Source organism: Streptococcus cristatus AS 1.3089 (assembly GCF_000385925.1).
GTDB classification, from domain to species: Bacteria; Bacillota; Bacilli; order Lactobacillales; family Streptococcaceae; genus Streptococcus; species Streptococcus cristatus_B.
Genome location: NC_021175.1, coordinates 1181254 through 1411939 on the forward strand (window position 1 = coordinate 1181254; position 230686 = coordinate 1411939).

Annotated in this window: 204 protein-coding genes, 10 tRNA genes, 3 rRNA genes, 1 other RNA gene and 7 pseudogenes (2 of these 225 running past the window's edge); 49 read left to right on the forward strand and 176 right to left on the reverse strand. The window is 42.7% G+C overall.

Translation table 11 applies throughout. The features are described 5' to 3' along the window. The 6 genes and pseudogenes from I872_RS05870 to rplK form a co-directional block, all read right to left on the reverse strand. A protein-coding gene (locus tag I872_RS05870; protein WP_015605231.1) for a DUF1803 domain-containing protein crosses the window boundary here: on the reverse strand, positions 1–335 show its 5' portion. 319 nt of this gene lie to the left of the window's left edge; only the first 335 of its 654 coding nucleotides appear in the window; the start codon lies at positions 333–335; its stop codon lies beyond the left edge, outside the window. Then, positions 328–840: pseudogene (locus I872_RS05875) on the reverse strand (YiiX/YebB-like N1pC/P60 family cysteine hydrolase). The gene I872_RS05870 and the pseudogene I872_RS05875 overlap by 8 nt, the downstream one beginning before the upstream one ends. An 86-nt stretch (positions 841–926) precedes the next feature. Then, complete coding sequence (locus I872_RS05880; RefSeq protein ID WP_041826900.1) at positions 927–1883, reverse strand: manganese-dependent inorganic pyrophosphatase; 957 nt, start codon at positions 1881–1883, stop codon at positions 927–929. A 446-nt stretch (positions 1884–2329) separates the two neighbouring features. Further along, positions 2330–3781 carry an APC family permease gene (locus tag I872_RS05885; RefSeq protein ID WP_015605233.1) on the reverse strand — a complete coding sequence of 484 codons (1452 nt, stop codon included), beginning with the start codon at positions 3779–3781 and terminating at the stop codon, positions 2330–2332. Positions 3782–4196: 415 nt separating this feature from the next. Further along, positions 4197–4886: a 50S ribosomal protein L1 gene (rplA, locus tag I872_RS05890; RefSeq protein WP_015605234.1), complete on the reverse strand. Its 690-nt coding sequence runs from the start codon at positions 4884–4886 to the stop codon at positions 4197–4199. Between the two features lie 100 nt (positions 4887–4986). Next, the gene (gene rplK / locus I872_RS05895) at positions 4987–5412 is read right to left on the reverse strand and encodes a 50S ribosomal protein L11 (RefSeq protein WP_015605235.1); all 426 of its coding nucleotides are present in this window, start codon (positions 5410–5412) and stop codon (positions 4987–4989) included. A gap of 150 nt (positions 5413–5562) precedes the next feature. Between rplK and I872_RS10935 the strand changes: the two genes are divergently transcribed. Beyond that, a complete protein-coding gene (locus tag I872_RS10935) occupies positions 5563–5910 on the forward strand; it encodes a DUF3397 domain-containing protein (RefSeq protein WP_015605236.1) in 348 nt (115 codons plus the stop codon). 102 nt (positions 5911–6012) lie between these two features. Here the strand turns inward: I872_RS10935 and gloA2 are convergent, their stop codons facing one another. The 5 genes from gloA2 to I872_RS05920 form a co-directional block, all read right to left on the reverse strand. Beyond that, positions 6013–6399, reverse strand: a complete 387-nt coding sequence (gene gloA2, locus I872_RS05905) for an SMU1112c/YaeR family gloxylase I-like metalloprotein (RefSeq protein ID WP_015605237.1) — start codon at positions 6397–6399, stop codon at positions 6013–6015. A 105-nt stretch (positions 6400–6504) separates the two neighbouring features. After that, on the reverse strand, positions 6505–8802 hold the full coding sequence (locus I872_RS05910) for a DNA translocase FtsK (protein ID WP_015605238.1): 2298 nt from the start codon (positions 8800–8802) through the stop codon (positions 6505–6507). A gap of 71 nt (positions 8803–8873) precedes the next feature. Next, the gene (locus I872_RS05915; RefSeq protein ID WP_015605239.1) at positions 8874–9056 is read right to left on the reverse strand and encodes a PspC domain-containing protein; all 183 of its coding nucleotides are present in this window, start codon (positions 9054–9056) and stop codon (positions 8874–8876) included. Positions 9057–9188: 132 nt separating this feature from the next. Next, a complete protein-coding gene (locus I872_RS12535; protein ID WP_473965409.1) occupies positions 9189–9272 on the reverse strand; it encodes a hypothetical protein in 84 nt (27 codons plus the stop codon). A gap of 38 nt (positions 9273–9310) precedes the next feature. Further along, positions 9311–9568 (reverse strand): hypothetical protein, encoded by a 258-nt coding sequence (locus tag I872_RS05920; RefSeq protein ID WP_015605240.1) that lies wholly within the window; start codon positions 9566–9568, stop codon positions 9311–9313. Positions 9569–9725: 157 nt separating this feature from the next. Here I872_RS05920 and I872_RS05925 point away from each other — a divergent pair, with 157 nt between their 5' ends. After that, a complete protein-coding gene (locus tag I872_RS05925) occupies positions 9726–10145 on the forward strand; it encodes an NUDIX hydrolase (RefSeq protein ID WP_015605241.1) in 420 nt (139 codons plus the stop codon). A 55-nt stretch (positions 10146–10200) separates the two neighbouring features. Then, positions 10201–11004, forward strand: a complete 804-nt coding sequence (locus I872_RS05930; protein WP_015605242.1) for a peptidylprolyl isomerase — start codon at positions 10201–10203, stop codon at positions 11002–11004. Between the two features lie 200 nt (positions 11005–11204). Here I872_RS05930 and ldcB read toward each other — a convergent pair whose 3' ends face one another. Genes ldcB through I872_RS05945 form a run of 3 tightly spaced genes read right to left on the reverse strand, consistent with a single transcriptional unit; the run spans position 11205 to position 14870 of the window. Then, positions 11205–11987: an LD-carboxypeptidase LdcB/DacB gene (gene ldcB / locus I872_RS05935; protein WP_015605243.1), complete on the reverse strand. Its 783-nt coding sequence runs from the start codon at positions 11985–11987 to the stop codon at positions 11205–11207. Positions 11988–11996: 9 nt separating this feature from the next. After that, the gene (locus I872_RS05940; protein ID WP_015605244.1) at positions 11997–13721 is read right to left on the reverse strand and encodes a TcaA second domain-containing protein; all 1725 of its coding nucleotides are present in this window, start codon (positions 13719–13721) and stop codon (positions 11997–11999) included. Between the two features lie 18 nt (positions 13722–13739). Beyond that, a complete protein-coding gene (locus tag I872_RS05945) occupies positions 13740–14870 on the reverse strand; it encodes a proline-rich domain-containing protein (RefSeq protein ID WP_015605245.1) in 1131 nt (376 codons plus the stop codon). A gap of 353 nt (positions 14871–15223) precedes the next feature. Here I872_RS05945 and I872_RS05950 point away from each other — a divergent pair. Next, positions 15224–15912, forward strand: a pseudogene (locus tag I872_RS05950) (transposase); the annotation flags it as partial. A gap of 77 nt (positions 15913–15989) precedes the next feature. Here the strand turns inward: I872_RS05950 and I872_RS05955 are convergent. From I872_RS05955 to I872_RS06070, 24 genes and pseudogenes are all read right to left on the reverse strand, one after another. Continuing rightward, a tRNA-Pro gene (locus I872_RS05955) sits at positions 15990–16063 on the reverse strand. A gap of 42 nt (positions 16064–16105) precedes the next feature. Then, a tRNA-Arg gene (locus I872_RS05960) sits at positions 16106–16179 on the reverse strand. Positions 16180–16197: 18 nt separating this feature from the next. Then, a tRNA-Leu gene (locus I872_RS05965) sits at positions 16198–16283 on the reverse strand. A gap of 5 nt (positions 16284–16288) precedes the next feature. Further along, positions 16289–16360 (reverse strand) — tRNA-Gly (locus tag I872_RS05970). Positions 16361–16378: 18 nt separating this feature from the next. After that, positions 16379–16451, reverse strand: a tRNA-Thr gene (locus I872_RS05975). A gap of 15 nt (positions 16452–16466) precedes the next feature. Next, positions 16467–16548, reverse strand: a tRNA-Leu gene (locus I872_RS05980). A 5-nt stretch (positions 16549–16553) separates the two neighbouring features. Further along, positions 16554–16626, reverse strand: a tRNA-Lys gene (locus I872_RS05985). Between the two features lie 29 nt (positions 16627–16655). Next, positions 16656–16728: transfer RNA gene (locus I872_RS05990), tRNA-Asp, on the reverse strand. A gap of 4 nt (positions 16729–16732) precedes the next feature. Beyond that, positions 16733–16805: transfer RNA gene (locus tag I872_RS05995), tRNA-Val, on the reverse strand. Between the two features lie 29 nt (positions 16806–16834). Further along, positions 16835–16950 (reverse strand): 5S ribosomal RNA (gene rrf / locus I872_RS06000). A 100-nt stretch (positions 16951–17050) separates the two neighbouring features. Further along, positions 17051–19948, reverse strand: a 23S ribosomal RNA gene (locus I872_RS06005). Between the two features lie 128 nt (positions 19949–20076). Next, positions 20077–20149: transfer RNA gene (locus I872_RS06010), tRNA-Ala, on the reverse strand. 52 nt (positions 20150–20201) lie between these two features. Further along, positions 20202–21754, reverse strand: a 16S ribosomal RNA gene (locus tag I872_RS06015). The 16S, 23S and 5S rRNA genes sit together here with 10 tRNA genes alongside, the layout of an rRNA operon. A 424-nt stretch (positions 21755–22178) precedes the next feature. Then, positions 22179–22808, reverse strand: coding sequence for an endonuclease III (gene nth, locus I872_RS06020; RefSeq protein ID WP_015605248.1), 630 nt, complete (start codon positions 22806–22808; stop codon positions 22179–22181). Positions 22809–22884: 76 nt separating this feature from the next. After that, the gene (gene greA / locus I872_RS06025; protein WP_015605249.1) at positions 22885–23367 is read right to left on the reverse strand and encodes a transcription elongation factor GreA; all 483 of its coding nucleotides are present in this window, start codon (positions 23365–23367) and stop codon (positions 22885–22887) included. Positions 23368–23430: 63 nt separating this feature from the next. Next, positions 23431–25233 carry an endolytic transglycosylase MltG gene (mltG, locus tag I872_RS06030; RefSeq protein WP_172456444.1) on the reverse strand — a complete coding sequence of 601 codons (1803 nt, stop codon included), beginning with the start codon at positions 25231–25233 and terminating at the stop codon, positions 23431–23433. Positions 25234–25296: 63 nt separating this feature from the next. After that, a complete protein-coding gene (locus tag I872_RS06035; protein WP_015605251.1) occupies positions 25297–25794 on the reverse strand; it encodes a GNAT family N-acetyltransferase in 498 nt (165 codons plus the stop codon). Beyond that, positions 25791–26306 (reverse strand): GNAT family N-acetyltransferase, encoded by a 516-nt coding sequence (locus I872_RS06040; RefSeq protein ID WP_015605252.1) that lies wholly within the window; start codon positions 26304–26306, stop codon positions 25791–25793. The genes I872_RS06035 and I872_RS06040 overlap by 4 nt, the downstream gene beginning before the upstream one ends. Positions 26307–26317: 11 nt before the next feature. After that, a complete protein-coding gene (gene murC, locus I872_RS06045) occupies positions 26318–27652 on the reverse strand; it encodes a UDP-N-acetylmuramate--L-alanine ligase (protein WP_015605253.1) in 1335 nt (444 codons plus the stop codon). Positions 27653–27684: 32 nt separating this feature from the next. Beyond that, a pseudogene (locus I872_RS06050) lies at positions 27685–28357 on the reverse strand (cystathionine gamma-synthase). Positions 28358–28389: 32 nt separating this feature from the next. Next, positions 28390–31512 (reverse strand): pilus expression-regulating Snf2 family helicase, encoded by a 3123-nt coding sequence (locus I872_RS06055; RefSeq protein ID WP_015605255.1) that lies wholly within the window; start codon positions 31510–31512, stop codon positions 28390–28392. A gap of 151 nt (positions 31513–31663) precedes the next feature. Continuing rightward, entirely contained in the window at positions 31664–32206 is a 543-nt protein-coding gene (gene hpf, locus I872_RS06060) for a ribosome hibernation-promoting factor, HPF/YfiA family (RefSeq protein WP_015605256.1), read from the reverse strand. Between the two features lie 81 nt (positions 32207–32287). Then, positions 32288–32953 (reverse strand): ComF family protein, encoded by a 666-nt coding sequence (locus I872_RS06065; RefSeq protein ID WP_015605257.1) that lies wholly within the window; start codon positions 32951–32953, stop codon positions 32288–32290. Continuing rightward, positions 32950–34251, reverse strand: a complete 1302-nt coding sequence (locus I872_RS06070) for an ATP-dependent helicase ComFA (RefSeq protein WP_041826810.1) — start codon at positions 34249–34251, stop codon at positions 32950–32952. The genes I872_RS06065 and I872_RS06070 overlap by 4 nt, the downstream gene beginning before the upstream one ends. Before the next feature lie 56 nt (positions 34252–34307). Between I872_RS06070 and I872_RS06075 the strand changes: the two genes are divergently transcribed. Together I872_RS06075 and cysK are read left to right on the forward strand one after the other, a co-directional pair. Further along, on the forward strand, positions 34308–34943 hold the full coding sequence (locus tag I872_RS06075; RefSeq protein ID WP_015605259.1) for a YigZ family protein: 636 nt from the start codon (positions 34308–34310) through the stop codon (positions 34941–34943). Positions 34944–35059: 116 nt separating this feature from the next. Next, on the forward strand, positions 35060–35989 hold the full coding sequence (gene cysK / locus I872_RS06080; RefSeq protein ID WP_015605260.1) for a cysteine synthase A: 930 nt from the start codon (positions 35060–35062) through the stop codon (positions 35987–35989). Between the two features lie 50 nt (positions 35990–36039). Here the strand turns inward: cysK and I872_RS06085 are convergent, their stop codons facing one another. The 16 genes from I872_RS06085 to I872_RS06160 form a co-directional block, all read right to left on the reverse strand. Then, positions 36040–36402 (reverse strand): S1 RNA-binding domain-containing protein, encoded by a 363-nt coding sequence (locus I872_RS06085; RefSeq protein WP_015605261.1) that lies wholly within the window; start codon positions 36400–36402, stop codon positions 36040–36042. Further along, positions 36402–37802: a bifunctional Cof-type HAD-IIB family hydrolase/peptidylprolyl isomerase gene (locus I872_RS06090; protein ID WP_015605262.1), complete on the reverse strand. Its 1401-nt coding sequence runs from the start codon at positions 37800–37802 to the stop codon at positions 36402–36404. Before I872_RS06090 ends, I872_RS06085 begins: the two co-directional genes overlap by 1 nt. Positions 37803–37839: 37 nt before the next feature. Then, positions 37840–38472 (reverse strand): response regulator transcription factor, encoded by a 633-nt coding sequence (locus I872_RS06095; RefSeq protein ID WP_015605263.1) that lies wholly within the window; start codon positions 38470–38472, stop codon positions 37840–37842. Further along, positions 38450–39469 carry an envelope stress sensor histidine kinase LiaS gene (locus tag I872_RS06100; RefSeq protein WP_015605264.1) on the reverse strand — a complete coding sequence of 340 codons (1020 nt, stop codon included), beginning with the start codon at positions 39467–39469 and terminating at the stop codon, positions 38450–38452. The genes I872_RS06095 and I872_RS06100 overlap by 23 nt, the downstream gene beginning before the upstream one ends. Further along, complete coding sequence (liaF, locus tag I872_RS06105; RefSeq protein WP_015605265.1) at positions 39466–40161, reverse strand: cell wall-active antibiotics response protein LiaF; 696 nt, start codon at positions 40159–40161, stop codon at positions 39466–39468. The genes I872_RS06100 and liaF overlap by 4 nt, the downstream gene beginning before the upstream one ends. A gap of 222 nt (positions 40162–40383) precedes the next feature. Beyond that, on the reverse strand, positions 40384–41199 hold the full coding sequence (locus I872_RS06110) for an endonuclease/exonuclease/phosphatase family protein (protein WP_015605266.1): 816 nt from the start codon (positions 41197–41199) through the stop codon (positions 40384–40386). A 17-nt stretch (positions 41200–41216) separates the two neighbouring features. Continuing rightward, on the reverse strand, positions 41217–43406 hold the full coding sequence (locus tag I872_RS06115; RefSeq protein WP_041826811.1) for a PTS transporter subunit IIBC: 2190 nt from the start codon (positions 43404–43406) through the stop codon (positions 41217–41219). A gap of 259 nt (positions 43407–43665) precedes the next feature. Next, the gene (locus I872_RS06120; RefSeq protein WP_015605268.1) at positions 43666–44592 is read right to left on the reverse strand and encodes an ATP-binding cassette domain-containing protein; all 927 of its coding nucleotides are present in this window, start codon (positions 44590–44592) and stop codon (positions 43666–43668) included. 10 nt (positions 44593–44602) lie between these two features. Then, positions 44603–45670, reverse strand: a complete 1068-nt coding sequence (locus tag I872_RS06125) for an ABC transporter ATP-binding protein (RefSeq protein ID WP_015605269.1) — start codon at positions 45668–45670, stop codon at positions 44603–44605. A gap of 8 nt (positions 45671–45678) precedes the next feature. Beyond that, positions 45679–46605, reverse strand: coding sequence for an oligopeptide ABC transporter permease OppC (oppC, locus tag I872_RS06130; RefSeq protein WP_015605270.1), 927 nt, complete (start codon positions 46603–46605; stop codon positions 45679–45681). Beyond that, the gene (locus I872_RS06135) at positions 46605–48101 is read right to left on the reverse strand and encodes an ABC transporter permease (RefSeq protein ID WP_015605271.1); all 1497 of its coding nucleotides are present in this window, start codon (positions 48099–48101) and stop codon (positions 46605–46607) included. Before I872_RS06135 ends, oppC begins: the two co-directional genes overlap by 1 nt. 65 nt (positions 48102–48166) lie before the next feature. Continuing rightward, positions 48167–50143 carry a peptide ABC transporter substrate-binding protein gene (locus I872_RS06140; protein WP_015605272.1) on the reverse strand — a complete coding sequence of 659 codons (1977 nt, stop codon included), beginning with the start codon at positions 50141–50143 and terminating at the stop codon, positions 48167–48169. Positions 50144–50283: 140 nt separating this feature from the next. Then, positions 50284–52038: a glycerophosphoryl diester phosphodiesterase membrane domain-containing protein gene (locus I872_RS06145; protein ID WP_015605273.1), complete on the reverse strand. Its 1755-nt coding sequence runs from the start codon at positions 52036–52038 to the stop codon at positions 50284–50286. A gap of 273 nt (positions 52039–52311) precedes the next feature. Then, a complete protein-coding gene (locus tag I872_RS06150; RefSeq protein ID WP_015605274.1) occupies positions 52312–52806 on the reverse strand; it encodes a DUF536 domain-containing protein in 495 nt (164 codons plus the stop codon). Positions 52807–52920: 114 nt separating this feature from the next. Beyond that, on the reverse strand, positions 52921–53649 hold the full coding sequence (locus tag I872_RS06155) for a pseudouridine synthase (protein ID WP_015605275.1): 729 nt from the start codon (positions 53647–53649) through the stop codon (positions 52921–52923). 9 nt (positions 53650–53658) lie between these two features. Then, on the reverse strand, positions 53659–54810 hold the full coding sequence (locus I872_RS06160) for an MFS transporter (protein WP_015605276.1): 1152 nt from the start codon (positions 54808–54810) through the stop codon (positions 53659–53661). Between the two features lie 195 nt (positions 54811–55005). On the opposite strand from I872_RS06160, the gene def reads away from it, so the two are divergent. Next, positions 55006–55638, forward strand: a complete 633-nt coding sequence (gene def, locus I872_RS06165; RefSeq protein ID WP_041826812.1) for a peptide deformylase — start codon at positions 55006–55008, stop codon at positions 55636–55638. 67 nt (positions 55639–55705) lie between these two features. On the opposite strand, the gene I872_RS06170 is transcribed toward def, so the two are convergent. The 3 genes from I872_RS06170 to I872_RS06180 all read right to left on the reverse strand — a co-directional run bounded on the left by I872_RS06170 (position 55706) and on the right by I872_RS06180 (position 61852). Continuing rightward, complete coding sequence (locus tag I872_RS06170) at positions 55706–55936, reverse strand: GlsB/YeaQ/YmgE family stress response membrane protein (RefSeq protein WP_005591872.1); 231 nt, start codon at positions 55934–55936, stop codon at positions 55706–55708. 93 nt (positions 55937–56029) lie between these two features. Then, a complete protein-coding gene (locus I872_RS06175; RefSeq protein WP_015605278.1) occupies positions 56030–57271 on the reverse strand; it encodes an aminopeptidase in 1242 nt (413 codons plus the stop codon). Positions 57272–57292: 21 nt separating this feature from the next. After that, the gene (locus I872_RS06180; RefSeq protein ID WP_015605279.1) at positions 57293–61852 is read right to left on the reverse strand and encodes a PolC-type DNA polymerase III; all 4560 of its coding nucleotides are present in this window, start codon (positions 61850–61852) and stop codon (positions 57293–57295) included. Between the two features lie 165 nt (positions 61853–62017). On the opposite strand from I872_RS06180, the gene I872_RS06185 reads away from it, so the two are divergent. Both I872_RS06185 and I872_RS06190 read left to right on the forward strand, forming a co-directional pair. Beyond that, a complete protein-coding gene (locus I872_RS06185) occupies positions 62018–62560 on the forward strand; it encodes a lipoprotein (RefSeq protein ID WP_015605280.1) in 543 nt (180 codons plus the stop codon). A 152-nt stretch (positions 62561–62712) separates the two neighbouring features. Beyond that, on the forward strand, positions 62713–63180 hold the full coding sequence (locus I872_RS06190; RefSeq protein WP_015605281.1) for a hypothetical protein: 468 nt from the start codon (positions 62713–62715) through the stop codon (positions 63178–63180). 100 nt (positions 63181–63280) lie between these two features. Here I872_RS06190 and I872_RS06195 read toward each other — a convergent pair whose 3' ends face one another. From I872_RS06195 to tmk, 20 genes are all read right to left on the reverse strand, one after another. Beyond that, the gene (locus I872_RS06195) at positions 63281–63664 is read right to left on the reverse strand and encodes a PH domain-containing protein (RefSeq protein WP_172456442.1); all 384 of its coding nucleotides are present in this window, start codon (positions 63662–63664) and stop codon (positions 63281–63283) included. A 240-nt stretch (positions 63665–63904) separates the two neighbouring features. Further along, complete coding sequence (locus tag I872_RS06200; protein ID WP_015605283.1) at positions 63905–65755, reverse strand: proline--tRNA ligase; 1851 nt, start codon at positions 65753–65755, stop codon at positions 63905–63907. A gap of 17 nt (positions 65756–65772) precedes the next feature. Continuing rightward, entirely contained in the window at positions 65773–67032 is a 1260-nt protein-coding gene (rseP, locus tag I872_RS06205) for an RIP metalloprotease RseP (protein WP_015605284.1), read from the reverse strand. A 69-nt stretch (positions 67033–67101) separates the two neighbouring features. Next, a complete protein-coding gene (locus I872_RS06210; protein ID WP_015605285.1) occupies positions 67102–67905 on the reverse strand; it encodes a phosphatidate cytidylyltransferase in 804 nt (267 codons plus the stop codon). A gap of 15 nt (positions 67906–67920) precedes the next feature. Then, on the reverse strand, positions 67921–68670 hold the full coding sequence (locus tag I872_RS06215; protein ID WP_015605286.1) for an isoprenyl transferase: 750 nt from the start codon (positions 68668–68670) through the stop codon (positions 67921–67923). A gap of 216 nt (positions 68671–68886) precedes the next feature. Beyond that, positions 68887–69222 (reverse strand): preprotein translocase subunit YajC, encoded by a 336-nt coding sequence (gene yajC / locus I872_RS06220; RefSeq protein ID WP_005591861.1) that lies wholly within the window; start codon positions 69220–69222, stop codon positions 68887–68889. Positions 69223–69488: 266 nt separating this feature from the next. Then, on the reverse strand, positions 69489–71465 hold the full coding sequence (gene tkt / locus I872_RS06225) for a transketolase (RefSeq protein ID WP_015605287.1): 1977 nt from the start codon (positions 71463–71465) through the stop codon (positions 69489–69491). Between the two features lie 196 nt (positions 71466–71661). Next, positions 71662–71904: a hypothetical protein gene (locus I872_RS06230; protein WP_005592291.1), complete on the reverse strand. Its 243-nt coding sequence runs from the start codon at positions 71902–71904 to the stop codon at positions 71662–71664. A gap of 165 nt (positions 71905–72069) precedes the next feature. Next, positions 72070–73005 (reverse strand): peptide-methionine (R)-S-oxide reductase MsrB, encoded by a 936-nt coding sequence (gene msrB / locus I872_RS06235; RefSeq protein ID WP_015605288.1) that lies wholly within the window; start codon positions 73003–73005, stop codon positions 72070–72072. 189 nt (positions 73006–73194) lie between these two features. After that, positions 73195–74430: a sensor histidine kinase gene (locus I872_RS06240; RefSeq protein WP_015605289.1), complete on the reverse strand. Its 1236-nt coding sequence runs from the start codon at positions 74428–74430 to the stop codon at positions 73195–73197. Next, positions 74414–75115 carry a response regulator transcription factor gene (locus tag I872_RS06245; protein WP_015605290.1) on the reverse strand — a complete coding sequence of 234 codons (702 nt, stop codon included), beginning with the start codon at positions 75113–75115 and terminating at the stop codon, positions 74414–74416. The genes I872_RS06240 and I872_RS06245 overlap by 17 nt, the downstream gene beginning before the upstream one ends. A 5-nt stretch (positions 75116–75120) precedes the next feature. Next, entirely contained in the window at positions 75121–75741 is a 621-nt protein-coding gene (locus I872_RS06250; RefSeq protein WP_015605291.1) for a GTP pyrophosphokinase, read from the reverse strand. A 206-nt stretch (positions 75742–75947) separates the two neighbouring features. After that, positions 75948–76301 carry an arsenate reductase family protein gene (locus tag I872_RS06255; protein ID WP_015605292.1) on the reverse strand — a complete coding sequence of 118 codons (354 nt, stop codon included), beginning with the start codon at positions 76299–76301 and terminating at the stop codon, positions 75948–75950. A gap of 32 nt (positions 76302–76333) precedes the next feature. After that, a complete protein-coding gene (locus tag I872_RS06260; RefSeq protein ID WP_015605293.1) occupies positions 76334–76840 on the reverse strand; it encodes a methylated-DNA--[protein]-cysteine S-methyltransferase in 507 nt (168 codons plus the stop codon). Beyond that, complete coding sequence (locus I872_RS06265) at positions 76837–78012, reverse strand: 3-phosphoglycerate dehydrogenase family protein (RefSeq protein ID WP_015605294.1); 1176 nt, start codon at positions 78010–78012, stop codon at positions 76837–76839. Before I872_RS06265 ends, I872_RS06260 begins: the two co-directional genes overlap by 4 nt. Positions 78013–78024: 12 nt before the next feature. After that, complete coding sequence (serC, locus tag I872_RS06270; protein ID WP_015605295.1) at positions 78025–79116, reverse strand: 3-phosphoserine/phosphohydroxythreonine transaminase; 1092 nt, start codon at positions 79114–79116, stop codon at positions 78025–78027. Between the two features lie 138 nt (positions 79117–79254). Beyond that, complete coding sequence (gene rsmI, locus I872_RS06275) at positions 79255–80121, reverse strand: 16S rRNA (cytidine(1402)-2'-O)-methyltransferase (RefSeq protein WP_015605296.1); 867 nt, start codon at positions 80119–80121, stop codon at positions 79255–79257. 2 nt (positions 80122–80123) lie between these two features. Then, the gene (yabA, locus tag I872_RS06280) at positions 80124–80441 is read right to left on the reverse strand and encodes a DNA replication initiation control protein YabA (RefSeq protein WP_015605297.1); all 318 of its coding nucleotides are present in this window, start codon (positions 80439–80441) and stop codon (positions 80124–80126) included. 9 nt (positions 80442–80450) lie between these two features. Next, entirely contained in the window at positions 80451–81353 is a 903-nt protein-coding gene (locus I872_RS06285) for a DNA polymerase III subunit delta' (protein WP_015605298.1), read from the reverse strand. Further along, on the reverse strand, positions 81350–81988 hold the full coding sequence (gene tmk / locus I872_RS06290) for a dTMP kinase (protein WP_015605299.1): 639 nt from the start codon (positions 81986–81988) through the stop codon (positions 81350–81352). Before tmk ends, I872_RS06285 begins: the two co-directional genes overlap by 4 nt. Positions 81989–82168: 180 nt before the next feature. Between tmk and I872_RS06295 the strand changes: the two genes are divergently transcribed. After that, a complete protein-coding gene (locus tag I872_RS06295) occupies positions 82169–83056 on the forward strand; it encodes a YitT family protein (protein ID WP_015605300.1) in 888 nt (295 codons plus the stop codon). Positions 83057–83385: 329 nt separating this feature from the next. Here the strand turns inward: I872_RS06295 and I872_RS06300 are convergent, their stop codons facing one another. The 4 genes from I872_RS06300 to glmU all read right to left on the reverse strand — a co-directional run bounded on the left by I872_RS06300 (position 83386) and on the right by glmU (position 86423). Continuing rightward, entirely contained in the window at positions 83386–84078 is a 693-nt protein-coding gene (locus tag I872_RS06300) for a 5'-methylthioadenosine/adenosylhomocysteine nucleosidase (RefSeq protein WP_015605301.1), read from the reverse strand. An 80-nt stretch (positions 84079–84158) separates the two neighbouring features. Continuing rightward, positions 84159–84470 carry a cell wall synthase accessory phosphoprotein MacP gene (gene macP, locus I872_RS06305; protein WP_015605302.1) on the reverse strand — a complete coding sequence of 104 codons (312 nt, stop codon included), beginning with the start codon at positions 84468–84470 and terminating at the stop codon, positions 84159–84161. Between the two features lie 16 nt (positions 84471–84486). Further along, positions 84487–85035 (reverse strand): NUDIX hydrolase, encoded by a 549-nt coding sequence (locus I872_RS06310; RefSeq protein ID WP_015605303.1) that lies wholly within the window; start codon positions 85033–85035, stop codon positions 84487–84489. A gap of 8 nt (positions 85036–85043) precedes the next feature. Then, a complete protein-coding gene (glmU, locus tag I872_RS06315) occupies positions 85044–86423 on the reverse strand; it encodes a bifunctional UDP-N-acetylglucosamine diphosphorylase/glucosamine-1-phosphate N-acetyltransferase GlmU (protein ID WP_015605304.1) in 1380 nt (459 codons plus the stop codon). A gap of 523 nt (positions 86424–86946) precedes the next feature. Here glmU and I872_RS06320 point away from each other — a divergent pair. Further along, positions 86947–87231, forward strand: a complete 285-nt coding sequence (locus I872_RS06320; RefSeq protein ID WP_015605305.1) for a bacteriocin immunity protein — start codon at positions 86947–86949, stop codon at positions 87229–87231. 281 nt (positions 87232–87512) lie between these two features. On the opposite strand, the gene I872_RS06325 is transcribed toward I872_RS06320, so the two are convergent. The 10 genes from I872_RS06325 to rsmH all read right to left on the reverse strand — a co-directional run bounded on the left by I872_RS06325 (position 87513) and on the right by rsmH (position 100216). Then, positions 87513–90965, reverse strand: coding sequence for a GBS Bsp-like repeat-containing protein (locus tag I872_RS06325; RefSeq protein WP_015605306.1), 3453 nt, complete (start codon positions 90963–90965; stop codon positions 87513–87515). A 210-nt stretch (positions 90966–91175) separates the two neighbouring features. Next, positions 91176–92087 (reverse strand): thioredoxin-disulfide reductase, encoded by a 912-nt coding sequence (gene trxB, locus I872_RS06330; RefSeq protein WP_015605307.1) that lies wholly within the window; start codon positions 92085–92087, stop codon positions 91176–91178. 68 nt (positions 92088–92155) lie between these two features. Beyond that, positions 92156–92380 (reverse strand): DUF4059 family protein, encoded by a 225-nt coding sequence (locus tag I872_RS06335; RefSeq protein WP_015605308.1) that lies wholly within the window; start codon positions 92378–92380, stop codon positions 92156–92158. A gap of 94 nt (positions 92381–92474) precedes the next feature. Next, entirely contained in the window at positions 92475–93218 is a 744-nt protein-coding gene (locus I872_RS06340; protein ID WP_015605309.1) for an amino acid ABC transporter ATP-binding protein, read from the reverse strand. Then, complete coding sequence (locus I872_RS06345; protein WP_015605310.1) at positions 93218–94024, reverse strand: amino acid ABC transporter permease; 807 nt, start codon at positions 94022–94024, stop codon at positions 93218–93220. The genes I872_RS06340 and I872_RS06345 overlap by 1 nt, the downstream gene beginning before the upstream one ends. A gap of 208 nt (positions 94025–94232) precedes the next feature. Then, positions 94233–95576, reverse strand: a complete 1344-nt coding sequence (locus tag I872_RS06350) for a DEAD/DEAH box helicase (RefSeq protein ID WP_015605311.1) — start codon at positions 95574–95576, stop codon at positions 94233–94235. Positions 95577–95676: 100 nt separating this feature from the next. Further along, positions 95677–96660 (reverse strand): phospho-N-acetylmuramoyl-pentapeptide-transferase, encoded by a 984-nt coding sequence (gene mraY, locus I872_RS06355; protein WP_015605312.1) that lies wholly within the window; start codon positions 96658–96660, stop codon positions 95677–95679. 1 nt (position 96661) lies between these two features. Further along, complete coding sequence (pbp2x, locus tag I872_RS06360; RefSeq protein ID WP_041826813.1) at positions 96662–98947, reverse strand: penicillin-binding protein PBP2X; 2286 nt, start codon at positions 98945–98947, stop codon at positions 96662–96664. Beyond that, the gene (gene ftsL / locus I872_RS06365) at positions 98940–99260 is read right to left on the reverse strand and encodes a cell division protein FtsL (protein WP_015605314.1); all 321 of its coding nucleotides are present in this window, start codon (positions 99258–99260) and stop codon (positions 98940–98942) included. Before ftsL ends, pbp2x begins: the two co-directional genes overlap by 8 nt. Positions 99261–99265: 5 nt before the next feature. Beyond that, entirely contained in the window at positions 99266–100216 is a 951-nt protein-coding gene (rsmH, locus tag I872_RS06370; RefSeq protein WP_015605315.1) for a 16S rRNA (cytosine(1402)-N(4))-methyltransferase RsmH, read from the reverse strand. Between the two features lie 246 nt (positions 100217–100462). Between rsmH and I872_RS06375 the strand changes: the two genes are divergently transcribed. After that, positions 100463–101686 (forward strand): MFS transporter, encoded by a 1224-nt coding sequence (locus I872_RS06375; protein ID WP_015605316.1) that lies wholly within the window; start codon positions 100463–100465, stop codon positions 101684–101686. A gap of 208 nt (positions 101687–101894) precedes the next feature. Here the strand turns inward: I872_RS06375 and htpX are convergent, their stop codons facing one another. After that, entirely contained in the window at positions 101895–102791 is an 897-nt protein-coding gene (htpX, locus tag I872_RS06380) for a zinc metalloprotease HtpX (protein ID WP_015605317.1), read from the reverse strand. Positions 102792–102800: 9 nt separating this feature from the next. Continuing rightward, entirely contained in the window at positions 102801–103358 is a 558-nt protein-coding gene (locus I872_RS06385) for a LemA family protein (RefSeq protein WP_015605318.1), read from the reverse strand. A 170-nt stretch (positions 103359–103528) separates the two neighbouring features. On the opposite strand from I872_RS06385, the pseudogene I872_RS06390 reads away from it, so the two are divergent. From I872_RS06390 to I872_RS06405, 4 genes and pseudogenes are all read left to right on the forward strand, one after another. After that, positions 103529–103789 (forward strand): annotated as a pseudogene (locus tag I872_RS06390) (MFS transporter); the annotation flags it as partial. A 128-nt stretch (positions 103790–103917) separates the two neighbouring features. After that, a pseudogene (rsmG, locus tag I872_RS06395) lies at positions 103918–104619 on the forward strand (16S rRNA (guanine(527)-N(7))-methyltransferase RsmG); the annotation flags it as partial. A gap of 221 nt (positions 104620–104840) precedes the next feature. Further along, a complete protein-coding gene (locus I872_RS06400) occupies positions 104841–105668 on the forward strand; it encodes an exodeoxyribonuclease III (RefSeq protein ID WP_015605321.1) in 828 nt (275 codons plus the stop codon). A gap of 11 nt (positions 105669–105679) precedes the next feature. Continuing rightward, complete coding sequence (locus I872_RS06405; protein WP_015605322.1) at positions 105680–106066, forward strand: bleomycin resistance protein; 387 nt, start codon at positions 105680–105682, stop codon at positions 106064–106066. A 349-nt stretch (positions 106067–106415) separates the two neighbouring features. Here the strand turns inward: I872_RS06405 and I872_RS06410 are convergent, their stop codons facing one another. The 15 genes from I872_RS06410 to I872_RS06475 form a co-directional block, all read right to left on the reverse strand. Then, complete coding sequence (locus I872_RS06410) at positions 106416–107510, reverse strand: nucleotidyltransferase (protein WP_015605323.1); 1095 nt, start codon at positions 107508–107510, stop codon at positions 106416–106418. Between the two features lies 1 nt (position 107511). Further along, positions 107512–108246, reverse strand: coding sequence for a class I SAM-dependent DNA methyltransferase (locus I872_RS06415; protein ID WP_015605324.1), 735 nt, complete (start codon positions 108244–108246; stop codon positions 107512–107514). 75 nt (positions 108247–108321) lie between these two features. Beyond that, positions 108322–108687 (reverse strand): ribosome silencing factor, encoded by a 366-nt coding sequence (rsfS, locus tag I872_RS06420; protein ID WP_015605325.1) that lies wholly within the window; start codon positions 108685–108687, stop codon positions 108322–108324. Positions 108688–108696: 9 nt separating this feature from the next. Further along, complete coding sequence (locus tag I872_RS06425) at positions 108697–109200, reverse strand: cysteine hydrolase family protein (RefSeq protein WP_015605326.1); 504 nt, start codon at positions 109198–109200, stop codon at positions 108697–108699. Beyond that, positions 109197–109796: a bis(5'-nucleosyl)-tetraphosphatase (symmetrical) YqeK gene (yqeK, locus tag I872_RS06430; protein WP_015605327.1), complete on the reverse strand. Its 600-nt coding sequence runs from the start codon at positions 109794–109796 to the stop codon at positions 109197–109199. Before yqeK ends, I872_RS06425 begins: the two co-directional genes overlap by 4 nt. After that, entirely contained in the window at positions 109793–110425 is a 633-nt protein-coding gene (locus I872_RS06435) for a nicotinate-nucleotide adenylyltransferase (RefSeq protein ID WP_015605328.1), read from the reverse strand. The genes yqeK and I872_RS06435 overlap by 4 nt, the downstream gene beginning before the upstream one ends. A gap of 28 nt (positions 110426–110453) precedes the next feature. Continuing rightward, complete coding sequence (gene yhbY / locus I872_RS06440; protein WP_015605329.1) at positions 110454–110765, reverse strand: ribosome assembly RNA-binding protein YhbY; 312 nt, start codon at positions 110763–110765, stop codon at positions 110454–110456. Between the two features lie 99 nt (positions 110766–110864). After that, on the reverse strand, positions 110865–111971 hold the full coding sequence (yqeH, locus tag I872_RS06445; RefSeq protein ID WP_015605330.1) for a ribosome biogenesis GTPase YqeH: 1107 nt from the start codon (positions 111969–111971) through the stop codon (positions 110865–110867). Between the two features lie 2 nt (positions 111972–111973). Continuing rightward, positions 111974–112501 (reverse strand): YqeG family HAD IIIA-type phosphatase, encoded by a 528-nt coding sequence (locus I872_RS06450; RefSeq protein ID WP_015605331.1) that lies wholly within the window; start codon positions 112499–112501, stop codon positions 111974–111976. Positions 112502–112679: 178 nt separating this feature from the next. Continuing rightward, positions 112680–114386 carry a recombinase family protein gene (locus I872_RS06455; RefSeq protein ID WP_015605332.1) on the reverse strand — a complete coding sequence of 569 codons (1707 nt, stop codon included), beginning with the start codon at positions 114384–114386 and terminating at the stop codon, positions 112680–112682. Between the two features lie 206 nt (positions 114387–114592). Next, entirely contained in the window at positions 114593–115396 is an 804-nt protein-coding gene (locus I872_RS06460; protein ID WP_015605334.1) for a replication-relaxation family protein, read from the reverse strand. A gap of 93 nt (positions 115397–115489) precedes the next feature. Further along, positions 115490–117709, reverse strand: coding sequence for a type IV secretory system conjugative DNA transfer family protein (locus I872_RS06465; protein ID WP_015605335.1), 2220 nt, complete (start codon positions 117707–117709; stop codon positions 115490–115492). 2 nt (positions 117710–117711) lie between these two features. Beyond that, entirely contained in the window at positions 117712–117879 is a 168-nt protein-coding gene (locus I872_RS12025) for a hypothetical protein (protein ID WP_015605336.1), read from the reverse strand. Positions 117880–118025: 146 nt separating this feature from the next. Further along, positions 118026–118235 carry a hypothetical protein gene (locus I872_RS06470; RefSeq protein WP_015605337.1) on the reverse strand — a complete coding sequence of 70 codons (210 nt, stop codon included), beginning with the start codon at positions 118233–118235 and terminating at the stop codon, positions 118026–118028. Between the two features lie 9 nt (positions 118236–118244). Beyond that, positions 118245–118505: a hypothetical protein gene (locus I872_RS06475; protein ID WP_015605338.1), complete on the reverse strand. Its 261-nt coding sequence runs from the start codon at positions 118503–118505 to the stop codon at positions 118245–118247. A gap of 128 nt (positions 118506–118633) precedes the next feature. Between I872_RS06475 and I872_RS06480 the strand changes: the two genes are divergently transcribed. Further along, the gene (locus tag I872_RS06480) at positions 118634–119644 is read left to right on the forward strand and encodes a hypothetical protein (protein ID WP_015605339.1); all 1011 of its coding nucleotides are present in this window, start codon (positions 118634–118636) and stop codon (positions 119642–119644) included. Between the two features lie 482 nt (positions 119645–120126). On the opposite strand, the gene I872_RS06485 is transcribed toward I872_RS06480, so the two are convergent. Continuing rightward, positions 120127–120570 carry a hypothetical protein gene (locus I872_RS06485; RefSeq protein WP_015605340.1) on the reverse strand — a complete coding sequence of 148 codons (444 nt, stop codon included), beginning with the start codon at positions 120568–120570 and terminating at the stop codon, positions 120127–120129. Between the two features lie 591 nt (positions 120571–121161). Here I872_RS06485 and I872_RS06490 point away from each other — a divergent pair. The 5 genes from I872_RS06490 (at position 121162) to I872_RS12030 (ending at position 124746) form a co-directional block, all read left to right on the forward strand. After that, positions 121162–122454, forward strand: a complete 1293-nt coding sequence (locus I872_RS06490) for a DUF6161 domain-containing protein (RefSeq protein WP_015605341.1) — start codon at positions 121162–121164, stop codon at positions 122452–122454. Between the two features lie 245 nt (positions 122455–122699). Then, positions 122700–123344, forward strand: a complete 645-nt coding sequence (locus tag I872_RS06495; RefSeq protein WP_015605342.1) for a recombinase family protein — start codon at positions 122700–122702, stop codon at positions 123342–123344. Between the two features lie 315 nt (positions 123345–123659). Then, positions 123660–124061 (forward strand): hypothetical protein, encoded by a 402-nt coding sequence (locus I872_RS06500; protein WP_015605343.1) that lies wholly within the window; start codon positions 123660–123662, stop codon positions 124059–124061. Positions 124062–124073: 12 nt separating this feature from the next. Next, positions 124074–124568 carry a hypothetical protein gene (locus tag I872_RS06505; RefSeq protein ID WP_015605344.1) on the forward strand — a complete coding sequence of 165 codons (495 nt, stop codon included), beginning with the start codon at positions 124074–124076 and terminating at the stop codon, positions 124566–124568. Between the two features lie 13 nt (positions 124569–124581). Beyond that, positions 124582–124746 carry a hypothetical protein gene (locus tag I872_RS12030; protein WP_167320511.1) on the forward strand — a complete coding sequence of 55 codons (165 nt, stop codon included), beginning with the start codon at positions 124582–124584 and terminating at the stop codon, positions 124744–124746. A 141-nt stretch (positions 124747–124887) separates the two neighbouring features. Here I872_RS12030 and I872_RS12260 read toward each other — a convergent pair whose 3' ends face one another. Beyond that, positions 124888–125580: a hypothetical protein gene (locus I872_RS12260; RefSeq protein ID WP_231913972.1), complete on the reverse strand. Its 693-nt coding sequence runs from the start codon at positions 125578–125580 to the stop codon at positions 124888–124890. 196 nt (positions 125581–125776) lie between these two features. On the opposite strand from I872_RS12260, the gene I872_RS06515 reads away from it, so the two are divergent. Continuing rightward, complete coding sequence (locus I872_RS06515) at positions 125777–126403, forward strand: TVP38/TMEM64 family protein (protein ID WP_015605346.1); 627 nt, start codon at positions 125777–125779, stop codon at positions 126401–126403. Between the two features lie 203 nt (positions 126404–126606). Here I872_RS06515 and lytR read toward each other — a convergent pair whose 3' ends face one another. The 5 genes from lytR to I872_RS06540 form a co-directional block, all read right to left on the reverse strand. Then, positions 126607–127836, reverse strand: coding sequence for a glycopolymer--peptidoglycan transferase LytR (gene lytR / locus I872_RS06520; protein WP_041826814.1), 1230 nt, complete (start codon positions 127834–127836; stop codon positions 126607–126609). Positions 127837–127842: 6 nt separating this feature from the next. Next, positions 127843–128364: a GNAT family N-acetyltransferase gene (locus I872_RS06525; protein ID WP_015605348.1), complete on the reverse strand. Its 522-nt coding sequence runs from the start codon at positions 128362–128364 to the stop codon at positions 127843–127845. Continuing rightward, the gene (gene tsaE / locus I872_RS06530) at positions 128357–128797 is read right to left on the reverse strand and encodes a tRNA (adenosine(37)-N6)-threonylcarbamoyltransferase complex ATPase subunit type 1 TsaE (protein WP_015605349.1); all 441 of its coding nucleotides are present in this window, start codon (positions 128795–128797) and stop codon (positions 128357–128359) included. The genes I872_RS06525 and tsaE overlap by 8 nt, the downstream gene beginning before the upstream one ends. Positions 128798–128996: 199 nt before the next feature. Then, positions 128997–130418 (reverse strand): NCS2 family permease, encoded by a 1422-nt coding sequence (locus tag I872_RS06535; protein ID WP_015605350.1) that lies wholly within the window; start codon positions 130416–130418, stop codon positions 128997–128999. 164 nt (positions 130419–130582) lie between these two features. After that, a complete protein-coding gene (locus I872_RS06540; protein WP_015605351.1) occupies positions 130583–131185 on the reverse strand; it encodes a DUF1361 domain-containing protein in 603 nt (200 codons plus the stop codon). Positions 131186–131349: 164 nt separating this feature from the next. Between I872_RS06540 and I872_RS06545 the strand changes: the two genes are divergently transcribed. Beyond that, positions 131350–132162: a Cof-type HAD-IIB family hydrolase gene (locus I872_RS06545; protein ID WP_015605352.1), complete on the forward strand. Its 813-nt coding sequence runs from the start codon at positions 131350–131352 to the stop codon at positions 132160–132162. 116 nt (positions 132163–132278) lie between these two features. On the opposite strand, the gene I872_RS06550 is transcribed toward I872_RS06545, so the two are convergent. From I872_RS06550 to I872_RS06565, 4 genes are read right to left on the reverse strand one after another with little or no spacing between them, the layout of a single operon-like run. After that, the gene (locus I872_RS06550) at positions 132279–133145 is read right to left on the reverse strand and encodes a cysteine ABC transporter substrate-binding protein (RefSeq protein WP_015605353.1); all 867 of its coding nucleotides are present in this window, start codon (positions 133143–133145) and stop codon (positions 132279–132281) included. An 11-nt stretch (positions 133146–133156) separates the two neighbouring features. Then, positions 133157–133915 (reverse strand): amino acid ABC transporter ATP-binding protein, encoded by a 759-nt coding sequence (locus I872_RS06555; protein ID WP_015605354.1) that lies wholly within the window; start codon positions 133913–133915, stop codon positions 133157–133159. Next, a complete protein-coding gene (locus tag I872_RS06560) occupies positions 133916–134593 on the reverse strand; it encodes an amino acid ABC transporter permease (RefSeq protein WP_015605355.1) in 678 nt (225 codons plus the stop codon). It lies immediately after the preceding gene. Further along, positions 134553–135233 (reverse strand): amino acid ABC transporter permease, encoded by a 681-nt coding sequence (locus I872_RS06565; RefSeq protein ID WP_015605356.1) that lies wholly within the window; start codon positions 135231–135233, stop codon positions 134553–134555. The genes I872_RS06560 and I872_RS06565 overlap by 41 nt, the downstream gene beginning before the upstream one ends. A gap of 216 nt (positions 135234–135449) precedes the next feature. On the opposite strand from I872_RS06565, the gene lctO reads away from it, so the two are divergent. Further along, positions 135450–136586, forward strand: coding sequence for an L-lactate oxidase (gene lctO, locus I872_RS06570; protein ID WP_015605357.1), 1137 nt, complete (start codon positions 135450–135452; stop codon positions 136584–136586). A gap of 255 nt (positions 136587–136841) precedes the next feature. Here lctO and I872_RS06575 read toward each other — a convergent pair whose 3' ends face one another. The 7 genes from I872_RS06575 to I872_RS12385 all read right to left on the reverse strand — a co-directional run bounded on the left by I872_RS06575 (position 136842) and on the right by I872_RS12385 (position 144828). Continuing rightward, complete coding sequence (locus I872_RS06575) at positions 136842–138005, reverse strand: AbiH family protein (protein WP_015605358.1); 1164 nt, start codon at positions 138003–138005, stop codon at positions 136842–136844. 91 nt (positions 138006–138096) lie between these two features. Then, positions 138097–138849: a DUF6261 family protein gene (locus I872_RS06580; RefSeq protein WP_172456457.1), complete on the reverse strand. Its 753-nt coding sequence runs from the start codon at positions 138847–138849 to the stop codon at positions 138097–138099. Between the two features lie 594 nt (positions 138850–139443). Continuing rightward, positions 139444–140289, reverse strand: coding sequence for an aldo/keto reductase (locus I872_RS06585; RefSeq protein ID WP_015605360.1), 846 nt, complete (start codon positions 140287–140289; stop codon positions 139444–139446). Between the two features lie 11 nt (positions 140290–140300). Then, positions 140301–140489 carry a hypothetical protein gene (locus I872_RS06590; RefSeq protein WP_005591029.1) on the reverse strand — a complete coding sequence of 63 codons (189 nt, stop codon included), beginning with the start codon at positions 140487–140489 and terminating at the stop codon, positions 140301–140303. 217 nt (positions 140490–140706) lie between these two features. Further along, positions 140707–141873 carry an N-acetylglucosamine-6-phosphate deacetylase gene (nagA, locus tag I872_RS06595; RefSeq protein ID WP_015605361.1) on the reverse strand — a complete coding sequence of 389 codons (1167 nt, stop codon included), beginning with the start codon at positions 141871–141873 and terminating at the stop codon, positions 140707–140709. A 288-nt stretch (positions 141874–142161) separates the two neighbouring features. Continuing rightward, positions 142162–143793 carry a Na/Pi cotransporter family protein gene (locus tag I872_RS06600; protein WP_015605362.1) on the reverse strand — a complete coding sequence of 544 codons (1632 nt, stop codon included), beginning with the start codon at positions 143791–143793 and terminating at the stop codon, positions 142162–142164. Positions 143794–144183: 390 nt separating this feature from the next. Continuing rightward, entirely contained in the window at positions 144184–144828 is a 645-nt protein-coding gene (locus I872_RS12385) for an LPXTG cell wall anchor domain-containing protein (protein WP_261765081.1), read from the reverse strand. A gap of 16 nt (positions 144829–144844) precedes the next feature. Here I872_RS12385 and I872_RS12390 point away from each other — a divergent pair, with 16 nt between their 5' ends. Then, positions 144845–145234, forward strand: a complete 390-nt coding sequence (locus I872_RS12390) for a hypothetical protein (protein ID WP_015605364.1) — start codon at positions 144845–144847, stop codon at positions 145232–145234. 1196 nt (positions 145235–146430) lie between these two features. On the opposite strand, the gene I872_RS12090 is transcribed toward I872_RS12390, so the two are convergent. The 6 genes from I872_RS12090 to I872_RS06635 all read right to left on the reverse strand — a co-directional run bounded on the left by I872_RS12090 (position 146431) and on the right by I872_RS06635 (position 153990). Then, positions 146431–149451, reverse strand: a complete 3021-nt coding sequence (locus tag I872_RS12090) for a MiiA motif-containing surface protein (RefSeq protein ID WP_015605366.1) — start codon at positions 149449–149451, stop codon at positions 146431–146433. Between the two features lie 390 nt (positions 149452–149841). Beyond that, the gene (locus I872_RS06620; RefSeq protein WP_015605367.1) at positions 149842–151299 is read right to left on the reverse strand and encodes a cell division site-positioning protein MapZ family protein; all 1458 of its coding nucleotides are present in this window, start codon (positions 151297–151299) and stop codon (positions 149842–149844) included. Between the two features lie 12 nt (positions 151300–151311). After that, positions 151312–152466 (reverse strand): THUMP domain-containing class I SAM-dependent RNA methyltransferase, encoded by a 1155-nt coding sequence (locus I872_RS06625; protein WP_015605368.1) that lies wholly within the window; start codon positions 152464–152466, stop codon positions 151312–151314. Positions 152467–152664: 198 nt separating this feature from the next. Next, positions 152665–153032, reverse strand: an RNA gene (gene rnpB / locus I872_RS10970) — RNase P RNA component class B. Positions 153033–153046: 14 nt separating this feature from the next. Continuing rightward, entirely contained in the window at positions 153047–153391 is a 345-nt protein-coding gene (gpsB, locus tag I872_RS06630) for a cell division regulator GpsB (protein ID WP_015605369.1), read from the reverse strand. Positions 153392–153462: 71 nt separating this feature from the next. Then, positions 153463–153990 carry an SLOG family protein gene (locus I872_RS06635; protein WP_015605370.1) on the reverse strand — a complete coding sequence of 176 codons (528 nt, stop codon included), beginning with the start codon at positions 153988–153990 and terminating at the stop codon, positions 153463–153465. 67 nt (positions 153991–154057) lie between these two features. Between I872_RS06635 and recU the strand changes: the two genes are divergently transcribed. The 3 genes from recU (at position 154058) to I872_RS10975 (ending at position 158353) form a co-directional block, all read left to right on the forward strand. Beyond that, positions 154058–154663, forward strand: a complete 606-nt coding sequence (recU, locus tag I872_RS06640) for a Holliday junction resolvase RecU (RefSeq protein ID WP_015605371.1) — start codon at positions 154058–154060, stop codon at positions 154661–154663. After that, a complete protein-coding gene (gene pbp1a, locus I872_RS06645; protein WP_015605372.1) occupies positions 154656–156812 on the forward strand; it encodes a penicillin-binding protein PBP1A in 2157 nt (718 codons plus the stop codon). Before recU ends, pbp1a begins: the two co-directional genes overlap by 8 nt. A gap of 192 nt (positions 156813–157004) precedes the next feature. Beyond that, a protein-coding gene (locus I872_RS10975) for an IS3 family transposase (protein WP_095666424.1) occupies positions 157005–158353 on the forward strand; the annotation gives its coding sequence in 2 pieces (ribosomal slippage) (positions 157005–157437 and positions 157437–158353; 1350 coding nt in all). Positions 158354–158545: 192 nt separating this feature from the next. Here the strand turns inward: I872_RS10975 and I872_RS06660 are convergent. Beyond that, positions 158546–159148: a tyrosine-type recombinase/integrase gene (locus I872_RS06660; protein WP_231913824.1), complete on the reverse strand. Its 603-nt coding sequence runs from the start codon at positions 159146–159148 to the stop codon at positions 158546–158548. Between the two features lie 149 nt (positions 159149–159297). After that, a complete protein-coding gene (locus I872_RS10690; protein ID WP_015605375.1) occupies positions 159298–159834 on the reverse strand; it encodes a helix-turn-helix domain-containing protein in 537 nt (178 codons plus the stop codon). A gap of 147 nt (positions 159835–159981) precedes the next feature. Between I872_RS10690 and I872_RS06670 the strand changes: the two genes are divergently transcribed. The 5 genes and pseudogenes from I872_RS06670 (at position 159982) to I872_RS06690 (ending at position 162957) form a co-directional block, all read left to right on the forward strand. After that, a complete protein-coding gene (locus tag I872_RS06670; RefSeq protein WP_015605376.1) occupies positions 159982–160260 on the forward strand; it encodes a hypothetical protein in 279 nt (92 codons plus the stop codon). A 345-nt stretch (positions 160261–160605) separates the two neighbouring features. Further along, a pseudogene (locus I872_RS06675) lies at positions 160606–161450 on the forward strand (replication initiation protein). A 229-nt stretch (positions 161451–161679) separates the two neighbouring features. Beyond that, on the forward strand, positions 161680–162042 hold the full coding sequence (locus tag I872_RS06680; protein WP_015605378.1) for a plasmid mobilization protein: 363 nt from the start codon (positions 161680–161682) through the stop codon (positions 162040–162042). 287 nt (positions 162043–162329) lie between these two features. Beyond that, positions 162330–162614: a type II toxin-antitoxin system RelB/ParD family antitoxin gene (gene relB / locus I872_RS06685; protein WP_015605379.1), complete on the forward strand. Its 285-nt coding sequence runs from the start codon at positions 162330–162332 to the stop codon at positions 162612–162614. Beyond that, complete coding sequence (locus tag I872_RS06690) at positions 162604–162957, forward strand: type II toxin-antitoxin system RelE/ParE family toxin (protein WP_015605380.1); 354 nt, start codon at positions 162604–162606, stop codon at positions 162955–162957. The genes relB and I872_RS06690 overlap by 11 nt, the downstream gene beginning before the upstream one ends. A 337-nt stretch (positions 162958–163294) precedes the next feature. On the opposite strand, the gene I872_RS11295 is transcribed toward I872_RS06690, so the two are convergent. From I872_RS11295 to cdaA, 6 genes are all read right to left on the reverse strand, one after another. After that, on the reverse strand, positions 163295–163450 hold the full coding sequence (locus I872_RS11295) for a hypothetical protein (RefSeq protein WP_005590636.1): 156 nt from the start codon (positions 163448–163450) through the stop codon (positions 163295–163297). A gap of 11 nt (positions 163451–163461) precedes the next feature. After that, positions 163462–164772, reverse strand: a complete 1311-nt coding sequence (obgE, locus tag I872_RS06700) for a GTPase ObgE (protein ID WP_041826816.1) — start codon at positions 164770–164772, stop codon at positions 163462–163464. A 52-nt stretch (positions 164773–164824) separates the two neighbouring features. Continuing rightward, entirely contained in the window at positions 164825–164953 is a 129-nt protein-coding gene (locus I872_RS10985) for a DUF4044 domain-containing protein (protein WP_005590638.1), read from the reverse strand. 173 nt (positions 164954–165126) lie between these two features. Then, positions 165127–166479: a phosphoglucosamine mutase gene (glmM, locus tag I872_RS06705; protein WP_015605382.1), complete on the reverse strand. Its 1353-nt coding sequence runs from the start codon at positions 166477–166479 to the stop codon at positions 165127–165129. 29 nt (positions 166480–166508) lie between these two features. Next, positions 166509–167258, reverse strand: a complete 750-nt coding sequence (locus I872_RS06710; RefSeq protein WP_015605383.1) for a CdaR family protein — start codon at positions 167256–167258, stop codon at positions 166509–166511. After that, on the reverse strand, positions 167245–168102 hold the full coding sequence (gene cdaA, locus I872_RS06715; protein ID WP_015605384.1) for a diadenylate cyclase CdaA: 858 nt from the start codon (positions 168100–168102) through the stop codon (positions 167245–167247). The genes I872_RS06710 and cdaA overlap by 14 nt, the downstream gene beginning before the upstream one ends. A gap of 107 nt (positions 168103–168209) precedes the next feature. Between cdaA and murT the strand changes: the two genes are divergently transcribed. Genes murT through I872_RS06730 form a run of 3 tightly spaced genes read left to right on the forward strand, consistent with a single transcriptional unit; the run spans position 168210 to position 170610 of the window. After that, on the forward strand, positions 168210–169553 hold the full coding sequence (murT, locus tag I872_RS06720) for a lipid II isoglutaminyl synthase subunit MurT (RefSeq protein WP_015605385.1): 1344 nt from the start codon (positions 168210–168212) through the stop codon (positions 169551–169553). Further along, positions 169553–170338: a lipid II isoglutaminyl synthase subunit GatD gene (gatD, locus tag I872_RS06725; protein ID WP_015605386.1), complete on the forward strand. Its 786-nt coding sequence runs from the start codon at positions 169553–169555 to the stop codon at positions 170336–170338. Before murT ends, gatD begins: the two co-directional genes overlap by 1 nt. A gap of 14 nt (positions 170339–170352) precedes the next feature. Then, positions 170353–170610: a LapA family protein gene (locus I872_RS06730; protein ID WP_015605387.1), complete on the forward strand. Its 258-nt coding sequence runs from the start codon at positions 170353–170355 to the stop codon at positions 170608–170610. Positions 170611–170637: 27 nt separating this feature from the next. Here I872_RS06730 and lepB read toward each other — a convergent pair whose 3' ends face one another. The 15 genes from lepB to I872_RS06805 form a co-directional block, all read right to left on the reverse strand. Continuing rightward, positions 170638–171195 (reverse strand): signal peptidase I, encoded by a 558-nt coding sequence (gene lepB, locus I872_RS06735; RefSeq protein ID WP_015605388.1) that lies wholly within the window; start codon positions 171193–171195, stop codon positions 170638–170640. Positions 171196–171341: 146 nt separating this feature from the next. Next, positions 171342–173291, reverse strand: coding sequence for a threonine--tRNA ligase (thrS, locus tag I872_RS06740; RefSeq protein ID WP_015605389.1), 1950 nt, complete (start codon positions 173289–173291; stop codon positions 171342–171344). A gap of 23 nt (positions 173292–173314) precedes the next feature. Beyond that, positions 173315–173923, reverse strand: coding sequence for an adenylate kinase family protein (locus I872_RS06745; RefSeq protein WP_015605390.1), 609 nt, complete (start codon positions 173921–173923; stop codon positions 173315–173317). Positions 173924–174191: 268 nt separating this feature from the next. Next, positions 174192–174557, reverse strand: a complete 366-nt coding sequence (locus I872_RS06750; RefSeq protein ID WP_015605391.1) for a hypothetical protein — start codon at positions 174555–174557, stop codon at positions 174192–174194. Positions 174558–174593: 36 nt separating this feature from the next. Further along, positions 174594–175907: a glycosyltransferase family 4 protein gene (locus I872_RS06755; protein WP_015605392.1), complete on the reverse strand. Its 1314-nt coding sequence runs from the start codon at positions 175905–175907 to the stop codon at positions 174594–174596. A 1-nt stretch (position 175908) separates the two neighbouring features. Then, complete coding sequence (locus I872_RS06760) at positions 175909–176907, reverse strand: LTA glycolipid anchor biosynthesis glycosyltransferase, IagA/BgsA family (RefSeq protein ID WP_015605393.1); 999 nt, start codon at positions 176905–176907, stop codon at positions 175909–175911. A 140-nt stretch (positions 176908–177047) separates the two neighbouring features. Beyond that, positions 177048–180719 carry a helicase-exonuclease AddAB subunit AddA gene (gene addA, locus I872_RS06765; protein WP_015605394.1) on the reverse strand — a complete coding sequence of 1224 codons (3672 nt, stop codon included), beginning with the start codon at positions 180717–180719 and terminating at the stop codon, positions 177048–177050. Continuing rightward, on the reverse strand, positions 180716–184003 hold the full coding sequence (gene rexB / locus I872_RS06770) for an ATP-dependent nuclease subunit B (protein ID WP_015605395.1): 3288 nt from the start codon (positions 184001–184003) through the stop codon (positions 180716–180718). The genes addA and rexB overlap by 4 nt, the downstream gene beginning before the upstream one ends. Positions 184004–184145: 142 nt before the next feature. Next, complete coding sequence (gene tuf, locus I872_RS06775) at positions 184146–185342, reverse strand: elongation factor Tu (protein WP_015605396.1); 1197 nt, start codon at positions 185340–185342, stop codon at positions 184146–184148. Positions 185343–185464: 122 nt separating this feature from the next. Further along, positions 185465–186454: an anti sigma factor C-terminal domain-containing protein gene (locus tag I872_RS06780; protein WP_015605397.1), complete on the reverse strand. Its 990-nt coding sequence runs from the start codon at positions 186452–186454 to the stop codon at positions 185465–185467. After that, a complete protein-coding gene (locus I872_RS06785) occupies positions 186441–186911 on the reverse strand; it encodes an RNA polymerase sigma factor (RefSeq protein WP_172456459.1) in 471 nt (156 codons plus the stop codon). The genes I872_RS06780 and I872_RS06785 overlap by 14 nt, the downstream gene beginning before the upstream one ends. Before the next feature lie 283 nt (positions 186912–187194). Further along, entirely contained in the window at positions 187195–188109 is a 915-nt protein-coding gene (locus tag I872_RS06790; protein WP_015605399.1) for a DUF805 domain-containing protein, read from the reverse strand. 106 nt (positions 188110–188215) lie between these two features. Next, on the reverse strand, positions 188216–190456 hold the full coding sequence (locus tag I872_RS06795; protein WP_015605400.1) for a DNA internalization-related competence protein ComEC/Rec2: 2241 nt from the start codon (positions 190454–190456) through the stop codon (positions 188216–188218). Next, on the reverse strand, positions 190437–191129 hold the full coding sequence (locus tag I872_RS06800) for a helix-hairpin-helix domain-containing protein (RefSeq protein ID WP_015605401.1): 693 nt from the start codon (positions 191127–191129) through the stop codon (positions 190437–190439). Before I872_RS06800 ends, I872_RS06795 begins: the two co-directional genes overlap by 20 nt. Positions 191130–191404: 275 nt before the next feature. Then, on the reverse strand, positions 191405–192145 hold the full coding sequence (locus tag I872_RS06805) for a lysophospholipid acyltransferase family protein (RefSeq protein WP_015605402.1): 741 nt from the start codon (positions 192143–192145) through the stop codon (positions 191405–191407). A gap of 156 nt (positions 192146–192301) precedes the next feature. On the opposite strand from I872_RS06805, the gene I872_RS06810 reads away from it, so the two are divergent. The 3 genes from I872_RS06810 to I872_RS06820 all read left to right on the forward strand — a co-directional run bounded on the left by I872_RS06810 (position 192302) and on the right by I872_RS06820 (position 195733). Beyond that, positions 192302–194641 (forward strand): cation-translocating P-type ATPase, encoded by a 2340-nt coding sequence (locus tag I872_RS06810; protein ID WP_015605403.1) that lies wholly within the window; start codon positions 192302–192304, stop codon positions 194639–194641. Positions 194642–194733: 92 nt separating this feature from the next. Then, positions 194734–195480 carry a tRNA1(Val) (adenine(37)-N6)-methyltransferase gene (locus I872_RS06815; RefSeq protein WP_015605404.1) on the forward strand — a complete coding sequence of 249 codons (747 nt, stop codon included), beginning with the start codon at positions 194734–194736 and terminating at the stop codon, positions 195478–195480. Continuing rightward, the gene (locus I872_RS06820) at positions 195470–195733 is read left to right on the forward strand and encodes a GIY-YIG nuclease family protein (protein WP_015605405.1); all 264 of its coding nucleotides are present in this window, start codon (positions 195470–195472) and stop codon (positions 195731–195733) included. The genes I872_RS06815 and I872_RS06820 overlap by 11 nt, the downstream gene beginning before the upstream one ends. 34 nt (positions 195734–195767) lie before the next feature. Here the strand turns inward: I872_RS06820 and lacD are convergent, their stop codons facing one another. From lacD to cshA, 10 genes are all read right to left on the reverse strand, one after another. Further along, positions 195768–196748, reverse strand: coding sequence for a tagatose-bisphosphate aldolase (gene lacD / locus I872_RS06825; protein WP_015605406.1), 981 nt, complete (start codon positions 196746–196748; stop codon positions 195768–195770). 1 nt (position 196749) lies between these two features. Further along, a complete protein-coding gene (locus I872_RS06830) occupies positions 196750–197679 on the reverse strand; it encodes a tagatose-6-phosphate kinase (RefSeq protein WP_015605407.1) in 930 nt (309 codons plus the stop codon). A gap of 10 nt (positions 197680–197689) precedes the next feature. Next, complete coding sequence (lacB, locus tag I872_RS06835; RefSeq protein ID WP_015605408.1) at positions 197690–198205, reverse strand: galactose-6-phosphate isomerase subunit LacB; 516 nt, start codon at positions 198203–198205, stop codon at positions 197690–197692. A gap of 130 nt (positions 198206–198335) precedes the next feature. Beyond that, complete coding sequence (gene lacA, locus I872_RS06840; RefSeq protein WP_015605409.1) at positions 198336–198761, reverse strand: galactose-6-phosphate isomerase subunit LacA; 426 nt, start codon at positions 198759–198761, stop codon at positions 198336–198338. A 145-nt stretch (positions 198762–198906) separates the two neighbouring features. Further along, positions 198907–199803: an aldose 1-epimerase family protein gene (locus I872_RS06845; RefSeq protein ID WP_041826817.1), complete on the reverse strand. Its 897-nt coding sequence runs from the start codon at positions 199801–199803 to the stop codon at positions 198907–198909. 163 nt (positions 199804–199966) lie between these two features. Next, the gene (locus I872_RS06850) at positions 199967–201442 is read right to left on the reverse strand and encodes a PTS galactitol transporter subunit IIC (RefSeq protein ID WP_015605411.1); all 1476 of its coding nucleotides are present in this window, start codon (positions 201440–201442) and stop codon (positions 199967–199969) included. 52 nt (positions 201443–201494) lie between these two features. Continuing rightward, on the reverse strand, positions 201495–201800 hold the full coding sequence (locus I872_RS06855) for a PTS sugar transporter subunit IIB (RefSeq protein ID WP_015605412.1): 306 nt from the start codon (positions 201798–201800) through the stop codon (positions 201495–201497). 20 nt (positions 201801–201820) lie between these two features. Next, the gene (locus tag I872_RS06860; RefSeq protein WP_015605413.1) at positions 201821–202297 is read right to left on the reverse strand and encodes a PTS sugar transporter subunit IIA; all 477 of its coding nucleotides are present in this window, start codon (positions 202295–202297) and stop codon (positions 201821–201823) included. A gap of 321 nt (positions 202298–202618) precedes the next feature. After that, on the reverse strand, positions 202619–203365 hold the full coding sequence (locus I872_RS06865; protein WP_015605414.1) for a DeoR/GlpR family DNA-binding transcription regulator: 747 nt from the start codon (positions 203363–203365) through the stop codon (positions 202619–202621). A 434-nt stretch (positions 203366–203799) separates the two neighbouring features. Beyond that, positions 203800–205350 (reverse strand): degradosome RNA helicase CshA, encoded by a 1551-nt coding sequence (gene cshA, locus I872_RS06870; RefSeq protein WP_015605415.1) that lies wholly within the window; start codon positions 205348–205350, stop codon positions 203800–203802. Between the two features lie 357 nt (positions 205351–205707). On the opposite strand from cshA, the gene I872_RS06875 reads away from it, so the two are divergent. Next, positions 205708–206094, forward strand: a complete 387-nt coding sequence (locus I872_RS06875) for a hypothetical protein (protein WP_015605416.1) — start codon at positions 205708–205710, stop codon at positions 206092–206094. A 252-nt stretch (positions 206095–206346) separates the two neighbouring features. Here I872_RS06875 and pyk read toward each other — a convergent pair whose 3' ends face one another. The 6 genes from pyk to ftsW form a co-directional block, all read right to left on the reverse strand. Further along, entirely contained in the window at positions 206347–207852 is a 1506-nt protein-coding gene (gene pyk, locus I872_RS06880; RefSeq protein WP_015605417.1) for a pyruvate kinase, read from the reverse strand. A 51-nt stretch (positions 207853–207903) separates the two neighbouring features. Beyond that, complete coding sequence (gene pfkA, locus I872_RS06885) at positions 207904–208914, reverse strand: 6-phosphofructokinase (protein WP_015605418.1); 1011 nt, start codon at positions 208912–208914, stop codon at positions 207904–207906. Positions 208915–208998: 84 nt separating this feature from the next. Next, entirely contained in the window at positions 208999–212109 is a 3111-nt protein-coding gene (locus I872_RS06890; protein WP_015605419.1) for a DNA polymerase III subunit alpha, read from the reverse strand. Positions 212110–212571: 462 nt separating this feature from the next. Further along, a complete protein-coding gene (ccpA, locus tag I872_RS06895) occupies positions 212572–213576 on the reverse strand; it encodes a catabolite control protein A (protein ID WP_015605420.1) in 1005 nt (334 codons plus the stop codon). Positions 213577–213825: 249 nt separating this feature from the next. Beyond that, positions 213826–216672 carry a phosphoenolpyruvate carboxylase gene (gene ppc, locus I872_RS06900; RefSeq protein ID WP_015605421.1) on the reverse strand — a complete coding sequence of 949 codons (2847 nt, stop codon included), beginning with the start codon at positions 216670–216672 and terminating at the stop codon, positions 213826–213828. 47 nt (positions 216673–216719) lie between these two features. Then, on the reverse strand, positions 216720–217934 hold the full coding sequence (ftsW, locus tag I872_RS06905) for a cell division peptidoglycan polymerase FtsW (RefSeq protein ID WP_015605422.1): 1215 nt from the start codon (positions 217932–217934) through the stop codon (positions 216720–216722). 228 nt (positions 217935–218162) lie between these two features. Here ftsW and I872_RS06910 point away from each other — a divergent pair, with 228 nt between their 5' ends. From I872_RS06910 to lysS, 5 genes are all read left to right on the forward strand, one after another. Next, on the forward strand, positions 218163–219008 hold the full coding sequence (locus I872_RS06910; protein WP_015605423.1) for a glycoside hydrolase family 25 protein: 846 nt from the start codon (positions 218163–218165) through the stop codon (positions 219006–219008). Between the two features lie 141 nt (positions 219009–219149). Then, positions 219150–219992, forward strand: a complete 843-nt coding sequence (locus tag I872_RS06915) for a DUF368 domain-containing protein (protein ID WP_015605424.1) — start codon at positions 219150–219152, stop codon at positions 219990–219992. Continuing rightward, positions 219992–220468, forward strand: a complete 477-nt coding sequence (locus I872_RS06920; protein WP_015605425.1) for an aminoacyl-tRNA deacylase — start codon at positions 219992–219994, stop codon at positions 220466–220468. The genes I872_RS06915 and I872_RS06920 overlap by 1 nt, the downstream gene beginning before the upstream one ends. Before the next feature lie 34 nt (positions 220469–220502). Further along, positions 220503–221144, forward strand: coding sequence for a histidine phosphatase family protein (locus tag I872_RS06925; RefSeq protein ID WP_015605426.1), 642 nt, complete (start codon positions 220503–220505; stop codon positions 221142–221144). 92 nt (positions 221145–221236) lie between these two features. Continuing rightward, complete coding sequence (lysS, locus tag I872_RS06930) at positions 221237–222727, forward strand: lysine--tRNA ligase (RefSeq protein ID WP_015605427.1); 1491 nt, start codon at positions 221237–221239, stop codon at positions 222725–222727. A 252-nt stretch (positions 222728–222979) separates the two neighbouring features. On the opposite strand, the gene I872_RS06935 is transcribed toward lysS, so the two are convergent. Genes I872_RS06935 through I872_RS06945 form a run of 3 tightly spaced genes read right to left on the reverse strand, consistent with a single transcriptional unit; the run spans position 222980 to position 226069 of the window. Then, on the reverse strand, positions 222980–224236 hold the full coding sequence (locus tag I872_RS06935) for an ABC transporter permease (protein ID WP_015605428.1): 1257 nt from the start codon (positions 224234–224236) through the stop codon (positions 222980–222982). Further along, on the reverse strand, positions 224236–224934 hold the full coding sequence (locus I872_RS06940; protein WP_015605429.1) for an ABC transporter ATP-binding protein: 699 nt from the start codon (positions 224932–224934) through the stop codon (positions 224236–224238). The genes I872_RS06935 and I872_RS06940 overlap by 1 nt, the downstream gene beginning before the upstream one ends. Beyond that, the gene (locus tag I872_RS06945; protein ID WP_015605430.1) at positions 224918–226069 is read right to left on the reverse strand and encodes an efflux RND transporter periplasmic adaptor subunit; all 1152 of its coding nucleotides are present in this window, start codon (positions 226067–226069) and stop codon (positions 224918–224920) included. The genes I872_RS06940 and I872_RS06945 overlap by 17 nt, the downstream gene beginning before the upstream one ends. Positions 226070–226282: 213 nt before the next feature. On the opposite strand from I872_RS06945, the gene gorA reads away from it, so the two are divergent. Then, positions 226283–227632, forward strand: coding sequence for a glutathione-disulfide reductase (gene gorA, locus I872_RS06950; RefSeq protein WP_015605431.1), 1350 nt, complete (start codon positions 226283–226285; stop codon positions 227630–227632). 286 nt (positions 227633–227918) lie between these two features. On the opposite strand, the pseudogene I872_RS11000 reads toward gorA, so the two are convergent. Further along, positions 227919–229268, reverse strand: a pseudogene (locus I872_RS11000) (IS3 family transposase). A 446-nt stretch (positions 229269–229714) separates the two neighbouring features. Here I872_RS11000 and I872_RS06965 point away from each other — a divergent pair. Then, positions 229715–230269 carry a biotin transporter BioY gene (locus tag I872_RS06965; protein WP_015605432.1) on the forward strand — a complete coding sequence of 185 codons (555 nt, stop codon included), beginning with the start codon at positions 229715–229717 and terminating at the stop codon, positions 230267–230269. Positions 230270–230278: 9 nt separating this feature from the next. Here the strand turns inward: I872_RS06965 and I872_RS06970 are convergent, their stop codons facing one another. Beyond that, positions 230279–230494 carry a YdbC family protein gene (locus I872_RS06970; RefSeq protein WP_015605433.1) on the reverse strand — a complete coding sequence of 72 codons (216 nt, stop codon included), beginning with the start codon at positions 230492–230494 and terminating at the stop codon, positions 230279–230281. Positions 230495–230583: 89 nt separating this feature from the next. Between I872_RS06970 and I872_RS06975 the strand changes: the two genes are divergently transcribed. Next, a protein-coding gene (locus I872_RS06975) for a hypothetical protein (RefSeq protein ID WP_041826819.1) crosses the window boundary here: on the forward strand, positions 230584–230686 show its 5' portion. 254 nt of this gene lie beyond the right edge of the window; only the first 103 of its 357 coding nucleotides appear in the window; its start codon is at positions 230584–230586; the stop codon falls past the right edge of the window.

Genomic DNA, 230686 nt, shown 5'->3' on the forward strand with positions numbered 1-230686 from the left:
ATAGCCGTATTTGTTTGATTGGTAAGCAGGGTTTCAAAGCGCAAATCCAGAAATTCCTGATAGATCGAACCATCATCTCGAATAAAGATTTCCTGATCCAAAGTTAGATTTTTTAGATTGTCCAAAAGTGGAAGCTGCTGATAATAGCGCTTATTTTCCCGCCGAATATAGCCCGCCTTGATACATTCCTCTATGAAGCGATCTAGATTGGGAAAGCCCGCAAATTCGCGTTTAATTTCTCTTAAAATCACATCATTATGCTGATCCAGATAAGTGATTAGTTTTTCAAATAAGGGCTGTCGCGTCAGCCGAGTCGGATTGATAATTTTAATCATGGAGCTCTCCTTTATAAATGAGCTTGGCTGACTGAGCCAACTGACTGGGATTGGTACCAGGCTGCCCTACGGGTACAGCCACGCCCAAGTCCTCATAATAAGCCTGCCAAAATGCAGAAACAGCATTTTCACCATCAGCAAACTGCATGGGAATGGTCTCAAAAATCGGCAAAATCCTAGCGATATATTCCGAGCAGTAAAAGCCCTCGCTCTCAGGATAGAAACTAGCATTATAAAGCTTGCCCAGATGGGACTTAGCTTATTTAAAGGCGGCAGAGGCATCTATCTCTGGATAAGCAAAGACATGATAGATGTCCTCTTCTTCCAAAAACTGGCTCAAGGGCTGATGGCTCACTCCCTTGTCCTGCGTCGCATGGTAAATCTCTCCATCAAAGAAGATGCCCACATGACTATAAGAGCCTGTAGCTGTCCGAATTGCTGCTGCCATACCCGATTGCCCGACTGTGAACAGCAGATCACCATTTTGTAAATCTTGAATCTTCATTTCTATCGTCTATCAAAAAAGGAGCCGAAACTCCTTTACATGTGCGGAAAACAAGTGTTTCCTATTTTGAGCTGTTACTCAGGAAATTAAGCATTAAAACTTTCTGTCAACTGAGGAACCACTTGTTTCTTACGTGAAACGGCACCAGCCAAGAAAGCATGATTGTTTTCAAGTTTAAAGTTGAAGGCTGCTTCTACCTTGTCCATATTAGCACCGATTGCAAGGATTTCTGAGTTTGAATTCACGATATCTGTAATCATCAAAACAAAGTCAGAATAACCATTTTCCGAAATAGCTGCTTGCATTGCTGCTTCGATTTCTGCTTGGCGTTCCAAGACTTCAGCAATATCAACAGTGTTGACTTGGGCTACACGGACATTGTTTCCGTTGAGTTCAAAAGTCTTGGCGTCAATGTCGATCAATTCTTCAGCAGATTTGCTTGCCAAGTTTGTACCAGCCTTAAGCATAGCCAGACCATATTCTTCCAAGTTAACACCCGCCAATTCAGCCAATTCTGGTGCAATAGCTTTGTCAGATGGATGAGTTGTTGGTGATTTCAAAAGAAGAGTATCAGAAATCAAACCTGACAACATAAGACCTGCGATTTCTTTTGGAACTGCCACACCGTGCTCCTTGAACATACGGTAAACGATAGAAGAAGCTGATCCAACTGGCTCCAGACGCATGTAAAGCGGGCTCGCAGTCTCAAAGTTGGCTACACGGTGGTGATCCACAACGCCATAAACTTCCACTTCAGCAATATCTGAAACAGACTGTTGGAATTCGTTGTGGTCAGTCAAGATGACTTGCTCAGCCCCTTCTGCCTTAGCAGATGTGATCACGCGCGGTGCTTCTACTCCAAAATAATCTAAGACAAAAGCTGTTTCTTCATTTGGCGTTCCAAGTGCTACTACTTCTGTATCCAAACCGTAAGCTTCACGCGCTAGGTAAGCAAAAGCATAAGAAGACCCGATTGCATCTGAATCAGGATTTTGATGACCGAAAACTAAAATTTTAACATGATGAACCTCTTCGTTTTTAATAATATTTATTCCACTTATTTTACCACAATTATGGGCATTTCTCAAAAGCAGAAGGACATTTTCTTGAGAAAAATTGCAGCTTTGCAATAGAAGTCAAAGCTGAACCTTCAAAATAATCATCCAACCTTAACCTTCTATACAAGGATCATCTCTTATGAAACCTCTCCAGAAGAAAGGCTTGCCTTATCATTTTTATTTCCTGTAAAAGAACAAGAAATTTTTTATAAAAATCGAGGCTGGGACAAAAGTCCTAGCCTCTCAATTGTCTTTGGGATTGTCGAGCAAGACGCAGTGGTTGAGTGGGCTCTACTACGCTGATTTCATCAGCTTTTACAGCCCTACTCAACTGTGCGGAGGTGGGACGACGAAATCTAATTCTAACGAATTACTGATTTCTGTCCCACTCTCTGGAAGATTTATACATTTAAGGATATTGGCGATTGTCACTATTGCTTAAGCGACTGTCTTTTCTCACGCTTAGCCAAAATAGGCAAGATGACTCCCAAACTAATCAAGACAATCGGCGTCAAGATATTTGTCATCAGAGAAAAGCGCCAACCTGCTGGATCCGCTGCGTAGTCTACCTTAGGAACCATTCCTAAAATACAAGCAAAGGCTGTAAAGAGGAAGCACCAAGCTCCGATAGCAAAGCCAACTTTTGGATTTTTGGTAAACTTGTACTCTGCATCTTTGTACTTCTTCCAAGCTTTATTGAGCAGCATGTAAGCCACAAATACCCAGAGATAACGCATGGGCATAACTATCGAATTAAGATTAGTCATCCATTTAACTAGGCCATCAATTTCTTTGATTCCAAAGATAGGCAGGATAATCAAGAAGCTGACCAAAATCCCTGTCAAGATGTAACCGTTAATCAACACACCTTTTGATGTCCGCTTGCGTAGCCAGCTCGGAACAAATTCTTCATCAGCATTATTGAGCAAGATTTGTAGAGGGGCATCAATAGAGAAAGCTAAGGCCGCGATCTGTCCGACCATATTGGTCAGGGCATAGATAACGACTAGCACATTGCCCACACCCCAGTAGTTACCCAGCATTTGGAAGGCTTGATAGGCACCATTGCGCATCAAGTCTTCAGGAATATTGCTGCCGTCAAAAAGCATACCCATAGCTAGAGAGCCTAGAATAGCAGATGCGCCAACCATGATGGCCATGATGATCATTCCTTTTGGAAATTCCTTGGCTGGATTGCGAGTCTGATTAACGTAAGGCGAGATTTTCTCAGCCCCACCGACTGCAAAGACCAAGAGCGAAATAGTCGTAAAATATGAAAAATCAAAATTAGGAATATAAGTGCTGAGTTTGTCCATATTAGTCGTCGCAAACTGCATGTCCGGCTTGATAAAAGGCGCGCCAACCGCTAAGAGAACAAAGAGGAAGGACATAATCAGCATGGCACTTCCGGCCAAGCCTCCAATCACCTTAAGTGTGGACAGCCCCTTGGTGGACAAATAGAGGAAGGCTCCGAAAATCAGCAAGCTAAGAATAACAATCCAATGGAAATCCAAGCTGCTCAAAAAATCACCATTGCCTTGGATAGCCCAACCTAAAGGAATCAAAACCCCTTGCGGCTTTTGAGCCAGATAGGGGATATGTACGACCCAGTAAGTCCAAGCTGCAAAATAAGCCAAGCGCTTAGTAGAAGTCTTTTCAACCCATGCACTAACACCGCCGCCACTTTCCTTGAAGGTCGATCCCAACTGCCCTACAATCAAAGCATAAGGAATAAAGTAAATGGCTAGGATAAGAATCCAAGAAACAACAACTGAAATCCCCTGTTGGGAGTAGTTATTAACTACGTTTCCCAGACCCCAAACCATGTTAAAGGCAATCAAGGATACCATCAGCCACGTCAGCTGGTTATGATCTTTTTTCATCATATCATCTCCTTTGAATATAAAATAAATAGATCCGTAATATTATAACATGTTTTAAAGATTTTGTAACCGTCTTCACCACATTTTGCCCCAAAAATAATGGGACAGAAATCGGTAATTCGTTAGAATTCGATTTCGTCGTCCCACCTCCGCACAGTTGAGTAGGGCTGTAAAAGCTGATGAAATCAGCCTAGTAGAGTCCACTCAACTACTGCGTCTTGCTCGACAATCCAAAGACAATTGAGGAGTTTGGGACAAAAATATTTCAATTTTTAAAAATCTCAATTATTAAGCCCTTCAAATCTATAATTAAATGCGAAAAGCGAACAAAGCAGAATTCTGTTTACCAGAAAACTAGTTTTGTTCGCTTTTTATATTTGAGGTCGGACTTTTGTCCCACTCTCAATTTATATTCTTAAAGTGAGTTTACATCAACTTTGATACCAGGACCTTGAGTTGTTGTAATAGACAAGTTTGTTACGTAAGTTCCTTTTGCTGTAGCTGGTTTTGCTTTTTGGATTGTATCGTTGAAAGCTTTGAAGTTTTCAACCAATTTTTCAGCATCAAATGAAACTTTACCAATGACAGCTTGTACGTTACCTGCACGGTCTGCACGGTAAGTAATCTTACCACCTTTAGACTCTTCAACTGCTTTTGCAACGTCCATTGTTACAGTACCAGTTTTAGGGTTTGGCATCAAGTTACGAGGTCCAAGGACACGTCCAAGGCGACCTACAAGAGCCATCATGTCAGGTGTAGCGATAACTACGTCGAAGTCCAACCAACCATCGTTGATTTTAGCAACAAGGTCATCTTCACCAACGAAGTCTGCACCAGCAGCTTTTGCTTCTTCAGCTTTAGCACCACGTGCGAAAACAAGAACGCGTGAAGTTTTACCAGTACCGTGTGGCAATACCATTGCGCCACGGATTTGTTGGTCAGCTTTTTTAACGTCGATGTTCAAGTTGTAAGCAACTTCTACAGTTGCGTCGAATTTTGCAAAGTTAGTTTCTTTTGCAAGTGCTACAGCTTCTTCTACGCTGTACGCTTTTGTGCTGTCGATTTTCTCAAGAGCAGCACGAAGTTGTTTGCTTTTTTTAGCCATTTTATCTTTCTCCTTGTAAGTGGTTCAATCGATTTTCATCTCCCACGTCACTCGTCAATCTGATCAAGTGTAATGCGGGCAAATGGGAATGAGTTATTGATTAGTCAACAACAGTGAATCCCATAGAACGAGCAGTACCTTCAATCATACGCATTGCAGACTCTACGTTTGCAGCGTTCAAATCTGGCATCTTAGTTTCAGCAATTTCTTGCACTTGCGTACGAGTAACTGTTGCTACTTTTGTTTTGTTTGGTGTACCTGATCCCTTTTCAACACCGGCAGCTTTCTTCAAAAGAACTGCAGCTGGTGGAGTTTTGGTTACGAAGGTAAATGATTTATCTTCATATACAGAGATAACAACTGGGATGATCATACCAGCTTGGTCAGCTGTACGAGCGTTGAACTCTTTAGTGAATCCCATGATGTTGATACCGGCTTGACCAAGCGCAGGACCAACCGGTGGAGCTGGTGTAGCTTTACCAGCAGGGATTTGCAATTTTACAAGTTTTTCGACTTTTTTAGCCATTTTTAAATCCTCCTTTGTGGTTTTGGCGGTAATTAGAGATTTTTACCTCCCACAAGTATGCTTTTTGCATACTTTTCTATTATACACTAATCTTTCTAAAATGCAAGAAAAAATTCTCGTCTTTTCTCATTTTTATGGTAAAATGGTTGTATGATATTATTAAAAATTGCTTCTGTATTATTTATCTTTTTAACACTTATCTTATCGATTATCGCGGTGAAGGTCTTCAGGCTAAGAAAATTTGGCTTGAATTTTGCAGATTTGGCTTTCCCTTTTTTTGCTATAGAGTTGTATATCATTTCAGACAAAGCCTTCTACCATAGTCTTTTACCCCACCTATTATTCGTCTTGTCTGGCCTGTCTATCGCTATCACAGCCTATTTTCTCAGGAAAAAACGGACTTTCTACTATCCCAAGTTCTTTAAATTCTTCTGGCGAGCTGGTTTTATCTTAACCTTCTTTATGTACCTAGCCATGGTCATCGCCCTCTTTTTATAATGTAAACCAAAACCCATCGGTCATAGCCGATGGGTTTTTCATATGTAAATCTTATGACTTATTCTTCTGCTAAGAAACGAAGTCCCTCCGAGTCTCCTAGTCTTATTCATGAATCTCTAGAGGCAGGCCATCGGGATCAAAGAAGAAAGCCATCTTACGGCCATCAAAGTCGTCATAGCGCAGCTCGGTATGAGGAATCTCCAAACGGTCAAATTCCGCTAGCGTTTCTTCGACATCTGTCACTCGGAAAGCCAGATGCCGCAATCCAGTATGCTCTGGAGCTGGCAAGGCTGGCCGCTTGGGAGCCTCTTCCTTGATGAAAATTTCCAGCGTCAGATTTCCCTTGCGGACATTAAAGAGAATGTCCTGCTTGTCGGGTCGATGGCGCTCATCCAGCATGTCAAAGCCCAACTTGTCCACATAAAAGGTCTTAGTTTTGGCATAATCATGGCCAATAATCGCAATATGGTGAATGCTATCTAGTTTCATAACTTTTTCCTTTCATTCTTTAGTAGAGAAAATCTGCTGGCAAACTGCTGGCAGATTTTTATTTACAGGATATTATCCTTGTTGACCGACTGCTCGGGAAAATGTTTAACTTGTCTGCAAAACTTTTCTCGGCTTGGTTCCCTCGGCTGGTCCGATAACGCCAGCTGCTTCCAGTTCTTCCATGAGACGAGTAGCCCGATTAAAGCCGACCGAGAGTCGCCGCTGGATCATAGACGCGCTGGCTTTCTGAGTCTCAATGACCAAGGCCTTAGCTTCCTCAAAGAGGGGATCGCCTTCATCGTCGCCTCCGCCAGACTCAATATCGTTTTCAGAAACTTCGCCAGGATCAAAGCTATCGTCATAGTCAGCTTCAGCTTGGTTCTTGACAAAGGCTACGATACGCTCCACGTCCTCATCTGAGATAAAGGAGCCCTGCAAACGAACTGGATGGTTTTCATCAATCGGCTTAAAGAGCATGTCTCCTCTACCCAAGAGCTTTTCTGCTCCATTTTCATCCAGAATGGTCCGACTGTCTGTCCCGCTGGACACAGCAAAGGCAATCCGAGACGGCACATTGGCCTTGATCAAGCCCGAGATAACATCTACAGATGGCCGCTGGGTAGCCAGAATCATGTGAATCCCAGCCGCACGCGCTTTTTGTCCCAAACGAATAATAGCGTCTTCCACTTCCTTGCTGGCCACCATCATAAGGTCTGCCAGCTCGTCCACGATGACGACGATTAAAGGTAGGGGAACCTGCTTGTATTCTGACTGAGCATTGTACTCGGCTACTTTAGCATTGTAGCCAGCAATATTACGAGCACCAACCTTAGAGAAGAGTTCATAGCGGTTTTCCATCTCGTCTACGACCTTCTGCAGGGCGCGGCTGGCCTTGCGAGGATTGGTCACGACAGGGATGAGCAAGTGGGGAATGTCGTTATAAACAGATAGCTCCACCATCTTAGGGTCCACCATCATAAACTTGACTTCATCAGGTCTGGCCTTCATGAGAATGCTGGCAATAATGCCGTTGACAGCCACAGATTTACCAGAGCCAGTAGAGCCAGCCACCAAGAGGTGGGGCATCTTAGCCAAGTCAAAGGAACGGACAGATCCGTTAACGGCTTTACCGAGTGGGATTTCTAGGAGTTTACTAGCATCGGTCTTAGACTGCTCCCAAAGTTCTCGGAAGGTCACGGTCGCAATTTCAGAGTTGGGTACTTCAATCCCGACAAGAGATTTCCCAGGAATCGGCGCTTCAATCCGCACATCCTTGGCAGCCAAGGCTAGAGCCAAGTCATCCGCCAGATTGGAGATCCGATTGACCCGAACGCCGACAGCGGGTTTAACCTCGTACTTGGTGACAGAGGGCCCGATTTCAGCTCGCTCGACAGTAACCTTAATCCCAAAGCTAGCAAATGTTTCTTCCAAAATCTTGATGTTTTCTCGGACAATTCGCTTTTCTTTGGACTGATTTTTAGGCTTATCAGGCGCAAAGAGATTGATGGTCGGCAGCTTATAGTCCAGACTTTCTTTGGTCGTAAAATCTACCTCTACGTCCGCCTCTGCTTCTTCTATTTCCTCTTCGTGGCCAAAATCTAGCGGTTCATGAGGATTATAGTTTCCCTCTTCAGCATAGTCCGCCTCGTCAAAGTCCATAGGCGAATAGGACAAATCCTCGGCATCTAGAATCTCTCCCGTTTCAGGATCCACTTCAGCTCCTGCCTGCTCTACCTCAATGGCTTGCATAGCTGCCTGTGCAGCTTTCTCCTCCTGCTCAAGAAAACGGAGATGACGCTTTTCTTCCTCTTTTTCCCTCCAATTTTGGAAAGCCACGCTAAATTTCTCAGCAAGATCATAAAGCGACCATGGACTCATGAGCAGACCCCCTAGCAAAATCAGGAGCAGCCCGATAAAATAAGAACCGATATTTGAAAAGAGAAAAGAAATCGGAGCATAAAGAGCCGCCCCAATCAGCCCCCCACCAGCAAATGAGGTCACTTTAAAGGCCATCAAATCTGTTAGGACTCGCGTAAGCGTTGTGGATAAAACCTGCCCTTTCAAATGCAAAACATGAACAAAATAGGCTTGAAAGATTAAGCTTAGTCCTAAGAAAAAGCTGATAAAGCCTGAAATCTTCCCCTCATGTTTGTGCAGCCACTTAAAGAAAAAGAGATAAAACAAGGCCGCTAGAATCGCCACATAAGCCAGACTCCCTACCAGAACTCGAATTAAATTATAAATGGTGACGCCAAAAGCGCCCAGCTTCAAAGCAGCAAACAACAAAGCAATAGCCAAAACAAAGGTGACTATCATCCGTCGAATCGCTTTCTGTCTTTCTAATTCCGCTTTTGTCGGCCGTCTTGTAGTCCGACCATTTTTTGTATTTTTCTTATTTGCCATAACTTTCATTATACCATATTTTAAGATCTTCTAAAGAGAAAACTAGCTGCCTTTTGCAACTAGTTTCTGCTTTATTCTTCTGGCAAAATCAACCAGAAAATGAGGTAGGGAAGAAGTCCAATCCCATAAGCGAAAAAGGAGACTCCCCAGAAGACACGAATGATAACCGGATCTATATTAAAATACCGAGCTAGGCCGGAGCAAACTCCCGCAATGATTTTATCATCAGCACTTCTTGTTAAACGTCTTGCCATAATCAAGCCTCCTTCAAACGAACGACAAATTTTTATCAAACGAAAGCAATGATTCTCATCTTATTTTACCATAATTTTTCCTCGAATAATTGTCGGAACTTCACTATCGTCCTCAAAATCTTCGACTTTTTCTTAATCAGGGAAAGGTTTCTGGATACGTCCTAGGATAAAATGCGAGAGCGAACCAACCAGCAGAAAGTTGATCGGAAAAGCCATGATAAAATTTGTTCCCCAAGCTCCCAAATAACGTTCCACTAACAAGGATGCACCCCAATATTTTGCCAGCGCTTGTGATAGTCTTTCAAAAAGTGGAAGAACAGTCCTTTGACCAAGGCTCCTACTAAAAGAACATCTAATAAAAAGGCCGTTATAAAACCAGATAGATAGTCAGCAGCTAAATTTCCTAAAGGAAAATGGCCTAGTAAAAAGAGATTCCAATCGTACATCCCCAAGGTCATAAGAATACACATAAGCAAGGTGAAGAAGATAGCTTCTTTAAAATTTCTCGGCATAAACACTCCATTTCTGATGAATTACATTCATGCTAGCATAAATATCTTTGTCTCGTAAGCAAAATTTTCCAGAAAATGTTTCCATAGCTTGAGATTGGTAATCCTTAGTTATTTTTGCTAGACTAAGTAGAAGAAAAGCATCGAAAAGGAGAAAACCATGCGAGCAGGTGTGATTATTTACAATCCTTTCTTGGACAAGATTTTGCTGATTCACCGCTGGAAGGACGGACAAGAGTATTTCGTGATTCCCGGTGGAACTATCGAGCCTGGAGAAAAGCCTTTAGAGGCTGCCTTACGGGAAATGAAAGAAGAAGTCGATCTTAGCTTTTCTGCCGACCAGCTATGCACAGCTTTTTCCCTTAATAATCAGGGCAAAGAGGAGTATTATTTTTACGCTGAACTATGTACGGTCGAGACTCCACTCATACAAGGCGAGGAAGCCCAGCGCAGTAGTCCCCAAAATATTTACCAGCCCAAATGGCTCAGCTTGCAGGATATTTACAGCCACAATCTGCGCCCAGAAAGCCTCAAATCCCTGCTCTTGGAATTTCTGACGCAAGAAAGTTTGAAAAACTAAAGCACTTATAGTAAAATAACAATAGTGCATAAACTTATGCTCAGAAAGGTTCCTTATGAAAAAATCATTCTTTTTAGTTCTTTTATCCGCACTTGCTCTGGCAGGCTGCTCCGCTAAAGAAGATTCTACTACCAAGTCATCTAGCACTCCTACGCAGTCTTCTACTACCAACGCTACCGATACCAGCTCTGAGGCAGCTGAAATTCAGAAGCTCCGTGAGCAATACAAGGATGCCATGACAAACGAGAATGCCAACTTCCCACAGCTATCTACAGAAGTTGCCGAAGACGAGGCTGAAGTCAAAATTATTACAACCCAAGGAGATATTCGTCTCAAACTATTTCCCAAATACGCTCCTTTAGCGGTCGAAAATTTTCTGACACATGCCAAGGAAGGCTATTATGATGGGGTGATTTTCCACCGCGTTATCAACGATTTCATGATTCAGACAGGCGATCCTAAAGGAAATGGCACGGGCGGCGAATCCATCTGGAAAGGCAAAAATAAGTCTATCGACTCAGGAAATGGCTTCAAGAATGAATATTCCCCTTACCTCTACAACTTGCGCGGTGCATTGGCCATGGCCAATGCTGGAAAAGACACCAACGGTAGTCAATTTTTCATCAACCAAAGCAAGAAAGACTTATCTAAACAATTACCGACCGACACCTTCCCAGCTAAAATCATTGAAGCTTACAAAAACGGCGGAAACCCAAGTCTTGACGGCGGCTATACTGTCTTTGGTCAAGTCATTGAAGGCATGGACGTAGTAGATAAAATCGCTGCCACAGAAACTGGCGATAAAGATAAACCCAAAACAGATATTAAAATCGAAAAGATTGAAATTATAAAAGAATAGAACCAGAGTCAACTCGAGTTCTGATCATCTTATGAGTTATGCCTTAGCATCAACAAAACAAAAAACCAGTCCCCAAAAAACGAGGACTGGTTTTACTATGCATTTTTCTAATCATCCAGCAACTCAACTCCATTTTTAAAATGAGATATGTAGCTTCTAACTTTTGAGAATAAGGTAGACGCTGAGTCTGCAATTAGATTTTACTGGACATAATTACCACCTGTAAAATGATAATACTCTTCCAGTGTGAGACCAGATTCGGAAATTTCCTTGGCCTCTTTTCCTACATAGCGTAGATGCCAACTTTCAGGCACATAGCCAGTAGAAGCCTCCTTGCCAACAGGATAGCGTACTACAAAACCATATTTATAGGCATTGTCCAAGAGCCACTGACTAGCTCCAGCTTCTTCAACCAGATTGCCGCTACTATCAATCAGATCAAACGCTAAACCAGTTTGGTGCTCGCTGTAGCCCGGTCTTGCCGAATAACGATCAGCCGCAGCTTGTCCATCTCGATTCACATAACTTTGATAAAGGCCGACCTGAGTTTGATAGCTACGAAAGCCGCTATATTGGTTGCTGATAGGATAACCTTTGGACTGCATATCTGCGATTAACTTAAGTAGTTCTGCTTTAGCAGTCGGATCCTCACCTGGATTGTAATCAGCTGATAATGGATAGTGTTTATTGGCGATGACTATTTCGTCATATTTCCCTTGAACGCTATAATAGCTTCCGTTGTAAGAAACATTTTTATCGACAGTTACGTCCTGCTTTTGCTCCTTCTTAGACTCCGCACTATCCGATTCACTCCTTGTATCTTGGCTAGATGACCGGTCTTTTTCAGCCTCCTTTTTTTCAACAGATACCTTTGAGCTACTTGCCTGCTTGTTTGTACTACTTTCAGTCTTGTCTTTGGCTGCTGAGCAAGCACTTAAAACCAAGACTGCCATTGCTAGAAAAATAAGTTTATTATATTTCATTGTATTCCACTAACTTTCTGAAACTTCAATATTATAGATTGCAAAGGAATTTCCGGTCGGCTTCAAATAGTAAGTTTTATTTTTTCGATTGACACTATTTGGAGTACTATCAATATAGTGAACTGTATAGTCTTCATAAGTCGTCACAATATAGGAGCCGTTCTCCTCTCTCACTTCACGGATATCCAAAGCTCCTGGATCGTAATAATCAATTTTCGCCTTCTTGACACCGCCACCTGTAGTCCACTCAACCATCTCTTTGTATGCTGGACTAGAAGTATCATAATATTGAGCATAATAATTAGAACGATTAGAGACCGATCTGAAAACAGCCGTGCGATATTCGCTAAGAAAATTAGTGATTTTTGCCTTGTTAGCTTCTAGCTTTTTAGTTTCTTCATCCTTTTCTTTGATCTTATCTGTCACTTCTTTTGGTAAAGATAATACAAGATCAAGCGTGTCTCCTTTGACAACAATACTTTCCTTGTTGGTTACAAAAGTGCTACCAGCAACAACAAACTTAGCATAAACTTCCAGTTCTTGATGTGGTACAACTTGAATATCTGTTTCCAAACTACTACCAATTTCCTTGCCATTTACAACAATTTTAAGGTCCGTTGCATTTGAAGCTTCTGCTGGCATAGTAATCTTCAATCGTTTCTTTTCAGACTTAAGATCCAATTTAATTTCATTATTCTTAGCAGTTGCTAAATCAAGCTGTATCTTACTCTCAATTTCCCCAACTTCCGTCTTACCTTTAAGGGTGAATTCCTGCTTGATAAAATGATATTTGCCAATATTCGTTTCAGCATTCTTACTCAAAGGAAGGCTTTTCTTATCTCCTGCTTTGATGCTCGCATTGTCTAAGTTCGTGTTAACCTTCACCTCTACAGGATAGGCCACTATTTGATATTCCTGAAAAATCCCAAATTTTTTGCTTTTTTCAGTCACACCTAAAAGTTTATTCTGATTGTCATCAATATAGGCTGATTTTCCCTTCGACTTAGCAATGTTGTCCAGCTCAGTCTCAATATTGATTTCTTGACTTTCTAAGTGTTCGACTAAAGCCCTCGCATCTGCGCGTGTCCACTTATCTGAATTCGTAGAGAGAAGGTTTGCAATTCCATCATAATCCTTTTTCGTAACTGCTTTTGCGAAATCATCCGTCACTACTTTAACACCTGTCACGGAGCTCATATATAAAAAGGTTACCACCAAAACAGAAAGCAAAATAAGAGGAAAAGCAATCAGCATGGCTTTCTTCTTCGACATTCTTTTTTCTGCTTTTTTTATTGCTTTCTGTGGCAATTCCGAATCCAATAATTCAGAGCGAACAGGCAAATTAATAAAACCTTGATTTCGTGCTTCTAAAAATTCCTCTTTAGTCGGCTTTCTACCAATATTCATCTCGAAAGCTTGCAGCCAATTTTCCCGTTGCTCTTGGTATTGATCCGATTCTGAAATCTCTTGCTTTTCTTCTTTAGGAGAATGCACAACAGATTCTTCTTTGTAAAACTCTAGGGCTGGCTCCTCTTGCTCCAAATTTTGTTCCTGAGTCACCGAGCTTTGCTTCTCTTCAGCTGCCCCATCGTTACCTTGTCCTGCTGGAGCTGCAATAGAAATAATCTTTCTGGGATCAAAATCAGAACGTTTTCCTTCTAAAAATTCATCTGCGGTTGGCTTCCTACCAATAACCTGCTCAAAAAGCTCAACCCACTTTTCTTTCGTTGTCATAAATCACCTCCTAAAACCTTACATCATCATAAGACTCATCAACAATGAGAAAGCGATGAAAGTAAAGATAAATGTAATCACACCATTGACAATAATTGCCAGTAAATATTTATAAAAAGGATCCATTGACGTGCTAGATTTTGAATAAATCAAAGCAAAGGTTGCTCCGACTCCAATTAAGACCAAGCCGATCCATGCTAGGAAGAGGGATACAGACATAATTCCTAATAAACTAAATAAAGCAGAAAGAGCTACAAAAGGTAAGACAATCGCATAGAGTCGACCATACCAGTCAAATGCCTTATTAAAGCTAAAGCTTCCATCCTTATAGACCATGCGTTTTACAGCAAAGCCTCCTAAAATAATGGAGAAAAGAACGAGGGCTGCCGCTATCAGTGAGACCAAGAAAAGTCTAAAATCAAAAGTCGGACCACTGTAAAAGCCAAAACTGACCGAAGAAATAATATTATAAAAATTATAATTCACCACAATAGCTGCAAAGAAAACAGTCAATCCTAGAGAAAGATAGCCATTTAATTTGCTACTTTCAACTTCTGAAGTTGGCGACTTCCAAGCAGAAACAAGCCAAGCCCAGAAACCTTTCATTGTTTTAGAAAATTCACTTGGTTGCGCCGGCTGTTGCTGACTATAGTAGGCCTGTGGACCTTGCTGGAAATTCTGCACATTGAACTGGCCTTGCGGATTATTTTGATAAGCTTGCTGATTGAAGCCTTGCGGACCAGAAGATTGAGGCTGAGCAATAAACTGGTTAGGTTGCCCACCATTTGGCTGTTGATAAGGATATCCCTGTTGAGCAAATGATTGTGCTTGATTAGCAAATTGATTTAGGTTTTGCTGTTGCTGAGGAAGCTCTTGATATTGCTGCCCAGTTGGCTGAGCGAACGGGGCTTGTACATTCTGTTCCTGAAAAATATTTTGCTGCTGTGCATAGTATTCTCCGTTCGAAGCCACTCCTTGTGCTTGTGCAGTTCCTGCCATGGTTGAAGCAGCTCCATTTCCAACTTGATGTGCACTTGCCACCTCAGGTTCCACAAACTCACCAGCTAGGAAAGCTTGAGCAATTTCTGCATCCGTCGCTGAACGTCCATTCACAGCTTCAAAATATTCGAGCCAATCTTGCTTTAACATATAACAATCTCCCATCTATAAATGATTATCCTCATATTAGTATACAAAAAATCGAGTGAAAATTCAATCAAGTCAATAGTCACACGTAGGTAACTCCTAGACTAATAATGAGTCGCCACACATCAATTGATTAGGACAGGAGATTATCTTATTGCCCATAAAAATATAAGTGCATAAAATAAGACAGTAGACATAACTTTCTACTGTCTTATAATTATTTACCTAAGAAAATCGGCTCTATAATTTCTGTAGTGGGTAACACCACTGTATGGATTATGGAGCCACTTTTATTATAGAAAAAACCCATAAGACCTATAATGAAAAGCGACCAAACCATCATTAGAAAGAATCTTATGGGACAGCTAAATTTTATCATAAACCTACTCAAAATTAAAGACAAAAATATCATCATTCTAGATTACAAGGACTCGGGAACTCATAAAGAAATCTTCGCCAAGCTAGATTATCCCGCACCTAAATGCCCTCACCGTCAAGGAGAAATGGCTAAATATGACTTCCAGAAAGAATCAAAAATTCCCTATTTAGAGTGTGCGGGATATAAAACGCTGATTCGCTTAAAGAAACGGTGTTTTCGCTGTAAAATCTGTAGAAAAAAGGCTGTCGCTGAGACGTCCTTGAGACGTCCTTAGTTAAGAAGAACCACCAAATCGAAACCATCGTCAAGCAGAAAATCGCTCAAAAATTGATGGAGAGACTTTCTATGGCAGGCCTCTCTGAAAGCTTGGCTGTCTCCACTTCTACCGTCATTCGTAAGTTGAAAGAATTCGAGTTTAAAACGAACCTCAACTACCTTCCAGAACACATGAGCTAGGATGTGGAAACAGTCAGGAAAGTGACTGTTTCAATCGGCAGATAAAGATGTGCTTCATTGCGCAGGATTTTGATTCCAGATCGCAATCACTTTCTGCGCTATTCCAGACAAGTCCAAAAACAAGTCAAAGTCATTACCATGAACATGTTTAGACAATATTACGATATTGCCAGAAAACTATTTCCAAAGGCTAAAATCGTTCTGGATCGTTAGTAGCAAAACAAAAAAACGGCTCCAGCCGTTATTTAAATACAGTAATGATTAGAAAATTCTAAACCAACAATATATCGGGAAGACAGGATTCGAACCTGCGACACCTTGGTCCCAAACCAAGTACTCTACCAAGCTGAGCTACTTCCCGATCATAAGTAGAAACAGAGTCATATGACCTCAGTTCCCTTCATGCACCCTAGAGGAGTCGAACCTCTAACCGCCTGATTCGTAGTCAGGTACTCTATCCAGTTGAGCTAAGGGTGCCCTGTCGCATATACGCTATGCCGAGGACCGGAATCGAACCGGTACGATCGTTACCAATCGCAGGATTTTAAGTCCTGTGCGTCTGCCAGTTCCGCCACCCCGGCCTCAAAGCGAACGACGGGATTCGAACCCGCGACCCCCACCTTGGCAAGGTGGTGTTCTACCACTGAACTACGTTCGCATCTCTATCCAAAAAAATGGCCGGGTACATGACTTGAACACGCGACCCTCTGATTACAAATCAGATGCTCTACCAACTGAGCTAAGCCGGCTCATTTATATTCCTATGCGGGTTAAGGGACTTGAACCCCCACGCCCTAAAGCGCCAGATCCTAAATCTGGTGCGTCTGCCAATTCCGCCAAACCCGCGCTTATGACCCGTACTGGGCTCGAACCAGTGACCCTTTGATTAAAAGTCAAATGCTCTACCAACTGAGCTAACGAGTCTATCTATTGAAACTGTTAAACAATTTCAACGGTCCCGACGGGAATCGAACCCGCGATCTTCGCCGTGACAGGGCGACGTGATAACCGCTACACTACGGGACCTATATGGGAGTTAACGGGATCGAACCGCTGACCCTCTGCTTGTAAGGCAGATGCTCTCCCAGCTGAGCTAAACTCCCAAAAAGGAAGTACTAACACTTCCTATCTTGCTAAGCGACTTCCATATCTCACAGGGGGCAACCCCCAACTACTTCCGGCGTTCTAGGGCTTAACTTCTGTGTTCGGCATGGGTACAGGTGTATCTCCTAGGCTATCGTCACTTAACTTTCTGAATTAACTTGCAATCTTACATTGCCTTGTCAACTCAAAATTGAATAACTACTCAATCCTAACAAGTCTTATCGAACGCTGCGCTCAATGAAAATTGGATAAGTCCTCGAGCTATTAGTATTAGTCCGCTACATGTGTCACCACACTTCCACTCCTAACCTATCTACCTGATCTTCTCTCAGGGCTCTTACTAACTTGCGTTATGGGAAATCTCATCTTGAGGTGGGTTTCACACTTAGATGCTTTCAGCGTTTATCCCTTCCCTACATAGCTACCCAGCGATGCCTCTGGCGAGACAACTGGTACACCAGCGGTAAGTCCACTCTGGTCCTCTCGTACTAGGAGCAGATCCTCTCAAATTTCCTACGCCCGCGACGGATAGGGACCGAACTGTCTCACGACGTTCTGAACCCAGCTCGCGTGCCGCTTTAATGGGCGAACAGCCCAACCCTTGGGACCGACTACAGCCCCAGGATGCGACGAGCCGACATCGAGGTGCCAAACCTCCCCGTCGATGTGAACTCTTGGGGGAGATAAGCCTGTTATCCCCAGGGTAGCTTTTATCCGTTGAGCGATGGCCCTTCCATGCGGAACCACCGGATCACTAAGCCCGACTTTCGTCCCTGCTCGAGTTGTAGCTCTCGCAGTCAAGCTCCCTTATACCTTTACACTCTGCGACTGATTTCCAACCAGTCTGAGGGAACCTTTGGGCGCCTCCGTTACCTTTTAGGAGGCGACCGCCCCAGTCAAACTGCCCGTCAGACACTGTCTCCGATAGGGATCACCTATCCGGGTTAGAGTGGCCATAACACAAGGGTAGTATCCCAACAACGCCTCCATCGAAACTGGCGTCCCGATCTCGTAGGCTCCTACCTATCCTGTACATGTGGCACAGACACTCAATATCAAACTGCAGTAAAGCTCCATGGGGTCTTTCCGTCCTGTCGCGGGTAACCTGCATCTTCACAGGTACTAAAATTTCACCGAGTCTCTCGTTGAGACAGTGCCCAAATCATTACGCCTTTCGTGCGGGTCGGAACTTACCCGACAAGGAATTTCGCTACCTTAGGACCGTTATAGTTACGGCCGCCGTTTACTGGGGCTTCAATTCATACCTTCGGATTACTCCTAAGCACTCCTCTTAACCTTCCAGCACCGGGCAGGCGTCACCCCCTATACATCATCTTACGATTTAGCAGAGAGCTGTGTTTTTGATAAACAGTTGCTTGGGCCTATTCACTGCGGCTGACCAAAGTCAGCACCCCTTCTCCCGAAGTTACGGGGTCATTTTGCCGAGTTCCTTAACGAGAGTTCTCTCGCTCACCTGAGGCTACTCGCCTCGACTACCTGTGTCGGTTTGCGGTACGGGTAGAGTATGATACAACGCTAGAAGCTTTTCTTGGCAGTGTGACATCACTCACTCGCTACTAATCTTCGCTCCCCATCACAGCTCAACGTTACAGGTATAAGCATTTGACTCATACCACGCCTCACTGCTTAGACGTACATCCATTCGTACGCACGAGTTAGCCTACTGCGTCCCTCCATCACTTCATACTCTAGTACAGGAATATCAACCTGTTGTCCATCGGATACACCTTTCGGTCTCTCCTTAGGTCCCGACTAACCCAGGGCGGACGAGCCTTCCCCTGGAAACCTTAGTCTTACGGTGGATGGGATTCTCACCCATCTTTCGCTACTCATACCGGCATTCTCACTTCTATGCGTTCCAGCGCTCCTCACGGTACACCTTCACCACACATAGAACGCTCTCCTACCATACCTATAAAGGTATCCACAGCTTCGGTAAATTGTTTTAGCCCCGGTACATTTTCGGCGCAGGGTCACTCGACTAGTGAGCTATTACGCACTCTTTGAATGAATAGCTGCTTCTAAGCTAACATCCTAGTTGTCTGTGCAACCCCACATCCTTTTCCACTTAACAATTATTTTGGGACCTTAGCTGGTGGTCTGGGCTGTTTCCCTTTCGACTACGGATCTTAGCACTCGCAGTCTGACTGCCGACCATAATTCATTGGCATTCGGAGTTTATCTGAGATTGGTAATCCGGGATGGACCCCTCACCCAAACAGTGCTCTACCTCCAAGAATCTTCATGTCGACGCTAGCCCTAAAGCTATTTCGGAGAGAACCAGCTATCTCCAAGTTCGTTTGGAATTTCTCCGCTACCCACAAGTCATCCAAGCACTTTTCAACGTGCCCTGGTTCGGTCCTCCAGTGCGTTTTACCGCACCTTCAACCTGCTCATGGGTAGGTCACATGGTTTCGGGTCTACATCATGATACTAAACCGCCCTATTCAGACTCGGTTTCCCTACGGCTCCGTCTCTTCAACTTAACCTCGCATCATAACGTAACTCGCCGGTTCATTCTACAAAAGGCACGCTCTCACCCATTAACGGGCTCGAACTTGTTGTAGGCACACGGTTTCAGGTTCTATTTCACTCCCCTTCCGGGGTACTTTTCACCTTTCCCTCACGGTACTGGTTCACTATCGGTCACTAGGGAGTATTTAGGGTTGGGAGATGGTCCTCCCAGATTCCGACGGGATTTCGCGTGTCCCGCCGTACTCAGGATTCTGCTAGGTACAGATTCTATTTAAAATACGAGGCTCTTACTCTCTTTGGCTGACCTTCCCATGTCATTCTTCTATAAAATCTGAGTCCACTTTGCAGTCCTACAACCCCGAAGAGTAAACTCTTCGGTTTGCCCTCCTGCCGTTTCGCTCGCCGCTACTAAGGCAATCGCTTTTGCTTTCTCTTCCTGCAGCTACTTAGATGTTTCAGTTCACTGCGTCTTCCTCCTCATCTCCTTAACAGAGATGGGTAACAGGTAGTACCTGCTGGGTTCCCCCATTCGGACATCCCCGGATCTGCGCTTACTTACAGCTCCCCGAGGCATTTCGTCGTTTGTCACGTCCTTCTTCGGCTCCTAGTGCCAAGGCATCCACCGTGCGCCCTTACTAACTTAACCTTATTTTTAGACCTTTCAGTCTTAAACTCATTAATATTCACAGCGTTTTCGGTTTATTTTCTTGTTACTATTTGATATAGTTATTCAATTTTCAATGGACAAGTTTAGAATAGTCATCACTATCCTAATGGAGCCTAGCGGGATCGAACCGCTGACCTCCTGCGTGCAAAGCAGGCGCTCTCCCAGCTGAGCTAAGGCCCCACAAGACCTCTCAAAACTAAACATGACGACCAATGGCTTCCATTTTCCTTAGAAAGGAGGTGATCCAGCCGCACCTTCCGATACGGCTACCTTGTTACGACTTCACCCCAATCATCTATCCCACCTTAGGCGGCTGGCTCCTAAAAGGTTACCTCACCGACTTCGGGTGTTACAAACTCTCGTGGTGTGACGGGCGGTGTGTACAAGGCCCGGGAACGTATTCACCGCGGCGTGCTGATCCGCGATTACTAGCGATTCCGACTTCATGTAGGCGAGTTGCAGCCTACAATCCGAACTAAGAGACTGGCTTTTAAGAGATTAGCTTGCCGTCACCGACTTGCGACTCGTTGTACCAGCCATTGTAGCACGTGTGTAGCCCAGGTCATAAGGGGCATGATGATTTGACGTCATCCCCACCTTCCTCCGGTTTATTACCGGCAGTCTCGCTAGAGTGCCCAACTGAATGATGGCAACTAACAATAAGGGTTGCGCTCGTTGCGGGACTTAACCCAACATCTCACGACACGAGCTGACGACAACCATGCACCACCTGTCACCGGTGTGCCGAAGCAAAATCCTATCTCTAGGACGGGCACCGGGATGTCAAGACCTGGTAAGGTTCTTCGCGTTGCTTCGAATTAAACCACATGCTCCACCGCTTGTGCGGGCCCCCGTCAATTCCTTTGAGTTTCAACCTTGCGGTCGTACTCCCCAGGCGGAGTGCTTAATGCGTTAGCTACGGCACTGAGTCCCGGAAAGGACCCAACACCTAGCACTCATCGTTTACGGCGTGGACTACCAGGGTATCTAATCCTGTTTGCTCCCCACGCTTTCGAGCCTCAGCGTCAGTTACAGACCAGAGAGCCGCTTTCGCCACCGGTGTTCCTCCATATATCTACGCATTTCACCGCTACACATGGAATTCCACTCTCCCCTTCCTGCACTCAAGTTAAACAGTTTCCAAAGCGTACTATGGTTAAGCCACAGCCTTTAACTTCAGACTTATCTAACCGCCTGCGCTCGCTTTACGCCCAATAAATCCGGACAACGCTCGGGACCTACGTATTACCGCGGCTGCTGGCACGTAGTTAGCCGTCCCTTTCTGGTAAGTTACCGTCACAGTGTGAACTTTCCACTCTCACACTCGTTCTTCTCTTACAACAGAGCTTTACGATCCGAAAACCTTCTTCACTCACGCGGCGTTGCTCGGTCAGACTTCCGTCCATTGCCGAAGATTCCCTACTGCTGCCTCCCGTAGGAGTCTGGGCCGTGTCTCAGTCCCAGTGTGGCCGATCACCCTCTCAGGTCGGCTATGTATCGTCGCCTAGGTGAGCCGTTACCTCACCTACTAGCTAATACAACGCAGGTCCATCTCTTAGTGATGCATTTGCATCTTTTAACATCTTACCATGCAGTAAAATGTCTTATGCGGTATTAGCTATCGTTTCCAATAGTTATCCCCCGCTAAAAGGTAGGTTACCTACGCGTTACTCACCCGTTCGCAACTCTTCCGGAAAGAGCAAGCTCCTTCCTTCAGCGTTCTACTTGCATGTATTAGGCACGCCGCCAGCGTTCGTCCTGAGCCAGGATCAAACTCTCATTAAAAGTTTGAGTTCTCACTCATTTCTGTCACTGACAGATTTATTGTTTTTTCATTGTTCAGTACTACAACTAAAGTTGTAGTGCCCTGCACATTGGTTCGTCTTGTTCAGTTTTCAAAGGTCTTTGTCGCCCTCTCAAGCGACAACTATATCAGTATATCACCTATCCAATATCTTGTCAACACTTTTTTGAAACTTTTTTTACTTTTTTTGCAATTTTATTCCCTAACACCCACAAAATCATTGATAAATCAACATTCAAAAAAGGAAAGGTTACCTATACTCGCCTCTCCCTTTTGTCTTTAACCTCTATAAAAGCGTCCCAGAAAAATCTGATAAGTAGTCCCTCAATTCGAGCAACAGTACCTTTTTCCCGGGCCCTTGAAACGTTCGTCGCCTATCAAGCGGTAATACCTAAGAATTTTATTTTAAATATGATCGAAATTGTACAGCTGAGGATAGTGATCACACTCTGGATTTTTTGGATGACAAATAGCTCGACCGAAATAGATCATAGCCTGATGGGCAGCTAGCCAACGTTCAGGCGGAAGGACGTCCATGACACGTTTTTCAACTTCTAAAGGGGTAGCTGACTTCTTGACAATATTGTGATGTTTGCAAATGCGTTCGACATGGGTATCAACTGCAAATGCTGGAATGCCAAAACCTACACTCATAACCACATTAGCTGTTTTGCGCCCCACACCTGCCAGACTTTCTAGTTCCGTACGAGTCTGTGGCACTTGTCCCTCAAATTGCTCTAAGAGTTGCTGTGCACATTTTTTCAGAAACTTAGCTTTATTTCGATAAAGTCCCAAGCGAGAAATGTGCTTGGCGATATCTGCCTCGGATGCTGCTGCCATAGCTTCTGGAGTTGGATACGCTGAAAATAGGCTTGGAGTAGCCTTATTGACTGCAGCATCTGTCGTCTGAGCCGATAACATGACTGCCACGAGGAGCTCAAAGTGATTTCTAAAATCTAGACTCGGTTTAGCGTCAGGAAATAGGGCAATAATTTCCTCAATGACATGACGTGCTCGCTTTTTTGATAAAACCATGTATACAATCTCCTTTGCTTGTCCTAGTATTATAGCATAAGTTGATAAAGAAAAAGCCGAGCATGCTCGACCTTTCTTAGACTGTCTTTTCAACCTTTAGGATTTTGACATCATAGCTACCAACTGGTGTTTCAACCGTTGCAGTATCACCTGTTTTCTTACCAATCAATGCTTGACCAATTGGACTTTCATTTGAAACTTTTCCAGCAAAGGCATCAGCGCCAGCTGAACCAACGATGATATAAACTTCTTCTTCAGTCTCACCGACTTCTTGAATAGTAACAGTTTTACCGATGGCGACTTCATCTTTAGCAACCGAATCACTGTCAACAATTACAGCATAGCGGATTTTCGTCTCTAGGCTTGAAATTTGGCCTTCAACAAAAGCCTGCTCGTCCTTTGCTGCTTCATATTCACTGTTTTCTGACAGGTCTCCGTAAGAGCGAGCAATTTTAATGCGTTCCACTACTTCTGGACGTCTTACCAATTTCAATTCTTCTAATTCTTGTTCTAATTTTTCCTTTTCTACAAGGGTCATAGGGTAGGTTTTTTCAGCCATTATTTTATTTTCTCTTCTCTTTCTATTTTTGATAAAACAAAATTATGTGGAAAACCACATAATTTAGTTAGAACTTTCACCTGATTGGTTTAATTTGCTATTGACATGTTCTTCCACATTCTTAGCATGTTCTTCGTAGGTATTTGCAAAATATACAGCCCCTGTTTCCACATTTGCCACAAAATACAAGTATTCTGTCTTGCTTGGATTAATGGTAGCTTCGATAGCAGACAAGCTTGGACTATCTACTGGACCAGGCATCAAACCTTGCTTTTTGTAAACGTTATAAGGTGAATCAAGATTTGTATCAATTTCTGCATCTTCTTTGAGAGTCGTCTTTTGACCAAGTTTTCCTTGCGCATAAAGAAGGGCAATATTGCTCTGAAGCGGCATATTTTGGTTCAAACGGTTATAGAAGACACTAGCAATATCTTTGCGATCCTGATCAGTTGATCCCTCTTTTTCGACTAAAGAGGCAAGTGTCAAAACATCATTGACTGTCAGATTCTTAGACTCAAGTGTTGAATAATACTGAGATAGATTTGTATTCATAGCAGCCAACATTTGGTCAATCAGTTCCTCAACCGTGGTTTCTTTCCCATATTCGTAAGTAGCTGGGAAAAGATAACCTTCGAGGCGATATTTAACACCACTATCCTTACTTGGCAACGTTGCTAAAAGCTGTGGATATTTTGCAACCATTTTTGCAATAAAGTCTTCATCTTGTGCTTTATTCAGAAACTCTTCCTTGCTGAATGGTGTTTTAGTATTCTTGTTGGCAGTTGCAGCCGCATTGACAGTGACTGTCTCTGCGATTTGCTCTAGCGTATATCCTTCAGGAATCGTTATCTTACCAAGAACTGGTGGCTGTGGTGTGTCTGTTCCACCTTCTTGTAGCTGCTTAGCAATCGTGTCTAAGTCCATGCTCTTTTGGAGATTGTAATAACCAGATTGGTAATTACCATAGCTTCTAAATTTTGAATAGAGGTTGAAAACTTGAGCGTTCTTAATCAGACCTTTCTTTTCCAGAATTTCTCCGATTTGCTTAGTGCTGGAACCAGCAGGAATCTCCACTGTCACATACTCTGTCGAACTAGCATCCATTGGCTTAAGCGCAGAGTTAACATAGTTATACCCTACCAAACCAGTAACACCTAAGCCCAACAAGACAATTACCAAGACTGTCATGACGATTCGATTTGCTAAGCCATTTTTACGCTTTTTCTTTGCACTGCCATTGGTACGAGCTGCCCGTGAGCGCTTCTTTCCATGACCGACATCTCTACGACTTAAAGTCTGTTCAACAGCAGAAAAGTCTTTTTCGATTTGCTGTTTATCTGTAGTGCTTGATTCTGGCAACCCCAAGTCTTTTGTCTCACTTGTAGCTGCTACTGATTCAGTTTGATAAGTTCTAGACTGGACTGCAGAAGATTGGACTTCTTCAGACTCTGCACTCGCTGATTTAGCAAGTTCAGTTTGCGCCAGTCTCTCAACGCTTGATGGGGTTTCTGAGATTGTAGAATTGCGAACGATATTTTCTAGAACATCAGCCTGATTATCAACTTCCAACTTCTCTTGTTCCGTCGCTTCTTCTACTTGAAGCTTAACGGACTCTTCCTCTACTGAAGTTTCTTTCTCCAGAACTTCATGAGATTTTTCAACAGCTGAAACGAGAGACTCCAAGCTCTCTGCCAATTCCATTTCCTTGTCTAAGAGAGGCTGGGCTTCTTGCTGAGCTGAGTGATTTTGGGTTCCATTGGCCGCAGCCAACTCGCTCAAAATTTTATCTTTAAAACTCAGTGCCTTTTCCTTATCCTGTGAATTTTCAGTCAAAAACTTGACCTCCTTCTTCATAATCCTTAACATTATATCTTAAAAGTCAGATAAATGCAATCATATCTGACTTTTAAAGCTATATTATTTATGAAATTAAATCTGGGAATTTTCCCAAACCATATCAAACCATACTTCATTTGCATACGTTGAGGCTGAACGGCCTTCGTTAACAAAGCCATGTTGCTCATAGTAGGCTATCAAATAATCATGACAAGTAAGATTGATACCGTGACGTTCATCTGCAATCGCAATTTCCTTCATAGCTTCCAACAAGGCTTTTCCTACACCTAAGCCCTGCGCTTCTTTAGAAATAGACAGACTAGTCAGGGAGATAAAGCCACCGTCCGTAGAATGGTAGTCTTCAATTTCCAGTGTGAAAGAAACATCGTGCAAATGCCGTTCTGGTCGGACAGGCCCTTCCAGATAACCTAGAATCTTGCCATTTTTTTCTGCAACCAAAAAAGTTGAGGAAATGGTTTCAATGTGTTTGGCCAATATTTCACGACTAATAGCCTCTTCTGGACTAAAATTTTCCAATTCGATGGCATAAATGGCATCTAAGTCAGCCATTTGAGCTTGACGGATAATCATTCTTTCTCCTTAAAATCGGGATTTTCCCACATCATATGAGAGCAAGCAGCACTACCGTAACTCGAGTCTGCAATTCCTTCATGAGCAAAGTCATTCATCTCATAATAAGGTATCAGCTCATCAGGACAAAGTAGACTAATGCCTTGCCGGTTTTGCTGAACAGCTGTTTCCTTGAGAGTTGCAATCAACAAGGTTCCGACTCCTTGCCTCTGAAAATCAGGATGAACGGACAGCCTTTGTATAGCAATGAAACCTCCTGCTGGAGGATTGGCACTGACCTTACTAAAGAAATCGTCTGTCAGATAAGGACTCTGAACAGCTAAGCCGACAATATAACCGGCCAGCTGACCATGTAGCTCTGCTAGCAGAAAAGTATCTGGAAGCAGCTCAATCCGATTTTTTATGATTTCTGCGCTAGCTGCTTCTACTGCTGGAAAATTCAGCTGCTCGATTTCAAGAATTGCCTCCCAATCGCTCAAGTCGGCCTGCCTGATTCGAATTGGTGCTTCCATCAAGTCTCCTCCTACTGAACGTTACTGGTCAGATTGGACAAGAGACGTTCAAAGGAATATTCATAGGTCTGGATATCTCCAGCTCCCATAAAGACGTAAACTGCGTTATCGTGGTCAAGAAGTGGAGAAACATTGTCCACGTCAATGACCTTGGCCCGCTTCACAATCTTTTCAGCCAAATCTTCGACCTTGACATCGCCCTTATCCACCTCACGCGCAGATCCGTAAATCTGAGCTAGGTATACTGAGTCGGCTTGATTGAGGGCATCTGCAAATTCATCCAAGAGAGCAATGGTCCGAGTGAAGGTGTGCGGCTGGAAGATAGCCACGATTTCCTTGCTAGGATACTTCTGACGAGCTGCATCCAAAGTCGCAATAATTTCCGTCGGATGGTGAGCAAAGTCATCAATAATGACTGTGTCGTTGACAATCTTTTCAGTAAAGCGGCGCTTAACCCCACCAAAAGTCTTGAGATGATCTCTTACTAGATTCAAATCAATACCTGCAATGTAGAGGAGGCCGATGACCGCTGTCGCATTCATAATGTTGTGGCGGCCAAAACTTGGAATCTGGAACTCACCCAGCTCTTGCCCGCGGAAGGAAACTTTAAAGCCTGAACCACTGGTAGAGCGCAAGAGATCATGAGCGACAAAATCATTGCCCTCTTCCTTGAAACCATAGTAGTAAATCGGTGCACTTGCAGTAATGCGTCGCAGTTGCTCATCTTCTCCATAAACGAAGAGGCCTTGGGTAATCTGCTTAGCATAATCATTGAAAGCATTAAAAACATCTTCTAAGCTGGTGAAATAATCTGGATGGTCAAAGTCAATATTGGTGATAATTGAATATTCCGGATGATAAGGCATGAAATGGCGCTCGTACTCGTCTGATTCAAAGACAAAATACTTGGCATTGGCAGAACCGCGTCCAGTACCATCTCCAATCAGATAGCTAGTGTCCGTGATGTTGGACAGAACGTGAGAAAGAATGCCCGTTGTAGAAGTTTTCCCGTGGGCACCAGCCACACCTAAGCTGACAAAATCACGCATAAAACTACCTAAAAATTCATGGTAGCGTTTGTAACTGATACCGTTGGCATCTGCATAGGCAATTTCTACATTGTTATCTGGGCGGAAGGCATTACCAGCAATGATTTCAAAATCTGACTGGATATTTTTTTCATCAAAAGGCAGGATAGAAATGCCAGCCTGCTCCAGACCGCGCTGGGTGAAATAATATTTATCAACGTCGCTGCCCTGAACCTTATGACCCATTTGGTGCAACATCAAAGCCAAAGCACTCATACCTGAGCCTTTAATCCCGATAAAATGATAGGTTTTTGTCATGATTACTCCTTAAATCTTTAAGAACTGAAGCCTTATTGCCCTGGAACATCTGAACCAAACTTGGTAATGTCTAATTCCTGCGCTTTTTTATGCTTATTGTGTTTTTCTCGCTTATTGCCTTTGTTATAGACTTGGCTGGTTTTGAGAAAATCGTAGTTATTCTTTTTCTTTTTTTTCTTGATTAGCTGGCGCCTCTACAATAGCTTGAGGCTGAATATCCGCTAGTATGTAGCTATCTTGCTTGAGCTTGTTACTGAACTTTGTTAGCTCACCTGAATTTTCCTTTTGGAAAGGTGCTGTCGGCTTAACTGGATTCCCCTCAAGAGGAGGTGCTACCTTCCGACTACGAACTTTATTTGGGAGCTTGCTCGTCAAATAAGCAGCTGAACGTTTTTTCTTCAGATCAGCTCGAGCTTCCTCTCGCGCCTGCTCAGCATAGCGGATAGCTGGATCATTTTTGTCGATCGGCTTTTTAAAGTCCGTAACTGGGACTTGCTTCTTCCTAGCCTCACTTACAGTTTTGGCAGGAGCCACACGAGCAGGCTTTTCTGGCTCGACAATCGGCATCCATTCTAAATAATTACGGTCTTGGTAGTCACCTTTAATATTGCTAATCAGATCCAACTCATCGTACAAATTCATGTGCGGCATTTCTGTCAACATAATTTCGTCATCAGCGATTATAGGAAATTTGGTATTTGTCATAGCATATCCTTTCAACTCTTCATTATTATAAACTATTCAAACTTTTTTTCAAGCGATTCAGATGAAATTCCAAGAATTTCTCGAATTTCTTCCAGCGAAAGACTGGAGCGAGACTCTGCCCCGTCCAGAATCGTTGAAACCAGATTTCGTTTAGTCTCCTGCAATTCTTGGATTTTTTCTTCAATGGTTCCTCGCGTAATCATGCGATAAACTTCGACATTCCGCTCCTGACCGATACGATGAGCCCGACCAATAGCTTGGGCTTCTACCGCAGGATTCCACCAAAGATCCACCAAAATAACAGTATCTGCACCAGTTAGATTGAGACCGACACCGCCGGCCTTGAGGGAAATCAGAAAGGCTGATCTTTCTCCTTGGTTGAAGGCTTTTGTCATCTCCTGTCGGTCTTTTGCCGGAGTTGAGCCTGTGATTTTGAAGGATTCCAGCCCCATCCGACCCAGCTCTTCCTCTATAATATCCAGCATACCACGGAATTGTGAAAATATCAGAACACGATGATTGCCGCCTTGAATCTGCTCCAACAGCTCACTCAAACTTTCCAGCTTGCCACTTTCTCCATTGTAATCCTCCATGAATAACTTGGGAGTGTCACAAATTTGACGGAGTCGCATAAGACCAGACAAGATTTCAATTTTGCTACGATTGATTTCTTCCTCCGTTGCATGAAGGATTCGCTCCTGCATTTGCTTGAGCAGAGCTAGATAAATCGTTTTCTGGCTGTCTGCGAGTTCATTACGGTAAGAAACCTCAATCAAATCAGGAAGCTCCTGCAAGACTTCTTCTTTCTTGCGCCTCATAACAAAGGGTTTGATATAGCGGGCAACCGTTTCTGCCGACATCTTCAAAAAAGCTTTCTTGCTCGGTAATAAGCCTGGAAGGACAATCTGGAAGATAGACCAGAGTTCGCCAAGATGATTTTCAATTGGCGTACCAGATAAAGCATAGGTACGGTCCACCTCAAAAGCTCTTAGATATTGAGCAATCTTGCTCTGATCATTTTTCATGACCTGTGCTTCGTCCAATATCAAATAATCAAAATGAAGTCCCTGATACTCTTCAACATCTTGTCTGAAAGAAGCATAGCTAGTAATCGTAATCTGATGATTTTCTGCAATCACAGCATCTCGGACATTTTTCAGTCCATACACAACAGCTACATCTAGGTCTGGAGCAAATTTGGCAAACTCATCACTCCAGTTGTAAATCAGGCTGGATGGCGCCAAAATCAAGACTTTCTTAGACTTGGTCAAATGAGCAGTCAAGAAAGAAATGGTCTGAAGGGTCTTTCCCAAGCCCATGTCATCGGATAGAATACCACCAAATCCATATTTATTCAGCATGGATAGCCATTTTACACCCGTTTCTTGATAATCTCGAAGCTCTGCCTGAACCTTCAGCTTAGGCAGAGGAAAATCCTCAGGATGGGTCAAATCATAAGCCAGCTGGCGAAAATCCTGCGACAAGTCAACTCTTTCCTGATCTTTGAACAATTCAGAGAGTTGATAGGCGGCCAGACTATGCGTTTGGATGACCCCATTTTTAGAATGTTTGCTTCGCAATTGTTGCAAAGTCTGGCTGATTCGCTTACTATTCTCATCAAAAATCAGAACCTGCCCTGTCTTGCTGATAAAGTAATCCTTTTGACTCATCAGCGAATTTAGAACATCATCGACTTCAGACTGATCAATACCAGTAAAATCAAAGCCAATATCTAAGAGCCCACCATTCATACTGATGGAAACCTTCGGAGGTTCTGTTTGAGATAGGCCCAGTAGCTCATCTGACAAGTAGACATTGCCCAATGCTCTAAAGCGTGGAATCAAGACGGAGAAGAAACGATAAATTTCTTCGGGTCGCAAAGGGGGACGCTGGCTGGTAAACTCATCTGTAAAACCTGCCTCCAGCATTGATTTAAAAACTTGCTGTTCTCGCTCAAAATTGCTGGCAAAAGGCAGCTTTCTTAACTCCTTGCGACTGCTTACGGTCTGACTGCCATAATCAAAGACAAGATCCAGTAATACTTGCTTGTCCACTCCCAAATTAAAATTGAAATCCACGGTAAAGTCATGAATGAGCAGGCGCTCAGGTGCTGTCACACGGCCAACCTTTTTAAACTCGACCAAACTCACTGCCAGTTTGGACTGCTCAGATACATCAAACTGCAGGCGCTTAACGCGCTCCTGCTCTATCGGCAATTCTTGTAAAGCCTTGATTAATTTGGTCTGCTGAGCCGTCAGTTGATAGAAGGTCTGATTATGAAAGATAAATTGACCTCCATAGAGCAGCTTATAATTCTTTTCTGATATCAGCAGTTCAAAATAGTTTTCCCGCTCTTGCACCTCAAATTGATAAATCTCCGCCTCTTCATGCAAGTCTTGGAAAAATACCTCAGCATAATCATAGAAGCTATATTCTAAATGAAATGAAGTGAGATTCATCAAGCGAGTCACACCTTCTTCAAAAAGACTGGCTGGAAAATAAACGTGCCGCCCAGCATTGGGAAAGACCAACGAAGAGTCCTGCCCCTTATAATCCGTCACCAAGCCTCGTAAAAATTCTAGTAGGTCTTGACTAGCTTCATCAAAATTCTCCATTCGGATAGGCTCATAGTAGTTCTTACCGATTTGATAATGCCCACCCTTGCCCAAGGTTCTCAAAAAGGACAAAATATCACGCACCACATAAGAACGCTCATCTGGCAGTCGACGGATCCGCAGACTCCATAAGAATTGTCCTGTGTAAGTATCTTCTTGGCCGGTCGCCAATAGCTCATAGCGGATTTGTTGACTGGATTTATCTAGCAAAATCTTATCCAAAAAAAGGCTGCCAAAAGAAACCAACTTCTGGGCTTCCTGACTGGAAGACTCCTTTTCTGTCATCTTCGCCAGTAGATCTTTACCCGCCGGATCATTTTTTAAAAAATATTCCAAAGCAGCCAGATGGGCACAGTACTTCTTCTTTTGAAAAAAATCACAGGAACAGAAAACCGCCTCATCATCTAGACTATAACGTAGATTGTACTGATCCACGCGCGTGTATAAAAAGGAATCTTTGACGTCAAGAATTTCGACTTTTTTGCTGTCACAGAGGGCAATTCCTTCCGTTCGAATTTTACCAGGAATTAATTTAGCCATACTTACCACCTAACATTTATCCCTTTATTATACCATAGGACAGCTATAAAAACGAAATAGAATTTCTTTATTTGTAAACATTCTTTGAAGTAGAATGAGCGAGAGCTTTCCTTACAACAAAAAGCCATCCAAATTGGACAGCTCTTTTACATTATTTTACTTCTAACAAACCGATATCTCCATCTTCACGACGATAGATAACATTCGTTGTATTATCTTCAACATCTGTGTAGATGAAGAAGTCATGTCCCAACAAATCCATTTGCAAAATAGCTTCATCTAGATCCATTGGTTTCAAATCAATATGCTTAGAACGTACTACTTTTGAAGATGCTGTATTAGCGTCTTCTACTAAAGCATCAGTGAACAACTGGCTAGTTGCAACTTTGCTCCGATTTTTCTTTTCAATCTTTGTCTTATTCTTACGAATTTGACGTTCAATCTTATCGACAACTAAGTCAATAGATCCGTACATGTCTTGTGAAACATCTTCTGCCCGAAGGGTAATTGAGCCAAGAGGAATGGTTACTTCGACCTTCGCCGTCTTCTCCCGGTACACTTTCAAATTGACCCGTGCATCAAGTTCTTGCTCCGCTTGGAAATACTTCTCAATCTTCTCAAGTTTAGAAACTACGTAGTCACGGAGAGCATCAGTTACTTCTAGGTTTTCACCACGGATACTATATTTAAGCATATAAGTACCTTCTTTCTAAACATAAATGTTTTATTTACAATATCATTATAACGCTTTCATTCCTTTTTTGCAAATATTTTCTTATCTTGCGAGTGAAAATGTCAAAACTTCTTTCACACCTGCTTCCAGCAATAATTCTCGAGCCAATTGCAAGGTTTTTCCAGTCGTATACACATCGTCTATCAGTAGAATTTTTTCTGGTAGGAGGACATCTTTTGCCAATGTAAAACATTGCTGGCTTTTTAAACGTTCTTGGCGATTTTTACTGGATTGAGCAAGCACATCCTGCTTTTCAAGCAAATGTTTATAAGGCAAACCAGTAGCTTGCAAGAAGCCTTCTACCTGATTAAAACCTCGACTTTGGTATTTTTCAAGACTGACTGGAATAGGAACCAGAGTATATTTTTTGAAGTTTCCGAGACTTTTTTTGAGAACTTCCGCAAAAACAAATCTTAGAAGATAATCCCCTTGAAACTTGTATTTGCTGAAGTAGTCCTTCATCAAGTCATTATAAAGAAAACAGGCCTGATGCTGAACTAAATAGCCTTGCGCTTCCCAGGTTTGACAATCCGAACAGACTTCCGCCTCTCCCTCCTTCCAGCAGCGTGGGCAATGGATAGAGGAAATAGCTTCAAATCCTGCCCGACAATGGTTACAAATTGTATATTTTTCTTTTTGCAATAAAATCAAGGAAGAAAAAGTCCTATTTTCTTCGACTGCTTGGCTGCATAACAGGCAATTTCTCATAGGCCAGCCTCCTTGTTCATCAGTTTGATTTCACGAATCGCTTTTTCGATTGAACGTGTAGTGCCGTCGTGAAAGAAGAATAAATCTCCCGTCGGTCTATCCATACTACGTCCCACCCGTCCAGAAATTTGCACCAAGGCGCTACGGCTAAAGAGACGATGGTGGGCCTCCAGAACAAAGACATCTACACAGGGAAAGGTCACACCACGCTCTAAGATGGTCGTCGTGACCAAAATGGTAATTTCTCGCTTGCGAAACTCTTCAACGATTTCTAAACGATTTTCAGTTGTTGAAGCTACAAAACCGACTCTTTCCGCTGGAAAATTCTCCTCTAAAACTTGCGCAAATTCTTGACCTCTCTTGATTTCTGAGGCAAAGATCAGCAAAGGAAAGCCTGTTTTTCTCTGTCTCTCGATATATTTTCTCAGTTTAGGTGGCAATTTCTTTTTCGCTAGATATTTTTGAAAATCTGCCAGCCAAACTTTTTGGGGCACAATCAAAGGATTGCCATGGAAGCGGCGAGGAAGGCTGAGTCGTTTTAATTCTCCTTTTTGGACTTTTTTATCCAACTCATCCGTCGAAGTGGCAGTTAAGAAAATTGTCGTTCCCTCCTCCTTGACCGACTGATCTACGGCATGGTAGAGCACGGGATTGTCCACATAAGGAAAGGCATCCACCTCGTCCACAATCAGCAAATCAAAGGCTCGATAAAATTTAAGAAGCTGATGGGTGGTGGCGATGACCAAGGGACTGCGAAAATAGGGCTCGGATTCGCCATGCAAAAGCGAAATCGGGCAAGCAAAATCTAGCTTAAGGCGACGATAAAGCTCCAAACAGACATCAATCCGCGGGCTGGCCAGGCAAACGGCACCTCCGCGATCAACCACCTCTGCAATCACCTGATAAATCATCTCCGTTTTGCCTGCCCCAGTCACCGCATGAACCAAGCTATTCTGCTTTTGAACGACTGACTCTAACAGTCCCTGAGAAACTTTCTCTTGAAAGGCTGTCAATTTCCCCTGCCACTTGAGTACCTGATTTTCTGGAAAGTCTTCCTGCGGAAAATAATAAAGTTCTTGATCACTCCGAACTCGCCCCAATATCAGACATTCCCTGCAATAATAGGCGTTGACAGGTAGTTGGTAGTTCTCCTTGTCCACTTGAGAGCCACAGCGGCTGCAAAACAATCTCCGCCTTTCCTCTCGCATACTGGGCATCTGCTGGGCCTGCGAGCGCAGCTCAGGACTTAGCTGATCCTTTGTAAATATCCTACCTAAACAATCTTTTCTTTCTAACATACTTTTTTATTCGTAAAACTTTTGGAAAAATCCAATTTTTTGTGTACAATAAAACTATGGAATATAGAACAATTAGCCAAGACGGCCAAGCCCAAGAAGAAATTAAGAAATCCCGCTTCATTTGCCATGCCAAGCGCGTTTACTCAGAAGAGGAAGCTCGGGATTTTATTGCAGCCATCAAAAAAGAGCACTATAAAGCCACTCATAATTGCTCTGCTTTTATTGTCGGAGAGAAAAGTGAAATCAAACGAACCAGTGACGACGGGGAGCCCAGCGGTACAGCGGGCGTTCCTATGCTCGGTGTCATGGAAAATCACCAGGTGACCAATGTCTGCTTTGTGGTCACGCGCTATTTTGGCGGGATCAAGCTAGGAGCTGGCGGACTCATTCGGGCTTATGCAGGCAGCGTCGCCTTGGCAATCAAAGAAATCGGTTTGATCGAAATCAAGGAACAAGCTGGCTTGCGCCTCAAAATGTCTTACAGCCAGTACCAAAACTTTGATAACTTTTTAAAAGCTGAAAACTTGATCGAATTCGACACAGAATTCACAGATCTAGTTGCCACAACCATCTATATCGACAAGCAAGAAAAAGAACCACTAGAGCAGAAATTAATCGAGTTTTTCAATGGCAAAATCCAAATTGATGATCAGGGCTTGCGCGAGGTTGAAATTCCCTTAACAGTTGAATAATTTAAAAAGCTAGGCTTGGTGATAAAGAATTTTTATCGTGGTCATAGCTTTTTTATATTTTACAAAGTGCCACTTTCAGCTTATACTAGTTTCATTAAAGTATTGAGGTATGAAAAATGGCAAACATTTATCAAAATATCACAGAATTAGTTGGAAAAACGCCAATTGTAAAACTAAATAATATCGTTCCTGAAGGAGCAGCTGAGGTTTACGTCAAGTTAGAAGCCTTCAACCCTGGCTCTTCTGTCAAAGACCGGATTGCTCTCAGCATGATTGAGGCAGCTGAACGAGATGGCCTTATCAAGCCTGGCGACACTATTGTGGAAGCAACCAGCGGAAATACCGGTATTGGTCTTTCATGGGTTGGGGCAGCTAAAGGCTACAAGGTTGTCATTGTGATGCCAGAAACCATGAGTGTGGAGCGCCGCAAGATTATCCAAGCCTATGGAGCAGAACTAGTTTTGACTCCAGGAAGCGAAGGAATGAAAGGAGCTATTGCCAAGGCAGAAGAAATCGCCCAAGAGCGCAAAGGCTGGTTGCCACTACAATTTAACAACCCAGCCAATCCAGAAGTTCACGAACGAACAACAGGAGCAGAAATTGTCGCTGCTTTCGGTGAAACTGGACTGGATGCCTTTGTCGGTGGTGTCGGAACTGGTGGGACTATCTCTGGTGTTTCTCATGCTCTTAAAAAAGCGAATCCGAACATCCAAGTTTATGCAGTCGAAGCAGACGAATCTGCTATCCTTTCTGGAGAAAAACCTGGTCCGCACAAAATCCAAGGACTTTCAGCTGGCTTCATTCCTGAGACCTTGGATACAGAAGCTTACGATGGCATTGTCCGCGTGACTTCTGAGCAAGCGCTAGAATTGGGACGCTATATTGGTGGTCAAGAAGGCTTCTTAGTGGGAATTTCGTCTGCTGCAGCTATTTTTGCAGCCATTGAAGTCGCAAAAAAACTAGGAGCTGGTAAGAAAGTTCTTGCTCTGACACCTGATAACGGAGAACGCTACCTGTCTACTGCCCTCTATGAATTTGACGCCTAATCGTGAAAAGAGTCTACCAAAAATCCTACTCAAATGAGTAGGATTTTTTTCTAATCTTTTTGTTCTTTTAGAAAAGCCTTGGCTTCCTTAATCCAGATTGGCATTTGCTTGCCTAAGGGCGCAAAACCAATTTTACAACGATCATTTGAAAAGCGATGCCGTCTCGGTAAACGATGTTTTTCTTCCTCTAAGGTCCGCATTGATAGGCTGGCCTTACCAGAAAACTCATCATAATCCACCACCTGCACAAGAACCTGATCCCCGATTTTTAAAATATCGTGAATATTGTCAATATAGCCCGTCCGGATCTCAGAAATATGAATGAGCCCGATCAGACCGCTTTCTAGTTCGACAAAGGCACCGTAGGGCTGAATCCCTGTAATTTTGCCCTTTAACTTATCTCCGATTTTCATTAGTCTATAACCTCAATCGTCTCAATGACAACATCCTCAAGTGGTTTATCCATTGAAGCTGTCTCAACCGCTGCAATTTTGTCCAAAACTTCATAAGATGCCTCATCTACTAGCTGCCCAAATACAGTATGTCGACGGTCCAAATGCGGTGTCCCGCCCTGGCTAGCATAAACTTCCGCGATTGGCTTTGGCCATCCTCCCCGAGTCAATTCCTTGGTTGAATAAGGAAGACTGCTATTTTGGACGATAAAGAACTGACTACCATTGGTATTTGGACCAGCATTCGCCATTGATAGAGCGCCTCGGATATTATAAAGTTCGGGTGAAAACTCATCTTCAAAGCGTTCACCGTAGATGGACTCTCCACCCATGCCAGTACCCGTCGGATCGCCCCCCTGAATCATAAAATCTTTGATAACTCGGTGGAAAATCACTCCATCATAGTAGCCATCCTTAGATAAGGCAATAAAGTTGGCAACTGTTTTGGGTGCTTGCTCTGGGAAGAGTTGAATCTTCAACTCACCATGATTTGTTTTAATCCTTGCCACTGGTCCTTCAAGCTCGTCAAGATGAAGCTGTGGGAAAGTCAATTTTTTCTCCACCATGCCCAATTGCTCCAAAGCATCAAAAATGCCGTCTTCTTCGACCCTTTTTGTGACGAAATCAGCTTTTTTCTGTAGCTCTTCATCGGAAACTCCCATAGCAATGCTGAGCCCAGCATAGTCAAACAACTCTAAATCATTAAGTCCATCTCCAAAAACTAAGACATTTTCTGGCTTGAAACCTAGATGCTCCACGACCTTGGCAACACCAGATGCCTTTGAACCTTCTTTCAGTACGACATCCGATGAATGCTCATGCCAACGCACCATACGGAGAGATTTGGACAAATCTTCTGGCAACTGCAAACTGTCACCTACATCCTCAAAAGTCCACATTTGATAGATTTCATGATCTTGGTAAAAATCAGGATTGACAGCCAGATCTGGATAAATGATATCAATCGCAGACGAAATCATCGGATTGCGAACGGATAAAGCCGCTTCATGGCTGCCAAGCAAACCGTAATCAATGCCTACTTCCTTGGTCCAAGCAATGTAGGATTCTACGCACTCTTGCGGAATGACAGTTTTCGCAATGACTTCGCCCTTTCGATTTTCAACATAAGCCCCATTCAAGGTAACAAAAAAATCAGGATCCAAGGCACGAATTTCTGGAACGACTCCAAAAATACCACGACCAGAAGCAATTCCTGTCAGAATTCCCTTTTCTCTCAGCTGCTTAAATACATCTTTGATCGACTCTGGGATGAAGCCCGTTTCCTTGACCCGCAAGGTATCATCGATATCAAAGAAAACAAGCTTAATTTTTTTCGCCTTATATTTTAATTTTGCCTTCATATTTTCCTCTTTCAATTTAATCTTTTCTATTATATCATTAAAAATCGTCTTGCGGAACAAGGTGATGCTGAAAAGCGTAGACGACTGCTTGGGTTCGATCGCTCACTTCCAGCTTAGACAAAATATTGGACACATGCGTCTTGACCGTTTTTAAGGAAATAAAGAGCTCATCAGCGATCCGCTGGTTTTCATATCCCTTGGCTAGAAGCCCCAAAATATCCCGCTCCCGCGCTGTCAAATCCTCATAAAGCTCTATATGATTTCGATGGTATTCAACCTTCTTGCTGACTTCTGTTTCAATGGCAAATTCACCTTTTGCAACCTTTCTGACGGCGTGGAGAATTTCATCCGCGCTAGAAGTCTTCAACATATAGCCATGAGCACCCGCATCCAACACAGGATAGATTTTTTCATTGTCCAGATAGGAAGTCAAGATTAAAATCTTTGCCTCTGGCCATTCTTTCAAGATAGCCAAGGTGGCATCAATGCCACTCATCTCTGGCATGACGATATCCATCATAATCACATCTGGACGGCTTTCCAAAGCCTTTTCGACACCTTCTCTACCATTTGTAGCCTCTGTTACTTCTTCAATATCGTCCTGTAATTCAAAAAAGCTTTTCAAGCCCAATCTGACCATTTGATGGTCATCCACTAGTAATATTCTCATCTTTTTTCCCTTCTAACAATGGAACACTGATTTCGATAGAAACTCCTTTTTTGGGAGCCGTCAGAATCTTCAAAGTGCCAGCCATATCATGCACTCGATCTTCAATATTTTTCAAACCATAACTCATGTCAGCCAAGCTAGTCGGATCAAAACCGATTCCGTCATCAGAAACCTTGAGTTTGAGTCTATTTGGCGTCTGATAGAGATAGATGTCCAGACGACTGGCCTGAGCATGGCGCAAGGTATTATTGATTATTTCTTGGATAATCCTAAAAATATGCTCCTCTATCTGCTTGGACAGGCTGACCACCTCATGCTTAAACTGGACAGTCAAGTCCGACTTATCTGTCAACTCTTTGATTAAGACATTCATGCCCTCTACCAAGGTCCGATTTTCCAACTCTGTCGGCCGTAAATGTAAGAGCAAGATCCGCAAGTCTTTTTGCGCTGTATCTAGAATGTCTGCAATTCCTTTTAACTGCTGCTGGAGATTGTCTTTATCCAGACGCTCCACATTTCCAGCAACGCCTGAGAGAATCATATTAGCAGCAAATAGCTCCTGACTGACCGTATCATGCAAGTCGCGAGCAATCCGCCTACGTTCTTTTTCAATAATCTTCTCTTCAGCCTGTAAAGCCTGATTCTCAGATTTCTGCAAATTTTCGGTTAGACTATCCAACTTTTCTTTCAAGTGGACGAAAGAATCATCCAATTCTGCCTGTCCGGTTTCTTGTATGGCTCTGCCTTCTAAAATAGCTTTTAAATTCTTTTGAACTTGAGAAAGGGACAGGTGCTGAAGGAAGCGCGCAGCAGCGGCCAAGAAAATAGTCAGCGTTAAGCCCAAAACCAGAACAAAAAAGGCAAAGGACTGGAGCAGTTCCAGATTATTCAGAAGCTTTTGCCATTCTAAATTAAAAAGATTAAAAATGTAATGAAAGATAATCCCTAAAACGAAGAAGGTATAGAGAAAAATAACCAAATAACTTGTTTTTTTCACTTTCTAACAACCTCTACATTTCCTAAAAAGCTGACCAAGACAATTTTTACAGTTTTGCTGGCCCGCTTATAGTCAGGCGTCGTCAGAGAAATCGTTTCATTGCGTAGCTTGCGTAGCGGATGATTTAAAAAATTCAAATCTCCATACAAAGTGTTAATCTGAAGCTGGATTTCCACATCTAAAGGGATGACAATCTTGGTATCCCCAAAGCCCTTACGAATCACAATCACATTATCATGATTGACCACAATGACATCCTCTAAGTGAATGGTGTCCTTTCCCATCATTCTCAAGAGATTAATATCATGAAACTGGCAATCATCCTTTGAAAAATGCTGCAAATCCCCCAACCAACGATTTTTTTCAGCTCGAACTTCGGTCGCATCTTCAAAGAAAAGGTGGGTCTCTTGATTTTCTTTGTAAAGATAAGGATAGGCCACAATCATGCCATAAATCAAGGCAAAAAGGACAGCAGCAATAACATAAGGATTGAGCATGACAATGAAAAAGAAGACAATCATGGTCGCAACCAATAGCGAATTGCCTCTCTGCTTGCCGAAATAATAATATAGAAACAAGAGAAAGAGCAGCATGATGAGAACAACACGCGAAAAATCGGCGGCCAGCATGGTGACCAAGGCCATTGATAATAGAATCGCTTCAACAAAGATGAATAATTGAACTTTCCACATAGCTATTCCCTTCCTTACATGTCTATTGTAACAAAATTAAGCAAAAAAACCTCCGTCTGAGGCATGAAATAGCAAGATTATCCTATCTTAACCAGCAGAACTTCTTGGTTCTAGACTTCTTTACACTTTTCCTCTAAAAAGCAAAAAATCACTTCAAATGCTGTTTAAACAAAACAAACATTTAAAGCGATTCTTAAGTTTATTTCTATTGTTCAGATAAGCTTAGAAATGGACTTGAGCTTCCAAGCCAAAATGGTCACTAACGACTGGACCACGTTGGCCATCAAAAACAACAGCAGATCTTTCAATATTGAAATCTTTACTTGTGAAGATATAGTCAATTTTTAGAGCATCTTTGTTTCCTGCCCAGCCAGCGATATCGCCTTCAACCGTCGCTGTACCAATCGTTTGGTCAGCCACCTTATGGCTGTCTTGGAGAGCAAGTAGACTTTGAAGAATGTGCTGGTAACCCTCGTAATCAACGGGATTGTTAAAATCTCCCATGAGGACAAGAGGAGTCTCAACTTGCAAGAGCTCAGATTCAAACTTAGCCCACTCTCCTTGGAAGCCTTTATCCCACCAAGATAAGTGACAAGAAGCAACCATGATAGGCTGACCATCGAGCTCCGTTTCTGCCAGCAAGACTTTACGCGTATGATAGTCACTTGGATCATTGACATCAGATACCAAGAGTTCTCTTGCCTTTAGGGGCTTTCTAGACAGAATTGCGACCCCTTCATTGTAAATATCAAAACCAATATGGTTATAGGCCCAAGACCAGTAATAGTCCATACCTGCCTCAGCTAGTTTCTCAACCAGAAGCAAAGCATAGTGGTCTTGGTGAATCGGAATGGCGCCATCTACCGCATAATAGAAGGGAGCCTGAACAACCTGTTCAGACTCCACTAATTGATTGACTTCCTGCAGGCAAATGACATCATATTTTTCTTGGAGAATCCGCTCAGCTAGCTGATTTAGCTTGCTTTCTTGCTCTTCTTCCATCCAACTATGAGTATTTAAAGTCAGGAATTTTGCCATGATTTCTCTTTTCTACCTTACAATTCTACTTTAGCCACAACTGTCTTAGCAGCGACTTTGCCGAATTTTTCAACTGTTACTGATTTGATAGCTGGAGCATTTGTGAAGACAACAACAGTTGCTGTTTCACGACCTGCTTCTTTAATAGCTGCCAAATCTGCTGTTACCAAAAGATCACCTGCAGCGACTGTTTGTCCTTCTGCTACATGTACTTCAAATGGTTTGCCTTCAAGGCTAACAGTATCAAGACCGATATGAACAAGCACTTCAAGACCAGCTTCAGTCAAGAGACCAAGAGCATGTTTTGTAGGGAAGACGCTTGTCACTTTACCAGCTACTGGAGAATAGATTTTGCCATTTGCTGGTTCAACTGCAAATCCGTCACCCATCATTTTTTGTGAGAAAACTGGATCTTTCACATCTTCCAACTTGATAACTTCACCTTCAGCAACTGTTTCGATTGCTTCTGTTACGCCTTTGTAGCTAACTGCTGCAGCTGCAGACTCAGCTTTTTGACTTGGCAAAGTTTCAGGGATCACTTCTCCTGAATCCAACAAGTCTTGAATATCAGATTTAAGAACGTCAGCTTTTGGTCCGTAGATTGCTTGAACGCCTTGACCTTTCATAACCAAGCCCATAGCGCCTTCAGCTTTCCATTCTTCTTCAGAACCAACTTTTGTTGCGTCCTTAACAGTCACACGGAGACGAGTCATACATGCATCAACATCAACGATATTAGCACGGCCACCTAGCAAGTTAATGATATTCACTGCTTGAGAAGAAGCAGCTACTTTTGCACCACCTTGTTCTGATGAAGCAGCTTCTGAACCTTCAGCTGTTTCATAGTTACCGTTACGTCCTGGAGTTGCATAATTGAATTTTTGAATCATGAAGTTCGCAATGAAGTACATGATTACTGCAAAGAGAACTGTTACCCAGATAAAGTTAATGATATCCATACCCAAACCAGCATTGATAGCCATTGGAGTACGAGTCAAGAATTCGATAGACCCGAATGAGTGCACACGAAGGTTAACAATGTCCGCCATAGCAAAGGCAGCACCTTGTACAAATGAGTAAATCAAGTAAAGTGGAGTTGCCACGAACATGAACATGTATTCGATTGGTTCAGTAACCCCTGTCAAGAAGGTTGCCAAAGCAGTCGCAATCATCATACCTTTGTATTGATGTTTCTTGTCAGCATCAACATTGCGGTAAATAGCTGCGGCAACACCCATAAGGATACCAAATGAACCGATCATTTGTCCAACTTTGAAACGAGCTGGGTGAACTGTATCAAGCAAGTTTTGGTAAGCAGTAGGATCAGCTGTCTTAGTACCAACCAAGTCATTTACCCAAGCCAACCAGAGTGGATCTTGACCAAATACTTGAGTACCTTTAGCAGCACCAGTCAATACTTCATAAGTACCACCAAGTTGTGTGTAGTTCATTGGGATCGTCAACATGTGGTGCAAACCGAATGGAAGCAAGAGACGTTCCAAAGTACCGTACAAGAACGGTGCCAAGATTGGAGCAGTATCTTGTGAGTTAGCAATCCAAATACCAAAGTTGTTGATACCTGTTTGAACAACTGGCCATACAAATGACAAAACAATTGCTACGATTACTGAACGCAAGATAACAACGAACGGTACAAAACGCTTACCATTGAAGAATGACAAAGCATCTGGCAATTTACGGAAGTTGTAGTATTTGTTATAAGCTGTTGCTCCGACAAAACCAGCGATAATTCCGACGAAAACCCCCATATTCAAAGCAGGAGACTCAAGGACACTGATAAAGTAATCAGAAACCTTGATGCTTCCTCCTAAGAGAGTGCTAACCACTGCTTTAGAATCTTTCAGCATATCGCTTGATACACCGAACATAACCCCAGTGATACGGTTAATCAAAATGAAGGATAAACCTGCCGCAAAGGCACCACCAGCACGTTCTTTCGCCCAGCTACCTCCAATAGCGAGAGCAAAGAGGATATGCAGGTTTCCGATAATCCCCCAACCAATTTGTTCTAAAACGCCACCAGTAGTCACTAGAAAACCTAGTTCAGGGTTGATCATCGGAATTGACTTACCAATACTGATCATCAAACCTGCTGCGGGCATAACCGCAATAACCACCATCAAAGCTTTACCGAATTTTTGCCAAAATTCAAAGCTAAAAATGTTTTTGAATGAATCTTTCATCATCCAGACCTCCTTATATTTTACACAAACCACCCCTTGATGAAATCGTTTGCATTGTATAGTATTATTATACCACTATTTTTTATTTTGTAAAGGCTTTTATAGAAAATATTTTTGCATTTTTCCTATATTTTGTAGAATAATAGCTAGAAAAGAGTGATTTTCCTGTGTGCAATCGATTGCGCTATCTTTCCGTAAATTTCCTGAAAGAACAATAAAAAAGCTGTGAAACATTCAATTCCATGCTTCTACAGCTTCTTTTTTATTTATATTCTTTTTTATAACGGTCCGCTTCTGCCTTATTAGCCCAGACATAGTGTCCTGGACGAATCTCAATCATACTAGGTTGATCCACTGAGTAGTCATGCTGCTCTGGATCGTAAACCTTTAAGACCTTTTTGCGTTCCAGAATTGGGTCTGGAATCGGCACAGCAGACAATAGCGACTGCGTATAAGGGTGGATCGGGTTGTTAAACAACTCTTCTGTCTCTGCAACCTCAACGATAACACCTTTGTAGATAACAGCAATTCGATCTGAAATAAAGCGAACTACCGATAGGTCGTGGGCGATAAAGAGATAGGTCAAACCAAGTTCTTTTTGGAATTTTTTCAAAAGGTTCAAGACTTGCGCCCGGACAGACACGTCCAAGGCAGAGATTGGCTCATCCGCAATGACGAAATCTGGCTCCATTACCAAGGCACGAGCAATCCCAATCCGCTGACGTTGACCACCAGAAAATTCGTGAGGATAGCGTGTCAAATGCTCAGCCAAGAGACCCACTTCACGAATGATATTCTTAACTTTTTCCTGACGATCTTCTTCATTTTCAAAAAGATGGTAGTTATAAAGACCTTCTGAAATGATATAGTCAACCGTAGCACGCTCATTCAAGCTGGCTGCTGGGTCTTGGAAAATCATCTGAATCTTCCGAATCAATTCAGCCTCATCAGCTTTAGATTGCTTCCCGTTGATTTTTTTGCCTTCGTATAAGATGTCACCTGCACTAGTATCATTCAAGCCGATGATAGCACGGCCGATGGTTGTTTTACCAGAACCAGACTCACCTACAAGGGAAAAAGTTTCTCCTTTATTGATAAAGAAATTCGCATTTTTTACAGCTACAAACTTCTTACTTCCTTCGCCGAAGGAAATTTCTAAATCTTTAATCTCAACTAATTTTTCAGTCATTTCCTTCCTCCTAAGCCTCTAAGTGATTGAAGCCCATTTTTGAACGAATTTTATCATGAAGGTTTTCGATAATGGCTGGTTTCTCAACCTTTGGTGCATCTTCGTGCAAGAGCCAAGTCTTAGCCCAGTGCGTATCGGAAACCTGAAAGGCAGGAGCTTTTTCTTCGAAATCAATGGCCATTGCATAGTCCGAACGAAGTGCAAAAGCATCTCCTTTAATGGTAGTGTACAGTGAAGGTGGTGTACCTGGAATCGAGTAAAGTTCACCATTTGCTTCAGCTAACTGTGGCAAGCTAGACAGCAAGCTCCATGTATATGGATGTTTTGGATCATAGAAGACTTCCTCAACCGTTCCATATTCAACAATTTCGCCAGCATACATAACCGCAACTTTATCAGCAATACTTGCCACAACACCAAGGTCGTGGGTGATAAAGACAGTCGTGAAATGGTATTCTGCCTGCAATGATTTGAGCAAGTCAATAATCTGCGCCTGAATCGTCACATCAAGGGCCGTTGTAGGCTCATCACAGATCAGGATATCTGGACGGCAAGCCAAGGCGATCGCGATAACAATCCGTTGACGCATCCCGCCTGAATATTGAAATGGATATTCTTCAAAACGCTTCTCAGCGTCAGGAATACCGACCTTGGTCATGTAGTCGATTGCCATTTCTTTGGCTTCTTTGCTTGTTTTTCCTTGGTGTTTGACGATTACTTCGGTAATTTGACTTCCGATGGTATTGATCGGATCCAAACTGGTCATGGGATCTTGGAAAATAGTCGCAATTTTAGCACCGCGGATTGGTTCCCAATCCTTGTTGCTCTTTAGAGCGGTCAAATCAGTTCCCCGATAATCAATCGTTCCTTGGGCTACACGGCCGTTTTCTTCCAACATTCCAGTAAATGTTTTTGTCAAAACAGATTTACCAGAGCCAGACTCTCCAACCAAAGCTAGAACTTCCCCTTCAACTAAGTCAAGGGAAACACCGCGAATGGCGGTCAATACTCTGTCACGAACGTCAAATTCCACGACAATATCGCGAGCAGTCAATATTACATTTTTATTTTTTGTCATATTTACTCCTATCTATGTGTCCGTGGATCACTTGCATCGGCTAAGTTTTGACCAACTACGAAGAAGGACAGGGATACCAAGATCAAGGTTGTCAATGGAATCCAGAAAAGGTAAGCGTTGGTAGTTACGTTTTGTGAATAGTCAGAAATCAAGCGTCCCAAACTTGGTACTGTCACAGGAAGACCAAGCCCAAAGAAAGACAGAAAGGCCTCGTAAGAGATAAAGCTTGGAAGCATTTGAGAAGTCGTGGTCACGATAACTGACACCAACTGTGGCATGATATTCTTGGTAACAATTTTAAGAGTTGGTGTTCCCAAAGTACGAGAAGCCAAATTATACTCCAAATCACGGTAACGCATAATCTGAATACGAATTGTATAAGCAATCCCTACCCAGCCAGTGATGGTCATGGCAAATATCAAGTTCCAGAAACCTGCACCGATAGAGTAGGTCAAGACAATGACAATCAAGAGGGATGGAATATTTGAAATGATATTATAGACTTCCATCATGACACGATCAACCGCTTTGGAAATCCCCCAGATAGCACCGACAATAATTCCGATAATCAAGTTAATGACTGTTGCAATAATGGAAATCAGGATAGAATTCCGCGCACCAAACCACACACCGTCAAACAAAGACTTACCATTGCTATCTGTACCAAACCAGTGCTCAGCATTGGGTTTGATATAACGCATGCTAAAGTCATTTACCTTGCTGACATCATTGAAATCAAATTTCGAGAACATGGGATAAATGAAACTCATCAACACGATGGCAATTAGAATCCCTAACATGATAGTCGTTGACTTCTTTTTCAAGAATTGACGTATAACGGAGCGCCAGTATGAATAGGCTGGAGCATCAATCGTTTCAGAGGCAAAATCGTCACGTTTGACAAATTGGAATTTACTTTTATCAATTGTAGCCATTATTTACCTCCTTTAGATGTTAATTTAATACGTGGGTCAAGCATTGTCATCAACACATCACCAATTAAGAGGGCAAAGATTGAAAGACAGGTGAAAATAAACACAAGGCCAACCACCATTGAATTGTTAGACGCCTTAACAGAGTCGATTAACATTTTACCCATCCCTGGGAAGGCAAAGACTGTTTCTGTCAGAGTCGCACCGGCAATGACACCAACGATAGAGGCTGGAATACTAGATACCAATGGTACCATGGCATTTTTGAAAATATGTTTGTTAGAAATTTCTTTCTCAGAAAGACCTTTAGCACGGGCAAAACGGACAAAGTCTTGAGATTGCAAGTCGATCATATAACGACGGATCCAGACAGCTGTCCACGGCGCGCTTAAAAGACCGAGGATAAGAGATGGCAGAACATAAGAACGCCAATCACTTGCTCCCAAAATTGGGAAGGAATCCGGAAGACCTAGAGTAGAACCAGCCAGACGAACGATGTAGACAAGGGCAATCGTTGGCAGGGACATCATAAAGGTCAAGGCAGCTGTTGAAATACTATCAAACCATGTATTTTTCAAACGAGCCATATATGATCCAAGTGGGACCGCAATCAAATAAGAAAGAGCTACACCAATCAGACCAATAATAGCTGAACTGGCGATCATTGATGGATTTTGATAGTTGTTCTTAGTTGCAGTATAGGCATCTCCCTTACCATACTTGGCAATATCCTGAGAGTCTGCTTTACTTGGTGTCTTGTAAGTCCGAGAGTAAATATTGACAGAAGAAGTTTTCTTACCAGTTGGGAATTGAACTTCTGATGATTTAGTCTGACCTTGCCCTTGCGAAATAACCTGAAGTACAGGTGTATTAGCATAAGTAGGGTAAGAATTTCCTAGGTTCAAGCTAACAAAGTTTTGGTGAACAAATGGGAACTGACCATTGAAATATAGAAGGTATTTATGACGAGTACCAGATCCGACGACAGACCAACCAATAGCAGGGTCATTTTCGATTCGGATATAGCGCTCAAGATTTGGATTTTCCTCATCTTGAATCACATTTGGATGGTCAATCTGAATCAGATTTGTGTAAAACTCAATTACACGCTCGTAAACTGGAACTTCACGAACAGCATAGAATTCCTTGCTTTCTTTGAATTGATACAATTTCCAACCTTTGCCAAGTTTCTCAATATAGGCTTCATAGATCTTCTTGTTCTCTTCAGTCGGTTCAGTCGTTACAGATTTATTTTCTTTCTTTGCTTTTTCCTGCAACTCTTTTGTATCATAGTAGTCAACATAGCCCATCCGCTCATAGACTGTATTTTCATAGTTTGTCTTTTTATCTTCGGTTGTGGCTACCTTATTATAGTTCGGGTCTTGTTTGAAAATCAATCTTCTCGGAACCATTGTATAAATAATGGTATAGGTCAAGGTCGTTACCAAGAAAATCGACACAAGTGAGCGTAAAATACGCATAAAAATGTATTTTTTCATTTATCGTTTCCTTTAAATTTCAAAAGAACTTTCTCTCGTTATTAGAGAAAGTTCTAGTGAACGATTTATTCTACATGACTTTCGAGATCTTTTTGTGCTTTCGCATTTGACTCTTCTTTTTCTTTCAGCCATTTCTTACGAGCTGCTTCGTAGTCTTTCTTCGTTACTACGTCATTTGTAACTTTAAGACGTTTGAAGTAAGTAGAACTTGTCTTATTACCAGTTTGGGCATAAGCACCTGAGAATGGCTCGATACGTGAGATAAATGGTGCTGCACCAGGATTTGCCATCAATGGAACAACAAGAGAGTTGTCAGTCAACCAAGCCTGAGCTGCTGCATATTTTTCGTAGCGAGTAACAACATCTGAAGTTTCCTTACCAGCTTCATTTACCAAGCGGTCAAATTCATCTAAACCAACTTGCTTAGCGGCAGCATTGTCTGCTCCCTCAAACCCAAGGTAAGTCTTTGTAGTTTCAGTTGATGTAGTTTTCAAAATATCCAAATAAGTTGATGGATCTTGATAGTCAGGGTTCCAACCAACAGCTGTTGAGATATCCCAATCTTCAGCAGCGGCATTTGGTGCATAGTAAGTAATGTTGTAAAGATCATCTTCTGACATTTGTTGGATATCTACAACAACATTCTCAGCTCCCAAAGTCTTTTCAACAGATTGCTTAAGTGATTGCGCACGGTTAACCATTGGCTTAGAAGTCTGAGCAACTGGAAGATCCAGATGGATTGGGAATTCTACTCCCTCAGCTTGTAGGGCTGCTTTTGCTTTTGCAAACTCTGCTTTTGCTTTCTCAGCATTAAAGAGACCATCTTGACCGTCCTCAAGTTGAACACCTTTCCACTCTTCACCCAAGGCTGCAACTTTTTCTTCTACAACGTCACCGAAAGATTTTTCACCGACTTGAACAAATGAAGGTGGCACATAAGTGTTGCGGACAGCATAAGGAGCGCCCTCTTCACCATTGATTTGTGCTGAGTATGATGTACGGTCGATAGCAAAGTTCAAGGCTTGACGGAAGTCTTTGTTAAGAATGGCTTTCTTAGTAGAAGACTTTTGAGCATCTGTTGTTTTGCTTGTATGATTGTAGCTTTGGCGGTCGATATTGACACCCATAACGGCTACACCGGCACTTGGTGGTGTGAAGAAAATGTTATCCTTGAAATCTTTTTCGATACCAGCATAGTTTGAGCTTGTAGGGTAGAGACGAGCTACCGTATAAGCCTCATCTTTGAAGTTACGAGCAAGAGCATCTTGGTCTTGTCCATCAAAGTAAGCCAACTTAATTGTATCGATGTGGACATTTTCCTTGTCCCAGTAGTTTTCATTCTTTTGGTACTCTACAGCAGATTTAGCTGTGATAGATTTCATCAAGAATGGTCCATTGTAAAGGATAGAAGTTGGATCAGTAGATTGACCGAATTTATCCCCTTGTTTCTTAAGGAATTCTGCATTGATTGGCCACAGGACTTGTGAAGTTGTTTTTGAATTCCACTGTGGCTCAGGTTGGTTAAGAGTGTATTGAAGAGTATGGTCGTCAACTGCTTTAACTCCAACAGTAGAGAAATCGGTTATTTTACCATTTACATAGTCATCCAAACCTTTCACAGATTGTTGCACAAGGTAAAGAGCTTGTGATTTTTTATCAGCTGCATGCTTAAGACCAGTTACAAAGTCCTGAGCAGTCACATCACCATATTCTTCACCTTCTGAAGTGTACCATTTGGCATCTTTACGGATTTTGTAGGTGTAAGTCAAGCCGTCTTTAGAGACAGTCCAAGACTCTGCCATTGATGGTACAAAATTACCATATTGGTCATTTTCCAACAAACCATCTACACCATTTGTCACAAAATCAGCTGTTGAAGCTTTACCAGATGTTACATAATCCAATGTTTCTGGATCAGCACTATAAACATAGTTGTAAGATGTTGCTTCGCTTTTGCCTTTTGATGAGCTAGAACAAGCAGCTAAAACACCTACTGAAAGAAGACTAACTCCAGCCAAAGCCAATACTTTGCTTTTTTTCATACGATTTCTCCTATTTTTGTTTTTAGGTTTACTTAGAATTATAGCACAAGAAATAAAAAAGTAAACTAAATTTTCTGAATATTGCGGTAGTCAAGCGATTACTCTATCCAATCGCTTTTATTAATTTTTCTGATACTATCCTAGGAAAAATTTAGCAAGTCTAAAAATTTATTCAGCAAAAGGGTAGTATAGTCTGGATCATCCTTGAGTTCTTTGATGGAAGTCTGAACCAGCTCTAAATCATCTGTAATCATCCCGTCTACTCCCAATCGAAAGGATTTGATGATACTGTCCTCATCGTTGATAGTCCAGTCATAGAGGCGTTTGTCAGATTCCCAGAGCTTGTTGACAAAGTTATCATCCAAGGTTGAATATTCCATGGTATAGCCAGAAGCCTTGGTTCGTGGAAAGATTGTATTATAAGGTAGGATAAAGAAGCTGGGGATAGAGGAGTCATATTTGACAACCTGATCGATGACTTGGTAGTCCAAGGACTGAATCTGGTGTTGATAAACCTTGATCTTGGCACCATATTTGCTCAAAAATCGTTCCATCATGTCCTTAGAATCTTTCTTGCTCGTCTTGATTTCAATCAAGAGGCGCTGACCGAGTTGATTGGCGCGGGTAAAGTAATCATCAAAACTGGAAATCTTTGCCCGATAGCCATTTTCTGAAATCTCTAGCGAAGTCAACTCTGCCAAGGTTAAGTCTTGAGGTTGGGCATCGATACCTGCCAACTGCTTCAGATTTGCGTCGTGCATCATGACGAACTGTCCATCCTTGGTTTCCTGCACATCCATTTCAACCAAGTCAGGTTTGAGTAAGGCTGTTTTTTCCAATGCTTCTACGGTGTTCTGAATTCCATTTTCCCTCGAAACTCCTCTATGGGAAATCGTAATCGGAACATTTTTCAGAGGGAGGCTTAGATAAACAAAGCCTTCTAAAGCAAAACTCAGAATGGCAATAGTCAGAACGAACCAGCGCATGGGAGACAAGCCTCTTTTAGTAGGATAGTCAGTCAAAGTTTGGTCCGTCAAGAAGGAGACAAATTTGAGGAGGAAATAAGACAGCATAATATAGTAGGCCAACTTGATTAGGACAAAGGCAGCAATGCCACCAAGGAGGGCAATCTCATTTGGTCGGGTATGTGCATATTGCTGTCCTAGTATCGCTGGAACTAAAAGGAAGGTATAAATCAAAAAGCTTTTGATAATAATCCAAAGAAGATGTCTGGTGTAAAAGAAAAGACGATTTTTGGTCTTAGCCAGACTAAAACGAATAGCCTGAGGCACTGTTGCATGCTCAAAAAAGAGCTGAGGAAGAGCGAACATCAGCCGAACTGCGATTAACAGCATGCCGATGACAAGGGCTCCCATGAGAATAGCAAACAGGATATTATTTACAAGATAGGTAATGATAAAATCTGGGATCAAAATTTTATTGAGATAGTAAATCTTCAAAATTTGGCGCAAGAAGGGAAAAAGAAAACCCATATAAAGGACGATAAAGAGCATTTTCCCTGGACCAGCCTTCTTGACAAGCGCAAAGCTATCCTTGAATGTTTTCCCAAGAAAAGCAAAGACTGGCCGATTTTCTTGGTCCAAAAGATTGCGAATTCCCATAAAAATCATGCCGCTCTGGAAATAGGCGACAAAGAGATTGACCACAACAAGGACTAGAAAGGCTAGACCGACCAGCCAATTGGAACTGAGGACTGCCCAAACATTATTGTAGGACAAAAAGAGGTAGCCTGTCTGTTTGAGCAGATACTCTGCTGCATAGGAATTAAAGGGAATCCAAGCGTACTCCATCATCATAAAGACCATGAAAAAGAGAACTAGGATTTTATCTAAATTATGATAAAGGCGCTTAAAACTAAGTTTTTCTGGTTTCATTTCACTCTCCTTTCAGCAATTCGTGCGAAACAGGGGGAGGAAAGTTACATCGGATACAAAATTGCTCCAATGAATCCGCTCCTGTTATTGCCGTCTTGGCTCCACTCCTTCCTTGACAAATAAGAGAGTGGGACAGAAATCGGTCATTCGTTAGAATTCGATTTCGTCGTCCCACCTCCGCACAGTTGAGTAGAGCCCACTCAACCACTGCGTCTTGCTCGACAATCCAAAGACAATTGAGAGGCTAGGAATTTTGTCCCAGCCTCTTCTTTCTTATTTACCAAACAAACGAGCGAAAAATCCTTTGTTTTCCTGCTTTTGTACCTTCTCCTTAGCTTCATCCAGCTCCAAAAGAAGGGTTTCCCGCTCGCTCATAGCCTTGGCTGTCAACTGTTGCTGCTGGTCCAGCTGCTTGTCCTTTTCGGCAATTTGCACATCTTTGATACGGAGTTGCTCGTCTTTTTTAGCCAACTGGCTATCTTTAGCTTTTAATTGCTCATAAAGGCGCAAAATCTCAGCATTTTTTTCATCCACTAAGATTTCCATTAACTCGCGCTGCTTGACTTCCTCACTGACAGGCTCATCTTCAAAAATGGTTTTTTTGTAAATTTCTTCTAGCTTAATCAGGCCACTGCGGGTCACGACTGTGACACCTTTTTCATTTTTTTCTGTATCTTCTGGCGGCAAGGCCTTGACACGATTATTGATTGCCTGACGGCTGACTCCTAAAATCTCGGCCAGCTCGCTGACTGTCTTTTCAATTGCCATAATTTCCTCTGAAACTTTTTCTAGATATAGTTACCTAAATCTTATCATATCAAGGCTTAACTGTCAAATAGAGTAAAAAAGTGAAGCAATCTATTGCTCCACTTTCCTAGCTTTCTATAGTTCAACTTGAAAAATTTCCAAGCTCTGCATTTCTTCTTTAGTCAAGCGTCGCCATTGCCCCAGTTCCAGACTTGGATCTAGCTGCAGAGGTCCCATAGACAAACGCTGAAGGTCGGTGACTTCCTTCCCACATGCTAAAACCATCCGCTTCACCTGATGAAACTTACCTTCTGATAGGGTGATACGGACCAGACTGGTCTTCGCTCCTTCATCTCTTTCGATAATTTCGAGCTGGGCAGGCTGACAAGTGAAGTCTTTGAGTTCGATTCCTTGGGCAAAACGCTCAACATCCGCCTGATCCATCAGACCAGCAACCTGAGCTTGATAAACCTTAGCCACATGTCGCTTGGGAGATAGCATAGCGTGTGATAACTGACCATTATTGGTCAAAAGTAGAAGCCCATGCGTGTCCACATCTAACCGCCCCACAGGAAAGACTTCTTTTTGACGGGCAGTATCGTCCAACAAATCTAAAACCGTTTTATGGCGGTCATCTTCAGTGGCGGAAATGACACCCTTGGGTTTGTTCAAGAGATAGTAGACATATTTTTCATAAACCAGGGTCTGACCATCCACCACAATCTGATCCGACCGTTCATCAATCTGTGTCTTGGCTGATGTGACTGCTGTCCCGTTGACCCAGACTTGACCTTTTTTCAATAGTTGCTTGACTTGACTGCGCGAGCCAAGTCCACTTTCCACTAGAAATTTATCCAGACGCATATTCTTCTCCTAAGCAGACTTTTTCTTGAGAATCCCAAAAGCCAGCACTGCCATCAAAACCATCAGGCTTCCCAAAACGCCGAAGATAAAGGAAGCTTGGCTTGAGAATTGACCAATCAAAGACAAGAAAAAGGTTGTAGCTGTAGCTCCAGCACTGCAGCCTAAAATCACAATCGAAGTTGCTTGATTCAAGGATTTGCTAGGGATTCTATCGGAAAGAATATGGAAAATCGATGTCAGACTGACACTATAAACAAAGCCAGAAGCGATGGTCACCACACTCAAGAGCAAGAGATTTGGTGCCAAACCAATCATGATCGCAGTAAGACCAAAGACCACTCCTGCAACCGTCAATAAATTTTCCTTAAAATAATGAAGAAGCGGTGCAAAGGACAAGCCTGCGGCAATACCAATCAACTGCATGGTTGAAAGAATCAAACCTGCCGTCTGAACACTGCCCATCCCAGACTTTTCAACCAGTCCGGGCACGCGCACGTTGATAACCACATTCGTCAAGACAATGACCGCTGCTACCAGAGCTAGGCCGATTGTCAAAGACCACTGTGCAGCTGTCAGTCCTTTACCTCTATGATGCTCCTCATGATGCTTCTCCTCCTTGCCATAAGGAACAAAGAGCAGATAGAGAGCCAGAACAATCAAACCCGAAGCATAGACCAAGAAAGAAATTTCCCAACCAAAGCGAAGCAACTGGCTCACTCCAAGTGTCAAGAGGGCCGTCCCGACAACTTCAGCCGACCCACGTAGACCGAAGGTCTGAATCCGTTCCTTGCCCTCATAACGTTCGCTGATAATCGAGATGGCCTTGGCATTGAGCAAACCAACTCCCATACCAAAGATCAGCCGCGAGGCAAAAATCACCCAATACGCCTTATTCACGAGAGGAACAAAGCCACAAAGAGAAAAAATCAAGAGCCCCGTCACAATCATCTTTCGCTCCGATAAATATTTCTCCACTAGGCCATTTAAAACTAGCATGAGCATAATTCCAGCCGAGGGCAAAGAAACCAGCAATTCTACCCAGCTTTCTGGCAAATCTTTATAAAAAGCAAACATAGCCGATTGGGCGCTGGAAATCGAGAAGGATGTCGTCAACACTAAAGAAAGTGAGAGAATACTCACTTTTTCCATAAACTTTTTCATTCTATTTTCCTTTAAAAATCACACTCATTCTATCATACAGTTTTTTAGAAAAAGACGCAATCATCTTTTCTTAAAAAAATCAGCCATTAAAGAGTACATTCTTTCGAAAAATTTCTCGCCTAATAAAAGAACAAGTCCTTTCTTTATTTCTGGCGGGATTTGTGTTATGATGAAGGGAAGAAAAAGGAGAGAATCATGTCTGTTATTGAAAAAAAATCGGTTATGGATAAATTAACCAAGGCAGCTCATTTGATTGATATGAGCGATATTATTCGTGAGGGAAATCCTACCTTGCGTGCGGTGGCTGAGGAAGTCAGCTTTCCCTTATCTGATCAGGAAATCATTTTAGGTGAGAAAATGATGCAGTTTTTGAAACATTCTCAAGATCCTGTCATGGCGGAAAAAATGGGGCTACGTGGCGGAGTCGGTCTAGCAGCGCCTCAGCTGGATATTTCTAAGCGAATCATCGCTGTGCTGGTGCCAAATCTGGAGGACGAAGAAGGAAATCCACCTAAAGAAGCCTACTCACTGGCTCAGGTCATGTACAATCCTAAAGTTGTGGCCCACTCTGTGCAAGATGCAGCTCTGGCTGACGGCGAGGGTTGCCTTTCCGTCGACCGCGAAGTACCAGGCTATGTCGTGCGTCATGCACGAGTGACCGTGGATTACTTTGACAAGGATGGTCAAAAACACCGCATCAAACTCAAAGGCTACAATTCTATCGTGGTTCAACACGAGATTGACCATATCAACGGCATTATGTTCTACGACCGCATCAACGAAAAAGACCCATTTGCAGTGAAAGACGGCATGTTGGTGCTGGAATAAAGAACTCACATATATCAAATAAAAATACCTAGACGTTTTCACGTCTAGGTATTTCTTTTACATTATTCTAAGTGCCTCGATCCCAGAAAAGAGCCAAGAGGATCACAGCGCCCAAGACTGAGGGAAGAATGGCTGTGTCCGCTAACATTGGTCCCCAGTGGCCAAAAAGCAATTGCCCAAGCCATGAACCAAACCAGCCCAAGAGGATTTTTCCGATACAGCCCATACGCTCCCCGCGGCTGGTAATAGCCCCAGCCATGAGGCCAATAATAAAACCGACAAACATACTACCAATCATATAGGATCCTTCTTTCTATGTTTCTAAGAATTCTTTTCAAGAAGCAGGCGGGAGCTGTCAGATTAAAAGTGCCCGTCAAAACGACTTCAAATCTTAGATTGCCCAATCTCCATTACGGAAGATTGGCACACAGCTACCGTCTTCACGAATACCGTCAATATTCATCTGGTTAGAGCCAATCATAAAGTCCACATGGACATCTGAGCGGTTGAGCCCTGCTGCTTCTAGCTCTTCTTCGGAGAAATTCTCTCCGCCGACTACACTAGTCGCATAGGCCGCACCAATAGCCAAGTGGTTAGAAGCATTTTCATCAAAAAGAGTGTTAAAGAAAGTAATGCCTGACTGAGAAATCGGGCTTGGATCCGGTACAAGAGCTACTTCACCCAAGGCACGCGCTCCAGCATTTTCAAAGACAAGATCCTTCATAACTTGGTCGCCCTTTTCAGCAGTAATGTCCACAATCTGGCCATCCTTGAAGGTCACCTTGATGCCTTCGATGATGTTGCCATTATAGCTGAGTGGCTTGGTGCTGGTCACATAACCTTCAGCTCGGCGGAAGTCTGGTGCTGAGAAGACTTCTTCTGTCGGCATATTGGCAATGAAATATTCACCCTGAGCATTAAGACTGCCTGCTGACTCCCAGTGATGGTTCTTAGGCATGCCCAGTATCAAGTCTGTGCCCGGAGCTGTGTAGTGTAAGGCAGTGAATTGCTCCTCATTCAAGATCTTAGCTTTTGAGCCAAGTTTTTCTTCATGGGCCTTCCAAGCTGCAACTGGATCATCCTCATAGACACGGCAGGTCTTGAAAATCTGATCCCAGAGCAAATCTACTGCTTCCTCATCGCTGGCTGCATTTGGAAAGACCTTCTTAGCCCACTCTGTACCCGCTGCTGCAGCGACTGTCCAGCTGACTTTATTGGATTGGGTCGCGATTCGCATCGGCTTCATGGCTATCCCCATAGCCTTAGCAGAAGCTGATAATTTCTCAGCATCCACGCCATTCAAAGCTCCTGGATCAGATGAACGGACGCCCAAGCGGCTGGCTTTCTTTTCAAGGAGATAGTTCATCTCAGCAATCTTGTATTCTGGGACATTGTCCAAGCGGTCCATCGGTGCATGGAGGAATTTCTCCCGTGTAGTCAAATCATCCGCCCACTGGACGATAACTTCGTGAGTCCCCAGAGCATAGGCCTCCTTGACAATCAAGTGAGCCAACTCGCGCTGCTCCACATCAATATTGAGCGCCACTGTGTGACCCGGCTGCACATTGATGCCATTGGCAACTAATAATTTAGCGTATTTTTCTAGATTTTCTTTAAAATTTGGCAGAACCATTCTGCTTCTCCTTTTCTCTTTTTATTTCTCTTTAAACAAGGACAGCAGGCTAACCGCTGTCACCGTACCGCAAATCAAAGCGGTCATTTTCAAAATCGTATCTGGGTCAAGATCCAGCTGGTAATCAAACACCTTTTGCGCAGGCTTATCCTGAGCGGAAATGGTCAATTTCATAAAAACACCTTTCTTTATTTTAAAAAAATCATCAAACAGACTCAACTGGTTATCCTCAGGCATATTGCCTAGGATGCCCATGTCGTCCATTTTTTCGACTAGGGTGCTAGAGAGGCCGCCACGTTTGCGGAGCTCTGTCTTAGAAAGGAATTCGCCTTCTTCGCGCGCTCTGACCACTTGTCGGGCAACGTTGTCCCCCAGACCGTCCATAGCAGAGAATGGTGGGATAAGAGTATCTCCTTCGATGAGAAACTCAGTCGCGTGGCTCTTGTAGAGATCCAGCTTTCCGAATTTGAAGCCCCGCTCTAGCATTTCATTGACGATTTCCAAGGTCGTATAAAGGTCAATTTCTACATTGGAGGCTTCGTTGTTCTTGCGCTTTTCAGCGATTTCGTTCATCCGGCGTTTGACGGCATCAAGTCCGCCACTCATGGTCTTGATATCAAAGGCTTTAGCTCGGATAGAGAAATAAGCACAGTAGTAATAAATCGGATGATGCACCTTGAAGTAGGCCACCCGCAGGGCCATCATAACATAGGCTGCCGCATGGGCCTTGGGGAACATGTACTTGATTTTTCCACAGGACTCGATGTACCATTCTGGCACATTGTTTTCCTTCATGGCTGCGATGTAGCCATTGCGCTCTTCTTCAGAAATCTTCAGCCAGAGGCCCTTCCGCACGCGCTCCATGATCGTAAAGGCCATTTTAGGATCCAAGCCCTTGTGCATAAGGTAAACCATGATGTCGTCCCGACAACCGATAACGGTGGATAGGTCAGCAATCCCTTGCTTGATCAAGTCCTGAGCATTGCCCAGCCAAACGTCCGTACCATGAGAGAGACCAGACAGCTGTAAGAGCTCGGCAAAGGTTGTCGGATGGGTCTCATCAACCATGCCCCGTACAAAATTAGTCCCAAACTCCGGAATTCCCAGCATACCAGTCGGCGTGCCGATTTGCTCCTGAGTCACACCCAAAATGTCTGTTCCAGAAAAGAGGGCCATGACGCCAGCGTCATCCATAGGAATATCATTAGGATCAATGCCAGACAAGTCCTGAAGCTTCCGAATCATGGTCGGATCATCGTGTCCCAGAACGTCTAGCTTGAGGACATTTTCATCGATATCATGGAAGTTAAAGTGGGTGGTTTGCCACTCGGCCGTCACATCGTCAGCTGGATATTGGACCGGTGTAAAGTCATAAACATCCATGTAGTTAGGGATAACAACGATTCCACCCGGGTGTTGTCCAGTTGTCCGCTTGACTCCGGCAGCTCCCTGCGCCAGACGCTCAACTTCTGCGTCTCGGTAGAACTTCCCGTAGTCGCGCTCGTAGCCCTTGACAAATCCATAGGCCGTCTTAGCCGCAACGGTACCAACGGTACCAGCCCGGAAGGCATATTCTTCTCCAAAAATATCACGGACATCCAAGTGGGCACTTGGCTGATCCTCTCCGGAGAAGTTCAAGTCAATATCAGGTACCTTGTCCCCGTCAAATCCAAGGAAGGTCTCAAATGGAATATCCTGACCATTTTTACTCAGCTTGTGACCGCACTCTGGACAGTCCTTATCAGGCATATCAAAGCCAGAACCATAGGATCCATCCGTGATAAACTCGCTGTATTGGCATTTGCCACAGACATAGTGGGGCGACAGGGGATTAACCTCGGTAATTCCAATCATGGTCGCGACAAAGCTGGATCCGACAGACCCCCGTGAACCTACCAGATAGCCCCGCTCGTTAGAGCGTTGCACCAACATCTGCGAAGCTAGATAAATCACGGCAAAACCATTCCCCAAGATGGAGGTCAGCTCTTTTTCAATTCGCAAGTCCACGATATCTGGCAGCGGATTGCCATAAATCTCAAAGGCTTTTTGATAGGTCAGCTCGGCAACTGTCTCCTCAGCCTTGTCAATGAAAGGCGTATAGAGATCGCCCTTGACCACCTCTACCGGCTCAAAGGTCTCCGCCAGCTGATTCGGATTGGTGATAACCAGCTTCTTAGCCAAGTCCTCACCCAAGAATGCAAATTCGTCCAGCATCTCATTGGTGGTTCGGAAGTGAGCCTTAGGAAGCGGAGCCGGCTGGGCATTTTCACCGTGACCAATGGTACGGTTAATCATGGCTCCCTGACCGAGACTTCGGACGATAATCTCCCGATAGATTTCTTCTTCCGGCTCGATATAGTGGACATTCCCCGTCGCAAGGACAGGCTTGCCCAAGCGATCGCCGACCTCAATCAGATTGCGAATAATGGTCTGCAGTTCTTCTTGGTCCTTGATCTGCTCCTTGGCAATCAGCGGTTCATAGATAGCCGGCGGCATGACCTCGATAAAGTCATAATACTTGGCTACTTCGACAGCCGCATCCACCCCCTGGGAGACAACAGCATCATAGACTTCGCCTTCTGAGCAGGCTGAACCCAGAATCAGGCCTTCACGATGGGCATCCAGCACGGTCCGTGGAATCCGAGGGACACCTTCAAAATACTTAGTATTGGACAGGCTGACTAGCTTGAAAATATTCTTGAGCCCCGTCTGATTTTTCACATAGATGGTCGCATGCTTGACCCGAGCCTTCTTATAAGAATTCTCATCGACCAGATCCGTATTCAAATCCTTGAGATTGGTCACACCATGCTTTTCAGCCACATCCTTGATAAAGATAAAGAGGAGGCGGCCCGTCGCTTCCGCGTCATAGTTGGCCATGTGATGATGCTCCAGAGCAATCTGGAAACGCTTGGTCAAAGGCCCCAGACCATGACGCTTGTACTCTGGATAGAGGTTGCGGGCAAATTCCAGCGTGTCAATGACAGGCTGGGTAATTTTGGGCAGGCCATGACGCTCATAGTTGACATTCATAAAGCCCACGTCAAAGGTGGCATTATGGGCAACGAGGACACTGTCCTGACAAAATTCCTGAAACTCTTTCAGCACCTGCTCCAGTGGCTTGGCATTGCGAACATGCTCATCTGTAATCCCGGTTAGATCCGTCGTAAAGGCCGAAAGAGGATGCCCCGGATTGATAAACTCATCAAACTCAGCAATGATATTGCCCTTGTGCATCTTGCTAGCAGCGACCTGAATCAGGTCATTGTAAACAGCTGAAAGTCCCGTCGTCTCCACGTCAAAGACCACATAGGTCGCATCACTCAGCTCCATGTCCACTTCATTGTAGACAATAGGCACCCGGTCTTCGACAATATTGGCCTCCATACCATAAATCAGCTGAATGCCAGCCTTCTTGGCAGCTTTGTAGCCATGGGGAAAGCTCTGCACATTGCCATGGTCAGTAATGGCGACAGCCTTGTGGCCCCACTTAGCTGCCGTTGCCACGATTTCCTCCACCTCAGGCAGGGCATCCATCGTAGACATATTGGTATGGGCGTGAAACTCAACCCGCTTCTGCCCCTCAGGCATCAAGTCCTTGCGCTCATAGTGGGTAACTTCCTGGACATCCTGCACATTCATGGTCAGGTCGCGGGTGAAGTTGTTCATCTCCACATTTCCGCGCACGCGCAGCCAGGCGCCTTTCTTAATCATGTCAAACTTCTTGGCTTCTTCTTCGTTTTTCATCCATTTCTGCAAGGAGAAGCTGGAAGTATAATCTGTCATCTTGAAGTTGAGCAAGACCCGGCCGGTTCGAGTAACTTTCTGCTCTAGGTCAAAGACCATTCCCTCAAAGACCAGACGGTTTTCCTCAGTCTGAACTTCAATCATCGGGGTAATTTCTGCCTTGTCTAGATTTGGCTTTGCTGCAGCCTTGCGGGCTTGAAAATCGTAGGCTGGTTTTTCCTCTGGCAGCGGTGCCATCTGCTGGAGAGATTCCATGGCCTTGAGCGCATCTTCATTGGCCGCCTGAATAATCTTGTCATTCTCCGCTTGGAAATTCTCCGCTTGCTGCTGGGCCAGCTCATCGCTGTGCTGGACCTGACAGGTCAGATGAGGAAAGCCGTACTTGACCAGCTGGCGACTGAGGTTGGGCAGGTGGTTCTTCCGAAAATGCTCCGTATCAATGGTCGAAGCCCCCTCAATCAGTAACTTATCCCCATCCAAATGAACCTGCAAATCCTGATACAGACTCTTAAAGCCATGGCTGGCACAAGGTCCCTCTTCAAAGGCCAGCTGGTAATAAGCTTGCAAGAGCTCATCGGTCACTTGCGGAGCTGAACAGTGGATTTCAAAGATCGCTTGATTGCCCGTCTTAGAAAACTCTTGAGCTAAGCGCTTCTGCAATTCTCGAAAAATCTCAATAGGCAGAATATTCGCAAAAGAAAAATGAAACTCCCAGACCCGACTAACCTTGTGGACCAGAACCTTCTCAATTTCTGCATTCAAAAAGGCCTCTGAATTTCTCATTTCCAGTGGCATATCCAGTTGATGCATTAAAATTTCAAACTTGTTTGACATGATATTTCCTCGTACAGTAGTGACCCTATTTTACCATAAATCAGCACTTTTTTCGACAGAAAAAGGACAGAGTAATGCTCAGCTCTCCATATCATTATCAAGACTTTTTTCTTGATCCTAAGTTATGATATAATAGAAAAATATTTACTTAAAGGAGTTTTAACCGTGAAGAAAATTCTACTAGCCAGCGCCTGTCTGCTGACTTTGACTGCCTGCAGCATGCCTAAGCAAACTAAGCACGAAAACAAACCCAACCAAAGTCAGAGCCAAAGCAAGCCAAAAAAAGAAGAGAAAGTAAAAACCAAGACTTTTGCTTACAACATGCCTAACGGATACAATAATAAAATTGTTACTTATTATCAAAAAGATAAGATTCGAGCCTTCGATTTTATGGCTACGAAACCGACTCAAGAGGACGAGCAAGGTAAGAGTCCTGAAGAAATCAGCAACATTTATCAAGAAGAATTAAAAGCTGGTGACTTTTATGATAAATTCAGCAAGTTAGATGGAGTCACACTTGAAATCAAAGTTTCAGAGGACAAGAAAACCGTTGCACAAGTTGCCCACTTTGATCTCAGCAAAGCAAAAGAAAAACAAGTCATGGCTGCTTTAGGGGAAACAACTAAAGATAACCTATTCAAAAAGCTTAAGGAAAAGCCCGAAGATTTCTTTGCTTTTCTGCTATCTCAAGGATTCACAGAAGAATGAAATCTTTTCTGACTGATTTCTTTAACTTTAGAAACTATCCTGTCTTGCTAGCCAAGTCCTTAGTTCGCCAGCAAGAAAAAACTTAGAAAATATTTTTTAGAGCAAGCTATTGGCATTCACTTCTCCAATAGCATGATTTTCAAGGAGTTTTTATGCACTTAACTAAAAAAACTGTTTTTATTGGTATCGCTTCTCTTCTTATTTTGGGCTTAGCTGCATGGGGAGTAAATTTATTTCTCGTTATGAACAACGCTCAGCAAAGTTTTGATAAAAATTTTATTCACTTTCAAGCTAAAAGTGATGACAACGAAACTTTTATTACACAAGGCATCGAAAAAAAAGAAGTTTATAATTTATCCTACTCTCCCACTAAGAAGACCATTGAAATAACCAAATCGACTAAAAATGGAGATAGCTATTCTTCCGATTCCATTTACGGAGCAGTGAAAGTCTATGATATAAAACAAAACGCTAATCGCTACATCTTCATAACAGCTGCAAAACCAATAATCGTTGACTTCGGATTGACTTCAGTAAAGGTAACTTATGACGGAGGTAATTTTGAAACTCCATACTCTGAGCTGCATTTTGGTGAATCTTTCCCTAGTGAAGACAACTAGATGGGTACTTCTCTATACTACTAGTCTTAAACTATGAACTAGCCAAGCTATTAAGCTATGGTTAGTTTTTGTTTGCAAAAAAAGCGGTTGAAACCGCTTTTTATCTCAATACTGCTTCTACCAGCGCTTTTTGGATGGCAATGACACTTTTATCACTTCGGAAAGTCAAGGTTTCAGCTGGTTCCTCAGCACTGGAAACCCAGATTTTCAGTTCAGCGTCCAGGTCAAAGTGGCCAGCCGTTTCCACTGAAAAGCGAGAAATAGAGCGATAAGGATAGGACTTATAAGCCGTTTTCTTGCCTGTCACTCCCTGCTTGTCCACCAAAATCAAGCGCTTATCTGTAAAGACAATCAAGTCGCGAATAAGACTGAAAGCCAGCTCCACATTTTCTGCTGGCGTCAGAATATTCTCCAACTCTTTTTCAACCTTGTCAATATCTTTCTGAGAAGCATTGCCCAACAAACCACTGAATAATCCCATCATTCATTCCTCCAATCCATTTTTCCCTACTATAGCATTTTCAAAGCCAATAAGCAAAAGAAAGAGAGTGGGACAGAAATCGGTAATTCGTTAGAATTCGATTTCGTCGTCCCACCTCCGCACAGTTGAGTAGAGCTGTAAAAGCTGATGAAATCAGCGTAGTAGAGCCCACTCAACCACTGCGTCTTGCTCGACAATCCAAAGACAATTGAGAGGCTAGGACTTTTGTCCCAGCCTCTGCTTTTATTTTGTCAAAATCGACAGGGTTTCTAGCAAATTATCAGCGTGGACTTCAATGGTATCGCCAGTAGCTTTGATCTTGACTTCGATGATGCCTTCTGCAGCTTTCTTACCAACTGTCACACGGATTGGGAGACCAATCAAATCGCTGTCGCTGAACTTAACACCAGCACGCTCATTGCGGTCATCCACCAAGACTTCATAACCAGCACTTAGCAAGTTAGCCTCGATTTGATCAGTCAGAGCCAGAGCTTCCTCGTCCTTGACATTGACCGGAATCAAGTGCACATCAAATGGTGCCAGCTCTTTCGGGAAGTTGATGCCCCAAGCATAGCGGAATTCACCCTTAGGAGTTTTATTGACAAAGAGGCGAGCGTGTTGCTCCATAACAGCAGAGAGGAGACGGCTGACACCGATACCGTAGCAACCCATAATCATCGGTACTGCTCGGCCATTTTCATCCAAGACATTGGCATTCATGCTGTCAGAGTAGCGAGTTCCCAGCTTGAAGATATGCCCAATCTCAATCCCACGGGCAAACTTGAGGATACCTTGACCATCCGGAGACACTTCACCTTCACGAACTTCGCGGATATCCACATACTCAGGGCTAAAGTCACGGCCTGGATTAACACCAGTCAGGTGGTAGCCATCTTCATTGGCTCCTGCCACAGCGTTAGAAAGGTCTTGGACTCTACGGTCTGCGATAATAGTCACACCTTCAGGCAGATTGACTGGGCCTAGTGAGCCAAAGCCTGCGCCCAAGAGTTGACGGACTTGATCTTCACTCGCCACATCAAAGAAATCTGCACCCAAGTGGTTTTTCAGCTTGACTTCGTTGAGCTGGTCATTGCCGACAAGGAGGGCTACGACAGGCTTGTCATCAGCCATGTAAACCAAGGTCTTGATTGTTTCTTCTGTATCAATTTGTAGGAAAGCTGCTACCTCATCAATGGTCTTGCAGTCAGGAGTTTCTACACGCACCAACTCTGCTTCCGTCACTACCTTTTTGTTTGGTTTGTAAGCATTGGTTGCCATTTCTAAGTTAGCTGCATAGCTAGATTCGCTAGAGTAGGCAATGGTGTCCTCACCAGAAACCATCCATTTAAGCAATTCTGCCTTGATTTCTTCTTGCACTTCTGCAGGAATCTCATCAAATGAGGCAACTGACTTGTCCAAAACGACCCAACGGTCAAGGTCTGTACGAGCAGGCGTGATAGCCATAAATTCCTGACTATCCTTACCACCCATAGCGCCACCGTCACCGATAATAGCTTTGAAATCTAGCTCACTGCGAGTGAAGATTTTCTCATAAGCAGATTTGTACTCATCATAAGTTACATCCAAACTATCATAGTTAGCATGGAAACTATAACCGTCTTTCATGATAAACTCACGGGTACGAAGAAGGCCATTACGCGGACGCTTTTCATCGCGGTACTTAGGTTGGATTTGATAGAGATTGAGTGGCAATTGCTTGTAAGATTTAACAGAGTCACGGACAATGGAAGTGAAGGTCTCTTCGTGTGTAGGACCTAGGATAAAGTCTGATTTTTCGCGATTTTTCAGCTTGTAGAGGTCTTCACCATAGGTCTCGTAACGACCTGACTCGCGCCAGAGGTCTGCACTGAGCAGAGCAGGCGCCAGCATTTCAACCGCACCAATCTTATCAAACTCTTCCCGCATGATTTTTTTAGCTTTTTCAATGACACGGTTAGCCAGTGGCAGATAAGAGTATACTCCCGCAGAAACTTGGCGAACATAGCCAGCCCGCAACATAAGGGCATGGCTGATAACCTGAGCATCGCTTGGCATTTCGCGCAGCGTTGGAATAAGCATTTTACTTTGTTTCATTCAGATTCATTCCTTTTCTATTTCAAAAATAATTTCATGATATCGTTCCAAGTCACAGCAATCATCAAGATAACCATGACCACCACTCCAGCAAGGGTCAAGTAGGTTTCTACCTCCTGTTTAAGAGGTTTTCTACGAACAAGCTCGATCAGATTGATTAAGATTTTCCCACCATCCAAAGCCGGAATAGGAATCAAGTTAAAGATTCCGATATTAATAGACAGCATGGCCATCAAGGATAGGATAGCTGGAAGTCCTAGCTCCGCAGCTTGCGAACTAGCTTTGTAGATCGCTACCGGACCACCCAACTTGTTCAAACTAAAGTGGAAGATGATATCCTTCAAGGCCGTCAAAATACGAGTTGCTGTGTACCAGGTATCTGTCACACCTGAGAAAAGCTTATCTACGAAGCCTGTCTTGACAGCATTGGTCACACCGATATAATACCGTCCCCCATCTTCTTCTGGTTGAACCGTCACTTTTTGAGTTTTCCCGTCTCGTTCATAGGTAATCGTTACTTCTGGATTTTTTCCTTTGTTACGGGTCGCCTTCTGGACAGAATCTGTCAACTCATCCCAGTTGGAGACCTTGTATTCATTGATTTGAACGATCTGGTCATTGTCTTTCAAACCAGCCTTAGCCACCACTCCTTGGGGAACGACTTGAACATGGTTGCTATAGTAGTCCACTGCACCTCCCTGCATAAAGGCAAGGAGAGAGTACACGACAATACTTAAGATAAAGTTGTTCATCGGACCAGCAAAATTGGTGATGAGACGTCCCCAGATCGTCGCATTTTGATACTGGACATCCAGCGGGGCAATCCGAACTTCCGTTTCATCTTCCTCAACAATAGTCGCATCGTGATCGACAGAATAAGTCTTTCTTTCATCTAAGACTAGCCCAGTAATCTCCAGTTTTTCTTCAAAATCAAAACTGGTCACATTCATAGGCAGAGCCGTCTGATCGATTTTCTTGCCAGACAGATTGATGCGGACGACTTTTCCCTCTTCGTTCAGAGTTAGACTGACTGGCGTACCTGTTTTGATTTCTGTCGAATCCTCGCCCCAGCCAGCCATACGGACATATCCACCTAGCGGCAGAATCCGAATCGTGTAGGCTGTTCCGTCCTTGCCAATATGAGCAAAGATTTTCGGGCCCATCCCAATGGCAAACTCACGAACAAGAATACCTGATTTTTTGGCAAAGTAGAAATGTCCAAACTCATGAACCACCACGATGATCCCAAAAATAATAATAAATGTAATAATCTGCATAAGTGTAATCTTTCTCTTAAGATTGTTCAGCTAAGCTAAAAACGCTTCGTTTGATGGCACTCAAGTTTCTTAGAACAAGCCGAAGAAGTGCATCAGTGGAAAGACAAAAAGCAAGCTATCAAAGCGATCCAAAACGCCGCCGTGACCAGGAATAAACTTCCCTGAGTCTTTGACACCAAAGTGACGCTTGATGGCGCTCTCTACCAAGTCGCCGAATTGGCCAGCAATACTAAAGACAACTGTCAAGAGCAGCATGGTCACAAAGCTATACGGAGTGGCAACTTGCGGACGAATAAACATAAAAATTGCAGAAACCAGCACGGCTGATAGAATTCCTCCAATACTGCCTTCAATGGTTTTATTTGGTGACACTTTTGGCAATAATTTTCTCCGCCCGTAGCGAGTACCGACCAGATAGGCTCCACTGTCTGTGGCCCAGACGATAAAGAGGGCCAGCAAAACCTTGTCTACATTCACCAAACGGGCATCGATCAAAGCATTAAAACCTAGACCAACATAAAAACTAGAAGCAATCGGATAAGCCGCATCTTCAAAGCTATAAGAGGAACCTAAAACAGTCGCTCCTAGCAAGACGAAAACGACCAAGCCATAAGCGATCACATTGCCATCCACAGGTAAAAATTTTAGGTAGTTCTCAAGTGGCAGGGTTAAGACAAAAGCTGCCAGCATAGCCAATCCACCCTCTAAGGTAGCTGTCGGAAGCCCCTTCATCTTGAGCAATTCATGTACTGCCAGCATGGCTAGAAGGCCAACGCTGATCTGGAAGGGAATCCCTCCCATCTTCACTAAAGGAATAAAAATAGCTAGTGCAATTCCTCCAAAAAGAAGACGTCTTTGTAAATCTAAACTCATCTTTTTCATCCTCCTTTATACGCCGCCAAAGCGTCGATTGCGACGATTATATTCTACAACCGCATCCTTCAAAGCCTTCTCATCGAAATCCGGCCAAAGGATATCTGTAAAATACAACTCGCTATATGCTGTCTGCCAAGGCAGAAAATTGCTAAGGCGCAGCTCGCCACTTGTACGAATGACCAAGTCAGGATCCCGTAAACCTACAGGCAGACTGCTGGTGTAGAGATAATCTCCAAGCATTTCCTCTGTAATATCCGCTGGTTGGACTTTCGCATCTAAAACATCTTGGGCAAGCTTCTGAACCGCTTTATTGATTTCAGCTCGGCCGCCGTAGTTCAGGGCGAAATTCAAAATCAACCCCGTATTCAAGCGAGTCAGCTCCTCAGCCTTCTCCAAGGCCTCAAAGGTTGCTTTAGGAAGTCGCTTCGTGTCGCCAATCATTTGAATTTTTACATTGTTTCTGTGTAATTCTGGCACATAGCGGTCATAAAACTCAACCGGCAAATTCATAATGAAGGACACTTCTTTTTCTGGTCGCGCCCAGTTTTCCGTTGAAAAGGCGTAGACAGTCAAAACCTGCACGCCCATCTCCTTGGCTGCAATCGTTACCTCTTGCAAGGCTTCCATGCCTGCCTTATGACCGAAGACACGTGGCTGCATGCGTTTTTTTGCCCAACGACCATTGCCATCCATGATAATCCCTATATGCTTGGGAACAAGCAAGGCCTCATCGAGCTTTTCTTTTTTCTTAAAACTAAACATATTTTTATCCTATTTAAAGTTTTATCATTTCATTATATCATAAATCCTTTAAATGTGGGCAGGAGAGCTGATTTTTCGTCTATCAGAGCTGATGATAAATAGTTGGTAGTGATTACAAGCAGTTTTAGCTTATTTCGCACAACTATAATATTGTAAAAGATGAGCTTACAAAATGTCCTTAAAATAAAAAGGACAGCCTCTCGACTGTCCTATATCCTATTCTTCAATTGCAGTATCTTCATCAGACACAGCGATATCGCCTTCCACTCCCGCAGCAGCTGGGATGCCTTCTGTCAATGGCAAAACAGTCTTAATGGCTGCCAATTCAAATGTCAAGAAAACACCGTCTACGTCCAAGACAACTGTCTTACGCTCTGAATCAACTTCGTCAACAGTTCCGTAAAGACCACCAATGGTAATGACTTCATAGCCTTTTTGCAGTTTATTAAGGCTCTCCATCCGTTTTTCAGCTTGCTTTTTCTGTGTCCGTACTTGGAAATACATCATTCCTACTAGTACAACAAAAAAAATAATCATCATTGTTGGATTCATTTCTCTTCTCCTTTGGAATTCATATCGTAACTACTATAGCAGATTTTGGCCATTTTGACAAGTTAGGAAAATGATTTCAAAAAAAGAGGCTGGGACAAAAGTCCTAGCCTCTCAATTGTCTTTGGATTCTCGAGCAAGACGCAGTGGTTGAGTGGGCTCTACTAGGCTGATTTCATCAGCTTTTACAGCACTACTCAACTGTGCGGAGGTGGGACGACGAAATCGTAACGAATTACCGATTTCTGTTCCACTCTCTCTATGTCTTTTTATTTAAGATTTTTAACAACTTCTGCTACGTGCTCAACTGTAAAGCCGTATTCTTCCAGAACTTTGCCTGCTGGAGCAGATGCACCGAACTGGTCGATTCCGATAACTGCGCCGTCCAAGCCGACATACTTGTACCAAGGCTGGCTAGCTGCCATTTCGATTGCTACGCGGCGACGAACTACATTTGGCAAAATTTCTTCTTTGTAGGCTGCATCTTGAGCGTCAAAAAGCTCTGTTGATGGCACGCTGACTACGCGGATTTTAGCGCCTTCTGCTGCAAGTGCTTTAGCAGCTGCAACAGCCAAATTAACCTCAGAACCAGACGCTAGCAAGATAGTATCGAAATCTGCTCCCGTTTCGTAAACCACATAAGCTCCTTTAGCTACCTTGTCAAAGTCTGTACCTTCTTCGACTGTCAGATTCTGACGGGTCAAGACCAGAGCAGTTGGAGTTGATTGACTCTTAAGGGCCAGGTACCAAGCCGCCTGAGTTTCACGCGCATCTGCTGGGCGAAGGACAGTCAGGTTTGGAATGGCACGCAGACCAGCCAAATGCTCAATCGGTTCGTGAGTTGGGCCATCTTCACCAACTGCAATTGAGTCATGTGTGAAGACATAAGTCACTGGCAAGCTTTGAAGGGCAGACAAACGGACAGCTGCCTTGACATAGTCTGAGAAGACGAAGAAGGTACCACCGTAAACGCGAAGGCCACCATGAAGCGCCATACCGTTGAGAATTGTTCCCATAGCAAACTCGCGCACACCAAATTGGATGTTGCGGTTGAGACGGTGGGCATCATCCTGCAAGCCGTCTTCCTTGATGTAGGTCATATTGGAATGAGCTAAGTCAGCAGAACCGCCGAGGAAAGTTGGAAGGACCTTAGCTGCTGCATTGAGGGCATCCTGACTAGAATTACGAGTTGCTTGAGAGAAGCCATTTTCAAGCACTGGGAAGTCTTCTGGTTTGATTTCTACTGGATCCTGACCAGCAATGATGGCTGTTACTTCTGCTGCCAATTCTGGATGGGCTTGCTTGTAGTCCTCTACTAGCTGTTTCCAAGCATCGTAAGCCGCTGCACCACGCTCTGCTACATTTGTACGGTAGTCTGCATAGACTTCCTCAGGAATCTCAAATGGCGCATAATCCCAGCCCAAGGCTTTACGAGTAGCTTCTGCTTCTTCTGCTCCAAGAGGCGCACCGTGAACTGCATTAGTTCCTTGCTTGTTTGGAGAACCGTAACCGATAACCGTCTTAACTTCAATCAAAGATGGCTTGCCAGAAGCTTTCGCTTCATTGATAGCTGCATCAATAGCTACAAGATCTGTGCCGTCTTCTACCAAGGCAGTATGCCAACCGTAGGCTTCATAGCGGGCACGAACATTTTCTGTAAAGGAATCCTTGGTTTCCCCGTCCAAGTTGATATCATTTGAATCATAGAGAACAACCAGCTTGTCCAGCTTTTGCAATCCAGCGTAAGAAGCCGCCTCAGCTGAAACCCCCTCCATCAAATCACCATCACCACAGATGACGTAAGTGTAATGGTCGAAAATTGGATAGCCATCACGGTTGTACTTGGCAGCCAAGAAACGCTCTGCCTGAGCAAATCCAGTCGCTGTAGAAATCCCTTGTCCCAATGGTCCAGTCGTCGCATCAACTCCAGCCGTATGACCAAACTCTGGGTGACCTGGTGTCTTAGAGCCCCATTGGCGGAAGTTTTTGATTTCTTCCATGCTGACATCTTTAAAGCCAGACAGATGGAGCAAGGCATAAAGCAACATAGAGCCGTGTCCTGCAGACAAAACGAAGCGATCGCGGTTAATCCAATTTGGCTCTTCTGGATTGATACGCAGTTGTTTGGTAAATAGGTCGTAAGCCATTGGCGCAGCGCCCATGACTACGCCAGGGTGACCTGACTTAGACTTTTCAATCGCGTCAATTCCTAAAAAGCGAATGGCATTAACAGATAATTGTGACATTGAATTCTCCTTATAAAAAATTTAGCGGGCTGCTACAACTAGCAGACATTCCGACGCTCATTTTTCTTATTTCCATTATATGAAATTTTTGCCTTTCCTGCAATAATGGAAAGGTCATTCTTTCCTTCAGTAAAAGAATCCCACAAGCAAGCACTCGTAGAATTCTAGTTATATATTTCCCTGTAAAATCGGCTACTTATTGAATAGTAATGCCGTATTTTTCATGATTTTCTTCGTACCAATTAATCAGAGCAATAGCCGTTTGATAAGTAATATTTTTAATTTTGCTGCTACCTTTGACAAGTGTCAAGATGCTCATTTTGCTGATGTTGGCATCTGTCGCCACACGATAGCTGGTCAAAACTCCATCGATTAGTAATTGAATAACAGCTTCTACCTTTTTATAATCAGACATTGTAGTAATATCCAATTTCTCCATTTTGCATTCCTTCCATAACATTTATCTTTTCCTAACCATTATACACTTTTCTATGGTATTTACATATATAAATGCTTGGAGCGTTAAAAAAAGAGGAAATTGGCTGATTATTTCTGTCTAGTTTAGCTAGATTTTGAAAAGGTTGACAAGCGACAAAAGTGAGTATTAGTCCATATAGGATAGCAGGTAGCCGTAGCCTTCCTCTTCCATTTGCTCTCTCGGGATAAATCGCAGAGCTGCTGAGTTGATGCAGTAGCGCAGGCCGCCTAATTCTTGAGGTCCGTCGGTAAAAACATGACCCAGATGGGCATTTCCTGAGCGACTCCGCACTTCGATTCGCTCCATGCCATGGCTCAAATCTTGATAATACTTGATCACCTCGCGAGCGATAGGACGAGCAAAGCTAGGCCAGCCACAGCCAGATTCAAACTTGTCAGCCGCAAAAAAGAGTGGCTCCCCAGTCGTCACATCAACATAAATCCCTGCCTCAAAAGTGCTATTATAAGCATTATGGAAAGGGCGCTCCGTTGCGCTCTGCTGGGTCACCTGATATTGCTCCTCAGTCAACACAGCCTTAAGCTGCTGCTGGTTCGGCTTGGGATAATGACCCGCATCGACCAAGGGCTGCTCAGCATCCTTGACATTGATATGGCAATAACCCGTCGGATTTTTCTTGAGATAGTCCTGATGATAATCCTCGGCCAAGATATAATGGCGCAAGGGCTCTAGCTCTACAGCCAACTTTTGTCCTAATTGCTCCTCCTGTTCAGCAAAAACCTGCTCGATAGTGGCGCGATCTTCCTCACGGACATAGTAAACACCTGTCCGATACTGACGGCCTATATCATTACCCTGTTTGTTGATAGATAAGGGGTCAATGACTCGGAAATAGTAGAGCAAAATTTCCCGCAGGCTGATTTTTTCTTCGTCATAAATCAAGTGCACCGTCTCCGCGTGGTCGGTCTGGTGAATGAGCTGGTAGTTGGTGGACTCTACTTGCCCATTGGCATAGCCTACTGTCGTTTTCTCAACGCCTGCAATTCGAGAAAAATATTCCTCCAAGCCCCAGAAACAACCGCCTGCTAGATAAATTTCTGCCATAAACATCCCTCCAATCTTTTCCTCTATTTTCTCATAAAAAGGGAAACTTTTATAGGATTTTGATTGGTACTTTCTTAGAAATCATACGAAATCCTGTTCTTCCCATCCTAGACAAAATCAATGCTTTCAAAAAGATAAAAATCGAAAGCTTCTCTTTTGGAAACTCTCGATTTTTAAAGCTCGGTCTGACTAAATGAGAACGGTGAATGCAATCAAGCCTTTTTTATAACTGACTGCGATTTTCCCTTTAAAAAGATTGACCAGACTTTCGGCCATAGAGAGGCCGATTCCGTAGCCTGCCCGCTTGTGGTTATGGGACTCATCTTCGCGGTAAAAGCGGTCAAAGAAGCGGCTATAGTCGACATTTTCCCCATTAGCATAGCTATTGGAAACAATCAAGCGTGCCCGTTTTCTACGTTTGGCCTTGGTCAGGGTCACAAAAATCTGACCGTCCTCATCGCAGTATTTGCAAGCATTGTCAATCAAAATACTAACCAATTCATAGAGTTCATCCTGACTGGCCTTGACATGGATGCCTTCCTGAACCTTAATCTGATAACCCTTCCCAGCTTGCTCAGCTACAGATTTAAAATCTTGGGCTGCCTTTTGGACTAGACTGGAAAAATCCACATCTACCAAGGCAATATCTGGTTGCTCCTCCAACCGAGCCAGACTGACCATTTGATTGATGAGATTGCTGAGGCGATTGACTTGATCCTTGGTACTTTCCGTCCACTCATTTTCTCCCGTCATCAGTTCTTGCAATTCCGTATTGGCCGAAATGATTGCCAGAGGCGTTTTCAATTCATGACCGGCATTGGTGATGAAGCGCTTCTGCTTCTCATAATTCCTGACATAGGGGCGAATGGCCCAGCTAGACACGATGGAAATGATGACAATAAAGAAAATGACGCTATAAAGAGCCGAACGAATGGAAACCCACAAAAAGTCATTGTGATCCTCAAGGTATTTGGTCGAATCCAGCACGACAACCAAGTAACGCTTGGTCTTTGCATCCCGCGTTACCTGATAGGAGTAATACTGGCTGCCGATAGTAAAAATCCCATTCTTGCGTTGCTGCTTGATGACTGATTTGGCCGATTTTAAGGCTTGCTCTTTAGACAGGTTAGAAATATTGTTCAGATTGGATGAGTAGACCGTCCCATCTTCATTAAATACAGCGCTATAATAGCGGTATTGATAAATAGTATCAATCGAGATATGGTCATTATCTAAAGCCTGAGCCGTGGCCTGAACGCTGGGAAATTCCCCCCGATTGTCTGACAGGATATTCAATACAGCTTGAATTTCTCCAGTCGTTTGAAGAAAACGGACTGAGTTGAGCGCCCCAACTAGAAAAAATAGAATGCCTGTGACAGCTACTGATGCGATGAGGATAAAGCGAATTCTAAGTTTCCGAAACATACTTGTCTCCTTCTACTGACACTAGGCAAAAGCTGCCATTTTCCTCACCTAAAATAGCCAGGTCTGCATTGATGGCCTTGAGCTTCTGGCGGAGATAGGAGATATAGATCCAGACAAAGCCTTCATCCAAGTCCTCGCTTTGCTCTCCCTTCCAAACATGCTGAAAAATTTCTTTTGTTGTCAGCTTTTTGCCACTATTTAGCATCAAAAATTCCATCATTTTGGATTCCTTACTAGCCAGGCGGATGGAATTGGAGCTGGCTAATTCGTGCTCACCGACGTCCAGACTGGTCCGACCAACCTGCAACAGATTGGGAGTGAAAGCCTCCAAGCGACGGGACATGGAGCGCAGACGGGCTAAAAGTTCCTTGAGGGAGAAAGGCTTGGTCAGATAATCGTCCGCACCCGCATCTAGGCCTGTGACCTTGTCGTCAATTTCTGACATAGCCGTCAGCATGATGACCTGACTCGTATTTCCTGACTGACGGATTTCTCTTAGAGCTTCTAGACCCGTTTTCTTCGGCATCATAATATCTAAAATCATCAAGTCATAGGCATTTTCCAAAGCTAAGTCAACAGCCTTTTGTCCATCAAAAACCGCATCCACCTCGTAACCTTCGTGGATCATGGCTGTTTGTAAAACACGGGAGAGCTGCTCCTCATCTTCTGCTAACAAAATTTTCATCTTTTCTACTCACTTTCTCGGATCAGATTACGGATGGTCTGCATAGTCACATCACAGGAAGCCAGCTCATCCGCACAGCGTTTCAGCTCTCGGACAATCCGCTTGGTATCTTTGATTTCATGCTTGTATTTCATCTGATGCTCCAGACTAGCCCAAGAATCCATGGCAATGGTCCGCAGCTGGACTTCCACAAAATAAGAGCCAGGCTGATTGCCCAAACAGTCTTCGTAGGGCGTTTCCACTTCTAAAATCAAATGATAGGAGCGGTAGCCATTTGGCTTGGCCGACAGGATGTAGTCCTTCTCAAGGATAATCTTGCAGCCCTCCAGCCCCCGAATAACATCAATCGTCTGGTAAATATCGTCAATAAAGCCACAAACAATCCGAATCCCTATTGCATCACGGATTTTCTTAAGGGAAGACTCAGGTGTCTGGGGCAGATTTTTACGAGTACATTTTTCCAGCATGCTGGCCTCATCCTTGACACGAGCATTAAAATGCTCAAACAGCTTATGTCCCGTTTCCTGCTTTATTTTTTTATTTTCAGCTTTGATACGCTGACTGATATCTTCTAGTATTTTGGGCAAATAGTCACCGTATTTGCCATAAATAGCTTGCTCGTGCATGGTTCTCTCCTCATTTTCCCTTTTTTATTATAACATATCTGTCTGTAGTTTCCCTACTTCTACCCTATTCTCCATCGGTGCTAGTGGTTCTCTTTGGCAGACTTAGCTTCATCATACACATCCTGACTTAAACAAAGCAAAATCAACAACTACATTTTTTTCTGCTCCATTAAAAAATAAAAAGACGGGAAATTTCCCATCTTTGACTAAAGATTTAGTTCTTTGTATTCGGTTCGGTAGCCGACTTGCACAATTCGACCATCTTGGACTAGCAGTGGCCGCTTGATGAGCATACCGTCTGTTGCCAAAAGCGCAGCTGCCTCCTCAGCAGAAAAATTAGGCACCTTGTCCTTGAGTCCCAATTCTCGGTACTTGATACCACTGGTATTAAAGAAAGACTTGATTTCCAAATCAGAATTAGTCATCCACTGCAGAAGCTCCTCTTGGCTGGGCGTTTCCTTGACAATGTCCACCGCTTCAAAGTCCAACCCCAATTGAATCAGCTCAGCCTTGGCCTTACGGCAAGTAGAACACTTAGGATATTCGATAAATTGCAACATAGCTTACTCCTCTTCTTTTTGCTTCTTCTAGCTTAGAGGACTTTTGCGCTTCTGTCAAGCTGGACACCTTCATGTTCCAAAAGCCAAATTTTCTTATCGAGACCACCCGCATAACCTGTCAATTGCCCCTGACTCCCCAAAACTCGGTGGCAGGGAACTAGGATAGACAGGGGATTGCGCCCTACAGCCCCGCCCACAGCTTGGGCTGAGTTGACCTTCAATTCCTGAGCAAGCCGACCATAGGTCACCGTTTGTCCATAGGGGATGGTCTGGAGATAGGCCCAAACTCGCTGCTGAAAGTCCGTTCCTTGGGCAGACAAGGGGAGGGCTGCTGGATCGGGCTGCTGACTGGAAAAATAGGCATCCAAAAAGTCGCTGGCCAAGTCCAGAAAAGGATGATTGCCTAAAATAGGAACTTCTGTCAAGCCTCGCTCAAAATACTTCTGTCCTAAAAACCAAGTACCGACAAGTCCAGACTCATCGGCAACTAAGGAAAGGTCCCCCAAGGGACTTTTGTAAATTTTCTTATAATAGGTCATTTCTTAATCAAACGCACGCGCACGATATTGTCGCTATTTTCAAACTTATCCACCAACTCCTGAATCTTGCTTTCGTCCGACTCATCCAGATCCAGCAAAGTATAGGCATAGTCGCCTTTAGAACGGTTGATGATATTATCAATATTGATATTTAAATCACTGACCGCTGTTGAAATCCGAGCCACAATATTGGGCACATTTTTGTTAATCAGAGTAATCCGATAAGGAGCTGAGAGCGCCTGACGGACATTAGGGAAATTGACTGAGTTGATAATCTCGCCCGTTTCCATGAAGCGACGAATAGTCTTGCCGGCCATGATAGCACAGTTGAGCTCAGCTTCTTCGGTTGAGCCACCCAGATGCGGAAAGACGGTAATCTGAGGATGGTTGAGCAATTCCTCCACGCCGAAGTCTGTGATATAGCGTTTAACAACACCAGCTTCTAAGGCCTCAAAGAGGGCTGCATTGTCCACCAGCTCACCCCGGGCGAAATTGATAATTGTGGTACCTTTTTGCATGGCTTCAAAAGCCGCTTGATTAAAGGTCTCACGAGTATCCTCAGTTAGAGGTACATGGATAGTGATGTAGTCGCTTTTTTCAAAAATTTCCTTGATGTCTGCTACCCGTTTGACATGACTAGAGATATTCCAAGCCGTCTCAATGGATACATACGGGTCATAGCCAAGGACATTCATTCCCAGACGGTAGGCATCATTAGCAATGCGTCCACCAATAGCTCCCAGACCGATGACACCCAAGGTTTTATTGGCAATTTCTGTACCCGCAAACTGCTTTTTGCCAGCTTCCACTTGCTTGGGAACATCATCACCAGAAAGACCATTAGCCCAACTGTTAGCTGCGATATAGTCACGCGCAGACAGAAGAATGGAAGCCAAGACAGCTTCTTTCACCGCGTTGGCATTGGCTCCAGGCGTATTGAAGACCACGATTCCCTGAGCTGTTGCTTGGTCAACAGGAATATTATTGGTTCCTGCGCCTGCTCGCGCAATAGCTTTTAAATTACTTGGAAAATCCTGTCCATGCAGGTTTTGACTGCGCAGGATATAGGCATCTGGATTGTCAGACTTGTCTCCGTCAATCTGAAAAGCATTGCCCAGCTCCTTGAGTCCAATTTGATTGATATTGTTAAAGGTTTTGACACTAAAGACCATAGCTTCCCTCTCTTAAGAATTTTCTTCTTCAAATTTCTGCATAAAGGCGATCAAATCCTTGACACCTTGGAGCGGAAAGGCATTGTAGAGACTAGCTCTCATGCCGCCTACGCTGCGGTGCCCCTTGATATTCTTGAAGCCTGCCGCAGCAGCCTCTTTGTTAAACTTGGCATCCAGCTCTGGACTAGGAGACACAAAGGGAATATTGGCCACAGAGCGCTGCTCCTTATAACGGACTGGACTGCGGTAAAAGTCAGACTGCTCAATGAAGTCGTACAAAAGGCCTGATTTTTCACGGTTGAGCTTTTCCATTTCTGCTACGCCACCCAGCTCCTTGACCCACTCAAAGACCAGCTTGGCCATATAGATGGCAAAAGTCGGTGGCGTATTGTAGAGAGAGCCATTGTCTGCCTGAATGCGGTAATCCAACATACTAGATAGAACTGGCTCATCATCCAGCAAGTCTTCTCGGATGATGACAACTGTCACCCCGGCAGGTCCGATATTCTTCTGAGCCCCAGCATAAATCAAACCAAAATCCTCTACTCGGTACTGAGCAGCCAGGATATTAGAAGACATGTCCGCCACAATCGGCACGCCATTGGTTGCTGGCAGATCATAAATAGCAGTTCCTTCGATAGTATTATTGGTGGTCAGATGCACATAAGCCGCCTGCGGATCAATCTCCTTTTCATCAAAAGAAGGAATTTCTGTGTAATTTAAATCCTCTGACGAAGCCAAAAGAATAGGCTCAAAAGGCACGGTCTTAGCTAGCTTGACTGCTTCTGTGTAGGCCTTCTTGCCCCAAGAACCAGCTACTAGATAGTAGGCCTTGCCGCCCTTAGCGAGATTGAGCGGAATCATAGAAAACTGAGTAGATGCCCCTCCCTGCAGGAAGAGTACGCGGTAATTGTCCGGAATAGCCATGAGCTCACGCAGCAAACTCTCCGCTTCTTTGATAATATCGTCAAACTCCTTGGATCGGTGGGATAGCTCCATCACACTCATGCCACTTTGGGCATAGTCTAAAAACTCAGCCTGAGCTTTTTTCAAGACTTCCTTGGGCAATACTGCCGGTCCAGCAGAAAAATTGTAAATGGTCATATCCTACCTCCAAAAATGTATTTTGTCTATCATATCACAATGTTCAGAAAATTTCTATAATTCTTTCAAAGATATTTTTCTTTTTGGGAAATTCCCGAACAAAAGGAGGATTTTAGCAAAAAAACTAGCCCGATAGGACTAGTTTCTGCCTTCATCATGATAAAGGGCATAGAGCTGACTCTTATTGCGCCCGTATTTTTTGGCTACTTCTTTGATCGCCTGATTTTTCTTACTACCGGATTGGACCAAGCTGTCAATTTCAGCCAAAAGATCCGCATCCGCTTTGTCTTCCTTCTCCAGACTTGCACCAGCCACAATCAGGAGGCACTCGCCCTTGAGTGCATTCTCTGACAGATAGTCTATCAACTCAGAAATCCTTCCTCTTTGGTATTCTTCGTAGATTTTGGTGAGCTCCCGAACCAAGACCACCGAGCGGTCGCCATAGACTTCCAGCATATTTTCGAGCGTAACCCTGACCCTGTGAGGAGATTCGTAAAAGATCTGTGTCTCTGGATAGGATTTTTTACTCTCAAAAAATTCCTTCTGCTGCCCTGACTTACGAGGCAAGAAACCATAAAAAATATGAGGCTGAGGCGCTAAACCACTGGCAATCAGAGCGGAAATCCCAGCACTGGGACCCGGAACCGTCACCACAGCAATGTCCTCAGCAATAGCCGCTTTGACCAAATCATGCCCCGGATCCGAAATGCTTGGCAAGCCAGCATCCGACACCTGAGCCAGATTTTGTCCTGACTTAAGCAAGTCCAGCAAGACCGGTATCTTTTCCTGAGCATTGTGCTCATGAAAGCTGATCTGCCGAGTCTCAATCCCAAAGTGCTTGAGTAAAAGTCCTGTATTTCTGGTATCTTCGGCCGCAATGACATCCACTTCCTTGAGGGTATTGACCATGCGAATGCTCATGTCGTCCATATTTCCAATGGGAGTCGCCACCAAATACAGCTTACCGTAGGGCGACTGTCCCTTAAAACTCTTCTGAATCTGCATTTCTACTCCCTGAATAACAACTCATCACAGAACATGCACTCCGCATCATTTTCTCGGCGCTGACCATAGAAATCTGTACACACATGAAAGCCATCGTAGTACAGTTTGCGGAGATTGTCCCGATTTTTATTGATTTTAACCGGTGCTACTTGCTCTACCTCACCTAGACGTTCTCTCAGCTTGTCATTTTCTAGCTGGAGGACGATATTTTCCTCCACGACACTCTTAAGATTTTTCTTGATGGCTTCTACCTCAGCAAGGGTCACTAAAAGCGTCTGAGAAAAATCATCTAAGGCATCAAATAGTTCTTTTTTATTCATTATCTGCTCCTATCTTGCTTGTACACTGGCTTTTAAAATCATGTATTCCAGAGCATTTTGAAAAGACACATTGGCTCGCCACATCTTCTTTGCTTCTAAGAGATCTTCCAGTTTCTTACGACCTGCCTCGCTTCCAAGTTCCTTGGCCAGCAAGACCTCCAAGATTTTAAAGATCTGCTCCTGCTTATCCTTGTCCTCAGCCAGTTTAGCCAGCTTGGCCACTTGGAGATAAGCCTGATTCTCATTGGTCAGGGCAGCCTTGACAAAGCGCTGACTCTCATTGACCAGCTCAAAGAAAGACTTGTTGGACACCAACTGATCGGCCTCTTCCTGGGTCTGGCTATATGCAGCCAGCAACTCAGCCTGACTTTTGATTAAGCCAGCCTCTTCCAGCTGGTGCTGGAGAACATCCTGATTCTTCCGAAAGTGAAAAATCTGTGTTCGGCTCTTGATGGTGGGCAACATCAGATGCTCATCGGCTGTCAAAAGAAAGATGTAAATCTCACTCTGGGGCTCTTCGATGACCTTGAGGAGAGAATTAGCGGCATTGACATGCATCTTATCCGCATCACAGATGATAAAGACCTGTCTGTTGCCCTCCATACCGCTCTGGGAAAAACTTCTCACCAGCTCACGAATGCGCTCCGTTTTGATAATGCCATTCACCGGTCGGACAACTGTCACATCTGAGAAATCCTCGCTCTCAATCAAGCGACAAGCCCGACAAGTACCGCAAGGCCAAACTCCCTGACGATTCTCACAAAAGAGACTCTGGGATAAGGTCAAAGCCATGGCAAAACTGGAAAAATTCCCTGAAAATAAATAAGCATGATTGAGCCGTCCAGCTTCCAAAATTTGCTGAAAAGTTTCTGTAAGTTTAGGCTGAGCCTGACGTAAATCTTCTACTGTCATTTTTCTTTGATAAACCGTTCTTTGATAGCTGCCAAACTGTCGGCCACTACTTGCTCCAGCGGCTGACTAGCATCTATCTTGACGACACGTTCTGGTTCCTTTTCTAAAATAGTCAGATAGCCTTGACGCACGCGTTCATGCAGGTCGAGACCCTCCAGATCCAAACGATTGACCTCGCGATCCTTATTTCGAGCAATGCGAGCCAGACCTTCCTTGATATCAATATCGAAATAAAGGGTCAAATCTGGCTTGAGTCCATCAGTCGCAAACTGGTTGAGCCATTCCACATCGTCAACTGCCAAGCCCCGGCCATAGCCTTGATAAGCCACCGAGCTATCAATAAACCGATCTTGCAAGACCCATGTCCCTTGCTCTAGGGCAGGCAGAACTTTCTCCGCCAGATGCTGACGTCGGCTAGCAATATAAAGCAGCAACTCGGTCTTAGCATCCATGGCTGTGTGCCCCTTATCCAAAATTACCTCGCGGATTTTTTCAGAAATAACCACACCGCCAGGCTCTCTCGTTGTTAGCAACTCACAGCCCATCTCTTTCAACTGAGGAAGCAAAGCCTCTAAGACACTGGTCTTCCCAGCACCTTCTGGCCCTTCTAGCGATATAAAAATACCTTTTTTCATCGTTTTCCTTTTACATTCATTCTGCCAATGGATACAGAAATTCCTATTTTAGTCTATGCTTTATTGTACCAAAAATTATTCCAAAAGCCCATAGAAGAATTTCTCGAAAACTATTTCATATTATTTTCAAAAATGAAAACTTTTGATAAAATAGAGTCAGAAAATTCTTAGGAGAGTCTGATGTTTAAATTTAAAAATATACTGGCCATCATTCTGGGGGCTGGAATTTTTTCTTTTGGGATTCATTATTTAGTAATTCCTTTTCACTTATATGAGGGTGGAGCAACGGGGATCACCTTGATTGTCTACTACCTCTTCAAGATTCCTGTATCAACCACCAACTTGGTCATCAATATTCCACTCTTTATTCTCGCTTGGAAATTACTGGGAAATCGCACCCTTTATCTCAGCATTTTAGGCACCTTCTCTGTATCAGCCTGGCTTAAATTATTCGAGCTGCTACCTGCTTCCAAACACTTGCAAGACTATTTCTTTTCTGCCTTGGATGGCGACGTTTTGCTAGCCTGCCTTGGAACGGGAATCATTTTGGGAGTCGGATTAGGCATTATTTTTAATGCTGGGGGGACGACTGGTGGTACCGATATTGTAGCTCGTATCTTCAATAAATATACCAGCATCTCCATGGGACGACTCATGCTGACAGTGGACTTTATCGTGATCTCTCTGGTTCTTTTAGTCTTCAAAGATCTGCGCATGGTTTCTTATACGCTCATGTTTGTCTTTATCACTTCCCGTGTTATTGACTTGATTGCCGAGGGTGGCTTCGCGGGCAAAGGCTTCCTGATTGTCACCAGCAAACCAATAGAACTAGCTGAAGCCATCAATGAAAAACTTGGAAGAGGGGTTACCTATCTGCAAGGACAGGGCTTCTATAGTAAGCAAGATTTGCAAATCGTTTATTGCGTTGTCTCTCGTAACGAAATGCAGCAAATGAAGAAACTCATCAATGACATCGATCCATTTGCCTTTACAACCATTACAGAAGCCCATGAAATCTTGGGAGAAGGCTTTACCTTAGACTCTAATAAACAGCCTATCGTCAAATAGAGTTATCATACACAAAAAGAGTGTGGGACAGAAGTCCGACCTCAATATAAAAAGCGAACAAAACTAGTTTTCTGGTAATCAGAATTGTGTCTTGTTCGCTTTTTTGTCTAATCTATCGATTTTAAAAATTTATAATAAAGAATTCCTAAAATCAAAATCTTTTTGTCCCAGCCTCCTCAATTGTCTTTGGATTGTCGAGCAAGACGCAGTGGTTGAGTGGACTCTACTAGGCTGATTTCATCAGTTTTTACAGCCCTACTCAACTATGCGGAGGTGGGACGACGATATCGAATTCTAACGAATTACCGATTTCTGTCACACTCTCTTTTTTAGTCTAAGTTATTCAATAATTGAATGAGGGTTTCAGCTGAGCGCTTACCTGCTTCTAGGATAAATTCATCAAAAGTGATATTGGCATCATGGCTGGCTGTATCGCTCATCGCACGAATGACCATAAAAGGCAAGCCAAGAGAATGCGCGGCTTGAGCAATGGCTGCTCCCTCCATCTCGACTGCCAAAACATCAGGAAAATGAGCTTTAATTTGGTCAATCTTGTCCTGTCCAGCGATAAAGCTATCTCCCGTCGCAATCAAGCCGACTCGGCTCGTCTGCTGGGTCTTTTCCAGCACTGCTTTCATCTCCTCAACTAAGTAGCGACTGGCTTCATAGTAGAGGGGTTGCCGTGCCATTTGACCATAGTCATAGCCAAAAGCTGTCACATCCACATCATGGTAGACCAAACGATCTGCCACCACTACATCTCCAATTTCTAGACCTGGAGCCACTGCTCCAGCGGAACCTGTATTGATGACCGCCGTCACCTCAAAGTCATTGGCTAAGACAGCCACACTCATGGCTGACATGACTTTGCCGATTCCACTTTCCACCAGGACAACCTCATGATGGCCAATTCGACCAGTATAGTAAACATGCCCTAGGCGCTGGTGTTTTTCAGCCATTTCCAGATGCTCTACCAGCAGCTTCAACTCCTCAGGCATAGCCGCGATAATTCCGATTTTCATGATTTATTCTTTCCTTTTACATTAAAAAGAGGGAGAGGAAGCAGAGTTTCATCTTCTCGTCTCCCTTACTCCCCTCTTTATCATAGCCAGATAATGGCCGCAATTAGTCCAATCAAGAGAAGCACAATCCAGAATAGGATTTTGTTTAATTTAGCCTGAAAAATACTTCGTTTTTGATTTTCGATTCGACGACTTTTGATAACTGTCGGTTCAACTTCAATCTGCAGAGTGTCCTGAGTGACAGCTTGCCGTGGAGCAGCATAGCCGAAAGTTCCTTTTCTAGCAATAGAAATGACCTTAGTTTCTTCATCGTCCATCAGCAAGGGACCATCGATATGTTCTCCACGATTGGCCCGCTCAATGATTTCATCTGTTAATAAAGCTTTTCCCATTGATCTACGTTCCTATTTATTCAGATTTTTTTTGTTGCCAGTACTGAAGAGCCATGATGGTCTTGGCATCGCAGATGTCACCGTTTTGCAGCAACTGCTCCGCCTCCTCCAGACTGACCTCAAAAAGTTCCAATGTTTCATCCTCGTCTTGGGGACGAGGGTTTTCGACCTTTGTCAAATGGCTAGCGCTGTAGAGTTTGATTTTCTCATTGCAAAAACCGATGGCAGAGTAAAAATCATAAACCAGCTCCAACTGGCCAGTGTAGCCCGTCTCTTCTTCCAATTCGCGCAGGGCAGCTGCATGAGGATCTGCGTTCTCTCCTACTTCTAGCTTACCAGCTGGAATCTCATAAGAAGTCGCTTCAATGGCCTTGCGGTACTGCTTGACCAAAATCATTTTGTTTTCCGAGGTGATGGCAATCACAGCCACCGCGCCATTATGGAAAATCAAATCTCGTTGAGCTTGACCCTTACCATCTGGCAGTTCCACCTGATCCTGAACCACTTTGAAAATCGGTCCTTGATAAATCTCCGTCCGTTGGACGGTTTTTTCTTCAAATTCCATGACTACACCTACTTATTTTGAGGGTGATGAGGGAGACGCTTGGCGTATTCTGCCATGTTGGTCTGGCGACCACGTCCTAGAGCGATAGCATCTGCTGGAACACTCTTGGTAATAGTCGAGCCTGCACCAACCAAGGAATTGTCACCCAACTCTACTGGAGCAACGATAGTTGAGTTAGAGCCGACAAAAACATTATTCCCAATCAGCGTCTTATACTTATTCTGACCATCGTAATTGGCCGTAATTGTACCAGCCCCAATATTGACATTGGCTCCCAGCTCAGCGTTGCCAAGATAAGCTAAATGGCCAGCTTTAGTGTTTTCACCTAGCGAAGACGCCTTGACTTCAACGAAATTACCGACATGGACATCCTTGGCCAGACTAGAACCTGGACGGATATGAGCATATGGCCCGACCGTCACGCCATCTGCCAAGCTAGACTCTTCAATCATCGAGTTTGTAATGACCGCTCGCTGACCAATTTCTGAGTCTACAATATAAGTCCCATTGGTCAGAATAGTCTCCGCCCCAATCTTGGTTTGACCCTTCAGAGTCACATTGGCTTCGATTTGAACTTCAGGCGCGATTTCTACATCAATATCTATATAAGTCGCATCTGGATTGACAAAGCTGACACCGTTAATCATGTGCTGCTGGTTAATCCGGCGACGCATAATGCTTTCAGCTGTCGCCAAAGCCACGCGGTCGTTGACACCGAGACTTTCGTCAAAATCTTTCAGCGTATAAGCACCGACTTTTTCTCCATTTTCACGGAAAATGCCAATCACATCTGTGATATAGTATTCCCCCTGAGCATTGTTGGTATTGATATTTTTGAGTGCCTCAAAGAGACGGGCATTGTCAAAGACATAAGTCCCCGTATTGATTTCCTTGATTTGCTGCTCAAAATCTGAAGCATCTTTTTGTTCAACAATTTTGATGACTTCTCCATGCTGATTGCGCACGATCCGGCCATAGCCAAAAGGATTATCTGCTTCTGCTGTCAGGATTGTCGCAACATTCTTGTGATTGATATGAAAGTCAATCAGATTTTTCAGACTTTCTCCCGTAATCAGTGGGGTGTCGCCAGCAATGACCAAGGTTTGACCAGTTAGATTTTCCAAAACAGGCTCTGCCATCATAACCGCGTGCCCCGTTCCCAGCTGCTCGGTCTGACGGACAAACTCGGTCTGACCAGCCAAGACTTGCTCGACCAGCCCCGCCTTATGCCCAATAACAGTAACAGTCTTCTCAGGCTCAATCGCACTGACACTGCGGAAAACGTGCTCTAGCATGGAAATTCCTGCCACCTTGTGCAAGACCTTTGGTAAATCTGATTTCATGCGAGTACCCTTACCCGCAGCCAAAATAACGGCATAATTTGACATAAATGAACTCTTTTCTCTAAGATATTACCCTTATTATACCACTAAAAGAGAATTTTTTAAAATGCAAATTGCAGAAGCAGAAACTAGCGCTTAGTAAACAAACTTCAAGCCATTGATCGAAGCACTGTCCTAATCCGCAATCTACTCCATCCAGATCAATTTTTTAACGCCTTTTTGCGAGTTTAAAAATGATTTTTTCGTTCGTTTATATTGCTTTTGATAGCAGCGAATGACCAGCAAATTGTTCTCCTTAAACACTATAGGTCTATCGCTCCTATTGTCAAAATTTTGGCAGCGATTATACACTTAAAATTGATATTCAAAAAAATATTTGCTATAATGACCTAAGGACAAATGTTCGCTCCTACCTTATGAAGTGCAGAAAACTCTATAAATCTGCTGGGACAATACTATTGTGACCCATTTTGTGATGATACAATCCAAGGATTGTAAGCTCTACTTTCTAGTTTTCTTGTTTTTACCTGACCAATTATATATTTAAAGTTTTGAGGAGGTCTTGGTTATGCTTTTTACTAAAAATCGCAAGAAGAGAGATGAATACTACCAACAGATTGATAGGATCTATAATAACGATAGTATCATCATTAGCTCAAAGTTACGGGAAGAGCTCCTAACTAGTGCCAAAGGGCTACAAAAGGGGGACCAAATCAGTTATTTGGCATTTAAGTTGTATCCTTTTGTGTGTGACGAGGTGCTCAAGAATAAGTCCGATGAATTAATCTCATTTAAAAAATATCTTGAAAAAACAAGATGGAAATATTATTGGGGAAGTGTCGTTAGGGCATAAGTTGCAACTGGCACTTTTGAAAGCATTCAAGATGAATACGCAAATCATCTTCCAATATGATAAGACGATAAAAACTCATAGAATCTCCTAGTGGAGCTGGTGGTCTAGTGACTTACAGCTTACACTAGTTGAGGCTCTGTGAGTTTTTTTGCATGATATTTACAAGCTAGGCATAAAAAAGAGGCTAGGACTCTTTTGTCCCAACCTCCTGAATATAGGTACTGTTAGCTCACTAAAATGTGCTAAAGTCCCCTATAATTTGCTTTGTGACCAGCTGCAATCTAAGCTCTCACAGAGATAAACGGTGAACCTTCTGTATTATCTTCAGGCGCTCCACTCTTTGAACCAAAGATATAATCCACTGAGTACCAACCGTTATTATTCGCATTATAAGGATCATAGACCTGTGTTTGACCATTTTGATAGCCCTTCAAGACTATCTCATGGGTAACAAAATGGCTGGCAAAGACACTGCTACCAACGGCCGCCATGACATGATGGCCTGCTGCCAAAGCTTCTTTAAGCGCTGCTGATGAATGCAAGACGTCTGTTGTCAGTCCCCAGTTCTGCGCCCCTTGGACAATACCCTTACTTGATGTTCCAAATAGACCATTTTTGTTAAAGGAGTCTGTATGATGATAAAGGAAGTCCGCTACGGTTGTTGGTAAAACAGTTTGACCTGTAATACCAGAAATAGTCATTGCTAATGTAGTAGGAACACAGCCAGAAGCTGCTAAATTATATTTCCCATAATATAAACCAGCCCATCTAGGATCACGTTGTGAATAATATGGTGTGTCATAAACTCCTCTGTTGACTGTTGTAGTCGTTCCACCAACGCCTACCAAACTACCATCATTTTGAACATAGTAGAGATGAATATTGTATTCGCCCGTAGAATATTTATGGCTAGAGGTGCGTACCAAGGCCTTATAACTACCATCAGCTTGCCTTTGAGCCCGATACCAAACAATGTCATCCTGACCATTGACACTTGACCAAGTCGGCAGGCTGACTTCCTTGACTCCTTTTGGACTATAAACATTCGTTACTACAACTTCGAATGTGCCTAATCTAGGATTATTATTTTTAATGGTGATTTGACCCGTTGGTTTAATGTACTCTGAAGCTACATTCGCTGTTGTCTTCGTGCCTCCAACTCCGACCATACGGCCGTCATTCTGAACATAGTAGAGGTGGATATTATATTCGCCTGTAGAATACTTGTGGTCACGTAGATTGACCTGTGCCTTGTAAGTACCATCGGATTGCTTGACTGCGGTGTACCAAATAATGTCGTCCTGACCATTAGCACTTGACCAGGTTGGCAATTTGACTTCCTTGACACCATAAGCATTCTCAACCTCAGAAACCACCACTTCAAAAGTACCTGTCTGTTGATTATTATTCTGGATAGTCAACTTACCTTTGGGAGTTCCTAGAGATACGGTCGTCTTGGTTCCTCCAACTCCGACCAACTGACCATTATTCCCTACATAATAGAGATGGACATTGTACTCACCTGTAGAATATTTATGGTCACTCGCCTTGATATTCATCTTGTAGGTACCATCAGACTGCTTGGCAGCTCGATACCAGATAATATCATCTCCACCATTGACGCTAGACCAAGTTGGCAGAAGCACTTCACGAACTCCCTCTGGACTACTCACCCCGCTCACGACAACATCAAAACTACCTGTTGTTGGATTGTTATTAGCAATCGCGAGAGTTCCCTTTGGTTTAGCAACAGAAACAGTGGTTGTTGTACCACTAACCCCAATCATCTGACCATTATCTTGAAGGTAGTAAAGGTGGATATGATACTCACCAGTGGACATCTTATGGTTGCGGGCTTGAATGCTAGCCCTGTAGGTACCATCGGACTGCTTGGTCGCTGTGTACCAAATAAGGTCATCTCCACCCTTATCACTAGACCAAATCGGCAGATGTACACTCTTGACGCCAAAAGGACTGACAACACCAGACACAACAACATCGAAGCTGCCCGTATCCGGGTTATTGTTCTCAATTTTCAAAGTTCCTTTAGGCTTAGCTGCTAAACTGAACTGGGTGCCTGCTACACCGACTAGTTGGCCGTCATCTTGGACATAGTAAAGGTGAACAGTGTAATCTCCCAAAGAATATTTGTGATCGCGAGCCTGGATGCGAGCTCGATAGGTGCCATCAGTCTGCTTGATTGCTGTATGCCAGACTAGGTCATCTTGACCTTTATCGTTAGACCAAGTCGGCAGCTTGATTTCCTTAACACCAAAAGGATTGGAAACGTTAGAGACAACGACATCAAAGCTACCAGTAGCTGGATCGTTGTTTTCAATTTTCAAGGTTCCTTTAGGTCGAGATAGGCTAACTGTTGTTCGAGTGCCACCTACACCAACCAGCTGACCATCATATTGAATATAGTAGAGATGGACATTGTATTCGCCTATTGATTTCTTATGATTTACTGCTTTGACAGTTGCTCGATAAGTACCATCCGCCTGTTTGACTGCTGTGTACCAGATCAGGTCATCACCACCTTTGTCGCTGGACCAAGTTGGTAACTTGACTTCCTTGACGCCATAAGGACTGGAAACACCAGAAACAACAACATCGAAACTACCTGTATCTGGATTATTGTTTTCAATTTTCAGCGTTCCTTTAGGCTGAGCCTTAGAAACTGTGGTCGTTGTACCACCTACACCGACCAACTGGCCATTATCCTGAACATAATAGAGATGGATATTGTACTCACCTAGAGAGTTCTTGTGGTGAGAAGCTTTGACTGTGACAGTGTAGTTGCCATTGGTCTGGCGCTGCGCCTCGTACCAGACTAGATCGTCTTGACCATTGACACTAGACCAAACAGGAACAACAACTTTTTTCACACCATAAGGATTAGAAACTCCTGAGACAACAACATCGAAACTGCCTGTGTCTGGATTATTATTTACAATATCAATTTTTCCTTGTGGTTTGCCGATGGTAACAGTTGTTTTTGTACCGCCTACACCGACCAACTGATTATCTTCCAATAGATAATAGAGGTGGATATTGTACTCACCTGTGGACATCTTATGGTCACGAGCTGTAACACTAATTTTATAGGTGCCATCCACTTGTCGTTTAGCATCGTACCAGATAATATCATCCTGACCATTCACGCTGGACCAAGTTGGTAGGGCGACTTTTTTGATAGGCTTAGGGGATGAGATATTGGTTACATGCACATCGAAGGTACCAGCATTTGGATCGACATTTGTAATATTGATAGTGCCTTGAGGCTTGTCATCAACTGCACGAGAAACTCTCGCTTTTGGCTCAGATGCTCCCCTTGCTTCTGTCTCTTGTGGCTTATCAGAAGCAGCTGTCGCAGATCTAAATGAGGCTCTCCCTGAAGAAATGTTTTCAGAAGAGACTGATGCTAAATCATTCTTAGGCTGTTCAAGCGACGAGTTACCATCCTTTTCAGAGGAAGTTGAAGCGACTGTTTTATCTTTACCTAAAGAAATCTCCTGTGTACTGCTATCTTTCTTTGTCTCAGAATCTACTTCTGAAGGCTTGCTAGCTAGATCCGCCTGTTTGCCAGCATCTCGATTAGTCACAGCAACTGAGGGCTCCGTCTGCTGCCTATCATTTACTGCTTGATTTATCTCGTCAGCAAAAACACTATTAGCACTGGCTGCTAATAAAATAGCTGTACTAGCTAAATAAACTAATCCTTTTGTTTTCATACGCTTTCTCCATCCTTTTTAGAGTTGCACACCTTTATTGTAGCATAATATAGCAATTATTACAAATTGGTAACAAATTTGTCTCGTTTAATCCGAAACTGATTTGAAACCTATTCTTTCTCTTATTTCATTCGTAAACAAAAATAAAAAAGAGCTGGGACAGACCAAAAAATGATTCATTTTTTGGTCTTATTCCCAACCTCTTCCTGTTTAATGCTCTGTGATGTATTTATAAACTTCTTGGCCTGCGACTGCTCCGTCTCCAACTGCTGTGGTGATTTGACGCAGGTCTTTCTGACGGACATCACCAATGGCATAAATGCCGTCAATAGCCGTTTTCATATGTTGATCTGTGACAATCCAGCCAGCTTCATCGCAAATCCCTAAGTCTTTGACAAAGTCGCTAACAGGATCTAGGCCGACATAAACAAAGACGCCGCCAAAGTCTGACTCGCTGCTTTGCCCCGTTTTGACATTTTCAAAAACCACACTGGTTACCCTGCGGTCGTCTCCTTTGATTTCTTTTACGACGGAATCCCAAATAAAGCTGATTTTTTCATTGGCAAAGGCCCGCTCCTGCAAGAGCTGCTGCGCCCGCAGTTGGTCACGACGGTGAACAATGGTCACAGACTTTGCAAAGCGCGTAAGGAAAATTGCTTCTTCAACGGCAGAATCGCCGCCTCCGACCACTAAGAGATCTTCATCACGGAAAAAAGCACCATCGCAGACCGCACAGTAGGAAACACCGCGGCTATTGTATTCTTCCTCGCCAGGAACTCCTAGATGACGATGGTTGGCACCAGAAGCCAAAACCACTGTCTTGGTCTCAAAGACTTCATCCTCAGTAATGATTTTCTTATAGTCGCCATGGTCTTCAATCTTTTCAACCTGACCAAATAGATGCTCTACACCTAGATTTTCTAAGGGTTCAAACATTTTCTCAGCCAGCTCTGGTCCGCTGATACGGGCATACCCGGGATAATTTTCAATCTCCGCAGTATTATTCATCTGGCCGCCGTAAATACCGCGTTCAAGCAGGGCCACTTTAAGATTACTTCTAGCTGCATAGAGGGCTGCTGTCATTCCCGCAGGACCAGCTCCAATAATCATTGTATCGTACATCATCTTTTTCCTTTCTCTTTGTTGTAACTACTGTTATTCTAACAAACTAACTAATCTTTTACAAGTATTTAAGCTTTAAGAACAACCAGTAAGCCAAAAATCGCAAAAGACAAGATTGGAATCGTCATAATTGTAATCAAAAGAAGATCGTAAATTTGGCTTTGGCCTACCGCAAGAGTTCGATCCTTGCGACCGAGTCTCTGCAATAAAAGCCACAAGCCATCGGTAAGGCCTACCAGAATCGTCGTATAGATGAGACTTTGGATATAGAGAGAAAAAATCTTAATTAACATGTCAGCTCCTCAATAATCAGTTGCCTTAAAAAGGTTTTAGTCGAAAACAAACCCAGCTGGTCTAGCCAACTGAGCTTTCACTTTTTCTATTATATCAAATATAAGTCCGTTTGTAACTAGCAAAGAATTCTTTGGTTCTAGCTTCCTTGGGATGATTGATGATCTCCTCTGGACTGCCTGACTCGATAATATGCCCCTTATCCAAGAAAAGCACCCGATCTGCCACTTGGGAAACAAAAGATATATCATGGCTGACCAGAATCATGGTTTGTCCTGCTTTGGCAGCGTCAGCAATGGATTTCTCTACCTCACCGACTAGCTCTGGGTCAAGGGCTGAGGTCGGCTCATCCAGCAAGAGAACATCTGGCTTCATGGCCAAGGCCCGTGCCAAAGCCACCCGCTGTTTTTGACCGCCTGATAAATGCTTGGGATAATGATTCTCACGGTCAGACAGGCCAACCTTTGCCAACTCTTCCTTGGCGATTTTAGTCGCTTCTTGGTCAGACAAGTTCTTAACTACCAGCAGACCTTCCTTGACATTTTCCAGAGCCGTTCGACGGGAAAATAAATTAAACTGTTGGAAAACCATGGCCAATTTTCGACGCAGCGTCAAGATTTCATCTGGTGAAATAGTTGAAAAATCCACCTTGAAGTTATCAATTTCAATCCTTCCGCTGTCTGGCTGTTCCAGATAGTTGAGGCTGCGCAGGAAAGTTGATTTACCAGCACCTGAGGAGCCTATTAGAGCAATGACTTCGCCTTTTTGAATTTCCAAACTTAGATTATCCAAGACCTTTTGGCCAGAAAATTCCTTACTTAACTGGGAAATTTTAATCATCAAATCCTACCTCCTTGCGCTTGCTCCATTTTTTCCAGATTGGCTGGCGCCTTGATATCCATAGCCTTTTCAATCGCACGACCGATTTGCTCAATCACGATATTGACAATCCAGTAAATAATCGAAACGGAAATGAAGCGCTCAAAATAACGATAATCCGAACCACCGATAGCCTGAGCCTTGGCAAAGACTTCTACCACACCTGCACTAAAGGCCAGAGAAGTTCCCTTGGTCAAGCCGATGAGGGAGTTAATCAGAGTCGGTGTTGCCACAACTGCTGCATTAGGAATGATGACCCGCAGATAGACTTGGCGATTGGTCATTCCCAGACTGCGAGCTGCTTCAATCTCACCCGGATCCACCGAAAGAATGGCTGCCCGAATCGTCTCGCTGGCATAGGCCGCTTCATTGAAGGCAAAGGCGATAATGGCAAAGACTGAGGCAGGGATGGCATTGATATTAAAGGCCGTCCCATATTTTTGATTGATAGCTTTCAGCAGGAGTGGAATCCCAAAATAAGTCAACATGAGCTGAACTAAAAGGGGCGTCCCACGGAGGAAGCTCACAAAGACAGACTGAATAGGATACAGAATTCTCGTGCGGTTAATCTTGACTACTGCAAAAATCATGGCCAAGATGATGCCAAAAAATGCCCCACCCAGCGTCAACAAAAGTGTGACAGGCAAGGTTTTCAGAATCGCTGGAATGGCATCAAAAACAGCCCGTAGACTAAACAGTTTGCCATCTGGAAGGAGCTTCAAGAGCTCTTCATACCAGTTTGCAGCTAGGATGTAAGTTGTAAACATTTCAATTACTTCTCTTTCTCGATAATGCATTATTCTATCATAATTTGGCCCAGATGAAAACTATTTGGCATCAAGAATAGCCAATCTCTGAATCTCTGGTAGGTAGCTGGTAAATGACAATAAAATAGACCAGTAATCCTAGTCTATCATAGTTTCACTGGTCTTTAAAATATAATTTTTCTATATCGTCCATAGAAAGAATTTATGGCTAAAAAGTCTGGCGCTTAGCCTTGCGTTCTGCCCGACCACGTGCGCGGTTCTCGGCCCGCTTGGTCTTGCGGCGTTTTTCATTAACTGCCCACTGAATTTTCTTCTTATAGCCTGGTTTGATTTTTTTCTTTTTCTTCTTGACCAGACCAATCATTTCTGTGTCCAGCTTTTCCTTGGTCTTCTCCCGATTGGCACGGCGATCCCGGTCGTAGGTATCTTGAAATTCGCCATTTTTGATCATCTTAGGAGTAAACTTGATGCCCAGCTTTTCCAACTCACGAATATCTGAGTCGTCACTCGGTTGATAGAGGGTAATGGCTGTGCCGGGAAGGCCATTTCGTCCCGTCCGACCAACCCGGTGGACAAAGAAAGACAAATCCTGCGGAATCGCATCATTGATGACATGGCTGACACCCTCGATGTCAATCCCCCGAGCCGCCAAGTCTGTTGCTACGATGTATTCAAAATCCAGATTCTTGACCTGATTCATGATACGCTTGCGCTCCCGCGGCGGGATATCACCGTGAATCTTAGCCACTTTTAGCCCTTGCGCAGTCAGATAGGCCTGCAATTCATCCGCCCGAGTCTTGGTATTGACAAAAATCATCGCCAGATAAGGCTGGAGGAGCTGACTAATCTCATAAATCTGGGCATTTTTATCCCGCCCCTTGGTTGACAGGAGCCAATTATCAATGGTATCAGCAATCACTGTCTTGGTCTTAATCTGCTCCATGACTGGATTAGACAGGTATTTTTTCAAGAAAGGCTGGAGCTTTTGCGGAATGGTAGCCGAGAAGACTAAAAACTGCAAGTCTTTAGGCAAGCGAGCCGCAATCCGGTCTACCGTCTCCAAAAAGCCCATATCAAGCGTCATATCAGCCTCGTCCACGACAAAGGTATGAGCCTTGTGGATAGCCAAATCACCTGACTCAACCAAATCGTAAATCCGCCCCGGCGTTCCAATGACGATATGGGGCTGGCTGGACTCTAGCTTGCCAATCTGACGAGCCTTGTCAGTTCCGCCGACATAGTTGGCCACCCGAATCTCTTGCTCAGAAAAGCTAGCTAGCTGACGGGCAGCCTGATAGATCTGGGTTGCTAATTCTCGGCTGGGTGCTGTAATCACTGCTTGGACACTGTCAGCCTCTTCGTCCAGCTCTTGGAAGATAGGCAGCAAGAAGGTATGCGTCTTGCCTGATCCTGTTTTGGACTCCCCGACCAAGTCTCGGCCAGACAACACCACTGGAATCAGCTTTTCTTGAACCTCTGTCGCCTCCACAAAGTTTAGGTCCTTAAGGGCTTCCTGGATATAATCTTTAAAGTTAAATTCTGTAAATTTCATTTTTTCCTCTGTTTACTCTTAATCTTATCTATTATACCAGAAAAATATCTTTTCTGCTCGGCTCAGGACAGGAAAAGGCGGGCTTACACCCACCTTCATATCACAAATATAGAATGGCCAAAGTCAGCAAGCTAGCTAAGAGACCTACGCCCCAAAAGAAGAAGTCAACCTTCCATTCGCTCCAAGGCTGGCCATGCCCAGAAAAGCCACCCAGTTCAAAGTGGTGATGGACTGGCGTCATACGGAAAATCCGCTTGCCACCCGTCAACTTGAAATAAGTCACCTGCATCATAACAGAAGTCGTTTCAAAGACATAGACGATTCCGATGAGGAGCAAGGTCCACTCTTGGTGCAAGGCAATGGAGAGGGCTGCGAGCATACCGCCCAAGGCAAGACTCCCCACGTCCCCCATAAAGATTTTAGCTGGCTTATGGTTAAAGACAAAGAAGCCTAGCAAACCACCAATCATGCTGATAATGACAATCAGAAGGTCAAAGCGCTTCTGCTCCAGAGCAATGACCCCGTAAGCCACCAAGCTAATCGCAACGGAGATACTAGCCAAGCCATCAATTCCATCGGTCAGATTGACAGCGTTGGAGAAACCAACCAGCCAAAAGAGGACGAAGAAAATATAGAGGAAGCCTAGCTGCACTGGAATCGTAAAGACATTGAGAGAGTCTCCTGCCCCGTGCTGATTGTAGAAGAAATAAAAGATAACTCCCCCTACCAGCTGCAGAGCTAGTTTCTGTTTAGGATTCAGTCCTTCGTTAATCTTACGGAAGACCTTGAGGAAATCATCCAAAAAGCCAACAATGCCGTAGAGAACCAAGATAAAGAGAATCATAACCAAGCCGTTGGACAGCTGTTGGGAAAGCAAAGCTGTCACAAAACTAGCCAAAACAGAAGCAACCAGAAAGACGGTTCCCCCCATCGTCGGCGTTCCAGCCTTAGCCTGATGCTGCTTGACATCCTCATGCATCTGCTGACCTGATATATGAGCCTTGTGATAAAAACGGATAAAGGCAGGAATCCCAACAATCGTTAGGATAAAGGTCAGAATTCCTGCAATAATTGCTGTTAACATGCTAGTCTCCCAATGTAACGGTTATTTTTTTCAATTTTTTCAGGTCTGTATTGACCTTCTCCTTCTGCTTGACAACCTTTGAGCCTTTGCCTTTAAAATTGACTTCCAGCCCTTGCCATTCAGCAAATTGCTCCACATTTTCCTTGGTCCAGCCATACATATCCGGCAAATCTTCAAAGTTATCACTTAAAATCAAAATCTGTTGATTGGCTTTCAGTTCTTGGCCTTCTTTTACAGAAACCTTCTTGATTTCACTGCCTGTTCCTAAGATGACTGGCTGTACCAGATTGCGGCGAAGCTCGTCAGCCAAGCCTCCTGGGCTGATTTGATTTTTCAGCTTCAGTTGCTTGGTCAAACCATCGATAGATGGCATTTTATAGGTTGTTTCTTTTTCAACCAATTCCAAAGCAGGACTATCTCCAGTCAGATTTAAACTGTCTTTAAGCGCCACAGCTTCTTCCAAGACTGGATTGACAACTTCCTGCCAGAAAAGAGGGGAGAATTTCTCTTCGGGCTGCTGAACAGTGACATACATAATGAAATCTGGACTTTCTGCCGGCGTCATGGCTACTACGGAGTAAATGTTATTATTCTCCCCTTCCAAATAGCCCTTATCTGTCGCAATTTGGGCTGTTCCGGATTTTACGGCCACATCTTGCCCAGCAACTTGGATAACCGGCTCACCACCGATATTCAGGGTTCCATAGTAAGGAACGGTTCCGACCTGAATCATATAATTTCGAGTCGTTTTCGCTGCTTTTTCTGAAACTGGATGACCGACAATTTCTGGCTGAGATTTACGAGCGCTACCCGTTTTTGAGTCATAGATGGCAGAGATAAATTTCGGCTCTAACATGACACCATCATTTGACACAGCTGAAAAGGCACGTAGCATCTGTACTTGGGTTACCCCAATCCCTTGTCCAAAGGAACTCATGGCAATGGTTACAGCATTATCTGCCGGCAGGGCACCATATTCTTCATAGCCCATCCCAAAACGAGTCGGTAAGCCAAATTTGAACTTCGATAGATAATCGATCCACTTGGCATTGCCCATATCCTGCTCAATGCGTGTCATACCAACGTTACTTGAGAAAATAAAGCCTTGAGCATAGGTCAGGACTTGTCCTGTTGATAACCCCATGTTCACATCCCAGTCACGAATAGTAGCATCTGCGACCTTATATTCTGAGTTATCGTATGTTCCGGTTGGGTTAAAGGACCCATTATCAATCGCTGAAGCCAGAGTCATAACTTTCATCGTTGAACCAGGCTCATACTGTGTCTGATAGAGGAGGGTATTCCAAGTTTTCAAATGCTCAGCATTCAATCCATCTTTGGTATCCGCATTATAAGTCGGACGCTGGGTCGTTGCTAAAATTTCACCTGTCTTAGCACTGACCAAAGTCGCACTGACAAATTTACCCTTAGCTTTTTCTTGGAAGGCATCCATTCGCGTTTCCAAGTAGGTCTGCAGCTGGGCAGAAAGGGTTGTGTAAACATCTTTTCCATCCTCTGTCTTGACAGAAACTTCCTCTGAGCCTGGTATGATGTTCCCATTGCGGTCTTTTTCGTAAGTAACAATACCATTCTGACCACCCAAGATACGGTCTAGCGACTCCTCCATACCAGATTTCCCTACAAGCGTTTTATTGCCGTCCTTATCCTCTTGCATCTGAGCCTGACCGATGAATTGGGAAGCAAAGATTCCGTTATTGTAGCTACGGTTGGGGCTGGTTGTAAAGCCAATCCCCTCTATCTTCGCTTCCTCCATGGCCTGACGGATGGAACTCATGGTGCTGTAAGTAATCCCGTTTCCTTGAGAACCAAAAGATACCTGTTTTAAATCCTTTTGCGAAAGTTGTTGCTTAACATAATCCTTATCCATTTCCAGATATTGGTTGAAAATATCAGCCACCTTATCATACTGGGATTCCTCTACATAGAGGACTTTACCAGAGGCAGACTTATAATTCTTGTCAATGATAGCATAAACGTTATAGGTTGTCGCATCTTCCGCAATGGGTACACCATTTCGGTCATAGATGGTTCCCCGCTTGGCAGCAACGACGACTGTCTTCTGGTGCACTTGTTTAGCACCTTTTGACAAATTAACACCAAATTTCTGATCTGTTCCGATAATGGTCGCAAAATTAATCAAGAAAATGAAAAAAAGAAAGACTGCCAAGGCACTCATGCTTTTTCCAACTTTTCGTCGATTGTATTCCGGGTTTTGTCTATTTTTTAAAGCATATCGCTGAATTTTTTTAAAAAATCTATTACTCATTGGTTGTACTCACTGTCTTACGATTTCCCTTTTGGAGCTTCATATCCTGAGAGCTAGCCAGCTGGGATAGCCTTTCATAACGTGTCAATTCATTTACTTCTTGCTTGATATCATCCAGTTCAGCCTGCTCCGACTCAATCTGAGCGTTGATTTCAGTCAAATCATGGTTGACCTGCAGCAGCTTGGTCTGCATAAACACAATACTGACTGCAAGGATAATCGCTGTTAAAATAATGGAGCCATAGAAGGCTTTTTCGACTCGAGAAAATTTCCGAATCCGTTTTTGAATAGGGTGTTGCTTTCTTTCTGCCATGAAACTTACTCATGCACCTTCCTAGCCACGCGCAATTTCGCAGAATGGGCGCGATTATTGGCTTCTAATTCTTCTTTGCTTGGTAAAATGGGTTTGCGTGAAACTAACTCCAGCTTGGGCTGCAAATCATCTGGAATGAAAGGCAGACCTTTGGGAACATCTACGGTTGAAGCTTCTTTAAACAGTTGCTTGGTCAGACGATCTTCCAGCGAATGAAAGGTAATCACTGAAATACGCCCACCTACTGCCAACAAATCAATGGCCTGCTGAATGGATTCGTCAGCCGCTCCCAACTCGTCATTGACTTCAATCCGAATAGCCTGAAAAATCTGCTTAGCTGGATGACCTTTTTTCTTCAGTTCCTTAGCAGGTTTGGCCGATTTAATAATCTCAGCCAGCTCTGTTGTTGTTTCGATAGGCTTGATTTCTCTTGCCTGCTCGATCTTACGGGCAATCTGCTTGGAAAACTTATCTTCACCATATTTGAAAAAAATACGGACTAAATCGTTGTAAGGATATTGATTCACAACTTGGTAAGCTGTCAAGGCAGCTTCTTGATTCATCCGCATATCCAACGGTGCGTCCTGCTTATAAGAAAAACCACGCTCCCGCTCATCTAGCTGCGGACTAGATACGCCCAAGTCGTAACAAATTCCATCAATCTTCTCGACCCCTACTTCATTCAAACAAGTCTTGAGATTGCGGAAATTATCCTTGATAAAGGTCACCATGCCCCGCTCAATATAGGGAGCCAGACGTTTTTTGGCATTATCAATCGCAGTCTGATCCTGGTCAAAAGCATACAAATGCCCCTTGTCTCCCAGCTTGCTCAAAAGATACTCGCTATGACCAGCTCCGCCCAAGGTTGCATCAACATAGATGCCATCTGGCTGAACATCAAGCTGGTCAATCGTTTCATGAAGAAGTACGGTAATGTGATGAAATTCTTTTGTCATATCCTATCTATTATATCACATTCATGTATAAAAAAAAATTTAAAAGAATATGTCAGTTTTTGATAGGTTGACTTATAGCTTTTGCAAGTCACTTTCAGATATTTACCACTTGGCCTACGAGCCTCTACCAGTCAGCGAAAAGCCCTTGCGGGCATGCCACATTTTGCTATAATCATAACTACCAATGCATTGCGAGTTGGAATGCCTTCACATTCCGAAATTGATACATCCCAAAGGAGATTTATTATGAAACTTGCTTTAAGAAATAGACTATTTGCCTTTATCAGTCTGTCACGGATATTTAATATCTTAGGCTCTTCTATCTATAATATCGTTTTTATCGTATTTGCTTCTAGCATGCCCCAGCCCAAGTTTGCAGTCGGTATTGCCAACTTTATCGTTCTTATCCCTACCTTTTTCACAGTCTTTGTCGGGATGCAAGCTGATAAAACCCATCAAAAGGCTCGCTGGCTTATTCATCTAGGTTACCTGCAAGCCTTCCTCTTCATCCTAGTCGCCCTCCTGACCAAGTCTGCCTCCTACCTCGCCTTTGCTACCGTCTGCTTTCTCAATATCTTTTCTGATATTATCAGCGACTATCGCAGTGGCCTACAGATGCCTATCTTACAGAAAAATATAGAAGAGAAAGATTTGATGGAAGCTTACTCCTTTACTCAACTTCTTACTTTTTTAGGAAATTTTGCTGGGCAAGCCTTGGGTGTCTGGCTACTTAGTATCAGCCAGCAGAATTTCGCTATGGTCGCCCTCATCAACGCCCTCTGCTTCCTACTCTCCTCAAGTACCCTCTATCTGATTCGCCAAAAACTCACTCATGACGCCCCAGCTATTGCAGAGCAAAAGCTTCCTTTCAAAAAACAAATGAAAGACCTTTACCAGAATGTCCAAATGATTTTTGAACAAGAAAAAATCGGAAACTTCCTGCTAGTGTTGCTTCAAGTCCTCCTCTTAAACGCATTGGCCGGCTCCATCATGGGACTCTACAATCTCTACTTATTGGATCACCCATTTTGGGGACTAAACCTGAGCCAGTCTCTGCTCATTATCGAGTCCTGCACAGTGATTGGGATTATCTCCGCCAGTGCCTTCTCAAATGATTATTTTTCCAAGCTCTCTCTGATGCGACTCGTCGTTTGGTGCTCGCTAGCTCTGCTCCTCCTAGGACTCAGCAATTTACTCCAAGCTCCTGCTCTCTTAGGAATTTTCTTTCTTACCTTTCTCATGTATATCTCTGGAAAAATCAATCCTAAAATCAACAGCATGCTGCTGAGTAAACTTCCCGCGGAAGTATTGGCCCAAACCTCCAACTTTCTTACCATGCTCTTTACCTTTTCCATTCCACTGGGAAGCATGATTTTTACCAGCCTCGGTCTGTGGAATATGGGAAGCGCTTGGTTGGTCTTCTCTCTGCTTGCTGGTGTCTGCCTTCTGCTCAGCTTCAAAAACAACTAGAGTAAAAACCGTCACAATTCCATACAAAAAAGAGGCTGGGACTTTTGTCCTAGCCTCTCAATTGGCTTTGGATTGTCAAGCAAGACGCAGTGGTTGAGTAGGCTCTACTAGGCTGATTTCATCAGCTTTTACAGCCCTACTCAACTGTGCGGAGGTGAGACGACGAAATCGAATTCTAACGAATTACCGATTTCTGTCCCACTCTCTCTTACATATTTTTCAATCTTTCTATCCGATCAGAAATTGGTGGGTGAGTATAAAAGAGCTTTTGTAAGCCACCCTTTTTCTTCGGGTCATTGATGTAGAGCGCTGCACTAGCATCATCTACATGGTGCTCCATAGGCTGGCTATTGTCTAGCTTCAGCAGGGCATTGATCATGCCCTTAGGATTTCGGGTCAACTCAACACTTGAAGCGTCTGCCAAATACTCACGTTGACGGGAAATGGCCAATTGCACCAATGTTGCAGCAAGCGGCGCCAAGAGAAGAGCCAGCAGAGAGACAATCATCAAAATAATTCCTAAGCCATTGTCATTGTCCCGATCGTTTCTTCGACGGCCACCACCGCCATACCACATCATGCGCCCAGCCATGCTAGATAGCATCGTGACAGCACTTGTAAGTGCCACGGCGATTGTCGAAATGCGAATATCATAATTGCGAATGTGACTGACTTCATGCCCCATTACACTTTCAAGCTCCTCTCGATTCATGAGAGCAAGTAATCCAGTTGTCGCAGCCACGGCCGCATTCTCAGGCTTTGAGCCAGTCGCAAAGGCATTGGGCGAGGCATCTTCTACTATGTAGACCCGAGGCATAGGAATCTGTGCCACCATGGCCATATCCTGCACAACGTGATAGAGTTCAGGCGCTTCCTGCTCGGACACTTCCCTCGCACCATTCATCGACATGACAATCTCTGTGGACTGAAAAATCATACTGACAGCATAAATGCCACCGATAATAAAGGCAATGGCCATCCCACCAAAGGGAGAATCGAGCCAAAGATAGCCGACAGCTGCTCCAATCAAAGCTAAAAGAGCAAAGAAGGCGACGAGGAGAACCCAAGTACGCCTTTTATTGCTGGCAATTTGGTCAAACAACATAGTGGCCACCTACCCCAAATCGCTAAAATCCACTTTAGGAACAGCCTTTTCTTCCTCTGGTGTCTCCAAGAAATCTGCTGCTTTAAAGCCAAACATACCTGCAATGACATTACTTGGGAAAGTTTCCATTTTGACATTGTAGTTGCTGGTTACTGAATTGTAAAGCTGACGAGAATAAGCAATCTTATTTTCTGTATTTGTCAACTCTTCCTGAAGTTTCAAGTAGTTTGTATTTGCCTTAAGGTCTGGGTAATTTTCAGCAACCGCAAAGATACCAGAAATTGAACGAGTCAGGGCATCACTAGCCTCCATAGCTTGGGCAGGTGATGAGGCAGCAGCTACTTGGTTACGCAATCGAGTAACATTTTCCAAGGTTGATTTCTCATATTTTCCATAACCTTTAACCGTCTCCAAAAGGTTGGGAATCAGGTCATTTCGGCGCTTGAGCTGGACATCAATCTGACTCCAAGCCTCTTGAGTTTGCATACGGCTTTTAACAAGACCATTGTAAACAGAAATCACGAAAATAGCTACAACTGCCACAACCGCAAGAATAATAAAAAACATGGACATAATAAAGATACTCCTTATGATTTGATCCCATTTATTATAACAAAAAAAGCTCGACCTGTCTTTCTTGACAATTCATCCTAAAAGGAATATTCTTTACTTGGAAATAGACCGACTGTCGGTCGAATAGATTTTGACAAAAAAGAAACCATCATGGTCAGTAAAGGGGAACCATTGGAATTATCTCCCAATTGGGCTATGTCATCTCCTATGCCTCTATGGGCTGGATTGCAGATCATATTTTCAAGCCCTTGCTCACTCCAACAGGGAGTCTGGCAACAAGCCTAGGAAAAATACTTGGAACTGGTAGCGGCCGAGGCTACGGTCTGCTCTTTATCCTATCCGGTATCTCTATCAGCGTCGGTGCTTATCTGCTGTCCCGCCAGAAATCTGTCAAAGAACTAGAGCAAGCTTCTTCACCTGCCTAGAAAATAAAATATAGAAATCAAGGCAAGTCAGTATCTAATCCTTGGAGACACAAGAATCCAATCGTCAGAAACACCTTGCCACGTTTTATGATATAATAGAATGAATACTGACAAACAAGGATAAAACTATGACACCGCAAGAATTTTACCGGCTCTTGGCCCAGCAGGGAATTGAGCTGACTGACCCCCAGAAAGACCAGTTTGAGCGTTATTTTGAGCTTTTGGTCGAATGGAATGAAAAAATCAATCTGACAGCTATCACGGAGAAAAACGAAGTCTATCTCAAGCATTTCTATGATTCAATTGCGCCCGTTTTGCAAGGCCTGATTGATAATCAAGAGCTTAAGCTACTGGATATCGGAGCAGGTGCAGGCTTTCCCAGCCTCCCCATGAAAATCATCTGCCCTCAGCTGGATGTAACTATCATTGACTCCCTCAACAAACGGATCAACTTCCTCAAACTGCTGGCAGAGGAGCTCGAGCTAGACAAGGTTCACTTCTACCACGGCCGCGCAGAAGACTTCGCTCAGGACAAGACTTTTAGGGCTCAATTTGACTTAGTCACCGCCCGTGCGGTTGCTCGCATGCAAGTTTTATCTGAACTGACCATCCCCTATCTAAAAGTAGGTGGCAAGCTCCTAGCGCTCAAGGCTTCAAATGCTCCAGAAGAACTGGACGAAGCCAAAAATGCCTTGAACCTACTATTTAGCAAGGTCCAAGACAATCTCAGCTATGCCCTACCAAACGGCGACCCCCGCTTTATCACAGTGGTGGAAAAGAAGAAAGAAACACCAAATAAATACCCCCGCAAAGCCGGCATGCCAAACAAAGACCATTATAAGACGAAGACATTCGTCAGTCTTGTCAATAACTTCCAAGACATTAATTTGGGCAATGCCATCTATGATGATCGAGTATTTAAAATTTTATACACCAACTATTTTCGAAAAGCTTTCATGCTTTTCAAGCCTCTTACAATCACTTTGCTATAAATCAACTCTATCTTTTGGTATAATAAACTCAGGAAATTTCTACTAGAAAAGGACATTTTATGAAACTCATTTCTTGGAACATTGACTCTCTCAACGCTGCCTTAACCAGTGATTCTGCCCGCGCTAAGCTCTCTCAGGCTGTCCTTCAGACCTTGCAAGCAGAAAATGCAGATATTATCGCTATTCAGGAAACAAAGCTATCTGCTAAAGGCCCTACTAAAAAACATCTTGAGATTTTGGAAGAACTCTTCCCAGGCTATGAAAATACTTGGCGCTCGTCTCAAGAGCCAGCTCGCAAGGGCTATGCAGGAACCATGTTCCTCTACAAAAAAGAACTGACGCCAATCGTAACTTTCCCTGAAATCGGCGCTCCGTCAACCATGGATGTCGAAGGTCGCATCATTACGCTGGAGTTTGACAATTTCTTCGTCACTCAGGTCTATACGCCCAATGCTGGCGATGGTCTTAAACGCTTGGAAGAACGTCAGGTCTGGGATGTCAAATACGCTGAATACTTGGCATCACTGGATGAACAAAAACCAGTCCTCGCTACTGGTGATTACAATGTAGCCCACAAGGAAATCGACTTGGCCAATCCTGCCAGCAACCGCCGTTCACCAGGCTTTACCGATGAAGAGCGTGCCGGTTTCACCAACCTGCTGGCTAAAGGCTTTACCGATACCTTCCGCCATTTGCACGGTGATATCCCTAACCAATACACTTGGTGGGCGCAACGCAGCAAGACCTCTAAAATCAACAATACAGGCTGGAGAATCGACTACTGGCTGACCAGCAACCGCGTAGCTGATAAGGTAACCAAGTCTGATATGATCGACTCTGGTGCACGCCAAGACCATACACCGATTGTCATGGAAATTGAACTTTAAGGAGGAATCCGATGGACTATCAAGCTGTCATTCCTGAATTTGTGGTTTCTGACATCGAAAAATCACGCCACTTCTACTGCGACTTGCTGGGATTCTCTGTCGAATACGAGCGTCCCGAGGAGAAATTCCTCTTCCTCTCACTTGAAGACTGCCAGCTCATGTTAGAAGAAGGCAGCGCCGAAGAGTTAGACCAACTGACCTATCCTTTCGGCCGTGGTGTCAATATTTCCTTTGGCATTAAGGATGTCCCCCAGCTCTACCAAAAACTGCAGGAAGTTGATTATCCCATCCATCGTCCCCTGACGAAAAGAGAATTTCGCGTAGGAGATAGCTTTATTTATCCTCATGAATTTGCGCTTTTGGATCCGGATGGATATTTTCTACGATTTAGTGAATAAGAAGAGTCTGGGACAAAAGTCCGACCTCAAATATAAAAAGCGAACAAAACTAGTTTTCTGGTAATCAGAATTCTGCTTTGTTCGCTTTTCGCATTTAATTATAGATTTGAAGGGCTTAATAATTAAGATTTTTAAAAATTGAAATCTTTTTGTCTCAAACTCTCTCAATTGTCTTTGGATTGTCGAGCAAGACGCAGTGGTTGAGTGGGCTCTACTACGCTGATTTCATCAGCTTTTACAGCCCTACTCAACTGTGCGGAGGTGGGACGACGAAATCGAATTCTAACGAATTACCGATTTCTGTCCCACTCTCTATTTACAAGTAAATTTCTCAAATCTATCTATACTATCAGAGGGGATTTTTTAGTGGAAAGCGTCCAAAATTCTGCTCCGTCAGTACAGGATTGCCCAGCTGATAAACTTTATCAGCCTGCTGGGTCAGACTATCCCATGGCTCCTTGCCGATACGGCTGACGAGTTCAACCTTTCCCTTAAATCTGGCCAAATGCTGGCGCCCCTGCTCGGAAAAGCCTAAGATATGGATTCTTGATGGAAGCTCTTCTTGTCTAGCTCCGACCAGGATATAGGTCAGCAGACGCCGAACCCGAGCCTTGGTATAGCGCTTGGTCACCACCTGCTCAACTAGCTCTTCTATGGTCTCACTGCTTTTCAAGGCCTCTCTAATCCTGACGGCCAACTCCTGATTGACCTGATAAAAGTCTGTCAAATCCGGACTTGTCACTATCTGGTAACGGAGATAAGGAAAGAGGTCTGACCAGGTCACCTTGGGTGCCATGTCAAGCAAGTGATAGGCTGGGGTGAATTTTTTGAGAAAGTCTGGCTGATCCAAATTCTGACGAAGGGCAGTTGCGGAGGCGAATTTCTGATTAGCAGCCAAAGAATGATAGCCAGCCCCCTGACGTTGAATGGGACAAAGCGTGATTGCCTTTCCTGCCACAGCCTTGGCATAGGCCAAGCCCAAGATATGATTGGGAGTAGAGCCTGAGAAATTGAGCCCTGCAAACTCCTGCCACATGGCCTGTGTCTTCTGAGGATAAGATAGGGAGTCAGGCAAGCCAGCCAGATAAGCCTCCATCTGCTCTGCCTTCTCGCCATAGACACTCGAAATACTCTCATAGTCCAACACTTCCTCAGTTCCAAAAGTCAGATGCTCAATGCCCAGTCTCTCTAAGATGTCTACTGCCCCCTTAGCGAAAAAGTCTGCCGCCTGAACGCTGATCAAGAAAGGTAGCTCGAGAACCAGATCCGCTCCAGCTTCCAAAGCCATCTGCGCCCGAGTCCACTTGTCCACGATAGCCGGCTCCCCTCGCTGAACAAAATTGCCGCTCATAGCGATAATTTTCAGGCCAGAAGATTGATCCAGCAGATATTTGTGCCCATTATGAAAAGGATTAAACTCTGCGATAATACCGGTGACTGTCATCTCATTTCTCCGCCACAAAGAACCAGCGAGCGCTCTTGTCGGTTGGCTCCTTGTCCTCAAAGTCTGCGTAAACCTTGACATTCTTAAAGCCAGCCTGCTCCAGCAAGATATCATAGGTCAGAATCTCATAGGTCCGCTCCTCATGCACCTCATCATGGCGCGTGAAGCGCCCATCCTCGTCTTGGACAAAGAAAGTCAGCTCATGCACGATGGAATGAGGCGGTTCGTCCGCATAGGAATCCCAGACCATGGCAAAAGTTTCAGCATTTTCATGATAAGAATAGCCTGGAAAAACCTCATCAATCTGGTAAATCGAGTGCACGTCAAAGATAAAGCGACCGCCCTCATTTAGATGCTGGTAAACTTCTACGAAGACCTGACCAACATCCACTTCGTCCTCCATATAGCAAATCGAGTCTGAATAACAAGTCACCAAGTCAAATTGACCGATGCCACTCAAATCCAGCATATTGCCCTGAATAAAAGGAATATCCAAACCGGCCTCTCTGCTACGCTTCTCTGCCAACTCCAGCATTTCCTGACTCAGATCCAGCCCCGTTACATCAAAACCGGCCTTCTTAAAATAAATGGACTGGATGCCCGTACCACAGGCCAGCTCCAGCAGCTTTTTCTTATCCTTGGGAAAATGGCGCAGACTGAACTCCGTCCACTTCTCATACAAAGAATCATCCATAATCGCATCGTAAACCGATGCGAAGGTTTCATAAGTTGCCATACTTTTCCTTTCAAAAATAGCCCAGCCAGCAGGCTGACTGAGCCGAATTCTGCTTTCTTGCCTAAGGGCAAAAAATCACTTGTTTTTTTCTTCCAATAAGGCTGCAACATCCACACCAGTTGCTTCGTGCCAGAGTTTTTCAAGATTATAGTGCGCCCGCATTTCCTCAGAAAAGACATGGACAACGATGCCACCCAAGTCTAGAAGCACCCAACCGCCAGCTGCGTCACCCTCAACATGGCCAGCAGAAACACCAGCCGCAGCAGCTTTCTCACGGATATTTTCAGCTACCGCATCCAGCTGACGGCTGTTCATAGAGCTGACGATAACAAAATAATCTGTCACAGTAGTCAGACCTTGCAAGTCCAAAGCCACAATATTTTCTGCACGCTTCTCATCGGCCGCCTTCACGACCAGTTCCAATAATTCTTGTTCTTTCATAGTTCCTCTTTAATTAAAAATGTTTTTGTAATCTAGAACATCCGCAAAACGTCCGTCCCAAATTTTTTGATAAAAAGTATTTATTTTTTCTGCCGAAGCATCTTCCCCATCAAAAGTTGTAAAAGCACCCTCTGGAATAACAAGTTTATAATCAAATTCAAATCCAACTTTAATCGATGCATCTACACAATATTCCGTCTGCATTCCACATAAAACTAGACGACCAATATCTTCTTTATACAAATAGTCTTTTAAACCAGTCTCTTTAAATATACTATTATACTTCTTCTGAAAGACCTTTTCGTCTGATTTTCGATTCAAGAGAGGAGACAGCTGCCAATCTTCCAATTCACTATCTTCTGGATTTTCAATATGCTGAATATAGATAATTTCGACACCTTTACTCCTAGCTTGATGTTGCAGAAAGGAAATTTTATCCATCATTTTATCAGACTGAAAACCTGTCTCCACTAAGATATTTTGTACATCTATAATGATTAGAGCTGTTTTCATTCTTCTATTTCCTTCAAATACCCTACAAAGGCATTGTAGGTCTCCAAGGTCTGCGGATAGATGGGCATCCCCTTATGGGCTAGATGCTCCACCGTCCTTGCTGTTTCATAGGCCACAGCTTGATTGAGCGACTGCTGGGCTAACTCTCTGGCCTTATCCACTCCCGGAAAATCTCGGTTGTGCTCAATATAGTCGGCGACATAGACGACCTTGTCCAGCTCAGACATGGTGCCACTGCCTACTGTATGAATCTCGATAGCTCGCAGAATCTCAGCATCTTCGATCCCTAAGTCTTCCTGAATCTTGTAAATACCCACCATGCCGTGCCAGACATTGTTGCCCCAATTTTTCAGGTCAGGATCCAGCTGGTATTTGTCAATCAAGGCCAGAAATTCCTCATCCGAGACCTTTTTCGCATAGTCGTGCAGGAGTCCTGCCAGACCCGCTTTTTCGACGTCAAGACCGAAGCGCTCCGCTAACTCACGGGCAGCTTTTTCCACACCTAGGCAATGCCGCAGGCGTTTCTCGGGCATGACTGTTTCCATCTTAGCCAGCAAGGCCTCACGGCTCATGCGGATATAGCTTTCATAGGTCATCGGTAAAGCCCTTCTTTCTCGATATAGTCTAAAACTGGCTGCGGAAGCAGAAAGTTAGGGGTTCGTCCCTGAGCCAAAAAATCCCTTACCATACTGGAGGAAATATCCATAAGGGGCACATCCACCCAGATGACAGGGTAAGAAGTCCCCGCCTTGTAGCGCGGTCGCTGAACACCGACAAACTGAACCAGCTCAACCAGCTCATCAATGCGGTACCACTTGGGCAGATAGTCCACCATATCCGCACCGATGATAAAATAATAGTCCGTATCTGGATGTTGCTCTGTCAGCAGCTTCATAGTGTCGTAGGTGTAGGAAATTCCCTTGCGCTCCAGTTCAATGGTTTCAATCCCTAGGCCTTCAATACCCTCGATAGCGAGCTCCAGCATCTTCAGCCGATGCTTTTCATCGATGGTCTCTTTCTTGTCCACATGGGGTGGCTCGTACTCTGGCATGAGCAAAACCTGATCCAAGCCCAACTGTTGGCGAACCTGATCCGCCACAACCAAATGAGCATGGTGGACAGGGTTGAAATTCCCACCTAAAATGCCAATCTGCTTGCGTTTTTTATCTTTAACTTCTGGTTCTAATTCCACCTTGGTAAAAGGGGTCAGTAATTCAATAGCCATAGGCTGATATCTCCACAGAAATTTTTCCTTAAATTTGCTTGACTTTAACAGAGAGTTTACGATTTTCCTTCTTGCTGGACTGCTTGAAGAGAATCAAGATCCGGCCAATCTTCTGTACCGTATCCACTCCGATTTCTTCTTCCAAAATCTCAGCAACTTCATGGATGTTCTCATCCGTATTCTGCAAGAGCGTGACCTTAATCAGCTCGCGTGCGTCCAGAGCCTGACGGACGCTGGTTTTGATTTGGTCGTTGAGTCCATTTTTCCCAATCTGAATGATAGGTTTGAGACTATGTGCCTGACTGTTGAGAAAGGCGCGTTGTTTTGATGTTAGTGTCATGTTTTTCTATAAGGCTTGAGATAGTGAGGATTTTCCTCCTTGACTCATGGCCTTTTCCTTCCTTATTTTAAGGGTTTTGTTCCCTTGGTTTTTAAATAATTAAATGATAGCTTTCCGAGTGACAACCGCCACACCCTCTGGCGCCCAGCCGACTACGCGGGCAGGACCACTGACACGAATCCAACCCAGACCAGAGAAGACGATATCTGTCTTGTCCTTGATGGTAAATTCATGTTTGACCAAGGCTGGAAATTCTTCCTTTTCCTTGCCAACCGGTGGCACTAAGAGACTGCCGACATGCTTGTCATAAAAGTCACTGGCACCTTCCAACTTGGTCCGGTGGAGCTTGAGCTCATTGTCAAAATAAGCCGTAAAACCCTGCTTGTCACCTGCCACAAAGTCAAAACGACCTAGGCCACCCAAAAAGAGAGTTTGATTTGGATTGAGCTGATAGGTTTTGGGCTTAATTTCCTTTTTGGGGCTGACATATTTGAGATTCTTAGCAGAAAGATAATGAGCCATCTGGTGACGATGGATAATGCCCGGTGTATCATAGATATGACTGCCGTCCGCCAAAGGAATCTCGATTTTGTCCAGAGTTGTTCCGGGGAAGCGCGAAGTCGTAATGACATCCTTATCACCCGTGATTTCCTGAATGATGGCGTTAATCAAAGTGGACTTACCCACATTGGTCACGCCGACCACATACACATCACGTCCCTTGCGGCAATGCTCGATTTTGTCAATCAAATCCTTAATTGCCTGCTTGTTTTGAGCTGAGGTCAGAATGACATCAACTGGACGCAGACCTTCTTCGTGAGCTCGCTCCGTCAGCCATTGGGTCACCTTACCATCCTTGACCGACTTAGGTAAAATGTCCTTTTTATTCCCGACTAAGAGCACGTCATTTCCTGCGACAAAGCGAGGCAGGCCAGGGATGACCGAGCCATTAAAGTCAAAAATATCGACAACATTGACGACCAAGGCGTCGCTATCCCCAACCTCATGCAGAAGTCGCAGAAAGTCATCATCCGTCAGCTGAACGTCGCTGATTTCATTATAATGGCGCAGGCGGAAACAGCGCTGGCAATAGAGTTCGCCTGTCTCCAAGCCTTTTTCTAGGGCCGACTGAGGCGTGTAGCCTAGCTGGCTCTTGTCTTCTGTCTGAATAGTGGCTCCGCAGCCGATACAGAGAAGTTCTTCCATGCTTAAATTCCTTTTTTGTATTGAATTGGGCCGTATTTTTCAGTGATTTTCTTGAGCACACGGCGTTCACGCGCTCGGTTGATCTGAGTCTTGATAGAGTCGTGCTCGACCAGCGGTTTGACCAAAATCGAGCGAATCCCAGCCCGATGCGCTGCCCGAATATCTGTCATGAGCTGATCGCCCACCATGACCACTTCCTTTTTTTCAAAATGAAAAAGCTTGAGCGCCCGATCAATTCCCCAAGTGAAGGGTTTCATGGCCCAGTAGATATAGTCAATTTCAAACTTTTCAACAGCTCGCTTGACCCGTTTTTGGTTGTTATTGGACACCACGATAATCCGAATGCCTGCGTCCCGCAAATCATGGAGCCATTTCTTCATCTCTGGGGTTCCGTCAGGATTATTCCAAGCAATCAGGGTATTATCCAAATCCACCAAAACCGCTTTGATGCCCTGTCTTTTCAAACTCTCTACTGTCAAATCGTAAACCGCCTCGACCGCAAAGTCGGGCATGTAATCTTCAATCGCCACATCTCTCTCCAAAAATCGTATTCGCACTATTATAGCATAAAATAGGCTTTTTGGCACCTATAACCCCATTTCTTCCAAGAGCCATTGGTAGATTCTCCCTTTTCTATTTTCCAAGCAAATGAAAACAGCTCCCCAAGAGCCGACCTGACACACAGCAGTTTAGTTATTTGGATTAATATTAGCGAGCCAAGTTGTTTGGCTCGCTTTTTTCGTTGTTTAATTTCCCAATAAAATTGTAGTAAATATCAATCTGAATGATACGATTGCGTTTCGTGCCAGTTGGTTTATGAATCACAATCTTGTCAATCAACTCATTCACTATTTCAACGGTTAGTTCTGGTAGCTCTGTATATTTAGAAATTCTCACCATAAACTTGGAGATATTCAAGCTATCTTCTTGTTGTTTGGCGAGTTTTTCGGTTAAGTCAGAAATGGAAGTTTGAAGTTGTTTCTGTTCTTCTTCATAGCTCTGACTTAACTTCACAAAGCGTTCATCTGAAATTTTACCAAGTAGATTATCTTCATAGAGCTTCTGAATGATGCCGTCAATCTCTTTAGAACGGTGTTCATCTTTTTGGAGTTGCTGGCGCTGACGTTTGTTATCTTTGCTGAATTGAGCTTGGCTTTGCTGTTCTAGCTTCTTCAAAAAGGTTTCTTGGTCTAATTGGCACTCGTGGATAGTTTGACGAAGTTTGTCGCTTACAATCTCAATCAGGGCGGATTTTTGAATGTAGTGTGGATTTTCGCAACCATCAATCGGTTTGCGGTAGCCGGAACACTTGTAATGGTCGTGATTGAGTCCTGTTTTACTTTGAAATGGGCAGAAATAGTGTTTTCTTCCACAAGTTCCACAAAAAACTAAACCTGCAAACAAGTTTTCATGACCAGCCCGATTTTTATACCGTTGATTAGACCGCTTGTGGCTCCTCATCTTCTGAACAATATCGAAAGTTTCTTGGTCGATAATCGCTTCATGTGTATTCTTGAAAACTAACCAATCCTCCTTCAGGTTATCCACCTTACGCTTGTCTTTATAAGATTTTGTCCGTGTTCGAAGATTGACAGTATGTCCAAGATATTCTTCACGCCCTAAGATAGCGCTTAGGGTTTCTCGCGTCCAAAAATAAGGCAAAGTTTCCACATTTGGACTGGAAGAAATAGACTTCAAACCGATTTCTATTCGGTGGCGGTCTGGTTTAAAAATTTTGTCATTTTCTAACCCTTTCGAAATTTCTGAAAGACTTTTTCCGCTTTTCGCTTCCTGAAAAATCCGCTTCACCACTTCGCTGGCAACTGGGTCAATAATCCAATTTTTAGGGTTGTTTGAATCTTTGAGATAGCCGTAAGGTGGGTTAGTAGTTACTCGCTCGCCAGCTTTGGCTTTAGCTTGCACCACCGCGCGAATTTTCTTGCTAGTATCCGCCGCATACATTTCGTCCATTAGACTCTTGATGGGTAAGAAAATTGAGTTAGTTTCATTAGGCTTATTCGAATCTACGCCATCATTTAGGGCGATAAAGCGAACATCAAAGCTCGGAAAAGTAATTTCCGTTAGTTGACCAACCTTGATATAAGACCGACCCAAACGGCTCAAATCCTTTACAATAAAGTTTGAAACTTGCCGATTTTCTACCAACCGCAAAGCTTCCAAAATAGCTGGACGGTCAAAATTTGTGCCACTAAAGCCATCATCGACAAACAAAATAGGATTAGGGAGATTTTCTTTTGTAACTACATCAAGCAGAATTTTCTTCTGATTGATAATTGAGTTACTATCTCCGTCCAGCCCGTCGTCTTGACTTAGGCGACAATAAACCACCGTTATATCTGAAAGTTTTGAAGTATCTACTTGTCTATAATCTGAAATTGTCAAAGTTCTGTTCATGTGTTTTTCTCCTTTTGGAGTTCACACACCTTATACTTCTATTATACCATTTTTACTACTGTTAAAACAGTGATTTATCGCTTAAAATCAACCTTTCTAGGACATTTTCAAGATTACGATTTCCAGTAAAACGGTGACGGATTAAGTAAGTCGTTCGACCAATTCGACAAATTTCATCGGCGGTGCGTGAGGGCTGGTTTGAGTCTCTATCTTGATTCTTTTGATTCATTAGCTATTCCTCCCTTAATATAATCTGGGTATTCTTCAAGTGTTATTACAGTGAACAGTTCCCAAAAGTTATATAGTTCTTTTTGAATCGCTTTCGAAATCGCCAGCTTTCGCTTGTCATCTGGCACAACCCACAAAACATAGGGGAAAACTTCCTTTTGTCGCTGTTCAATACCTGAGCGATAATATTCAATATATTTTTTACAAGTGTTCACAATTCTAGATAAGCTTTCGGTGCTTCGGTCTATTTCCAGAAAATAATGGTCTTCGTAATCGTGATTAACCAGCTCCAAATAAGCGTCTGGTTTCAAAGTCATTCCAATACCAGAGAGTTTTTGGTAGCTTCGCCAAGAGTTCGGCTCAAAGGAAAAAGTTTCAAGCGATAGCTTTTCTGAATTTCGAACGGTCTCCAGTGTCTCAACAAAGATTTCCGTAATTGCTAAAGTATGTTCAACGTGGTGCTGAGTTGGCTCATATTGATTTTTATAGCGTAAGGTGATACTGTCATCTTGACTTTTAAGGAGCTTTAGCCCTTGAAAAGTAATTTGCCAGACATAGGAAGACGAGCCCCTACGCACACCACCAATTCTACGTTTCAAGTGCGAAATTAGGCCAGCTTGTTTGAGACTTTGCGCGGTAAAATTAGCTCGGCGAATAGCGGTTTCAAATCGAACGCTATCTGCGAAAAAGAGTCTAGCTAGTTGGTTGGTAGTCGCAAATCTTGCTTGACTCAAAAAGTAAAGAATTTGCGTATCTTCATTTGTTAATTGATTCCATTTCATCTGTTTTGTTCTCCATTAAAATTTAAAGGGTGTTCTCCCGCAAAATGTGCTTAGTTACGGAGTAAGTCGTGTGAGTAAAAATCCTGAAAACCTTTATTTGCCAGAGGCGGACGAATTTTCTTCATCAACACGATCCGAAGAGCGATTGGAACGCTTTTTCCTCCCTAAATCTGTTAATTTCTGGTTAGAATTTTCATTTTTTGAAGTAGATTTTTCAAAAATGTAGTTTTCGAATTGACTTTCAATTTCTGAAATATCTTGTCCGTATCGGCTCAAGCTATTCAAAAGAGGCATGCGACTATCTCTAATTTTTGGTTTAGGTGGGTAGGTTTTACCGATAATCCATCGATAAGCATTAGGTGAAACTTCTGTTCTAATATATGCCCAAAATAGCGGTAAGCTATAAAAATCTTCTTTATCAATCTCCAGAGTATATTTTGCCATTTCGCGGGCTTCATCAAGATTCAAGCCAAAAACAATTTTATTCGCAACATTGGATTCAATTCCAGCTTTTAGCTGAGGCGACATCTGGGCGAGGTGTTGGAAGCCAATATTCCAGCCAACATTAAATTGGCGAGATTGCGAAAGTGCTTCGTCTAAGTTAGAATTGGGGATTCCTAAGAAACTCGGTGTTTCATCAATATAGATAAAGACCGATTGGCGTTTGCTTGGCTCAACCGAAGATTGGCGCAAAATTAACATCCAGAGCATGGAAGTGATTAGGCTACCAATTAGTCTCGCAGACTCTGAACCAATCACGGCTTTATTAAGGGGAATCAATACAATCTTTCTAGATTGAAAAATTTCCACTAAACTAAAACTAGGTTTACTTTGTCCAAGCATAGCTCGAAGTTGCGGGCGAAGCAAAAACTGTCGGAATTTATTCAAAATGGGGTTTAACATCTGGTGACGTTGGGCTTCACTGAGTAGCTCAAACCAGTTCCAGAAACTTTCCAGCCCGATTGGGTCTTTCAGCTCTTTCAGTAGTTTATTGCGAAACTGCTTGTTAGTGAGTAAGCTCGGTAGCATGACTAAAGAAGTGTTTGGAATCCTAGCAAGAGTTAAAAAACTATGCGACAGAATATCCAGCGAGTAAATTCCAAAGTGTTCAGGATAAAGCCCTTTAAATAGCTCCAACAGATAGTCTGCAATAACTTCGGGTTCAATGCCATATTTGGTGAGCTCAAAAGGGTTTATACCAACAATTCGTTTGGCGGTTGGCGAGATAACTACTATATCTTCATCATGTTCATCTGGTGTGCGTTCTAAAAGTTCATGAGTTAGCTGACCTTTGGCATCTACCACAACTACACTATGATGTTTAGATTTTATATCTGATAAAATCAAGTGACTCATGGCGGTGGTTTTCCCACAACCTGTTGAGCCGATAAAGACAGTGTGCTTTTTACCAGCTTGGGCTGAAATTTGAATTGGTCTTGGTTGACTTTCAACCGTTTGCGCCAGACTTCGCTGAATCTTCCGACTAACATTGTAGCCCAAAGGCGGAGTTACTAATTTAGGGTGAACATTTGGCACACCTGCAATATTTTCTTCCCCAATAGGTAAAAGCATGAAACAGGCTAAGTCTGAGACAGATAAACTATATGGGAAAGACCAAGAGGGTTGTGCTTGATTAAGTTTTTGGATAGCTAACGGTTTTAATTCAATGGTTGCATTTGATTCCATCATGCGAAAACTACTAAGTAGGCTGTCCAAAAATTCTTTTGTTCGTAAAATACTGCGAGATTGGACACCAAGACGAATTTCACACTTAAAAGTAGATTGATTCAATTTTTGGCGCATAAGCTTCTTGGAGCTTTCAGATAGCTCAGGAACATTATTTGTAATCACTTGATACCATTTAGCGGATAAATTCGGCAAGTCTTTTGGCTGTGGGCGAGGTGGTGAGCCTACACCAATGACCAACTGAATAACCACTGTCTCATCTGGCTGAAGTATTTTTGAAATTGCAAGGCTTGAACGTATCATGTTTTCTACAGAGTCCGTTTTTAAAGCATAGTGAGACTCTTTGATGCTCACTAACCGCGCAACTGAAATTTTTTCACGCTTTGTAGCTCTTGAAAACTGAATAGCTCGGTGCGATTGAATTAGTTGGCTGATATGTCGCTTGTCTTGTTCTTCTGTTCCTAACAGATAGCGCACGCGATTTTTAGATAATCGAATTTCAAAAATAACCGCTTTGCGCCGACTTAGCCCCACCAGTTGACCCAACATAGATTTCACATCATCTATCTCAAACGGGCGCATCCAGTTGAATTCGCTCCAAGATAAGGCTTCAAACTTATGTCTCATCTTTACCTCCATTCTTTAGATTTAATAATCCGAAAGGTAAACCAGCCAACAAAGATAAGGATAGCTCCTATAAATAAGACTTGCCAAACTTCCATTAGAAGTTTAACTGCCCAGTTGATAAGCCAAGCACAAGCAACAAATCCAAGAATATATGCCATTAGTTTTTTCATAGCTGGTCTCCTTTCTGCTTTATTTATACAAGAAAATTAGGTAAAAGTTAAATTTCGCTGCCTTCAGTTTTTAGAGCGATTGGAATGAATTTTAAGCAATGAAACAGTAGTATATTTCAACATATTTTTCCTTTTGTCTAGTCCAATCAAGGCTTTTGTTTTCTTTCGAATTTTCTCAATTCGGATTTTGCAACCAAGAAAAGTTGATTGATTTCTTGCTGTTTTTCCAGAAATTCCGCTAGGGCGATTTCTTCTTCGCTACAGTGCTTTTTATTTGCTTGTTTTGGTTTTTCGAACCAATCCCAAAGAAATACGGCAACAACGATAATTATAAAAGCTATAAAGTAATCCATCATAAAGCTACCTCATTTCATCTTTTCAGTAGCATAATAAGTGAACGCTTTTAGAATATAATCTGTATATGCTTTAGCTTCTGGCGTATTTTTGAGTATTTCAGACTGAGTAAGCGCCAGATTACCCACTTTATATAAAATATCGCTAGCGAGAAGCTCCAGAGCTTGATTATCTGCCATCGCTTCACTTAGTGTTTTAGCCACTTCTAACTGATAGGGGCTAACAAGTTGAGGAAGGTCTACTTTTGGAATTGATTTTTGAATGTGATTCATGAGATTTCTCCTTTGATTTTGGTATAATTGTTTTAAGTTAGCTAACTTATGGCTTTATTATAGAAAAGCCCAAGCGTGATTTGTTGCCAATAATTGTGCTAAAATCTTGCCGATTTCGGAGGTGCTTGATGTTTGATATTCCTAGTCTATTTTCTATTATTTTAAAACATGCCAATAAAACGACTTGGTCTGATAGAAAGAAAGTTAGTGTAGGCTTATCACTTGCCTTACACGAAGACTCTTTGGCATATCTAGCGGACACAACTTTCAATAAATTATTTACAGGACAAAATAAAGGACGAACCCTTTACTGGAACGTCCAAGATGAGATAACAGAAAAAGCCTTTTCCAGCTACATCTTTCAAGCTGAGAAGCGACTAAGCGACACCAATTATAAAGAAAATAAGTTTTTGTTGGCTGATACATTAGAAGATTTTTTTGAACTAATAGAAGAATCGCAAAATCTGTCAAAGTCTGTTTTATTAGGTTTAAAGCAGTCTTACAAGCTAAATCACCAAGACCGACCTTATCTTTTTCTGGCCGAATGTTTATTTTATGCATTAGCTTGCCAGCACAACAAACAGCAACAGTATATTGAGCCAGATTTTAGCCAAGAAACAGAAGTTGTCTCAAAACCATTAGAAGAACTTGTGTCACGAGCTAACGGTTATTCGAAGCGAATTACTCAAGACTTAAACCGTTTTTCAGAAGAAGAACTTCAACTGTTCAGAAAAATAGCACCATTTACTTTTTATGACAATTCCTTTGACGAGTTTTCAGGCGAAGCTGTTTTTGATCACTACTTAATCTCACACGCTGACTTTTTAGATTTGTTCACTAAATATGGCGTTAAAGGCAACGAAGTTTCACGCCTGATTGAATATGGTTTAATTTCTGGCGGTGGTAGACATGAGATAATTGTGGAAAAAGGAGAACTATCTGGCTTCCAGAATGATAACCTAGTTTTAACTTTCACTACTGATTCTGACGAAAGAATAACATTCGAATATAGCGCCTTCCACTTAACAGATACCGCCAAAGCTTTGATTGAGATTTTGGAGATTGAGACTAATGATGAGTTTTTTAGGGAGTTGGGAGATAAATTTAAAATAAAGTTAAAGGATTACCTATTGATATAGAAATATTGGGTGTAGATGATTTTTAAATTAAATACTATCCATACGCTATTTTTATTACAAAAATGTTTCGATACTATAAAGTATATGACAAAAAATATAAAGATTTTTTAAAATTAACTAAATTATTCAGATAAAAGATTGCTTATTTATTTGAATATGTGGTATAATGAATCTGAAAGATATTTTATCTTTTAAAAACGTCTAATTTTAATATTGACAAGTTAGAATGTTTTTGCTATAATCGAACGGTTATCATTTATTGAAAATTTATTCAGTTTGAATACAGAAACATCTGTTATTTACGTATGGCAGATTAATTTTATACATCGTCTGCGCTTTTCTGAATTTTTTGACAATTTAATAAAATGGTAACTCAAATAAAAAACCACTTCCGAAAAACGAAAGTAGTTCTTTAACCGAGTAGTTTTATAAACTATTGCCGTAGTTTATAAAATGAATCACATCTCCACCAGTGAGATTAACTATTTATTACGGTTACGCTTATCCTTGCGTAGCCGTTTTTTACTGCCTTTACATGGCGGTTCTTTATTTGAATTCTTCATAAACAATTCAATCAGAACTTCCAAAATTGGATAAGCTTTTTCAAAAACACTCATCAAAAGCAAATCAATATTTGGAGGATGAAGCACCAAAATCAGAATAATACTAATTGACAAGAATAACGCTTGTCGTATAGCTTTTTGTTTCTTCGTACCAGTTGTATCTAGCAATTTTTCCGAAGAACCCCACTTCTTTCGCAAAATCATATAAATGGATTCAAGAATTGAAGGAATCCTGATAATGGATTGAGAATACAGAGCCTCTGGAGATTTTTGCCAAGCAGCAACTAGAGCAAAAGCATCTTTGCAGATACTACTCAGCTGATCTATGTGTGATACAGAGTCGCTTTTTCTAAAAAACAACATTGTAACCACCTCCTTCTCAATAAAAGAGGTGGAGAAAGTGACACAACTACTCGGTAGGAATAATAAAAGAAAGAGGAAACGCATTACATAGTAGCGCCCCAAAATTAGATGCGCACACATCAAAATCAGATTCATAGTTCCACAAGCCTAACTATACTAAATAGCAGGCGCTGCCATGAGAAATGATTTTTAATGTATGGCTTCATCTAAATCTCAGAGCAATCTTTATATAATGCATTTCCTCGTTTTCTAACCTAGGAATATTTTAATGGTATATACCCCTAGAATTCCTTAATTTAATTATTGCATAAGTTTGTCGTAATGTCAAGATTGAATATATTACTTTCTAATGAAAATTTTATCTTTATTTCAATTTAATTTTCTATTTTCTATGCTTTTTTCTTGTAACTTTCACTAAAATTCAAAGAAACACTATTTTGGGGACAAGAGAAAGCTCATAAGCATACTAAAATATTTAAATCCAAAGGACATATAGAATATGATATAATGAGTGTAAATAGGTATTCTTCTAGCTAATACTAATTAAGAGTCAATTTATTAATAGAAAGATAAAGCAGACAAGGAGTTTGAATGGTCAAAAAAACTAACGCCCAAATTTCCAATTTTATGGATGAATATTTCTTATTCCAAATTAATAATAGTAACTATAGTCTAAATTATGATCAACCAGAGATAACATTTTCTGATTTAGAGTCTATAATTCAATCTAATTATAAATACTGGAAACAAAAAAATGAGGAGAATGATCTAGCAACTCCTATTCTTGAAGAATGGACGAATTGGAAGACAAAATTTGAACAATTAAAAGATTTTCTCAAGAATAAGGACGAATTTAATTATCAAGAAATAGCTAATTTCTTATATAACTATTTCAGTTCGGATTATTCAAGTGAAGGTTCAACAGAAATAAGAATATATCGAATAGATGTTGATAGTCCAATCAATAAAGATAAAGATATAGTAAGTATAAGATTGTTTATAGATTTTTACTTAAAAAGCTGGGCTACAAACTACCTGCTGGATGCTATAAGAAGTTATATTGAGATTGAAAAGAATAAGAACAATATTGGTTACTATCTCTCATCTACTGAATCATATCGAAATTTGCCTGCTTTGTTTGTCCTCAACAGAGAAATACCTAAACTCAAAATTCCTATCAAAGATATTCAAAATAAGCTAGTCCAGCCTGTTTCGGAATCTATAGACAATATAGCCAAAGAAACTGAAGAACACTTTAAACAAACAGCTAACTTAGTTGATAAAAATGATGAAAAAATTAGAGAAATTTTCATAGAACATTCTCGTGAAGTAGATGAATTTAAACACAATCTTGAACAATGGCAAAATAACAAAGAGACATCTATAAAGATTTTAGAAGATACCTATGAGAAAAAACTACAGCTTGAAGTTCCCGAAAGATTATGGAAAGAGCGTTCAAAAAATTACAAAGTCAAAACTAGGTGGTGGATGGGTGGTCTTGGAGTTTTTATCGTTGGACTGATATTTTCGGCAGGTAATTTATTGATTAGCATACATAACTATCTACAAGGAACGGAAAAAGATATTCCATTTATTTCACGATCCTTTATCTATGTCGCACTGATTTCTTTTTTGATATACCTTATTAGAATTATTATTAAGATTATTATTTCAAGTCAACATATGGCAATGGAATATGAACAAAAAGAAGCTTTAACAAGATTTTATCAAGCATTAGTTTATAATGGTAAAGATGTAGACAAGGAAGAACGCTTGATAATTTTTAATGCTTTATTCAGTAAAACAGAAACAGGCCTTGTTAAGACAGATAACTCTGGAGAATCTGAAGCATTAATGGCCTTACTTTCTAAGACTATAAAATAGAGATAGTTATTTTAGCCGTCTTTTAATGTTTAAAGATATATAAACTCAGATTGTTTAGACTATTAGGTGTCACACTGTTTTTTCTTTTTTTGTAATTCATGGCAACATCGTGCACTAAACAATATACTATCAATACGAACATTACATAACCTATCAGACTTGCGAAAACCGCGAGTCTTTTCTTTTATCTAAGTTTTCTTCTAAAATATAGCTACCCTGCTACAATAGTAAAGAAAGGAGAAATTTTGACAAATCATCACAAGAACAAATTAGAAAATATCAAAACTATAACTATCGGCTATGCTCGCGTTAGCTCAACAGATAATCGGCAAGAATTGGGTTTGTCTGTTCAAAAAGAAGCACTCAGCTTTTGCGACAAGCTCTATATCGAGAAAGATTCGGGCGGAAATCAGGAGCGACCGAAACTTGATAAGGCGTTAAAATTAGCTAAAAATTATGCTAAACAAGGGGTTAAAACAAATTTTGTCGTATACAAATTGGATAGGCTTACCAGAAAGATGTTTCACCTCTCCGCTATTATTGAAGATTTAACCAATCATGGCATTAGCCTTCAATCTCTTCATGAAAATATTGAGACGGCTTCTTTAACTGGTAAATTCTTTTGCTTAATGCTGGGATATGTGGCGGAATGGGAGCTTCAAGCCATTTCTGAACGCACAAAAGATGGATTACGCAAAGCTAAAGAGCGAGGCGTAAAACTAGGAAATAAAGGGTTACCTAAAGATACCGAAAAACAAATAATCGAGCAATACCTACGAAAAGAATTATCTGTGCGAAATATTGCGAATCAGCTGAATATTTCCACCGCAACCATATATAATGTGCTAAAGCGCAATGGTGTCCAGATAAATAGAAGAAATAACCTATAAATTATTGACAAATCTCTAAAAAAATAGTAAATTAAACTCATCAATAGTTTTAGTAAACGGTCGTTTGTTAAAACAATCAAAGTTATCAATAAAAAATATTTAAAATGCTGATTTGACAAGGTTTAGAGGCTCTGTCAGGTTGGCATTTTTTGATTTTTCATTGTTTTAGTTGACGACCGTTCACTAAAACAAGCTCAAACCCTATTGTAGCAGGGATTTTTGTAGATATAACAAAAAGAGGTGATCTATGGAGGGGATAGTCAAAAATATTGCTAAAGTTACGATACTTTTGTTTACTTTCATAAGTTTGAACGCTTGTACTCCGGAAAAAGATTTGTAGGTACTTGGACTACAGATATATTTAACCAAGGAAACACAAGAGAAGATGCCAAAAGCATAATAAATTCATTAGCAGGCAATGAGCTAAGCGGTAGTATCTTATCTACGCTTATGAATGAGTTACATTTTAACGCTACTATGGAAATTAAAGAAGATGGAACTTTAGTTATGGATAGTGGAATGCTATTTGATGCAACTTGGAAAAAAGATGGGGATAAGATAATCATTGATGGCGCTAATATCTATGGAGTTGCTACTCTTTCTGAAGACCAAAATACACTATATTTTGAAAATATCATAGATAAAAACGCGGAGCCTGCTAATGGTATTACTATTGGTAGCAACTCAATAACATTTGAGTTCAAACGTGTTAAATAGATGGAGGAATATATGGAAAATAGTTGGAGTATGGTTGTGTTTGGTTTTGCAATTATAGCCCTACCGTTCCTACTTATAGTGAGTGTAGCAACTAAGTTTTCGGGGGTCCAATCATTTGGAAGAGCACGCTCTAAAGGTAATAAAACAATCTCAGAAAGCGAGGCAAGTAGCACCACTATGAATTATATTCATCCGAAATTAAAACCTAGATTAGTGATTTTAGCTCTTTGTGTTATATCTTTCCTATTCTTTGGATTTAAAGGAAATGGTGAAGTAAATTACTATGGAGCAAATTTTGAAGTAGGTTCGGTATTTTATCCTGAGTCGTATACTTCTTATGGTTTGTTTAAGGGGTTATCAAATGAGCTAAATAAGTTGGTAGCAAAAAAGAGACATTCTAGTTTAGTAGGTGTATTAGTTTCTTTTTCTATAGGCGGAATAGTCTCTTATTCTCTATGGAAAGATGATGAATTTAAGGAGTTACTCATTGAGTTACGAAAATCTTAGATAGGAGAAAATAATGGAAATTATTATTGGATTGGTTATGCTTTTCATACTTGCTTACTTTTATGGAAAATTTGAAGATTTCCTGAATTTTATTTTTAGTGGTATCTTTGGATTTATATCAGGAAAATATAATGACAGTCTAGATGAATACGAAAAGAAGAAAAATGACGATAAATAAGATAGTTTAAAAGCTAAGACTGGTTTTGTCTTAGCTTTTTATCATTATTATAAGGTATGCGAACTCAGATTATTTTTAGACTGCTGAGTGTCAGACTATCTAGCGGGAAGCTTTATTTTTAAATGGAACAAAAATTCATGCTCACAGTTTAGGCCCGTGACCATTTTTTTCTTTCCATAATTTTAATTCATAAAAATTTTGAAGTCTATAAATAATACTGGTAGCACCCTCTGCTTCACCTTTTTTAATATGAAGAACCTTAGAAAATTTCTGAAAATCCTTCTCCTCAACACCTGGGGCAATGCGAATGTCAACAGATTGCCATTTACCATTTCTCTCTTCGTAGCCTACTAAAGCAACTAGAAAATTTGTCCCTACCCTCCACTCGTCTACTAAAAAAGGTGCTATACCACCAAATAAACTATCATAATATGTAGGATTAGATGCCGCAAATACTAAAATATCTTCTCTCTTAAGCTCTCCATCAATACTAGCTAAGGGGATTTCATCTACATGCTTAAATATCGGTAGAGCTCTTTCATTCTTTAATGAAGCGACCATTAAAGAATCGTTGTATATTGAAGCTGGATTCATAATTTTATCATAACTGTAGGCATACTCCGCAACCATACAAAGAAGGAAAATGAAACACAACGGAATACATGTAAGTGATAATACGAGCTTTTTTCTTTTGACCAAAAAGTCAAATGAAATATAGATAGGAAAAATGGATAGAACCAACAAAAAGACGAAAAAAACGCCAAATACTTTCTCAACATGACCGAAAGCAATCTCCCACATTTTTTGATGATATAAGTTTAAATATTCTTCCACTATAACTCTCCCAACGTATAGACTTCTAAGTCCTAGCACAAGCATGCTTCCTGATTTTTGAATGCTCATAGATGATTGCTCGCTAGTCACATCATTATATCATCTTTTATATTTTTTAGCACCTACAGCTTCAAAGCTTACAAAAATGGTAAAAGATGCTATAGTAGATATAAGAACAATTCTCTTGGAGGTGCCTATGGTAAGCAAGGATCGAGAAATGAAAGCTGTTTCTCCCTTTTTGCAAAAAATCATCAACTGGTCGTCCATCATCGGAGCTGTGGGGACAGTGGCCTTTTGCATCTGGGCTTACTATGCAGGAATCCTCCAGTCCAAGGAAACCTTGTCTGCCTTTATCAAACAAGCAGGCGTCTGGGGCCCACCTCTGTTTATCTTCCTGCAAATCTTGCAGACTGTTGTGCCCATTATCCCTGGTGCCTTGACCTCTGTAGCAGGTATCTTTATCTACGGACATATCGTTGGCACTATCTACAACTATATCGGCATCGTCATCGGCTGTGCCATCATCTTCTATCTGGCTCGCACCTACGGACCAGCCTTTGTCCAGTCCGTCGTCAGTAAGCGGACCTATGACAAGTATGTAGGCTGGCTGGATGAGGGCAATCGCTTTGAGCGTTTCTTTATCTTTATGATGATTTGGCCTATCAGCCCCGCTGATTTCCTCTGTATGCTGGCTGCTCTGACCAAGATGACCTTCAAAAAGTACATGCTGATTATCCTTCTCTGCAAGCCTATCACTCTCGTCATCTATACTTATGGCCTGACCTATATCATTGATTTCTTCTGGAAGTTGCTAACAAAATAAAACTCAAAGACATTAAAAATCGAGAGTGGGACAGAAATCGGTAATTCGTTAGAATTCGATTTCGTCGTCCCACCTCCGCACAGTTGATTAGGGATGTAAAAGCTGATGAGATCAGCGTAGTAGAGCCCGCTCAACCACTGCGTCTTGCTCGACAATCCAAAGACAATTGAGAGGCTAGGACTTTTGTCCCAGCCTCGATTTGTTTATTCTGAAGATGTTGGAGTCGAGGGCTGAACAGCAGAAGATACTGATGGTGTCGGATCTGGTGTAGGTGCAGGCGTAGAGCTTGCTGGCGGTTCACTGCTAGCGCTCGGCTCAGGAGGAGCTGGAGTAGAATTACTATTATTAGCACTTCCATAATTGCTCTCCGTCGGTGAACTGTAAACTGGCTCATCCTGCTGATAAGCTGTTGAAGACCCAGAATTAGACGCACGCAGGCTTCTGCCTCCCATCAAATCTTCATACAGTACGGCATTGGTTTTCAAACTCTTGACTGTGGACAAGCCCAAGCTTTTCCGAATGAGGTTTTGCATTTCTAGCAAATGCTCAGACGTAACCAGCTGGTAGCTACCGCCATCTGCCAAGGTCGCATCTTCTCCGCGCAACTGCTCAGACTGGATATTTCTAAAGGCATCTTTGTAACCTAATAACTGAGGAATACTTCCGGAATCCAGCGCTACATTGGTCTGCATATTCTTGCTGACTGCTCGTAAGATTGCTTGATAATGGCTAATACTATTGAGACTGAGCACTTTTTCAACAACTTTTCGAATCACTTCACGCTGGCGTTTCTGACGACCATAGTCACCTTCTGGATCCTGATAACGCATGCGGGCATAGACTAAAGCCTGGTCTCCGTTGATCAAATGCTTGCCTGGCTCGACAGTTGCAGTGTATTCTGGTTCATTTTCTTCGATGGAGATCGGAAAATCAAAGGTATTATTGACCTCAATGCCGCCAACTGCATCGACCAGCTGAACCAAACCCTGCATATTGATCATGACATAGCGGTCAATGTGGATATTCATCATTTTCTCAATGGTCGCGATGGCTAATTTTGCGCCGCCATAAGCATAGGCTGCGTTTAGCTTGGCTTCTGTCGTTTCGCCTTTTTCATCGATTTGAGTCAGAATGTCCCGCTCCAGACTCATCATGACCGTCTTTTTAGTCTGAGGATTGACAGACAGAAGAAGCATGGAGTCGCTATTTCCCTGCCAAGTATCAGACCGCGAGCCACTCCCTGTATCGACCCCCATCAGCAAAATCGTCAGGGGCTTGGTTTCGGCAATAACGTTCGTTTCATTCCCAAAACCTTTGTAGGTACGGGACAAGGCATCCGTTGACTGATTGTAAATGGTCCAAGCATAGCCTCCTACTCCAATGGCTGTTACAAGGAACAGACTCAAAAACATTCGTACAATTTTTTTAAACATATTTCATCAATCTATCAGTTTTCCCATCAGGTAAACATCCAGAAATATCCCTTCTCTTAAATAGGCCCCTCTTTTTTGCAGGCCTTCGATTTCAAATCCTAATTCTTTATAGAGATGAACAGCTCGCTCATTTCTGACCTGAACAGTCAGCTCCAAACGGCGAAGACTGCTTCCATTTTCTGCCCAGTCCACAGCCTCTTCTAGCAAGATACGACCGAGGCCTTGATTCCAAAAGGCTTTTTTGACAACGATAAAGACTTGCCCAATGTGACGAATCCGCTCATGAAAATCCGCTGTGATACTGACAATCCCAGCGATTTCATTATCAAGCAAGGCTAAGAGATAAAGCTGATTATCCGAATCAGCTTGACGCTGAATGAACTGAGCCATCTGATCTTCGTCCATCAAAATCCCTGCCTCATCCAAGGTCATGTAGTCTGACTCGGCACCGACTTGATTTAAAAAGCGAATCAAGTCAGCAGCATCCGTCTTTTCTGCCTCCCGCAAGGCCAATTCAAACTCAGCCATGCAGCAATTCCTCCAGTAATTCCTGAGAACGACGCCCCTGACTTTCAAAGACTAGCTCGCGGCCGTCTTCTTTCTTTAGAAGAGTCAGCTTCAGATAATCATCTGGTAAACTCTCACCAAGCAATTCTCCCCACTCGATGACCGTAACTCCCTCACCAAAGAGAAAATCATCCAAGTCAATCGAGTCTGGATCTTCACCAATCCGATATACATCTAAGTGATAAAGCGGCAAACGTCCTTCATACTCGCGAACAATGGTATAGGTCGGACTTTTGATCATCTGCTTGATGCCCAGACCTTGAGCCAATCCCTTGGTAAAAGTTGTCTTGCCTGCACCCAAGTCTCCTGTCAAAACCAAAACATCTTGCTCCTGAAGCAAGCTTCCGAGACGCTGGCCCCAGTTGATTAATTCTTCCTCATTATGACTAAACATTCTTTTATTATACCAGAAGATTTGCGTTTGCGCTCAATTTTCTAATAGAGAGAGCAAAATGTTTGAAAAAAATTAGATGAGCCCTCCAAATCCTCCGATCAAAGCAGTTCACTCACTTCTATATTGAAAGATAACTAGGACATTTCCCAAAAACTTTTCCTACAAAAAAGAAGCTGGAAGATCCAACTTCTTAGTGTTCTTAAGATAAAGCTAGGCTGATAAAGTTAAGGATGAAGAGCAGGTTTAAGATCCAAATCATTGGATGCACATCCTTAGCTTGACCTTTGATAACTTTCACAAGAGCATACATGATAAAGCCTGCTGCAATCCCGTTCGTGATACTGTAAGTGAAGCCCATGAAGATAGAGGTGAAGAAAGCTGGAACAGCTTCTGCCATATCATCCCACTGGATATTTTTCAGACTGCCAAGCATCATGATCCCTACGACAATCAAAATTGGCGCAGTTGCTGCTGTTGGAACGATGGCCAACAGCGGGCTAAAGAAGCTAGATACCGCAAAGCAGACCGCTACAACCAAGGCTGTCAAACCAGTCCGTCCGCCAGCACCGATACCAGCTGCAGACTCTACATAAGTAGTAACGTTAGATGTTCCGGCAATCGCACCAATAGTTGTCCCGATCAAGTCTGAGTACAAAGCCTTGTCCAAACCTTCTGACTCATGATTTTCACCAGAGCTTGCGACGATCCCCACTTTTTCACCAGTTCCGATCAAGGTACCGATGGTATCAAAAATATCAGTCAGAGAGAAGGCTAGGATGGCCATAAATGTTTGAGGCAGACGCGCCGTATCAGCAAAGAGAGCTCCCAAGCCTTCTGGACCAACCGCAACCCCGAACACTTGTCCAAGTTCTTTCAGAGCTGTTGACAGATTGTGCTGACCGAAGTCAATCGCAGACAGGTTTACCAAGCCAACAGCAATCGCTACGACTGTTGTTGTAAAGATAGACAAGATAATGCCGCCTTTGATACCCTTGATTACAAAGAAAACTGTAATCGCTAGACCAAGTAAAGCGAGTAAAACTGCTGGATTATTAAAATCAACTAATCCCGGAGTTGCAGCTGAGTTTGCTGTAATAGCAGCTTTGGCTTGGTCAGCTCCCTTACCGGCTACTACATAGTTGCCTGGATCGATTGAAAACTTCAAAAGTCCGGCATTTTTAATCCCTACATAAGCTAGAAAGACACCGATACCTGCCGAAATAGCTGAACGAAGTGCTGATGGAATAGACTCAATAATAGCCTTCCGAATCTTGGTCAGGGTAATGAAGAGCGAGATCAGACCACAGATGAAGACCATACCCAGAGCCTCTTGCCAAGTATAGCCCAGACTAAAGACGACCGTGAAAGTAAAGAAAGCATTGAGCCCCATACCTGGCGCCTGTGCGTAAGGGAGGTTGGCATAAAAGGCCATCATGAGCGTTCCAGCAACGGAACCAATGATCGTAGCCAGAAAGACACCTTGAGCTGGCATACCCGTTTGCGACAGCATGGCTGGATTGACAAAGAGGATGTAGCTCATAGCAAAGAAAGTTGTTAACCCAGCGAGAACTTCCGTACGAACATCCGTACCGTGCTCTTTGAGTTTAAATAATTTATCCATTATAGATAATCTCCTAAATTGTTTTATGGCAACTGATTAAAAGAGAACTCCTGATTTTCTTTAAAACAGTGCTACTTATTCGTTTTTTACGAACAATAGTATGATTATACTCAAAAACATTCACTTTTTCAACCCTAATGCTCTAAAAAATACTTTAAAGTATCTTATTTTTTATTTTCTCTGCTTAAAAAGAGCAAAGTCATCACTTGGATAAAGGTAAATCCAAGGATAAAGACCAGTCGTTCCTTCTGAAAGGTTTCCAGTAGTTTTTGGACAACTAGCTGGGGCCGCGTCACCAGATCCCAGGAATTGAGACGATCATAACGGCCGATATAAATGGCCAGACTCGACAGATAAGACAGAGCCGCAACCGCAAGCATATCCAGCCACCAAGTCAACTTCCAGCGCTCACGCAAAATATTCCAGCTTTCAATCCCGCAGTAAACGCCAAATAAAATACTCGGCACGAAAGCCATAAATAGGCGCATACTGACAGGGTTCCACAGGGTATCTCCCACCCAAGTCATGTGCACCAAGTCCGTCAGCATATAAAAAGTATTCGGATAAAAGGCCAGCCAAACCACTAACAAAAGCGGATAAAGCCATTTCTGCTTCTTAGATATCGTCGTTAAGACGGCAGCGTCATAGGCAATTAAGGCCAAAATCATATTCCAGATCAAGTCTGGCCCCTGAGCCGTAATCCCCTGAATATATACAACAAATGCAATTAGTAGGAAAAAAATATGAATCAAAATTGGTTTACGCATACAAGATCCTCCCCTTTACTTTAACTCTCTTCGCTCATAGACTATCAGCAGACATCTTTCGTCTTAGCTATTAAGGAAACATTATACCACAACTTGTGGCATTTATTCTTAATTCTGTTATAATAGACTTTACGATACTTAGCGAGACTATACGAGGAAAAAGAATGACAAAAAAAATTATTGCTGTAGATTTGGACGGAACCTTGCTCAATTCTGAGAGTAAGCTGTCTGATTTCACCAAAGAAACCATCAAAAAAATATCGGCGAAAGGACACAAGGTCATCATCACTACTGGCCGTCCTTACCGCATGGCTCTGGACTTCTATAAGGAATTAGAGCTGAATACCCCCATGATAAACTTCAACGGCTCCTTGACGCATATCCCTGAGCAAAAGTGGGAATTTGAACAATCCTTGACCGTAGACAAGTCTTTCTTACTAGATATGGTCCAACGAAAAGAGGAAATCGAAGCTGACTTCATCGCTGGTGAATACCGCAAAAGATTCTACATCACCAATACCAACGAAGAAATCGCAGATCCTAGGCTCTTTGGAATTGATAACTTTAAACCAGAAAATCAATTTCAAGCGCAGCTGGTCACCAAAAATCCAAATGCCATTTTGCTGCAAACCCATGCCACGGACAAATATGCTCTGGCTGAAGAGATGAATGCCTTTTACCAGCACGAACTCTCCATCAATACCTGGGGCGGCCCGCTCAATATCCTTGAGTGCGGCCCTAAAGGTGTCAACAAGGCCTTCGCTCTCCAGTACCTACTCAATATCCTCAATGCCGATCGCAAAGACCTGATCGCTTTTGGTGACGAGCACAATGACACCGAAATGCTAGAATTTGCAGGAACAGGCTATGCTATGAAAAATGCTAGCGAAACCCTGCTGCCTTATGCCGACCAACAGCTTGAACTCACCAATGACCAAGACGGTGTAGCCCATAAACTAACTGAGCTCTACTTGTAGAAATCAAATAAATCAAACAAATATAATTGAACCGCATCCCCACAGTCAGACTCTTCTGTCTAACTGTTAAGATACGGTTCATTTTTTTAGGCAAATTTTCTACTAGACCAAAGATTCTATTCTACTTTTCCACCTTCAACGACGAGATCATCTGCTTTTGCAGCATCACCGTAGGTTGGGTGAAGAGTCTTTTCATAAGCCTTGTGGAAGAAGTTTTCCTTGCCCAATTTTTCAATGTCTTTATTGATAAAGTCAAGCAACTCTTGGTTTCCTTTTTGGACTGCTGGTGCGATAGTATCTGGGTCACCAAGTGAAGTAATTCCTACTTCATATCCTTTATTTTCAAGAGCCCAAGCTAGAACTTCAGTATTGTCAGTCGAGAAGGCATCTCCACGTCCATCCAAAAGAGCTTGATAGGCATCACTGTATTGGTCATATTTTTGAAGTTTGACTTCTGGGTGATTTTTCTCAAAGTATGTTTCAGCAGTGGTTCCTTTGGTTACAATCAAGGTCTTGCCTTCAAGCTGTTTAACATCTGTGATAACACCTTTCTTAGGAGACACAACACCCAGTGAAACCTTCATGTATGGAAGGGCAAAGTCAACTTGTTTCTTACGCTCGTCTGTGACTGTAAAATTGGCAAGAGTGATGTCCACCTTGTTAGAAATCAAGTATTCCGCACGGTTAGCAGCATCAACAGAAACGTATTTTACCTTAACACCGAGGTCTTTGGCCAGCTGATTTCCCAGTTCGATGTCATAACCTTGGTAAGAACCGTCGTTGTCTACATAACCAAAAGGTTTCTTATCTCCAAATACAGCAATTCGAAGTTCACCACTTTTTTTAATTTCCTCAATAGTGCGAGCTTTAGCAGTAGTTTTACCAGATGACGAAGTAGCATTTCCGCCTGATCCACAAGCTGTGACAAAGATAAGGGCAAAGGCAAGTGCAAAAAGAGTTAAGAGGGATTTGAGTAATTTCATAAGAATCTCCTTTATAAATATGAGCCAAATTGGCTAAAGTCAAAAACGTTTAAAAATTCTTGTGCTCGTTTGGTTTGTGGATTGGTAAAGAAGGAATGAGCCGTTCCTTCTTCAGCAATCTTCCCTTGATCGAGGAAGATAATCCGATCTGCAATGGCTTGGGCAAACTGCATTTCGTGGGTTACTAAAATCATGGTGCGGCCTTCTTGAGCCAGGTCGTTAATGAGTTCCAGAACCTCGCGTACCATTTCAGGATCCAGTGAGGCCGTCACCTCGTCAAAAAGGATAATTTCTGGATGCATGAGCAGGGCACGAACAATAGCGACCCGTTGCTTCTGCCCACCAGATAATTGGCGAGCAAAACTGTGTTTTTTATCAAGTAGTCCGACGCGTTCAAGTAACTGCAGGGCTTCTTCCGTCACCTCTTTCTTATCTCGCCCTTGTGCCTTGACAGGACCTAGTATAAGGTTTTGCAAGACGTCCAGATGAGGAAAGAGCTCATAACTTTGAAAGACCATGCCAATCTTTTGACGAACCAAGTGAAAGTCTTTCTGGTTTCCAATAATAGACTGGCCATCAAGAAGAATATCTCCACCTTGAATGCTTTCTAGGCCGTTCAGGCAGCGAAGCAGGGTACTTTTCCCACAACCAGATGGCCCTAGAATAACCACTACTTCCCCTTTTTTGATTTCTAGGGAAAGTCCTTGGAGGATAGGATTGTCTCCAAAGGATTTTTTTAGATCCTTGATTTCTAATATGGTATCAGACATTTAGTTCCTCCAGTGTTTTTCTAAGTGAGTGGATAGTTTGGAAATAGGGAAGCAAACTGCGAAGTACAGAACCAGTATGGTGCCGTAAATCCAAAAGGAGGCGGTTGGAATGGTCAAGCGATTGCTATCGATGATCTGCTGCCCCACTTTTGTGACTTCAACGACCCCAATCAAAACAACCAGAGAAGTCGTTTTAATCATCCGAGTAACGAGATTGATGGCCTGCGGAAGCAGTCTTCTCAAGACCTGCGGGATGATGATGTGATAGTAAAGTTGGAAGGTCGTTAAGCCCAGCGCCTGTCCACTTTCAAACTGATGTTTAGGAAGGGAAGTGATAGCTCCACGAACCAAATCTCCCATCTCAGCCGTTCCCCAGAGGGTAAAAACGATAACAGCGGAAGTTTCTCCCGATATATTGATATTAAAGTTTCTAGCCAAACCAAAGTAAACGATAAAGAGCAGAACCAGTTGAGGCATGATGCGGATAAATTCTAGATAAAAGCGTGTCAGGAAGCGAACGACTCTAGAATGAGAGGTCATGATGATTCCCATGACCGTACCGAAAATCATAGACAAGAGGACAGAGAGGATGGAAATACCAATTGTGACTCCCAATCCTTGTAAGATCCGCAGGAGATTATTTCCCTGAAAGAGTACTTGTATTCCCGAATCCTGCATGGCGGAGCCTCCTTTCTATCCAACTAAAGAGCAATGATATAGGCAGGAGCATGATAAGATAGGCCACTACCAACATAGCCAGTGCAATGTCTGTCTCATAGTAGAGCCCAATCAAGTCCTTGGCAACATACATGAGGTCAGCTAAGGCAACTACCGAAAAGACAGAGGTTTCCTTGATTAGGAAAATCACATTAGCACTGAAGGAGGGAAGAGCCACTGCTGTGGCTTGTGGAAGAACCACGTAACGAAAGACCTGTAGTGGTGTCAAACCGATGGCTAAGCCAATCTCATGCTGAGTTTGACTAACTGCTTCTAGCCCACTTCGGAAGGATTCCGCCATATAAGACCCACCTAGGAAAATGAGCCCCAGCGTTGCACAGACCTCCGAGGAAAGGACAATCCCTATTCGGGGAAGCCCGAAGTAGAGAAAGAAGAGTTGAATCAAAAGAGGCGTATTTCGAGACAATTCAATATAAGCTGTAGCTAGTTGTGACAAAAGAGGGATGCGATAATGCCGAATGATACTGACAAGCAGACCCACCAGAAGGGAACCCAAAATTCCCCAAACTGCGATATGCAGAGTTAGAAAAAACGCCTTTTGATATAAGGGTAGATATTGTTCAACAATGGACCAATCCAAAAAGAGAACCTCCCATCAAGGAATAATACAGCTATTGTAGCACTAAAAGACATGTTTGGATAATATGTATTTTCTATCACAATGATAGAAAATATTTATCATGCCAACTACAATCTGAAACTTCCAGACAAATTTTTTGAAAATGATTTGAAAAAGAGTTAAGATGTTCCTGTAAATCAAAAAGTAAACGTTTACTTTTAACTAGGAGGACAATTTATGTCATACAAAACAAGCAATGCCGAAGGTCCTGTGGATTTTATTAACACCTATGATTTGGAGCCGATGGCGCAGCAAGTCATTCCCAAAGCTGCTTTTGGCTATATTGCCAGTGGAGCAGAGGATACTTTCACGTTACGGGAGAACATCCGCGCCTTTAACCATAAACTTATCGTTCCTCATACTCTTTGTGATGTTGAAAATCCAAGTACAGAGATTGAATTTGCTGGAGAAAAACTATCTTCACCAATTATTATGGCGCCTGTCGCAGCCCATAAATTAGCAAATGAGCAAGGGGAAGTGGCTACTGCGCGTGGTGTACATGAGTTTGGCTCTCTTTACACGACCAGCTCCTACTCCACCGTTGATCTTCCAGAAATTTCTCAAGCCCTCCAAGGAACACCGCACTGGTTCCAATTTTACTTCAGCAAAGATGACGGGATTAACCGCCATATCATGGATCGTGTCAAGGCAGAAGGCTACACAGCCATTGTCTTAACTGCAGATGCGACTGTAGGGGGCAATCGTGAAGTTGATAAGCGCAATGGTTTTGTTTTCCCAGTTGGCATGCCGATTGTTGAGGAATACCTGCCAGAAGGTGCTGGTAAGTCCATGGACTTTGTCTACAAATCAGCCAAACAACGCCTGTCTCCACGAGATGTAGAATTTATCGCCCAATACTCAGGTCTGCCTGTGTATGTCAAAGGTCCTCAATGCCGTGAAGATGTCGAACGTTCACTTGCCGCAGGGGCTTCTGGAATCTGGGTAACCAACCACGGTGGTCGCCAAATCGACGGTGGACCAGCTGCCTTTGACTCACTTCAAGAAGTCGCTGAAGCAGTAGATAAACGTGTGCCGATTGTCTTTGACTCTGGTGTTCGTCGTGGCCAGCATGTCTTTAAAGCCTTGGCTTCAGGAGCAGACTTGGTAGCCATTGGCCGACCTGTCATTTATGGTTTAGCTCTCGGTGGTAGCGTCGGTGTTCGCCAAGTCTTTGAGCACCTAAATGCCGAATTAAAAACCGTCATGCAACTATCTGGAACTCAAACCATCGAAGATGTCAAACACTTCAAACTACGTCACAACCCATACAACCCAAGCTTCCCAGTTGATTCTCGTGATTTGAAATTGTATTGATACATAAAACAGATTGTAATAAAAAAGCACACCTCAAAAGTTAGACATAAAATCTAACGATTGGGGTGCTTTTAATGGGAAATTAACTTATATCGGCTTAATATAAAACTAAATTCTTCACTTAAATTATTTGTGTAGTTTTTTGAAATCAATATAAAATATACTGAATACAAACTACTGAATTGAGTAATTTATGACTAAACTATTTCTTATCCAAGAAAGTTAAACTCTCAGCTTTTGATTTCGCTATAAATTCTATTTTAACAAGGCATCCCCCATGCCACCTTTATCATCACTTTTCACAAAAACCACTTTTCTTTGGCCGCTCAATTCTATCAGTTCATCTTTACCAAGGATGATTGCCAGATTCTTAACAATTGACCTTTTAGCTGAATCATCGTAATAAGTAAAAATAAATCGATAAGGATATTCAGCAAGCTCTGCTAATTCAAAACATTTTTGAAAAATCTCTTTATCCAAAGGATCCACTGAATGACCAAAAATAACAATATTTTTCGAAACTGGAACTCTAATAGGAACAGTACGCCCTGCAACAGAAGTATTTTTTCTAACATAATTGGGCATAATAAAAAATTCTTCAAACTTATTCCCAGTTTCTTTAACAACTCTTTGATAATATTTCTGGTAAGGAATCAAATCACTGTTGACATCATTCTCTTTATCTTCAATTCCAAAGACCATGGTATTGATTCTGCTGAAAGTTCTATCTAAATCAATTCGACCATGTATAAAATGAGTTTTCTCCTCAGAAGTTCCGTAAAGATGACCTGATGTATTAGTATAATTAAAGTTTAAAACAGAGGAATTTGATAAATCTGATATTGCATCTAGGGCTGTTGGACTTGTTTCAATCCTTCGAATCTCAAAATCTATGTAATCTAAATACGACAGATAGATTTCTAATAGTTCAATTAGTAAATCAAGTTGCCTAATAAATTTATTATTTAATTTTTCAAGTGCAACTTCTCTTTCTAAAGAACTCCAACCTTTTTCATGAAATAGTGAAGAAAACAAATCTGAAATATATAATTTTGACCTATAATTTTTTTCTTGTAATAATTTCTCTTCCAATAACCAAATTCGACCTGTAGTAGCAGCTTTGAATATTAAATCATTATTTTCTTTAAAATACATTATTGCATCTGCAAGTTGAGAAATCATGATTTCAAGGTTAGACCAATTTTCTCCAAGCCTATCTTTGTTTTCATTAATGAATTTTAAATACAAATTTTCTTTATACTTTTCACTATCTATACCCTTAGATTTTAGAAAGTCTTGTAAGTCTTTATCTGGATTAGAATATAACTGTTTTTCAAACTCAATAAAGTCTTCATATTTCGTTTTCCGCCCCATTGCAATATCAAATCCATTACCTAAAATTAAAATTGTATCTGCCATAAAATTTTCTCCCCTACATTATAGATAATTACTAAATTATACCACAAATCCACAGCCCCCCCTCAGAATATTCCTTCTAAGGGGGTCTTCTTTATGCCGATTTCTCTCCTGCTTCTTCCGTTTTTGTTTTCTTATTTGTGCCAACTAAACGGCGCTTGCTGTCTCGGATCGTATTGAGGTCTTTGAGGAGTTTGGTCAAGTGGGCTCTCTCTGGATAGGCTTCTGCGACGGCTGCTGTGTAGCGCACAAAGAGGTCGTAAGTACGGGAGATTTCACTGCGTAGCTGCTTGGTTTTACCGACTTCCTTGACTGACTTGGCTGCACGCGCGTCTGCTTCTACTTTATCATAATCCGCTTGTGCCTCTATCACAGCCGTCAGCATAGGGAGAAGGCCCAGACTCGTCACAGCTCCCTGATAGGGCTCTTCCTGCAATGTTTTAAGCAGACTCTTAATCTCAGCCGTTGCGACAGCATTGGTGTGCTTGGTGATATCCTTATATTTTTTAAAGACTGGCAGTAAGACTTCATAGGCTTCTTTCAAGTCTCTGTCTTTGATTTTGGCAAAGCCCTTATGCAAGGTAAACAGCCCAACTAGGGCGTTATCTCGCTCCTTGTCTAGTTCTACGAGACTCATAGAGTCTTTCTTTTCCACATTGGCTAATTGAGCCTGAAACTGCTCTAGTTTACTATGAAAGCCTTCTAGGTGCTTGCTGTACATGTCCTCATCTCTATAGGAACTCGTAAAAATCGTGAGTACCTGATAGGAGTCAACCATTAGACTCTCAAACTCACGGTGGGTCAGATTGCTATAAGACAAGGGGCGAATGGTGTAAGTAGTGTTTATCATAAAACCTCTCCAATATTTTTGATAAAGCAAGTATAGCATGTAGAGATGAAACTTAGGGCCTCTTGCCCTAAAATGTCGTTTTTTATCCCTGAAAGGGGCATTTTTATCAAAAAACGGAGTCTCTTTCCGACTTTTCCTCTAGTCTACCAAAAGAAAAAGACACAAAATCACCCCTCATCTGGCACTTGTTTTTGACGACAAATGACCGAGGGGCGATGGTTCTTATAAATCGAAATGAAAAGAGGATTCGAGGCCTAGATTACCATGGATCTATAGGAAAAGTAGCCAGCCGAGGCCTAGATTGCTATGAATCTATAGGAAGAATGACTAGCCGAGACTTAGATTACTATGATTTTATAGGAAAAGTAGCCGGCCGAAGCCTAGGTTACCATGAATCTATAGGAAAAGTGACCGGCCGAGGTCTAGATTACCACGATTCTATAGGAAAAATAACCAGCCGAGGCCTAGATTGCCACGAAACTATAGGAAAAGTGACCAGCCGAGGCCTAGGTCACTACAAAACTTCATTAAATACTAATAACTAAGATATCGAGTAGCTTGATTTCAACTAAAAAGATGTTCGTCTATCGCTTAAAAATCCATTCCATCTGGATTAGGTGCTCCGCCTTCCAAACCGCTGATATTTTTGAGAATCTCTAGGTCAGCTGGACTCAATTCGATGTCAAAGCAGTCTAGATTGCTAGCAATCCGACTCGGAGTGACTGACTTAGGCAGGGGTAGGAAGCCTTCTTGTAAGCTCCAAGCTAGAGCGATTTGGGCAATAGTCTTGCCATACTTATCTGCTATCGCCTGCACAGCTGAATTTTGGAAGAGCTCGCCTTGCCCAAAAGGTCCCCAAGCTTCCAGTAGGATATCATGGGCACGGCAGAAGTCCACCGCCTCTGTCTGATAGACACCTGGTGCTAGGCGGATTTGATTGACAGCCGGAGTGACACGCGCTGTTTCCAGCAGAGCTTCTAGGTGATGAGGCAGGAAATTGCTGACGCCGATCGCTCGGATCTTACCAGCTTGATAGAGGTCTTCCATGGCCCGCCAAACTTCTGCATTGCGCTTTTGCCAAGCCCCGTCTTCTCGTAAAGGCTTAGGATTTGGCCAGTGGATGAGGTAGAGATCCAGATAATCCAGTCCCAATCGCTCCATAGAGCTGTCAAAGGCTTCCATGGCCTCTTCATAAGTGTGCTTGCTATTCCAGAGCTTGGTGGTGATGAAGAGCTCTTCACGCGGAATGCCGCTGTCTTTAATCGCTCGACCGACACTCTCCTCATTCTTGTAGATAGCTGCCGTATCAATGTGGCGATAGCCAGCCTTAAGGGCGGCCAAGACTGCCTGATAAGCCTCTTCTCCGTCCTGAGCCTTCCAAGTACCAAAGCCCAAGACCGGAATCTTGACGCCATTGTTAAGTGTATAATTTTTCATATCTCTTCTCCTTATTTTTTCTTTCTTTTGGCCAATTTCGGCTTAAAGATATTTTCCTTGGTTGGAGCCATGCCTCGGCTGAAAAAGCTGTAAATGATAAAGGCCAACCCAGCAATAAATATCAAGAAACGATGCAGTAGCAATCCAAAGAAGAGGAACACCAAGCCCATTCCCATAAATTTATAATCAATCTTTTTCATCCTGTCCTCCTCATTTGTGATAACCCTATTATAACATCTTCTCTTTCATTGAGAAAGCCCTATCATCTGTTAAGAAAAATATCTCAGAGACTTTCTAGTTGCGCTAACCATTCTAGCTTTGCCCAAGTCCCTCTAGCAAATCCTAGGGAAAAAGCAGCAACCCTACATTAAAAAGGACAGGTTACCCCATCCTTTCTAAAAATATAAGGAGACTCAATTAAAGAACACTGGAGGCAGCTTCAAAGCGTTTTTCACCATCCAGATAAGTAGCAACCAGCTCCAAATCCTTGTCCAGCACGATAAAGTCAGCATCATAGCCTTCCTTGATCTGGCCACAGACATCGTCAATGTGGACGGATTTTGCTGGGATAAGACTGGCCATCATGACTGCTTGGTGAGGATTTGCGATGCCCCACTCAACCACATTTTTGAGGCCGTCTTTGAGCTTCAAGATGGATCCTGCCAAGTTACCAGTCGATTTGAGACGAGCTGTGCCATTGGCTACCACCACTGGAAATTCTCCCAGCATATAGTCGCCGTCTTCCAGCCCACCTGCAGTCATACAGTCTGTGATGAGGGCTACATGTTCATGGCCCTTTTGCTTAAGCAAAATATCACAGGCCTTGGGGTCTACGTGGTGCCCATCACAAATCAACTCTGCGTAAGTGTGAGGCAGCTCGTACATAGCCCCAACCATACCTAGTTCACGGTGGGTCAAGCCCCGCATACCATTGTAGGCATGTACCCAAACACTGGCTCCTGCTTCCACTGCTGCCTTAGCTTCGTCATAGGTCGCATTAGAGTGCCCCAAAGCGACTGTCACACCTTCATCAGTGATGGTGCGGACAAATTCCTCTACGCCCTCGCGCTCAGGTGCCAAAGCAATTTTATTTAGCAGGCCATTGGCTGCCTTTTGCCAAGCACGAAATTCATCCATACGAGGATCCTTCATGTAGGCTGGGTTTTGGGCACCCTTGTACTTTTCCGTGAAGTAAGGCCCTTCAAAGTAGAGACCGCGAATCTTGGCACCACTTGCTTCTTGATAGCGCGCACCAATATTCTCCGTCACAGCTAGGAGTTGCTCGTAAGATGAGGTCAGAGTGGTCGGCAAGAAACTAGTCACCCCAGTCGTCAAAAGTCCTTCACTCATGGTATGGAGGGTACCTTCGATGTTATTGTCCATGACATCGACTCCACCAAAACCATGGATATGGGTGTCCACTAGACCCGGTGCGACAGAGTAGCCTGTGTAATCCACCACTTCCGCATCCGCAGGGACTTCCTCTACTAATTTTCCAAATTTTCCATCAGTCACTTCCAAAAATCCACCCTTGCGAATCCCTTGAGGATAGAAGAACTGATCGGCTTTTATATATTTAGGCATCTGACTGCCTCCTCTTGTTCTATTTCTATTGACTCTATTATAACGCTTTCTATTTTATTTGTAAATGGTCTATACCTCTTTTTAGAAAAATTTATTATATTATGTAAAGCAAGAAAAGAGAGTGGGACAGAAATCGGTAATTCGTTAGAATTCGATTTCGTCGTCCCACCTCCGCACAGTTGAGTAGGGCTGTAAAAGCTGACGAAATCAGCGTACAACCACTGCGTCTTGCTCGACAATCCAAAGACAATTGAGAGGCTAGGACTTTTGTCCCAGCCTCTTTCTGTCTTAAATTTGTTCCATTTGTACTTTCTCAGCCAAATTCATGGCGTGGTCAGCAACTCTGGTATAGTGGGAAATAATATCGATGAAGTTGACCCCAGCCTGAGGCGTACATTCTCCCTTGTTGAGACGAGCAATGTGGGTCTTGCGCAGGCTGCGTTCTAGCTTGTCAATCTCCGCATGCTTGACCTCCAAACTATTGGCCAAATCCACATTATTTGTTTCCACAGAATGCAAAGCTTCTTTGATAAAGTCCAAGGTCAAGTGATAAATATTTTCCAACTCTTCCAAGGCAGCTGGAGAAAATTCTACTTTCTTGCGGTGCAAGTAGTCTGTCAAATTCAGCAAAGCTTCTGAGTGGTCACCGATTCTCTCCAAATCACGACTAGAGTCCAGAATGCTGGTCAAGACTTCACTCTCTTTTGGATTGAGCTGCTGACCAGATAGGACAATCAGGTAGCGAGTCAATTCATCATCAATGGCATTGATGGCTTCCTCTGTCTTATGACCCTTTTCGGCAGATCTTTCTTCGTAGTTCACGATATAATCATAAGCCAATTCGAAAGATTTAGCAGCGTAGCCACCCAAGTGAAGGAGTTCCTTTTTGGCATTTCCCAAAGCCAGTGATGGGGCTTGGTCAATCAAAATCCTATCTAGGTAGAGGGATTCGTATTTAACGGTTTCATCCTCACCCGGAATCAGCTTGGTAACCAAATAAGCTAAGAGGCCGATAAAAGGAAACTGGATAATGGTATTGGTAATATTAAAGGTTCCGTGGGCAAAGGCAATCGTCATTTCTGGTGACAAATGCAAGGCTGTCTCAAACCACTGAATCAGTGATGTGAAAGGCAGCAGGAAGAGCATACAAATGACTGTTCCCACAACGTTAAAGGCCACATGAGCTCCAGCGACACGCTTGGCTGCGATATTAGCCCCCAAGGAAGCAATGATCGCTGTAATCGTCGTTCCGATATTGTCACCAAAGAGGACTGGTAAAGCTCCTTGCAGATCAATGAGATTGCTGGCATAGAGATTTTGCAGAATCCCAATGGTCGCTGAAGATGCTTGAATGAGCAGGGTCAAACCCGTTCCGACAAAGACACCTAAGACTGGATTTTTACTTAGCTGAACCATGTAATCTCGAAAGACTTGCAAGTCTTTGAGAGGCTCCATGGCTCCGCTCATGAGATTGAGAGCGAAAAAGATCCCGCCGACACCAAAGAGGATACGCCCGACATTGTTCACTGAGCGATTCTTTGTGAAAAAGAGGCAAACCGCACCGACAAAGAGCAAGGGCAGGGCGTAATCACCCAGCTTAAAACCAATGATGAAGGAAGTCACGGTCGTACCAATATTGGCCCCCATGACAATCCCGATAGCCTGACGCAGGGTCAACAGCCCCGCACTCACCAGACCAACTGTGATCACTGTCACACCTGAACTAGACTGGATCAGGGCTGTCATTCCAATCCCAACTAGCACACCTAAAAAAGGATTGCTCGTATATTTATCAATGAAATAGCGCAATCGGTCTCCTGCCGCCTGCTGTAAGCCGTCACCCATCATACGAATACTGTACAGGAACAGCCCTAAGCCTCCTAAAAAGCTAAATATAATTTCTTGCCAATTAATGGACATTTCTTTTCCTCCGAAAAATAAATAGCGGATAATCTCCTATACTATTTTAAAACATCCAGCCTAATCTCACAAGCCTTTTCTGAAAAAGAATCGAATTATTTTTGCTAATTTTGAAACTTTTATTTTCATCACACTCAAGAGCAAATTAGAGCAAGCAACAAGGCCCTATCACTAGAACAAAAAGCAAGCAGGCAGAACTAAATTTCAAAATATTTAGCTTGCTTCACCGCTTTCTAGGATCAGCCTTAAAAGATAGAAATTATCTCAGTTTATTTCAGCACGATTCACATTCTACGCATACAAAGATTAAAAATCCCAGATAGCCATAGGCTATCTGGGACTTGCTTTCCATCACTAAAATGTTGTCATCATTTTAGCTAGGTTTTAAGACTAGTCTTCCAAATTCACATCAGATGCGGATTCTTTCTTCTTTTTATTCTTGAAAAAGGCTGATGCCCAAGTTGCTATTCCTAATCCAAGAGCTGCTAATGGATTATTGGTAGTTCCTGTATTTGGTAAAGCCTTAGCATTTGGAGTAACTTTGACTTGTTCTGGTTGTGCAGGCTGTGGTTTAGGTGCTTGAGAGTGATTTGTAGCACTAGATACAGACGCACTTTCAGACAAGCTAGCTGAGGTACTTACGCTGCTGCTCATGCTTGTGCTTGTTGAAACTGCTTCACTTGTGCTGATTGAAGCTGACTGGCTAGCTGATACAGATGCTGAAGCTGATTGACTAGCTGAGCCATTGCTTGTGCTTGTTGAACCTGAACCGCTACCTGAGTTGTTGCTTGCACTGATTGAGGCAGAAATGCTGTCACTCAAGCTTGCGCTTGTTGAGACTGACTCACTTGCGCTGATTGATGCTGAAGTACTGTCGCTCAATGACACACTTACTGATTTGCTGAGTGAAACTGAATCACTTGCACTTACAGATTCAAGGTAGCTAGGAAGGTTAAACTCTGGCTTAGATTCGCTTGTTGGATCACCCTTACTATAGCTGAATGAGTTAGATTGTTGTGACGCACTTGTACTCAAACTGCTTGAAACGCTATTGCTAAGTGATGTAGATGTACTTACGCTGTTACTCAAGCTTACTGAAGTACTTGTTGAAACTGAAGTACTACTTGAGTTGTTGCTTGCTGATTCAGATGCACTGATTGAAGCGGACACGCTGTTACTCATGCTTGTGCTTGCTGATACTGAAGCACTGATTGAAGCGGACACGCTGTTACTCATGCTTGTGCTTGCTGATACTGAAGCACTGATTGAAGCGGATACGCTGTTGCTCATGCTTGTGCTTGCTGATACTGAAGCACTGATTGAAGCAGATACGCTATTGCTCATGCTTGTGCTTGCTGATACTGAAGCACTTGCACTTACTGAGACAGATTGGCTTGCGCTTACTGATGCTGAAGTGCTTGCACTTACTGAGACTGATTGACTAGCACTTACTGAAGTTGAGGCGCTTTCGCTCGCTGAGACAGACTGGCTGCTGCTTACTGAAACTGAAGTGCTCGCACTTACTGAGACTGATTGGCTAGCACTTACTGAAGTTGAGGCGCTTTCGCTTGCTGAAACAGACTGACTCGCGCTTACTGATGCAGAGGCACTTGCACTTGATGAAACAGACTCACTTGTCGCTTACTGATGCTGAAGTGCTTGCACTTACTGAGACTGATTGGCTAGCACTTACTGAAGTTGAGGCACTTTCGCTTGTTGAAACAGACTGACTGGCGCTCACTGAGGCCGAAGCACTTGCACTTGCTGAAACAGACTGACTAGAGCTTACTGAAACCGAAGCACTTACACTTACTGAGACTGATTGGCTTGCGCTCACTGACGCAAATGTGCTCGCACTTAATGAAACAGACTGACTGGCGCTTACTGACGCAGAGGTGCTCGCACTTACTGAAACCGAAGCACTCTCGCTCGCTGAGATTGACTGACTAGAGCTTACTGAAACCGAAGCACTTGCACTTACTGAGACTGACTGACTAGAGCTTGCTGAAACCGAAGCACTTTCGCTCGCTGAGACTGATTGACTGGCGCTCAATGAGGCTGCACTTTGGCTAGTTGACACAGACTGGCTCGCACTCACCGAGTTCGAAACACTATTGCTCGCTGAAAGAGAACGGCTGGCACTCAGCGAAACTGAGACACTCTTGCTCAAGGACACCGATTGGCTGCCACTCAATGAAGTTAAAGCGCTCTTGCTCAACGAAACGGATTGACTGGCGCTCAATGAGGCTGCACTTTGGCTAGTTGACACAGACTGGCTCGCACTCACCGAGTTCGAAACACTATTGCTCGCTGAAAGAGAACGGCTGGCACTCAGCGAAACTGAGACACTTTTGCTCAAGGACACTGATTGGCTACCACTCAATGAAGTTGAAGCGCTCTTACTCAATGAAACGGATTGACTGGCGCTCAATGAAGCGGTGCTCTGACTCACTGAGACAGACTGGCTACCGCTAACCGAGCCAGAAACACTATTGCTCGCTGAAACCGATCGGCTGGCGCTCATCGATGTCGATTGGCTATTGCGCAAGGAAGTAGACAAGCTCTGGCTAGCAGAAACTGAACGGCTGGCGCTCAATGAAGCAGCGCTCTGACTCGCTGAGACAGACTGACTACCGCTTACTGAGGCCGAAACACTATTCTCGCTGAAACCGAGCGGCTGGCGCTCATCGATGCCGATTGGCTATTGCGCAAGGAAGTAGACAAGCTCTGGCTAGCAGAAACTGAACGGCTGGCGCTCGTTGAAGCCGACGCACTCGCTGATGTACTAGCACTTACTGAGGCACTGGTTGAGGCAGACGCACTTGCTGACATTCTTGCTGATACTGAGGCACTTGTCGAAGCAGATACACTCGCTGATGTACTAGCACTTACTGATGCACTGGTTGACTGTCTTTGACTTAGACTAGTTGAAGCACTGCTACTCTTATACTCACTATCAGAAAGTTTTACAGTGAACGTATCCGTAGTCTTATCTTTATAGATAATGGTAACTGTTCCATTGTTACTAATAGTAAAGGAATCAATACGTTTTTCCTGCTTATTGTTTAGTTTCTCAACAGCCGCCAATATACGAGTTTTTTCTTGAGGTTTTAATTGAGAAACACTCTCTACCTGGAAGGTTTCAGTCGGTGCTACCCCTTCCATAATATCTGTCAGCCTACCTTGCACAATACGGACATTGCCCGGTGAATCATTTCCTGCACTATTACTATTACCAGCCTTATCCGTTGCTACTGCATTGCGTTGCCAGCTATTTCTACCATTTTTATCATACTCTAGATTATCATTCAAATGAGCTCTTACAGTAATACGGGCTGGACTAGCAGTAGTCGCTGTGATATTCCCCGTTAAATGCTCTACAGTTCCCGTCCCATATTTATTATCTTCAAAGAAATTACTTCCAAGGGCTGAGCCATTTGCATCTGCATTTGAAACGATCTTAAATTCTGATAATTGCCCGCTATTATCTGTAGCAGTGAAATTAATTTGAATATCATCTCCTGCGTACACAATATAGTTGCCATTTACAGGGGTCAGGGCTTGACCATTACGAGTCACCGTCGCACTTGGAACTGGAACAGCATCCACATTAGCTGGGATAACATTTGTAGTATTATCACGGTAGGTAATGGTAATATTCCCATTTTCAGCTACCGAAATCGTTCCAGTTACGCCATCTTTCGTAAAATCACTACCAGATAAAAGCGACTGGTTTTTTTCTTTAAATTTTTCAAGTACTTGATTGCGTTCACTTACAGTCAAAGAAGAGGGATTCTTAACAATAACGGTATCCCCACTAACTGGGTTGTTTCGTTCATTAAATCCCTTAATATGGAAATTCGTACGTGCTGTAGCAGTCTGACCATGAATATCTGTTACTGTATATTCCAGAACATAGGTACCAGGCTTATAGGGTTTCCAAGTTCTGTTTTCACGACCCACTGTCCCTATTATGTCAATGGTGTATGACCTTTGGGCACCTATTTGTCTCCCCGATTGATCATAGATATATAGATCTCCAAATACCCCTTTCTTGTTAGTTGGATAGTTCGGTGCATTTAAACCTGTAATAATAGCATTGGATGGGGAGCCCGTGATTTTAGCCATCCCTTGATCATCATTCAGCCTTATCTGAAAATTATTGACTGCTTCATCATTATAAATTGTGATAGTGGATGGCATAGAAATCGTAGGTGGTTTAGAGGCTGCACGTGAGTGTGCCCCTCTAGCAATTTCTGCCCCATTTCGTGCATCACGCACACCAGAATTAGCCGCCAACACAGCATTGACAATCGAATTACGCGCTGAAGTAGCTTTTTGCACTACTGTTGTTAAATCACTAGTTGGATCAGCGAGGGCTTTTTCAATTTCTGTTACTGCAGCATTGGCCTTAGCAAGAGCTGAATCCGTATTTGGTAAATCAACCGCTTTTGCTAGATAGTCACCTATTTCAGCTGAAAGATTGGTCAACTTCCTACGGTTTTCTTCTTGTTGTTTAGCAGTGACTTCTGAAGATGCTATTGCAACCGCAGCAGCTTCAATTAAGCTAGTTGTGACAGAAGTTGATTGAACTCCACTAACACTATTCTTACCAGTAATTTCAGTTATTTTTAATTCAGCAGAAGCACTGACAGACTCTTTTGGCGAAGTTGCTACAGTCTTATCTACTATTTGACTCTTCTCAGCTTGCTTGATCTCGCCCTTGCCTTGAGCTTGGTTCTTATCCGCTAGTACACCAGCAGCCAAGTTGTTGCTGGTTGCTAGAGCTTGGCTATTGCTCAAAGTAGTGCTAGCTAAACTTTGTCCTGCACCAGATGAAATAAAGCTGTCGGCAACATTGACCTTGATATCCAGCGATGTAGAAGTAGAAGCTGAGGCAGAGGTATCAGCTGATGCACTGGCTAAAGCTTTGTCCTGCTCTAAAGAAGCTGCGTTGTTAGCACTTTCTAGCTTAGCAGGTGCTTTGTTCTCGGATACCTTTGTAGCAGGCTCAGCACTCACTGACTTGCTAGTCAAGCTTGAATTGCTAGTCAAGACTGAACTACTAGCAGATACAGACTGGCTGACAGAAGCTGAGCTACTAGCTGAAACTGATTGGCTGATCGATTGGCTGATTGATTGACTGACAGACTGGCTAGTCGAGAGGCTAAGAGACACTGACTCACTTGTAGAGATAGAAGTGCTGACTGATTGTTCAACCGAAATAGAAGCTGATTCAGAGGCTTGTTCTGCTTTTGCTTTTTGCATTTCTGCTTGCGCCTGAGCAATGATCGAATTGGTACTTGCTTCTGCCGCTTCCTCATTATCCTTGACTTCAGCTGAAATGACAGCTTTATCTGTGTATTCAGATGTTTCATCCGCATAGACAGACTGCTCCTGAGTCACCATCAAGCCTGCCGCTCCAGCAGCTAATATTCCCCCTAAACCTGCAAGAGTGTTGAGGCTCAGATGATCGTGATCAAGCTCTTCTGTATCTGACAAGCTGTTTGAGACAACTTCTCCCATTCCACCAATACGAAAGAGATCGAGTTGAGAATTTGAAGCTTTTACCCAATTTTTCCCAGACTTATAGAGCTTGTACCGCTTCTTTTCGTCAATAATCTCGAAATCCTTGTTATATTTCTTACTTCGAAACATCGTTTTCCTTTCCTTTTTCAACATGCCAGCCTTTGTTAATCTCATGACCATTAGCAAAGAAACCGACTTATTGCGTGCTATAGTTTATAAGCAAAAATACACACTTTTAACATTTTTATGCTAGGTGTCCTAATGCCCCAGATAGTATTTTAACAAAAATAAGACAAGAATTCAATCTATTGGAATCTTTATTTATTGACAATAAGCTTAATAACTCAAGCTATCTTGAGTTATCTATATTAACCTAGAAATTTAAACTATAGATTATTATAAGAAATAACAATACGTAACTATTTATACAAAAAAGTTAGACAGCCTGTCCGAGATACATGACCTCAGACCCGTCTAACTTTTTTATTATATGTTGTTATGAATTAGCGAGAAAGATACTTAGTAATCCAAATCATCCGCATAACCAGCTCCATTTCCTACAAAGTAGCCTGTCTTACAGTTCATACTAAATAGGTAAGTGCCGTCTGGCTTAAAGAGATTGTAGTAGCCATTTCCATTGATAATATTAACTTTTTCAAGGATAAACTGGTCTCCTGTGATATAACCACGCTCGCGAGACACCTTGAGGATTGTTTCCAAGACATCTGGATTGAAGGTCCAAGCAGGATTGTTCACATCATCAATCGCAGCTTGATTGTAAGGCACACGGCTAAGGTGGCGCTGGAGGTTAACTCCTGCACTTGGCAGTCCGATACCAGTTTCTGCATTTCTAATACCACTAGGATCACTAGGCGCAGGATTAACAGCTGGCGGCGTTGATGGTGCGGCTGGTACTGTTGGCGTTGTTGATGGCGCTGACGGTTCCACTGTTGGACTAGGCGCCGGTGCTGGTAACTGTTGACTGCGTCCTTGAGCAATAGCTGCTTTCAAGACCTCATCTAACTTGTTATTACCCGTCGATACATCTGGAAGATTGGCGTTTTCTTTCACTTGGGCATCCGTCTTCAAGAGACCATCAACGATAGCACCTGTGTTGAATTGTGAATTGACACTTTGGATCGCAGAAATTTGCTTGACAAGGTCATCATATTTCTTCTTAGCAGCTGTATATTCTGAACTGCCAGTCAAGACATCCAACTTAGCCTTCAACTTGTCCAAATCACCAAATTTGTCATTTTTGATAGCTGTCTGACTGTCGTCAGTAAAGAAGCTAGCATAAAGCTCTTCAAATTCTTTAGCAGCCTCTTTCTTAGCTTCGCTAGAGCTTGTAGATTTCTTTTTGCTAGAAGAAACTGTCGAGCTGGTATTATCTGTCGACTTATGACCGCCTCGTCCCTGATAAAAATATAGGGTGGTTCCAGCAGCAAGCGCTACAAGTCCCAAAGCTGAATAAAGGAAACCCTTCTTCTTGTAGAAAGGCGCTGACTCGTCCTCATCTTCGTCCTCGAATACTGTTGGAGCTGGTTTTGATACTGGCTTGGTTGCTGGGATGATTGGTGCTTCCGCTGCAACTGTTAACGTTGACTGTGCGGCCGCTTTGTCCTCTTTATTTTCAACTTTAGCTGGTTCTACTGAAGGCAAGGCCACATTTGCAGGCTTTTCCTTCGCCTTAGCCTGACTCTGAAGCTGTTTGATTGTCTCCTGTATCAGAGCTTCTTTTTGTTGCGCCAGCTCTTCCATAATCCGCAGCTTTTTGGTCTCAAATTTCCCTGCCTCGATTTCGTCTCGGTGCTGTTTGATGTATTTATCAAGGATATTGTCTCCTTCTGTCACACCCGCTTCGACTTCCTCATTTTTTCGAGCAACCTGACCGACCGTCATCTCTTTAGCATCTTCTAAGTCAAGAATTGTTTCTTTTGGCTCTTGCTCTGTTGCCATCTTTTCTTCTTTACTCACAGTATTTCCTTTCTAATCCAGTTGTCTTTTGACCCTTTGGCCAAAGTATTGATATAAGTCTACTTTTAAAGTACCGTTGTAGAGTTTTCGTTTTTTGTCCGCCTGACTGCCGTATTTGGCTTCAAAGGCCTCGTCGCTAGTCAAGATAAATTTACTCCAGGTCTTCAAGGGAGCAAAGGTTTGTCCCATTTCTTGATAGAGCTGGGTCACCGCATCATCGTCCAACAAACGCTCACCATAGGGCGGATTGGAGATAATCACTCCATTGATTTTTTCCGTATGAAGGTCTTGCAGCCGCATTTGCTTAAAGTGAATCTGGTCAGCCACGCCGGCTTCTTCCGCATTTTTCTTGGCAATCTCTACCAGACGAGCATCCAAGTCCGAACCTGAAATATCCAGTTGGATGTCTTGGTCAATCTGAGACAGAGCTTCTGCCCGAAGCTGACGCACCAAGTCCTTATCTACCCAATTCCAATCTTCAAAAGCAAAGGAACGGTTCAAACCTGGGGCCATCTTCATCCCAATCATAGCTGCTTCGATACAGAAGGTTCCTGATCCACAAGTCGGGTCAATCAAGGGTTTGTCCGGATACCAGTTTGACAAAAGTAAAATAGCAGCTGCCATATTTTCCTTGATTGGCGCTCCGCCCTTCTCAGTCCGATAACCACGTTTGAACAAACTAGAACCACTGGTATCAATCATGACTGTCACAAGATCTTTTAAAATGGAAACTTCAATCTTAAACTCTGCTCCATTTTCCTGCAGGGGAACCCCCTCTGGACGGGCATAATGCTTTTGCAGTTTTTTTACAACTGCTTTTTTTGAAATGGCTTGAACGCTGGGCTCATTATGCAGTTTTGACTTGACACACTTAGCTTTAGAAATGGGAAATTTGGCACCTAAGGGCAGATAATTTTCCCAGTCCAAAGCAAAGACGCCTTGAAAAAGTTCTTCAAATGTTTTAGCTGGAAAGGTGCCCACAACAATCTTGATCCGATCTGCCGAGCGTAGCCATAGATTGGTTTGAATAATGGTTTTGACATCGCCACTAAAGCGGACACGACCATTTTCAACCTGACAATCTATACCCAAATCCCGAACTTCACGGCCGACCACGGCTTCCAGACCTGCCGCCGCTGTAGCAATTAAATTAAATTTTTCTTTCATTCTTTCTTACTCTATCACTATCCGCTTGGCCACGCCGTTAAAAACTGGCCTCAGCTAGAAAGCAGAATGTTCTTGCTTGGCTCCTCTTTTTGAGAAAAACCTTGCTTTCCTATTTTGTCCCTTGCAGCAATCTTCTGTCTAAGGGGCTCTATATCTTAATCAAAAAGCTAGCATACGCTAGCTAACCTATGTGCAATTTTCTATAAGCCATGTTTTGTTCCAGAAATGACTAGGTACCATCTCCTTCGATAATCATCTGTCTACTGTTTCCAGTCAGAATGCTATGTTCGTTTCCACGCATTCCGTGCCCCGACCAAAGTTTGGGTTGCTAGCTTGAGGGGTTTACCGCGTTCCACTTCTTCTGTTTCCAGAAGAACTACGTCACTGTGGCACTTTCAGACCTATTCAGACCTATCTAAAGACTTAGCCTTTTCAGTCGCCGTAACGGATTGCTCCGTCCCTAGGCTTATTGTTTCGCCTAGCACAAACACTACCAGCATCACAGCCGGTGCTAGCATGGACTTTCCTCATGAAAATATCAAATCTTCACGCGATTATCCAAAAATTGCACTCTGCAACATTATTGCTCTTCGCTGTCCAGAATCTGTTTGCCAAAAACTTCCTTTTCCAAACGGCTTAAGCGTTTCAAAATATCGAAGTTAGTCGCTGTTCCCATCTGTGGCATCTCAATCGTTGGTTGAGCTGGCTGACTAGGCGCCGAAGGAGTAACAGTCGCTTGATTAGATACTTGTTCTTTGAGAATATTAATCTCCTCACGCAACTCCTTTACCAAAGCTGCATAAGTTTCATAATCCTTGATCACATCATCCAAGAATTCATCCACTTCAGCTTTGCTATATCCTCGCACTTCGCGCTTAAAATCTTGATCAAAAATATCTTTTGCTGTATAAATAATACTCGCCATGCTCTCGCTCCAATCTAGTTTATCATATCCAATTATATACGAAAGCACCTATAAAAAGCAAGATTTATACCCTACTTTTCCGAAAAAATTTCTGCAACCTCATTCAGGTCATCAAATGTTAATTTTTTGATAAAATACTGTTCTTGATTTTTCATCTCCCTGTAAAGATACTTAAGGTTGGTCTCATTTTCCTCATCGTAAAATAGATAAGCTCCATCTGTATTTTGAAGTAGAAATTGGTTGTACTCACGAAACTGACTCGGATTTTGATAGCTAGGATAGGCATATTTAACGAAATCTACTTGTTTAAAATCCGTTAGTTTGGCCTGATTTCCTTCGTTCCAATTCTTTCCTTGATCTTCAAAAAGAAAAATCGTGGCAAGCTTAAAATTATAATCTTTTCTCAATTCCCGAGCGACTTCCAAAACCCAAGTTTCAAAACCTAGATTTCCCGTAAAGATGAGCCACTCCAATCCTTCATCCAGTAAGCGCTGTAAATCCCGTCTGACCGCCTCTTTGATGATTTTGATTCGCATGTCTTTTTCATTCATAATGCCAAGTTCAAAAGCCTTGTAACCTACAATTAATAGACTTGTCATTTATTCTCCCTCAAATAATATTTTTATGATATAATAGAGTGATGTTATTGTACCAATAAGGAGTTTTATGGTCAACTACCCTCACAAGCTAAAAATAAAAAGTAAATTAGCCCATCCAAGTTCAAAGACGGCTGTTAACTTTGCCAATCGTGGGATGTCTTTTGAGAAGATGATCAACGAATCCAACAACTACTACTTGAGTAGGGGACTCGCTGTCATTCATAAGAAGCCAACACCCGTTCAGATTGTCAAAGTGGACTATCCCCAACGCAGTCGCGCAAAGATTGTGGAAGCCTACTTTCGACAGGCATCCACGACTGATTATTCTGGTGTCTTTAAGGGACATTATATTGATTTTGAAGCCAAGGAAACACGGCAAAAAACAGCCATGCCCTTGAAAAATTTCCATCCACACCAGATTGAACATATGGAGGCTGTCCTTCAGCAAAAAGGAATCTGCTTTGTCTTACTTCATTTCTCCAGCTTGCGGGAGACCTATCTACTTCCGGCATCTTATTTGATTAGATTTTATAAGATGGATAAAGGCGGAAAATCCCTCCCTTTATCTTACATTCAAGAACATGGATTTTCAATCGAAACAAAGCAATTTCCAAGCATTCCTTACCTTGAAATTATCGAACAAAAACTACTAGGTGGTATCACAAATGAATAAACAAACCCTTTTGCAAGCCTTAAAATATCTTGCAACTGCCCTCTTATCTCTCTTTATCATTGGAGCTGTGACTGGCGTTCTTGTCTTTGCTTTTTATGCTTCCAAGGCTCCAACCCTCTCTGAGAAGGATCTTGTCGCAACTACCTCAAGTAAAATTTACGACAGCGATAATAATCTGATTGCTGACCTTGGTTCTGAAAAGCGGGTCAATACATCAACAGACCAGATTCCCACACAGCTGGTAGATGCTATCGTTGCGATTGAGGACCACCGCTTCTTTAATCACCGTGGGGTCGATTTTATTCGGATAGGCGGAGCCCTCCTGAGTAATCTTCGAGGAGGCGGACGTCAAGGGGGATCTACCTTAACCCAGCAGTTGATCAAGCTGACTTATTTCTCTACTTCCTCAGCAGATGCTACCCTTTCTCGGAAAATTCAGGAAGCATGGTTGGCGACCCAACTCGAGCGTAAGGCTACCAAGCAAGAGATTCTGACCTACTACGTCAACAAGGTCTACATGTCCAACGGGAATTACGGGATGCAGACAGCTTCCCAAAGTTACTATGGCAAAGATTTGAAAGATTTGACTCTTCCTCAGATTGCCCTGCTTGCAGGAATGCCTCAGGCTCCCAACCAATACGACCCTTACACAAATCCAGAAGCGGCCACTGAACGCCGTAATCTCGTATTATCTGAAATGTATGAACTCAAGTACATCTCCCCAGAGCAATACGAACAAGCTATCAATACACCAGTCACAGACGGCTTACAAAGTCTGAAAAGCTCAGCTAGCTATCCTGCTTATATGGATAACTACTTGAAAGAAGTCATTGAGCAGGTGGAAGAAGAAACAGGCTACAATGTCCTCACGACTGGTATGGAAGTTTATACCAACGTTAATACCGAAGCCCAGAAGAAATTGTGGGATATCTACAATACTGAAGACTATGTTGCTTACCCAGACGATGAATTGCAAGTGGCATCAACCGTTATGGATGTTACCAACGGGAAAGTCATTGCTCAACTGGGTGCTCGCCATCAGTCTTCCAACGTTTCTTTTGGTACTAACCAAGCAGTCGAAACAAATCGCGACTGGGGTTCTACCATGAAACCAATCACTGACTATGCCCCAGCTTTAGAATACAATGTTTTCACTTCTACCGCTGCCTCCATCCAAGACGCTCCTTACTATTTCCCTGGAACATCCACTCCAGTCTATAACTGGGATAAACGTTATTTTGGCTGGATTACCATCCAATATGCCATCCAAGAATCTCGTAACGTTCCAGCCGTCAAATCGTTGGAAGAAGTCGGATTGGATAATTCCTTGAAATTCCTCAACGGTCTTGGCATCAATTATCCTGAAATGCACTATTCTAATGCCATTTCAAGTAATACAAGCAAGGCTGGCAACCAATACGGAGCAAGTAGTGAAAAGATGGCTGCTGCTTACGCTGCCTTTGCTAATGGCGGAACTTATTACAAACCACAATATGTCAACCGAGTTGTCTTTAGCGATGGAACAGAAAAAGTCTTTTCAAATGGTGGTTCAAAAGCCATGAAGGAAACGACAGCCTACATGATGACAGACATGATGAAGACCGTTCTTCAGTCTGGAACTGGTACTAATGCTGCCATTCCAGGTGTCTATCAAGCAGGTAAAACTGGTACTTCCAATTATGCAGATGATGAACTTGATAAGCTAACCAAACCTTACTACTATTCTAGCATTGTCACACCAGATGAGCTGTTTGTCGGCTACACACCACAATACTCTATGGCTGTTTGGACCGGTTATTCAAACCGCCTCACTCCCGTTCTAGACGATGGAGTTAAGGTGGCAACCGATGTTTATCGTTCTATGATGCACTATTTGACTGGCTACAGCAATGAAGACTGGACACCACCTAGTGGACTTTTCCGTAGCGGATCTTACCTCTATCTCAATGGTACTTCAACCTACAACCGCGCTTATACCCAGCAGTATTCCAGCTCGACTTCTGAATCAAGTTCAGAATCTTCAAGTCAAAGCTCAAGCGAATCCAGCGAAGAAGACAGTACTAGCAACTCTAATTCCCAAACAAGTTCAACTAGTTCTGGAACAACCAACAGCACATCTAGTTCTAACCAAGGAGCTGAACATCGCTAAAGCAAAAAAGAGAGTGGGACAGAAATCGGTAATTCGTTAGAATTCGATTTCGTCGTCCCACCTCCGCACAGTTGAGTGGGCTCTACTACTGCGTCTTGCTCGATAATCCAAAGACAATTGAGAGGCTAGGACTTTTGAACTGCACCCCAAAAGTTAGACAGAAAAAAATCTAACTTTTGGGGTGTTTTTATTATGAAATTAACTTATAAAGATAAAGTTCAAATCTATGAACTTAGAAAACAAGGGCGAAGCTTCAAAGAGCTCTCAAATATATTTGGGATAAAAATTCCCAATCTTCAGTACATGATTAAATTGATTGATCGTTATGGAATAGAAATCGTCAAAAAAGGAAAGAATTGCTACTATTCACCTGAACTAAAACAAGAGATCATTGATAAAGTTCTACTTGAAGGTCGTTCACAAATAAGGGTGTCTCTAGATTATGCTCTTCCAAGTGTTGGAATGTTGCCTAATTGGATAGCACAATATAAGAAAAACGGGTATACTATTGTTGAGAAAACAAGAGGGAGACCGCCTAAAATGGGACGTAAACCAAAAAAGAAGCCCGAAGAGATGACAGAGCTAGAGCGACTTCAGGAAGAATTAGAATATTTGAGAGCGGAGAATGCCATTCTAAAAAAGTTGAGAGAACTCCGATTGAGGGACGAAAAGGATCAAGAAGAAAAGCAGAAATTGTTCAAGGATTAGTAACAGAGTTTGCCTTAGAGATTCTTCTAAAGATTATTAAGCTAGCTCGTTCAACCTATTATTACCAGCTAAAGCAATTAGATAAAAGCGATAAAAATCATGATATTAAGGCTGAAATTCAAGCTATTTTTACTGAGCATAAAGGAAATTATGGTTATCGCCGAATAACACTCGAATTAAGGAATCGTGGTTTTGTAGTGAACCATAAAAAGGTCCAACGTCTAATGAAGGTCCTTGGTCTAACAGCTCGGATTCGTCGTAAACGCAAGTATTCTTCATACCAAGGAGAAGTTGGCAAGAAAGCAGATAACCTTATTCAACGCCAATTTGAAGCATCCAAACCAATGGAAAAGTGCTATACAGATGTGACAGAGTTTGCCATTCCGATAAGCAGTCAAAAGCTCTATTTATCACCAGTTTTAGATGGCTTTAATAGCGAAATTATCGCCTATAATCTTTCTACGTCACCGAATTTGATACAAGTGAAAGATATGCTGGAGCAGGCATTTACAGAGGAACATTACACAAATACCATCCTCCATAGTGATCAAGGATGGCAGTATCAACATCAGTATTATCATCGTTTTTTAGAGGATAAAGGAATCCAACCGTCCATGTCACGTAAAGGAAACAGTCCAGATAACGGTATGATGGAGTCCTTCTTTGGTATTCTTAAGTCTGAGATGTTTTATGGTTATGAGAAGTCGTTTAAATCACTTGAGCAATTGGAACAAGCTATTGTAGACTATATTGATTACTACAACAACAAACGGATTAAGGTAAAACTAAAAGGACTTAGCCCTGTGCAATACAGAACTAAATCCTTTGGATAAATTAATTGTCTAACTTTTTGGGGTCAGTACATGTCAGTTGCCCCTTTTCTTTTCTGCTTTGCTGTTTCCACTCTTTCAAAATTGAGACTGTATCAGTATCTAAAGGGATTTGCCGTACAGAAAATTTATTTTTCGTTCCTTTCTCCACTGGTTTCCTTTAATCCTACCTAAATTTTTGTTGATAGAAAGTAACTACTTATCAAAATCAAGATCAGACCACCTTAAGGAATACAGCTCCCCTTTCCTTAAGCCACTATAGGCCAACAAACGAAATAAGGCATAATTTTTATAAGGCTCTTCTGCCTTAATAATGGCTAAAAACTCATGCAATTCCTCAACGCTAAAGAAGTTATCTGACTTCTTCTTTTCCCTTTTAGGAAGCACTACTTGCTTCATGGGATTATCAGCAATTAATTTCATCTTTATTGCAAAATCAAATACTTGGCTAGTGTATGACTTGACCTGTTTAATATTTTTAAAAGTCTTCCCTTTTTCTGTAATGAATTCCTGGCACTGCCAAGGTGTAATCTTGGAAATTTTAAACTGACCAAGAACTGGTAAAATATGGATCCTGAACTGGTCATCTGTACGGACGCTTGTCGTCCTTTCTACTGTATCTTGATAAGTTTTGAACCATTCCTCAAAAACTTCATCAAAACGTCTCTCTGAGGCTCTCATAAGCTCTGAAAACTCGCCTGATGCTTTTTTGTGGTAAATCATAGCTTCATACTGTCTAGCCTCTCTAAGACTCTTAAAGCCGCTTTTAAAGAAATCCTGACGCTTGCCATCAATCACCCTGTAGATTCTGACCTTATAAAGATACCCTGATTTAGACTTTTAGCCTTATATTTAATAATAGACATTCTAATTTCTCCTTTATTTTTTAAGGTTTCGGAGCTTATAAAATAAAGAAATTACTGATTAAACCATTTGTTTAAATCGTTTTATAAATCATTGATAGTTAATTCTATTTCTCCCTCCTCATTGGCTATTCTATTAAATAATTCTTGAATATCGTGATTAAGACTATTTCGTAATGATTCTTCTTGATTTTCAAGTTCGAATAGTTGATTTTGTAAGTCACTTAATTGCTTTAAAATCTTTCTTCTTTTCTCATGGATAGACTGTAGTTTCTGAATCTCTTCTTGACTTAATAACTCTATTCCATTAACAGACTGTGCCATATTTAGCATGTATAAATATGCTGTCTTTGCATCATCAGTTAAATTCTCCCAGCTATTAACAGTCTTATTTGGAGATTGTTCTATGCCTAGTAAAAAAGGGATGGAGACTCCGAAGTAGTCGGCAAGTTTTTTTGCATTTTCTTCTTTTGGCTTTCTAGTACCTTGATTATAAGAACTAAGAGCACCATAAGGAACACCAGACTCTTGACTAATCTCCTTTAACTTTTTTCCAGATTTTTTGATCATTTCTTTTATTCTAGTAGGTGGTTTTCCAAAAACATTATTAATATTAGCCATAAAAACTCCTTTCAGACTATTATTTTATCATTTTTAAACAAATATGTATATTTTTAGTTGACAAAAACAAAAAAGTTTAATAAAATTCAATTATTAAACAAATTTGTTTAATTTCGGAGCTTATACAATAAAGAAAGAGGTCAGAATATGGCAGAAGATTTTACTATCCACTTACCCAAAGCAACTGAAAAGAAGTTGCTCGCTCGCTACGATAACATGGTTCAAAAGGCTATAGAAAAAGCCCTTGAAGATAGAGAACTCTATAAACCTATGATTCGTATGTCAGGCTTGTGCCGTTGGCTTGATGTATCCACCACTACTATTGTCAAATGGCAACGTGAGGGCATGCCTCACATGGTGATTGATGGAGTGACCTTATATGATAAACGTAAGGTTACTGCCTGGCTACAACAATATGAGAGATGAGAATAAAATAGCAATTTATTTGATAAAATTTTTGTCTATTTCATCATTTTTTACTGAAAAATAATTGTGAAAATAACTATGAAAATATTATGAAAACAGAAAAACATGACCCCATTTTAGGGTGCTTCAGAAAATTTATAACAGGGCGCCCTCTAACAGCCCGCTATGTGCACATCTGATGTGCATTTACTACACCCGTTTTTTGGCAAGTTTGACCGTAGCAAAATGAAAATGATCCGACGAAGTCGGCTTGGGGTTGCTCCCCCAAGAATGTCATTTTACGGAGGTCTTTGCGCAGACAAAAAGAGGCGCCGATAGGCGACCTCAAAAAGAAAGGAGCTTGATTTGGACTTTGAAGTCAGCTTAGACAATATCACTTTAACTGCCTATATTACGCATAACAAGCTTTATACGATAAAAACACTGATAGAAACTCATACTGCTATTATCGTTCAAACTGCTATGACAGATATGTTCAAAGCCTATACCCGGGATGGGGGCCACGTTAGACTCCTCCTAGACTACGACAAATTAAAAGGACAAGCCTTTAACTCTCGCCCTTTCAGGATAGAGTTTAATCCCAATAAACTCCGTCCAGTTGATAATAATATCTTGAACTCTATTATACCAAATCTTGAAGATATTTCAATCTCTCGTGCCGATTTGGCTTTTGATCTATTTGAAGTTGATTGCAGTGAATTTGTTTTTGAAAAGAAAGGTCGCCCTACTGCAACCAAAGAGTGGAGAGACCAGAATGGAAAACTGGAAACAAAGTATCTAGGCTCCTCTAGGTCAGAAAAGCAAATCAGACTCTATAACAAAAAAGTTGAGCAATTAGAAAATGGCTCTGAAAATGATAAGGAGTTCGCAAGAAAATTTACTCATTGGTGGCGATTAGAGTTTCAGTTACGCAGTCGTTCAGTTGAAGAAATATTCGAGATTATAAATTCAATTGTTTTTAAGCCTTTCACATTTGACGAGCTACCAGTTGAAACTCAAATCTATCTAGTGGCATATACACGTGATAAAAATATTTGGAAAAAATTGCATAGAAATACACGAACTAAGTACAAAAAATTTTGGAAAACCATCAAACTTCTGAAATTGATTATCTGCAACTTTTGAAAAATTTGTTACATAAGGAACGACCCAAACTAGAAAAGCAACTTGCTTTCTATGGTGGACGATAAGAAATTCTCATTAAAACTTTTCCCTTGTGATCTAAAAATTCCTGACTGCAGGGATTAGGGGATTGGGGATTTCCCCAAAAATTTAAAAAGTCAAGGATGGTCGGTTTTAGGAGCTGACCATCTCTGACCTTTTTAAAAACAGCATTTGGGTACCCAAGTGCTATGCTTGCCAGAAGAAAAGGGCCCTGAGGGCCTCAAGCGAAAAATGCCAGAACGGAGGTGGCTATTTTTGAAAAGTGAAGAGAAACGAAAACGGATGATCCAGAAAAAAATCCGCTTGACGGAGGAAGAGGCTCGGTTTATTTCGACCAAAGTTTTAGAATCTGGAATGACAAATTTTAATTCCTTTGCCCGCATCATGTTAATTATGGGCGAAGTCAAAATTTTGAATTTTGAAGAATTAAAGGAATTACGTCAGGCTATCAATCGGATTGGAGTCAATGTCAATCAGATTGCAAAAAAAGTAAACGAAGATGACCAGGTTAGTCTAAATGAGTTGAGTCAGATTCTTGAACTACAAAAATATTTGAAAGATACAGTCAATCAATTTATTCAAAAACAGGAAAATCAAACAAAGGAACAAGACAGATGATTCTGACAAAGATTTAATTTATTCTATATATTTTTCTTGACATTCTGCTCTTATTTATTCTAAACTGTAAGTAAGGATAGGATAACGTAGGGCGACTGGTAACAGTTCGTTCAAAGGTATCGTCTTCTGGTACGGGTGTGGGACTGCCTTCAGCTTAGAGCTGTAAAGACCCCAGACTACCATCGGTCCTATTCGTTTTACTCTTGGATTATATTCAAGAGTTTTTCTTGCCTAAAAAGTATAAAAGATATATACTAGCTATATAAGATATAGATTGGAGATATACCATGACTACATCACTTGCTAAGCAATACAATTTTAAAATAAATGAAGTAACAATGGAGCAAGCTAGAGCCATTATCAAGGAAAAAGGAATGACCATGACGGATGCTATCACTCTTTTTATAGAGCAGATTGTCCTCGAACAGGACTTGCCGATCAGGACTGCAGAAGATTTACACCGTGAACAGTTGATTGAGGAATTACAAGCTCAATCCGAACGAGCCTTAAGAGAATATGAAGCAGGCAAAGGGATTTCCCTAGACAGTATGAGGGCACGCTATGGCTTATAAAGTAATTGTTTCTGATGAAGTGAGCCAAGCCATTGACAGTATTCATGATTACATCACTACTGTTCTTTTATCACCTCAGTCTGCTAAAAATACTGTGGGTAAAATTTTAGATGGCTTAAAAAGTTTAGAAGTCTTTCCTGAGGCTGGTTTTAACGCCGATGAAAAAATCGGTGTAAAGATTAACAGTAAGTACCCTACACGAGGAAAAATTATCGGTCAGTATGTTTTACTCTACTTCATCGACCAAAAACGAAACACTGTTTTTTTATCTCACCTATTCCACACAAAAAGCGACTATGTCACTTTGCTACAAAATGGTAATAAAAAAAGCTCAACTGATTGAGACAACTTTCATTATTTTATAAGCTCCGAAACCTTAATTTTTGGTACCTTTTTGGTACCGTCTTAGTTTAACAATACGGCATGTACATAATATTTTACAGCTACTTTCCCTTTAGAAACGTTGATTTAATAAGGATTTAAATATTACAGAGTATACCTTTGTAAAATACGGTCTCAAATAAGAACCGTATTGACATTAAAAAGAATGTTGATACAAAGCCATTTCCGAGAAATCGGATTTGGTTTTTTTGTTTTTCCAATAGAAAATCCTTTGAAATCTGGAATGAGGCAGCATGACTACTGTCACTCATTCCTTCATCTCAAAGGATTGGTTTCAACTATTGATTTTCTTTCAATTTTTCTCGCTCAAGGCGAAGTTTGCGATTTGGATTTAGCCGGTTGAAGAGTTCTTCCAGCTTTTCTGCATTCCAAACATCTGCTGCTGAGACAAAGTTGCCATTTTCGTCTCGGAAAGATATTGGTTTATCACCCATTATATATCTCCTTAGTCAACAAATTCAAACTCAAACTTACCGATGCGCACCAAATCTCCGTCCTTGGCACCACGCGCACGAAGTGCTTCGTCAACGCCCATACCGCGCAACTGACGAGAGAATTTCATAATGGACTCATCACGGTCAAAGTTGGTCATTGTAAAGAGTTTTTCTAGTTTATCACCTGAAAGCACCCATGTAGCATCATCATCACGGGAGATTTCGAAGGCTGGCGCTTCTTCGTCAAAGCCATAATAAGCCTCGTCTTCCATATCAGATTCTTCATAAAGCAGAAACTCAGGCGTCTTATCCAGCAGCTCAGCCGTTGCATCCAAGAGCGTGGCAAGCCCCTGCTTGGTCAGACTAGAAATAGGGAAAATCTGCGGCAACTCTTCAAATTCATCATAGTTGGCAGCCAATTTTTTCTTAAATTCTTTCAAGTTTTCTGCGCTATCAGGCATATCCATCTTATTGGCTACAATGATTTGTGGCCGTTCCATTAAGCGTAAATTATAGGATTCCAACTCTTTGTTGATCGCAAGGTAATCTTCATAAGGATCGCGTCCCTCACTAGCAGACATATCAATAACGTGCAAAATGACCCGTGTCCGCTCGATATGACGAAGAAACTGGGTGCCTAGGCCTACTCCCTGACTGGCTCCTTCGATCAATCCTGGCAGATCGGCTACCGCAAAAGATTCTCCAGACTGAGTCCGAACCATGCCCAGATTAGGAACAATCGTGGTAAAGTGATAGGCTCCGATTTTTGGCTTGGCTGATGTAATCACACTCAGAAGGGTTGACTTGCCAACTGAAGGAAAACCAACCAGACCAACATCGGCCAGCACTTTTAGCTCCAGCAGTAATTCTCTTTCCTGACCCGGCTCCCCATTTTCAGAAATTTCCGGAGCAGGATTTTTAGGTGTAGCAAAGCGGATATTGCCACGGCCGCCACGACCGCCATGCGCTACGACGAAACGTTGACCGTGCTCAATCAAATCTGTAATCACCTTGCCGGTCTCAGCATCACGCACGGTCGTCCCCTGCGGTACACGGATAATCAAATCCTCCGCTCCTCGACCATGCATTCCCTTGGTCATTCCTTTTTCGCCCGATTGAGCCTTGAAATGACGATTGTAACGGAAGTCCATCAAGGTACGGAGACCTTCATCCACGACAAAAATCACATCGCCACCACGGCCGCCATCGCCGCCCCAAGGTCCGCCATTGGGTACATATTTTTCTCGACGAAAGGCCACCATGCCATCGCCGCCCTTGCCAGCCTTGACCTGAATCTTGGCTGTATCTAAAAACATACTCATATAAATTCTCGCTTCTTTTTTACTCTAAAAAAACGCCTTGCAGCGTTTAGGATTAGAAGATTGCGCTGATAGCTTGTGCAAAAATTGCACCAACCGTTACAAGTAACATGATTACGATAACCAGCATTGTCAATTTTTCAAATCCAGTTTTTTTACGTTGTCCGTTATCTCCAAAAGCCACTTTATTACCTCAATTCCAAGATTACTCTCTCTATTCTAACACGATTAGCACACTTTTTCAAATATTTACGAAAGGAAAAGGAAAAAGAGAGTTTTCACCCTGTCACCAAAAAAGATTGAAGAACTTGCCTCAAATAGGGACTTTCTCCAATCTTTTGAATTTTATCTTGCTTTTTAGTCGATGCCAATCTCAGCACGGACAACATCCGCAATTGTATCCACATAATAGTCCACTTCTTCGTGAGTTGGCGCTTCAGCCATAACACGCAGAAGCGGCTCTGTTCCACTTGGGCGGACAAGGATGCGGCCGTTTCCTGCCATTTCAGTTTCCATTTTTTCAATAATGTCTCTGATAGCAGGAACTTCCATTGACTTATCTTTCATGGCATTTTCGACACGAATATTAACTAATTTTTGTGGGTAAATGGTCACTTCGGCTGCAAGTTCAGACAAGCTCTTGCCAGTTTCTTTCATCACTTTGGTTAATTGCACAGCTGACAATTGACCATCACCAGTGGTATTATAATCCATGATAATGACATGACCAGATTGCTCACCGCCTAGATTATAACCGTTCTTGCGCATTTCTTCTACCACGTAGCGGTCACCAACGGCAGTCACTACTTTATTGATGCCTTCCCGCTCTAAAGCTTTGTGGAAGCCAAGGTTGGACATAACGGTCGTCACAATTGTATTTTGAGCCAATTGGCCTTTTTCAGAAAGATACTTGCCGATAATGTACATGATCTTGTCACCATCTACAATATCGCCATTTTCATCAACGGCAATCAAGCGGTCACTATCGCCATCAAAAGCAAGTCCAATCGCCGCCCCTGATTCACGGACTGTTTCCTGTAAGCCTTCTGGATGAGTTGAGCCTACATTCAAGTTAATGTTGAGGCCATCTGGATTTTCTCCGATAACAGTCAGCTGGGCACCCAAATCAGCAAAAATTTGACGGGCACTGGTTGAAGCAGCACCATTTGCCGTATCAAGGGCAACATGCATGCCTTCAAGATCTAAACCAGTTGAAACGATGTATTGTTGGTACTTACGCAAGCCTTCAGGATAGTCCATGACTTTTCCTAAACCTTCTGCACTTGGACGTGGAAGAGTATCTTCTGCTGCGTCCAGCAAAGCTTCGATTTCGAGTTCGCGTTCATCATCCAGTTTATAACCATCGCCACCAAAGAATTTGATGCCATTATCGAGAGCAGGATTGTGGCTAGCTGAAATCATGACACCCGCACTGGCTTTTTCGGATTTGACCAAGTAAGCAACACCTGGAGTCGCGATCACACCTAGTTTGTAGACGTGAATCCCGACAGAAAGCAGACCTGCAATCAAGGCACTCTCCAACATTTCCCCCGAAATGCGCGTATCACGACCAACAAATACCCGAGGAACTTCACTTTCGTGTTGGCTCAGAACATATCCACCAAAACGACCCAGTTTAAAGGCCAATTCCGGCGTTAATTCCACATTAGCTTCTCCACGAACACCATCGGTTCCAAAATATTTACCCATTTTTAAAATTTTCCTTTCAAATCTTGCATTTATTTACTAGATGAACTCGAACTTGAGCTCGATTTTGAGCTTGACGAATTCGAATGTGTTATTTTTGTCGTAACTTTCATCGTTGTTTCAAACGGAGTCACAACACTTGGCAAAACATTCCCATTGGCATCCATGGCCTGCAAGGAAGCTGCCCCACTATAATTTCCTGAAATAGTGACATTGCTTGGTAAAACTGCTGCGACATGATTAACTTTTTCCAAAGTTTCTTCATCGCTTGTCACTGTCACTTCTTCGTGCTCCAAGCTCACATTTGTGATAGAGATATCTTCTGCAACCTGGCTGACTGTGATGAGATACTTCACTGGTACTTTCTTGCTTGCTTTTTTACCTATCTTGACTGAAATTTTTTGCGGATTGACCGTAGCAGACAGGCCGCTAGGTAGATTTTCCACCTTCAGCTGTACTTCGACCGTTCCTTCTGATGCATTGGATAAATCCGCCACCACATGAAACTTCCGTGTACTCTCCTGCATTTCGCTGCTTAGGGTCACTCTATTAGACCCCGTCAAAACAACGCTAGCTTCGGAAGTGAAGCCGCTAATGAAGTAACGTTCACTATCGTACTTGATGTCAATCGGAACATTGGAAATCGTATTGCTGTACGTTTCCGAGGTCACTTGTCGAATACTGATACTGTTTTGAAAACTACTAGAGGTCGCATAAACAAACAAAACTATCGCAAAGAATAAAGAGGAGACAATATAAAGAATTTTTTTACTTTCTTTCATTCTTCCATCCTCCTAGTAAACGATTCTTTAGACTCAGTTTTTCATGCTTGTCTGATAGCAGGACTTCTCGCAGTTGTAGCTCAAACTCATTCAAGCTCAAGTTGTGCTTGAAAACTCCATTATGTGTCGTAGAAATACCACCTGTTTCCTCAGACACGACAAAAGTAAAGGCATCTGAAACTTCCGAAAGGCCAATCGCAGCCCGGTGCCGAGTTCCAAATTCCTTGGAAATACCTGTACTTTCTGTTAGCGGCAAATAGGCACAAGAAGCAGCGATCTTATTATCTTTGATAATAACTGCCCCATCATGCAGAGGCGTATTAGGAATGAAAATATTGATCAACAGTTCCCCAGAGATATCCGCATCCAGTGGGATTCCCGTTGCAATGTATTCCTGCAACGTTCGAGTGCCCTGAATAGCCACCAAGGCACCGATCTTACGCGGACTCATGTAAGCTACTGCCTTAACAAAGGCTTGAATCAATTTCTCCTCACTGCTGACTGGCGTGGCCGAAAAAATCTCAGTTGCTCTACCCAGCTTTTCAAGACCAGTCCGAATCTCAGGCGAGAAAATCACCACTGCCGCAATAACCCCGTAGGTAATAACCTGATTGATCAACCATGAAATGGTCGTTAAACCAATGATATTCGCTAAAAACTGTGCCAAGATGAAGAAGAGCACTCCCCGAACCAGAATCATAATTTTGGTTCCGGCAATTGCTTTAGTAAAATGGTATAAAATACAGGTAACCAAAGCAATATCAATAATGTTGATTAAAATATTCCAAGGATTACTGAATACATTAGCCCAGTATTGGAGATTGGTTAGTTGTTGAAAATTCATTGCATAGTGGCCCTCCCAGTCAAAAACAAACGGTTCTCAACCATTATATCACTTTTAAGGATATTTTTCTGTAACCTTCTTTACTTTTTTATGATAAAATATTTCTTATGAAGATAAATACAGCATTGGGCCTCTTGGCAGGCAAGTCCTCCCACTTTGTTCTCAGCAAAATGGGACGCGGCTCGACTCTGCCAGGGAAAGTTGCCCTCACATTTGACAAAAACATTCTGCAAAACTTAGCCAAGAACTACGAAGTTGTGGTTATTACAGGAACAAACGGAAAAACTCTGACTACAGCTTTGACGGTGGGCATTCTCAAGGAAGCTTTCGGAGAAGTGGTGACCAATCCTAGCGGTGCCAATATGATTACAGGGATTACAACAACCTTCCTGACTTCTAAAAAAGGCAAATCTGGCAAAAATATCGCTGTACTGGAAATCGATGAAGCCAGCCTATCTCGGATTTGTGATTATATCAAGCCTAGCCTCTTCGTCTTTACCAATATTTTCCGAGACCAGATGGACCGCTATGGTGAGATCTACACGACCTATCAGATGATCTTGGATGCGGCTGCTAAGGTTCCTGAAGCAACTGTACTGATGAATGGCGATAGTCCGCTCTTTAACTCGGTCAGCCTGAAAAATCCTGTCCGTTACTATGGTTTCGACACGGAGAAAAGCCAGGCTAAGCTGGCGCACTACAATACCGAGGGCATCCTCTGCCCTAAGTGCGAGCATATCCTCAAGTACGAGCTCAATACTTATGCAAATCTAGGAGCTTACATCTGTGAGGACTGTGGCTTCAAGCGTCCTAAGCTAGACTACAGCCTGACCGCTCTCAAGACACTTGAGCACAACCGCTCTGTCTTTACCATTGATGGACAAGATTATCAAATCAATATCGGTGGTCTCTACAATATCTACAATGCCTTGGCCGCTGTGTCAGTTGCACAGTTCTTCGGAGTCGAACCGGCTACCATCAAGGCTGGCTTTGACAAGAGCCGAGCTGTCTTTGGCCGTCAGGAAACTTTCAAAATTGGCGATAAGGAATGTACCTTGGTCTTGATCAAAAATCCAGTCGGTGCTACCCAAGCCTTGGAAATGATTAAGCTGGCACCTTTTGACTTTAGCCTATCTGTCCTGCTCAATGCCAACTATGCGGACGGTATTGATACTAGCTGGATCTGGGATGCTGATTTTGAGAAAATTTTAGAGATGGATATCCCTCAGGTCCTTGCAGGCGGAGTTCGCCATTCTGAGATTGCTCGTCGACTGCGGGTAACAGGATATCCAGCAGATCAGATTACCGAAGTCAAAGATTTGGAAGCAGTCTTTAAGTTGATTGAAAAACAAGAAACCAAGCATGCCTACATCCTAGCTACTTATACCGCTATGCTGGAATTCCGTGAGTTGCTGGCAGAACGACAAGTAATTAGAAAGGAGATGAACTAATGGTTTATAGATCCCTCGTTTCTCCTGAGAACCAGGATTATCACTATGACTTAAAAATCGCTCATCTCTACGGCGACCTTATGAATACCTATGGCGACAACGGTAATGTCCTGATGCTCAAGTATGTAGCTGAAAAGCTAGGCGCTAGGGTTGAGGTTGATATTGTCTCCCTAGAAGATGACTTTGACAAGGACAGCTACGACATCGTCTTCTTTGGCGGAGGTCAAGACTATGAGCAAACGATCGTGGCTCGTGACTTGCCAGCTAAAAAAGAAGCTTTGGAAAGCTTTATCAATGAAAACGGCGTTGTACTAGCTATCTGCGGTGGCTTCCAACTCTTAGGCCAATACTATATCGAAGCTTCTGGCCGTCGAATCGAAGGACTCGGCATCATGGGACACTATACCCTAAACCAAGTCAAGAATCGCTATATCGGCGACATCAAGATTTATAACGAAGAATTTGATGAAACCTACTACGGCTTTGAAAACCACCAAGGGCGTACTTTTCTCTCCGACGATGAAAAACCGCTGGGCAAAGTCGTCTATGGAAATGGTAATAATCAGGAAGACGGCAACGAAGGTGTCCACTATAAAAATGTCTTTGGTTCCTACTTCCATGGCCCCATCTTATCCCGCAATGCGAATCTGGCCTACCGTCTGGTGACCACTGCTCTGAAAAACAAGTATGGCTCAGATATTAAACTGGCTGCTTATGAAGATATCCTTGCACAAGAAATCCCAGAAGAATACGGAGATATCAAAAGCAAGGCTGAATTTGAATAAATAGGAGAATCGTTATGAAAGAAAAATTTCACTATATCCTGCTATTGATTACCATTCTATTGGTTGCCAGTATTTCCTTGGCCAATATGCAGAGCGTCAATGTTAGTTTTATCCTTTTCAGCTTCAAACTTCCCTTGATCATATTGGTTTTGGTCTCTGTTCTCCTAGGCTCTGTCACGACCTTTCTCATCAGCATGCCAAAGAACTTCTCGCTAAAAAATGAGCTCAAGAAAACCAAAGAAGCTCTGAAAACATCTCAAAAAGAAAACTAGGCTGGAAATTCCAACCTAGTTTTTTTGCTACTTTGTTTCAACAAAACCAAATTTATCTAAGGGAGAAATACGGAATTCTACAATTCCCTTGATCTGCTCCTTTTTGATCAGACCAAATTCTCGACTGTCTTTCGTATTTTCCCGTCGATCATTCAAGATGAGAAAAGAATTTTTAGGGATAGTATCAGAAGTCGCTCCTTTTAAGTCAACAACAGAAAAATCGTGGGTATAATAGCCCGTGCTGGCAGCCGAAGCCAGATACTTCTCTCGCATCTTTTCGATATATTGCTCTGATTGCACCTGATCGTTCAGATATAGCAAGTTATCCATATAGGTCACCTTGTCATTTTCCATAGCAATAACACGGCCGACATATTCTTTCCCATCGACCTCATAGAGGGCAAATTCCCCACGAGCAAGCTTGGCTGTCTTATCCGCCAAGACCAAATCATTTTCCGCTAAGAAAGAATTGGCATCTTGCTTGGTGATACGATAAGGTGTATAGACAAACAAACGTAAGCCCACCAAAATGGCAATAAATACCGTCACAATGATAATATTCCTTAGTAAATCTCTCTTTAACATCTCTCTCCCCTGTCCTTTTATTCTATTATATCATTTTTCATGGGATTAGACAAAACACAGAGACGAGAAAGGATTTTCTTTAATAAAATTGTAAAAAAGGCAAAGCCTATTGAGGAGCTCCCTCAATCGAATTTGCCTTTCTAATTTTAATCTTCTTTAGCCACGCGTGATTTGTTAGCGATATCAGCTAAGATAGCTTGAACAAAGTCATCAACTGAGACAGTTTGTGTTTCTTTTTGGCCGTAGCGACGAACGTTGACTGTTCCATCTTCCATTTCCTTGTCTCCAACGATCAATTGGTAAGGAATCTTGCTAGTTTGAGAAGCACGGATCTTGAACTGCATTTTTTCATTACGTTCATCCACATCAGCACGAACCCCACGGTCACGGAGTTTCTTCGCCACTTCCCATGCGTAGTCCACGTGTTTTTCGTTAGAAACTGGGATGAGGGTTACTTGGTGTGGTGCAAGCCATGTTGGGAAGGCACCCTTGTAGTTTTCAATCAAGATAGCTGTGAAGCGTTCCATGGTTGAGATAACCCCACGGTGGATCATAACTGGACGGTGCTCTTCGCCATCAGCTCCGATGTATTTGAGGTCGAAACGTTCTGGAAGCAAGAAGTCAAGCTGGATAGTAGAAAGTGTTTCTTCTTTACCAAGGGCAGTTTTAACCTGAATATCCAATTTTGGTCCGTAGAAGGCTGCTTCACCTTCTGCTTCAAAGTAGTCAACACCCATTTCATCAAGGGCGGCACGAAGCATGGTTTGGGCATTTTCCCACATCTCATCGTTGTCAAAGTACTTGTGAGTATCTTGAGGGTCGCGAAGAGAGAGACGGAAGCGGTATTCAGTCAAGTTGAAGTCTTCATAAACATCGATAATCAACTGAAGGGCGCGTTGGAATTCTTCTTGGATTTGTTCTGGGGTAACGAAAAGGTGACCGTCGTTGAGGGACATTTCACGAACACGTTGAAGACCAGTCAGAGCACCCGATTTTTCATAGCGGTGCATCATTCCGATCTCAGCAATACGGATTGGCAACTCACGGTAAGAGTGAACATGGTGTTTGAAGACTTGGATGTGGTGTGGGCAGTTCATTGGACGAAGGACAAACTCTTCACCGTCACCCATGTCCATGGTTGGGAACATATCTTCACGGTAGTGATCCCAGTGACCAGAAGTCTTATAAAGTTCCACAGAGGCAAGTGGTGGAGTGTAAACGTGTTGGTAGCCTGCAGCTATTTCCTTATCGACAATGTAGCGTTCCAATTCACGACGGATAGTCGCACCATTTGGCAACCAGAATGGCAAACCTTGTCCAACTTCTTGAGAAATCATGAAGAGGTCAAGCTCTTTACCAAGTTTACGGTGGTCACGTTCTTTGGCTTCTTCACGCATTTGAAGGTAGTTCTTCAAATCTTTCTTGTCAAACCAAGCTGTACCGTAGATCCGTTGCATCATAGCATTGTCACTATTTCCACGCCAGTAAGCACCAGCTACATGGAGAAGGTGGAAGATTTGGATTCGACCTGTTGAAGGAACGTGCGGACCACGGCAGAGGTCTACATATTCGCCCTGACGGTAGATGGTCAACCCCCCCTCATCTTCCGAGTGCTCTTCAATCAATTCTAACTTGTATGGGTCATGTTTGAAAATTTCACGTGCCTCGTCTTTCGATACTTCCTCACGAATAGAAGGGAAGTTTTCTTTGACGATCTTTTGCATTTCTTCTTCGATACGAGGCAGGTCTTCGTTGGAGATTTGACCAGCTGTGTTGTCCGTATCGTAGTAGAAGCCATCTTCGATAGCTGGACCAACTCCCAAGTGAATGTCTGGGAAAAGGCGACGAGCTGCTTGGGCAAACAAGTGAGCAGCTGAGTGGCGCAAGATTGGCAGAGCATCTTCGTGATCAGGTGTCACGATTTCGATAGCACCATCTTCAGTGATGGCACGAGTTGTATCAATCAATTTGCCGTTGAATTTACCAGCAAGAGCTTTTTTAGCTAGGGAATTGCTGATAGATTGGGCAATTTCAAAAGTAGTAACGCCAGCTTCGAATTCACGAACAGCGCCATCTGGGAAAGTAATCTTAATCATGGTTTTCTCCTTAAATATTTATTCTATTTTTTGGACAATTTTAAGAGCCGAGCAACTTCTTCCACAGTCTGATTTTCTGACTGACTACCATCTATTATGAGGCTAGGATAGCCTAATTTCATCGCTTCCTGCCGAACCATTTGGGCAAAAAGAATGTCTCGTTGCATCCAGTTTTCAAAAGCTTGCTCAGGATTGGTAGTTCCCTCTAAGACATAAGGAACCCATTCTCTCTGTTTATAGTGCTTTTTCTGAAAATCAGCTGTCGGAGTCAAGCATAGATAGGAAGACGCTGGGCATTCAAGCTCCTTTACCAAGTGAGGCAAAAGTCCTGCTCCCTCAACCAAGAGAGGTCTATCTTGATTTTTTATCAAGTAAGATTTTACATAAGGAAAAATCTCTTCATAAAAGCGCCATTCTTCATCTGCCATCTCTTCTGGATTTCTCATCCAGATTTGTTGTGGACTTCTGTCCTGTCTCAGAAGGCAAATTGGCTGTGAGTCTGCACTTGCTTGACTCATCATCTCTTCTACCAAATCATCCAGTTTGATATGAAGTAGTTGATACTGTCTAGCAAGAAGTGAGGCAATTGTTGATTTTCCACTACAAGGCGATCCGCCAATCATATAAAGCATCATTCTTCCTCCTTCTGACAAAATAAAAACGACATCCTTAAAAGGACGTCGCAACGTGGTTCCACCTTCATTTATGCAAGCCAAAAAGACCTACACCTCTGATTGGCTCTAACGTAGCCACCGTTTTATGTTTTCATAAAAGCCAGTAGAGTAGTCCCAACTGCATCCTCTGCGCGATTTCCAGCTCCACGCGCTCTCTAAAAGATTTCCTGCAGGTGATATGTCTCTAAAAATTATTATAGCACGATTGAAAAATTTGCAAGAACTTTTATTGGTTTCCAGCTCTGCTATTTTTCCTAGTAAATCTATAAATCACATGTCCCAAGCCATTTCCAGCTAGTGAGAAAAGGAAATAAGCGGCATGATAAAGAGGAATCCACTCCCCAAAGATGAAAATAGTCAGGAAAAATAAGAGGGCAACCAAGAAAGAAAAGCGCAAAGAAAAGCCATGAAAAGCTGCATAGAGCAGGGACACCAACAAGGTTGCCAGAGGAGAATAGATGAGAACATTTCCAACTACTAGCCCCTTACTTAACATGGAATCCATGGGCAAATACCGTAACAGTATATAAAAGACAAAATAGAAAAAGAAAAGGGGGAGCAAAAAGAAAATTTCTTTTTTATGAACTTTCATAAGAGCACCTCCGTTCATTAGGTCTTATAAGGAAGTTTATTCCCAATATTTCCGAATATTCTTAATCTGCTTCTTAGATGCTTTTATCATCCTAGTTGAGCTGTTTACCGGTAGTGACATGATTTTTCCTGGCAAATAGACAATAGTCTTAGCTAAGCGTTTGGCCATCGTTTCTTCAGGATTGAGATCATTATGAAAATCCTTGCTAATGGTCAAATCCAAATAGAATTCATAGACACGACGACCAAAATTCTCGGCGGAAATCTCGTATAATTTATCGGCTAGCTTTTTCTCGTCCATATCTGGTGTTGCCAAAATGGCCTCCAAAATAGCCCCTGCCAAATCTCGACTTTCATAATAAAGCGTACCAAAAGTTTTATCGCTGATGACATTGTCCAGATAAGGATTGCCATGAGCAATGATCGGCGTACCACTGGCTAAGCTTTCCAGATAAGTCAGGCCCTGAGTCTCACTGGTTGAAGCCGAAATAAAGAAATCTGCCGCCTTATAGTAGAGGGCCGTATCGCTTGGTGCGATCATTCCTGTAAAAATGACTGAATCCTCAATATGAAGCTGGGTTACCAAGGCTTTTAAGTCCTCAGCATAAGGCCCATCTCCGACAATGACCAACTTCACCTTGGCATTTTCTTCCAAAACTATTGGCAGTGCTTCAACAATCGCCTGGATATTTTTCTCGTAGGAAATTCTTGATAAACTGAGCAGCATGACTTCGTCTTCTGCTACGCCTAGTTTAAAGCGCAGTTTCTTGATGTCTTCCCGAGAGAGTTCTGGGCGGTCAAACTTGGCCAAGTCGATTCCTGTTGGAATGACCCTTTTTTCCGCCTTGATTTTGTAACCTACCAAAAGATCGTAAACAATCTCAGAAGGACAAACAACACCATCCAGATCGCTCATAAAGCCACGCACGATGTACTTGACCATACTCGGACGAATCACCATGCCCTTGGCAAGATAGTGCACATAGTCCTCATACTGGGTATGATAGGTGTGAACCACTGGAATCCGCAGTTCCTTGGCAATCCAGATTCCCAAGAGGCCCAGCGAAAACTCTGTCTGAGTATGGATAATATCTAGCTGGTACTGGCGGGCAATTTCTAAGGCATTGGAAAAGCCACGATAAGCCACGCGCCGATCCTTAAAAGCGAAGAAAGGAACGCTGGGAATACGGATAATCTGCCAATCCTCATAGCGGTTGACATCCTTGTCCGTCGTAGTAAAAATAAAGACTTTATGACCTAGTTTCTCTAGCTCGGTCTTGAGGGTACGAATGCTCGTCGCCACCCCGGAAACCTGAGGAAAATAGGTATCTGTAAAAAGACCAATCCGCATATCACATCTCCAAAACTGTTTGGTAAGCCTTGACCAACTGCAGTGCTACATCATCGATAGAGCGACTCTCCGCAACACGATAGCCTGCTTCACGTTTATCAACTTTTCCGTCAAGAACCTTACGAAGCGATTCGACAAACTCATCTACATTATGACAAAGCTCCGCCGAATCTTCATCAATCCAGCCATTATAAACAGGAATATCACGCAGGACCACGTGTTGCCCGCTGGCTAACGCTTCTAGGACCACAATCCCTTCGGTCTCTTCATAAGATGGGAAAAAGAAGGCGTCACTACCTGACATGGCTCCTTGGAAGACTGCACCTTTGAAATAACCCGGAAATTCCACGTTTTCTGGATGATTATAGAGGACAAGATCTCGAATCTTGCGCGGAATAAGCCAGAGATTGATAGAACCCAGCCAGATAAAGCGGACATCTGGCATTCTGCGAGCTACTTCGACAAAGTCCTCGATTCCTTTTCGTCTGAAATAAAGACCGGCACAGATTACGACTTTCTGTCCATCTACAATCCGAAAATATTTTTTAAAGACTTCTTCCTTGCGTTCATCTTTCTTGTATTTCGACAGGTCAATGCCGTTTGAGACAGCCATAATGGGCGTCGTCACACCGTAGGATTCAATCAATTTTTTTGAATACTCAGACGGAGTAATGATAAAATCCGCCATTTTATACATGTGCGCTAGATATTTGCCAAACAAAGGCGCAAAAAGATTGGATCCAATAAAAGAATTTTCAAAGTCTTCTTTGGTCGAATGTCCATGCATGATCACTTTTTTGCCTCCCCGCTTAGCCGCGTGAAGAAGAAGCAAACTACGAGGTCCGTAAGTGTTGATGTGCACGACATCATAATCTCCTAAAACATCTGTTGTATAAGGAATTCCTGCCAGATCCAGTGCATGCATTTGATGCTGCAAGGCACGGCCAATGCCTGATTTTTCTAAAACAGACTTTCCTTCTAGATATAGTAATACTTTCATATCTTCTATTATACCCAAAAGAAGCAAAAAAAGAAACGCCAAGGGAAGATTAGTACTTAATTCATGTACCTAGTCTTCCACCAAGCATTTCCTGTAGCAATATCCTTTCTTGCTGGAACTCTAATCAGTTTCTAATCAGACTAGTCCACCTTGACCACTTGCAGCTCAGCTCCCCCTAGTAGAATCAAATACTTGTCTACTTGGCTAAGGCCATAGGAACGACTGAGGGCTTCGGCATAGAGATACAGTTGAGATCGGTAGCGCTCCACCAACTCTGTCAGCTCATGATAGCGGTCAGTCTTATAGTCAAAGAGGACAATGCGATCATCAAAGAGCAGGTAGCCATCCAAGATTCCCCGAACGACAAAGTTTTGACCGCTGGCTAGATCCTGCTTGAGCATGGCAAAAGGTGCTTCACGATGGAGATGATTAGCCTGCTCCTGGATTAGCTGACCTAGTTCTGTAGCGAAAAAGGCTTCAATCTTAGCTAAGTCAATCTCTTTCTTAACTGCTGCATCTGCCTGAACCTGAGCCAAGGCTTGGCGAATGCTAGTCTTAGTGACAGGCTGATCCAGTGGAATCCGCTGCATGAGCTCATGAACAGCAGAACCGATTTGGGCTCCTGTGATTTGCTTCTTCTTGCCAAAATCAGGCAAGTCAAAAGTCAGCTGGGGCTGATAGCTTCGAGGCGCATCCATAATGTCCAGCCCTTCTGACTCCATCACTGGCTCATAGAACTTCTTGATTTGACTAGGTGTGCGGACACTTGGCAGTTCAATAGCCGCTTGATAAAGACTGTTAAACCGGTCTACATTCTCCAAGATATCCAGAGCCCGGCGAATATCCTCTGACTGACGGTTGCCCGTCAAATCATCTACCGGAATGGAAACAGTCTGCTCCACTACGCCAATCTGCTCGTCTGTCAGCTCCTGATCAGTCACAAAGCGAGTTTGATAAGCCAGATTTTCCCCCTCAAACACAGACTGGATGGCATAGAGCCAATCCTGAAAATTGGTCAGCTGGCTACGAAGGCTGCTGGATAAGCGACCATTTTGGCTAGTCCCCCACTTGCGCTCTTGGAGCTTAGCTTGGTTGCCCTTGCCGACAAGATAGAGCTTGGTTTCAGCCCGCGTCATGGCCACATAGAGCAGACGCATCTGCTCAGACAGGCTAGCCAGCTTGAGTTCTTCGGCATTCTGCTGATAGGGTAGGGTCTCCATGGAAATGCGGATCTGCTTGGGCGCATGAGGAGCCTGAGCCTCAACATCCACATCAGCCACATATTTGATTCCGATGCCTTTTTGTCGGCTGAGGATAATAGCAGAGCTGCTATCCTGAAGATTGAAGGCCTTGTCCATATTTAGCAGAAAGACATATTTGAACTCTAAACCCTTACTCTTATGGATGGTCATTAGTTGGACAGCATTTTTCGGAACAGCTAGAGGGACACTAGCCAAATCGTGCTCATTTTTCAAAATCCGGTCAATCATGCTGATAAAGCGGGACAGCCCCTTGAAACTCGACTTTTCGTAGTCGTTGGCCCGTAAGGACAGGGCATAGAGATTAGCCTGACGCTGTTCGCCATTGGGCAGAGCCCCTACCATATCGTAGTAAAAACGATCTTGATAAATCTTCCAGATTAAATCATAGAGAGAATGGGTCTTGGAATAGCTGCGCCAGTCATCCAGCGTTGTCTGGAAATGCTGCAGTTTCTTGCGCAATTCACCATGTATGAGCTGAGGTTCCAGACCTTGATCAGCCAGAGCATTCCTCAGCTTTTCGTAGAGATTTTCCATAGACTTGGTACTGGAGGCTTGCAAGGCTAGCCGAGTTAATTCGTCCTCATTAAAGTCAAACATCGGCGACTTGAGAAGGGCAGTCAGAGCAAAGTCATTGAGAGGATTGTTAATGGTTCGCAAGGTATCCAGCATCACCATAACCTCTACCGACTGGAGATAATTAGTCTCGCCATCATCAGGCACAATCGGGATATGATGTCGGTCAAACTCTGCCAATATCAGATCATTGCGGGTCCGCGAAGCTGTCAGCAAGGTCATGTCCCTGAAATCCACCCCTTCTTGATTATGAAGGCGGATGATCTCCTTGATTACCAAAGCTACCTCACCAGCTGAAATGCTGGGCAGACCTTGGTCAGAATCCTCTTCTTCGCTATCAGCGCTACCGTCATAAAGCAGAAATTCTGCCTGATTGGCTGGATTCGGCTCCCGTTTGGCTGGATTTCCCGCCACCAAGTAGTGGGTCTCATTGTAGTCAATCTCGCCGACTTCCTCGTCCATGAGTCGTTTAAAGACATCATTGGTCGCTTCCAGCACCTCGATGTGACTACGGAAATTTTCCTTGAGAATGATCAGCTTGCCCTGACTAGGATCGGCCTGATAGAGTTTAAATTTATCGTTAAAAATCTGCGGATCGGCCTGACGGAATCGATAGATGGACTGCTTAATATCGCCGACCATAAAGCGATTATTTCCTCGAGCCAGCAATTCCAGCATTCGCTCCTGAGTATGGTTGGTGTCTTGGTACTCATCGACCATGACCTCATGGTACTTGTCCTGATAGAAACGCCGCACTTCTGGATAATTTTCTAAAATTTCAATAGCAAAATGACTGATATCCCCAAATTCAAAGACATTTTCCGCTACTTTTCGTTCCAAATAAGCTTGCGAGAAATCTCGGACAAAATCGCGTAACAAATCCAGTAGGGGAAGAGCTTCCGCCTGATGTTGCTCCATAAAGTTCAGATGATAGAGGCGGACATCCAGCTCTTTAATTCGCTCTATCAAAGGCTTACGGGCTTCATTATAGGCTTGAGCCAGCTCTTTTTTAAGTTCGTCCGCATTTTTACCAACTCGGGCAGTAAAAGCCTGATGGTTAGAGGTCTTGGCTAATTCTAAAAAGCGCTGAATTAGGTCTAGCAACTGCTCAGATCCAGTCTGCTCTGTCAGCTCAGCCAAGATATCTAAGGCTGCCTGAACATTGTCCTGATACTTAGCCCCAGCAAAGGCTTGGCCTTCATGAGCTAGATGGATCTGGAAAAAATCTTCTAAATCCAGCAGAGACTGCCTAGCTCCAGCCAGCATTCGCTCCCGCTCTGCTTCAAAATCACTGGTTTCATAGCCTAGAAGAAAGGTTTCCTCCAACCATTTCCGCGGATTGCTGGTAGACTGGAGAAAACTATAAATACTATAAATCTGCTGGCGGAAACCAGCAATGTCCTTGCGCTTGCCAGTGAAATTTTTGACCAAGCGGCTGAATAATTCCTGCCGATTACTATCATAATAGGCATCAAACAGCTGGTCAAAGACTTCATTTTGCAGAATGAGCTGCTCACTAGCCGACTGTAAAATCCGAAAATGCGGTGCCAGCCCCAGCAAATAGCCGTACTTATTGACTACTTTCTGGGTAAAAGCATCCATGGTGCCAATATCCGCATTTGCAATCTCAGCCAACTGCTGAGCAAGATGCTGACGAAGTTCCTGATCTGAAGTCTCCTTGAGTACCAGACTCAGCTCCTTCTCCAGCCGTTCCTTGAGCTCACCTGCCGCCTTGACAGTAAAGGTGGAGATGAAGAGTTGGCTGACCTCCACACCTCTGAGAATCTGGTCAATAATCCGCTGAACCATAACATAGGTCTTACCAGATCCAGCCGAAGCTGAGACGAGAATATTCTGACCAGAGGAGTAGATAGCTTGGATCTGCTCTGGTGTGCGCTTTTGTGGCTTGTCAGAGGCAGCTTCCTCAGCCTGCTTGACTAGGATATCCTGCTCGTTTAAAAAGGGAATCCGTCTCATTTGTCCAACTCCTCCTTGATTTTTTCTAGCCAGACTTGACGCAGCTTCTCGCCTGTTGGCCGTTTTTCGTACTGCTCAAGATTTAACTTGGTCAGCTGTCTAGCTTGCCCCAGATGGAGATTAGCTTCAAAGCCTGTAATGGCCTTAAACTGGTCCACATAAGGGGCAATACTGCGGCCATTTTCTGTATAAGGATTGATGGAAAAACGACCAGCTAAAATGCCTTCTGCGGCTTGTCGATATAGATAAGCATTGTAGGTCAGAACTACTTCCAGTTCTTCCTTAGTCAGCAGATTAGCCTTGCTTTTCTCGTAGTTAGCGCCCAAGTCCTTGGCTCGATCAGCCAGAAAGAGGCCTTTGTAAACCTGACTTTTCATAACTTGTTTTACAGCCTCGTCCAGTGCCTTAGTTTCCTTGAGGCTGGCTAGGGGCTCCGTCATCTGTAGGTACATGGCTCCGAAAATTCCCTTGTCTTCTTGGTATTCTGGCATTTCTCGGATAGCCGCTAGGTAGGTCGGCAACTGAGAGTTAAGCCCATTAAAGAACTTCTCAAAGCTGAATTTGGTATCGCCCGACTTGTAATCCACGACTCCCAGACTCCCCGTCTCCGTCAGACGATCAATTCGGTCCACCTTGCCGCTCACTTGAAGAGCTCTGCCATTGTCCAAAAGTAAGAAAGGCCGATCATCCTGACCAAAGTCAGTCTCCTCACCAATGATCTCCAGCCCATCCGACTGAGCCAAGATACGACCAGTAGCTCGAGCTGTGTCCAATAGTAAACGACGGGCAAACTGGGTCTCCCCATTTTCACCATAGACAGTTTCAAACTCAACCTCCCAGCTAGTCTCCTCCATTGCCCGTTGTAAGCGAGTGTCGAAGTCCTGATCCAAGTGCTCCTTCATAACCTTTTCAAAGATTCGGTGGAGGAAAATCCCGTGACTGCGCGCATCCGGCTGAATCGTCCACTCCTCCTGCAGCCGCAAGACATACTTAAGAAAATAGGCATACTGGTTTTTAAAGTATTCATTGAGGGCAGAAGCCGACAGTTTCAAAGGCTGCTCTGAAGGATAAAGAGCTTGGAGGGTTTCTGACTTGAGAGTCTCCGTCTTCAATTCCTTGCTGATCTGGGGAATGGAAATTCCCTCAGCTGTCAACTTCTTGCGTAAGACTCGAACCGCCACTGCCCAGAAGGCCTGTTCCTCCGGCGTCCATTCACGGTCAATATCTTCTTGATAAAGGTCAATCACGCGCGCCAAGAGAGCCCGATAAGTCCCAATATCGTCACTGCTAGCCTGCGGTTTCTTGCTGATGATAGGTAGGGAAATAGGCGCTATTTCCAGCTCTGTCAGATAGGAAGACATGGCATCTTCTACTTCATTGATTAAGACAGGGGCAGACAAAACCAAATCTTCTGTCGCTGAATTGAGCAAGGATAGCGCGGCAAAACGATTTTTCTTGAGATTTTCACTGCTGGCTACCTGCAACTCTGACTCGTCCCCAGTCGCTTGATTTAATTTCTGACGTTCTTCGTCACTGAGCAGACTTTTATTTTGCGCTAACTTGGGCAAGCGCTCCTGCGTCAGCCCGATAGCATAGACATAATGCGCAGCCATGGGCTCAATCAAATCGTAGGATTGAACGGTCACCACATCCACTGTTGCTGGTACAAGTCGGTATTTAGCCAAAAGCATACCAGACAGAATCAGAGCCAGAAAATCATCGATCTTGAGCTTGCTACCGTCAAAAACCTGCGCAAGCTGCTCCAAGACATGACAAAAAGTCTTCCAGACTTCCTCCTGCCGTTCCACTTCCTGCTGGCTTGCACCTTCCAGCAGCCCCATCAGATTGGCATCCAAGCGAACCTCCTTGATAAAGTTGGTAAATTTAGCCAAGAGACCAGTCGCTATCTGACTACGAGATTTGAAAAAGTCTAACAGAGGCGTGATAAGACTCCGACGCATGACATTGAGCCGCTTGAGGTCAAATTTCCCCTGACGATTAATGGTAAAATCTCTCCCTAGCTTAGCTGCCCCTTTAATCTCAGCAAATCGAAGGTACTGCTCAAAACTATCCAGCTCCTCCTGACTCAAGCCACCATAAAGGCCAGTTTTTAAAAGATTGAGTAAATCTTCTGTCTGAAAATTATAGCGTTTCAAGCGCTCCAGTGACTCTAAAAACTGGACCAAAGGATGCTGGGACATGGACTCAGACCGCCCCAAATAAAAGGGAATCTGATACTGGTCAAAGATGGTCTTCATCTGGAGCTGGTAGGCCTCCACATCACCTAAAAGTAGTCGGATATCCTTGTAGCGGGCGCCATCATGAAGCCTCTGACGAATAGACTTGGCCACATATTCCAGTTCTTCTTTTTGATTGCGCACCGACCAAATCTCTAGGTGAGAGCGATCCTCCGCAGTCAATTCCACATGGATTTCAGAAAAATCATAGCGACTCTCTAAAATCTTGGAAATCTTGCCAAAGGCATCATCAGGCTGACTCGAACCATCTGCCAGATACTCTGGCTTGACCTGATAGGTTTGAGCTAGCTTGAGCAAAAATTCCACGCTTGCCTGGTAAAGATTGCCCTCACGAAAGGCTGTCCGATAGGCTTTTTGACTAGCATAAACACCAATGACAATCTCCACTCCCTTGCGATGCAGCAAATCTACTAGATACTCCTCTTCTGCCGAGAACCGAGTAAAGCCATCTATTACCAACGCAAGATTAGCCAATTCACCATCCAAATCACCAGCTAGAATATGCTGAGCGAAAATCGTAAGTTTAGAAGTCGCATCATAATTTCCCGCCTGAAGAGCAGCCGAAAAGACTGTGAAAATCTTGAGCAAATCCTCACGTTTCTCTGGCTCTTCTAGATAGTTCAAATCCGCAAAAGTCATCTGAGCGGTCTGAAGCTCCTGATAAAGTTCTAGCAGTTGCTGGATAAACTGTGCATCCTTCTTAATCCGCCCATAAACCTTGAGCTCTCTGTCATCCATTTCCGATAAAATCCGATAAAATAGCATGCCTAGACCAATATCATCCAAGGGCTGTCCTTCTTGAACATCATTGAGGACAAAATAACGAGCCATCTGGGTAAAACGCGTCACCGTAATAGCAAAGGAAGCCTGATTTTCCAATTCCTCCAAAACTGCTCGCTCCTTTTCAAAAGAAAGCGAGTTGGGCGCTATATAAAAGACCCGCTTGCCGGCCACTGCCAAGTCCTGAGCTTGCTTAGCTAAGTGTGCCGTCAAAGGACTGCGGATGTCTGTATAAAGTAATTTCATACCGTCTCTTTTCAACAACAAAATATCATAGAATGATTATATCATGTTTGCGAGAAAAAGGCTTTGTCTAAAAGAAAAAGCCCCGCCGAAGCGAGACTTTTCGTGTCTGATTTTATAATTGTTATCTGGGAACGAAATCGAATTAAGCTTCGATTTCAGTAACCATACCTGAACCAACAGTACGTCCACCTTCACGGATAGAGAAAGTAGTACCTTGTTCAACGGCGATTGGGTGGATCAACTCAACGTCGATAGTTACGTTATCACCAGGCATTACCATTTCAGTACCTGCTGGAAGTTCGATTGAACCTGTAACGTCAGTTGTACGGAAGTAGAACTGTGGACGGTAGTTGTTGAAGAATGGAGTATGACGTCCACCTTCTTCTTTAGTAAGGATGTAAACTTCACCCTTGAATTTAGTGTGTGGGTTGATTGAACCTGGTTTAGCGATAACTTGACCACGTTCGATTTCATCACGTTGGATACCACGAAGAAGCACACCTACGTTGTCCCCTGCAAGACCTTCGTCAAGTTGTTTACGGAACATTTCAACACCAGTAACAACCGCTTTTTGGATTTCTTCTTTGATACCAACGATTTCGATTTCATCGTTGACACGAACAGTACCACGGTCGATACGTCCTGAAGCAACTGTACCACGACCAGTAATTGAGAATACGTCTTCGACTGGAAGAAGCAATGGTTTGTCTGTATCACGTTCTGGTTCTGGGATGTACTCATCAACAGTGTTCATCAATTCCATGATGATGTCTTCGTATTTAGAGTCGCCTTCAAGAGCTTTAAGAGCTGAACCTTGGATAACTGGAAGATCGTCACCTGGGAAGTCGTATTCTGACAAGAGGTCACGGATTTCCATTTCAACCAATTCAAGCAATTCTTCATCATCAACCAAGTCGATCTTGTTCATGAAGACGATAAGGTGTTTAACACCAACCTGACGTGAAAGAAGGATGTGCTCACGAGTTTGTGGCATTGGTCCGTCAGTTGAAGCTACTACAAGGATAGCTCCGTCCATTTGAGCGGCACCAGTGATCATGTTTTTAACGTAGTCCGCGTGTCCTGGAGCGTCGATGTGAGCATAGTGACGTTTTTCAGTTTCGTACTCAACGTGCGCAGTGTTGATAGTGATACCGCGTTCGCGTTCTTCTGGAGCAGCATCGATAGACGCATAGTCTTTTGGTTGGTTAACTGATGAAGGCAAGCGACGTGCCAATACAGTTGTGATAGCTGCTGTCAAAGTAGTTTTACCGTGGTCAACGTGTCCGATAGTACCAATGTTAACGTGTGGTTTACTACGATCGTATTTTTCTTTTGCCATTTGAGTAAAAGCCTCCAATAAAATATATTTTATAGATAGACAGTAGGCAATACAGTCTAACTTTCCTTACTATTTTATCAAATTTTACTGAAAATGCAAGCCTTTTACACATTTTTTGTCAATTATTCCTTATCTAGCTTATAGTAAGGCTGATTGGGAACGGAAGCACCGATACTCGAAGCATAAATCCACTCTTTTCCTTCTAATTGAGCGAAATTTTCAGCTTTTCCTGTCAAGATAACGCCGGAGAAAGTTAATTGATCACGATTTTCTGGTTCACGAATATCTAGCTGACCAAATTTCTTGAGATAGGACTCAACCTCATTGTACATGTTGTACCCACTAAGACTTGGGAAAAGATTTTTATCTGCCTTTTTCAGATAATCCAAGAAAGTCTGCTGCTCTTTCTTAGCCTCTTTTGCCTTCTTCCTAAAATCTAAATCATAAGTAAAGAGAAGACTAGCGTTAGCTCCATAGGTGAACTGGGGATCGGAATACTGTTCAATATCATTTTCTGACTGACTGCCAATCCAGTACCAGTTAATCTTGAGATTGTTCGGTATCATCTGCTGGATTTCCTTATAGGTATAAGCTTTATCAAAAGTCAAAGCTACTTCCACCAATTGATTCGGCATTTCTTTGACAGAAGCCAACTCCTTAGGCATAGAATTACTATCCTTTGTCCCTTTGGCATTGATATTATAGAAGACCGGATATTTTTGACGCAGGGTTCGCGTATAGGTCCCTGAGAGAGACAAATAAGTCCCTTCCGCAGTCGGATCTCTAAAAGCACCTATGAGTGAATAGTTTCCCTCATAGGAAGGATAAGCTACCTTCACTCCATCTAAATCCTTGAAACGATCAGAATGTAAGGTTCCTGAAAACAAAGAATTTTGAGTGTAGTAAAGACTGTCATAGTCAACATTAGGGTAGGCGATTTCCGACATAACTTCATACTCTTTCTGCAAATTTCGACCATTACTAGAGGCTAATTCTATCAATCCCTTCCCTAGTAAAAGCAATAAAGCTAAGGAAACAAGGCTACTGATGACAACCGTCTTCCAAAGTCGTTTTCTTTTACTTTTCTTCGCTAAAATTTCAAATGTTTCCATTTTTATATCCTTTCTTTTCCAATTTATGGCGGAGCTTAATTCGGCTACGCATGAGTTGTACTTTCACTTTACTTACCGAATACGACATGATTTGAGCGATTTCCTTTACTGTAAAATTTTGGAAATAATAAAGATCTAGAAGCATTGCTTCCTTAGTCGGGAGCTCTTCTATCGTCGACCTTAACAGCTCATAATAGTCGTTTTCAAATGGTTGAATCACATCTTGTTTGAAAAATTCATTTTGCAAAATTTCTAGATAATGCCGATCGCGCCTATAGCGATCGATGTAGCGGCGGATGGAGACCCGATACATCCAAGCTCGCATCTTCTCTGCTGGGATGACCAGATCAGTCTCTAACATTTTGACAAAAACATCCTGCACCACATCCTCTGCCTCAGCCTTAGAAGCTCCTGACTTTTGCAGGTAGAAAACAATCTCTCGGGCAAAGCCAATCAAGATGTTTTCGTATTCATCCAGTTTGATAATCTCACCTCCCCACAACTTCTCCTCAAATCTCTCTTTATTTGCACTTCTTTAAAAAGAATAACAAAATAGCCTTTCTAATCCAAAGCTCGCAGCTGCTACTTTTCATTTTACTTTTCTCTACTCAATAATTTTCTATTCTTCCCCCTTTCTACTAGTATAACGAATAGAAAGTCATTTTGGTTACAAAAATTTCAAATACGACAAAGAAACCCTAGATAGATTGAAACTATCTAGGGTTGACATCTTATAGATTTTACTGAGAGATTGACTCTGAGTTATTGATTTGTTCAGAAGCAGTTCCCAGAGCCTGTTCTGCAGTTTCAGCTTGAGACTGATGAGCTTCTACTGAATGAACTGATTCAGCTGGTTCTGAAACTGATGCTGAGAATGCTGATTGAGTTGGCTCTTGGCTTTGGGCTTGGCTAGCAGCAAACGGTTGACTTGGCTGGTTCACTTGATTCTGACCAAAAGGTTGCTGAGGCTGACCAAATTCTGGATTCTGAACGGGTGCTTGTTGCTGAGCAAATGGTTGACTTTGGCTAGCAGGCTGACCGAATGGTTGGTTTTGAACCGGTTGTTGTGCTTGGCCAAATGGTTGTCCTTGGTTAACAGGCTGAGCAAATGATTGGTTTTGAACTGGTTGTTGTGCTTGGCCAAATTGCTGACCTTGGAATCCTTGTTGACCATATGGAGCCCCATTAACTGGCTGAGCTGGTTTGCTAGCTTGGCAAAGGAGAACGATCATGGCAATACCACATGGTAAGCTGACTAAAGCAGCTAGGATATTCAACACTGGAATGAAGGAAGCTATTGATGGTCCTACAGTGAGAAAAATAAATGCCCAATGGAAACCAGCATCACGAAGACGACGAACAGTGATAGCAAGATTAGGAACGATAGTTGCAAATCCATAGATAGCAAGCAAGAACATTATGAACGCAGCAAAACCAGCGCCAGCCATAGCTCCAGAAAAATCTGGTTCATAATCGTATAGCCCTGCATAATAAACTTCACTAAAAAGCGGAATGAGAAAACCAAAAAGGGCAATCAACGAAAATGGTAGGGTAAGCAAAAAATGACATAGGAAAACCCACCAGAAATCCGAACGACTGGAACGACCACTAAAGTCTGCATAACGAGTCCAAAATTTTTTATAAGCAGAAAACATAGACATCTCCTCCAAATTTTTATTAACAGGGTCATTGTATCATAATTTTAGCTCGAAATCAAGGTAAGCTAACCCTAGCTGGCTATCAGAGCAAGGAAACAGAGCCTTACTTTACAGTCTCAATCTGCCAAGAATCCCAGCCACTAAAGCGAATGGCTCCCTGCTCATCTGTACGAAAAATCTGTGTCTGAATGTTCTCAAATCTGTCTAAAGTTTCCTGATGAGGATGCTTGTAACGGTTATTCTTACCCGCAGAAATGAGGGCAATTTGGGGCTGAAGCTGATGTAAAAATTCTGGGCTAGAGGAGCCCTTAGAACCGTGGTGGCCTGCTTTTAAAACATCCACCTTGAGTTGCGGAAAACGCCGCATCAAGGTAGCTTCGCCATTCTCCTCTAAGTCTCCCGTAAACAAAAAGCTAGTTCCAAAAAACTTCCCGTACAAAACGACAGAGTCATCATTGCTACCGTCGCCTGTATCCTCAGGATAGAGAACCTGCAAAGATCCATCAAAAATTGGAAGGCTATCTCCCACTTCTACCGCATGGACTCTCGTCTGCATCCGCTCCAGTTTCTCCACAAAATCCGACTGAGTCAAACTTCCCTTAGATACATAAATTTCCTTTATAGAAAAATGCTTGGCTACTTCCAGCATATCGCCCATATGGTCCGTATCCGTGTGGGTCAAAACCAGCACATCCAAGTGACTCAGTCCCCGACTTTTCAGATAGGGAATCAAGGTCTTTTCTGCATTTGTCGAAGAAACCCTCTTCTGCCAGGCTTCTTTCTTGCCAATCTCCACTCGACCACCTACATCAATCAGAACAGATTTCCCCCGCCAATCGCGCAAGAAAATGCTATCTCCCTGCCCAATATCAATGACGGTAATTTCATTTTGCAAGGGATGCTTTGTGAGGAAAAAGAGCAGAGCTAGAGCCAAGCTGAGTAAGATTAAGGCTTTCTTCTGTCTACGAAAATCATAAAGCAAGCTAAGAATGATCAGCAGACCTAGCATCATCCAGATGGATGGCTGACCAAAAACCACTGGCCGTGAGGAAATAGCCGCCGTCCAACGAATCAGCCCTTCCAGCAGTTCAAACAAGGCATTGACCTGGGTAATTTTCAAAAGAGGCGATAGGGCAAAAATAAAGGTCAGGGCTGGAAGCATAAAAAGATCAAAAACAACTGAAAATAGAAAAGTCAGCAGAATAGACCAAGGCTGAAATTCAGAAAAATAGAAAATCAGAATCGGCAAAATCCCCAGTGAAATGGTCAGACTTTCTGCCAGCACCTTTCGTACGGGAGGTAACTGCTCAAAATCCATGACCGAAATGACAAAAGCATAGGCACAGGAAAGAACTCCACCCGTCGTCAAGAGAAAATTGGGCATGAAAATGACTAGGAGCACGATCGTTAAAGCAAAGTTGTCCAGCTTGGTCACACCGAACTGCGAGAGCAACTTTTGCACTAAGCTCCTCACAACCGATACTGAAAAGCCCGTCAAACCCGCATAGATGAAGGAAAAGGGCGACTGAAGCCAATCAACGGTTTCCCTTTTTAAACCAGATTTCAGGAGAATCCGGCGAAAACCATCCATGAAATAGCCGACCTGCATTCCAGATAGGGCAAAGAGATGGATAATCCCCAGACTGGAATAAAGTTCATTCATCTCAGCAAAATCTGTATCCAAGTCACCAAACAAGAGTCCAGTCATATAGTGGCTCATGGGACTAGGAAAGTTTTCTTTGATATAAACCAAGGCTTTTCTGCGCCAGACCGATAACCAATCCCAAGTATTAAGACTGCTAAAATGCTGACTGGACTTGATTTGATTGATCTTCAAAATCCTGTAAATCCCCTGCGTTTTCAGATAAGCCCGATAGTCAAAGCCTGAAAAATTACGCTGGTCTTCTGCTAAACTAAGCTCTCCATCAATCTCCAAAAGCAGTTGATCACTCAACTTTTGAAAAGCTTGTTTTTCCTGTTCTGACTGGATTTTATAAAAAGCCTGATAGGTTCGACCATTGGAATGACCGCGAAAAGAAAGCGAGTCGCCATTGACTTTGATTGTATCTGGCTTCATCACAATGGCAGAGATAGTTTTCGGTTCATCTTGAAAGGCTTGATTAGCCATTTCTCTCCGAAATAGGAAAAATCCAGCAAAAAGACTCAAAAGCATCAAAACAAGCAGACTATTCTTCGTCGAATAAAGCCAAAAGAGCCGAACAAGGAGAGCTGCCAAACCCAGATAAACTGGCAGACTGCCTGTGTAAACAGCAAAGTAGGTCAACACTAGCAACAGACAAAAATAGATTGGTTTAATGGGAAATTTATTTATCCACTGTGACATAGTCTTTTAACTTTTCTAAAGTTTTTGCACCAATTCCTGAAACATTTTTCAGCTCATCTACTGACTTAAACTTGCCATTGGCTTCCCGATAAGCGATGATGTCTTGCGCTTTCTTTTGACCGATGCCTGAAACGGTCTGAAGTTCAGCTTCGGTCGCCGTATTGAGATTGACCAAGCCAGACTTCCCTTTTGCCGTTTCTCCATTTCCAGCGGGCGTCTGACTATCTTGTGTCACATCTGCCCCTTCCTCACCGACTCTAGCTACATAAACAACCGCCTCATCTGTTAATTTTTGAGCTTGGTTGATGGATTTTGACTCGGCATCTGGCAGTAGACCACCTGCTTTTTGTAAGGCATCGTGTACACGCGCTCCTGCCCGCAACTGATAAACTCCTGGATTTTTGACAGCTCCTTTGACATCAACGGTGACTTCTTTCTCAGATTCCTCCGAATCTATATTTTTTTCTGAGATTTTTTCTTGATTCGCACTTCTTTTTTCTGCATTGGTTTCAGATGAAGCTGATGTAACCACTTCCTGAGCCAGTGCACTGACTTGATTCTGTGGCTGAGCGTTGCCCTTCAGCAAGAAAAGCCCAGCCAAGACGACTCCTATCAAAGAAAGCCCAACAAAAATCTTGTATTCCTTTAATTTTTCAAGTATTTCTTCAAACATAATTTTCTCCTTTATCTTTTTATTCGTAAAAGAAAAGGGAAAGTATAGAAATCTGAAACAAAGTTTCAAATATAAATAAGAAAACTAAAACAGAGGCTGGGACAAAAGTCCTAGCCTCTCAATTGTCTTTGGATTGTCGAGCAAGACGCAGTGGTTGAGTGGGTTCTATTACGCTGATTTCATCAGCTTTTACAGTCCTACTCAACTGTGCGGAGGTGGGATGACGAAATCGAATTCTAACGAATTACCGATTTCTGTCCCACTCTATGTCGGCATTATTTTCTATGCTTATCTGGATCCCAGACAAAGCTTGCGAGGAAACTAAAAATGAAGGTCAGAATACCAATCAAAGCGGCTGGAATAAAGGCTAGTGCTCGTAAAATCCGCCAGAAGATATTTGGTTTTTTACCTGTCTGATAAGGCGCCACTTCTGCGTCTAAACGGTCAAACTCAGCCTGAATCCGACGAGCCACTTCCTCAACTCCCTCATCGTTCATCTTTTTGATGTCAGAAATATCAATAGGATTGCCGAAGTTCATATCCACGCGCTCACCAGCTGCCAAGCCCTTGAGGCTCATGGGACCAGCATAGACTACTGGCATGATACGGACTTTAGCCATCTTGGCAATCACTGCCACTCCTCCCTTGACATCTGTAGAATGGCGGCTGCCGCTCGGGAACATAATCAGGGAACGATTGCTCTTTTTCAGCATATTGACTGGGTACTTGATCGCTGACGGACCAGGATTTTCCCGGTCAATAGGAAAGGCACCACACATGCGAATCCACCAGCCGAACACCCGATTTTCAAAGAGCTGTTTCTTGGCCATGAAAATGAACTGCTTGGGCTTGGTCGCAAAAGCCATGTAAACCGGATCCCACCATGTCCGGTGAGGAGCTACCAAGATATAATTTTCATCTTGTGAAGGAATCTTCTCTTTATTATGGTAATGGGCATTGCCGTTTAAAGCCCAGAGGATAAAAATTACCAATCCTCGCAAATAGGTATAAAACATAAACTCTCCTTATTCAAACTGTGATTGTACTTGAAATTTATTACATCCTTTCTCATTATACCCTATCCCATTATAGTCTGCAATATTTTTCCAAACTTTGGCTGTAACAGCTGATTCTGATAGCTATTTCTATAAAAAAATGGTATCATTATTTTCATGAATAAAAAAGAATTAATTGGTTTAAACCAAACACAAGTAGATGAAAAGATTTCGCAGGGCTTGACCAACGATTTTACAAGTGACACCAGTACTAGTAACTGGCAAATCGTTAAGCGGAATGTTTTCACCCTTTTTAATGCCCTTAACTTTGTTATTGCTGTAGCCTTGGTCTCTGTCCAAGCCTGGAGCAATCTGGTCTTCTTCGCCGTCATCAGCTTTAACGCCGTCACTGGTATTATCACGGAGCTGCGAGCCAAACACATGATTGACAAGCTCAATCTGGTCAGCCGAGAGCTGGTCACAGTTGTCCGCAACGGCCAGGAAGTTAAGATTCAGCCAGAAGAAATTGTGCTGGGCGACCTGATCAAGCTGTCAGCTGGCGAGCAGATTCCCAGTGATGCCCGTGTAGTAGAGGGTGTTGCCGAGGCCAATGAAGCCATGCTGACAGGGGAGAGTGACTTGGTTCTCAAGGAAGAAGGCGCTGAGCTGCTGTCTGGTAGCTTTCTGGCCAGTGGGCAGATTTATGCTGAGGTACACCATGTCGGTGCAGACAACTATGCTAACAAGCTCATGACTGAGGCTAAAACCCTCAAGCCTATCAACTCGCGGATTCTTTACAATCTTGCGAAAATTTCCCGCTTTACCGGAAAAATCATCATTCCTTTCGGATTGGCACTTTTCTTTGAAGCCCTGATGATAAAGGGACTGCCTGTCAAAAACTCTGTCATTACCAGCTCGACAGCTCTTTTGGGTATGCTGCCTAAGGGAATTGCCCTGCTGACAGTCACATCACTCCTGACAGCTGTCATCAAGCTAGGTATGCGTAAGGTTCTTGTCCAGGAAATGTATTCTGTTGAGACCTTGGCTCGAGTGGATACTCTCTGTCTGGACAAGACTGGGACAATTACCCAAGGTAAGATGACTGTTGAAGCCTTGCATAGTTTGTCAGATAAGTTTTCTGATGAGACCGTCAGCCAAATCTTAGCAGCTTATATCCAAACCAGCGAGGATAATAACCCAACTGCCCAGGCTATCCGCAAGGGATACGGCCACCTGAAGCACACCTATACCAGCGACAATGTTATCCCATTTTCTAGTGACCGAAAATGGGGCGCTATGCATTTATCAAGTGTTGGAACCATCTTTCTGGGAGCGCCCGAAATGCTACTGAACAGCAATCCTGCAGCGGTTGGAGAGGCTCAAAAACGCGGATCGCGGGTTTTAGTGCTGGCTCACAGCGACCAAGTGCTAGATAAACACAGTATCCAACTGCCTGAAGATATGACCGCTTTAGCTGTTTTGGAAATCACTGATCCTATTCGTGAGGGAGCGGCCGAGACCTTGGATTATCTACGCTCTCAGGATGTTGATCTGAAAATCATCTCTGGTGACAATCCTGTGACCGTTTCCCATATTGCTAGCCAGGCTGGATTTGCCAACTACGCCAGCTACATCGACTGCTCTAAAATCAGCGATCAAGAACTGGTTGAGCAGGCAGAAGCAACAGCCATCTTCGGCCGAGTTTCTCCTCATCAGAAGAAGCTGCTGATCCAGACTCTCAAGGCTGCCGGTCGGACAACAGCTATGACTGGAGATGGTGTTAATGATATCTTGGCCTTGCGTGAAGCGGACTGCTCCATCGTCATGGCAGAAGGTGACCCAGCAACTCGGCAAATTGCCAACTTGGTTCTTCTTAACTCCGACTTTAACGATGTACCTGAGATTCTTTTTGAAGGCCGCCGGGTCGTTAACAACATCGGACGGATTGCTCCGATTTTCTTCATCAAGACCATTTATTCCTTCCTCCTAGCTATCATCTGTATCGCCAGTGTCCTGTTAGGCAAACCAGAATATCTCTTGATTTTCCCATTCATTCCGATTCAAATCACCCTGATTGACCAGTTTGTCGAAGGCTTCCCACCCTTTGTCCTCACCTTTGAGCGCAATATCAAGCCAGTTGAAAAGCACTTCCTCAAACGCTCCCTGCAGCTAGCTCTGCCAAGTTCCCTCATGATTATCTTCAGTGTGCTATTTGTCCGTATCTGGGGCAGCAACCATGGCTGGAGCGACATAGAAATGTCCACCCTGACCTACTACTTGCTAGGCAGCATCAGCTTCCTGTCAGTTATCCGGGCCTGTCTGCCACTCAACCTCTGGCGCGCTCTTCTGATCATTTTTTCAGTCGCAGGCTTCTATCTATCAGCCTTTGTCCTGCAGCACCTATTGGAAATTGCAACGCTGACAGCCGCAACCTTGCCAGTCTATCTGATTCTCATGGTTTTCTTTATCGGAATTTTCATCGCTTGTACCATCAAGCAAAAATATGAATTCAACTAAAATTCGCACCTGACTATGTCTGTCAGGTGTTTTTTCCTATAAAGTTTCTTTTTCTTCTTTGGAATAGCACTTAATCATGCTATAATGTTGGTATGACAGAAGCAAAATTAAAAGACGGAGAAAGAGTTAATCAGCTCTTTTCCACTGATATTAAAATCATTCAAAATAGCGAGGTCTTTAGCTATTCAGTCGATAGTGTCCTGCTTTCCCGCTTTCCAAAGTTACCCAAGCGAGGGCTAATCGTCGATCTCTGCGCTGGAAATGGTGCTGTTGGTCTCTTTGCTAGCACACGGACTCAGGCCCAGATTCTAGCAGTGGAAATTCAGGAGCGTCTGGCCGATATGGCCCAGCGCTCCATTGAACTAAATGACCTTGCTCAACAGATGCAGGTTATCCATGACGACTTGAAAAATCTAGGCAACCACATCTCTGGCAGCAAGGTTGATATCATTCTCTGCAATCCTCCCTATTTCAAGGTCGATGAACATTCCAATCTCAACGGTAGTGAGCATTATCTTCTAGCTCGTCACGAAGTCGCTACCAACTTAGAAGAAATTTGCACGATTGCCCAGCGAGTCCTCAAGTCCAATGGTCGCTTAGCCATGGTCCATCGTCCTGACCGATTTTTGGATATTTTAGAGACCATGAAAGGCCATAATCTAGCGCCCAAGCGCATCCAGTTTGTCTATCCCAAGCAGGGTAGGGAAGCCAACATGCTCTTAATTGAGGCTATTAAAGATGGTTCACCGGACGGTCTGAAAATCCTCCCACCTCTCTTTATCCACGAGCAAGACGGCAGCTATACACCAGAAATTCAAGAGATTTACTATGGAAAATAAAGCCTATATGTACGTCCTTGAATGTGGAGACGGCACCCTCTACACAGGCTATACAACTAATGTAGAAGCTCGTCTCAAAACACATCAGGCTGGAAAAGGAGCCAAGTACACCCGTGCCCGATTACCCGTCACACTCATCTATCAAGAAGAATACCCCGACAAATCTGCAGCCATGTCGGCTGAAGCCCTCTTCAAAAAGAAGAAACGAGCTGAAAAACTAGCTTATATAGAAGAAAAACGTAGCAAGTCCTAAAACTTACTACGTTTTTTGAATTCTAAAATCAAGATTAGATGCGTTTCTTCCAAGAAGTCGCAGTCTGTTGAAGAACCTTGTTGAGCTCATCAATGTTTTCAAAACCGGTTGTACGAAGCCACTTACGAGCTGCTTCTTCGCCTTGCTCAATATAGTCTTTGACACTGCCAGCCCAAGTCGCACGTCCGCAGAGAACGCCGTTGAAGTTAGCACCTGACTCATGCGCAAAAACAAGTGTTTCTTGGAAAAGTTTAGCAGATACACCCGCACTCAAATAGATATAAGGCAGGTTAGTCGCCTCATCTTGTTCCTTGAAGAAAGCAGCTGCTTCAGCTTTTGTATGAACTACTTCGCCATCGCCAAAGCCTTCAACGTATTTAACGTTAACTGGGACTTCTACTTTCAAGACATCAATGTTGAAACGCGGATCAGAGAAAACTTTCATCGCTTCAATAACCTTGCGCGGTTTCACTTTAGCATATTCTACGCTAGAAGCATCCGCAATCTTTTCATCATAAGCCAAGATTTCAAGGAAGAAAGGAATGTCTTCAGCTACACACTCAGAACCCACGCGCTCGATATAAGCTTGCTTTTGTTGATTAAGTTCATCTGAGCTATCCACATCATAGTAAAGGAGGAATTTCACCGCATCCGCACCTTGTTCTTTGATGCGTTTTGCAGACCAAAGATCCAAGCAGTCTGGCAGGCGCTTCGTGCTAGAAGTATCATAACCTGTCTTCTCATAAGCCAACAAGAGACCAGCATTCTTGTCCAAAGCTTTAGTAGCAGGTAGTCCATACTCAGGATCCAGCAGCATAGATGAAGCGTAAGGAGTCAACTCTTCTGCAACCAAAACTTTCAGTTCTTCCATTTGTTCTACTGTTGGTTCTGCTTCTTGGTGTTGAGCCATGAGACGTTTCAAAGCACCGCGTTGGTCAAAAGCTAAGGCAGAGATGATACCATTCTCATCAGAAAGTTTTTCCATATATTTGCGTTTTTGTTCTGTTAATACCATATTATACCGTCCTTACATGTAGTTGTTTGTATAGTTCGTCATAGTTAGCCATATTGACATGACCAGTCATTTTTTCTTGGGCATTGAGCATGCCGAGCACATTTGCCTTTGTGAGCAATGCCTCGTCAGCTTCCTTATGGTAGAGACCTGAGGAAATACCTGCCACCGTTGAGTCACCTGATCCGACAGGATTGACTACTTGGATTTTTGGAATATCCACTTTATAGAAAGTATCACCATGTTTGGCAAAAGCACCGTCTGCACCAAGTGATACGATAATCCATTCAATACCTTCAAATAGCGGTTCTGAAAGAACTTCTTTTAGCTCATCCAAATCTTTTGAAACTTCTCTTCCAAGAAGTTGTGACAATTCCTCGTTATTTGGTTTGATAACTGTCGGTTTATGTTCTGATTCTAAAACGGCTTGAAGGGCTGCACCTGAGCAGTCTAGAACAACTGGTTTCTCTGCTTTATTAGCAAGCTCCACCAAGTTTGCATAATAGTCAACTGGAAGACCCGCTGGCAGGCTGCCTGAAATAGCGACTACTTCAATATTTTCCAATAATTCTTTGAAGTAAGCTAGGAAATCCTGCCCTTCTTTTTCAAGAACTTCTGGGCCTTTTTCAAGGATTTCTGTTTGGTTTTCTCCGTGTAGAATAGCAATACAGTTACGAGTTTCACCTTGGATAGAGAAGAAACGTTTCGCCACTTTATCATCGATATTCTCTACTAGATATTCTCCAAGTTTACCACCGACTAAACCAGTGGCAAGGACAGAATCACCAAATTCTGAAAGAACACGTGTAACATTGAGCCCTTTACCACCAGCTGTCTTGGTCACGTCCACCACACGGTTGACAGTATCAATCTTCAACTCATCCAAAGGATAGGAAATATCAATGGATGGGTTCATAGTGACTGTTAAAATCATAGGTCACCTCTTAGTCGTGGTACTCACCACGATCCCATTTTTCGAGGAATTCTGTAAAGAAGTCAGCGTCTGCTTGATGAGCATTGTGGCTTTCCACATGGGCAATCTTAGCAATCAATTTTTTATTTTCTTCAGTTGGTTTGTATTCAGCATTGATGAAAGCTTCAATGATATCGCACATAAGCAATTCACCAGTAATCTTACCACCGAAACCGATAACGTTGGCATTGAGCTCTTCTTTCGCATAAAGGGCAGAAGTCATGTCGCGTACCAAGGCAGAACGAACACCTGGAACCTTGTTTACAGCGTTGTTGATACCAACACCTGTACCACAGATACAAACACCAAGGTCAGCTTGTCCGCTAACCACTGCTTCACCAACCTTTTTACCAAAAATTGGGTAATGAGTTCGTGTATGGTCATATGTACCGAAGTCAATGACTTCATATCCTTTTGATTTCAAAAAATCTGAAACCGCCATTTTTTCATTGGTAACGATATGGTCACATCCAATTGCAATTTTCATTATTTTTACCTCTATCTATTCTATATCTATCCACTATATTTGTCATGCTAAATAAAATCAAGATTCCGCATGAATGGCTTAAGTTTAGCAAAACCAGCTAACAATCTGGTCTCTTGATTTTCACAGAGCATTAGCACATCTTATTCAGCATGTCGACCCGGATTTGATGGCGTCCACCATCGTACTTACCATTAACAAATCCTTTAGCAATATTCTTCGCCAATTCGTCCCCAACAATTTCAGCACCCATTGTAATCATGCGTGAGTTGTTGTGTCCGCGAGTCATGTAAGCAGAACGTTCGTCTGATACTTCTGCCGCTACCATACCTTTGATTTTTGTTGCAACCATAAATGGACCAGCACCGTAAGCATCGATGACAATTCCCAGATTCTCTTCCTCTTTCTGAACTTCTGAAGCAACTGCCAAAGTCACATCCACAAAGTCTTGTCCTTCTGCCGTCACATCAACAACTTGGAAATTTTCTTTTTCCAAATAACTTTTCACGAGATCCTTCAATCTCAAACCTGCAGCATCTGCACCAATGATAATAGACATGTTAAGTCCTCCTTTAATTTTCTATGTATTTAAACAAAATGTTTCAAAACATCCAATATTAGTTCTCTCACAAGTTTATAATACAACATTTCGTGTTCGGTGTCAACATTTTATGTTCGTTTTTAAACATTTTTAAAATTATTCTTTAAAAAATAGTAATATCAAATCCAATTTCTTCTTTTTTACCTGCTGGGAGCAGGCGAACGTTTTTCTTGTCTTCTAAGCAATCTCCCTCCTCTAATGAGGTAGACAAGCCTGACCAAGGCTCCAAGGCTATAAATGGTCCTTTATTGACAGTTGACCAGATAATTAGATTTGGAAATTCTTGAAAATCCAATCGCAATCCTTTTTCATGCTTCCGAGAACGAAGGGCAACGGTCCGTGATTTTAGTTCATCAAGAGTCACTGCATCTTGAGCAAAGAGAGCATAGTCCAAATCCAGTTCTTTTTGATGATCTAGGAAGCTTGTACGTTCCAGAAAGTTCAACATTCCAGTTTCAGGATAGGAGAGAGGAACACTGCAAGTTTCTTCCTCTTCAAACTCCAAATAGTAATCTTCATAATTTTCATCATCAAGTAAAGGACAGTTAAAGCCGGGGTGGCCTCCGATAAAGTAAGGCATGACCTCACTATCTCCTAGATTTTCCACGATATACTGGGTACGAAGCTTCTTACCAGTCAAGCTATAGTGAATCGATAAGCGGAAATGATAGGGATAGTTCTGAAACATCTCCTCTGTATTCTCAATAGCAAAGGTCACACTCGTATCCGTTTGTTCAACCACTTCAAATTCTTTCTTGCGAACGAGACCATGCCGAGGAATGACTCCACTCGCTTTTTGACCATCTTTTAACTCATAGTGAGCTGTGTCATTGCGCAAACTCCCACAAATGGGGAAAAGAACTGGAGCTTGACCGCTCCAATAAGTTGCATCACCCTGCCAGAGGTATTCCAAGCCATCCTTATCCTTGATTGAAGAAAGCGCTCCTCCCAATTTCTCAAACTGCACTGTCAATTCATCATTTTGTAGCACAATCACCATCCAAATTTCCTCTCTACTTCAGAGAAGAAGCCAGACTTCTGACCTCTCTCTGCATAGCTTTCCTATTCATTACATAGGAAAAGCTAGATTATCAACATTCCCATTTGGAAATGGACAATCTAGCCTCCCAAGTCTTACAATATTTAACAATAGTTAACGGATATTATTTTGCTTTTGCTGCGTATTCTGCATTCCGTTTGATCATTTGCTTTCTGTACCAAGCAAAGATTCCAATATAAGCACCAAGGAAGACAATAGCACCAATGATTGCTTTGATATCACCTGTAGTAGTATTACCAATAGTCCAACCCAAGAGTTTTTCGATTGGTCCTTCAAGTGTTGAGTGAGTAATCAATTGAGTTTGGCTAACTCCTTCAGGGAAAGCACCAACACCTTTAGCAAGTTCTGTTGCAAATGGTGCAATAAGTGTACCTGAGAGAAGGAAGAGTGGTAACAAGAGAGTTCCAAAGACAATCATACGAAGCAATTTACCACGTGTAACAACCAGAAGGGCAGGTGTCACACCCATTGCGATGATACCAGCCAACGGCAAGATACCGTTTCCTACATTAGAAAGCAGAACTGCTTCAATCAACATGATTGGGGCAAGTACGTTAGCGCAGGCCCAGATTTCTGCACGACCAGCGATAAATGGCCAGTCAAGACCGATGTTGAATTTACGTCCTTGAAGACGTTTTGTTGCTACGTTTGTAATACCTTGTGAAAGTGGTTCAACGGCTGCGATAAACCATGATCCGATAAGTGAGAAGAGTTCCAAGCAGACACCGGCAGTCAAACCAAGAGACAACCATCCTTTGATAACAAGTGACCATTTTGCTGCTTCGGCAACGTCAGACACTGGGTGCGGAGTTCCCATGATACCGATAACTACACCAAGAAGGAAACCGATAAAGAATTTAGATCCCCAGAAACCAATTCTCTTGTTCAAAGCGGCAGCATCGAAGTCATATTTGTCCAACCCAGGGAAGAATTTGTCGAAAATCTTATCCAAAACCATGATAACAGGGTTCATCATGTAGTTCATGTGAGTTGAAGTCATTGGTGATGAACTTGGCGCATTCAACAAATCATCAAAAGTGGGCTTCATCAAGTCAGAGTTGATAATCTTCAAGACACCAACCAAGACAACTGCTAAAGTTGCAATCAAGAGTGATACAGCAGGACTTACATGGCTCTTATCTGCATACCATTTGATGAGCAAACCAGTAATTGACAAGTGCCAGATATCAAAGATATCCACGTCCAATGTATCTGTTTTCTTCATAGCTAACATTGCTACATTGACAATGAGCATGATGAGCAAGAAGTACAAGGTCCATGGAGAACCCCAAGTGATGGTTGCAAGTGGCGCCCAACCAACGTCTGTGATATTCAACTGGATACCAGTGTTTTCAACGAATTTAGCAAGTGATGCTGAGAAAGCTCCGTTGAGCATACCGATGATGGCACCGATACCAGTAAGAGCGATGGCAAGTTTGATACCACCTTCAAGCGCTTTGGAGAATTTCACTCCAAATAGTAAGGCCAATACTGTCAAGATGATCAGCATGATGATAGGACCACCCATTTCCAAGACTGGCTTGAAAATCTTATTGGCTAGGTCAATAATGACATCCATAATAATTCCTCCCTTTTTTTGTTATATGAATGTTAGCAAGATAAATAAACGATTAGCTTAGTCCGTGCTCTTTAATAGCTGCTTCAATATTGTCAAAGACTGGAGCGCTCATTGCAGGAATACGGAACAAGATTGGTCCAGCTTCGACAACTGGAATTCCTGGTTCAAAACCAAGGTCTGTTGCAGCGATTGGTGTGAAGATATCATAGCCTTTCATAAGGTCTTCATTGACATCCTTAACCATCACCGCGTCACAATGCACATCATAACCGCGGTTTGACAATTCTTCCTCAAGAGCACTCTTGATTTGGTGACTTGAGTTTACTCCTGCTCCGCAGGCTGCTAAAATTTTAATCATAATAAAATCCTCCGATTTATTTATTTAATGACATCTGAAATATATTGGAACAACTCTTTCTCAGAGTTTAAATGAGCTAGACCAGCGAGATTTCCTTCGCTAGTGAAGAAATCCATCAACTGAGCCAAGATATTGGTCTGGCTTGAGCTCGAATTGTTAATAATAAAGAACAAGAGAGACACTTCAACGGCTTGCGTAGGAGAAATCATATTGTGGAAAGTTACTGGCTGATCCAGCTTGACAACTACCACATTTTCAGTCAAGTTATGCGCGATGTCCGTGTGAGGTATGGCAACATTCGGCAAATCTTTGCCTAAAAATTCCATATCCAAACCAGTCGGAAATGACTTTTCTCTTTCAAGTAAGGCCTTTCGATAAGAAGAAGTTACGACTTCTCTTTCTTCTAATAAATCAGCTACTTGATGAAAAAGATCTTCCTGATTATCAGCATGTAAACAAAATATCAATTTTTCATCAAATAATTGGGCAAGCGCCATTTCATCACTTCTCCTTTTTTGTTTCTTTTTGTTCGTTAATTAATTATATCATTATGTGATAGCGCTGTCAATAGTTTGTTTTGTTATTTTTTGTTTATTTGTCGCATGATTTTATAGCTAGATGTTTGCATGCAGATAGGCTATTTAACAATTCTACATCGAACAACGGATAGAATAATTCGAAAATGAAATTATAAAATCTTGAATATTGCATAAGAGTTTTTAGGTAAAATGATTGGAACGATATCTTATCCCAAACAAAAAGCTACGAAATTCGCAGCTTTTAGACTCTTAGATTGATTTTTACTAAAAAGCATCCGATTATAGAACATTGGTGTAGGAACTATATTTAGCTCTCACCTTCGGCGAAATGTGATCATCAGTCACAATTGCATCAATATTGTCTAAACGGTAAAAACTATAGAAAGAATAGCTATCAAACTTGCTGTTATCTGCTACGATATATTTTTCAATTGCATTGTTAAGAATGATGGCATTCCCATTTCCTTCTTCTTCATTGGCAGTCGTCACATTGTGACCGTCAATTCCGTTCACTCCAATAAAGGCCTTGGACACCTTAATTTCTTGCAGAAGTTTATTGGCAAACTGCCCGACAAAAGTCTGGGTCTTGACCCGATAGCGCCCTCCAATTAAAATCAAATCAAAATTTGGGTAATCCTTCAATTTTTCGAAAATAGGGAGAGAATTGGTCACAATGCTGATATTTTTCCCCTCTAAATAATCACCTATAAAATCTGTTGTGGTACCTGATCCGATAAAAACAGTATCCCCTTCAGCAATCAGATCCGCACATTTTTTAGCAATCAGCTTCTTTTCCTCGATATTTAACATCGTTTTTTCAGAATGCGAAGCTTCATTCAAGCTATCTTTCACTTTTTTATGAGCTCCACCATGCACCCGAATCAAAAGTCCTTGCTTCTCAAGATCAATCAAATCTCGCCGAATGGTCATATCTGTTACATTCAGCAATTCTTTCAGATTTTTAACAGACACAACTCCCGTCTGGTCCAGCTCTTGCAAAATCACCTTATGACGACTTTCCTTCATGTACAATCCTCCTTGTGGTTGATGTCTATAGACTTCTCACAAAGTCTATTTTTCTTGTCAGGTTCCTTAGACACTTCAAATCACCTTAATGTCCATGCACCCTTTCTTACTTCATTATACTACAATTTTCTCATATAAACAAAAAAATGTATACTTTTTTTCAAAAAAATAGAATATTGTTTGATTATGCGTTTTCATTGTGACTTTTTCAAACAAATTATGGAAGATATCGTGATTCTCCTCAATAAAAAAGAGGCGGGGACAAAAGTCCTAGCCTCTCAATTGTCTTTGGATTGTCGAGCAAGACGCAGTGGTTGAGTGAGCTCTACTACGCTGATTTCATCAGCTTTTACAGCCCTACTCAACTGTGCGGAGGTGGGACGACGAAATCGAATTCTAACGAATTATCGATTTCTGTCCCACTCTCTTTCTGTTTATTTATCGCCTTTATTGCGGATAACAAAGCCGGTTTTCTTTTCACTAGAAGTACGGTGCGGATGCTTGTTCCCTCTGCTTTCGAAATCACGACTATTCTTGTTTGACTTGCGTTTAAAGTCACGACGACCTCCATCTCGGTCTTCGCGTCCACCACGACGACCGTTGCCACGACCTCCCTTGCCTTTTCCGCCAAAGCCACCGCCAGACGGTTTAAATGGCAATGGTTTTTCACGGGCAATTTCTACCTCAGGAAGGGCATCTGGATCCTGCACCGTCAAGCTGAGGATATACATGGCCAGCTCTTCTGGGCTGAATTCTGCTGCCAGCTTGCGGGCATCCTTGCCGAATTTCTCAAAGTTAGAACGGATGCTTTCATCCGCAAAATCGCGTTCAATCTTCTTAAGAGCAACTTTTTTCTTAGCTTGAAAAGCTTCTTCCGCAGTCGCAGGCTTAAGGCCTTTCATGCGCTTCTTGGTCAGATTTTCGATGATTTGCAGATAGCCCATTTCATTTGGTGCTACGAAAGTGATCGACTGACCTGACTTGCCAGCACGACCAGTCCGACCAATCCGGTGAACGTAGCTTTCTGGATCCTGCGGAATATCATAGTTGTAGACATGGGTCACACCAGAAATGTCCAAACCACGCGCAGCCACATCTGTCGCTACTAAGACATCCAGATTGCCATTTTTAAAGTCGCGGAGGACACGGAGACGCTTGCCTTGGTCCAAATCACCATGGATCCCCTCTGCTCGGAAACCACGGATTTTCAGGCCACGAGTCAGCTCATCCACCCGGCGCTTGGTCCGACCAAAAACGATAGACAGCTCAGGCTGCTCCACATCCATCAGGCGAGTCATGGTATCAAATTTTTCATTTTCCTTGATACGGATATAATACTGATCCACCAGCTCCGTCGTCAACTCTTTAGCAGCAATCTTAACATGCTCAGGCTCCTTCATAAACTGCACACCAATGCGCTTGATGGCATCCGGCATGGTCGCTGAAAAGAGCAAGGTCTGACGTTCTTCTGGTAAACGGGAAATGATAGACTCAATATCTTCCAAAAAGCCCATGTTAAGCATTTCATCCGCTTCGTCCAAGATTAAGGTTTCAATCTGATTCAGCTTAAGTGCCTTGCGCTTGATCAAATCCAAGAGACGGCCAGGTGTTCCTACGACGATATGAGCACCAGACTTGAGGGCCTTGATTTGCTTTTCAATGCTAGAGCCACCGTAGACAGAACGTACCTTAACACCCTTGCTACGGCCAAAACGGAAAAGCTCTTCCTGACTCTGCACGGCCAATTCACGGGTCGGAGCGATAATCAAGGCTTGCACAGCAGGATTATCGGTATCAATCTTCTCTAAAGTTGGAAAACCAAAAGCTGCTGTCTTTCCTGTCCCTGTCTGGGCCTGACCGATAACGTCCTTACCTGCCATGGCAAGTGGGATCGTCTGCTCTTGAATAGGGCTTGCTTCTACAAAGCCAGCTTTTTCAATCTCTGCTAACAATTCAGCAGATAAATGTAATTCATTAAATTTCAATGTTCTTCTTCTTTCTAAAGGCGGTGCGAAGCCACCTTATAAGGCTCTTGATACTCAACTATCGAAACATACCAAGTGTTTTTTGCTTGCTAAATCTCGATTTTCTGAGAGTATTTGCTTTTCTCTTCATAAATATGGTCTCTCAAGTCTAGGCACTAAAAAAGCGCCGACTCGGTCGCTAGTTCCCACTGAATAGAAAAACTGTATTTCTGCAACTAATCTAGTATACCACAAAAGCATCTAAAAAGATAGAACTTGGCTGTAAAATATTTTATTAAAGAGCTCTTTTATAAAAAATGAAAACTTGAAAATCATTTTCAAAAATAATATAATTTATAAAGAAGAAAGGAGACAGGTATGAATAGATTTTTACGAGTGACTTTCATTTTACTTTTCTTAGCTATGCTGGGTGCGGCTATGATCCAGATTTTCCAACCCCAGCTCTTGGGCAATGAGTCCATCTATGGTCTAGCTCCCTACTGGCAGCGGGAAATAGGTTTCTGGAATCTAGCTATTCTGCCTTTAGTCATTGCCACCAACATAAAATATGATTGGTTCTATCTGCGTATGACCTTGCTAGCACTGATTCTAGGTGGACTGGGCTTTGGTACCAACCATCTGCTGGGCTATCTTGAAAAAGCAAATCAAGCGAATCTACTAGGCTGGATTGAAAATTACCTGCTAGTCTGCTGCTGGATCATCGGTTGGGTATTAGAATCTAGAAAAGAAAAAATTGATATATAGAGTATCTACTAACTAATAGTGTAACGATAATCTATAATTATCATAGTTACACTATTGTTTTTATTCCTTATAAATTGTGGTCAATTGAAGAAAATATAAAATCTGGAGAAGATCATAAGGTTCTTCTCCTTTTTGATATGCAAAATGTTAATATTCTTATTTTGAAGTTTTCACAATTACGAAATCAAAAAAATTCTAGAAAAAATAAACCGATAGAATGAATCTACCGGTTTTTGAATATTATGAACTAAATTAACGGATTGTGCGGATGCGCATGGTGTTTGTACGAACCGCTTCACCCAATGGTACACCAGCAACGATAACGATATCGTCACCAGATTCAACCAAGCCTTGCTCTACTGCAATTTTCTCAGCAATTTCGAACATATCATCTGTTGTAGATGGACGCTCTGTCAAGACTGGAATAACACCCCAGTTAAGCATCAAACCACGCTCTGTCAATTCATCAAAAGTGATTGCCAAGATGTCAGCGTTTGGACGGTATTTAGAGATCAAACGAGCAGTGTGACCTGTCTTAGTCAAAGTAACAACCAATTTGATATTCATTGAATTTGTTGCGTCTTTAACGGCTGAAGCCATAACTTCAGTCTTAGAATGACGCTCAAAACTGTCAGTTGTCAAACGGCCGTATTCATTCAAAAGAGTTTGAGCGTTCTTGTCGATAGTTGCCATTGTGCGAACAGACTCAAGTGGGTATTTACCATTTGCAGACTCACCTGAAAGCATAGTTGCGTCAGTTCCGTCGATAACGGCGTTAAATACGTCTGATACTTCTGAACGAGTCGCACGTGGTTTTTCAGTCATGGTTTCAAGCATGTTTGTTGCAGTAATAACTACTTTACCTGCTGCATTGACTTTCTTGATGATTATTTTTTGGTAAACTGGAACCATTTCGAATGGTACTTCGATACCCATGTCACCACGAGCGATCATGATACCGTCAGCAGCTTCGATGATTTCATCCAAGTTGTCGATACCTTGTTGGTTTTCGATTTTCGCGAACAATTGAACGTGACCGTTACCAGTTTCTTCACAGATAGCGCGAACTTCGTTAACGTCTTTTGCAGTACGTACGAATGAGATGGCGATGAAGTTGATTCCTTGCTCAAGACCGAAGCGGATGTCAGCGTTGTCGCGCTCAGCAAGTGCTGGGAAAGGAATCTTAGTGTTAGGGATGTTTACACCTTTTTGTTTTGCAATAACACCATCGTTTTCAACTTCTACTTCAAATTCACGAGTTGCATCGTCTTTTGCAATAACACGAAGACCAAGTTTACCATCGTCAACCAAGACTTGGCGACCAACTTCAACATCGTCGTAGATATCAAGGCCACCAGCAACGTTCAAAGCAATCACATCGCGTGTTGATTTGATACCTTGTTTAGTTGCAACACGGATTTTTTCACCTGTTTTGTATGAATACTCTTTTGCATCGCCTTCAAACAATTCTGTACGAATTTCTGGACCTTTTGTATCAAGAAGGAAACCAACTTTTTTACCAGCAAGTTTTTCAGCAAGTTTAACAGTTGCCATACGGTCACCTTGCTCTTGGTGGTCACCGTGTGAGAAGTTGAAACGGAAAGTATTTGCACCAGCTTCAATCAACTGAGCAATGTTTTTAGCTGACGCTTCAACGTCCAGTTTTTCACCCCAATATCCGTCATCACCGAATTTTTTACCACCGCGGATTTCTACCGCAGGACCTAAAGTTGCAACAATTTTTACGCGTTTGTTCATGATTTTAAGAAACTCCTTCTACTATTTAGGGATTTTTCCCTGATTGACCAATTAAATATTAATGCTGCGGTTGAGCTCTGCCAAGTCGATATCAGCTTTATGTGGATTGTTAACGACGATTTTGCCGTCTGCAGTTAGGCTAAAGAGTGCGCCTTCTTCTGCAGTTCCCAAGATTGGGCTTTCCACCATTCTTTCGTTACGGATACCTACTGCAACACCACCGATACCTTCCTTAAGAAGGGATACAGCGTGAGCCCCCATACGAGAAGCCAAGACACGATCGCGAGCAGTTGGTGAACCACCACGTTGGATGTGACCAAGTTCAGTTACACGGAGATCACTTGTATCACCAGCTTCTTTGAGTTTTTTACCAAACTCATCTGCTGACATGACACCTTCAGCAAGAACAATGATATTATGCTTCTTACCTTTTTCGTAGCCACGTTTGATGCTGGCAACGATATCTTCAATCTTGAAGCCCTCTTCAGGAATGATAATTTCATCTGCACCTGTAGCAATACCTGCCCAAAGTGCGATATCTCCAGCGTTACGTCCCATTACTTCAACAACGAAAGTACGACGGTGACTGGATGATGTATCACGGATCTTGTCGATCGCGTCCATTGCAGTTGTAACAGCAGTATCAAAACCGATAGTGAAATCTGTTCCGACAATGTCATTGTCAATAGTTCCAGGTACACCGACAGCTGGGAAGCCATGCTCTGTTAAGCGCATCGCACCATGGTAAGAACCATCTCCACCGATAACAACTACACCTTCAATACCGTGTTTCTTCAGTTGTTCGATTCCCTTTAATTGCCCTTCAAGTTTTGCAAACTCAGGGTAGCGTGCTGAGTGAAGGAAAGTTCCTCCACGAGAGATGATATCTCCAACTGAAGTTGCATCAAGTGGATAAATATCTCCAGCAACCATTCCAGCATAGCCACCATAAATTCCGTAAACTTCCATTCCTTCGGAAATTGCTTTACGAACAACTGCACGAATGGCAGCATTCATACCAGGGGCATCTCCACCACTGGTCAAAACAGCAATACGTTTCATTTCGTAATGTGCTCCTTTATCTTTTTAACATTCTTATAGATTATACCACAATCAGAACAAAAATTCTCTTATTTTCCTGATTTTTTACCGAAAAACCGTTTTCATGCTATAAGTTTTTAGTTCAGTTTGAAGCTGGTCTGTTTTTTGAACACGAAAGCCTGTTGCAGGAACCGTTTTCTTTTCATTCTCATAGCGTAGCACTACGGGAATATTGCCTGGGTACCGCTGCAAGATCTCTGCAATCTGCTTGTCATGACTAGCATCCGCTAATTGGATCCAAAAACGTTCCGCGCTAGCTTCTGCCGCTTCTGCTAAAATCATCTGCAACCGCCCATCTCTCTCCTGAATTTTTCCAGTCAGATAATAATAGCCTTTTTCTTGGATTTGCTTGGCAAAACGGCGGTAAACTTCAGGAAATAAAGTAACATCTAGCTTTTTCTTGGTATCCGTCACTTGCATAAAGGCCATATTTTCACCATTTTTGGTGCGAATAATCTTGATCGACTGGACCTCTACTAGAATGGTCGCCTTGCTATTTTCCGCCAACTCTTCAATCCAGACAAAAGGATGATGGGCTTTCTTAGCTAGACTGATGAGGGGATGGTCACTAAGACCAATCCCAATCAGGGCTTGCTCCTGCTCAAACTTTTCTGCAGCGGTAAAATCCTCAGCATCCATCCATGAATAGCTAGTATCAGCAAATAAACTGCCTAGCTCATCCGCAAAGACAAAAAGATTCGGTAGATTGAGTAAAATCTTCTGCCGATTGGGCTCAAAAACATCAAAGAGTCCCAATTGCACCAATGGGCTTAAAAGTGGCAACTTATGATAACTCTGCGGCAGACGTAAGATAAAATCTTCCACACTGCTGAAGGGATTCTTTTGACGCTCTTCTATGATCCAGAAAGCAAAATCTCTTGGCAAGCCCTTGATATTTTTCAGGCCAAGATAGATTTTTCGCTCCTGAAACTTATCTTTATAGGGAATGTTATGGATGGTCAAGGGAGCTAGCTCAAAGCCAAAGCCGAGTGCATCCGTTATATAATCCGAGCTAGAATAATTAAGCATGACATCAAAGAAGATGTCTGGATAATGAGCCTTGAAATAGGCCAACTGAAAAGCTAGAGCCGAATAAGCATAGGCATGACTACGGTTGAAGCCATAACCGGCAAATTTCTCCATGACTGCAAAAACTTCCTTAGCCTTAGTCTCTGAGTGCCCCAATTTAACAGCTCCCTTGACAAATTCTTCCTCCATTTTATGCATTTCAGCAGCATTTTTCTTACCCATCGCCCGCCGTAAAATATCGGCCTTTCCCAGGCTAAAACCACCAAAACGCTGGGCGACCTGCATGACCTGCTCTTGGTAAAGCATGATGCCATAAGTTGGAGCCAAGATATCCTCCAAGCTCGGATCAATCATCTCCACACGCTCGCGACCATGCTTGCGCTTGACAAAGTTATCAATATAATCACTAGCGCCGGGACGATTGAGAGAGGTGGTAGCCACTACTTCTTCAAACTGGACGGGTTGAACTCTTTTCAAAAGACTGATGGCACCTGCTTGTTCAAACTGGAAAATACCCTTGGTATTGCCTGCTGCAAAGAGACGCAGAGTTCCCTCGTCTTCCAAGTCAATACGAGCAATATCAATATCAACTCCGTATTTTTCTAGAGTTGCTTCTTTCATACGCTGGACAAAGGTTAGATTGCGCAAGCCCAGAAAGTCCATCTTAAGCAGTCCATTGCTTTCGACACCGTGGGCATCGTACTGGGTGAGATACATGTCCTCCCCGTATTTTAAGGGGATTTGATTGGTCAAATCATCGTCGCTCATGACGACACCAGCAGCATGGATTGAGGTCTGACGTGGATTGCCTTCGATTTTCTTAGCAATTTCAAAAGCCTTTTGGTATTCTAGCTTGCTATTGATAATCTGACGAAAGGCTATATTTCGCTCATAAGCAGTGGTCAAATTATCTCGAAAACCGATTTTTTTGGTGATATTGGTCAGCTCGTACTCTGGCAAACCAAAGCGCTTAAAAACATCTCGGATAGCCTGCTTGGCTCCAAAGGTTGAGTAGGTCACAATCTGAGCTGCATGCATACTACCGTAGCGATCTCGGACATAGCGGATAAATTCCGGTCGATACACATCGGGAATATCAATATCAATATCGGGCATGGTATAGCGTTCTAGGTTTAGGAAACGTTCAAACAGCAGGTTCTTTTCCACTGGGTCAATACCTGTAATTTCCAGAGCATAGGCCACCAGACTGCCAACTGCAGAACCACGCCCCATCCCCATATAATACCCTTGACTACGACCAAAGCGCAGCAAATCCCAGACGATGAGAAAATAATCATCAAAACCCATCTGATGAATGACATCAAGCTCCTGGTCCAGCCTTACTTGATAGGCTGTTCCTGCAAGCCCCCGCTTAGCCAATCCTGTCTCAGCTAACTCCCGCAGTTCCTCCACAGCAGGACGCTCAGGATTGAAGCGTGGAAGCTTCAAGTCGGTGTTGATTTCATAGTGAACATCAGCTATCAATCGCTCTAAGTTGGGCAAACTCTCTGGAAAGTTTTCAGCGAAAGCTTCCTCTAAAGATTCTGGCGCTAATAAAAATTCATGGCTTGACAGGTGACCAACCTCTCGCAAGCTGATATTGTCCCGAATCGCCCTCAACATTTGCAAGGTTTCCAAGTCTCCCTGCTCAAAGTAACGAACCGTATGCAAGGGTAGGACTGGCCTAGTCAATTCCTGCCTAGGCGTATCTGGAAAGACCCCAACATAAAAGTCCAAACCCAGATCTAGCTGATCCACACCTTCAAAGATTGGTACAATCAAAGCCAGCCCCTTAAAAAGATGTTGAAAGTCTTCCCAATTTTGACGATTCATCATTTTCAGAGTTGAAATCTTCATCAAATTGCGATAACCCTGACTATCCAGAGCCAAGAGTCTCAAATTGAGAGGATTTCCATCTTTATAAATTTCCATCTCTAGACCTAGCAAGGGCTGAAGTCCTGCCGCTTTTGCTTCCTCTAGAAAATGATAAGCACCATAAAGATTGTCCATATCCATCATACCCAGACTTTTGTAGCCCAAGTCCTTGGCCCGTTGAACATATTTTTTGATAGAGACTAAACTATCCATAAAGCTATAAACAGTCTTGGTATCTAGTTGTGTAATCACAAAATTCTCCTTGATACAGCTACGATAAATGATTCCTACTAGTAAAAAGAAGACAGAAAACAATATATTTCCACTTCTTTATTTTTACATTTTTTCTGAAAATCCATGCCAAATCTTGGCTAAATCCTGACCTCTTAATTCCTATCAGTTAAGCAGATTGGACAAGCAATGATTTTCAATATTCCTACTTCTATTATACCTAAATTTCTGCAAAGAAGAAACTCATAATCTCTTGTGTTCGATGACTGCAGTTAGCTAAAATAAAAAAGTGAGGCTGGGACAAAAGTCCTAGCCTCTCAATTGTCTTTGGATTGTCGAGCAAGACGCAGTGGTTGAGTGGGCTCTACTAGGCTGATTTCATCAGCTTTTACAGCCCTACTCAACTGTGCGGAGGTGGGACGACGAAATCGAATTCTAACGAATTACCGATTTCTGTCCCACTCTCATTCCTTATCCATTATCTTATTTACGAGTTGATTTACGCTCACTGATACTATGGGCTAGGAGAACTTCACGCTCTTCCAACTCTTCTTTATGCATAATTTTCGTCAGCATCCGCATACTGATTGCACCAATGTCATACAAAGGTTGCCCAATAGTAGACAGATTAGGGCGAGTAAAGCGAGCAATTTGCGAATCATCGCTGGTAATGATTTCGAAGTCTTCAGGAATATGAACACCTCGATCAGCCAAGCCATTGAGCAAACCTGCTGCCAACTCATCTCCAGTCACAAAGGCTGCTGTGGCTTTTGAAGCAATCAAGCGTTCAGCTAGATAGTAGCCGTCATCATAGCTATATTTAGACTCGAATACCAGGCCTTCGCTGTAAGAAATTTTCTGGCCTTTCAGAGCTTCTTTGTAGCCAGACAAGCGGATTTTACCATTGATATCATCCACCAAAGGCCCGCTGACAAAAGCAATTTTCTTATTGCGCTTAGCCAATAGTTCCACAGCATCAATCGTTGCTTGTTTGTAGTCAATATTAACACTTGGCAACTGATGCTCTACATCCACCGTACCCGCTAGAACTACTGGTGTCCGTGAACGTGAAAATTCTGAGCGAATCTTTTCTGTCAGATGATAGCCCATAAAAATAATACCGTCCACTTGCTTAGAGAAAAGCGTATTGACAACCGAAACTTCCTTGTCGTCATCTTCATCACTATTTGCTAGGACGATATTGTACTTATACATCTCGGCAATATCATCAATCCCTTTGGCTAGAGTAGAGAAGTAACTATTGGTAATATTTGGGATTACAACACCGACAGTGGTCGTCTTTTTACTGGCCAAACCGCGGGCAACAGCATTAGGACGATAGTCAAGGCGTTCAATCACTTCCAATACTTTTTTACGTGTATTTTCTTTTACATTTTTGTTTCCATTTACGACCCGGCTGACCGTCGCCATTGAAACTCCCGCTTCACGGGCGACATCATAAATGGTTACTGTGTCGTCTGTGTTCATATGGTTTCCTTTCTTTTATTGAAAATATCGTTTTCATTTTTCTACACTTATCATTGTATCACTAATTGTAAACACTTTCAAGTATTTTAGCGCGCAGATATGAAAACTTTCCTGACAGGAAACTTTTTTATCTTTTCTTTACATAAATCACAGAAAATGAGGCTCTTTATTCCAAAACGAGGCTTACTCAACAAAAAATCGGCTCAAAAGCCGATTTCTTGATTTATGTTGTTTGAAACTTCTTATGGATCAGCCAGAATTTCGGAGACCTGTTGCAATTCCGTTGATGGTAATGTGAATCAAGCGTTCTTGCTCTGGTGAAAGTTCTCCACGGCGCTGACGCTTGATCAACTCCAGCTGAATATAATTTAACACATTAAAGTAAGGCATCCGATAGTCCAAACTATCCTTGAGATAGGCATTTTCTGCCAAGAGCTCATCATGGCCTTCAATCGCCAAGATAACATCCTTGGTCAGCTGCCATTCATCTAGGATGATATTGAAAATATCCCGCACATCTTGATCTTCACAAAGTTGCGCATACTCAAAGGCGATATTCATATTGGACTTGGACAGGACCATATCAACATTTGACAAAAGGGACTGGAAGAATGGCCATCTCTTGTACATAAACTGTAGGAAGGCTAGATTCTTTTCAGGATCTTCATCAATAAATTCCTTGAAGCTGGAGCCGACACCATACCAACCAGGGAACATAACCCGACTTTGAGACCAAGAGAAGACCCAAGGAATGGCTCTTAGGCCACCGATTTCAGTGATGGTTTTACGGGCGGCTGGACGAGATCCGATATTAAAGCTAGAAATCGCCTTAATAGGACTAGACTCAAAGAAATAGTCGTAGAAACGTTCGTCACCAAAGACTAAATCGCGATAGATTTGGTAGCTTCGATTCACTACTCGATCCATGACTCTCTCGTACTCGTTAGTTGTATCACTGTCACTCTTCTTAGAGCTTATCATGCGGTTAATAGCAGCAGATACGAGCATTTCCAGATTATAGTAAGCAGCATCCTTGTTGCCGTATTTATTGCCAATGACCTCTCCCTGCTCTGTCAGGCGGATACGATCATTGATACTCCGCAATGGTTGTGAAGTGATTGCTTCATAGGTTGGACCACCGCCACGACCGACAGTTCCTCCACGACCATGGAAGAAAGTAATCTTGACGCCAAACTTGTCGCCAATGGCTGTCAGCTGTTGCTGAGCCTTGTAGAGAGTCCAGCAAGATGATAAGTAGCCACCGTCCTTGTTACTGTCTGAGTAGCCCAGCATGATTTCTTGGTAGTTGTTTTTAGAAGCAATCCATTTTTGAGCAATTGGCAGAGATAGATATTTCTCAATAGTATCGCAGGAGTTATCCAAGTCCTCAATCGTTTCAAATAGAGGGACAATCTGCACACGCGCACCTTCTTCATCGATCAAGCCGACTTCCTTGAGCATAATCGCCAACTCTAGCAAATCTGATACGCTAGTCGAATGGGAAATAATACTTTGCTTGATAACATCTTCGCCAATCGCATCCTTGAGCTGACGAGCCGTCTTGAAAATCTCCAATTCTTTTTGTAGAAGTTCAGACTTAGGTGCATGAGTTGCTGACAGGATTCGTGGATCCTCCAAAAGCTGCTTCAGGAGAACTTGGCACTTTTCTTCCTCTGGCAGGCTGCTGTAATCTTTTACGATATTAGCAGAAGCCAAGAGCTCCGCCACACAAGCCTCATGAACACTGGAATCCTGACGCATATCAATACTAGCCAAGAAGAAACCAAAAATGTCAACTGCTTGTAGCAATTCAGTGAGTTCTCCAGTCACCAGAGCTTGTCCATTATGCTCCAGCAATGAATCGCGGATGACAAGTAGATCATCCTTAAACTCTTGCGCATTTTTATAAGATGGGAGCTCTTCTTTGCGTAACTCATCTAAGCTATCACTGAGTCTAGACTGGATATAGTTTGGAATGATTTCCCTACCATTATGGCTGACTGAAGTAGCGACATTTGCATACAGGACTGCTTCCGCTTTGTCAGCCAAACGATGTCCTTCACTAGAGAAATTGCCTTCTTTCAGATAAAGTAAAGTCTGAATCAATTTGGACTGAATATAATGAAAGGCGCGGCGATAAGGTTCATTTTCTCTATACACAGACTTGTCGTTTGACAAGGCTGCCATCTTCGCTACAGCTTCGCTCGTTTTTGAAAGCTTGGTAGACAGAGAGAAATTACGGTAAAGTGTATAAACTTTGTCAATGTAATGATTCAGAATAACTTCGCTCTGCACCGTCGCAGACAATTTTAAGGTCTCAGCAGTTACAAATGGATTTCCATCGCGGTCGCCACCAATCCACATTCCCATGGTGATGGGCTTAGGATTTTCCAAGTGCAGTCCCTTCTCTTCCGCCAAGCGCTTATACTCCAGCATAAGATTTGTGATGGCCTGCAGAAAAGAACTGTTATAATATTCCATGACATTGGTGATTTCATTGGTCACCTTTAGTTTCTTTTCCCGAATCATATCGGTCTGCATCATCAGCTCAATATAGCGACGGAGATTGGCTAACCATTTCTTTTCATTCACCAGACCAGCTTTAACATCGCGATGCTGACGCAAAAGCGTGTGAATGTGATTTGTCAAATCCAGCATGGTCTTGCGCTGCACCTGAGTCGGATGGGCGGTCAAAACGGGGACAACATTCAGATTTTCCAAGATTTCTTGCGCATTTTCTCGTGTCGAAAGTAAATCAATAGTCGTTGAAAGCTTACCAAGATAGTCTTGATTGATATTGTTTTGGTGGTTAATCTCATAAGCCAAGTCAACATCTTCTGAGATATTGATGAGCAGGGGTAAAATAGAGAAGTAGCGTGAAATATAAACCATATCATCCGTAGACAGTTCTTCTACCACCGCTTTTAGCTCTTGGTATTTAGCATGAACTGCCAGTTCTTCAATCGTGGAGATTTTAGCAAAGGTGTCAGGGCTGAGAATATTTTGGGTAATATCTATCAGCAAGTCTGTTAAAATGCCAACCTCTTCCCGAATCACTTCTTTATTGCTATAATTTTCTAATTTTGTAAATGACATTAGTTACACCTTTCTATTGTTCAAGAGCCAACACATCAAAAGAGTTTTTAAGACTGTTCCACTTCTAATTCCTGATACATCGCATTGCGCCGCTCATTAGCATCAATGTTTAAAATAAAGGCAATGGCAACGGATAGGACCAATAAGCTGTTTCCTCCTTGGGACAAGAATGGGAAGGTTACACCTGTTGAAGGAATCAAACCTGAAATACCACCGATATTGACAAAGGTTTGCATCAAGATCATGCCACCAAGTCCCAAGGCCATCATTGAGTTGAATGGATCCTTAGCCCTTGTACCCACGAGAATAATCCGTAAAATCAAGAAAAACAAGAGAGCTAAAATCAAAGTAGCTCCAAAAAATCCGACTTCTTCAATGACAATTGAGAAAACAAAGTCAGTATGGGCTTCCGGTAGATAGCCACGTTTTTCGATGGAATTTCCCAAACCTAAACCAAACCAACCGCCATTGCTCATGGCATAGTAGGAGTTGGCCAACTGGTGACCTGAGCCAGACAAATCATCAAAAGGATTGAAAAAGGCACTAAAACGCTTTGCGACATATCCAAAAATAGGAATTTGCTCAACACGCTTGACACCTATCAGCCAAATACTTGCTAAAACTGCGGCCGACCCTCCTACAACAAGTCCAAGCATGGTCGAGAACCATCTGTAAGCAATTCCGCTGGTAGAAATTACAATCAAAACTGTCAAGAGCAAGATAGTCGCATTTCCCAAATCAGGCATGATAACCACCAGGCCTATCAAGAAAGCAACAATAACCCGCCAGTCAGTAAAAGCACGCGGAATAAACTGGTTGAAGGTGATTGCCTGATAATCATATATTTCAATTTGCTCTTGTTTTTTAGAAAACTGCAGAGCCAAATACCAGACCAAAATAATCTTCAGGTACTCTGCTGGCTGGGCACTGACTGGACCGATTTTGAGCCAGCCGTGTGCTCCGTTGATGGTTCCCGTGATAAAGCGCGAGAGCAGAAGCAGAATCGTTTCAACTACGATAACAGAAGTAATCACTCCTGGCCTCTTCAAAAAATCCAGCTTCATGCGGTAAATAATCCAAATCATCACCAAACTGAAGAGCCAAAAAGCCGCTTGAGTGACAACCATTTGAAAACTATTGAGCCCATTTGAGATGAGGATAGGACTCGTCGTAGAATAAACGACAATCAAGCCAATGCCAGATAATAGCATGTACGGAATCAGTATTGAATAATTCAATAAATGCTTTTTGTCAATTTTCATATTTCACCATTTAATTTCTAAAAATTCATCCTTCATTATATCACCTTTTGACTCGAAAAAAAAGCATTAGGATAGCTTCAAAAGATTTTTGCTCATTTATCGCCTCAAAAATTCTATTATTTCAAAATGATTTGTCTTGTATTGCAATCAGATTACATTTTCATATTTAGATGGAATTATGGCTAAATGCTTTGCTTTTCTATTTATTTTAAGTTACAATGAAACAGTATGAGAAAAAGGATTAAACCGCTTGCACTCTTGCTGTTTTTTGCTTGCTTTATTCTATATATTGTCATAAGCAAACACCAGCTTGATCTGCAAAATCGACAAGCCCAGACAAAAAAGGCCCAAGTCAGTCAGGTGACAACTAAGAAAAAAAAGGAGACGGTTCCTACTGTCGAACCTGAGGAAGAATTGCTTGCTAAACCCATTGTTGACCTTTCTGGTTGGCAATTGCCCAGCGAAATAGACTACGATACCTTATCAGAAAACATTTCTGGTGCCATCATTCGCGTACATAGTGGCGCACAAGCAAAAAAAGAAAATGTTGCTACCCATCTAAACGGACTTGACAAATCATTTGCTACCCATATCCAAGAGTTCCAAAAACGGGGAATTCCTGTAGCTGTCTATGCTTATATAGCCGCCGGCAGCATCAAAGAAATGGAAAAAGAGGCTGAGAGCTTCTACAAGGCATCTTCGAAATATAAGCCTACCTTCTACTGGCTTGATGTCGAAGAAAAGACCATGAACGACATGAACGCAGGAGTTGAGGCCTTTCGTGCCAAACTTGAAAGTCTTGGAGCTCAGAATATTGGTATCTACATTGGTACCTACTTCATGGAAGAGCATAGTATCTCGACTGAGAAATTTACTGCCGTTTGGATTCCAACTTATGGTTATAATGACGGCTACTATAACGCTGCTCCAAATACTGAACAGCCCTATGACCTACATCAATATACCTCAGAAGGTAAATTGGAAGGTTTCCCACATAACCTAGACCTCAATCAGCTCTCTCCTGTACAAGATAAAAAAGAGACCTATAAAAAATTATTTTCAACACCAAACTAAAGTAGAAGCAAGATGACTGTTAGGAAATCTTGCTTCTTTTTTCTCTATCCAAGATATTTTTCTTGCTTTTTTCAGAAAAGTATGTCGCTTTATGGTACAATAGTTTAATGAAAAAGACTTGTAGGGAGATATTATAATATTATGATTTCATGGATTGCTAGGATGTTAAAAGGAATGATTATCGCACTTGGCTTCATCCTACCTGGTGTGTCTGGCGGTGTATTGGCCGCGATTTTGGGGATTTATGAGCGAATGATTCGCTTTTTAGCCCATATCAAAGAAAATTTTGTTGAGAATGTTCTCTACTTCACTCCTGTAGCTATTGGGATGGTTTTAGGGATTGCGGCCTTCTCCTATCCAGTCAATCTCTTGCTGGATAATTACAAGGTTATCGTTCTCTGGGGCTTTGCCGGAGCTATCATCGGTACCATTCCCAGCTTGATTAAAGAATCCGTCAAGGAATCCGACAGAGATCGAGCCGACACTGTTACCTTCTGGCTTAGTTTCATCTTGTCAGGGATCTTTCTTTACTCGCTGAATGGAATGGTAGGAACACTGCCAGCTAATTTCCTGTCCTTTGTTTTAGCGGGTGCTCTTATCGCTTTAGGAATCTTGATTCCGGGACTCAGCCCTTCAAATCTTCTATTGATTTTAGGGCTCTATACTCCCATGCTGACAGGATTTAAACGCCTGGACTTATTTGGCACTTTCCTGCCAATCGGCATCGGTGGCGCTCTGGCTCTGATTCTCTTTTCAAAAGCTATGGATCACATTTTGAAACATTATCATTCCCGCGTTTACCATTTTATCATTGGTATTGTATTGTCTAGCACCTTGCTCATTGTTCTCCCTCAAAGTGGCAACAGTGAAAGCATTAGTTATGCAGGAGTATCCATTTTCACACTCGTTCTTGCTGCCTTTTTCTTTGGACTAGGCATTTGGCTAGGAATTTGGATGTCCCAATTAGAAGAGAAATATAAATAATGGCAAAAAAGACAAAACTCAAAAAAACACTGGTCGAGCAAATTTTGAACAAGGCAAAAATTGAGCACCAAGGCTTGCAAATTAATGCTTTGGATGATAACCTAACTGAAGAATTTGACCGCTCACTCATTTATAAAACACTGGCTTTAAACGGGGATAAAACAGGAACAGTCATTGGCATTCTCCCCATCACCGAACATCTGTCGGAAAAGAAATTAGCAAAAATTTCAGGAAATAAAAAAGTCAGTATGATTCCGCAAAAAGATTTAGAAAAAACGACTGGTTACATCCACGGCGCCAATAATCCTGTCGGGATTCGCCAAAAGCACTCCTTCCCAATTTTCATTGACCAAACGGCTCTAAGTCGCGAAAGCATCATTGTTTCTGCTGGTGAGGTCGGCCGTAGTATCCAGATCAAGGCTCAGGACTTGGCTGACTTTGTCCAAGCGCAGTTCGCAGACTTAAAAGAAGACTAAGTTCTTAGCTTCAAAAAGGAAAAAGGAGCTTGATATGAAATTGTATTTTATCCGACATGGAAAAACCGAATGGAATCTCGAAATGCGTTTCCAAGGAGCAAGCGGAGATTCTCCACTACTTGAAACCTCTATTGACGAGCTCAAGCGCTTGGGTAAACATTTGTCAAACGTTAAATTCGATAAAATCTACTCTAGCGATTTGCCGCGCGCTTGCCATTCTGCAGAGATTATCCAAAGTGAAAACCAGCATCAAACCGACATTGTTTCGACTCCTGAACTAAGAGAGTGGTCTCTTGGCCATCTAGAAGGTAGGGAAATTGCTAAGGCTAAAGCTGCGTATCCTCAGCAGATGTGGGCCTTCCGCCACGATCTATCCCAGTTTGACCACCAACTATTTGGAGCAGAATCCGTCGAGCAAACTACCCAGCGGACAATTTCCTTCGTCAAGTCTCTCAAAGGGAAAGATTTTCAAAATATCTTGATTGTCGGGCATGGTGCCAACCTAACCGCTAGCATTCGTCGCCTGCTCGGTTACGAAACATCTTTGCTCCGTAAGGACGGAGGCTTAGCCAATGCTAGCCTCACCATTTTGGAAACAGACAATTTTGACTCTTTCAAGTTACTTGCTTGGAACAACCTAGATTACATGCGAACAGATGAAACTGCGAATCTTTAAACATCGCAGTTTTTCTATTTTTATCAATAATTATTGCTGAATTTCCTTTTATTTTGTGATAGAATAGAAGGGAAAGCCTTAGGAGGAAGAAAATGACTACTGAACATATTGAAGAATTAAATGACCAGCAGATTATTCGCCGTGAAAAAATGGCTGCGCTGGCTGAGCAAGGAATTGATCCTTTCGGAAAACGTTTTGAGCGCACTGCGAATTCTGCTCAACTCAAAGAAAAATACAGCGACAAATCCAAAGAAGAATTACATGAATTGAACGAAACAGCAATCATTGCTGGCCGTCTCATGACCAAACGCGGAAAAGGGAAAGTCGGCTTCGCCCACCTCCAAGACCGTGAAGGCCAAATTCAGATTTACGTTCGTAAGGACGAGGTCGGTGAAGAAAACTATGAGATTTTCAAAAAGGCTGACTTGGGTGACTTCTTGGGAATTGAAGGTGATGTGATGCGCACAGATATGGGAGAACTCTCTATCAAAGCAACGCATATTACTCACCTTTCAAAAGCTCTGCGTCCCCTTCCAGAGAAATTTCACGGTTTGACAGATGTGGAAACCATCTACCGCAAACGTTATTTGGACTTGATTTCCAACCGTGAGAGCTTTGAGCGCTTTGTCACTCGCTCAAAAATCATCTCAGAAATTCGTCGCTATCTTGATGGACAAGGATTCCTTGAAGTTGAAACTCCTGTTCTCCACAACGAAGCAGGCGGCGCTGCTGCTCGTCCATTCATTACGCACCACAATGCTCAAAACATTGATATGGTACTGCGGATTGCGACTGAGCTTCACTTGAAACGCCTCATCGTCGGTGGTATGGAACGCGTTTATGAAATTGGCCGTATCTTCCGCAACGAAGGTATGGACGCCACTCATAACCCTGAGTTCACTTCTATCGAGGTTTACCAAGCCTATGCGGACTTCCAAGATATCATGGACTTGACAGAGGGCATTATCCAACACGCTGCTAAAGCAGTTAAGGGGGATGGTCCAGTCAACTACCAAGGCACTGAAATCAAAATCAATGAACCATTTAAACGTGTTCATATGGTGGATGCCATCAAGGAAATTACTGGTGTTGATTTCTGGCAAGATATGACTTTTGAAGAAGCTTCTGCCTTGGCTAAAGAAAAGAAAGTGCCGCTTGAAAAGCACTTCACCGAAGTAGGACATGTCATCAATGCTTTCTTTGAAGAATTTGTCGAAGAAACCTTGATTCAGCCAACCTTTGTCTACGGTCATCCTGTCGCTGTATCACCTCTGGCTAAGAAAAACCCAGAAGACCCACGCTTCACGGACCGCTTTGAGCTTTTCATCATGACCAAAGAATATGCCAACGCCTTCACTGAGCTGAACGATCCAATCGATCAATTATCACGTTTTGAAGCACAGGCAAAAGCTAAAGAACTGGGCGATGACGAAGCAACTGGTATTGACTATGACTATGTTGAAGCCTTGGAATACGGTATGCCACCAACTGGAGGCCTCGGTATCGGTATCGACCGGCTTGTAATGTTGCTGACAGATGTGACTACCATTCGCGATGTATTGCTTTTCCCGACTATGAAGTAATCCAAATCTTATAGAATTTTTAAGTAAGCAAATCCCGCTGGAATTCCAGCGGGATTTTTCACATGACAAAGAGGCTGGGACAAAAGTCCTAGCCTCTCAATTGTTTTTGGATTGTCGAGCAAGACGCAGTGGTTGAGTGGGCTCTACTAGGCTGATTTCATCAGCTTTTACAGCCCTACTCAACTGTGCGGAGGTGGACAACGAATCGAATTCTAACGAATTACCGATTTCNGTCCTACTCTCTTGATGATATTATTCATATCTCAGCGCTTCAATCGGATCTAATTTAGATGCTTTATTGGCTGGCAGGATACCAAAGACAATACCAACCATGGCTGAGAAGACAAGGCTTCCAACTGCTGCAGTGACAGAGACAACTGGTGGTCCTCCAAATACGTTTTCAGGAACGACTGCAGCTAGCAGAGCATTGATTCCATAGGCAAGGCTAAGACCAAGCAGGCCACCGATAAGGGTCAATACCATGGATTCAATCAAGAACTGCGTCAGGATATTTATACGCGTTGCTCCAAGGGCTTTGCGTAAACCAATTTCCCGAGTCCGTTCTGTGACAGATACCAACATGATATTCATCACACCGATACCTCCAACAAAGAGAGAAATCCCTGCAATAGCTCCGATAACACCGGTCATAGTCCCTGTGATTTGATTGTACTGCTCCAGCAAGGTATCCATATTTAGGATTTGATATTCTCCTTGACGAGCTCCTGAAAGAGCCGTCAATTCTTTGGCTGCTTCTACACCAACTTCGTTGATGCGATCCACTTCTGGCACATAGATATAGACAGTTGCAATTTCATCTGTCTGAAATTCAGAAGCCACCTGTGTATTAGCCATCAAGGCGCTACCTGAGCTCATACTCCTGCTCTGACCAGCATTGGGATCCTTATAGATACCAACAACTCGGTAGTTGCTGTCACCGACTGAAACTACTTTATTCAGGGCTTCTGCACTACTTCCAAACAGGCTGTTCGCTACTGTTTCATCAATCATCATCACATTAGAAAAACTTTGATAGTCACTAGGCAGGAGAGTCCGTCCAGCTAAAATCTCATATTTTCTAATTTTGAAGAAAGTAGCATTCACACCCGTAATGTTGACCTTATCAGACTTCTTGTTTTGATAAGAAAAATCAGCTGTCGAACCATTGGTCACATAATAACCCTTGACTCCATCAATCTTCAGTAGTTCTTTGACCCAAGACTCTTGGACAACAGGTGGCTCTTCTAGTATCTCACTATCTGCATCTGGACCACCACCGGTCTCCAACAAGTTGACTCCCATCGTATAATTACTTTTAGTAGGAGAATAAAGCAAGCTCACATACTGTTGTTCTTTGGTGATGCTTTTGGTGACTCCCTGTTGCATTCCATTTCCCAGTGCTAAGATAACGACAACAGAAGCAACTCCGATGATAATCCCGATCATGGTCAGAAAAGCCCGCATCTTATGTCCAAGAATGGAACTAATGGCAAATTTGAAATTTTGCATTAATCACGTTCCTCCTTCTCAGCGCTATCTGAAGAGATGACTCCATCACGAATGACAATTTGACGCTTAGCATAAGCAGCAATCTCAGGTTCGTGAGTAACCATGATAATCGTTTTTCCCTCAGCATTCAACTCGGTCAAGAGTTCCATGATTTGCTCTCCAGTTTTGGTATCGAGGGCTCCTGTCGGCTCGTCGGCAAGAATAATCGAAGGATTATTTACCAAGGCACGCGCGATAGCAACACGTTGCTTCTGCCCCCCAGACAATTCTGAGGGCAAGTGAGTCATACGAGTACCCAAATCTACTTTTTCCAAATACTGCTTAGCTAGATTTCTGCGACTTCCTTGTGACGCCCCTGCATAAATCAGCGGGAGTTCTACATTTTGAAGGGCATTTAATTTAGATAAGAGGAAAAATTGCTGAAAAACGAAGCCGATTTGACTATTTCGAACCTTGGCTAATTTTTTATCACCCAAGTTTGCAACATCTTCATTTCCTAAAAAATACTCACCAGTAGTAGGACGATCCAACATCCCGATAATATTCATCAGAGTTGACTTTCCGGAACCAGACGGCCCCATGATGGCCACAAACTCGCCCTCTTCAACTGTCAAATTGATATTTTTTAAAACTTTCAGTTCTTGATCACCATTCCGATAGGTTTTATTAATATTCCGTAGATCAATGAGTTTTTTCATCCGCTTTCACCTCTTGACCATCTTTCAAGCTATCTGTTGGATTGGTGATAACTTTACTGTCTTTTGTCAAACCAGATGAGATTTCTTGATTTTCAGCATCAGCATTCCCTAAAGTTACTTCCACTTTCTTAGCTTTACCTTTTTCGACAGTCCAAACGTAGTTCTTTTCTCCGTCTGAAATGATACTGCTTGCTGGTACAAGAATCCCTTTTGTATTGTTTTTTACTTCAACGCTGACAGAGAAACCTTGCTTCAAATCACCAATTTCACTTGTAATATCGACTGTAAATGGATATTTTGCAGAGGAAGCTGCACCACCTGTATTAGTTGATGAAGCTTGCTGTCCGTCCTTAGGATAGTTGGAAATATAACTAATTTTACCTGTCCATTTTTTGTCAGGATATACTTTTGAAGTAATGCTTACTTCTTGGCCAACTGACAAATTAGCCAGATTGTATTCAGAGAGTTCTCCCTTGATTTGAAGGCTGCCGTTGCTGACAATGTGGACCAAGGTTTGGTTGGTTCCTGTTGTTGATTTGGATACATCGCGGTTTACTTCCACTACTGTCCCCTCAACAGTGCTCGTAACAGTCGCTGCATTTAACAGAGCTTGAGCCTTGTTCATATTGTCCACAGCGTCTGAACGTGCATCGCGCAAATCAGCAAGTTGAGAATCAACGGTCCGTTGAGCAGAGGCAAGGGACTTATTATCCGTTTCTTCATCGCCAGTTTTTTCTACTGTCGCTCCATTGGTCTGTAAGTCATAAATCTGACGGTCAGCCTTATTAACAGCGCGAACTGCTGCATCATAATTGGCTTGTGCTTCTGCGCTCTTATATTGAACAAGCGCTTGGCCTACCGTTACTTGGTCACCAACATTTACTAGGACAGATTCCAAGTCTCCCTTGGTAGCATCATAATAAACATACTGCTCTGAGTTAGCAGTTACGGTTCCCGTCAACAGGACAGATGAGGCTATGCTGCCTTCTTTTGCTTGTTGCACAATTGGTGCAACTTCAGTAGGTTCTGTTGTAGAATTCATATTGCTCAGGACCATTGCAGAAATTGCTCCTACTACAACTACAACAGCAACTCCGATAATACTAAATAGCTGCCATTTTTTCAGCTTTTTCATCTTTTTTCCTCCTCTTGATGAAAACCATTTTTCTTTTATACTACATTATATCATAACCTATCATATTGTGATAGGAAAAGAAGTGAAATTCCTGAACGATCGGATTTCCTTCATAAACGATGAAGCAATCTCTAAAACATAGCAGATTTTTGCATTCATTTTCTAAAAAAGGTACAATTACCTCATACTGATTAAAGGAGCATATATCTAACTATGAAAGAATTCGATATTATTGCAATTGGCGGTGGCAGTGGGGGCATTGCTACCATGAATCGTGCTGGTGAGCATGGCGCCAAGGCTGCTGTCATTGAAGAAAAGAAATTAGGGGGAACCTGTGTCAATGTCGGTTGTGTCCCTAAAAAAATCATGTGGTACGGTGCTCAGATTGCCGAGGCTATCCACCACTACGGACCAGATTATGGCTTTACTTCAGAAAATCATCACTTTGACTTTGCTACCTTACGAAAGAATCGGGAAGCCTACATTGACCGCGCTCGCTCATCCTATGATGGAAGCTTCAAACGCAACGGCGTTGAACTGATTGAAGGTCGCGCTCATTTCGTTGACAAGCATACAGTGGAAGTCAATGGAGAGCTGATTCGCGCCAAACACATCGTCATTGCAACAGGTGCTCATGCAGCCATTCCTCAGATTCCCGGTGCCGAATACGGCGAGACTTCTGATGATGTTTTTGCTTGGGAAGAACTTCCCAAGTCTGTTGCCGTTGTAGGAGCAGGTTATATCGCAGTGGAACTTGCTGGTGTCCTCCATACTCTAGGGGTCAAGACGGATCTCTTTGTCCGCCGCGACCGTCCTCTCCGTAATTTCGATAGCTATCTGATTGACGGATTGGTGGCAGAGATGGAAAAATCTGGTCCTAGTCTTCATGCTCACAAGATACCCGAACGAGTGGATAAACTTCCTGATGGTCAGCTACAACTCTACTTCCAAGACGGTAGTAGCCATATTGCTGAGCGGATTATTTGGGCTATTGGCCGTAAGCCAAATGTCCAAGGCCTCAATCTTGATGCTGCAGGGGTTACCCTAAATGACCGAGGCTTCATCGCTGTGGATGAATACCAAAATACTGTCGTACCTGGCATCTATGCCTTAGGCGATGTGACGGGCGAAAAAGAGCTGACGCCAGTAGCAATCAAGGCTGGACGCACCCTGTCTGAGCGCCTCTTTAACGGCAAGACAGATGCTAAGATGGATTACTCAACTATTCCAACTGTCGTCTTCTCCCATCCCGCTATTGGAACAGTGGGTCTGACGGAGGAAGAAGCTATTCGAGATTATGGTGTTGAGCAAATTCATATCTACACCTCTAGCTTTACCTCTATGTACTCAGCTGTCACCCAGCACCGCCAACAGGCCAAGTTTAAGCTTATCACTGCTGGTCACGATGAAAAAGTTGTCGGCCTCCATGGCATTGGCTATGGCGTAGATGAAATGATTCAAGGCTTCGCCGTTGCTATTAAGATGGGAGCTACCAAAGCTGATTTCGACGCCACCGTTGCCATCCACCCAACTGGCTCCGAAGAATTTGTCACCATGCGCTAAAAGTTTCTCCTTTGGCCTTTCTAAAGCTCATTATTATCATAAAATAAAGAAGAGAAGGCAACCATAACTTATCCTTTCATTTTTGATTTATATCTTACATTTTTGTAAGAAAGAAGTCTTATGTCATTTGGATAGAGCAGTCACGCTATCTGGCTTTGTTCTTTGACTTCTTACTTTATTTTAAAGTATAAGGTTCAATTATCATTCAAGAAATTCTAAATTATTTCTAAAATTGAGGAAGATTTATGTAAAGAATGTACTGACCCCAAAAAGTTAGACAATTAATTTATCCAAAGGATTTAGTTCTGTATTGCACAGGGCTAAGTCCTTTTAGTTTTACCTTAATCCGTTTGTTGTTGTAGTAATCAATATAGTCTACAATAGCTTGTTCCAATTGCTCAAGTGATTTAAACGACTTCTCATAACCATAAAACATCTCAGACTTAAGAATACCAAAGAAGGACTCCATCATACCGTTATCTGGACTGTTTCCTTTACGTGACATGGACGGTTGGATTCCTTTATCCTCTAAAAAACGATGATAATACTGATGTTGATACTGCCATCCTTGATCACTATGGAGGATGGTATTTGTGTAATGTTCCTCTGTAAATGCCTGCTCCAGCATATCTTTCACTTGTATCAAATTCGGTGACGTAGAAAGATTATAGGCGATAATTTCGCTATTAAAGCCATCTAAAACTGGTGATAAATAGAGCTTTTGACTGCTTATCGGAATGGCAAACTCTGTCACATCTGTATAGCACTTTTCCATTGGTTTGGATGCTTCAAATTGGCGTTGAATAAGGTTATCTGCTTTCTTGCCAACTTCTCCTTGGTATGAAGAATACTTGCGTTTACGACGAATCCGAGCTGTTAGACCAAGGACCTTCATTAGACGTTGGACCTTTTTATGGTTCACTACAAAACCACGATTCCTTAATTCGAGTGTTATTCGGCGATAACCATAATTTCCTTTATGCTCAGTAAAAATAGCTTGAATTTCAGCCTTAATATCATGATTTTTATCGCTTTTATCTAATTGCTTTAGCTGGTAATAATAGGTTGAACGAGCTAGCTTAATAATCTTTAAGAAGAATCTCTAAGGCAAACTCTGTTACTAATCCTTGAACAATTTCTGCTTTTCTTCTTGATCCTTTTCGTCCCTCAATCGGAGTTCTCTCAACTTTTTTAGAATGGCATTCTCCGCTCTCAAATATTCTAATTCTTCCTGAAGTCGCTCTAGCTCTGTCATCTCTTCGGGCTTCTTTTTTGGTTTACGTCCCATTTTAGGCGGTCTCCCTCTTGTTTTCTCAACAATAGTATACCCGTTTTTCTTATATTGTGCTATCCAATTAGGCAACATTCCAACACTTGGAAGAGCATAATCTAGAGACACCCTTATTTGTGAACGACCTTCAAGTAGAACTTTATCAATGATCTCTTGTTTTAGTTCAGGTGAATAGTAGCAATTCTTTCCTTTTTTGACGATTTCTATTCCATAACGATCAATCAATTTAATCATGTACTGAAGATTGGAAATTTTTATCCCAAATATATTTGAGAGCTCTTTGAAGCTTCGCCCTTGTTTTCTAAGTTCATAGATCTGAACTTTATCTTTATAAGTTAATTTCATAATAAAAACACCCCAAAAGTTAGATTTTTTTCTGTCTAACTTTTGGGGTGCAGTTCAGAATCTTCCTCTTTTTTATTTAGTTGGTTCACTTCTTCTAGACAAGCTTATAAACTGTAACTTGTCTAGATAATCCTATTTTATTAAAATATTCATGACTCCCCAGCCATCTTTTACCCTTTCTGCTATTCAAGAAACAGTATTTTTGATATGATAGTAGGAAATACTAAGAGAAAGGGGATTGGAAATGAGCAAAACGAAAAAATTACTAGCAGCTCTGGGAATTATTTTCTTTAATATTTTTGGTTTAATCGCCTTTATCTTACTCCTCATTCGGAGCCGCAAAAAGCGGAAATAACAAACAACTGTCTAGTCTGATGTAAAAAGACTTGACTTTTTTTTATTTTGATTTAAAATAGTTACCGTAATTTAAAAAGAGGTTTACTATTATGAACAAGAACAAAGCATTTCTTCTTGCCCTTCCAGCTATTGGCGCTGCCTTCCTAGCTGTACTCTCCCAGCTTAGTTTCTCCATTGGACCGATCCCCATTACTTTACAGACCTTTGCTGTAGGTTTGATTGCGACTATTTTTAAGCCTCGTGAAGCGGTATTATCTGTTCTGCTCTATCTGCTGCTGGGTGCTATTGGCCTGCCAGTTTTTGCCGGAGGAAGCGGTGGTTTTCAAGCCCTCTTAGGACCAAGTGCAGGTTATCTTTGGGCTTATCTGCTCTTTGCACTGGTCACTTCCAGTTTGACAAGCAAAGATAGCAAGTTTTACACGATCTTTTTGGCTAACCTGCTCGGAGATGCACTGGTCTTCGTCGGTGGCGTAATCGGACTTCATTTTCTGGCTAACATGGGATTTTCTAAGGCCATTGCTGTTGGAGTCACACCTTTCATTCTTCCCGATCTTTTAAAAATTGTCGCAATCACTCTCATCAGCATTCCAATGTTTAGGAGTCTGGCTTTTCATCCCTATTTTTCAGACAATAAAAACGGATAGACTTTGCGTCTATCCATTTTTAAATGCATCCAAAAGAACTTGAAATTCTTCATTAGAAAGGGTAATTCCCTTGCCCATCTTGCTGTGGTCAGGACTCCAAGTTCGGATATCGTACTTGGCTGGCGCACCGTTAAAACTTACGCGGTTGAGTTCTTTGGTCCAGCCTTTTTCATTTTCCGATAAAACGAGCAATTTTTCCTCGATTTCAAATTTAAATTCTGCCATACTTTACCTCTTTTCTACTTTCTATCTCATTATTCGTAAAAGATTTTACTTTTTTAATTATTTTATTATATAATATATTGTAACAAGTTATGGAGATTTTAGCTATGAAAAAATATCTCGAAATGATTTTACAAAAGACTAATGAGTTTATCAACTACAAAAAGACAGATAAGGAAGAGGGCGACAACAGTC

Bases quoted from the DNA above. Each gene is read 5' to 3' on its own strand.
- I872_RS05885 (WP_015605233.1), bottom strand. From the start codon at position 3,781: ATGAAAAAAGATCATAACCAGCTGACGTGGCTGATGGTATCCTTGATT.
- rplA (WP_015605234.1), bottom strand. From the start codon at position 4,886: ATGGCTAAAAAAAGCAAACAACTTCGTGCTGCTCTTGAGAAAATCGAC.
- rplK (WP_015605235.1), bottom strand. From the start codon at position 5,412: ATGGCTAAAAAAGTCGAAAAACTTGTAAAATTGCAAATCCCTGCTGGT.
- I872_RS10935 (WP_015605236.1), top strand. From the start codon at position 5,563: ATGATATTATTAAAAATTGCTTCTGTATTATTTATCTTTTTAACACTT.
- gloA2 (WP_015605237.1), bottom strand. From the start codon at position 6,399: ATGAAACTAGATAGCATTCACCATATTGCGATTATTGGCCATGATTAT.
- I872_RS05910 (WP_015605238.1), bottom strand. From the start codon at position 8,802: ATGGCAAATAAGAAAAATACAAAAAATGGTCGGACTACAAGACGGCCG.
- I872_RS05915 (WP_015605239.1), bottom strand. From the start codon at position 9,056: ATGGCAAGACGTTTAACAAGAAGTGCTGATGATAAAATCATTGCGGGA.
- I872_RS12535 (WP_473965409.1), bottom strand. From the start codon at position 9,272: ATGGCTTTTCCGATCAACTTTCTGCTGGTTGGTTCGCTCTCGCATTTT.
- I872_RS05920 (WP_015605240.1), bottom strand. From the start codon at position 9,568: ATGCCGAGAAATTTTAAAGAAGCTATCTTCTTCACCTTGCTTATGTGT.
- I872_RS05925 (WP_015605241.1), top strand. From the start codon at position 9,726: ATGCGAGCAGGTGTGATTATTTACAATCCTTTCTTGGACAAGATTTTG.
- I872_RS05930 (WP_015605242.1), top strand. From the start codon at position 10,201: ATGAAAAAATCATTCTTTTTAGTTCTTTTATCCGCACTTGCTCTGGCA.
- ldcB (WP_015605243.1), bottom strand. From the start codon at position 11,987: ATGAAATATAATAAACTTATTTTTCTAGCAATGGCAGTCTTGGTTTTA.
- I872_RS05940 (WP_015605244.1), bottom strand. From the start codon at position 13,721: ATGACAACGAAAGAAAAGTGGGTTGAGCTTTTTGAGCAGGTTATTGGT.
- I872_RS05945 (WP_015605245.1), bottom strand. From the start codon at position 14,870: ATGTTAAAGCAAGATTGGCTCGAATATTTTGAAGCTGTGAATGGACGT.
- nth (WP_015605248.1), bottom strand. From the start codon at position 22,808: ATGGTTTTATCAAAAAAGCGAGCACGTCATGTCATTGAGGAAATTATT.
- greA (WP_015605249.1), bottom strand. From the start codon at position 23,367: ATGGCTGAAAAAACCTACCCTATGACCCTTGTAGAAAAGGAAAAATTA.
- mltG (WP_172456444.1), bottom strand. From the start codon at position 25,233: ATGTTAAGGATTATGAAGAAGGAGGTCAAGTTTTTGACTGAAAATTCA.
- I872_RS06035 (WP_015605251.1), bottom strand. From the start codon at position 25,794: ATGATTATCCGTCAAGCTCAAATGGCTGACTTAGATGCCATTTATGCC.
- I872_RS06040 (WP_015605252.1), bottom strand. From the start codon at position 26,306: ATGGAAGCACCAATTCGAATCAGGCAGGCCGACTTGAGCGATTGGGAG.
- murC (WP_015605253.1), bottom strand. From the start codon at position 27,652: ATGACAAAAACCTATCATTTTATCGGGATTAAAGGCTCAGGTATGAGT.
- I872_RS06055 (WP_015605255.1), bottom strand. From the start codon at position 31,512: ATGGCTAAATTAATTCCTGGTAAAATTCGAACGGAAGGAATTGCCCTC.
- hpf (WP_015605256.1), bottom strand. From the start codon at position 32,206: ATGCTTAAATATAGTATCCGTGGTGAAAACCTAGAAGTAACTGATGCT.
- I872_RS06065 (WP_015605257.1), bottom strand. From the start codon at position 32,953: ATGAGAAATTGCCTGTTATGCAGCCAAGCAGTCGAAGAAAATAGGACT.
- I872_RS06070 (WP_041826810.1), bottom strand. From the start codon at position 34,251: ATGTTAGAAAGAAAAGATTGTTTAGGTAGGATATTTACAAAGGATCAG.
- I872_RS06075 (WP_015605259.1), top strand. From the start codon at position 34,308: ATGGAATATAGAACAATTAGCCAAGACGGCCAAGCCCAAGAAGAAATT.
- cysK (WP_015605260.1), top strand. From the start codon at position 35,060: ATGGCAAACATTTATCAAAATATCACAGAATTAGTTGGAAAAACGCCA.
- I872_RS06085 (WP_015605261.1), bottom strand. From the start codon at position 36,402: ATGAAAATCGGAGATAAGTTAAAGGGCAAAATTACAGGGATTCAGCCC.
- I872_RS06090 (WP_015605262.1), bottom strand. From the start codon at position 37,802: ATGAAGGCAAAATTAAAATATAAGGCGAAAAAAATTAAGCTTGTTTTC.
- I872_RS06095 (WP_015605263.1), bottom strand. From the start codon at position 38,472: ATGAGAATATTACTAGTGGATGACCATCAAATGGTCAGATTGGGCTTG.
- liaF (WP_015605265.1), bottom strand. From the start codon at position 40,161: ATGTGGAAAGTTCAATTATTCATCTTTGTTGAAGCGATTCTATTATCA.
- I872_RS06110 (WP_015605266.1), bottom strand. From the start codon at position 41,199: ATGGCAAAATTCCTGACTTTAAATACTCATAGTTGGATGGAAGAAGAG.
- I872_RS06115 (WP_041826811.1), bottom strand. From the start codon at position 43,406: ATGATGAAAGATTCATTCAAAAACATTTTTAGCTTTGAATTTTGGCAA.
- I872_RS06120 (WP_015605268.1), bottom strand. From the start codon at position 44,592: ATGACTGAAAAATTAGTTGAGATTAAAGATTTAGAAATTTCCTTCGGC.
- I872_RS06125 (WP_015605269.1), bottom strand. From the start codon at position 45,670: ATGACAAAAAATAAAAATGTAATATTGACTGCTCGCGATATTGTCGTG.
- oppC (WP_015605270.1), bottom strand. From the start codon at position 46,605: ATGGCTACAATTGATAAAAGTAAATTCCAATTTGTCAAACGTGACGAT.
- I872_RS06135 (WP_015605271.1), bottom strand. From the start codon at position 48,101: ATGAAAAAATACATTTTTATGCGTATTTTACGCTCACTTGTGTCGATT.
- I872_RS06140 (WP_015605272.1), bottom strand. From the start codon at position 50,143: ATGAAAAAAAGCAAAGTATTGGCTTTGGCTGGAGTTAGTCTTCTTTCA.
- I872_RS06145 (WP_015605273.1), bottom strand. From the start codon at position 52,038: ATGAAACCAGAAAAACTTAGTTTTAAGCGCCTTTATCATAATTTAGAT.
- I872_RS06150 (WP_015605274.1), bottom strand. From the start codon at position 52,806: ATGGCAATTGAAAAGACAGTCAGCGAGCTGGCCGAGATTTTAGGAGTC.
- I872_RS06155 (WP_015605275.1), bottom strand. From the start codon at position 53,649: ATGCGTCTGGATAAATTTCTAGTGGAAAGTGGACTTGGCTCGCGCAGT.
- I872_RS06160 (WP_015605276.1), bottom strand. From the start codon at position 54,810: ATGAAAAAGTTTATGGAAAAAGTGAGTATTCTCTCACTTTCTTTAGTG.
- def (WP_041826812.1), top strand. From the start codon at position 55,006: ATGTCTGTTATTGAAAAAAAATCGGTTATGGATAAATTAACCAAGGCA.
- I872_RS06170 (WP_005591872.1), bottom strand. From the start codon at position 55,936: ATGATTGGTAGTATGTTTGTCGGTTTTATTATTGGCCTCATGGCTGGG.
- I872_RS06175 (WP_015605278.1), bottom strand. From the start codon at position 57,271: ATGGTTCTGCCAAATTTTAAAGAAAATCTAGAAAAATACGCTAAATTA.
- I872_RS06180 (WP_015605279.1), bottom strand. From the start codon at position 61,852: ATGTCAAACAAGTTTGAAATTTTAATGCATCAACTGGATATGCCACTG.
- I872_RS06190 (WP_015605281.1), top strand. From the start codon at position 62,713: ATGCACTTAACTAAAAAAACTGTTTTTATTGGTATCGCTTCTCTTCTT.
- I872_RS06195 (WP_172456442.1), bottom strand. From the start codon at position 63,664: ATGATGGGATTATTCAGTGGTTTGTTGGGCAATGCTTCTCAGAAAGAT.
- I872_RS06200 (WP_015605283.1), bottom strand. From the start codon at position 65,755: ATGAAACAAAGTAAAATGCTTATTCCAACGCTGCGCGAAATGCCAAGC.
- rseP (WP_015605284.1), bottom strand. From the start codon at position 67,032: ATGCAGATTATTACATTTATTATTATTTTTGGGATCATCGTGGTGGTT.
- I872_RS06210 (WP_015605285.1), bottom strand. From the start codon at position 67,905: ATGAGTTTAGATTTACAAAGACGTCTTCTTTTTGGAGGAATTGCACTA.
- I872_RS06215 (WP_015605286.1), bottom strand. From the start codon at position 68,670: ATGTTTAGTTTTAAGAAAAAAGAAAAGCTCGATGAGGCCTTGCTTGTT.
- yajC (WP_005591861.1), bottom strand. From the start codon at position 69,222: ATGAATCCAACAATGATGATTATTTTTTTTGTTGTACTAGTAGGAATG.
- tkt (WP_015605287.1), bottom strand. From the start codon at position 71,465: ATGTCACAATTATCTGTTAATGCCATTCGCTTTTTAGGAATTGACGCG.
- I872_RS06230 (WP_005592291.1), bottom strand. From the start codon at position 71,904: ATGGAGAAATTGGATATTACTACAATGTCTGATTATAAAAAGGTAGAA.
- msrB (WP_015605288.1), bottom strand. From the start codon at position 73,005: ATGGCAGAAATTTATCTAGCAGGCGGTTGTTTCTGGGGCTTGGAGGAA.
- I872_RS06240 (WP_015605289.1), bottom strand. From the start codon at position 74,430: ATGTTTCGGAAACTTAGAATTCGCTTTATCCTCATCGCATCAGTAGCT.
- I872_RS06245 (WP_015605290.1), bottom strand. From the start codon at position 75,115: ATGAAAATTTTGTTAGCAGAAGATGAGGAGCAGCTCTCCCGTGTTTTA.
- I872_RS06250 (WP_015605291.1), bottom strand. From the start codon at position 75,741: ATGCACGAGCAAGCTATTTATGGCAAATACGGTGACTATTTGCCCAAA.
- I872_RS06255 (WP_015605292.1), bottom strand. From the start codon at position 76,301: ATGTTGCAATTTATCGAATATCCTAAGTGTTCTACTTGCCGTAAGGCC.
- I872_RS06260 (WP_015605293.1), bottom strand. From the start codon at position 76,840: ATGACCTATTATAAGAAAATTTACAAAAGTCCCTTGGGGGACCTTTCC.
- I872_RS06265 (WP_015605294.1), bottom strand. From the start codon at position 78,012: ATGGTCTTTAGTGTCAAAACCTTTAACAATATCAATCAAATTGGACTC.
- serC (WP_015605295.1), bottom strand. From the start codon at position 79,116: ATGACCATTTACAATTTTTCTGCTGGACCGGCAGTATTGCCCAAGGAA.
- rsmI (WP_015605296.1), bottom strand. From the start codon at position 80,121: ATGCAGATTCAGAAGAGTTTTAAGGGACAGTCGCCCTACGGTAAGCTG.
- yabA (WP_015605297.1), bottom strand. From the start codon at position 80,441: ATGAATAAAAAAGAACTATTTGATGCCTTAGATGATTTTTCTCAGACG.
- I872_RS06285 (WP_015605298.1), bottom strand. From the start codon at position 81,353: ATGACAGTAGAAGATTTACGTCAGGCTCAGCCTAAACTTACAGAAACT.
- tmk (WP_015605299.1), bottom strand. From the start codon at position 81,988: ATGAAAAAAGGTATTTTTATATCGCTAGAAGGGCCAGAAGGTGCTGGG.
- I872_RS06295 (WP_015605300.1), top strand. From the start codon at position 82,169: ATGTTTAAATTTAAAAATATACTGGCCATCATTCTGGGGGCTGGAATT.
- I872_RS06300 (WP_015605301.1), bottom strand. From the start codon at position 84,078: ATGAAAATCGGAATTATCGCGGCTATGCCTGAGGAGTTGAAGCTGCTG.
- macP (WP_015605302.1), bottom strand. From the start codon at position 84,470: ATGGGAAAAGCTTTATTAACAGATGAAATCATTGAGCGGGCCAATCGT.
- I872_RS06310 (WP_015605303.1), bottom strand. From the start codon at position 85,035: ATGGAATTTGAAGAAAAAACCGTCCAACGGACGGAGATTTATCAAGGA.
- glmU (WP_015605304.1), bottom strand. From the start codon at position 86,423: ATGTCAAATTATGCCGTTATTTTGGCTGCGGGTAAGGGTACTCGCATG.
- I872_RS06320 (WP_015605305.1), top strand. From the start codon at position 86,947: ATGCTTTTTACTAAAAATCGCAAGAAGAGAGATGAATACTACCAACAG.
- I872_RS06325 (WP_015605306.1), bottom strand. From the start codon at position 90,965: ATGAAAACAAAAGGATTAGTTTATTTAGCTAGTACAGCTATTTTATTA.
- trxB (WP_015605307.1), bottom strand. From the start codon at position 92,087: ATGTACGATACAATGATTATTGGAGCTGGTCCTGCGGGAATGACAGCA.
- I872_RS06335 (WP_015605308.1), bottom strand. From the start codon at position 92,380: ATGTTAATTAAGATTTTTTCTCTCTATATCCAAAGTCTCATCTATACG.
- I872_RS06340 (WP_015605309.1), bottom strand. From the start codon at position 93,218: ATGATTAAAATTTCCCAGTTAAGTAAGGAATTTTCTGGCCAAAAGGTC.
- I872_RS06345 (WP_015605310.1), bottom strand. From the start codon at position 94,024: ATGTTTACAACTTACATCCTAGCTGCAAACTGGTATGAAGAGCTCTTG.
- I872_RS06350 (WP_015605311.1), bottom strand. From the start codon at position 95,576: ATGAAATTTACAGAATTTAACTTTAAAGATTATATCCAGGAAGCCCTT.
- mraY (WP_015605312.1), bottom strand. From the start codon at position 96,660: ATGTTAACAGCAATTATTGCAGGAATTCTGACCTTTATCCTAACGATT.
- pbp2x (WP_041826813.1), bottom strand. From the start codon at position 98,947: ATGAGTAATAGATTTTTTAAAAAAATTCAGCGATATGCTTTAAAAAAT.
- ftsL (WP_015605314.1), bottom strand. From the start codon at position 99,260: ATGGCAGAAAGAAAGCAACACCCTATTCAAAAACGGATTCGGAAATTT.
- rsmH (WP_015605315.1), bottom strand. From the start codon at position 100,216: ATGACAAAAGAATTTCATCACATTACCGTACTTCTTCATGAAACGATT.
- I872_RS06375 (WP_015605316.1), top strand. From the start codon at position 100,463: ATGAAACTTGCTTTAAGAAATAGACTATTTGCCTTTATCAGTCTGTCA.
- htpX (WP_015605317.1), bottom strand. From the start codon at position 102,791: ATGTTGTTTGACCAAATTGCCAGCAATAAAAGGCGTACTTGGGTTCTC.
- I872_RS06385 (WP_015605318.1), bottom strand. From the start codon at position 103,358: ATGTTTTTTATTATTCTTGCGGTTGTGGCAGTTGTAGCTATTTTCGTG.
- I872_RS06400 (WP_015605321.1), top strand. From the start codon at position 104,841: ATGAAACTCATTTCTTGGAACATTGACTCTCTCAACGCTGCCTTAACC.
- I872_RS06405 (WP_015605322.1), top strand. From the start codon at position 105,680: ATGGACTATCAAGCTGTCATTCCTGAATTTGTGGTTTCTGACATCGAA.
- I872_RS06410 (WP_015605323.1), bottom strand. From the start codon at position 107,510: ATGACAGTCACCGGTATTATCGCAGAGTTTAATCCTTTTCATAATGGG.
- I872_RS06415 (WP_015605324.1), bottom strand. From the start codon at position 108,246: ATGGCAACTTATGAAACCTTCGCATCGGTTTACGATGCGATTATGGAT.
- rsfS (WP_015605325.1), bottom strand. From the start codon at position 108,687: ATGAAAGAACAAGAATTATTGGAACTGGTCGTGAAGGCGGCCGATGAG.
- I872_RS06425 (WP_015605326.1), bottom strand. From the start codon at position 109,200: ATGAAAACAGCTCTAATCATTATAGATGTACAAAATATCTTAGTGGAG.
- yqeK (WP_015605327.1), bottom strand. From the start codon at position 109,796: ATGACCTATGAAAGCTATATCCGCATGAGCCGTGAGGCCTTGCTGGCT.
- I872_RS06435 (WP_015605328.1), bottom strand. From the start codon at position 110,425: ATGGCTATTGAATTACTGACCCCTTTTACCAAGGTGGAATTAGAACCA.
- yhbY (WP_015605329.1), bottom strand. From the start codon at position 110,765: ATGACACTAACATCAAAACAACGCGCCTTTCTCAACAGTCAGGCACAT.
- yqeH (WP_015605330.1), bottom strand. From the start codon at position 111,971: ATGGAAGAACTTCTCTGTATCGGCTGCGGAGCCACTATTCAGACAGAA.
- I872_RS06455 (WP_015605332.1), bottom strand. From the start codon at position 114,386: ATGAACAGAACTTTGACAATTTCAGATTATAGACAAGTAGATACTTCA.
- I872_RS06460 (WP_015605334.1), bottom strand. From the start codon at position 115,396: ATGAAATGGAATCAATTAACAAATGAAGATACGCAAATTCTTTACTTT.
- I872_RS06465 (WP_015605335.1), bottom strand. From the start codon at position 117,709: ATGAGACATAAGTTTGAAGCCTTATCTTGGAGCGAATTCAACTGGATG.
- I872_RS12025 (WP_015605336.1), bottom strand. From the start codon at position 117,879: ATGAAAAAACTAATGGCATATATTCTTGGATTTGTTGCTTGTGCTTGG.
- I872_RS06470 (WP_015605337.1), bottom strand. From the start codon at position 118,235: ATGATGGATTACTTTATAGCTTTTATAATTATCGTTGTTGCCGTATTT.
- I872_RS06475 (WP_015605338.1), bottom strand. From the start codon at position 118,505: ATGAATCACATTCAAAAATCAATTCCAAAAGTAGACCTTCCTCAACTT.
- I872_RS06480 (WP_015605339.1), top strand. From the start codon at position 118,634: ATGTTTGATATTCCTAGTCTATTTTCTATTATTTTAAAACATGCCAAT.
- I872_RS06485 (WP_015605340.1), bottom strand. From the start codon at position 120,570: ATGTTGTTTTTTAGAAAAAGCGACTCTGTATCACACATAGATCAGCTG.
- I872_RS06490 (WP_015605341.1), top strand. From the start codon at position 121,162: ATGGTCAAAAAAACTAACGCCCAAATTTCCAATTTTATGGATGAATAT.
- I872_RS06505 (WP_015605344.1), top strand. From the start codon at position 124,074: ATGGAAAATAGTTGGAGTATGGTTGTGTTTGGTTTTGCAATTATAGCC.
- I872_RS12030 (WP_167320511.1), top strand. From the start codon at position 124,582: ATGGAAATTATTATTGGATTGGTTATGCTTTTCATACTTGCTTACTTT.
- I872_RS06515 (WP_015605346.1), top strand. From the start codon at position 125,777: ATGGTAAGCAAGGATCGAGAAATGAAAGCTGTTTCTCCCTTTTTGCAA.
- lytR (WP_041826814.1), bottom strand. From the start codon at position 127,836: ATGTTTAAAAAAATTGTACGAATGTTTTTGAGTCTGTTCCTTGTAACA.
- I872_RS06525 (WP_015605348.1), bottom strand. From the start codon at position 128,364: ATGGCTGAGTTTGAATTGGCCTTGCGGGAGGCAGAAAAGACGGATGCT.
- tsaE (WP_015605349.1), bottom strand. From the start codon at position 128,797: ATGTTTAGTCATAATGAGGAAGAATTAATCAACTGGGGCCAGCGTCTC.
- I872_RS06535 (WP_015605350.1), bottom strand. From the start codon at position 130,418: ATGGATAAATTATTTAAACTCAAAGAGCACGGTACGGATGTTCGTACG.
- I872_RS06540 (WP_015605351.1), bottom strand. From the start codon at position 131,185: ATGCGTAAACCAATTTTGATTCATATTTTTTTCCTACTAATTGCATTT.
- I872_RS06545 (WP_015605352.1), top strand. From the start codon at position 131,350: ATGACAAAAAAAATTATTGCTGTAGATTTGGACGGAACCTTGCTCAAT.
- I872_RS06550 (WP_015605353.1), bottom strand. From the start codon at position 133,145: ATGAAATTACTCAAATCCCTCTTAACTCTTTTTGCACTTGCCTTTGCC.
- I872_RS06555 (WP_015605354.1), bottom strand. From the start codon at position 133,915: ATGTCTGATACCATATTAGAAATCAAGGATCTAAAAAAATCCTTTGGA.
- I872_RS06560 (WP_015605355.1), bottom strand. From the start codon at position 134,593: ATGCAGGATTCGGGAATACAAGTACTCTTTCAGGGAAATAATCTCCTG.
- lctO (WP_015605357.1), top strand. From the start codon at position 135,450: ATGTCATACAAAACAAGCAATGCCGAAGGTCCTGTGGATTTTATTAAC.
- I872_RS06575 (WP_015605358.1), bottom strand. From the start codon at position 138,005: ATGGCAGATACAATTTTAATTTTAGGTAATGGATTTGATATTGCAATG.
- I872_RS06585 (WP_015605360.1), bottom strand. From the start codon at position 140,289: ATGAAAAATTATACACTTAACAATGGCGTCAAGATTCCGGTCTTGGGC.
- I872_RS06590 (WP_005591029.1), bottom strand. From the start codon at position 140,489: ATGAAAAAGATTGATTATAAATTTATGGGAATGGGCTTGGTGTTCCTC.
- nagA (WP_015605361.1), bottom strand. From the start codon at position 141,873: ATGCCTAAATATATAAAAGCCGATCAGTTCTTCTATCCTCAAGGGATT.
- I872_RS06600 (WP_015605362.1), bottom strand. From the start codon at position 143,793: ATGTCCATTAATTGGCAAGAAATTATATTTAGCTTTTTAGGAGGCTTA.
- I872_RS12090 (WP_015605366.1), bottom strand. From the start codon at position 149,451: ATGTTTCGAAGTAAGAAATATAACAAGGATTTCGAGATTATTGACGAA.
- I872_RS06625 (WP_015605368.1), bottom strand. From the start codon at position 152,466: ATGAAAGAAAAATTTAATTTAATTGCTACAGCGGCGGCAGGTCTGGAA.
- gpsB (WP_015605369.1), bottom strand. From the start codon at position 153,391: ATGGCGAGTATTATTTATACAGCAAAAGATATTTTTGATCAAGATTTT.
- I872_RS06635 (WP_015605370.1), bottom strand. From the start codon at position 153,990: ATGACAAGTCTATTAATTGTAGGTTACAAGGCTTTTGAACTTGGCATT.
- recU (WP_015605371.1), top strand. From the start codon at position 154,058: ATGGTCAACTACCCTCACAAGCTAAAAATAAAAAGTAAATTAGCCCAT.
- pbp1a (WP_015605372.1), top strand. From the start codon at position 154,656: ATGAATAAACAAACCCTTTTGCAAGCCTTAAAATATCTTGCAACTGCC.
- I872_RS10690 (WP_015605375.1), bottom strand. From the start codon at position 159,834: ATGGCTAATATTAATAATGTTTTTGGAAAACCACCTACTAGAATAAAA.
- I872_RS06670 (WP_015605376.1), top strand. From the start codon at position 159,982: ATGGCAGAAGATTTTACTATCCACTTACCCAAAGCAACTGAAAAGAAG.
- relB (WP_015605379.1), top strand. From the start codon at position 162,330: ATGACTACATCACTTGCTAAGCAATACAATTTTAAAATAAATGAAGTA.
- I872_RS06690 (WP_015605380.1), top strand. From the start codon at position 162,604: ATGGCTTATAAAGTAATTGTTTCTGATGAAGTGAGCCAAGCCATTGAC.
- I872_RS11295 (WP_005590636.1), bottom strand. From the start codon at position 163,450: ATGGGTGATAAACCAATATCTTTCCGAGACGAAAATGGCAACTTTGTC.
- obgE (WP_041826816.1), bottom strand. From the start codon at position 164,772: ATGAGTATGTTTTTAGATACAGCCAAGATTCAGGTCAAGGCTGGCAAG.
- glmM (WP_015605382.1), bottom strand. From the start codon at position 166,479: ATGGGTAAATATTTTGGAACCGATGGTGTTCGTGGAGAAGCTAATGTG.
- I872_RS06710 (WP_015605383.1), bottom strand. From the start codon at position 167,258: ATGAAAGAAAGTAAAAAAATTCTTTATATTGTCTCCTCTTTATTCTTT.
- cdaA (WP_015605384.1), bottom strand. From the start codon at position 168,102: ATGAATTTTCAACAACTAACCAATCTCCAATACTGGGCTAATGTATTC.
- murT (WP_015605385.1), top strand. From the start codon at position 168,210: ATGAAGATAAATACAGCATTGGGCCTCTTGGCAGGCAAGTCCTCCCAC.
- gatD (WP_015605386.1), top strand. From the start codon at position 169,553: ATGGTTTATAGATCCCTCGTTTCTCCTGAGAACCAGGATTATCACTAT.
- I872_RS06730 (WP_015605387.1), top strand. From the start codon at position 170,353: ATGAAAGAAAAATTTCACTATATCCTGCTATTGATTACCATTCTATTG.
- lepB (WP_015605388.1), bottom strand. From the start codon at position 171,195: ATGTTAAAGAGAGATTTACTAAGGAATATTATCATTGTGACGGTATTT.
- thrS (WP_015605389.1), bottom strand. From the start codon at position 173,291: ATGATTAAGATTACTTTCCCAGATGGCGCTGTTCGTGAATTCGAAGCT.
- I872_RS06745 (WP_015605390.1), bottom strand. From the start codon at position 173,923: ATGCTTTATATGATTGGCGGATCGCCTTGTAGTGGAAAATCAACAATT.
- I872_RS06750 (WP_015605391.1), bottom strand. From the start codon at position 174,557: ATGAAAGTTCATAAAAAAGAAATTTTCTTTTTGCTCCCCCTTTTCTTT.
- I872_RS06755 (WP_015605392.1), bottom strand. From the start codon at position 175,907: ATGCGGATTGGTCTTTTTACAGATACCTATTTTCCTCAGGTTTCCGGG.
- I872_RS06760 (WP_015605393.1), bottom strand. From the start codon at position 176,907: ATGAAAGTATTACTATATCTAGAAGGAAAGTCTGTTTTAGAAAAATCA.
- addA (WP_015605394.1), bottom strand. From the start codon at position 180,719: ATGAGACGGATTCCCTTTTTAAACGAGCAGGATATCCTAGTCAAGCAG.
- rexB (WP_015605395.1), bottom strand. From the start codon at position 184,003: ATGAAATTACTTTATACAGACATCCGCAGTCCTTTGACGGCACACTTA.
- tuf (WP_015605396.1), bottom strand. From the start codon at position 185,342: ATGGCAAAAGAAAAATACGATCGTAGTAAACCACACGTTAACATTGGT.
- I872_RS06780 (WP_015605397.1), bottom strand. From the start codon at position 186,454: ATGGAAACATTTGAAATTTTAGCGAAGAAAAGTAAAAGAAAACGACTT.
- I872_RS06790 (WP_015605399.1), bottom strand. From the start codon at position 188,109: ATGTTTTCTGCTTATAAAAAATTTTGGACTCGTTATGCAGACTTTAGT.
- I872_RS06795 (WP_015605400.1), bottom strand. From the start codon at position 190,456: ATGTCACAGTGGATAAATAAATTTCCCATTAAACCAATCTATTTTTGT.
- I872_RS06800 (WP_015605401.1), bottom strand. From the start codon at position 191,129: ATGTTTGAAGAAATACTTGAAAAATTAAAGGAATACAAGATTTTTGTT.
- I872_RS06805 (WP_015605402.1), bottom strand. From the start codon at position 192,145: ATGTTTTATACCTATTTGCGAGGATTGGTAATTTTTATCCTCTGGGCT.
- I872_RS06810 (WP_015605403.1), top strand. From the start codon at position 192,302: ATGAATAAAAAAGAATTAATTGGTTTAAACCAAACACAAGTAGATGAA.
- I872_RS06815 (WP_015605404.1), top strand. From the start codon at position 194,734: ATGACAGAAGCAAAATTAAAAGACGGAGAAAGAGTTAATCAGCTCTTT.
- I872_RS06820 (WP_015605405.1), top strand. From the start codon at position 195,470: ATGGAAAATAAAGCCTATATGTACGTCCTTGAATGTGGAGACGGCACC.
- lacD (WP_015605406.1), bottom strand. From the start codon at position 196,748: ATGGTATTAACAGAACAAAAACGCAAATATATGGAAAAACTTTCTGAT.
- I872_RS06830 (WP_015605407.1), bottom strand. From the start codon at position 197,679: ATGATTTTAACAGTCACTATGAACCCATCCATTGATATTTCCTATCCT.
- lacB (WP_015605408.1), bottom strand. From the start codon at position 198,205: ATGAAAATTGCAATTGGATGTGACCATATCGTTACCAATGAAAAAATG.
- lacA (WP_015605409.1), bottom strand. From the start codon at position 198,761: ATGTCTATTATCATTGGTGCAGATGCTGCAGGTTTGAGATTGAAGGAT.
- I872_RS06845 (WP_041826817.1), bottom strand. From the start codon at position 199,803: ATGGTGATTGTGCTACAAAATGATGAATTGACAGTGCAGTTTGAGAAA.
- I872_RS06850 (WP_015605411.1), bottom strand. From the start codon at position 201,442: ATGGATGTCATTATTGACCTAGCCAATAAGATTTTCAAGCCAGTCTTG.
- I872_RS06855 (WP_015605412.1), bottom strand. From the start codon at position 201,800: ATGATTAAAATTTTAGCAGCCTGCGGAGCAGGAGTAAACTCAAGTCAC.
- I872_RS06860 (WP_015605413.1), bottom strand. From the start codon at position 202,297: ATGGCGCTTGCCCAATTATTTGATGAAAAATTGATATTTTGTTTACAT.
- I872_RS06865 (WP_015605414.1), bottom strand. From the start codon at position 203,365: ATGAAGGAAAGTCGTCATAAGGTGATTTTGCAAGAGCTGGACCAGACG.
- I872_RS06875 (WP_015605416.1), top strand. From the start codon at position 205,708: ATGAATAGATTTTTACGAGTGACTTTCATTTTACTTTTCTTAGCTATG.
- pyk (WP_015605417.1), bottom strand. From the start codon at position 207,852: ATGAACAAACGCGTAAAAATTGTTGCAACTTTAGGTCCTGCGGTAGAA.
- pfkA (WP_015605418.1), bottom strand. From the start codon at position 208,914: ATGAAACGTATTGCTGTTTTGACCAGTGGTGGAGATGCCCCTGGTATG.
- ccpA (WP_015605420.1), bottom strand. From the start codon at position 213,576: ATGAACACAGACGACACAGTAACCATTTATGATGTCGCCCGTGAAGCG.
- ppc (WP_015605421.1), bottom strand. From the start codon at position 216,672: ATGTCATTTACAAAATTAGAAAATTATAGCAATAAAGAAGTGATTCGG.
- ftsW (WP_015605422.1), bottom strand. From the start codon at position 217,934: ATGAAAATTGACAAAAAGCATTTATTGAATTATTCAATACTGATTCCG.
- I872_RS06910 (WP_015605423.1), top strand. From the start codon at position 218,163: ATGAGAAAAAGGATTAAACCGCTTGCACTCTTGCTGTTTTTTGCTTGC.
- I872_RS06915 (WP_015605424.1), top strand. From the start codon at position 219,150: ATGATTTCATGGATTGCTAGGATGTTAAAAGGAATGATTATCGCACTT.
- I872_RS06920 (WP_015605425.1), top strand. From the start codon at position 219,992: ATGGCAAAAAAGACAAAACTCAAAAAAACACTGGTCGAGCAAATTTTG.
- I872_RS06925 (WP_015605426.1), top strand. From the start codon at position 220,503: ATGAAATTGTATTTTATCCGACATGGAAAAACCGAATGGAATCTCGAA.
- lysS (WP_015605427.1), top strand. From the start codon at position 221,237: ATGACTACTGAACATATTGAAGAATTAAATGACCAGCAGATTATTCGC.
- I872_RS06935 (WP_015605428.1), bottom strand. From the start codon at position 224,236: ATGCAAAATTTCAAATTTGCCATTAGTTCCATTCTTGGACATAAGATG.
- I872_RS06940 (WP_015605429.1), bottom strand. From the start codon at position 224,934: ATGAAAAAACTCATTGATCTACGGAATATTAATAAAACCTATCGGAAT.
- I872_RS06945 (WP_015605430.1), bottom strand. From the start codon at position 226,069: ATGAAAAAGCTGAAAAAATGGCAGCTATTTAGTATTATCGGAGTTGCT.
- gorA (WP_015605431.1), top strand. From the start codon at position 226,283: ATGAAAGAATTCGATATTATTGCAATTGGCGGTGGCAGTGGGGGCATT.
- I872_RS06965 (WP_015605432.1), top strand. From the start codon at position 229,715: ATGAACAAGAACAAAGCATTTCTTCTTGCCCTTCCAGCTATTGGCGCT.
- I872_RS06970 (WP_015605433.1), bottom strand. From the start codon at position 230,494: ATGGCAGAATTTAAATTTGAAATCGAGGAAAAATTGCTCGTTTTATCG.